This is a genomic window from Allobosea sp. UC22_33 (assembly GCF_042700715.1).
In the GTDB taxonomy this organism is placed as follows: Bacteria; Pseudomonadota; Alphaproteobacteria; order Rhizobiales; family Beijerinckiaceae; genus Allobosea.
The window spans coordinates 2,928,371-3,140,799 of the sequence record NZ_CP170556.1 but is presented as its reverse complement, the minus strand read 5'-3'; the positions used below and the strand labels follow the sequence as shown (position 1 = coordinate 3,140,799).

Below are 212,429 nucleotides of genomic sequence, written 5' to 3'. Positions count from 1 at the left end.
GCGCCGAAGCGCTCGGTGCCGGGCATGATGATCTCGACCATGTCGAAGCCGTGGCGGTCGAGATGGCGGCGCAGGGCCGGGGCCACGTCTCGCGGATCGATGCCGACGACGAAGCGCAAGGCGACGCGCGCCCAGGCGCTCGGTGGCACGGCGTTCACCGGCGTTTCCGGTACGCCGGATTTCATCGCCAGCACGTCAAAGGAGCACCAGCCGAAAACCTGTTCGGCCGGGGAGAGGCCCGGCTCGCCCCAGTGCGGATCGATCGCCGGGCCGTCCGGGCCGCCGTCGATCTTGCAATCGGCGAGCGCGCGGCGCACGCCGTCGGGTAGTTCCTTCGGCACCCATTCATGAATGCGGATCTGGCCGGTGGGCGAGGTGATCGAGGCGATGGCATGGGCGAGCTGGATCGCCGGGTCGGAGAGGATGCCGCCCCAGTTGCCGGAATGATGCCCGCCCTCGCGGGCCGTGATCTGCAGGTCGAAGGTGATGACGCCGCGGGCGCCCAGGAAGACGGTCGGGCGTTCGGCATTGAGGCGCGGCCCGTCCGAGGCGATCAGGATATCGGCCTTGAGCAGTTCAGCCTCGTCCTCGCAGAGCTCGCGCAGGCCCGGAGAGCCGGATTCCTCGCCCATCTCGATCAGGTACTTGGCGTTGAAGCCAAGCTTGCCGCGCGTCTCCAGCACGGCGCGCAGGCCGTTGATGTTGATGAGGTGCTGGCCCTTGTTGTCGACGACGCCGCGGCCGTACCAGCGGCCATCCCGCTCGACGAGCTTCCAGGGCGAGAGGCCCTCGCTCCATTGCGCGTCGAGGCCGCGGATCACGTCGCCATGGCCGTAGCCGAGGATGGTCGGCAGGGCGGGGTCCTCGATGCGCTCGGCATAGAGGAAGGGGCCGCGCGCCTTGGCATGGGTCAGGATGCGGCAGGTGAAGCCGAGCGATTCGAGCAGCGGCTGCATCTCCTTGTCGAGATACTCGCCCAGCACGGGAGCGCGGTCGGGATTCTGGCTTTCGGTGGGAATCGCGATCAGCCGGCCGAGATCGGTCTTCATCCGGCCTGAGTCGAAATAGTCCTGGGCTTTCGCGATCGCCTGCGCGCGGGTCATGGTCTTGTGGTCTCCCCAATCGATGGCCGGCACAGTGCCGGTGGACGCGCGCCAGCGCCAGTGCCAAGAGAGCCGGGCGCGCCATGCCCGCGGGGCAGGGCGGGCGTCCTACCGGTCGACAGGGCTTCTCCTTCTGCATGACAATGACCCCGCACCCGCACCAGCTCGTCGCGCGCGATGCCATACTGGCGGCGCGGGCGAAGGGCGCGACCGGCTTCCTGCTGGGAGACCTCACCGGGCTCGGCAAGACGCTCTCGGCTTGGCTCGCGCTCTCGGCGATGCCGGAGGAGGAGGTGCTGGTGATCTGCCCGAAGGGCGCGATCCCGCAATGGCGGCGGACCATGGCGCTGTCCGGCCTGCCGGCGAAGCGCGTGACGCTGATGAATTTCGAGAAGACCAAGTCGCTGCTCGCCCCAGTCGCCGACAGCAAGAAGCGCTCGACGCGGGCGAAGAACAACGAGATCGCCAAGCATGGCCGGCCGAAACGGGTCTGGCCGCTCGTCGTGATCGACGAGGCGCATCGCATCCGCAATCCGAATTCGCAGCAGGGATTGGTCTGCCGGCAGATGGCGGAGGCCGCCGATTTCGCGATCTATATGAGCGCGACGGCCGGCCAGTCGCCGCATGAACTGTCCTATCTCGCCGGCCTGCTGGCGAAGGCTGCCGGCATGCCCTCGGCCGATCTCGACGGCTTTCGCGTGCTGATGAAGCGATTGAAGATCGGCCGGACCAAGGGGCGCTGGAAGAACTGGAGCTGGGAGCCGAACGAAGCCGACCGCAAGGTGATGGCCGATTTGCTCTATCGCGGCGCCAACGCCATTGGCCTGCGCCGCCGGCCGGAGGAGATCGCCGGCTGGCCGGAAGTGCAGCGCGAGCTGGCGCCGGTCGCACTCGATACCGCGGCGCGCAAGCTCTACGATGCGACGTGGCGTGAGTTCCGCAAGGAGCTTGGGCTGGCTGGCGGCTCGACCCGCAAGCCGCAGGGTTGGGCCGCCGATCTGCGCTTCCGCCAGAAGGCGAGCCTGCTCCGCATCCCCGGCACGGCGGATTTCTGCGAAGACCTGCTGGGGAATGACGAGCAGGTCGCGATCTCCGTCGCCTTCCTCGAGACCAGCGCGATGCTGGCTGAAACGCTGCGGGGGCGCGGCTGGCGCACGGCGGAGATCAATGGCGAACGCTCGGGCACGCAGAACGAGGAGACGCGCATCGCCTTCCAGACTGGGCAGCTCGACGCGGTGATCTTCACCGTGACCGAGTCGATCTCGCTGCATCGCGGCGAGATGCCGGGCGGCGAGCGCGAGCGGGCGCTGGTCATCCACGACATGCGCCACAGCGCGATCCAGCTCCAGCAGATCGAGGGGCGCTGCCACCGCGACGGCCAGCATGCGACGATCTTCTACGCCTATGCCGAGGAAACGGTGGAGGAGGCGATCGCCGGCACGGTGATCCAGCGCATGGCGGCGATGGAGGGGCTCGCGGGGGACGATACGCGGATGCTGGAGGCGATCGCCGGGATCGTCGAGGGCAGGGGTGCGGCGTAATCCGTCATTGCGCTCGCAATGACGGGTGGGGCCGGGGTCACCTCAATCGCGAGCGCGTTCGCCAAGCTCCCTGGCGCCCTCGACCGACGAACCTGTGAGACGGACGATGCTGTTCCAGGCGTCGCGCGTATACCCGCCCTGATGGACGACCGCGTCGTAGCCGACGACCAGCACGATGATGATCAGAAGCAGGCGGAACACGAACTCTCTCCATTTCTCCAAGGCATCAACGAAGCGAGAGGAGAGGAGGTTCCGGGCGGAGGGGCGTCATTCTCAGGGGGCCCAAGAATCTCAGGATTGGAGGCCACTGGTTCCGAGATGCTCGGGTCAAGCCCGAGCATGGCGTCGTTCTGAAAGGGAGGCCTCAGCCCGCCGGCAGTAGTTCCTTCAGCCGGAACAGGGCGATCTTCTCGACCTCGGCCAGGGCTGTCGCGGATTCCTGCTCTGGTGTGTTCTTCAAGCGCGCGTCGAACGCGGCGAGGATCTGGGCCTTGGTCGCGCCCTTCACTGCCATGATGAAGGGGATGCCGAAGCGGGCCTTGTAGGCCTCGTTCAGCGCGGTGAAGCGGACGTGCTCGTCGCTGGTCAGGCGGTCGAGCCCGGCGCCGGCCTGCTCCTGCGTCGATTCCGGCGTGAGCTCTCCTGCTGCCGCAAGCTTGCCGGCGAGGTCGGGATGCGCGGTGAGCAGGGATTTCTGCTGCTCGGCCGAGCCCTTGCGCATGGCGGCGACCATGGCGGCATGTAGGCCTTCCGCCCTGTCGTGGCCGGGGCCGATCCCGGCGTCATGGGTGGCGTCGGCGATCCAGGGCGAATGCTCCCAGACGCGGCCGAAGACCTCGGTGAACAGCGCCTTCGGCAGCTTCGAGGGCACGTAGCCGCCCTGGGGCGGCTGCGTCCTGACCCAGTGGCGGGCGATCTCGAGCCTCGTCGCGACCCAGACCCGGTCATGGCTCTGCACATAATCGAGGAAGCGGGCGAGCGCGGCGGCGCGGCCCGGCCGGCCGACGAGGCGGCAATGCAGGCCGATCGACATCATCTTCGGTGCCGTCTCGCCCTCGGCATAGAGCGTGTCGAAGGAGTCCTTGAGATAGGTGAAGAATTGCTCGCCGGTATTGAAGCCCTGCGGCGTGGCGAAGCGCATGTCGTTGGCGTCGAGCGTGTAGGGCACGGCGAGCTGAGGCCCCTTCGGCCCGGCAAGCCAATAGGGCAGTTCGTCGGCATAGACGTCGGCCGTGTAGAGGAAGCCGCCTTCCTCCATCGTCAGGGGAATCGTGTTCTCGGAGGTGCGGCCCTGGTAGCAGCCGAGCGGGCGCTCGCCGGTCAGTTCGGTCTGGATGCGGATCGCCTCCAGAATATCGGCGCGCTCGCGCTCCTTCGGCGTATCGCGATAGTCGATCCATTTCAGGCCGTGGGTCGCGATCTCCCAGCCGGCCTCCTGCATCGAGCCGACGATCTCGGGATAGCGCGCGAGTGCGCTCGCGACGGCGAAGACCGTGACCGGCATGCTCCGCTGCGTGAACATCCGCCACAACCGCCAATAGCCGGCGCGGGAGCCGTATTCGTAGATCGACTCCATGTTCATGTGGCGCTGGCCCGGCCAGGGCGCCGCGCCGACGATCTCGGACAGGAAGGCCTCGGAGGCCGCATCGCCATGGAGGATGCAGTTCTCGCCGCCTTCCTCGTAATTCACCACGAACTGGACGGCGATGCGCGCCTCGCCCGGCCAGTGCGGATGCGGAGCCGCCCGGCCATAGCCCTTCATGTCGCGCGGATAGGTCGGCTTGGTCATGGTCGTTCAGCTGCCGCGATAGGTGGAATAGCTCCAGGGCGAGGCCAGGAGCGGGACGTGATAGCGGCCCTCCGGCTCGGCGATGCCGAAGCGGACGGGGACTAGATCGAGGAAGGCAGGCTGCGGCAGGGCTGTGCCGAGGCCGCGGAAATAGGCGCCGATCGCGAAGGTCAATTCATAGCTGCCGGGCACCAGCGTTCCCGAGAGCAGGGCGGCGTCGGTGCGGCCGTCGGCATTGGTCACGGCCTCGGCCAGCCGCTCGCGCGAGCCGTCGGCCTCGAGCCGGTCAAGCGTCACGGCGATGCCGGCGCCGGGGCGGCCGTTGACCGTGTCGAGCACATGCGTCGAGAGATGTCCCATGCGGTCTCCTGAAGGCTCCGGCATCGGGTCTGGCCGGGTTCCGGAGAGTGTACGGCGCCTCACGCGGCGATGAATATTGGCTTTTGCGATAAGATCATGTTCCCGGATGTCAATCCGCGTCGCCGTTCTAGCGATTTCAGGCGCAGCGAAAGCAGGCTATTTTGTTGCGGCCGGAGCTTCCGGTTCCCGGTTCACCTCCAGCTCTCCCGGAGCGCGGCGCCATGCTCGAAGCCTATCTGATGGAATGGGGCGGCATGATGCTGCGCTGGCTCCATGTCATCACGGCGATCGCCTGGATCGGCGCCTCGTTCTTCTTCATCCATCTCGACGCCTCGCTGAAGGGGGCCGACGACATCCCGCCCGGCACCGGCGGGCGCGCCTGGCAGGTCCATGGCGGCGGCTTCTACGAGATGCGCAAATACATGGTCGCGCCGGCCGTGATGCCGGCCGAGCTGACATGGCACAAATGGCAGAGCTACTGGACCTGGATCTCGGGCTTCTTCCTGCTCGTCTGGGTCTATTACGCCCAGTCGGAACTCTACCTGATCGATCCGGCGGTGATGCAGCTCTCGCCCTTCGCTGCCGGCGCGATCGGCATCGCGGCGCTGGTGATCGGCTGGCTGATCTACGATCTGCTCTGCAAGTCGCCCCTCGGCAAGCACGACGTGTGGCTGGGCCTCGTCGGCTTCGGCTATGTCGTCGCGGCAAGCTGGGCCTTCGCCAACGTCTTCTCCGGGCGCGGCGCGCTGATCCATACCGGCGCGCTGATGGCGACGATCATGACCGCCAATGTGTTCTTCAACATCATGCCCGGCCAGCGGAAGGTGATCGCGGCCTTGGTCGCCGGCGAGAAGCCCGATCCGAAATATGGCAAGGCGGCCAAGCAGCGCTCGACGCATAACAACTACATCACCCTGCCGGTGCTGTTCCTGATGCTGTCGAACCACTATCCGGTGACCTATGCCAATTCGAGCGCGATCCCGCTGCTGGTCGCGCTCGTGATCGTGGCGGGGGCGCTGATCCGGCATTTCTTCAACATCCGGCACGGCGACCACGCCAAATCGCCCTGGTGGTGCTGGGCGGTGGCGATCCTGGCGCTCTGGCTTGCCTTCTGGGTGGCGATGTCGTCCTCGCCGGGCGGGCGCGAGCAGCTCGGCCTCAAGCCGGGCGAGGCGGGCAAGCCCGTGCTGCTGGCCGGGGTGGCGCTGCCGCCGACTGAGGTCTCGAACATCGTGACCGGGCGCTGCGCCATGTGCCATGCGCCGGAACCGTCCTGGCCGGGCATCCAGATCGCGCCCAAGGGCGTGATGCTGCATCAGCCCGAGCAGATCGCGCTCCATGCCCGCGCCATCCGCACGCAGGCGGTGATGACCCATGCGATGCCGCCGAACAATCTCTCCGGCATGACCCCCGCCGAGCGCAAGGCGCTGGCGGGCTGGCTCGCGGCGGCGGCGCGCTGAGCCCGGACCACCGCTCGCTTGACGTGTCGGAAACACCACGGTCATCCCGGGCTTGACCCGGGATCCATGCCTGAGCGCTTCCGATAAGAGTTCAGGCATGGATCCCGGATCTCCGCTTCGCTCCGTCCGGGATGACCCGCGTTCTTTATGACGGGAGTCGGGGCTGACACCCACCCGGGTCCCCGCCGTTTCCCCCATCCCATTTCCGCTTTCTTCAGCCTGTCATCAGCCTCGTTCACGGAGGCGTGATTACGTTCAGATTCGGTTCAGGTACGCAGCGCCATGGTCCAGCCACTGACAGGGCTGGAGACAGGATCCCAGAACGGGACCGTTCGTGCCGAGGACCGTGGGGGTCCAAGTTGAGACGCGTTGATGCAAGGGGCGCCGGCTACCTGCTGGCGGCCATCGGTTTCGTCGTGGCATGGGGTATCCTGTGCTGGCCCTGGCTTTCGGGGGCGGTGACGATTCCGTTCGACGCGAAGGCGCATTTCCAGGCGCAGGTGCAGTTCCTCGCCAACGCGATCCATACCGGCCAGTCCCCGTTCTGGAACCACCACGTTTTCGCCGGCTCGCCGCAGATCGCCGATCCGCAATCGCTGATCTTCTCGCCCGCGATCCTGCTCGCGCTGATCTCGCCGGAGCCGAGCTTCCGCGAGGTCGATGCCTATGTGCTGGCGCATCTGCTCGCGGGCGGGCTCGCACTCCTGATGTTCTTCCGCGATCGCGGCTGGCACCCGGCCGGCGGGCTGATGGCGGCGCTGGTCTTCGCCTTCGGCGCTTCGGCGGCCTGGCGCGTCCAGCATGTCGGCCAGATCGCGAGCTATGCCTTCTTCGCCATCGCCTTCTGGCTGACGGCGCGGATGCTGCAGCGTTCCTCGATCCTCTCGGGCGTCTTCGCCGGCCTCGCGGCCGGCATGATGGTGCTTGAGCCGGACCAGGTCGCGCTGCTCGCCGGCTATGTGCTGGTCGCGATGGTCGTGGCGCACTGGATCTCCGGCGGCTGGCCTGCCTTCAAGGCGAGCCTGCTGCCGATTACGGCCGCAAGCGTCGTCGGCGTCGCGGTCATCGCGATGCCGCTGATCTGGACCTGGCTCTTCGCCGAGGCGACGACCCGGCCGGAAATCGATTTCGGCATCGCGGCGCGCGGCTCGCTGCACCCGATGTCACTGCTCTCCGCCTTCGTCGGCGACCTCTACGGCGCCAAGGATCCGGCCGTCGAGTTCTGGGGTCCCTATGGCGATGCGCGGGTGCTCTATCTCTCGCAGAACATGGCGCAGGTCTATTTCGGCGCGCTGCCGCTGCTGCTGCTGCTAGCGCCCGGCCTGACGCGCGGCTGGCTCTGGGACAGGTCGGTCCGCCCGCTGACGCTGATGCTGGTCTTCATGGTGCTGTTCGCGCTCGGGCGCTACACGCCGCTGTTCCACCTGACCTATGAGTATCTGCCGGGCGTGAAGCAGTTCCGCCGCCCGGCCGATGCGACCTTCCTGATCGGCGGCATCGCGGCGATCCTCTCCGGCTATGTGCTGCATCGCATCCTGACGGCGGAGGCTGGAACCTCGTTCCGGCGCGACATGCTGATCGGGGCGGCTCTGGTCCTCGGCACGATCGTGTTCGCGCTCGCTGTCTCGCGCGGCTGGGGCCATCTCGCCGATGCCTGGAAGCCGGTCGCGATGGCGCTGGGTTGGTTTGCGCTCGCGGGCGGGGCGTTCTTCGTCCTGCAGCGCTGGCGTGGCGCGCTCGGCACAGCGGCTGCGGCCGCCCTGGTCACGGGCGTGGTGGCGGCCGATCTCGGCGTCAATAACGGTCCGAACGAATCGACTGCGCTCTCGCCGCAGATGTACGATGTGCTGGATTCCCGCACGAAGAACGACACCATCGCGCTGCTGAAGCAGTTGACCTCGCAGCCAGACGGCTCGCCGCGGCGCGACCGGGTGGAACTGCTCGGCATGGGCTTCGAATGGCCGAATGCCGGCATGGTCCATGGCTTCGACCATACGCTGGGCTACAACCCGCTGCGGCTGGAGGATTTCTCCGAGGCCGTCGGCACCGGCGACGGCATCGCCAAGCCGGCGGACCGCAAGTTCACGCCGCTCTTCCCGTCCTACCGCTGCCGGCTCGCGAACCTGCTGGGGCTGCGCTACATCGCCTCGCCGGTGCCGATCGAGCAGGTCGATCGCGCGCTCGGCGGGAGCGACCTCACCCTGATCGCCCGGACCAAGCAGGGCTATGTCTACGAGAACCCGCGGGCGCTGCCGCGCGTGCAGTTCGTGGGCGGCTGGCAGTTCGCCGATTTCGAGAGCATGAAGCTCTCGGGTCACTGGCCGGAAACCGACCCGACCCAGGCCGTTCTGCTCGATGTCGAACCGCCGGTCCCGACGCCGGAAGGACCGGTCGCCACCCAGGCCGAGATCAAGCTGACGCGCTATCGCAACGCCCAGGTCGAGATCGAGGTCACGACCCCGGTCGCCGGCTTCGTCGTGCTCAACGACATCTGGCATCCCTGGTGGAAGGCCGAGGTCGACGGCGTCGAGGCCGAGATCCTGCGGGCCAATGTGCTGTTCCGCGCCGTGCAGGTGCCGGCCGGCACCCATAAGGTGCGCTTCAGCTTCCAGCCGCTCTGGGGCGCGCTGGCCGAGCTCAGGGCGCGCATCGAGCCGCAGGAGCCGGACGACATGCTGCCGCCGGCGCCGCGCCATGACGAGCCGCAGATCGTGACCGCGCCGGGCGAGATGCCGAAGCTGGCCGGCCCGTCCGAGAGCGTGCGCAATTCGCTGGGCCTGGGTACTGCCCAGGGCCCGGCGGCGCGTAACGGCACCGCCGCAGCGCATATCCCCGGCGACGCCGTCGCGCATTGAAAAAGCCGCGGCAGGCGCCGCGGCTCTTAAGGAAACGCTGTCGTCCCGTGCGCGCTGCGGCATGTAAATGCCGCTGCGCAGACACGGGACCGTTTCCCGGAAAAGGCACCTTTGTGGAGGTGTTGGGAAGGGAGCTTCGAGCGGCGCGCGGTCCCGTGTCTGCGCAGCAGCGTTTCACGCTGCAGCGCGCACGGGATGACACCTGCTCTTGTCGGAAGGCGGCCCTTTACCGGGCCTACGGTCAGCGCGTCGAGATAGCGCTGTCGTCCCGTGCGCGCTGCGGCATGGAATGCCGCTGCGCAGACACGGGACCGTTCCCCGGAACAGGCGCCCTTGCGGAGGGCGTTGGGAAGGGAGCCTCAAGCGGCACGCGGTCCCGTGTCTGCGCAGCAGCGTTTCACGCTGCAGCGCGCACGGGATGACACGCTTTTCCCAAGAAAGACTTGCTCAGGCGACCCCGAGCTTCTTCTGCAGGCTGGTCGAGGAGGTCGTGTACTGGAAGGTCAGCCGCTTCTCCGGATAGACGTAGCGGTGGACCTTCTGGGCGCAGAGCGCCGCCTCGTGGAAGCCCGAGAGGATGAGCTTGAGCTTGCCCGGATAGGTGTTGATGTCGCCGACGGCGAAGATGCCGGGCACGCTGGTCTCGAATTTCTCGGTGTCGACCGGGACAAGATTTTCATTGAGGTTCAGGCCCCAGTCGGCGATCGGGCCGAGCTTCATCGTCAGGCCGAAGAAGGGCAGCAGCGTATCGCAGGCGATCTCGAAGGGTTCGTTGTCGGTGCCGCGGCAGACGACCGCTTCCAGATTGCCGTTCTCACCCTTCAGGCCGGTGACCTGGCCGAGCTTCATGTCCATCTTGCCGTCAGCGACGAGGGCGCGCATCTGCTCGACCGAATGCGGCGCGGCGCGGAAATCGTCGCGGCGATGCATCAGCGTGACGCGGTTGGCGATGGGCTGGAGGTTCAGCGTCCAGTCGAGCGCGGAATCGCCGCCGCCGACGATCAGGATGTTTCGGCCGCGGAAGGCCTCCATCTTGCGCACGGCATAGAAGACCGAGCCGGCCTCATAGGCCTCGATGCCGGGGATCGGCGGCTTCTTCGGCTGAAAGGAGCCGCCGCCGGCGGCGATGATCACGGTCTTGGTGTCGAAGACGGTGCCGGCATCGGTGGTGACGCGGAAGCGCGGTGCATCAGTGGTGCCGGTCGGCTCGACGGCCTCGATCATCTGGTTGAGGTGGAAGGTCGGCCCGAAGGGCTTGATCTGCTCCAGCAGGTTGTCGACCAGCGCCTGGCCGGTGACCATCGGAAAGCCCGGGATGTCGTAGATCGGCTTCTCCGGATAGAGCTCCGCGCATTGCCCGCCGACCTTCGGCAGGATGTCGACGAGATGGGCGCGGATGTCGAGCAGGCCGAGCTCGAAAACGGCGAAGAGACCGCAGGGGCCGGCACCGACGATGACGACGTCGGTGGTGATGACTTCGTTTTCGTTGGCGGCAGCCGCGTCGCTCATGATTCTACCTTCGAGCCGGTCCAAACTGTCCGATTTAACGAACTCGCGCGGAGGACATGAGGCTTCGAAGGCCGGTTGGCAAGTGCAAAGTGCGAAATTGGCGCGGCGACCGGGGAGGGGGAAGAGCCTTCTCTTTTTCCCGATCGCCGGAGTGTTTTCAGGCTCCCGTATCGGCCTTGAGCCCGGCGGCCGCGATGCCGGCGCAGGCGGCGGCCTCGTCATTGTCGGAGGTGTCGCCGGAGATGCCGACCGCGCCCAGCAGCGCGCCCTCGGGCGAGCGGATCAGCACGCCGCCGGGGACCGGCACCAGCGAACCGCCGACGGCATGGGTCGCCGCCTCGACGAAATAGGGCCGGTCCAGCGCCATCTTGTGGATCGCGCGCGAGCCGACGCCGAGCGCAACTGCGCCATGCGCCTTGCCGAGTGCGATCTCGCCGCGCCTCAGGCTGGTGCCGTCCTGCGCGGCGAAAGCCTTCTGCGACCCGCGGGCATCGAGCACGGCGATGGCGAGCGGCTTGAAGCCGTTCGATTCGGCATGGCCGAGCGCTGTCTGGAGGATGGTCTGGGCCTGGGCGAGGGTCAGCATGGGAAAACTCCGCTTTCGTCTGCGACGTTCTTGCCAGCCGTAGGCGGCGCAGGAAAGGCCGTTCGGGCGCGCTTTTCGCAATCGGTGCTGGCCGGCAAGCAAAACACCTTTTCCATGCCGACTTGCATAGGGGCGCCCGACAGGGCTTGATAGCGCCGCGACACGCGGAGGTTTTACTCATGGGTCTGTTTAGTTTCATCAAGGATGCCGGCGCCAAGATCTTCGGCGGCTCGGCTCAGGCGGCGACCGCCGACGCTCTGCAGAAGGAACTCGCCGGACACGGCCTGCCTTCCGACGTCAACATCCAGATCGATGGCGACAAGGTGAAGGTCTCCGGCAAGGCGGTTTCGACGGAAGAGGCGGAGAAGATCATTCTCGCGCTCGGCAACACCACGGGCGTCGCCCAGGTCGAGTCCGATCTCGCCGTGACCAAGGAAGCCGCTGCGGCGGTGTTCTACACGGTGAAGAAGGGCGACACGCTCTGGAAGATCGCCGAGGAGCATTACGGCAAGGGCCAGGGCGCGAAATACACCGAGATCGTCAAGGCCAACACGCCGCCGGTCAAGAATCCCGACCTGATCCTGCCGGGCTGGGTCCTGCGCATTCCGCCGAAGGCCTGAGGGCTTTCAGCTAGAAGGCAGCCGTGCGCCTTGGGCTCGCGGCTGCTTTTCGTTTTTGGCATCGCAAGGCGCGTCCGAACGGTGGCGCCTGTGCGATTGCCGACTTATCTCAACGGCTCGCCCGACCGAGCTGGGGACGCTTGCCCATGATCGTGAACGACCTCGATATCGACGCCGTCAAGGCGGGCCTGGGTGACGGCTCCATCCTGCTGGTCGACGTGCGCGAGCCCTATGAGTTCGCCGCCGGCCATATTCCGGGCTCGGTGTCGCGGCCGCTGTCGCAATTCGATCCCGCCGATCTGCCGAACGAGCCGGGCAAGCGCATCGTGCTCTCCTGCGCGGCGGGCGTGCGCTCGCGGCGCGCGCTCGAATTCGCGCAATCGGCCGGGCTCGATATCGACAGCCATTATGCCGGCGGCTTCAAGGACTGGCTGATGCATGGCGAGCCGGTGACGCAGGATTGAGGGCTCAAGCCCGATCCGCGCCCCGCGCCGCTTGCAAGACTAAGGATAAAGACCATGCTGACCCGCGCTTTCTTCTACAGTGCCGCCTGCGCCGCCGCGCTCCTTCTGGCCGCTCCCAACGCCGGCTGGGCGCAAGGCGTGGCGACGATGCCGGCCGGCAGCGCCAGCAAGGCTGCCGATGACGACCTCCAGGCCGCGATCACCAAGTCGAATGCCTATACCGGATTGATGAACCGCACACTGCGGGCGATCCAGTCCTGGGAGCGCTATGGCAGCTGGGTCGACATGAAGAAGGGCCCGACCGGCAAGGAGCGCTACATCACCTATGGGCTCTACAGCCTTTATGACGTCGCCGGCGAGATCAAGAAGGCCGAAGAGGCGATGGCCCGCGAGCCCAAGCTGCCGGCGATCGACGAGACCATGGGCCGCTACATCAAGGCCTATCAGGAGCTGGCGCCGCTGATCACCAAGGCGGAGCGCTATTACGACCGCAAGGATTATCGCGACGACAATCTCGCCGAGGGCCAGAAGCTGCATGCACTGATGGTGCCGGCGGCCAAGACCTTCCTGGAGGAGCGCTCCAAGCTCGATGCGCTGATGCGCGTCTACAAGCGCGGTCTCGACCAGCGCGAACTCGCCTCGGTCGAGCAGCGCGAGGGCAAGTCGGCCCGGTGGCAGGTGCGCAACATCATGATCAACGCGCGCGCCGTCATGGACCTGATGCCGAGCAACGAGAGCCCGATCGTCGATCTCAAGGTCTTCAACGCCGCGGTCGCCGATTATGCCGGCGCGGTCCGCGAGATGGATGCGTTCAAGGACAAGGACCCCAAGGGCGTGCCGTTCATCGAGAGCCAGGCCAGCTCCTGGCTCGGCAAGCTGCGCGATTTCAGCGACAAGCTTGCCAAGAGCAAGGGCGATGTCCGGCGCGGCGCGGCCAATGACGCCAACTGGATCGTCAACAACTACAACACCATGGTCTCGCTCTCGGAGACAGCGGTGCGCATGTCGCGCTGACCGCGCAATGCACCGGACGCACCCCGGCGCGCCGCGTGCCGGGGGCTGACGTGGCGTGATTTCTGCTTCAGTCTTTCATTAGACTGTTTGGAAGAAGACCTCATCCTGAGGAGCCGCGTCAGCGGCGTCTCGAAGGATGCTTCAGGAGGCTCCGGAACCATCTGGAGCATCCTTCGAGACGCAAGCCTCCGGCTTGCTCCTCAGGATGAGGGCTCGGCAGCTTCCGGATCGGCTTTCAGACCCAACTGAGGATATGCCTCATGCGTCCCATGAAATTCGGTTTCGGCCAGCCGGTGCGGCGGGTCGAGGATCAACGTCTGACCACCGGCACCGGCCGCTATACGGACGACATCGCCGCTGAGGGAGCCTTGCACGCCTTCGTGCTGCGCTCCCCTTACGCCCATGCCCGCTTCGTCGTCGCCGACGTGGAAACCGCGCGGAAGATGAAGGGCGTCAAGCTCATCCTGACCGCGGCCGACGTGTCCCAGTACGGCGATCTGCCCTGCAAGGGCCATGTGAAGACGACCTCCGGCGAGATGTCGCAATCGCTGCCGGTTCCGGTGCTGCCCACCGATACGGTCCGCCATGTCGGCGAGGCCGTCGCCTTCATCGTCGCGGAGACATTGGCGCAGGCGCGCGACGCGGCCGAGGCCATCGCCATCGACTGGGACCCGCTGCCGGCCGTGACCGGCATCGCCGAGGCGCTGGAAAAGGGCGCGCCGCAGGTCTGGCCGGATCGCGCGGGCAACGTCGCCTTCGAAGCGGAGCAGGGCGATCGCGAGAGGACCGAGAAGGCCTTCGCCAAGGCGGCGCGCACCGTCTCGCTGACCGTCGTCAACAACCGGCTCGCCTCCAACTACATGGAGACGCGCGCCTGCATCGCCGAATACGACAAGGCCGACAAGCGCTGGACCCTGACGCTGGGCAGCCAGGGCAGCCATGGCATGCGCGACCTGATCGCGACCTATGTGCTCAAGGTCGATCCCAAGCGCATCCGCGTGGTGACGCCGGATGTCGGCGGCGGCTTCGGCACCAAGATCTTCCTCTATCGCGAATATCCGCTGGCGATGATCGCGGCGGAGAAGCTGAAGCGCCCGGTGCGCTGGGTCGCCGATCGCAACGAGCATTTCCTCGCCGACACGCATGGCCGCGCCAATCTCGCGACGGCGACGATGGCGCTCGACGCCAAGGGCAGGTTCATCGGCCTCAAGGTCGATCTCTCGGCCGAGATGGGCGCCTGGCTCTCGCAATATGGGCCCTTCATCCCCTGGGTCGGCACCACGATGACGCCGGGCTGCTACAATATCCCGGCCGTGCATGTCGTGTTCCGGGGCGTGCTCACCCACACCACGCCGGTCGATGCCTATCGCGGCGCGGGTCGTCCCGAGGCGGCCTATCTGATCGAGCGGCTGGTCGATGCGATCGCCCGCGAGACCGGCAAGACGCCGGACGCGGTGCGCGCGCAGAACTTCGTCAAGCCGACGGAGATGCCGCACAAGACGCAGACCGGCCCGGTCTACGATTCCGGCGAGTTCGAGGGCCATATGCGCCATGCGATGGACGTCGCCGACTGGAAGGGCTTCAAGGCCCGCCAGAAGGCCTCGGCCAAGGCCGGCAAGATCCGCGGCATCGGCATGGCCAGCTATATCGAGGCCTGCGGCGGCGGCGGCCCGGAGAGCTCGACCGTGATCCTGGAGAAGGACGGCACCGTCACAGTGCTGATCGGCACGCAGTCGAACGGGCAGGGGCATGAGACAGCCTATTCGCAGCTCGTCTCGCAGCATCTCGACATTCCGATGGACCGCATCCGCGTCGTGCAGGGCGATACCGACCGGGTCGAGACCGGCTCCGGCACCGGCGGCTCGCGCTCGATTCCGGTGGGAGGCGCCGCGCTCGACAAGGCGACGGGCATCCTGACCGACAACCTGAAGCAGCTCGCCTCCGAGAAGCTCGAAGCGGCGATCGGTGATCTCGAGGTCGTCGATGGAGCCGTCCGCATCGTCGGCACCGACAAGTCGCTCGACCTTGCCGCGATCGCGGCGCTGCCGGGCGCGACGCCGGCCCTGCTCAAGGTGCACCAGAGCTGGCAGCCGCCGGAGGCGACCTATCCGAACGGCACCCATGTCTGCGAGCTGGAGATCGATCCCGGCACCGGCGGCACGGAGATCCTCAACTATGTCGTGGTCGACGATTTCGGCGTGACGCTGAACCCGCTGATGCTGCAGGGCCAGGTCCATGGCGGCTCGGCCCAGGGCATCGGCCAGGCGCTGATGGAGGAGATCCGCTTCGATCCGGACGGGCAGATGCTGACCGCGACCTTCATGGATTACGCCCTGCCGCGCGCCATCGATATCCCGAACTTCCATTTCGAGACGCGCAATGTCCGCTGCCTGACCAACGCCATCGGCGTGAAGGGCGCGGGCGAGGCCGGCGCGATCGGCGCCTGTCCGGCGGTGATGAACGCGATGGTCGATGCGCTCGACCGGGCGGCGGGCATCAAGGCCATGGACATGCCGGCGACGCCGCTCAAGGTCTTCACGGCGCTGAAGGAGGCGGGGTATCCGCTTTGATGCAAGGGCGAGCTTGCGCGTTTGCAGGCCCGCTCACGCAAAAGCGACTAGCTTACGTCGCGATCATCGTTTGATCTGGACAAGTTCAAAACAGCGCCTGATGGCGCGGACGTGTCTATGAGGGGAACTGAATGATCCGCACCGCTCTCGTTCTTGCCGGCCTCGGTCTTGGCCTCACCGCCGTAATGGCGCAGTCGAACCCGATCGCGGAGCGCAAGGAGGCGATGAAGGCGGTCGGCGCGGCGACGCGCGATGGCGCTGCAATGGCGAAGGGCGAAGCCGCTTTCGACGCGGCGAAGGCGCAGGCGATCTTCAAGACCTATGCCGATGCGGCGAAGAAGATGCCGGCCCTGTTCCCCGACACGTCGAAGACCGGCGGCGAGACCACGGCCGCTCCGAAGATCTGGGAGGATCAGGCCGGGTTCAAGGCCGCCTTCGCCAAGTTCGAGACCGATGCGACTGCCGGCGCGACCGTTGCCAATCTCGAGGGTTTCCGCACTGCCTTCGGCGCGGCGACGAAGAATTGCGGCACCTGCCACGAGGTCTATCGCATCAAGAAGTGATCGGCTTCACCGCCGACTCTGGAAGCGGGCGCCAGCGATGGCCGCCCGCTTTTTCGTGGGCGCGGGAGCTTTCGCCGACAAACGGCGTTGGAAACGGGCCAGTTTGGAATTGCTGCGTTTTCAGGGTTGCCGATGCGAGGCCGGCCCGTCCAATCTGTCGTCCTGCCGACGGGAGACCTCGATGCTGCTGCTGCGCCGCCTTTTCGTGACCCTCGTGCTGCTGGCGATCGTCGGGTTCGCGGGCTTCTACGTGCTGACCGATCCGCGCGTGGTCTCTCCCTCGCCGGAGATCGGGGCGCTGCCGGCGGCGGATGTCGAGAACGGCAAGGTGCTGTTTGCGGCCGGTGGCTGCACCTCCTGCCACGCGACGCCCGGGCAGGACGACAAGCTCCGGCTCGGCGGCGGGCTCGCACTGGAATCGCCCTTCGGTACCTTCCATGCGCCGAACATCTCGCCGCATACGCGCGATGGCATCGGCAATTGGGGTGTGCAGGATTTCGTCGACGCGATGGCAGCGGGTGTCTCGCCCTCCGGTCAGCATCTCTATCCGTCCTTCCCCTATACCTCCTACCGGCTGATGCCGCCGAAGGCGCTGGCCGATCTCTTCGCCTATATCCGCACATTGCCGCCGGTCGAGGGCAAGGCTGTGCCGCATGACCTGCGCTTCCCGTTCAACATCCGCCGGGTCGTCGGCGGCTGGAAGCTCCTGTTCTTCGAGCGCGCTCCGTTCCGGCCTGATCCAAGCAAGAGCGAGGCCTGGAACCGTGGCGCCTATCTCGTCAACGGCCCCGGCCATTGCGCCGAGTGCCATTCCAACCGCAACGCGCTTGGCGCAGTCGTTGCCGCGACCCGCTTCGCCGGCGGGCCGGACCCCGAGGGCAAGGGCTGGGTGCCGAACATCACCCAGTCCGAGAAGGGGCTGGCCAAATGGTCGACGGAGGAGATCGCCGAGCTCCTGAAGACCGGCTTCACACCCAGCTTCGACAGTGTCGGCGGCTCGATGGCGTCGGTGGTGCGCAACATCGCGCAGCTTCCCGAGGCCGACCGCATGGCGATGGCGGAATACCTGAAGTCGCTGCCGGCGATCGAAGGGCCGGTGCGGCCGCAGAGTGGCGGGTGAGGCGCAGAACGGTGTCAGCTACGGGTCGGAAGCGGACGCTGGGACCAATCGACCTAATTGAAGAGGTCGGGTGAAACTTTACTCCGTGTCCAGCGTCGGTGCAGTCGCACTGCGATCAGCCAAAATAGTGTCGTGTTGATAAATATGATCGGCAGAAGAAACAGGCCCGCCAGAAGTGCGCCCGTTGAAAATCTAAAGCCAGCGAACGGGCTATTATCATCCGGGGCGATTTCGATTTCGGCTCCGTAGATTGCGTCAACAACCCCGGCAGCACCTAAAAGTAAAAAGATCGCAAACGAGCAGGCGGTCATGTAAATCACAAGAGACGATGCCCGCATCTTGTGAAGCAAAGCATGCACGGGAAGGCATATGATAACAACAAATCCATAGCTAATGGAGAGAAAAATTAGAGCCGCAGATGGCAATTCTTCCCACGAGAAGCCTACCGTTCGCGCTCTTACAATAGCGATGATAGGTATCGGCAACGGAGAAATCATCGCGGCAAGCGATGTGCGACCCACCCACTTGGGCATCGAGGTTCTCGCGGCATCTTAATCCGGCCCAACCTCTCATTTGGTTCAACAGTGTCAAGCCGACCGCATGACGAACGTCTCATATGGGGCGGGAGCGGACCATTTCTCTGCTCACCGTTTCGTCGGCTTGGGCGTAATGTCGGCAGTTTTCAGCCCGGCTGAGCGAAGCTTCTTCCGGCAGGACGAGGTTTCGGTGCTGCAGGATCTCTGCCCGGCCTTGCAGCCTGCGCCTATTCCATCACCGCCGCCTTGAGGATGCAGACCATCAGGGCGGTTCCGGGTTCGTTGCCGACGCAGCGGACGACATGGCGGCGGTCGCAGCGATAGCGCAGGGTCTCGCCGGCCTTGGCGCGCTGGACGATGTCGCCGACCTCGACCTCGAATTCGCCCGAGGTCACCGAGAGCGATTCGATAGAGCCCCGCTGGTGGCCCTCGGAATCAAGTTCGCCGCCGGGCTCGGCGCTGACCTCGTACCATTGCAGCCACTCGACCGTCTTGATCCAGCCGACGATGGCGAGGCGCAGCTTGCCGTCCTCGGAGACGAGGATTGGGGTGTCGGCGCGGGTGGTCTTGTCGATGAAAGGCTCTTCCTCGCCGCTGGAGAGGACGCGCTCGATCGAGATGTCGAGCGCCTGCGACAGCCGCCAGATCGTCGCCAGCGTCGGGTTGGTCTCGTTGCGCTCGATCTGGCTGATGATCGACTTGGCGACGCCGGATTGCTCGGCGAGATCGGAAAGCGAGAAATTATAGGCCTTGCGCAGGCGCTGGATCGTCTTGCCGAGCTGGCCCGAGATGACCTGAGCTCCGGATTCAAGCTCCCGCCCGCCGCGCTCTTTCGTCTCGATTCCCATGCAACCGGCCCCTTTTCGACTGTGACGTCGTTTGTAACGGCGGACGTTCGTTTGAACAAGCGAACTGTGCCGGACGCGGGGCCGGCGGTTCGCTCGTCCTCAGGTCATGCGGCTGGGGCCGACCTCGCGCTGCTCGCGGCGGGCGAGGCCGAGCTGGTGCTCGCGCAGGATCACGTAGATTCCCGATGCGATGACGATGGTCGCGCCGATCAGGATCGCCAGAGTGGGCCATTCGCCGAACCAGAACCAGCCGATCGCGACCGCCCAGAGCATGGTCGAGTATTCGAAGGGCGCGATCAGTGAAGCGTCGCCATAGCGATAGGCCTGGACAATCAGGATCTGGCCGAGGCCGCCGAGGATGCCGATCAGGACCATCATCGCGGCGTCGGTCGGGCTGGGCATGTTCCAGCCGAGCAGGATGGTCGAGAGGCCGAGCAGGCTGGTCAGCAGCATGAAATAGAAGACGATCGCGCCGGTCCGCTCTGTCGCGGTCAGCAGGCGGACCTCGACCGAGGCGAAGGCCGAGCAGAAGGCGCCGGCAAGCCCGAGCATGGCGCCCAGCGCGGCATTGCCGCCGACCGGATGGGCGCCTGCGCCCAGATGCGGCGAGAGCATGATCAGCACGCCGACGAAGCCGATCGTCACCGCGCTCCAGCGATAGATGCGCACCCGTTCCTTCAGGACGAGCGCGGCGAGCACCACGACTGCCAATGGAGCGGCATAGCCGATGGCGACGGCCTCCGAGAGCGGCAGGAACTGCAGGGCGGCGAAGCCGCAGAACATGCCGGTCGAGCCCATGATGCCGCGCTTGAGATGGCCGCGCAGGTTGCTGGTCTTCAGGGCGGCAGGCAGCTCGGAGCGCCAGGCCAGCCAGATGAGCAGCGGAATCATCGCGAAGAAGGAGCGGATGAAGACGATCTCGCCGGTCGGATAGCGCGTCGAAATCGACTTGATCCCGGCCGACATCAGCGTGAAGGCCAGCGCCGAGACCAGCTTGAGGGTGATGCCGAGGAAAGGGGACAAAGCGCGGCCGAAGAGCTGGGACGGTTTCGAGCGAAACCGTCCGCTTCTTAGATCATGTCGAAGCCGGGATGCGAAGCGTGAACTCTGCAACCCGGCCAAGTCCATTGGTGTAGGAGCGGCCTCAGAACGTGCCGCGGAAGGCGCCGCCGTCGATCAGGAAGTTCTGGCCGGTGATGTAGCCGGCATGGGCGCTGGCGACGAAACCGCAGAGCTTGCCGAACTCGTCGGGCGTGCCGAGGCGGCCGGCGGGAACTGCGGCGAGCCGGTTCTTCGTGGCCTGCTCGATGCTGATGCCCTGCATCTCTGCGACCTTGTTGGTGGCGGTCTTGATCCGGTCCGTGTCGAACACGCCGGGCAGGATGTTGTTGATGGTGACATTGGCATGCGCGACCTCGCGGGCAACGCCCGCAAGAAAGGCCGTGAGGCCGGCGCGCGCGGCCGAGGAGACGTCGAGCCCGGTCAACGGGGTCACGACGCTCGCCGAGGTGATGTTGATGATTCGACCGAAGCCGCGCTCGACCATGCCGTCGATGACGCGCTGCACCAGCTCGAGCGGGGTCGCCATGTTCTGGACGACGCCTTCGAGCAGGCCCTCGCGCGTTACCTGGCGGAAAGGCTTAGGCGGTGGGCCACCATTGTTGTTGACGAGGATGTCGGGATTGGGCGCCGCCGCCAGCAGGGCGTCCTGGCCGGCCTTGGTCGAGACGTCGGCGACGACGGCGATCACGGTCGCGCCGGTCGCGGCGCGGATCGCGGCGGCAGTCGCTTCCAGCGTGGTGGCGTCACGGCCATTGATCACGACCGTGCAGCCGGCCTGCGCCAGCGCCTCGGCGCAGCCGCGGCCCAGCCCCTTGCTGGAGGCGCAGATGATGGCCGTGCGGCCGGCAATTCCCAGATCCATGGTGGTCTCCGATCAGCGGGGAGGTGTTCAATGCTTCTACCCTGAGCACGGATCGGCCGCGCCGTCATCAAAGCGCAACGCAAATCAGACACACGGCCCTCGCATCGCAGCAGCAGGGGGTTTTCCGGCATGAGCGACGAGGACGATACCAAGCGGGTTCGCAGCATCTTCATCTCGGATCTGCACCTGGGCACCCGTGGAGCCCAGGCCGATCTCGTGCTGGAGTTCCTGCGCGCCTATGATGCGCCGCAGATCTATCTCGTCGGCGACATCATCGACGGCTGGCGCCTGAAGAGCGGCTGGTATTTCCCGCAGACGCATAACGACGTGATCCAGAAGCTGCTGCGCAAGGTGCGCAAGGGCTCGAAGCTGATCTACGTCACCGGCAATCACGACGATTTCCTGCGTGACTTCACCGGCCTGCAGTTCGGCGGCATCACGCTGGTCGACGAGATCGTCCACGAAACCGCCGACGGCAAGCGCATGCTCGTCATCCATGGCGACCTGTTCGACCTCGTCGTGCGCAACGCCAAATGGCTCGCGCTCCTGGGCGACTGGGCCTACACGCTCGCGCTGGCGCTCAACATGGCGCTGAACAAGGTGCGGCGCTGGCTGCACCTGCCGCATTGGTCGCTCTCGGCCTGGGCCAAGCACAAGGTCAAGAACGCCGTGAACTATATCGGCGAATTCGAGACCTGCCTTGCCGCCGAGGCGCGCCGGCACGAGGCCGATGGCGTGATCTGCGGTCATATCCACCATGCCGCCCATCGCGAGATCGACGGGCTCACCTATATCAACACCGGCGACTGGGTCGAAAGCTGCACCGCCTTCGTCGAGCACGAGGATGGCCGCTTCGAGCTGATCCATTGGCCGCAGGGGCGGCTGAAGGCGACGCCTGCCGTACCGCTCACGGTGCCGGCGCGGCCGGCTCCCGTGCGGGACCTGATCGAGGCGGCGTAATGCGCGTGCTGGTCGCGACCGATGCCTGGCGGCCGCAGGTCAACGGCGTCGTGCGCTCGCTGGAGCAGATGATCGCGGCGGCGCCGGGGTTCGGCGTGACGGCGCAGGCGCTGACGCCGGAGGGGTTCCACCAGATCGGCCTGCCGAGCTACCCCGATATCCGCCTCGCCCTGGCGACGCGCCGGGCGCTCGCGGCCCGCGTTGCCGCTTTCGCGCCGGATCATATCCATATCGCGACCGAAGGCCCGATCGGCTGGCTGATGCGGGCGGTCTGCCTTGCCCAGAAGCGGCCTTTCACGACGAGCTATCACACGCGCTTTCCGCAATATATCGCGGCGCGCTGGCCGATCCCCGAAAGCTGGAGCTACGGGCTGCTGCGCCGTTTCCACGGCCCTGCCGCGGCCGTGATGGTCTCGACCGCGACGGTGGAGGAGGAACTGCGCCAGCACGGCTTCGAGAAGCTGGTGCGCTGGGGGCGCGGCGTCGATCTCAGCCTGTTCCATCCGCGTCCGCAGAGCCTGCTCGATCTGCCGCGGCCGATCTTCCTCTATGTCGGGCGCGTCGCGGTCGAGAAGAATGTCGAGGCCTTCCTGTCCCTCAAGCTGCCCGGCAGCAAGGTCGTGGTCGGCGACGGGCCGGCGCGGGCCGATCTCGAACGCGCCTTTCCCGAGGCCCGGTTCCTCGGCCTGAAGGAGGGCGAGGAGCTTGCCGGTATCTATGCATCCTCGGATGTCTTCGTCTTCCCGAGCCTGACCGACACCTTTGGCATCGTGCTGCTGGAAGCTGCCGCGAGCGGATTGCCGGTCGCAGCCTTCCCGGTGCAGGGCCCGCGCGATGTCTTCGCCGGCAGCGGAGCGGCGGTGCTGGACGAGGACCTGCGCAGCGCCGCGATGCAGGCGCTGAGAGTCCCGCGCGAGGCCTGCCTGGAATTGGCGGCACGCCATAGCTGGGCGGCGAGCGCGGCGCAGTTCTACGGCCATATCCGGCGCGTGGCGCGCGAGGCCGGTTATTTCCCGCGCGAGCCGGAGGCCGCGCTTACAGCCTTCGCGAGCGCGAGTGGCGGGGAAGGGCGCGGGCTGCCGCGGCACCTGACGGCTTGAGCTGAGCACGGAAACCGTCGCGCCGCTCGTGGACCGAGGCGATGACGAGGCCCATCGGCACGCCGAGCCCGACGAGGGCGGCTTCCGACAATTGCAGGCTGGCTTCGATCGTCTCCGGCACCGCGTCGTTGACGCCGATCTCGTAGAGATGGCGGGCATGGGTGGCGTCGCGCGCACGGGCGACGATGACGATATCGGGCCTGAGCGAGCGAGCCGCGAGAACGATGGCATCGACGGCGCGGGGATTGTCGATCGTCACGATCAGCGCCGTCGCTTCCTCCAGGCCGCAGAGACGCAGGAATTCGGGCTTGGTCGCATCGCCGTAATAGGCCGGGCGTCCGGCGCGGCGCTGCGCCGTGATCAGCGAGGCATCGGAGTCGATGACGATATGGGACTTGCCATGCTCGTCCAGCATCGAGCCGACGAGGCGGCCGACGCGTCCACCGCCGACGACGATGGCGCGGGCCGTCCGGTCGTCCGGCGGCAGCACGGCGGCTTCATCGGGAAGCGTAACGGGCGCGGCGAGCTTCAGGGCAAGATTGCGCGCGATCCGCGCCAGCAGCGGCAAGGCGACCATGGTCAGCGAGACGGCGGCGAGCACGATGCTGGTGGCCCCGGGGTCGATCAATTTGGCGCCGGTCGCGGCGTTGAGCAGCACGAAGGCGAATTCGCCTCCGGGGGCAACCAGGATCGCGGTTTCGAGCGCGGTGGCCGTCGCCAGCCGGAAACGGCGCGCGAGCCCGAAGATGATGGCGCCCTTGACCAGGATGAGCCCCGCGGCGCCTCCAAGGATCGCAAACGGATGAGCCGCGATATCGGCCGGGTTCACGCCCATGCCGACGGTGATGAAGAAGACGCCGATCAGCAGCGACTTGAACGGGTCGATCGTGACCTCGATCGCACGGCGGAACTCCGTCTCCGCCAGCAGCAGCCCGGCGATGAAGGCTCCCAAGCCCATCGAGAGGCCGGCCGCTGCCGCGATCAGGCCGGTGCCGAGCGCCGTCAGCAGAGTCGCCGCCATGAAGCTCTCTGTCGAATCGGTCGAGGCGACCAGCCGGAACAGCGGGCGCAAACCCAGACGGCCGATAACGACAATGGTCGCGATCGCCGCGAAGGCCTGGATGAAGGCCTGCGCGAGGCCGGCGAGCAGCGAGCCGGAGCCGTTCTGCGCATCGAGCACGCTGATCAGGAAGAGCAGCGGAATGACGGCGAGATCCTGGCAGAGCAGGATCGCGAAGCTGGAGCGGCCGGCCGAGGTCGTCATCCGCTTCTTCGCTGCCAGCAATTCGACGACCATGGCGGTCGAAGACAGCGCGAGGCCGAAGCCGATGATGAGCGAGGCTGCCGCCGGCTGGCCGAGCCCATAGGCGACCAGCCCGATCGCGGCGGCGCAGAGTCCGACCTGGCCGAGGCCGAGCCCGAAGACGAGGCGCTTCATCGTCATCAGACGCTCGAAGGAGAGCTCCAGGCCGATGACGAAGAGCAGGAAGGCGACGCCGAGTTCGGCGGGGCCGGCCAGCGCCTCGGCATTCGAGACGGTGATCGTGCTCAGCAGCGGAATCGTGGAGACCAGCCCACCGAGGCCGAAGGGGCCGAGCAGGGCGCCGCAGGCGACGAAGGCGATGATCGAGTTGATCTTGAGGCTCTTGGCCAGCGGCACGATAACGCCCGCCGTCGCGAGCACGACGACAGCGTCCTTGTAGACGGAAGGGTCGACTGTTCCGGCCAAAGGGCTGACCTTGCGATTCGGGGGCTTGCGGGATGCGTCGGCAATTCTTGCGGTTTGCGGCGGCGCAGCACAACCTTGGAATCGTCATGGCGGGCAGAAATTTGCCTTGCGGCGCGAGCCTTTAGGTGTGGCTGCTCGGGCGCGTTTGGCGAAAAAGCGGTTTCCGCGGTGGCGAGGGATGGGTTAGCGTCTCGCCATTGGCTCAGAAGGACAGTCCATGCGTTTTGCCGGCACCGAAAACTACGTCGCGACCGAGGATCTCACCGTCGCCGTCAATGCCGCGATCCGGCTGGAACGTCCGCTGCTGGTGAAGGGCGAGCCCGGCACCGGCAAGACGGTGCTGGCCGAGGAGGTCGCGGCGGCGCTCGGCGCCCCGCTGATCACCTGGCACATCAAGTCGACGACCAAGGCACAGCAGGGCCTCTACGAATACGATGCCGTGAGCCGCCTGCGCGACAGCCAGCTCGGAGACCCCCGCGTCTCCGACATCGCCAACTACATCAAGCGCGGCAAGCTCTGGGACGCCTTCGTCGCGCCTGTGCGCCCGGTGCTGCTGATCGACGAGATCGACAAGGCCGATATCGAATTCCCGAACGACCTGCTGCTCGAGCTCGACCGCATGGAATTCCATGTCTACGAGACCGGGGAGACGATCAAGGCGGCGCAGCGGCCGGTGATGATCATCACCTCCAACAACGAGAAGGAACTGCCGGACGCGTTCCTGCGCCGCTGCTTCTTCCACTATATCCGCTTCCCCGATGCCGAGACGATGCAGGCGATCGTCGAGGTGCATTTCCCCGGCATCAAGAAGCGCCTGATGGAAGAGGCGCTGCGCCTCTTCTTCGAGGTGCGCGAGGTGCCCGGCATCAAGAAGAAGCCCTCGACCTCCGAACTGCTCGACTGGCTGAAGCTGCTTGTCGCCGAGGATATCGGGCCGGAGGTGCTGCGCGAGCGCGATCCGCGCAAGCTGATTCCGCCGCTGCACGGGGCGCTGCTGAAGAACGAGCAGGACGTCTCGCTGTTCGAGAAGCTCGCCTTCATGGCGCGCCGCGAGAGCCGGTGAGGCTGGCTGCCGGGTCGCAGGGCGGGATCGCCGTGGCAAGATCCACCTTGGGATCAACGGCGCGCACGGCCTCGGTGAGGTCGAAGTCGCGCATCAGCAGGACATAGTCCTGTGTCTCGGAGGTCCTGAGATAGCCCGTCATGGTGATCGGCCTGGGCGAGAGCTCGCCGATCCGGCAGGCCTTGTCCGCGCCGAGCGAAAGGCTGCCCCGATTACCGCTTTGCTGCGGGCCGACGAACATTTCCTCGCGGAAGGCCCCGAGGCGCGCCACGTCTGCGGAACTCAGCTTGAACAGCGTGAACCGCCGCCCCGGCGCGGTCAGCACCGGCAGCGAGGCGAGATCGGCCGCGTCGCGGACCTCCTCCAAAACGACCTTGCGCTCGTGACGGCCGCCATCCTTGGGCAAGGCCGTGATCGTCATGGTGACCCCGCCCGGGAGCGGGCGAATATCGGCCGGCAGGTTGATACCGGCGCGGAGCTGCGCGAGGTCCGTCGTCTTGATGTCGATCTTCGCCAATTTCGGCAGCGAGGTCAGCGGAACATGACCGCAACCGGTGAGAAAGCCGGCAAGGAGAAGGCAAACCGGTGGAGCGAGACGCATGGGATCTCTTCGAGGTTGATTGTCTTTGACATTCATAAATTCATCTCTTAGTTTAATTTTGTCAACCGAGGGAATGATAATGGCGATGTCGCCTGAACCGATGAGCCCCGTCTCCCAGGAAGCCGCCGGCCGCCTGCGCCGCATCAGCCGGTGGGCGCGCGCCTTCAGCTATGTTGCGGCGGCGCTCATGCTTTTCGGCCTCATCTGGTTGTGGACCGATGCGGAAGCGCTCTCTCATTACGCGCGGAGTTCGATCGGACTCGGGGGTGCCGCCCTTGCTGCTTCGGGCAGGGGATATTGGCTGGCGTTCGCTCTCGCCTGGATTCCGGCCGGGCTTTTCGTTCTGGCGATGGTGCGGTTGGGCGGTCTCTTTCGGGCTTTTGGCGAGGGCAGGGTCCTGGTCGAGGAGAATGCTGCCGGGCTCGTGCGGATCGGCTGGCTTCTGGCCTGGTTTGGCGCCACGACGCCGATCGTTCGCGCCTTGCAAAGCGTCGCTCTGACCTTCGACAATCCGCAGGGGCAGCGGCATCTCGCGATCACGCTCGATCCCGGAATCTTCGCTGCGCTCGCCGCAGCCGCTGCGCTCATCGCCTTCGGCCATGTGCTGCGGGAGGCGATCCGGTTGGCGGACGAGAATCAGAGTTTCGTGTAAGCCGGCGTCATGCCCGTCGTCGTCGAACTCGATGTCATGCTCGCGCGCCGCAAGATGCGCTCGAAGGAACTCGCCCAGCGGATCGGCTTGACCGAGCAGCAGGTCTCGCAGCTGAAGTCCGGTAAGGTGCGCGGCATGCGCTTCGACACGCTGTCGCGCATCTGTGACGTGCTGCAATGCCAGCCGGGTGATCTGCTGCGCTACGAACCGGGGCCGGAAATAGTCGACGACTGACCCTCGCAAATCGGCTTTGGCATCGCTAGGTTCTGCTCATGCGACGCCTCATGCTTCTGCGCCACGCCAAGTCCCACTGGCCCACGGGTGTGGCCGATCGCGACCGACCTCTCGCGGCCCGCGGGCGCGAGACCGCGCCGGTGATGGGGCGCTATCTCGCCGATGAACTGCTCCTACCCGATCTCGTGCTGGTCTCGCCGGCCAAGCGCACGGTCGAGACCTGGGAGATGGTCGCGCCGATGCTGCCCGAAAAGCCGGCGACGCAGTACGAGCCGCGAATTTACGAGGCCAAGGTCGAGCGCCTGCTCGATGTCGTGCAGGAGGTCGAGGGCGACGTCCGCACGCTCCTGCTCATCGGCCACAATCCCGGCTTCGAGGAACTGGCGCATCTGCTGACCGGGCATGGCGATCGCTATGCCTCGGCGCGGATGAGCCAGAAATACCCGACCTGCGGGCTCGCGGTGCTCGATTTCGCCACCGAGCGCTGGCACGAGGTCGCGGCGCGCGGAGGGCGCCTCGACCGGTTCGTGACTCCAGGTTCGCTGGGCGAGGGGCCCGACGAATGATCGCTGCGGCGTCGTGAGTGAATCCTCCTATCTCGACAGCGCCCGCAATGCGGCTCTCGCCTTCGGCGACAGCCTGCTCGGGCTTGCCCGCCCGCGCCTGCGGATCGGCGTCACCGGGCTATCGCGCTCGGGCAAGACGGTCTTCACCACTGCCCTGATCCAGAACCTGATCGAGGGCGCCAAGCTGCCGGTGCTGAAGGCTTCATCCGAGGGCCGCATCGCTCGCGTCAGGCTGGTGCCGCAGCCCGACCCCGACGTGCCGCGCTTCCCCTATGAGGCGCATCGCGCGGCGATGAACGGCGAGGCGCGGCGCTGGCCGGAATCGACGCGGCGTATCTCCGAGCTCAGGATCGAGATCGACTACGAGCGAGCGGGCGGCTGGTTCAAGGGGCCGGCGACGCTGACGCTGGACATCGTCGATTATCCCGGCGAATGGCTGCTGGACCTTGCTTTGATCGGGCAGGACTACAAGGCGTGGTCGGCGCAGGCCGTGGCTGATGCCCGCAGGGCGCACCGGCGCGAGGCTGCCGCCGAGTGGCTGGCCGATTTGCCGGGGCGGGACCCGGACGGCGCGCCGGACGAGCTTGCGGCGGAAGCGGCGAGCGATCTGTTCAAGGGCTATCTCGCACGGTTGCGCGCCGATCCGGAGGCCGTCGCGGTGACACCGCCGGGTCGCTTCTTGATGCCGGGCGATCTCGAAGGCTCGCCGGCGCTAACCTTCGCACCGCTCGATCTGGGCCATGACCGGGATGTGCGACCGGGCACGCTCGCGGCGCTGATGGCGGAGCGTTTCGAGGCCTATAAGCGCGTCGTGGTGACGCCGTTTTTCCGCGACCATTTCGCAAGGCTCGACCGGCAGATCGTGCTGGTCGATGTGCTCGCCGCGCTCGATGCCGGGGCGCCTGCCCTTGCCGATCTCGAAACGGCGTTGGGGCAGGCTCTCACGGCGTTTTCTGTCGGGCGCAATTCCTGGCTTTCCAGCCTGTTCGCGCCGCGGATCGAGCGCGTGCTCTTCGCTGCGACCAAGGCCGACCATATCCATCATGCGAGCCATGACCGGCTGGCGGCGGTGATGTCGCATCTGGTCGGGCGGGCGCTGTCCCGGGCGCAAGGGGCGGGGGCGCGGGTCGAGGCGATGGCGCTGGCCGCCGTCCGGGCGACGCATGAGGTGCGGATCAAGGAAGGCCGCGAGGAATTGCCGGCCATCGCCGGGGTGCCGGAAGCCGGCGAGACGATCGACGGGCAGGTCTTCGACGGCGTCGCGGAAGCGGCCGTCTTCCCCGGCGAATTGCCCGAGCGGCCTGAGGCGATCTTCGATCCCAAGGCGCATTGGCAGGTCAGGGCGCCGCGCTTCCGGCCGCCTCTGGTCGCAGCCGACGCGGGCGGGCGCCTCAAGCCTCCGCCGCAGATCCGCCTCGACCGTGCGCTGGAATTCCTGATCGGCGACAAGCTGGCATGAACGGGGTTTCGCGATGAGCAAGGCACCGCGCGCGATCCGCCTCGATGCTTCGCAGCCGGGCGAACCGGTCGGCGAGGTCCCGCTGCGGCAAGGCGATCTCGCGATCCTGCCCGAAAGCGAGCCGATCGATGTGGCCGTTCCGGCTGTCCCTCCGAAGGCCAAGCGTCGCTTCTCCTGGGGCTCGCTGTTCGTGGCCGGCCTGTCAGGCTTCCTGGCGCTGGCGGCCGGCGTCTGGGTCGAGAACACGATCCGCGCCCTGATGAGCCAGAACCCGGCGCTCGGCTATGCCGCGCTGGTCTGCGCGGCTGTCGCGGCGCTCGCGCTGCTGGTCATGCTGGCGCGGGTGCTGCGCGACATCCTGCGCGAGCGCAAGGTCGAGGCTTTGCGTGAGCGCGCGGTCGCGGCGCTGGCGGGCGGCACGCCCGACGAGGGCCGGGCGATCGCCGGCGAGCTCGTTGCGCTCTACAAGGGGCGAGCGCAGACGGCGCAGGGCCGCGCCGCCCTGCAGGAGGCGCTGCCGCAGCTCTTCGCGGCGCGCGATGTGCTGACCGTGGCGGAACGCAGCCTGCTTGTGCCGCTCGATGCGCTGGCCACCGCCCAGATCGCGCAGGCGGCGCGGCGCGTCTCGCTGGTCACCGCGGTCAGCCCGCGGGCGCTGGTCGATGTCGTCTTCGTGCTGGTCGCCTGCGCGCGGTTGCTGCGCTCGATCGCAGGCATCTATGCCGGGCGGCCCGGCACGCTCGGCCTGCTCAGGCTGGCGCGGCAGGTGATGAGCCATCTCGTCCTCACCGGCGGCATGGCGGCGGGCGATGCCGTGATCCAGCAGGTGGTGGGGCAGGGGCTCGCGGCCAGGCTTTCGGCGAAGCTCGGCGAAGGCGTGATCAACGGGATGCTGACGGCCCGGATCGGGCTTGCGGCGCTCGCGGTCTGCCGGCCGCTGCCCTTCGTCGAAGCGACGGCACCGACGCTGTCGGATGTCGCGGGCGATCTCGGTGGATGGCGGGCTGCGGGCAAGGAAGATGAGGCCTGAACCCGGCAGAATCTGCCGGTGAGGGCGATTCTGCCCGGCTCCGACTGCCGTTTAATCGTCTGTAAACGATCCAACTCCTTGAAATAGCACGATGCCGCGCGTGGCACGCGCCATGCAGAACCTTGCCTCGAGTTGTGGGCCGCCCTTGGGGGGCTGCCGGTCGAGGTGAGGGTTCCATGGGTGTTTTCAGTGCGCTGACCACGGCGGTTTCGGGGATGACGGCGCAGTCCTATGCGCTTGAGAACATCTCCGGGAACATCGCCAACTCCCGGACGGCGGGCTACAAGCGCGTCGATACCGCCTTCGCCGATCTCGTGCCGGATGCGGCGCTGCGGCGCCAGGTCGCCGGCTCGGTCCAGGCCTTCAGCCAGGCGACGAACTCGATCCAGGGCGATCTCAACCCGACCCGCATCGACACCAATATCGCGATCAACGGCGACGGCTTCTTCGTGGTCGATCAGCGCCAGAGCGGCGTCGGCGCCAACACCCAGTTCTCCAACAGCAACCTCTATACCCGGCGCGGCGATTTCGACTTCGACGCCAACGGCTACCTGGTGAACGGCGCAGGCTACTATCTCAAGGGCCTGAAGATCGACCAGGTGACAGGCCAGCTCGTCGGCACGCAGCCGGACGTGCTGCGCATCACCAAGGAACAGTTCCCGGCCAAGGCGACGAGCTCGATCGAGTACCGCGCCAATATCCCGGCCGTGCCGGCGACGACGCAGAAGACCCAAGGCGGCACCGAATTCCTCAATCCAGCTTCGGTCACTGCCGCCGGTACGGCGCCAAACACCTATCCCGCCAACGCTGCCGTCATGGGCAACAATATCAGCAACTTCCTGGCGACCTCGATCCCCGGTGGGTCGGTCACCGTCTATGACACGCTCGGAAAGGCCACCAGCGTCGAGATGCGCTGGGCCAAGATCGACAACGGCAACGCGGCCGCGGTTCCCCCGACCACGGGCACCTGGGGCCTTTTCGTCGCCCAGGACACCAGCGCGACGGGCGCTGGCCAGGTCGCTTATGTCCAGGCCGGTCAGAACGTCACCTTCGGCACCACCGGGCAGATGGTGACCCCCGCGACCGGCGACATCACGCTGCCGACCATGACGATCAACGGGACCACCATCACCGGCATCAACCTGACGACCGGCGGCAACGGCGTGACCCAGAACGGCGATGTCAGCGGCCAGATCGACGCACGCAGCATCCGCCAGGACGGCTACACCGCCGGCACGCTCGATCGCGTTTCGGTCTCCGCCGAGGGCGCGGTGATCGGCACCTTCAGCAACGGCCAGGTCGTGGCGCTCGCCCAGGTCTCGGTCGCCCGCTTCAACGCCGACAACTCGCTGAAGCGCCTCGACGGCGGCGCCTTCGAGGAGACGATCGAATCCGGCCCGCCGATCATCGGTCTCGGCACCTCGCAGATGGTGGGCGGCAGCGTCGAGCAATCGAACACCGACATCGCCGATGAATTCTCCAAGATGATCGTCACCCAGCAGGCCTATTCGGCCAACACCAAGGTCATCACCACCGCCCAGGAGATGCTGAGCGCGGTGTTCAACATCATCCGCTGACCGACGCATCTGCCTAAGCGGCAGCCCAGAAGGGCTGCCTCTCGCAACAGGAGTTGACGATGGGCCTGAGCACTTCCCTCAACACGGCGATCGGCGGCCTCAACGCCGCGCAGGCCGGCATCGGCGTCGTCTCGCAGAACGTCGCCAATGCGGGGACGACGGGCTATGTCCGGCGGACGGTCTCGACCGCCGACAGCCTGTCCGGGCTGACCGTCGGCGTGCAGAGCACGCAGGTCCAGCGTCTGCTCGACAAGATCGTCCAGCACCAGCTCTGGCAGGAGGCCTCGGGCGCGGCCTACACGTCGACCCGCGCGAGCTCGCTGTCCAATCTCGACAAGCTCTATGGCGCGCCGGGCAGCGCCACCGCGCTGGACACGATCTTCAACAAGTTCACCGGGGCGTTGCAGTCGCTCCAGAACGATCCGTCGTCATACAGCCTGCGCTCGCAGGTGGTCGACAATGCGACGCAGCTCGCACGCCAGCTCAACACGCTCTCCAATGGCGTGCAGGCCCTGCGCAGCCAGGCCGAGACCGGCCTTGCCAGTGCCGTCGGCAAGGTCAACGACCTGCTGGGGGCGCTGTCCAAGGTCAATACCCGCATCGTCGGCAGCCCGAACGACAGCGCGACCGCCGCCTTGAAGGACCAGCGCGACCTGATCCTGTCCGAGCTGTCGCAGTATGTCGACATCAAGACGACGGAGGATGCGCGCGGCTCGGTCAGCGTCGTGACCGGTTCGGGCACGCAGCTCTTCGACGGGACGGCGGCCGTCACCTTCAAGTTCGACGAGCATCCGGGCCTCGGGCCGGACGACCAGTGGAACATCGACCCGACCAAGCGCGGCGTCGGCACGATCAAGATCGTCGATGCCTCCGGCAATGCCTCGGATGCCATCGCCAACCGGATCTTCCGGTCCGGCGAGATCGCGGCCAATATCGAACTGCGCGACAAGACGCTGGTGCAGGCCCAGGCACAGCTCGACGAGATCGCCGCGCAGATGGCGAAGGCGCTCTCGGAGAACTCGCTGCAGAGCGTCGCCTATCCCCCGTCGCCGGCGGCGCAGACCGGTCTCGATCTGGATCTCGGCTTCGATCCCACCAAGCAGCGCCTGAACACGCTGACATTCGACTACACGCCGACACCGCCGGGCCCGACGAGGCACTTCTCCTTCGTCAATGCGCCGACGGGAACGACCTTGCCGGCCAGCAACGATCCCAACACGACGGTGATTGCGATCGACTTCTCGGCCGGTCCGGCCGCGGTCGCCGCGCAGATCCAGAACGCGCTCGACACCAATGGCGCGCCCGGCTTCACGGTTGCGAATCCCGCCGGCTCGACGCTGCGGATCACCGAGCCGGGCGGCCGCGTCACCGGGCTCGGCGCCAAGACCAGCGTGCTCGCGGCCGATGCCGCGACGCCCGGCATGCCGCTCTTCGTCGATGCGGACAACAAGCCTTTCGTGGCCTCCTATGACGAGGCGACGCGCAAGACTGGCCTGGCCGGGCGCATCGCGGTCAATGCCGACGTCATCAGCGACAGGTCGCTGCTGATCGGCCCGGCCGGCACGGCGGCCGGCGATACGACGCGGCCCAAGGCCCTGCTGGCCAGCCTGACGAGCAGCGTGCGTAGCTTCGACAACAATTCCTCGCCGGACGGGGCGACGGCGCCCTTCTCCGGCACGATCACCAACTTCGTCCAGCGCGTCGTCTCCTCGCAGGGACAGGCCGTCGAGGCGGCCAAGCGCCTCGACGAAGGTCAGCAGGTCGCGCTCGCCTCGATCCAGAGCCGCTTCCAGACGACATCCCAGGTCAATGTCGACCAGGAGATGTCGATGCTGATCGAGCTCCAGACCGCCTATGCCGCCAATGCCCGCATCATCTCCACGATGAAGGAGATGATGGACGTGCTGATGAGAGTGTGAGGCCACGATGACCATCACCAGCTACGGCACCGGCGCCTATCGCGCGGCCAAGCCCAACGAATTCGTTTCGACCCGGGCTCAGTTCGACGACCTCCAGCGCCAGCTCGACACCAAGCAGCGCAGCACCAGCTACGGCGATCTCGGCATCGACCGACGCGTCAGCCTCGACCTCAACGGCAAGATGGCGCAGATCGATTCCTGGCTGAGCGGCATCGAACTGACCAGCGTCAACCTCAAGCTGCAGACCGCCTCGGTCGAGAACTTCACCAAGCTTGCCAACGAGACCCGCAACGACACGCGCTCCAACAGCTATGTGCCGAGCGCGAGCGGCCGCTCGTCGCCGCAGGTTCTGGCCGAGGAGAAGTTCAAGCAGACGCTCGACCTGCTGAACATCGCGGTCAACGGACGCTATCTCTTCTCGGGCAAGACCTCCGACACGCAGCCGACGCTGGGATACAACGAGATCATCAACGGCGATGGCGCGGGCAGGGACGGCCTGAAGCAGATGATCGACGAGCGCCGGCAGGCCGATCTCGGATCGGGTCAAGGCCGCCTGACCGTCGGCGGCGCCGGCACGACCGCGACGATCGCGGAGGAGGTGCCGGCTCAACCCTATGGCTTCAAGATCGTGGGTATCACCGGCAGCTCGGCCGCCCTGGCGACGACGTTCAATCCGGGTCCACCGGCCGATGCATCGGCCAATGTCGCATCGCAGCCTTCGGCCGGCGACACCGTGCGCATCCAGCTCAAATTGCCCGACGGAACGCAGGAGGAGGTGGTGCTGACCGCGCGTGCCACCGGCACCACGGGTTCCAACAGCGACAGCTTCGAGATCGGTGTCGATGCCAATGCGACCGCCGCCAATCTGCGGGCCTCGATCGGAGCGGCGCTCGGCAAGCAAGCGAACACGACGCTTTCGGCCGCATCCTCCCAGGTCGCTGCTCAGGAGTTCTTCGCCGGAAGTCCGAGCAATCCGCCGAAGCGGGTGCCGGGACCTCCCTTCGCCACGGCGACCTTGCCGCCGAGCAATACCGGTGCGGCTGCGACCAAGACGGTGATCTGGTATCGCGGCGACGACGGATCGGATTCCGCGCGCAACACGGCGACGGTCCAGGTCGACCAGGGTCAGACCGTCGGCACGGGTGCGCGGGCGAACGAGGAAGCCTTCCGCGTCGGCCTTGCCCAGTTCGCGATCATGTCGGTGGAGAATTTTCCGGCCGGCGACACGAATTCGCAGGCGCGCTACGAGGCCATGGCGGCGCGGGTCGGCGAGAAGCTCGGCTTCGGCGGCACCACGCAGAAGCCGGCCGAACTCATCACCGAGTTCGGCTCGGCCCAGTCGGCGTTGTCCAGCGCGAAGGAGCGCCACCAGAGCACCAAGGGCTATCTCAACACGACGCTTGCCAGCGTCGAAAACGTCACCACCGAGGAAGTCGCGACGCAGATCCTGTCCCTGCAGACGCAGTTGCAGGCGAGCTACCAGGTGACCTCGATGCTCTCCAAGCTGTCGCTGACGAACTATCTCTGACGGGAGCTTCTTCCAGAACACCGAACGAAAACGCCGCCCCGAAAAGGGCGGCGTTTTCGTTCGTCCGGCGATATGGTTTCGGCGGGTGGCTCAGCGGCCGCGCAGGCCGGCCGCGATATCGCGGTTGATGTTGACCAGGACGCCCAGCGACTGCGGCTGCGGATCGGCCGAGATCTTGAAGGTCTGGTTGAAGATGAAATTGGCGAGGCTGAGGATGTTGGTCTTGATGCCGACCGGAAGCGGATTGTCCTCGGCGATGACGGCGGAGACCAGCAGGGTCCAGAGGCGGCGGTTGTAGGTCAGCGCCTCGTCCAGCTCGCGCTCGCGCAGATTCCAGTCGTCGGCGACGGCCTGGAGCCGCGTGGCGGCCTTGATCAGAAGGGAGGCTTCGAGTTCGCGAGGCGAAACGACGGATTGGGCAGTCTTGGCCGCGGCAGCGTAGGCGTTAAACCCGTTTTGCATTCTCGATCAATTCCGCTTCATAGACGATCAACTTTCTGGCCGCCTTGAGAGCTTTATAGAGGTCGTCGCTTAAGATGCGGTTATTGATCTCGTGAACATGCGGCAGAGCGCTGGGCGCTGCGTTGATGAAGTCGCGCACGAGCTGGAAATAGGTCTCGTGCTCATGCGTCGGGTCCTGCGCCAGATACATGAGCTGGATCGCGAGATAGATCTTCTTCGCCGGGGTGTCGGCGGTCGCGGCGGTGAGAATGTCCTTCTCACGCAGGATCGGGGCGTCGCCCTCGATGAAGAAGCGGGTGCGCTGCTCGTCGTTGCGGATCACCACCTGGCCGATGATGATGCGCTCGCGCGGCTTGAGTTCGACCTTGAGGGCCATGGCTGTCCTGCCTTCTGGCTGGAGGGGAGGGCGGGTGGCGTCTTCGGGGTCAGCCGAAGAGCCGGAGCACGCCCTGATCGGCCTGGTTCGCCAGCGACAGCGCGGTCTGCGAGAGCTGCTGGCGGGTGTTGAGGGCTAGCAGGCTCGCGCCTTCCTCGTTCGGATCGGCCAGGACGAGGTTGCCCGCGCCGGTGGTCAGGACGTTGGCCAGTTCCTTGGTGAAGTCCTGACGGGTCTGGGCGACCGAGAGGTTGGAGCCCAGCGTCGAGGCCAGCGATTTCAGCGAGGTCAGTGCGCCGGTGAGCGAGGCGGTGGCCTTGTCGAGGTCGGCATCGTTCTGGAAATTGACGAAGCCGGTCAGCTGCGTGTTGATCGCGCGGGAAATGCCGAGATTGTCGGCTGTCAGATTCGATCCCTGGATATCGAGCTTGGTCTGGTTCTTGCCGGTCTTCTCGTTGAAGGTGATCGAGAGACGGTCGCCGGCGAGCAGGTTGATGCCGTTGAAGCTCGAGTCCTTGGCGAGATCATCGATCTTGTCGCGCAGGTCGTTGAACTGATCGATCAGGTTGGAACGCACCGAAGAGGTGATGCTCTGTCCCCTGATCGCGGTCGCGAGCACAGCGTCGCCGGGAACGAAGCCCAGGACGGCGTTGCTGGTGCCAGTACCCGCAGCGGTGATCGCGGCGGCATCGGCCAGCGCAACGTCGGCGGCCGAGGCCGAGGCCGGGTCGGCCTTGCCGAAGCCGAATTCGAGAGGTTCGGAGCCGTTGCCCTTGACGTTGAGCTGGCCCTTCTCGTCCACGAAGGCGGTGCCGACGCCGGACTTGTTGATCTGATTGACGATGTCACGCATCGTGACGTTCGCGCTGTCGAAGGCGGCCGTGTAAGTGTTTGAGCCGGACTTCAGCGAGATCGCGAAGCGGGTGCCGTTCGCGCCTACCTGGATGCCGCGGTCACCGGAGTTCGTAGCGGTCGCGGCGTCAGCCGTGCCGTTTGTGGTGGTGGCCGGAGCAACAATCGCATCGCTGTCGAGCAGGCTCTTGTCGAGCGCGATGTCCTTCAGGCTCTTGCTGGTGACGACCGCCTCCGCCTGGGTGGCGAGGGCCGTGCCGGCCTTGGTCGGGCGGTTCTGGGCCGCGTCGGCTTGAGCCTGCTTCACGGTCGATTGCAGCGACTGAACCAGCTTAGTGATGCCGTCGATGCCCTTGGAGGCGGCCTGGATGGTCTGGATGCCGTTGGAAATGCCGTCGAGCAGGCCGGTGAGCTGGCTCGAGCGGTCGCTCAGCGAGGCCGCGGTGAAATAGTTGACCGGGTTGTCGATCGCCGAGTTGACCTTCCGGCCGGTGGCGAGACGGTTCTGGATCACGCCCTGCTGGGCCGTCGTCTGCTGCAGCGTCAGCAGGTTGTTGCGGACACCGTTGGAAAGGATCGTGCTGGCCATCTTCGGTCCCCTGAACGCGCGACTGCGGCGCGATGCAACCTGATTTCAGGGGATCATCACTTGTTAAGGATAATAAAAAGTTAATCGCGGGGAGCGGCTTTGGTTTACCGCACACAAACGAAAAGTGGCGGAGCCGAAGCTCCGCCACTCTTTGACTTCGACCCGCGTTCTGCGGGCTGTTCCGCGTTCTGCGGAGCGAAGATCAGAACAGACGCAGGACGCCCTGGTCAGCCTGGTTCGCCAGCGAGAGCGCCGTCTGGGCGAGCTGCTGACGGGTCTGCAGCGCGAGCAGGGAGGCGGCCTCGGCGTTGACGTCGGCATTGGTCAGGTTGTCGGCGCCGGTGGTCAGAACGCTCGCCATATCCTTGGTGAAGTCCTGGCGCGTTTCGGCGACCGAGAGGTTGGCACCGAAGGTCGAGGCCAGCGACTTGAGCGAGGTCAGGGCGCCGGTGAGCGACTTGGTCGCGGCATCCAGATCGGCATCGTTCTGGAAGTTGGTGGACCCGGCGACCTGGGCATTGCCAGCCTTGACGATACCAAGATTGTCCGAGTTCAGCTGCGTGCCCTGGACGTCCAGCTTGGTCTGGTTCTTGCCGGTCTTCTCGTTGAAGGTGATCGAGAGCCGGTCACCGCCAAGCAGGTTGATGCCGTTGAAGCCGGAGTCCTTGGCCAGATCGTCGATCTTGGTGCGCAGATCGTTGAACTGGTCGATCAGGTTCGAACGCACCGAGGAGGTGACGGACTGGCCCTTGATCGCGGTGGCGGCGACGGCGTCGCCGGGAACGAAGCCCAGGACAGCGTTGCTGGTGCCGGTTCCGGCTGCGGTGATCGCGGCAGCATCGGCGAGCGCTACGTCGGCGGCTGAGGCCGACGCCGCATCGGCCTTGCCGAAGCCGAACTCCAGAGCTTCCGAGCCATTGCCCTTGACGTTGAGCTGGCCCTTCTCGTCCACGAAGGCGGTGCCGACGCCGGACTTGTTGATCTCGTTGACAACGTCACGGATCGTCACGTTCGTGCTGTCGAAGGAGGCGGTATAGGTCGTGGAGCCGGACTTCAGCGAGATCGCGAAGCGGGTGCCGGTCGCGCCGGCCACGATGCCGCGGTCACCAGAGTTCGTAGCGGTCGCGGCGTCAGCCGTGCCGTTCGTAGCGGTGGCGGGAGCGACAATCGTATCGGTGTCGAGCAGGCTCTTGTCGAGCGCGATGTCCTTCAGGCTCTTGCTGGTGGCGACGACTTCCGCCTGGGTGGCGAGGGCCGTGCCGGCCTTGGTCGGGCGGTTCTGAGCCGCGTCGGCCTGAGCCTGCTTGATGGTCGACTGGAGAGAACCGACGAGCTTGGTGATGCCGTCGATGCCCTTGGAGGCGGCCTGGATGGTCTGGATGCCGTTGGAGATGCCGTCGAGAAGGCCGGTGAGCTGGCTCGAACGATCATTCAGCGAGGCGGCGGTGAAGTAGTTGACCGGGTTGTCGATCGCGGAATTGACGCGCTTGCCGGTGGCGAGACGGTTCTGGATCGCCAGAGCCTGAGACTGGGTCGACTGCAGCGACGCGAGGTTGTTGCGCACGCCGGAGGAGAGAGAGACGGCCATTTGTGTTTACCTTCTGGTATGGAGCCTTCTGGCGCCCAGGCCGTTCTGGCCAGGACGGGGCGACCCTGCTGCCCCAGCCCGTAACAACAGGTAAATTTCAGCCGGCGAATTGAAGCGGATCGGCGGCTTGTCGGGGCATGGTTAAACAGGCTCTAACGGCGGCGGACCGGGCGATACGCCCAAACGCAAACCGCCCGCGCAGGGCGCGGGCGGTGTGAAGATGCGACGGCAGGAGGAGGGCGTCAGGCCGTCCGCTCGATCTGGTGCTGTTGCTCTTCGGTTTCGCGCGCCCGCTGGCTGAGCTCACGCGAATAGGCGCGCAGCTTCAGCAGCGTCTCGTCCGGCAGTTGCGAGATCGTCTCGCCGGTCTGCAGGTCCTTCTTCTGAAGCACGATCGCGCGGGTCTGCGGGTCGATCACCAGCTTGCGCTCGACGGTCTCGTCGGTCGTGCGGGCGGCCTCGCGGTTGTTCTGGGCATTGGCCTGTGCGCGGCGCTCGCCATCGGCGCGGCTCTGTGCGTCGCGCGTCTCGGCGCGCACCTCGACATTGACGGCCGAGCCGGCCGAGGCGGATTGCACGGTCTTTTCCGGGGGAAGATCCACGGCGACGCTGCCGGCATGCGCCGTAACATCCGCGCGGCTGACAGGCGGCGGGCCGATCACGGCCGCGAGCTTGGGGGCGTTGCCAAAATCCATGACCACTCCTTCTGGAGTCGTTCACGGCGCCGTTGCGCCGGTCTCGTCCGTTGCCGGGAGCAGGGCGTGCGACCCGACATTGCGAAGATTGGCAGAAAAGATTGAATCCGGCGTCAAGAAATTAGGTAAATCTTTAGGGTTTCTGGCGCAGTCGCGGCGTAAACCCTTTATATACCAAGCATCTGGCCACGGCTGCCGTCCGGCTGAAGCGGCGCATGCCGGTGGAGTGCCCTCAAAGCCGGCGCGAGACGACCAGCGGTCCGGAATTGGGGCGGGCGAAGACGCCGGCACCGACGGTCGCCGTCGGGCCGTAGCCATTGGCCCGCATCGGCCTGTTGGCATCGGCCGCGAGGTCGCGAACCACCGATTCAGAGACGGCGCGGGCGGTGGCCAGCACGATCTGGTTGGTCTCGATCAGGCCCTGGAAGGCGTGGTGAGCCTCCTTCAGCCGCTTGACCTGGTCCGGCACGAAGCGGGCGAGCGCGACGGCGTTCAGCTTCACCTGCTCGACGCCGCGCATATAGATGCCGGCGAGCTCGGTCTTGCGGGGCTCGCGGGTCATGGCTTCCGGCAGGCGGCCGGCGCGGACAAGCTCGGTCTCCTCGCCGACGAGATGCGAGAGGGCGCCGAGCGCCTCCAGCACGGCCTCGATCAGGGCGCGCGCGCTCAGGGCGTCGGCGATGCGCGGGCGTTCGTCGAGGATAGGCTTAGCGGCCAGCATTCTGAACTCCGCTAGCGGCCTGTTCCTGCAGATTGATCAGGTCGCGCATGATCTGGTTGGAGAGGCCGATGCCGCCGGCCTTCTGGATCTGCTGGGCATATTGCTGCGTCAGCTGGGAGCGCCAGATGCCGCCGCCGGTGCCGTTCTCGCCGAGCGGGCCCTCGCCGGTTTCGCCGGCGAAGAGCTTCTCGGTCATCTGCTCGAGGAACATGGTCTCGAAATCGTCGGCCTGCTTCTTGGCCTTGGCCTTGGCCGGATCGAGCGCGTCGGCGATGCCGCCGGCGACCTTGCCGGCGACGCCGAGGGCAAGCTTCGCGGCGGGAAGCGCGAGGGCGACAGTCATCACATCACCTCGATTTCGGCCTGCAGGGCGCCTGCCGACTTGATGGCCTGGAGAATGGAGATCAGGTCACGCGGGCCGATGCCCAGCGCATTGAGTCCGTCGACGAGCTCCGCCAGCGTCACGCTCTCGCGGACGAGGGCGAGCTTGTTACCGCCGCCGGTATCGACCTTGACGTTGGTCCTGGGCGTCACGACGGTCTGGCCGCGCGATAAGGGCTCGGGCTGCGAGACCTGTGGCTGCTCGCTGATCGTGACGGTGAGGTTGCCCTGCGCCACGGCGACGGTGGAGACGCGGACATCCTTGCCCATGACGATGATGCCGGAGCGCTCGTCGATCACGATGCGGGCGAGCTGGTCGGGCTCGACGCGGAGCTGCTCGATATCGGTGAGCAGCTTGATCATGTTGCCCTTGAAGCGGGCGGGGATCTGCAGGACGACCGTCGAGGGATCGGTCGGCTCGGCCGAGTCGCCGCCGACGAATTCGTTGATCGCGGCGGCCATGCGGCGGGCGGTGGTCAGGTCGGGATTGCGCAGCGACAGGCGCAGCGTCTGGAGCTTGTTCAGCGCGAAGTCGATCTCGCGCTCGACGACGCCGCCATTGGCGATGCGGCCGACCGTCGGCACGCCGCGGGTGATCTTGCTGGCATCGCCCTCGGCCGAGAAGCCGGAGATCGCGACCGGCCCCTGCGACACCGCATAGACCTCGCCATCGGCGCCGAGCAGCGGCGTGACCAGCAGCGTGCCGCCCTGCAGCGACTTGGAATCGCCCATGGCAGAGACGGTGACGTCGACGCGCGTGCCCTGGGTGGAGAAAGGTGGCAGGTTGGCGGTCACCATCACGGCAGCGACATTGGCGGTGCGCATGTTGGCGCCGCGGGTGTTGACGCCGAGGCGCTCCAGCATCGCCTGCAGCGACTGCTTGGTGAAGGGTGTGTTGTTGAGCGTGTCGCCGGTGCCGTTGAGGCCGACGACGATGCCGTAGCCGAGCAACTGGTTGGTACGGACGCCCTCGACGGAGGCAAGGTCCTTGATGCGCGAGAGCGCGAACACCGGCTGGGACGACAGGCCGACGACCACGGCCAGCATGGCGGCCAGCGGCTTCAGCAGCGTCTTCAGGGCGGGGTTGCGGAACATGCGTCTGGCACCAGCGGGCGGTTGAACTCGCCGAAGGCCTTGCGAACGGCGTGCCAAACCGTTCGAATTTGAAAAGCCTTGTTTGTCAGTCCTTTGCAGTTCGTCGTCATGGTCGGGAGGCTCTTGCGGAGCCTGCGCTTCCTGCCGGGGCGGCAGTTTCTGCCGGGCAGTTTACCGGCCGTTAACCGTCTTCTGGCAAGAGTTCGTTAACCCTTCACGAGGCCGCCGATGATCAGGATCGACCAGCGCGCGCCCGTTTCGAATGCCGGCCCGGCCAGTTCCGCGAGGCGCTCGAGCGGCGCGGCCTTCACGCTTCCGACGCAGGACAGCGCGACCGCCTCCCGCAGCAGCGGCGTCAGCGCGGCCGGTCCGCTCGACACGCTGCTCGCCGTGCAGGCGCAAGAGGACACGCAGGACCGCAAGCGCCGGCAGGCCCGGCGCGGGCATGATCTGCTCGATGGGCTCGACCGGTTGAAGGCGGCCCTGCTCACCGGGCGGGTGCTGCCCTCCGAGCTGGAGCGGCTGCGTACGACGCTGTCGCTCCGCCGCGAGACGACGGACGATCCGCGGCTCGACGAGGTTCTGGCGCATATCGAATTGCGCGCGGCGGTGGAGCTCGCGAAGCTGAAGCGCTGAGGCTCGGGGCGTCATGCTCGCCCTGGTGGCGAGCATCCATGTCTTGAACATCGCATGGCATCAATGAAGACATGGATGGTCGGGACAAGCCCGACCATGACGGAAACGTCAGCGAATGAACTGATCCACATACTCCGCGCCCAGCCCGTTCTGGGCGTAATGCGCGCGGCATTTGTCGATGCGGGTGAAGACGTCGTCATAGCCCAGGCATTTGCCGTCGGGGTCGACATAGATCATCGCACCGTTCACCTGGAACATGGTGATCATCTCTTCCGTCTCGGGATCGACCACCAGCGTATGGGTCTCGCCGGGCGCTTCGTAGACATAGGAGCCCTCGGTCGCGACCCAGTCATGCTCCAGATAGCGCCATTTGCCCTTGAGCACGTAGCCATGCACCGGCTGCGGATGGCGATGGCGCGAGAGCACGCCGGCGCGGCGAACCTTGAGCAGGTTCATCCAGTAGCCGCGCGAGGCACAGAGCAGCAGGGGGCGGAACCAGACATTGTCGTCGACGGGAACCCAGACACGCTCGTCAGTCGGGATCACGTTCGGGACGATCAGCTCCGGCGGCGATTCCTTCGGCTGGGGATGGCGATAGGGCGTCCAGCGCTCCTCCTGCGTGGCCGCGACGGGGATCGGGCTCGTGGTGTTCATGGCGTCTCTCCCGTGCTCATGTTCTGATTCAATGCGTGCGGAATTTGATTCAGCTTCCCGGCCCAAGCCCTTGAGGCAGAATCGCTTTCCTAAACCGCGAGATAGCCGCCATCGACCGGCAGGATCGCCCCGGTGACGAACTGGGCCGCGTCCGACAGCAGGAAGGCGATGGCGCCGCCGACATCGCCGGGCTTGCCCCAGCGGCCCATCGGCGTGCGGGCGAGGATCGGCGCCGAGCGCTCGACATCCTCGACGAGCGGCCGGGTCAGTTCCGTCTCGATCCAGCCCGGCGCCACAGCGTTGACGCGGATGCCGTCCTGCGCCCAGGCGGCGCCGAGCGACTTGGTGAGCTGGCCGATGCCGCCCTTCGAGGCGGCATAGCCCGGCGCGAAGGGCGAGCCGTGGAAAGTCAGCATCGAGGCGATGTTGACGATGGCGCCGCCGGTCTTGTCCGCGCCCTTGGCGGCGAGCTTGTCCTTGGCCGCGAGGCACATCCGCATCGTGCCGTTGAGATTGACCTCGATCGTCAGGCGGAAGGCGTCGATCCCGAATTCCTTGCCGCCGCGCTGGATCATGCCAGCGCAGTTCACCAGGGCGTCGAGGCGCGGGCAGGTCGCGACGATGGCCGCGACCTCGGCGTCGCGGGTCACGTCGAGCCGGGCATGGCGGATGGCGGGATGGGCCGGCGCCGCCGCCACCTCGTCCTCGGTCAGGCCGGTGGCGAGGACCTCGTAGCCGGCCGTGGCGAGCGCGAGGGCGGCGCCGCCGCCGATGCCGCGTGTGCCGCCGGTAACGAGGGCAAATTTGGTTGAAGTCGCGTGTGTCATGAGCCGAGGCTAGAGCGGCCCGCGCCGAGGGGGAAGGCAGGAAGATGCAGGCCGCCATGCGATGACGGCCATGCCGCTCAGTCCCACTTGTATTTCAGGGAAAGCATGGCCCGGCCGCGCGTCTCGAAATCGCTGGCCACGAGCGGCACCTTGCGCGCCAGCGTGACGTCGAAGGAGGTCTGCCAGGGCAGGTCGGCGAGCCTGGCGAGATCGACCGAGAGCTTCATTTCCGGCGTCATCGCGGTGTGGACGCCGTCGCCCGGCGCGAAGATGTAAGTCCCGCCCATCGTGAGTTGCGAGGTCAGGGTCAGGTGCGGGAACAGCTCCTGCCGATAGCCGATCAGCGCTTCGCCGGTCTGTTCGGGATTGCCGTAGAGCGCGCTGCCGCCGCCAGTCGCGAGGCCCCAGATGAAGCCCTTGCCTGCCCCGACGGGCTGGGCAAGGCGCCAGCGCAGTTCGGCATTCCGCGTCGCGCCGACGCTCGCCGGATCGGAAAGCGTGGTCGAGAGCGAAAAGACTTCCTGGCCCAGCTTGAAGCCGACGGAACGATCCTGTTCGGCGCTCGTCATGGTCTGGCGCGCTGCGAAGCCCTTGCGGATGATGTCGACCGGGATTGGTGCGCGCGCCCGCAGATGCGCGCCGGAAGCTGCGGCGGCACGGCCGAGCGCGGCGAGGCCTGGATCGAAGACGATGGCATCGGATTCGTTGGCGAGCGATGCCGTGGTCGTGTCCGCGTCGGGATCGGCCAGCGCGCCACGCGGGATCGGCAGTGGCGCGGCGGGCGGTTCCTCGGCCGTCTGCGGCGCGGAGGCGAGGGCGGGACTGAGCGTCGCCAGAAGAAGAAGCGTGACCGGCTGGAGGCCGGCGCGAAGATCGAGACTGAAACCGAACACGTCGTTCGTCCTGTCGCTATGACGAGCGGCAGATCAGGCTAGGCGCGGAAGGTGCCGATTTTGCGGCAGTGCAGCATAAACCTGTCCTGTCGCATTGCCCGAAAGCTGCGCTTCCCCCGCCGCCCTTAACCCGCTAGGAAGCGACCCAGCCGCGGGCCGCGGCCAAAAGCCGGGCCCCGGGTCGTTCTATCTGGAGAGAACAGGGGTCATCGCATGAGCAAGATCAAGGTCGCCAACCCGGTCGTCGACATGGACGGCGACGAGATGACCCGGATCATCTGGCAGAAGATCAAGGACACGCTGATCTTCCCGTATCTGGACCTGGAACTCGATTATTACGACCTTTCGGTCGAGAACCGCGACGCGACCAACGACCAGGTCACCATCGACGCCGCCAACGCCACCAAGAAGCACGGCGTTGCCGTCAAGTGCGCGACCATCACGCCGGACGAGGGCCGCGTGAAGGAGTTCAACCTCAAGGAAATGTGGAAGTCGCCGAACGGCACGATCCGCAATATCCTCGGCGGCGTGATCTTCCGCGAGCCGATCATCTGCAAGAACGTGCCGCGCCTCGTGCCGGGCTGGACCCAGCCGATCGTCATCGGCCGCCATGCCTATGGCGACCAGTACCGCGCGACCGACTTCAAGTTCCCGGGCAAGGGTACGCTCTCGATCAAGTTCGTCGGCGAGGACGGCAAGGTCATCGAGAAGGAGGTCTTCAAGGCCCCCGAGGCCGGCGTCGCCATGGCGATGTACAATCTCGACGACTCGATCCGCGACTTCGCTCGGGCGTCGCTGAACTACGGCCTGATCCGCAAGTATCCGGTCTATCTCTCGACCAAGAACACCATCCTCAAGACCTATGACGGCCGCTTCAAGGACATCTTCGAGGAAATCTACCAGGCTGAGTTCAAGGCCGAGTTCGACAAGCTCGGCATCACCTACGAGCACCGCCTGATCGACGACATGGTCGCGTCGGCGATGAAGTGGTCGGGCGGCTATGTCTGGGCCTGCAAGAACTACGACGGCGACGTGCAGTCCGACACCGTGGCGCAGGGCTTCGGCTCGCTCGGCCTGATGACCTCGGTGCTGATGACGCCGGACGGCAAGACCGTCGAGGCCGAGGCCGCGCACGGCACGGTGACCCGCCACTACCGCGAGCACCAGAAGGGCAAGGAGACCTCGACGAACTCGATCGCCTCGATCTTCGCCTGGACCCGTGGCCTCGCGCACCGCGCCAAGCTCGACAACAATGCCGAGCTCGCTAAGTTCGCTTCGCTGCTGGAGAAGGTCACGGTCGACACCGTCGAGGCCGGCGACATGACCAAGGACCTCGCCCTGCTGGTCGGCGCCGAGCAGAAGTGGCTCTCGACCACCGGCTTCCTCGAGAAGGTCAGCGACAACATGCGCAAGGCGATGGCCGCCTGATTTCAGGCGCATCGTTGCGTGGAATGAGAAGCCCGGCCGAAAGGCCGGGCTTTTTCATGCGCTGTCGCAGCCTGCGGCGATCAGGCTTTCCGGGCCACGATATAGGGGCGCCAGTTCTTGCCCCGGCTCGCGTGGTTCTCGACGTCCACAATCTGAAAGCCCGCTGCAGATACGCGCTCTTTCAGCTCCGCTGCGCGGAAGACGGCAGCATAGGGCGCCAGCCGGAGCGCGCGCATCACCGGCAGGGCGGCGTATCCGACGAGCGGGTTCATGTCCCCGATGCAGGGGGTCTTGGAGATGAACAGCCCGCCCTCGGCGAGCAAATTGCGGATATGTTCCAGCGTGCCGGGCAGGTCGCGCACCAGATGCAGGTAGCTGAAGCCCAGGACGGCATCGAAACCGGTCTCGGGCGCGAGCGCTTCCGCTGTGGCGACGCGGAAGCTCAATCCAGGGATCGCTTCTGCTGTCAGTTTCTGCTCGGCAATGGCGATCATGCCTGTCGAGATGTCTGTCGCGAGATAGCTTTGCACGCCGTCGGCCAGCCTGAGCGCCGTCGACCCGGTGCCGCAGCCGAGCTCCAGCACCCGGTCCTGCGGCTTCAAAAGCCCGCGTGTCCGCTCCAGCGAGCGCTCATAGCCGGCGAGATCCGCGATGGTGCTGCGGGCATAGCGGCCGGATGTCCGATCCCAGAAGCGGGCATCGCTCACGTTGCTCATCTTTCGGCACTCCCTGAAGCAAGGGCGGTATGGCCGGGGAAGAATGCGGGAGTTTTACGTGAAGCAGCCTGCAAGAGGTGAATCATTCCACCTTAACGGTTCGCCGCGCCAGAATCCGATGCTCCGCCAATGGCGCGTGCAGTACGTAGCGCAATTCATAGACGCCGGGCTGGTCCGGTGCCTCCAGCGTCGCCTCGACATTCTCGGCCGGGAAGAAACGCGGGCCATCGGCATCGGCTGGCGCGTCGGGCTTCACCAGCATGACGCGGTCCTGCTCGCCATTGGGGCCGATGCCACGCACCGGCAGGCCCTGGCCGCGGCCGACGCGCTCCGGCGCGGCCAGCGTCGCGCTGGGCTCCGTCGTGGCGAGCGGCTGGCGCAGCAGGATCACGGGCGCGCCGTCCTTCTCGACCGTCAGGCGCAGCTCGTAGGTGCCGACGGCGCCGGGCGTCGGCAGGGCGGGCACCGTGTTCTTCAACGCGACGACCACGATCGCCTTGTCCGCCGGATCGTCCGGCCGCGCGATGGCGAGACGAGCACCCTGCGGTGCATTGCTCAGGAGGACGCTGAGCGGCGCACCGGCCATGATGGTCCGTGCTGCCGAAAGCGAAGGCTGCGACGCGCGTGGCGCGGGCTTCTGCTGCTTCTGGGCGGCAGCCGCAGCCGGCCAGAGGCCGGCCGCGATCAGGAGAACGCGGCGGGAGAGGGCGCCCATGGCGGCGCCGTTCTGCCGCGCCACCATCAGCCCATCGCGGCTGCGACGGCGTCGAGCGCGGCTTGCGCCTTGCTGCCGTCCGGCCCGCCGGCCTGGGCCATGTCGCGACGGCCGCCGCCGCCCTTTCCGCCGAGCTGCTCGGAAGCCGCGCGCACCAGCGCGACCGCGTCGAAGCGCTCGGTGAGGTCGGGCGTGACGCCGACGACGACGCCGGCCTTGCCGTCATCGGCGACGCCGACGATCGCGACCACGCCGGAGCCGACGCGGGCCTTGGCCTTGTCGGCCAGGCTCTTCAGGTCCTTCATCTCGATGCCGGTGACGGCGCGGGCCAGGAGCTTGGCGCCGGCGATCTCCTGAATCGGATCCTCGGCCGCGCCGCCGCCACCCATGGCGAGCTTCTTGCGGGCCTCGGTCAGTTCGCGATCGAGCTTGCGGCGCTCATCGATCAGGGCAGCCAGGCGATTGCCGGCCTCTGCGGCCGGGACCTTGAGCATGCTCGCAAGCCCGTCGAGCAGGCGCGATTCCTCGTTGAGGCGCAGGCGCGCGCCATTGCCGGTCATGGCTTCAAGGCGACGCACGCCGGCTGCCACCGCGCCTTCACCGACCACGCTGACGAGGCCGATATCGCCGGTGCGCGACGCATGCGTGCCGCCGCAAAGCTCGACCGAATAGGCGCGGCCGGCCGGGTTCGTGCCCATCGCGACGACGCGGACCTCGTCGCCGTATTTCTCGCCGAAGAGCGCGCGGGCGCCGGAGGCGATCGCCTCGTCGACGCTCATCAGGCGGGTCGTCACCGGCTCGTTCTTGAGGACGATCGCGTTGGCGATCTCCTCGACCTCGCGCAATTCCTCGGCGCTGATCGGCTTGGGATGCGAGAAGTCGAAGCGAAGGCGATCGGCCGAGACCAGCGAACCCTTCTGCGCGACATGGTCGCCGAGGACCAGGCGCAGCGCCTCGTGCAGCAGGTGCGTCGCCGAGTGGTTGGCGCGGATCGCGGTGCGGCGCTCGTGGTCGACGACGAGCTCGACGGCGGCGCCGAGCTTCAATTCGCCTTCCTTGACCGTGACGCTATGGGCGAAGACATCGCCGAGCTTCTTCTGGACGTCGGAGACCTCGACGACAACGCCCGGCGCCTTGACCACGCCGGCATCGCCGACCTGGCCGCCGGACTCGCCATAGAACGGCGTCTGGTTGACCAGCATGAAGCCGCTCTCGCCAGCCTTCAGCGACTGCACCTCGGCATTGTCGCGGATCAGCGCGGTGACCACGCCCTCGGCGGTCTCGGTGTCGTAGCCGAGGAACTCGGTGGCGCCGACCTTGTCGCGCAGCGGGAACCAGAGCGTTTCGGTCGCAGCCTCGCCGGAGCCGGACCAGGCGGCGCGCGCCTTGGCCTTCTGCTGCTGCATGGCGGCGTCGAAGCCCTCGGTATCCACGGTGATCTCGCGGGCGCGCAGCGCATCCTGCGTGAGATCGAGCGGGAAGCCGTAGGTGTCGTAGAGCGTGAAGGCGACGTCGCCCTTGAGGCTCTGGCCGGCGGTCAGGTCCTTCGAGGCGTCGTCGAGCAGGGTGAGGCCGCGTGCCAGCGTGGTGCGGAAGCGGGTTTCCTCCAGCTTCAGCGTCTCGGTAATCAGGGCCTCGGCACGCAGCAATTCGGGATAGGCGCGGCCCATCTCGCGGGTCAGCGCCGGCACGAGCTTGTAGAGCAGCGGCTCCTTGGCACCCAGAAGCTGCGCATGGCGCATGCCGCGGCGCATGATCCGGCGCAGCACATAGCCGCGGCCTTCGTTCGACGGCAGCACGCCGTCGGCGATCAGGAAGGACGCGCAGCGCAGATGGTCGGCGATGACGCGATGGCTCGCCTTCATCGGCCCGTCCGGGTCGACCGAGGTCAGGTCCGCGATGGCCATGATCAGGGCGCGGAACAGGTCGATATTGTAGTTGTCATGCGTGCCCTGAAGCACGGCCGCGATGCGCTCCAGCCCCATGCCGGTATCGATCGAGGGGCGGGGCAGGTCGGTGCGGATGCCGCCGGCCGCTTCCTCGTACTGCATGAACACGAGGTTCCAGATCTCGATGAAGCGGTCGCCGTCCTGCTCGGCCGAGCCGGGCGGGCCGCCCCAGATATGGTCGCCATGATCGTAGAAGATCTCGGAGCAGGGGCCGCAGGGGCCGGTATCGCCCATGCGCCAGAAATTGTCCGAGGTGGGGATGCGGATGATCTTGTCGTCGGTCAGGCCGGCGATCTTCTTCCAGAGCGCATGCGCCTCGTCGTCCTCGGAATAGACGGTGACCGTCAGCTTGTCCTTGGGCAGGCCGAATTCGCGCGTGACCAGCGTCCAGGCGTGGTGGATCGCCTGTTCCTTGAAATAATCGCCGAAGGAGAAATTCCCCAGCATCTCGAAGAAGGTGTGGTGGCGGGCGGTGTAGCCGACATTGTCGAGGTCGTTGTGCTTGCCGCCGGCGCGGACGCATTTCTGGGCGGTGGTGGCGCGCGAATAGGGGCGCCTCTCCTGGCCGGTGAAGACGTTCTTGAACTGCACCATGCCCGAATTGGCGAACATCAGCGTCGGGTCGTTGCGCGGCACGAGCGGGCTCGACGGCACGATCTCGTGGCCCTGGGACTTGAAGTAGTCGAGGAAGGTCGACCGGATATCGTTGACGCCGCTCATCGCTGTCTTGCGCTCTGATCTTGGGCAGGAAGCCGGGCGCGCCCGGCAGGAAGAACCGGTTCTAGTCAGGCGGTTGGCGCCTGTCCAGAAAGCCGGAGCTTTTCCGCGTTTCTGCGAAACACGGAAAAGCTCCGGTCTTTTGGTTGTCGCATTTTCTTCACGCGAACCGGTGGCCACTTCGCTTGAAAATGCTTGGGATGCAGCGCACAGCCCGCAAGGCCTTATCGGCAAACGAAAACGGGCGGCCCTAAGACCGCCCGCTTGATGGAACGTCATTCTCGGGCGGAGCGAAGCGCAGACCCGAGAATCTCCCTCAGGATAGGTCGCCTCATTCGGCCTGAGATGCTCGGTGCAAGCCCGAGCATGACGGAGTTGGTCGTCTCAGGCCTCGCCTTCGTCCAGATCGTCCGCGGTCGGGTCCGCCTGGTCGAGGATCCGGTCGGCGACGAGGCCGGAATTCTGGCGGATCGTGGCTTCGATCTTGGCGGCGAGGTCCGGGTTGGCCTTGAGGAAGGTCTTGGCGTTCTCGCGGCCCTGGCCGAGGCGCTGACTGTCGAAGGAGAACCAGGCGCCGGCCTTTTCGACCATGCCGGCCTTGACGCCGAGATCGATGAGTTCGCCGACCTTGGAGATGCCCTCGCCGAACATGATGTCGAACTCGACCTGCTTGAAGGGCGGCGCGACCTTGTTCTTGACGACCTTGACGCGGACCTGGTTGCCGGTCGCCTCGTCGCGCTCCTTCAGCGTCGAGACGCGACGGATGTCGAGGCGCACCGAGGCATAGAACTTGAGCGCGTTGCCGCCGGTCGTGGTCTCGGGCGAGCCGTACATCACGCCGATCTTCATGCGGATCTGGTTGATGAAGATGACCATGCAGTTCGAGCGCGAGATCGAGGCGGTGAGCTTGCGCAGGGCCTGGCTCATCAGGCGGGCCTGGAGGCCCGGCTGGACATCGCCCATCTCGCCCTCGATCTCGGCGCGGGGCGTCAGCGCGGCGACCGAGTCGACCACGAGCACGTCGATCGCACCGGAGCGGACGAGCGTGTCGGTGATCTCCAGCGCCTGCTCGCCGGTATCGGGCTGCGAGATCAGGAGGTCGTCGAGATTGACGCCGAGCTTGCGGGCATAGACCGGATCGAGCGCGTGCTCGGCATCGACGAAGGCGCAGACGCCGCCCTTCTTCTGGGCTTCGGCGATGGTGTGGAGCGCCAGCGTGGTCTTGCCCGAGGATTCCGGCCCGTAGATCTCGACGACGCGGCCCCTGGGCAGGCCGCCGACACCGAGCGCAATATCGAGCCCGAGCGAACCGGTCGAAATCGTCTCGATCTCGATCGACGGCGAATTCTTGCCGAGCCGCATGATCGAGCCCTTGCCGAAGGCGCGCTCGATCTGGGAGAGCGCTGCATCCAGCGCCTTAGCCTTGTCCATCGAGGAGCCTTCCACGAGTTTGAGATTCGCCTGATTCACGGTTCGGGCTCCTTATGGCAGGGCGAGGGGGACATCTCAATGCGTCTTGACATGGAGATGGTCACGCTTTGTTCTGGCCCGCAAGTTCTTTTTTTGTTCTCGGTGTCAGTTTCTGTCAGGAGGCGTGTCAGGAGTTGTCACAACCAGGTCGGCGCAGCGGAGCACGGCATCCGAATTGCCCGGGCGCCGCCCGTTTCAGCCCATCGCCGCCTTCACCGTCTCGACGAGCTGCTTCATCGTGAAGGGCTTGGGCAGGAAGTGGAATTCCTCGCCCTCGGGCAGGTTCTTACGGAAGGCTTCCTCGGCGTAGCCGGAGACGAAGACGACCTTGGTGTTCGGGTTGCGCTTGCGCAATTCGCCGAGCAGCGTCGGGCCGTCCATTTCCGGCATCACCACGTCGGAGACGACGAGGTCGATCTTGCCGTCGTTCTGCAGGAAGAGGTCGAGCGCCTCGACGCCCGAGGCCGCCTCGTGGACGGTGTAGCCGCGCGAGATGAGCATGCGCGCGTTGAGCGCCCGCACCGCATCCTCGTCCTCGACCAGCAGGATGACGCCCGCGCCGGTATGGTCGGCGGCGAGCTTCTTCGGCGCCTCCTTGGCGGCGGCTTCGGCGGCGATCTCCTCCTGGCTCGGCACATGGCGCGGCAGGAAGATCTGGAAGGCCGTGCCCTTGCCGATGGTCGAGTCGACGAAGACATAGCCGCCGGTCTGCTTGACGATGCCGTAGACCATGGAGAGGCCGAGGCCGGTGCCCTTGCCGACCTCCTTGGTGGTGAAGAAGGGCTCGAAGATCTTGTCGAGATGCTCCTGCGGGATGCCGGTGCCGGTATCCTCGACTTCCAGCAGCACATAGTCGTCGGTCGGCAGGGCTTCGTGGCCGAAGGAGGCGCAGTCCTCGCGGGTGACGTTGCGGGTCCGCACCGCGAGCTTGCCGCCGTTCGGCATGGCGTCGCGGGCGTTGACGGCGAGGTTGACGATGACCTGTTCGAGCTGGCCGAGATCGGCCTTGACCGGCCAGAGGTCGCGGCCCTGGCGGACGTCGAGCGTGACCTTGTCGGCGACGACGCGCTTCAGCATCAGCGAGAGATCGGAGAGCACCTCGCCGAGTTCCAGCACCTGCGGACGCAGGGTCTGGCGGCGCGAGAAGGCGAGCAGTTGCCGTACCAGCGCCGCGGCGCGGTAAGCGTTCTGCTTGATCTGCATGATGTCCGGGAAGGACGGGTCGGTCGGCCGGTGGCTCGCCAGCAGGAACTCGGAGGCGTTGATGATGACCTGCAGCACGTTGTTGAAATCGTGCGCGATGCCGCCGGCGAGCTGTCCCACCGCCTGCATCTTGCCGGCCTGGTCCATGTTGTCGCGCAGCTTGCGCTCGGCCGTGGTTTCCAGCGCGTAGACGATGGCGCGCTCGCCATCGCCGCCCTCGGTGCTGGCGACGGGGGTGAGGTAGAGCTTGGCGGAGCGGCCATCCTCGCCGGCAAGCGCGAGGTCGAGCGGGGCACCGCCCGAGCGGCCGGCGACGACCTCAGCCAGCGCCTGGTCGAGGCCGGCACCGGAGGCGACGAGATCGTGGATGGTGCGCGGCCGCAGACCCGCCGGGATCAGGCGGGCGAAGGCCGCGTTGGAGTGCAAGATGGCGCCGGCCTCGTCGACGGTCGCGATCGCCATCGGCGTCGAATGGAAGAAGCGGGCGAAGCGGACTTCGGCATCGCTGCCGCCATCTGAACCGGCCTCGCCGGCCGTGCGGTTGAGAACGAGGGTACGCGAGGGGCCGGCGCGGCCGTCCTGGCCGAAGGCGACCTGATGGTGGAGGCGAACGGGCAGGGGCGCGCCGTTGCGGCGCTTCAGGTCGACATCGAGCACCTCGACGCGGACATCGCCGGGCTGGCCGCGGATCGCCTGGATCAGGGCGGCGGCGGAGGAGGTGCAGACATCGTCGAGATGCAGGCCGCCGGAGCCGAAGCGGGCGAGGTCGAAATCGAGCCAGCCGGAGAGGGTGGCGTTGAGATAGGAGACCTCGCCGTCGGCATCGATCGAGATGAAGCCGGCGGGCGCATGGTCGAGATAATCGATCGCGTGCTGGAGTTCCTGGAAGGCGTTCTCCTGGCGCTCGCGCTCCGGCGTGATGTCCGAAACCGACCAGAGCGTCGCGGTCGTCGCCTCGCGCCGGACGGGGGAGACGCGGACGCGGTACCAGCCGACCTCGCCGCGCCCGTTCAGGGCGGGCTCCAGGCGCACTTCCTCGACGAGGCGGCGATGCTCGCGGGCGGCGGTGGCAAGCCGGTAGATCGCCTCGGAAACGTCGGCGCGGCCGGTCAGCAGGCGGCCGACCGGCTTCAGGTCGTTGGCGCCGGTGGCGCCTGCCAGCGCGAGATAGGCCTCGTTGGCATAGACGACCTCGTTCTCGCTTTCGGTCACCACGATGCCGTCATCGGCGCGGTCGACGATCGCCTTGGTCAGGTCGTTGCGGGCGGCGCGGCCGGAAAACTGCACAAGCCCGATGGCGAAGGCGAAGAGGCCGAAGACGCCGACGACCGAGAGCAGGGCGAGCAGGCCGAGGATCAGCGGCTGCGCCCATTCATTGGCGAGGAAGCCGAGCGCGATCGCCGCGCCGACGAGCAGGGCCGCAACGAACAGGATGATCCCGATATGGCCGGGCTTGTCCGAGCGATCGATCGTGTTGGTCGCCGTGGTGCCGCTCATTGCGGTGGAGTCCGTTCCCTTGCGGCCGCGCCGAAACCGGGCGGCCAAACTTCCTTCGCATCCGTTTCGGAGTTAGGCGCGCCGGCCCTTCAGGCGCAAGACGTATCCGATGACTTCGGCGACAGCCTGATAGTGTTCGACAGGAATTTCTTCGTCGATGTCGACCGTGGCGTAGAGCGCACGCGCGAGCGGCGGATTTTCGACGATCGGCACGCGGTGCTCGCCGGCGACCTCGCGGATCTTCAGGGCGATCGTGTCGACACCCTTGGCGAGGCAGAGCGGAGCCGCCATGCCGGGCTCGTATTGCAGCGCGACGGCGAAATGGGTCGGGTTGGTGATGATCACGGTCGCCTTGGGCACTGCCGACATCATGCGCTTGCTCACGCGCTGGGCACGGATCTGGCGCAGCTTGGCCTTGACCTCTGGATTGCCTTCCGAGTTCTTGAACTCGTCCTTCATCTCCTGCTTGGTCATCTTCTGGCGCTGGTACCAAGAGAAGCGCTGCCAGCCGAAATCGCCGATGGCGATGATGGCGAAGAGGGCAAGCACCGCGCCCATCAACTGGATCGCGAGCGAGAGCGTCGCCGGCATCAGCGCCTCGACGCCCATCTGCGCGAAGCCCTCGAGCCGGTCATGCTGGCCCCAGAGCGTGAACCAGACCACCGCGCCGATCAGCGCCGTCTTGGCGAGGCCCTTGGCGAAATTGACCCAGGCCTCCTTGCCGAAGAGCCGTTTGGCGCCGGCCATCGGCGATATCCGGTTGAACTTCGGCATCAGCGGCTCGAAGGTCCAGAGCGGCTTGTGCTGGAGCATCGCGCCGGCCAGGCCCGCGCAGAGGATAAAGGCGAAGGGCAGGCCCAGCGCCATGAAGCCGGTCAGTACGCCCCGTTGCGTGATCTGCATGAAGGAGGCGCCGCCGGAGGGGACCTGATGCGCGTTCATCAGGAAGGAGCGCAGCGACAGCATCGCCTCTCGGGCCGACCAGCCGGAAGCGACCAGCAAGGCGAGCGTGAAGCCGCAGAGCACGAAGAAGGTCCCGATCTCCTGCGATTTGGGGACGTCGCCTTTCTCGGTGGCGTCGTCCAGCTTTCGCTGGGTCGGGTCTTCTGTTCTGTCTTCATTTTCGGCTTCCTCGGACATCGCGCTCCCCTCAGCCGGTGAACTGACGGAGGAAGGCGCCGAGGTCGGCGATGAAGACGCTCATCATGACGCCGAGCACGACGAGCAGGACGAGCATGCCGCCCATGATCGAGGCCGGCACCGCGAGGAAGAAGACCTGCAATTGCGGCATCATCCGCGCGAGCACGCCCAGCCCGAGATTGAACAGCAGGCCGAAGACGAGGAAGGGCGCGGATATCTGGATGGCGAGCGCGAAGCCGCGCGCCGTCGAGCGGATGGCCAGCGCCATCATGTCGGTCATATCGACCGCGCCGCCCGGCGGCAGCAGGCGGTAGCTCTCATGGATCGCGGCGATGGCGATGTGGTGCAGGTCCGTGGTCAGGATCAGCGTGATCCCGAGCATCGTCAGGAAGTTGCCGATCGACGGGTTCTGCATGCCGCCGGTCGGGTCGACCGTCATGGCGAAGCCGAGCCCCATGGTCTGGGCGACGAGCGTGCCGGCGGTCTGCAGGCAGGCCATGACCAGCCGGGCGCAGAGCCCGATGACGAGGCCGATCAGCAATTCGCCGATCAGCAGCGTAACGACGCCGGAGACATCGCCGGGCACGCGCAGCGAGGGGCGGGCGATCGGCACGATCATCAGGGCGATGAAGAAGGCGAGCGACAAGCGCGCCCGCGAAAAGATGAAGCGCTCGCCGATGCCGGGCATGAGCATCACGAGCGTGCCGACCCGCGCGAAGACGAGCACGAAAATGGCGCTGATCTCAGGCAGGATCGCGATCTGCATCGTGCCGCGGGCACCTTTGCGCCAAGGACTTGCGCGCCAATGGGTGCGCCGCGAACCCGCGCCGGCAAAGGCCGGCTGCAGGCGCGACGGGCTCATCCGCCCGTGGCGATTCGGGCGGCGACTCGCCCCATATAACCCGCCAAGGCGTCTCCCATGAACGGAAGAAACAGCAGCAGCGCGGCGAAGACGGCGACGATCTTCGGCACGAAGACCAGCGTCTGCTCCTGGATCTGGGTCAGGGCCTGGATCAGCGAGACGATCAGGCCGACGGCAAGCGCGATCACCATCAGCGGGCCGCCGACCTTGAGGAAGACGACGATGCCGTCGCGGGCGATGTCGAGAATGGCTCCGGAAGTCATGTGTTCTATCCGATCCTGTGGCCGTCAGACCGGCATCCGCATGATTTCCTCATAGGCCGCGATGACGCGGTCGCGCACGGCGACGAGCGTCTCGATCGCGGCCTCGCTCTCGGCCACCGCCGTCACGACATTGACGATGTCGGCCCGGCCACCGGCGACGCTGGCCGTCTGGGCATCGGCCTGCCGCCCCGCATTGGCCGTCGCGTCGAGCGCCTTGCCGAGCAGGGCCGAGAAATCCGGCCCGCCCGCTTCCGCGCCGCCCGTGGCGAGCGGCTTGCGCATCAGATTGCCGGCACCCATCCCCTGGATGGAGGCGTAGGCGCCAGCGGCGAAACCCGGAGTGGCCATGGCGATTCAGTCCCCTTCTGGAGCCGCGTGTACTAGGCGCGCAGGATGTCGATGGTGCGCTGGATCATCCGGCGCGTCGAAGAGATCAGGTTGAGATTGGCTTCGTAGCTGCGCTGGGCCTCGCGCATGTCGACCATCTCGACCAGCGAATTGACGTTCGGCATCTGGACATTGCCGTTGGCATCGGCGGCTGGGTTGCCGGGCTCGTGCTTGGTCTTGAAGGCGCTCTGGTCGCGCTGGACCTTGCCGAGCGCGACGAGCTGGGCGTCGAGCGTGCGGTCGAAATGGCGCTGGAAGGTCGGGACCTTGCGGCGATAGGGCTCGGCGCCGGCGCGCTCCGGACCGGAATCGGCATTGGCGATGTTCTCGGAGATGACGCGCATGCGCCCGGACTGGCTGCGCAGGCCGGAGGCGGCGACGGCGATGCTCTTGATAAGGTCCATGATCAGCGCCCTTTCCCGATCGCGATCTTCATCAGGCCGAGGCCCTTGCTGTAGAGCGAGGCGGCGAGCTGATAATCCGACTGGTTCTGCGCGACCTTGAGCATCTCGTCCTCGAGGTTCACCGCATTGCCGTTGGGCGTGGTCTCGAAGCGCGGCGCGCCGGTGCCGTCGAAGCCGCCATTGCCGCTCGTCAGGCTCATGTGTCCGGCGCTGGTGCGGGCGACCGCCACGCCGGCACGGGTCGGGTCGGCGCTCGCCGGCTTCAGGTCGACCGGGCGAAAGCCGGGGCTGTCGGCATTGGCGACGTTCTCGGCGAGGATCTTCTGGCGCGACTGCTGGTAATGCATGCGCGTCTTCAGCGCCTGCATCAGGCCGCCGCCGACGCTGAATCCGTCGTTCGCCATGGCTCCAGCTCCCCGTTTGCGCAGCCGGCGAGGCCGGTCTACTGGGCAAATCCTGCCGGGTGCATGGTTAATATCCGGTTAAAGGGGCGGGCTTTCGCGGGTGTGGTTAACCACGCGTTCACCATGTTTCCCGATAGCGAAAGCGTTATGCTATAGCCAAGGTGTTGAACCATGGGCGGGACTTAACGGCCGTCCGGGCCGCCGTGGCGTTAAGAGGCAGACCTTGCAGAGCTTGTTCGGATTGGAACTCTCGACCGCACAGAAGGTGATCGTCGCCTCTGTCGTCATTCTCGTGCTTCTCGCGCTGCTCGGCTTGTTCGTGCGGCAGATCCAGGGCGGGCGGCTCCGGCTGCGCGGACAGGCCGGCGGGCGGCAGCGCCAGCCCCGGCTCGGCGTCGTCGATACCTACGACCTCGACCGCCAGCGCCAGCTCGTCCTGATCCGGCGCGACAATATCGAGCATCTGCTGATGATCGGTGGCGCGTCCGACGTCGTGGTCGAGACCAATATCCTGCGCAGCGGCAGCCGCGCCGCGACGCCGACCTACGCCGATGCCACCGGTGTCGACCGGCCGCTGCCGCCGTTCGAGACGCTGGTTCCTCCGAGCGAGCCCGCCATGCGGGCTGGCGACGACGCACGCCGCGCCGGTTATCCCGAGGGGCCGGAGCTTCTGCCGCCGCTGCCGACCCGCCCTGTTTCGGTCCCGGTCGAGGCACCCGTCCCGACCGCTGCGGCTACGGCTGCGACGGCGGGTGTCGCCGCTGCTCTCGGCGTTGCTGCTGCGGCCGAGGTCATTGCGGCCCCTGCCAGGTCTGCCGCTGCTCCGTCGATACCGGCGCCCCCGATCACGACCGGGCCGGCGCCGAGCTTCGCCCGCGAGCATGCGCCGCAACCAGCCGTCAGCGCCGGCGAGCTCGACGATATGACGCGCCAGCTCGAAGAGGCGCTGAAGCGGCCCTTCTCGGCCGTGCGCCCGGCCAATCTCGGCGAAGCACCTGCTGCGAACGCCGCCCCGGCTGTCGAGCCGCCCGCGCCCGCCGAGACGTTCGTGCCCGAGCCCATCGTCGAGGAGGAGGTCGCGCCGGTGGAAGCGGCTGCGACCCTCGTCGAGCCGCCGGCTCCCGAGCCGGAGATCACGCCTGAACCCGAGCCGGAGCCCGTCGTGTCGCCTCCGGTTGTCGCCGCGCCGCGCCAGAAGCCGATTGCGAGCGATGTCGAAGCGGAGCTTGCGGCAGCGCTCGGCTTGACGCTGGATCGGCCCCTTTCGAAGGCCCCCGAGCCCAAGGCGTTCGAAGCCAAGCCGGTCGAGACGCAGCATCCGGAGCCGATGTCGGCTCCCGAAACCGAATCGATCGTCAAGGAGGAGCCCGCTCCTCCGGAGCCGGCCCCTGCAGCCATCGTGGAAGGCCCGGCCACGGCCGAGAGCCCGAAGCCCGAGCCCGAAAAGCCGGCCGAGCCTGCTGCGATCGATCCCTTCTCCGTGGACGCCATCGAGGCCGAGTTCGCCCGGTTGCTCGGCCGCGACCCCAAGGCAAAATCCTGAGGCGAACGGCCGGCTGAAGGCCGGGTGCGATCCGGAGATCCACCCGCCATCAACAGGATTGTCGGCCATCCGGCCTTATCGACGCCGCGCATCGGTTGCGCGGCGTTTTTGCGTGACTAGCGTCAGGGGCGCCCGATCGGTTGAGTCGGGCAGTGGCGGCGCGCGTGAAGTTCATCGGCAGGCGAGCGGGACGGTTTCGAGGCGGGCGCGCCCTTGTGGCGGCTGCGCTGATGCTTGTGCTTCAGACGGTGCCGGCTTTGCCGCAGACGCTTTCGCTCGACCTGGGGCAGGGCGGGGGCGTGGCCGAACGGGCGCTGCAGCTCATCGCCGTCATCACGGTCCTGTCGCTGGCGCCGTCGATCCTGATCATGGTGACGTCGTTCACCCGGATCGTGGTGGTGCTGTCGCTGCTGCGCTCGGCATTGGGCACGCAGACCGCGCCGCCGAACGCGGTGATCCTGGGATTATCGCTGTTCCTGACCGGCTTCGTGATGGCGCCAACCTTGCGCGAGGCCTACACCACGGCCGTCCAGCCGCTGGTCGCCGGCCAGATCCAGCCGCAGGAGGCCTATAATCGCGGTGTCGTGCCCTTCAAGACCTTCATGCTCAAGCATGTCCGCGAGAAGGATCTGGCGCTGTTCCTCGACATGTCGCAGGGGCCGCGCCCGCAGACGCCTCAGGATGTTGGCGTCGAGGTGCTGATCCCCGCCTTCATGATCTCGGAACTGCGCCGCGCCTTCGAGATCGGCTTCCTGCTATTCGTGCCCTTCCTGATCATCGACCTCGTCGTGGCCTCGATCCTGATGTCGGTGGGCATGATGATGCTGCCGCCAGTGACGGTGGCGCTGCCGTTCAAGCTGATCTTCTTCGTGCTGGTCGACGGCTGGGGGCTGGTCGCGGGATCGCTGGTGAAGAGCTATGGCAGCGGGTGACGCCGCTGCTTGAATGCGAATCGGGCCAGAGGCTTGGCGGAATGTCCTCCGGGCCCGATTCAGGTTCTGCGAGGTCGCCCCGGGCGAGGTGTACGGCGTCGGAAGCCGTATCCTCACGCAGGGCGGCGGCACGGGACGAGCCTTCCAGCCGGCGAAGACCCGTCCGGCCGGACCAACCTGATTATTTCGGCATCAGTACCGTATCGACGACGTGGATGACGCCGTTGCTCTGCTTCACATCCGGAATCGTGACGGTCGACTTGCCGCCCTTGGCGTCGATGACCTCCAGCTTGCCGCCGGCCATCGCGACCTTCAGCGTCTCGCCCTGAACGGTTTTCAGCGTCGCCTTGCTGCCACCGGCCTTGGCATCGGCCATCAACTGGGCGCCGGTGAGATTGCCGGGAACGACGTGATAGGTCAGCACGGCGGTCAGTTTGGCCTTCTGTTCGGGCTTCAGCAGCGTGTCCACCGTTCCCGTCGGCAGCTTGCCGAAGGCGGCATTGGTGGGCGCGAAGACGGTGAACGGCCCGGGGCCCATCAGGGTGTCGACGAGGCCGGCTGCCTTCACCGCGGCGACGAGCGTGGTGTGGTCCTTGGAATTGACGGCATTCTCGATGATGTTCTTGTTGGCAAACATCGGCGCACCGCCGACCGTGACGGGCTCTTGCGCGAAGGCTGGAGCGAGAGAAGCGTTCGTGCCGAGCACAAGCAGGCTCATTGCGGCGCCGAGCGCCACATTCACTGTGCGTTTCATAGGGTGATCTCCAGAATTTGCGGCAGGAAATCTACCGCAAAACCCGAATTGTCCTGGCCGGCCGCCATGGCCGCTCAGGTTTCGGTAATCCGAATACGTTGGCTGGAGCCCGTCGGATCGAATTATTTCTGTCGGCGGTGGAGCCGTATCAGTCCACGGTCACCCGGCCGCGCTGGATACGCAGGCTGAGCGTGCCGTTCTTCAGGGCCAACGCCTTTTCGCCGAAGACGCCGCGGCGCCAGCCATGCAAGGCCGGGACGTCGGCGAAATCGTCAGAGGCGATGGCGTCGAGATCGTCGCTGGAGGCGATGATCTTGGGCGCGACGCGCTCGGCATCGGCCACCGCCTTGAGCAGGACCTTGAGCAGGTCGAGCACGGCGGCGCTGGTCGGGCGACCACGTTCGCGCTCCAGCCGGGGCAGGGTCTTGGGGTCGAGGGCGGCGGCGCGCTCGATGGCGGCAAGAACCTCGGCGCCGTTGCGCGAGCGCTCGAAGCCGTTGGGGACGGAGCGCAACTCGGCCAGCGCCTCGACCGAACGCGGTCCGCGCTGGACGATGTCCATCAAGGCGTCGTCCTTGAGCACGCGCTGGCGCGGCACGTCGCGGGTCTGGGCCTCGCGCTCGCGCCAGGCGGCGATCTCCATCAGGTTCGGCAATTCGCGCGGCTTGCGGATGCGGCCCTTGAGGCGCAGCCAGGCATTCTCGGGCTTGACCTCGTAGGTCGCAGGCGAGGTCAGCACGGACATCTCCTCGGCGACCCAGCTTTCCCGGCCGCTGGCGTCGAGGTCGGCCTTCAGGGCGAGGTAGATGTCGCGCAGATAGGTAACGTCCGACTCGGCATAGGCGAGTTGCGCCTCGGTGAGCGGGCGGCGCGACCAGTCGGTAAAGCGCGAGGACTTGTCGATGCGCGCCTTGGCGAGGTCGTTGGCGAGCTGCTCGTAGCCGACCGAGTCGCCATAGCCGCAGACCATGGCGGCGACCTGCGTGTCGAAGAGCGGGGTCGGCAGCACGCGCCCGAGCAGCCAGACGATTTCCAGGTCCTGCCGCGCGGCATGGAAGACCTTCACCACGTTCTCGTTGACCATCAGCCCGAAGAAGGGGGCGAGGTCGAGATCGGGCGAGAGCGGGTCGACCAGCACGGCCTCGTCCGGCGAGGCGATCTGGATCAGGCAGAGCTTGGGATAATAGGTGGTCTCGCGCAGGAACTCGGTATCGACCGTGACGAAAGGGTGGGTCGAGAGGCGGTCGCAGGCGGCGGAGAGCGCGGCGGTATCGGAAATCAGATGCATGGTTCCGGGTCTTAGCAGAGACAGCTGCAGGATGTCGCGGGCGTTCTTGACATTTCGGGCCTGCGCGTGTGGTTAGCCTCAAGCTGCGGCTGGCTTCTTTGCCGGCCTCCGACGCATTTCCGAAAGACTGAGCCCGTGACCCTGCATCGCTATCGTTCCCATACCTGTGGCGCGCTCCGTGACAGCGACATCGGCCAGAATGTCCGCCTCTCCGGCTGGTGCCATCGCATCCGCGACCATGGCGGCGTGCTCTTCATCGACCTGCGCGACCATTACGGCATGACGCAGGTGGTGATCGATCCCGATTCACCGGCCTTCACTGAGGCCGAGACGCTGCGCTCGGAATGGGTCGTGCGCATCGACGGCAAGGTCAAGGCTCGTCTCGCCGGCACCGAGAACGCCAACCTGCCGACCGGCGCGGTCGAGGTTTTCGCGACCGGGATCGAGGTTCTCGGTCCTTCGGCCGAGCTGCCGCTGCCGGTCTTCGGCGATCTGGAATATCCCGAGGATACCCGCCTCAAGTACCGCTTCCTCGACCTGCGTCGCGAGAAGCTGCACAACAACATCATGCTGCGCACCAAGGTCATCGACTCGATGCGCCGCCGCATGAAGGATTCGGGCTTCTCCGAGTTCCAGACGCCGATCCTGACGGCGTCCTCGCCGGAAGGCGCGCGCGACTTCCTGGTGCCAAGCCGCCTGCATGCCGGCAAGTTCTACGCGCTGCCGCAGGCGCCGCAGCAGTACAAGCAGCTCCTGATGATGGCGGGCTTCGACCGCTACTTCCAGATCGCGCCCTGCTTCCGCGACGAGGACCCGCGCGCCGACCGCCTGCCGGGCGAGTTCTACCAGCTCGACGTCGAGATGAGCTTCGTCGAGCAGGAGGACGTGTTCGCGACGATGGAGCCGGTGATCACCGGCGTGTTCGAGGAATTCGCCGAGGGGCGGAGCGTCCAGAAGAACTGGCCGCGCATTCCCTATGCCGAGGCGATCGCCAAATACGGCTCCGACAAGCCGGACCTGCGCAACCCGATCGAGATGCAGGACATCTCCGAGCATTTCCGCGGCTCGGGCTTTAAGGTCTTCGCCCGCATCCTCGAGGGCGAGAAGAACCGCGTCTGGGCGATCCCGGCTCCGGGTGGCGGTTCGCGCGCCTTCTGCGACCGGATGAACTCCTGGGCGCAGGGCGAAGGCCAGCCCGGCCTCGGCTACCTGATGGTCAAGGAAGATGGCGAGGGCCAGGGTCCGATCGCCAACAATATCGGGCCTGAGCGTGTCGCGGGAATCATCAAGCAGATGGGGCTGAAGGGCGGCGATGCCTGCTTTTTCGTCGCGGGTGATCCGGACAAGTTCTACAAGTTCGCCGGCAGCGCCCGGAACAAGGTCGGCCAGGAGCTCAACCTGATCGACGAGAACGTCTTCGCCTTCGCCTGGATCGTCGATTTCCCGATGTTCGAGTACAACGAGGACGAGAAGAAGGTCGATTTCTCGCACAATCCCTTCTCGATGCCGCAGGGCGGCCTGAAGGCGCTGACCGAGGAAGACCCGCTCTCGCTCAAGGCGTTCCAGTACGACATCGCCTGCAACGGTTTCGAGCTGGCTTCCGGCGGCATCCGTAACCACCGCCCCGAGGCGATGGTGAAGGCCTTCGAGATCGCCGGCTATGGCGAGGAGACGGTGATCGAGCGCTTCGGCGGCATGTATCGCGCGTTCCAGTACGGCGCTCCGCCGCATGGCGGCATGGCGGCGGGCGTGGACCGCATCATCATGCTGCTGGCGCGTGCGACGAACCTGCGCGAGGTCGCGCTGTTCCCGATGAACCAGCAGGCCGTCGACCTGCTGATGGGGGCGCCGGCCGAGGCGACGCCGAAGCAGCTGCGCGAGGCGCATCTGCGGATCAACGCTCCCGAAAAGAACGGCTGACGACCATGGCTTCGCTGCCCATCGGGCGGGCACTGTCGCTCGCCTGCATCCTGACGCCGCTGCTCGCCGGTTGCGTCGCCCATGGCGAGAGCAGCACGGGCCGCGCCTCGACGCTGGCGACGACGGTGTCGCGCGCCATCACCTGCAAGGCAGGCGCACCGCAGCGCACGACGCTCGACCGTTTCCTCGCGGCCGAGAAGGCGCGTGGCGCCGATGACCAGCAGATCGCGGCGGCGCGAGCGGCCTATGTCGGCGTCTCCGAAGCCGAGATGGTCAATCAGGGTGTGCGGCCGCAAGCCTGCACGGCGCAGGAGCGGGTGGAGCTGAGGGCACGGATGGGTCGTATCCGCGCCGGGGACTTCGACAAGCTCTGAGCCCGCCGTGCCGATGCCATCGATCCTGAAATCCGCTGCGGCGGTGCTGCTTGCGGCGCTCGGCGCCTGCACGGTCGCGGGGCCGGTGCCGGGCACGGTGGAGTATGCCGCTGCGACGGTCTCGCGGGCCTATGATTGCGGGTTGCAGGTCGACCGCGGCCGGATCATCGCCCGGTTCGATCGACAGGAGCGGCAGCGTTTCGTCGCCGCCAATGCCGGCTATGCCGTGAAGTCCTACAAGGCGCCGCATCGCTGCGAAGCGAGCGAGCGCGAGCGGATCAAGGGCGAGATCGGCTCGCTCGCCCGTCGCTGAAATCGCTTGCTTCCGGCATCGCGGCATGACCACAAGGCGGCAATGTCCGCCGCAGCCATCACCGCCATCGTCGTCAGTTTCGACAGCGCGCAAGTGCTGCCCGCCTGCCTCGACGCATTAGCCGGGGAGGGCGTTTCGACCATCGTCGTCGACAATGCCAGTAGCGACGCCTCGGCCGAGATCGCGGCGCAGCACGGAGCCCGCGTCCTGCGCAATGAGCGCAACGAGGGTTATGGCCGCGCCAATAACCTCGGCGCCTGCGCGGCGGCGACGCCCTTTATCCTGATCGTCAATCCCGATCTCGAAATGCAACCCGGGGCGGTGGCGACGCTGCTGGCGGCGGCGGAGGCCTATCCTGACGCCGCGGCCTTCGCTCCGCGTCTGGTAGAGCCCTCAGGCCGCGTCTTCCTGCAGCCACGCTCGCTGCTGGCGCCTGACCATCTCAATCGGGCGCGCCGCATCGTCCTGCCGGAGGGGGATGCCTGCCTGCCCTTCCTGTCGGGCGCCTGCCTGCTGTTGCGGCGCGAGGTTTTCCTCGCGCTCGGCGGCTTCGACCCGGCGATCTTCCTGTTCTACGAGGATGATGATCTCTGCCGCCGCCTGCGCGAGGCGGGCCATGCGCTCGTCCATATCGATGGCGCTGATGCCCGGCACGGCCGCGGCAAGTCGAGCGCGCCCTCGCCGCAGCGCCGTTTCACCGCGCGCTGGCATCTGGCCTGGTCGCAGTATCATATCGCGCGTAAATGGGGGCTGCCGCTGCCCGGTCTCGGAAAAATCGCCGAAAACCTGGCAAAGGCCATTGGTTATGGCCTGCTTCTCAATCGCGACAAGATGTATGCTCATGCCGGATCGGCCGCGGGCGCACTCGCAGGCCGCGCCGGCCGCAGCGCGCTGGCGCGTCAGGGGCTGAGCGAGGCACCGCCGCTCAGAGATGCAGGTCCTTCATCGGCGTCGCGATGATCCGGCGTATTACGCGCAGTTGACGCATGACGAGCCGGCCCTTGCGCATGAAGGTGCTGGACGCGCCCAGCAGTTCCGTTTCGCGTGCGGCGAAGGCCGCCTTGCCGGTCTGGGACGGGATCGGGCTGAGCGCAGCGGGCGCATCGGCGAGGCCGGTGGCATTGATCTCAGCCAGCGCCGGCTCTGCGCCACGCAGGCTCTTGCCGATTGCGATCCGCGCCGCGTCGAGCCGGCTCTGGCCGGCGTCGAGCACGGGCTTCTGCATCACCGCGCTCGAATCGCGCCACTGGATGCCCTTGCGATAGGCCGGCACCCACTGCACCTGCGCCTCGAGCAGGTTCAGTCCGGCATAGCGGGCAAGCGCGGGGAAGGCGTCGTCGTAGAAGCGCCAGCAATCGACGGGGAAGCGATGGCGCGGCCCGCCGCCGGGAGAGGTGATGAAGGCCAGCCCGTTGCCTTTCAGCACGCGCGAAATCTCCAGGATGGTGATCCAGAAAAACTCGGCGTGCTCGAAGACCTCGGAGCACGTGACGACATCGACGGAGCCGGTGGCGATCTCCTTCCAGTCGTAGGGGTCCGCGACGACCACATCGACGTTCAGCCCTGGCTCGATGTCCATGCCGACCAGGGTCCAGGCCGGATTGCTCATCACGTCGCGATTGGACAGCGCCTGGCCGTCGACGATGGCGGAGCCGACATCGAGCACGGTGAGCGGGGTCTTCTCGACATCGGCGAGATAGGCCTTGCGGAAGACCCGCGCCTTGTCGTTCGCGGAAGCGTGCATGAAACCGTCCAGATCGCTTGTGGTATGGCAGGGGAGCCTCGACAGAAGCCTCTAGAGTATCGGACCGGAAAGTGGAATCCACTTCTCGGACCAATCGATGCCGAAACACGAAGCCGGATCGCCATGCTGCGGCCGGCCGTCCGCGCTGGCTTATGGCGCGGTGCCGGGCAACTTCTCGACCTGCTCGGACAACAGCGTCGGAATGAGCCGCCTGACCTCGGCCTCGGGCAGCAGCCACCATTCGCTGCGCAGCAATGCGGCGATGCGCTCCTCGTTCATCCGGTAGCGCACCACGCGGGCCGGGTTGCCGGCGACGATCGCGTAGGGGGGGACGTCCTTCGTCACGACGGCGCGGGCCGCCACCACCGCGCCATGGCCGATGGTGACGCCGGACAGGATCAGGGCCTGCGAGCCCAGCCAGACGTCATGCCCGATGACGGTGTCGCCGCGCGAGACATGGCTGCCGTCGAGGCCCACGGATTCGGGCCAGAGGCTGGGCAGGGCAGGGAACGGGTAGGTCGTCACCCATTCGGTGCGGTGGTTGCCGCCGAGCATGATCTCGACCCCGTCGGCGATGGAGCAATAGCGCCCGATGACGAGATTCGAGCCGCTGACCGCGAAGCGCACCTTCGGGCGGCCATAGGTGTAGGCGCCGATCGTAATCTGCCCCGGCCGGCGCGCCACCAGCGCAGCCAGATAGAGGCGGGTCTGATTGTGCGGATTGAACCAGCGGCGCAGAAAACTGCGTGGGCCGGTCGGAAGACCGGCCCACCAGATGGCGAGGGCACCCGGGCGCCAATCGGCGTCCGGAGCGGGCAAAAGCGGCGAACTCACTGCGGCGACCTCACTCCGCCGTGGCCTTGAGGTCGATCTTCTCGAAGATCTCCGTCGGCTCGGTCATGGTGATGACGTCGGCAAGGCCGAGGCCCGTCGTCGACCTGGCGCTGGCCTGGACCGTGAGCGTGCCGGGCTTGGCGACGAAGCGGGAGGCGGCGGCGGCCACGCTTTTGGCGCCATCCGACGGGCCCAGGATCGCGGCGAGGCCGAGGCTTGCGACCATCGTGAACTGCTGGCGGACATCCTCGACCTTGCGCTTGGACTTGCGCGCCTCGTTCTCGATCAGCTTCTCGACCAGGCCGTAGTTCTGCAGCTTGACCTGCAGGTTGCGGGCGGTGGCGCCGAGCGCCGCGACCTGGGCCAGCGCGAGATCGCCGGCGAACAGGTCCTTGGTGACGTTGCCGAGCGTGCCCGAGGCTTCGATCTGGGCAAGGCCGGCGCTGCCGAAGGAGAGCGTGCGGATAGCGATCTCGTTCTTCGCCGCTTCCCAGGCGAGGTCGAGCTTGGCCGAGAGATCGAGCGAGCGGATGCCCATCGCGATCATGTCCTTGGCGGCGGGGTTGCCGGTGGCCTCGGAAACCGGGGTGACGAGTTTGTCGATCGTCACGGCGAGGCTGGTCGGGATGCCGTTCAACTGTTCGCCCGCCTTGATCTCGAAGGTGCCGAGCGAGATCTTGATCGGTTCCTTGCCGGTGATGATCGCCGGCGCATCGATCGAGATGCCGGCGAGGCGGACCGTGCCGAGCGTTGGGATGAAGCGGCGGAAGTCGATCTCTTCAATGGGCTTGTCGGGTTCGTTCAGGGCTGCGCGCAGCTCCTGAATGACGGAACCGAATTTGAAGCCGGAATAGGCGATCGAATCGATGCCGCCCTTGGCCTCGCCCGAGCGGAACTGGAAGCCTTCCATGGCGAAGCCGGACTTTGCCGGGGTGTTCTCGCCGAACGCCATGCGGGCGATCCGCATGTCGACCGCGTCCACCTTGGCGCCGGCCTTCGGCGGCGGGCTGACATTCATCACGAGGTCGCGCGCCTCGCCGCTGCCGTATTCGAACATGTCGAAGAGCGCCAGCATGGACAGGCCGAGCTGCCGTTCGGCATCGGTCTTCGCCAGCGGCTTGTCGGCGTCAGCGGGCTTCTTGTCGCCCTGCTTGCGCTCGACTTCCTCGCTAGCCGCCGCGAGACGAGACATCACATCGAGCAGCGGCTCGGGGCCGACCTTGGCGGCAAAGCCGCGGGCGACGGAGCGGCCGAGCGACATCTTGCCGGCCTTGCCCATGTCCAGATTGTAGCCGTCCTGCTCGAAACTCCCGATGACCGGCAGCATCGCCTCATTGGCGCCGGGCGCCGCCTTCTCGGTCAGCACGCGCGTGATCTGGCGCAGGTCGAGCGCATCGAAGGCGGTGCGCTTCAATTCGCCCTTCATCGGGCCGGTGGCGGCGCCGTCGGCGATGACGCTGGCGCTGGCCGATTCGCCGTGGCCGATCTTGCCCTCGCGGATATCGGTGAGGCGGATGTTGCGGTAGGTCGTGGTCTGCTTCTGGTCGCCGACCGTCTGCACCAGCGAGAGTTCCGGCGCGCTGATCTCGGCGGCGTTAAGGCGCGCCGCCCGGGCGGCGGCCGGCTCGCTGGCGGCAGCGCCGGTAAACAGTGCCAGGAAGGCATCTTTTTCCAGCGTCGAGCCCTTGATCGCGATCTTGGGCGCGTTGATCACCAGCTTGCCGAGATCGATCTTGACGTTGTCGAGCTGGAAATCGGCGGCCCAGGCCGGGGCGGCGAAGGTCATCAGAACAACCGCCAGGGCCGTGCCGGCCAGGTGCGTCGTCCGACGAGGGCGCGCAACGATCATGGATATCTCCTACTTCATTTAGGCCGGCGAAACTGCCGCAAGCGGATGACGAAAGAAAGCCGTCAGCCGGCGCTGCGTGGCATCCCGCATTCATATGATGACGAAAGGCTTGACCGAAAGGCGGCGAAGGCGGCCATCTGCCGAAGATTTGCCATCGGTCCCTTCTAGAGCGCAAGAGGCCATGGCCGCCACGGAGACCAAAGCTATGCATGCCCTCAGAACCGCTCTCGCCACCGTCGCGCTGGCGCTGCTCGCATTGGCGCCGGCCGGGCTGCAGGCGCAGGGCCAGCCGGCCGTTGCCGGCGGGGCAGGGCTCGAATCGCTCGTCATCGTCAGCGGCGGCACGCGCCATGCCTTCCAGGTCGAGGTGATGCGCACGCCGGACCAGCGGGCGAAGGGGCTGATGTTCCGCAACTACATGCCGGCCGATCGCGGCATGCTGTTCGATTTCGCCGCGAGCGAGCCTGTGGCGATGTGGATGCAGAACACCTACATCTCGCTCGACATGCTGTTCATCCGGGCGGATGGCACGATCGCGCGGATTGCCGAGCGCACCGAGCCGCTCTCGATGCTGACGATTCCCTCGGGCGAGCCGGTGCTGTCGGTGCTGGAGATCAATGGCGGCGTCAGCAAGCAGCTCGGCATCAAGCCCGGCGACAAGGTCGAGCACGCGCTGTTCAAGCGCTGACACGGGCGGCGGCGGCGTGCTGCACAAGCTTGGTGCTGGACGATCGGCTTTCGCTTGCGGGCTTAGCCTGTGGCATGATAGCGAACCGCAACGTTTGGAATGCTTCGTCGGGGTATAGCGCAGCCCGGTAGCGCATCTGCTTTGGGAGCAGAGGGTCCCAGGTTCGAATCCTGGTGCCCCGACCATCATTCCAGACGCGTATGAAGCGGTCCGCGTCGCGGGCTGCACAGGTTTGGTGACGGCAGAGCGCTTTCATGACCGCACGCATCTATCGCCCGGCCCGCACGGCCATGCAGTCCGGCACGGCCAAGACCGAGCGCTGGCTGCTCGAATACGAGCCGGAGGCGCCGCGTCAGATCGAGCCGCTGATGGGCTGGACCTCGTCCTCGGACATGAAGAGCCAGCTCAAGCTCTGGTTCGACAGCGAGGCCGAGGCGGTCGCCTATGCCACGCGCAACGGCATCGCCTATCGCGTCGAGCAGCCGAACGAGGCCAAGCGCCGCACGGTCTCCTACTCCGATAATTTCAAGTTCACCCGCGTCGGTCAGTGGACGCATTGAAGCCGACAGGCGAGGGGCTTTCCCTCGCTTTCGGGCCCGTAGCTCAGATGGATAGAGCAGCAGCCTTCTAAGCTGCTGGTCGCTGGTTCGAATCCAGCCGGGCTCGCCATTGATTTCATTGCGGAATCTCCGTTTGTTCCGTGATGCGTTCTGACAAGGATACTGCTGGTCATTCTGACTTTTGGCCGCCATCCGTTCGCACGGCGCGGCGTTTCCGGGCGCCATTGGCGACCTGTTTCATGGTCTTCTTGACGTAGCGCGGCAGCACCTTCGGAGAGGTCTGCGCCGACTGAGCCAGGATCTCGCGATCGGTCATGTCGGCGTCGCCGGTCTCCGTCAGGCCGCCGTGACGGAACGAAGTGAAGGTGATGTTCTCGGGCAGCCCGGCCGCCTTGGCGATGCGCTTCACCTCGTGGCGCATGTAAGTCAGGTCGCCCTTGTTGCCGGTCGGCCAGGGCAGCGGCCGGCCTTCCTTGTCGTCCTTCCAGTCCCGAACCAGCATCAGGCCGCCGATGCGCTCGCGCTTGATGGCATCGAGCCGGGCCATGAGCTCGGGGAAGAGCGGGACGCGTTCGGTCTGCTCGGGGTCGAAGAGCGGCCACCAGACTTCCTTACCGGTCTTGGGGTGCACGATCCGCACGTCGTCCGGCCGCTCCTTGGGACGATAGTGCGCCACCTCGAAGGAGCGGAAGATGTGCTCGCCTCGCTGCAGCCACTCCCAGGTGATCATGGCCGCGGTACCGAGCGACGAACGCTTCTCCTTGTCCGCCTGAGCGACGAAGGCCTGAAGCTGTTCGAAGGTCGCGTCCGCGTTCGGAGTCGACGATTCGTTCAGACCCATGCGCGAGAATGGGTTCTCCTTCGGAACGATGCTGGGCTCGGCCCGATAGGCGATGTTCCAGGCACGCCGGCAGGATTTCATTGCCGTGTTGGTGGTCGTCTTGCGCTCGCGCGTGACCTCATTCCCGTCGTCATCTGTCTCGGTGACGGTCAGGAGCGCCTCGAAGAGCGCGTCCACCATCTTCGTGGTGATGTCGACGACTGGCTGTGTGCCGACCCGAGCGCCCTTGCGAGCGCCCTTCGTCAGAAGATAGTCGGCGACCATGCTGAAGCCGCGCTCGTGATTGCGCTTCTGACCGTCGCTCAGGTCCTTGTAGCTCTTGTGGTTCTTGTAGAGCGTGACCAGCCAGTCGAAGGATCCGACGGCACCGCGGACCTCGGCGAGGTCGCTCATGCCGGCCGTGCGCCAGGAATCGAATTGGGGAAGGACGACGTCTTCGGCGTGATCCCAAGCTGCGTCGCGCTCTGTCCCGAGGGGCACGTCTTTCATCGGGCAGCCGCGCTCGCGGGCCCACGACGGTACAGTGAAGTACCAGGCCCAGCGCCGCTGGCCGCTCAGCCACTTCCGGTTCGTGTATCTGGGCTTCGTCCTGATCTTCATCGTCACACCATGTCAGCCAGGTCTTCGGACACGGCGCGCTCGGCGGCGCCGGCATCGTACCGCCTGCCGATGAAGGCGAGGCAGTAGGATCGGGTCCAGACCGGCTCCTTCGCCTTGCCCGTCCCGATCGACCCGCATGGTGGCGGAATCTCCCCGCGAACGACAGCCGTCGCGAGATCCTTGGTGTCCTTCCGATCGAAGAACGCAGCGGCCATATCGGCGCGCATCATCTCCGGCCATGCGCCGTGAAGCGGATAACGGGCCGGGAGAGTGCGCGCCATGGCTATGCCCTCCGTCGAGGCGCGGGGATGTCGCCATGCGGCTGCGCCTGCGGGTCCGGCCCGTAGATCCGACGATCGAGCGCGCGCCAGCAGAGGCCGACGATGATCGCCAGAATGATCAGGGCCGCGGCGATGTGGTCGTAGTCGGTCATGCCGGCACCTCGCAGGATCGCGCATCCTCGGCTGGGTGAACCCAGCCGCCAGTCGTCCCGTAATTCTTGTCGTCAGGCACGACAGGCTGCGCGACGATCTCTGCCGTTTCCGGGCGGATGTCGACGATCCGCGCGGCCTGTCCGCGCAAGGTGACGGTGTCGCCGACGGCGTAGGGCACCGTGATTGCATGTGCCGAAACCCACTCCTTCACCGCCTTCTCGCGCGCCGAGTAGGTCGAAAACCCTCCGAGTATCTCGACCAGATCAGCGTCGGGGAACCAGTAGCATCGGCTATCGAGGTTGCTGGCGAAGCGGTATGCATCGTCGTCGGCGCAGCGGATCAGCTGCTGCCGAACCTCATCGACGTCATGGCGGCCTTCGCTAAGCCAGCCCATGACATCCGGCAAAATCTCATCGACAGCCGCACCGATAATGGCAACGTCTCGGTGTTTCGGTCGTGCTGGCCTGTCGTTCATCGTCTCACCCATTCGCCAGAGAGCTTCTGTTTCCAGCCTGAGGCGCGAGAACCGGGCAGGGGGCGGATAGAGGGGCTTTCGCTCCCAAGTGCCGAGCCTCGCGCCGCTTGGCCTTGGCTATGTTCGGCAGGTCGACCGCTGCGGTATGCGCGCGGTGACACTTCCGATGCGCCGGCTTGCGGTTCGCGTCGTCGTCAGCCCCGCCAAGCTCCAGCGGCGTGTCGTGCGAGACCTCCCAGGCCTCGCCAGCCTGCACCTTACCGCCGCACAGGTGGCAGATGCCGCCGTGCAGTGTGAAGATGCGGAGCCGATCGCGGGTTGAGAGCGAGCGCCGGTTCATTCCTTGTCACTCGACTTGTAGCCAGCGTGCAGGACCAAGGCTCCGAATAGAAACCACCCCCAGCCATCCTTGCCGTGATAGGCCAGGAGCACCGCTGCCAGAGCGCACAGGATGCTGGCCGAGTTCAGGACCAGAGCCATGCCGAGCAGTTTCATGCCGCGGCCCTCCCAAGCTCTACCGGGTCGGTCCCGATCATCGCCGCAAGCAGGCTGAGAACCGCGTCCTTGCTCTCCTGGAAGCGCTGCTTGCCCATCGCCTTCATCGACTGGCTCTCGGCCGTGTAGACGGTCACAACGCTCTCGCGGGCGGTGACCACGGCGTAGCTGTCCATGGGCTTGATGAAGACAGCGAGGCGCTGGGCCTCGGCCTTGCTCGCGGCGACGATGTTCCGGTGCTCGGCATAGCCGGCGCGGATCAGGCACCACTTGCGGAGATGCTCGCTCGTCGGAAATTGCTCGACGAGGTTCTCTGGCAGGTTCTGCCAAGCCTCGTTCACGGAGGCGAAGAAATGCGCGTGCGACTTCGCCGAGCGCTGCTCGATGGCTTCGAGGTTGTAGACCTCGCCGACCGTGAACTCGGCATCGCAGCGCTTGGCGAAGGAGCGAAGTGGCTCCATCACCTCGCCGGTCCAGCGGAAGGGCAGGGCGGCGTTCATGCCGCCACCTTGCGGGCGTAGAGCGCATCGAGAGCAGCGACCTTGTCCTCGATCTCGGCGAGGAAGGCGCGGGCGTCCGCTTCGAGGGCTGTAATCGCGGCGTCGTCCCTCTCGCGCCGGCAGACGAACATCGCCATGTGCGGCGGCAAGCGCGGATCGTAGCTCACGAAGTCGCACCAGCGCCGGCCGGTGCAGGCCATCTGCCAGTCGATCTGCTTGAGGTATTCCTCGGGGATGGCTTGCGCGAGCAGCGTATCGACGTGCGTGCTGGTCGACGGGCACTTGATCTCGATCAGCCCGTCGGCGCCGACCAGCCCGTCAGGGCTCGCGCCTGCCATAGCGATCGACGGATGGTCGACGAGGCCGACTGTCTCGACCTCAACGCCATGGAAGAACTCGTACATCGCCCGCGCCTCGGGCTCCTGAGCAGTGCCCCAGCGCATCAGGTCGTTCTGGTACTTCTCGACCACGAGGCCGGTCAGGCGCTCGGCGATCAGCTCGCCGAGGTACGATGTGCGCTTGGCGCCCGGCTTGCCGCTCTTGAGCAGGTCGGTGGCGTCAGCGATGCGCGAGGCCGTCAGCTTGCCGAGGCGCGCGGCCTTCCATTCGGGGGTGCCCTGTTCCATCAGGCCCTCCCGCGCTTGGCATTGAGCATGTCGACGGCTCGCTGAAATTCTGCGGCGGGCAGGTCGGCGAGACTCTCGATCTTGAAGAAGCGGAGGAAGCCCGGCTTGTCGGCGCCGACGCTGCCCATCAGTTCAATCAGTTCACCGATCTGCTCCTCGCTGACGGTCGCCGTCTGCACCGCGCCCTTTCCGTCATCGTCCTCGCCATGGCTGGTGAGGTTGAGCAGCATTCCGGCCGTGTAGCGCTTGCCGTAGCTGGTCGATCAGCCGACTGCCTGGACGGCGTTCTTGCTGCCGGTGGAATCGTGCGGGAGGGTGATGGTGGTCTCCTCCTGATGGCCCTCGCGGTGCGTCAGGATGCCGGTGACCGTGATCTTGCCGTCGTTCGCCATGCCGACCTTGAACGACAGCGAGAAGCCATGCTTCGCCAGCGCCGGCTTGATGGCGTCGTTGATGTCCTCCCACCGCGCATAGGCGGTGCTCTGGATCACCTTGTTGCGGTCAGCCTTGTCGGTGACGACGATCCGACCATTTCGGGCGACGGACGGGAGCTCAGGCTGCAGGAGGGCCAGCGCCTCGGCATAGGCCGCGCGGGCGCTGCGCTCCATGGCACGCTCCTGCATGAGCATCAGCCGCTCCATCTTGTCGATGTCGACAGCAGGATCACGCGCGGCGCGCTCAATCATGGAGATGATGGCGGTCGTCTCTGCGACGGCCTGCGGCTGGATCGCCGGAGCCGTGTAATCGGCCTCGCTGATCGTGAGGGCTGCATTGCTCATGATGCGATCCTTTCGGGGAGAGAGCGGCCCTGCTCGCGCAGGAGTTCGGGCGGTCATGTCCTGGCGCTGGGCGTCCAACAGGTGCTGAACGGGGCGATGGGTCTGGCGCCGGCGCTCGATCTCTGCGCGACGGGCAACGATCTCGGGCGTGACCACAGCAGCCCGGCGGGCGAGCACTCCAGCTTCACGGATCGCGCGTTGGCGGGCGCGCCATGAAATGAAGGCCGCGAATGCTTTGCGAGCGAGGCGGCGCATCAGATGATGCTCCCCCAGCCGGTGAGGTACGATCCGCAGACGACGATCATCAGGGCGGCCGCGATGCTGCCGATGCCGTCGATGATGCGGGCAACCGGAATGCGGCCGTCATCCACCGTGCGGGTTTCGAGGACGATGCAGAACGCCTGATGGCAGTCGTGGTGCAGAGCCGTCAGGGCCTCAGCCGAGCGGCGGGCGCGCTCCTCGTCCAGATACTGGCCGAGGCAGGGCACCCGGCCAGCCTCGACCGCATAGGCGACCTTGAGAGCGATCTCGCGGGAGCGCGCGGGGATATGCAGGACACGCGTCATGCCGGCAGCCTCCGAATTTCAGCGTTGAGCCAGTTGAGGACGCGCAGGCACATGGCCTTGCGGGCGGGGCAGCCCATCGCGTTGGCGAAGCGAAGGGCGTTCGTGACGGACGGCTTGATGGACTGGAGCCCGGCCCGTCGCGATCTTGGGGTGTCACGGCCCGCAACATGGGCGAGATCGCCCAGCGCCCAGCCAATCCACCGATTGAAGGAGCGGACGAGGATCGTGCTCATGGTCACTCCGCCGCCTGCATGTGCCGGGTGATGTCGTCCGACGCAGAGATGCCGGCGAGCGAACGGTCGAGCGAGGCGATCGCCTCCAGCCATGTGATGAGCGACAGCAGGTCGGGAGCATCGACCTTGTCGCGGCTCATGCGGGCGAGGAGCGTCTTGCGCTCGCTAGGCGAGGTACCGCGCTGGCCATCGAGGACGCGCCACTGGCGTTTCAGCTCAGCAACCTGACGGGCAGCCAGATCGTGAGCCGCGTCGGCGCCGTCAGCGATCAGCTTGGCGAAATGCGCCCGCAGGCCGGCGAAGGCAGGATGGGCGGGGAAATCGGCGATGGAAGGCGACATGTGTCTCTCTCCGTTGATGGAGAGTTTGTTGCGCAACTTGCAACTTATGTCAATTGCTAAATGCGCAACTTGCAACTCGCCTCATGAGAGGAGTTGCTTAGCAGGGTGTCAATCTTGGTCAGTACCCAAATGAGAACCCCGCCTGGTGGGGGCGGGGCTCTTGATGCGCGGACGGCTCAGAAGATCAGTGAATGCCGGCAGAAATAGGCTCGGCGGCTTTGAGGTAGACCATCGGGTCAGCGCTTGCCGGGATAACCGCATCGGCCGCCGAAGTCAGGATAGTCCTGAACGCGGGTTCGGTCCCATCGTAGTCGACCAGGGCGGCGATTGCCTTGGTGCCACTGCCCATCGCTCGGATATCGCCAAGCTTCATGTTCGCCGACGCCACAGCGCCGTGCCCAGGAGACACCAGAGAGATGACGCCTGCAAACCCGTACTGTGCGGCGATCGCCGCCTCGAATTCCCACTCGCGCGTGGCTCCCCGAACCGTAGCATCGAAGACTGCTTTGTCGCCGAACGCCCGCTTGACCCTGGCGTTGAACGTTTCCCGGGATCGCTTAATTTTCACGGTGCGAGCAGCCTGAATGGCGTGGTCCACAGCGCGCACAGAGCTGCTGGCGATTGCGAGAACGGCTCCAGGGAGCTGCTCGCGGCTGATCTGGTGCAGAACAAACGCCTTCCGCTCGATCGCAATGCCGGCGCGAGACGCGATGCCACTCGCGACTTTGCCAAATGACCCTTCCAAGCCCATCAGCTCGGCGCTGACGCTCGCATATCCGTCGTCCGAAACAGAAAAAGCCGTGAGGGGACCGATCAATGCGAACGACGCACTGGGTGCCATTGGGGTACTGAGCCGCGGTCGCGACAAAGGCCGTGCCAGACGCAGCGCTGACGTGAGAGAGCGCCCGCACGACGTTTGAAGCTACCTCCCTCATGTCAATCAACTCGGTCATAGACGGAACTCCTGCGTCCAGGGAGGCGGCGGGACGCGCGCCATATCTGGGCAATTCCAGAGATCAGCGCATAATCCTAAATACTCCTCAAACGTGGCAATAGCACGAGGGAGCGGAGCCGCGACGCCTGGCACATCCTGAGCGAATGCCGCAATGCCGCGCTCATAATTCAGCTCGGGTGGGTGCCATCGGTCCAGGAAGCTGAGAAGCCGATATTCGGCCGGCGCCGAAGCGCTGTTGGTGTGGGCGCGTTGCGGTCGCCACTCGATTGGCGCGAAGTCTTAGAAATCCGTGGTGACGAGAGACCGTAACCTCAATGTGTCCATAGACGTCGGCCTCCCACGAGGGCTGGGGCGTCTTCAGCCTCACGCGGGCTCCGCGCAATATGCCATCAATCCGAAGCGAGACTGATAGCTCTAGCGAGGGCGTCGGCCGGTCTGTTCGGACGATCCACGCCGCTGGTCCGTCGAATTCTTTGGCGGCAGGCGCGAGGGCACGCAGCGACGCAATTGCTTCCGCGGCCTCGTTCGGCGTCATCCCCGAAACTGCCCCTCGATAACCTCGCGTGCGGCGGCCATGACGGGCTGCATCTCCGGCGGCGCCGCGGCAACGTGATCAGCCTTGTCCATCAGCTGCCGGTGCCTGTCTTTCGAGGGAATGCGTTTTCAAGTGTCGCTTTGATGCGCTCGATCTCGTCTTCGGCCCGATCCTTCAGAAACCTAGCTATCCAGTCATCATCAGGGTGACGGAATAGGCTTTCCGGTTCAGTGTGGAAGAGAGCGGCCAGCCGCTGTTGCCAGTCGAGCCCTGGCGTAGAGCCGCTGAACCAGCGGGAAACGAGGCTCTTATCCGCGCCCAGTTCCCGCGCGATGTCGGCCTGGCTGAACTTACGCTTTGCTGCCCAATCCTGAAGGTGATGAGGGCGGCGCGGCTGCTTTCCACGGTGGATCTCGGTGACGTTTGGCATGCCCAAGAATGTAGTCCCGTTGCGCAACATCGTCGTTAGCGACATGCGCAACTTGCACTGTTGACTTTTGGTGCAAGTTGCGCAACATTCACCGCCATGAGCATCGACCTTGCCGCTGAGCTTGTCCGACGAGGCGTCACGCAATCAGCGCTGGCGAAGGATCTGAACATCCACAAATCTGCCGTCACGCGCTGGACGAAGTGGCGGATGCCCATCCCAGTTTCGCGGGTGGCAGATGTAGAGCGCATCACTGGCATCTCCCGCCACGACCTTCGGCCTGACGTCTTCGGAGCCAAGCCCGAAGAGAGGGCAGCGTGATGCTTTCACTCGATATGACAAGCTGTCGTCGCTGCGGGGAGCCTATGGCTGCGGTCGTCAGCGGCGGGGCGCTTCCGCGCTACCTCTGCCGGCTTTGCGGGGACCTGGGCCTTGCGCCTCCGCTTCCGTCGGTTGGGCGGGCGGCGCTCGGCGATCGTCCCGAGCTCCTCCTCCGCTCGGCTGAACAAGTCGAGCTGGGCTTCGACGTTGTCGTTCGCCGCGACTCTCGGGCCGACACGGGCCGCCAGCCTCTCCATCAGCCGGCGACCCGCTACTCCGATCAACTCCCACTCCACCGAACGCAACTCCTGCAACGCCACTGTGCGTGAGCAGTCGCGCGTTCGCGGACTTCCCGCGACGGGATGTTTTCCAGCCCGATCCCATGATTTTCGAGGCTCCCATGGCAAGAGACGAATGGTTTTTCCGCATCAAGACCGCGACGCGGGCTCTGGTGAAGATGGTCGGCACGAACGAGGACGCGGGCATCATCGCCGGCTTCGCCAAGTCGCAGATGCACCGCTTCACCGATCCAACGGACCCGGCTTTGATCCCGCTCAGCGGCGCGATGAAGCTCGAGGCGGAGTGCGGCATCCCCTGCATCACCGAGGTCATGGCGGCCCAATGCGGCAATCATCTGGTCCGGTCGGATGGCTCGACGCCGCCCAAATGCATGGTCACGGCCTTCGGCAAGCTCAGCGATGAATTCGCCGATGTCGCCGCGCGGGTCGGGGAGGCGATCGAGGACGGCAACATCTCGCCCAACGATCACGCCGCCATCTGCGACGAGCTCAACCAGCTCATCCAGCGCGCTAATCAAATGCAGGGCACAAGCGGCCGCCTTCGCGCTGTCGACGAGCTTCGGAGGTCGGCATGAGCGACGGAGAACTCCGCCAGACCATGAAGCGCCTCATGTCGATCCATGACGAGATCGACGAGAAGAAGCTCGACCTCAAGACGGTCTATGCCGATGCGAAAAGCGCCGGCTACGACAAGACCGCGCTTGGCCTCGCGATCCGCCAGATCCGCAGCCGCGAGAAAAACGAAACCCCTGCGGCGCAGGAACGCTCGGCCATGGTCGAGCTCTACGTCGCGGCCTTCGACAACTCCCCTCGCACGTACGTGCATGTGCCCGCACGCGAGGAGGGCCGTCGTCAGAACCCATCCGAGGGGGAAGTCGGAAGCGCCGTGAGAACCGGCGCACCAGTTTCAGAGATCGCCACCCCTAGCTTTCCACCCGCAGCGCAGAGCGAAGCGGCGGCCGGTGAAAGTCCGGAAGAAGGATCGGCAGCGAGCGCGGCAGGGGATGGCGCGCGTAGTCCCGCGCATGCCGATCAATTCGTCACGCCGTCCAGCGAGGGGGAGGGTGCTCCTCCGCCCGTTGATCCCTCGCCGGCGGCGGATGAGCCGATCAAAGGCTTGGCGGCTGCCAATGCCATCGCGGCGCGCGCCGCGCAGCCGGCGACGCCAAAGGTCGAACGCGGCGAGATCGATATCGAAATCCCCGCATTCCTCCGCCGCACCGGTGGCGGCAACCATCCCTCATTCGGAGAGCAGGCATGAACTACCATCCCGGCTCCATCACCTGGGGGCGGACCGACGGCAAGCTGGTGCCGGTCGCCGTCGCACGCGCTCATCGCCCTCAGGGTACCCCGAAGATCACGCCGGAACAGCGTGACGCCGTGGTCGCGGCCTTCAATGCCGGCAAGACGTACGGCCAGATCGCCGCCGATCTCGATGTCGGGCGCAACACGATTGCCGGCATCATCTTCCGCGCCCGCAGCGCGGGAAAGATCGAGCGCGAGAAAAGCCAGCGCCAGATGCGCGCCGTCTTCGTCCCGATCGCGAAGATCCGCCATGAGCCTCCCAAGACGATCGAGCCGGGCGACACCTATGTCGCCTCCCGCATCAGCTTCTTCGACCTGCAGGCTCGGCACTGCCGCTGGCCGCTCTGGAAGGACGACGTCGCCTTCTCCGAGAAGCTGTTCTGCGGCAACGCGGTGGAGGAGGGGAAGCCCTACTGCGCCCATTGCAATGGGCTGAGCGCCGCGCCCCGCCGCACCGACAGTTTCGACAAGAAGCACGGCTTCTTCAAGATATCGAGGCGCGTCCGATGAGCGCGATTCCCAATCTAAACCGAACGCGCGCCTCGCATTTCCAGACCAATCCGCCGCTGGCGTCAGTCCTCTGCGAACTGGAGGCAGCGCAAGCGCTGCCTCCAGTTCGCAGAGGACTCGACAACGTCCAGATCGCCAGCCGCATGGGCTGCACTCCCGCCGCTGCAGCGAACGCCTTGTTCGACGCCCGTGAGCGCGAGCGGAGTGTCGTCTGATGGCGAAGGCTCGCCACGGAACCGCGGGAATGCCCAAGGCGTCGGCGCGCTCTGAGCGCGGGCTCGATTTCTATGCTTCGCCGTATGCCGCGCTGCCCCCGCTTCTGTGCGCAGAGGGCCGCAAGTTGCCGCGCAAGCTCTGGGAGCCTGCATGTGGGAACGGCGCCCTTGTGCTGCCGTTGCGCAATCGCGGGTTCACCGTGCGCGCCACCGACATCGTCGATCGCGGTTGCCCCGATGCGGGCCTGCTCGACTTCCTCACCGCTACCGACAGCTTCGAGGGCGGCATCATCACGAATCCACCCTTCGACGGGTCAGCTGGCGGGATCGAAGAATTCGTCGAGCGTGCTGCTGCGCTGGCATCGTACATCGCCATATTCGCCCGCTTCGCCTGGTATGAAGGCACCGGCCGACATCACTGGTGGCGGCAGGTCGGCCTGTCACGGATCATCAAGATCGCCGACCGGCTGCCGATGATGCATCGGGAGGGCTACGAAGGCCCCAAGCTGTCGAACGCCGGCCAGTGCTTCGGCTGGTTCATCTTTGAGCCCGAGCGCAAGCCTCGCGCATTCGTCCCCGTTTATTCACGGCTTTGGAAGCAGGACGCCAAGCGCTTCCCAATGCGGGATGCCGATGTCCCGCCGACCGCTACCGAGCAGCGCCTGCCGCTTTTCGCGGAGGCCGCATGAGCCGTCCTGCCGCCAAGCGGATACCTGGAGAGCCAGCGCCGATCCGCGACCCGATCATAGGGCGCCGCGTCCGCGTGCTGCGCGGCTCATGCGCCGGCAAGGAGGGCCGGGCGGTCAACGCCTTCCGCCACGGCGTCGCCACGCCTGACAGGGTGATGGTTGAGATAGACGGCAACATGCCCGGCTGGCTCGTCTCGATTCCGCCTGACGATGTCGAGGTGCTGCCTTGAAAGAGCGCTTCCTACTCTTTGCGGGCTTGCTCCAGCTCAACGCGGTGAAGATACGCTTCGAACTCCGCCGCGTGGGTTACCAGCAGTGGCCAGCGGTAGGAACTTTCTACCTGCCATCCGAGCGCTTTCGCGAACCGATCCTGAAGACACCGCGCGCGCAAACTGACGTAGCTGGCGGCGCACTTGATGAAGTGGTCTCCGTCGGGGATGCCGTAAGATTCAATCCAATCAAAGTCGGCTTGGTTCGCCTCTTCGATCGTCTTCGCGAGCTGGAAGAGGTCTGTTGTGTCTTCGAAACTGAGTGGGGCAAGAACGTCAAAGGCGGATCCGCAATCCAAATTTGGGAGGTCAGCATGCGATCTGCCCATGGGTGTGTCCAGATTGTGTATGTCGGCGACAATCTGCGAGCAGTTCGAGGCCAAGTCTCCGAGCTCTTTGTAGGCTCGCAGATTGGACTGCTTTTCTGCTTGCTGATGAGCATAGTTCAGCTGCCGTTGGACCGCTCGCCAAGCAATGAGCGCTGCAATCAGGGCGGCAGCCGCTCCGAGCATACCAGCCCACGCGGATTGATATCGGAAGAGCCAGAACTCAAGGCAGGCGCCGCGCGTAGGCCGCTTCAAAACCCAATCTCTCGTCTCAACCGAGCAAAGGGTGTCACGAAGGGCCATCCACATGCCCCACCCAAGAACGAGCGCGGGGAGCAGCGCGGAGACAATCTTGAGCCAGGTGGGCCAGTTGCGAAACGGCATATGCTCACGCTGGTGCATGCCCGCAGCGTCAGCAAGGTCACGGAGTTGAGCCTCCACAGCTTTGCGAGGGCAGCATGAGTGCGCCCTACATGCCATTGTTCGTTGCAGACTATCTCGCGGACACCGCGCACCTCAGCGCGGCGGAGCACGGTGCCTATCTGCTGCTGATCATGAACTACTGGCAGCGGGAAAAGCCTCTGCCGGCAGACGACCGGAAGCTCGCTCGGATCGCGCGCATGTCCGACGCCGAATGGTCTGACGCCCGTCTGAACCTGTCAGAATTCTTCGAGGAGCAGGATGGCGAGTGGCGCCATGCCCGCATCGACGAAGAGCTTTCAGTCGCTCAGCAGAAATCCGCCAAGGCGAAAGCGTCGGCTCGTGCGTCGGTCGCGGCCCGTCAAGCGAACGCTGAGCGAACGCTCAACGATCGTTCAGCGGACGGTGAGCTATTAGGAGAGGATAGGGAAGGAAAGAAGGATAGTCCTGAATCCAAGAGCTCTACGACCAACGTTCGGTCGGTCGACAAGCCGACACGACCAGCGACGGACGACAAATTCGAGGAATTCTGGAAGGCCTATCCCCATCGAGGTGAAGCAGCCGATCCGAAGAAGCCGGCTCGCGAGAAGTTCGATCGCGCCCTGAAGCGTGGCGTCGAGCCGGATGCGATCATCATCGGCGCCAAGCGCTTCGCCGAGATCGAACGCAGGGCAGGGCGCGCCGGCACCGAGAAATGCGCCCAGGCGGTGACTTGGCTCAACCAAGATCGTTGGCAGGACTACCAGCCAGCCCCGGCCGATCAGCAACCCGCATCCGTATTCGTCGCCCGAGGTAGCGAGGAATGGGACGCGTGGTCCCGCCACCGCGGCAAGGAGCCGATCTCCAAGTTCTATCCCGAGCACCGCGCCGAGGGCTGGTATTTCCCGACGCGCTTGCCCCCTTCGATCGAGAGAGCCGCATGAGCAAGCGAAACCGCCGGCAGGACAAGGTGAAGAAGGCGACGGTCAAGGCCGCGGCCAAGCCGCCCGGCCCGAAGGAGAGGCGCGAGGTCATCACCCTCAACCGGGCGCCGGTCGATCTCGACCTCGATCCGAAAACGCGCTGGTTTCTCGTCTACACCGGGCCGCGCTGCGAGGCGCGCGCCGCGGCTGGGCTGGAGGAAGCCGGCTGCCGCACGTTCTGGCCGAGCAGCCACAAGGTCGTCACCGTCGGAGCGCGAACCACCTTCGAGGGCGATATCGCGACCTTCACCCGCTACCTGTTCGCGTCCGGGCCGCTGCTCACAGGTCAGGGCGATCCCCAGCGCTTCATCGTAAAAGGCAAGCCGATCAGCAGCGTCTTCGACATCGACGGCATCCAGGAAATCGCGAGCAACAGCCGCGGCTGGCTGCGCGTCCCTAACTCCGCCCTCAAGGCGATCGCCGACTATCAGAACCAGGTCGCGGTTGAGAAGCCGGCCAAGTCAAAGACCAAGTTCCAGCCCGGCGATCAAGCCACCATCCTCGACGGTCCTTTCATGGGTTTCATGGCTCAGATCGTCGACTCCATCGGTCTGCACAGCGCCAAGGTCATCATCCGATCGTTCGGCAGTGAATTGCCGGCGACAATGAGCGTATCGGCTTTGCAAGCAGCCTGAACACAACCCCTTGCGCTCGCGCGCGAACCATGGCACAAGCTGATTCATGGTTTGTTCGGCGCGTGTGCTCGCCCTAGGCTGATGCTCCCCGAACCCCGCGCCGCCTCACAGCGGCTCTAGCGAAGCTTTGCCCGGCGACTGCGGATGTACCAGCGCCAAGGGTAACAGGAGCCCGGCCGGGAGGTCGGGCTTTTTGCTGCGCGCCCGTCATTATCGTTTGGTCCGCTATCTTGCGCCAAGCTCCCAGCCTATGGTCCCGGCTCATTATAGGAGCCTGCCATGAGCGATGACGGATATAAGGTGATTTCGGTCGAGGACGACCCGAAATTGCTGCAAGAAGCCCTGGACCAAGTCAGCGAGGACGAGGGTGTTGTCGTCAGCGTGCTTTGGCAGCCCTCACGGGAAGTGACGGTCGGCGGGGTAACCAAGCAAGCCAGTTCCGGCTACGTGGTCATCGTCGATTTTGGGCTGGAGCAGCCCGAACCACATCACTAGCGGCAGCTCGACTGCTAACGGAAGCCCGCCCAGGTTCGACCTGCGCGCGTTCCTCGGCTGACGAGTGCGCATCAGGCCCAAGGATCAACCAAGCCCGGCCTTCGAGGCCGGGCTTTCTCGCATCCTCAGGAACAACGAGATCAGGCCGTGGTTGCGATTGCATTCGGAGGAATGCGCCATGGCAAAAGAACAACCGGAATCCCTCGCTACCTTCGCCGCTGCCGCCAGGAACGAGGGAAAGAAACCCGACGATATTGGCCTTGAGGCGACCCCTGAAACGAAGGGGCTGCCAACCGATCCCAAGAAAAAGGCCGACGCCGCGACAAAGGTGCTGCGGGAAGGCGTGCTTCACAAGGATCAGGGGGCTGACGAGGCGGTTGACGCCCTGCCGGACCGGACGCGGGATTTAAAGCGCCCGGCGTAGAGCCGGTTCCGGAGCCCGCTCAGAGTTCGGCGAGGCGCGAGCTTGACACGTCCTCGCGCGCGGGGATGGGCTCATCCGTAAGGTTGGCCCCCGCGCCTCGCCGTTCTGGTTACTGTCAGAACGTGTAACCGATCCGGACGCCGTAGTTCGTCAGCCCCTGGTTGGCGTGGCACAGGTTAGCATTCGAAATGTGCTCGACCGTTGCCATGATCGACCAGTTCTCGTTGAAGCGATAGCCGAGAGAACCCGTGCCTCGGATCAAGGGCGAGCAGCCCAGGCTCAGCCGATCAGGCACACGGAAGCGGCCGGTCTCGCCAGTATGAAATCCGGCGCCGACGCTGCCTTCGATGAAGACATTCGGCGTGATGTCGTAGGTCCAAGTAAACCCGGCGTAGAACTGGCTGGTATCGCCGGCCGTGTTGATCGTCGTGCCTAGATGCAGTCGCGGGACAAGGAACGCCATCAGCGGGTCGGCTGGCATGATCGGCTTCGAGAACAGAATCTCGCCGTTGACGTCGACGGAGCCATCCTCCCTGGTTCCGATAGCGTGGGCGAACACACCCCCGCGGATCTCGGAAATCAGTGAGCGCGCCACCACTGGCGGAGCATAAACTAGCGGATTGGCAAGATCGGCGGCATCCGCTTCCAAAGCGATGCCAGCCGAGAAGCATAGGCATAAAGCGAGACAAGTAAGCACACGGCTCATCGGCAGCGTTCCCAGCGAATCCCCCCGCCAAATGTTATCGGAGGGTGTTCGTTTGGAAATCGTTAACCATGATTGATCGGGCAAAATGGTCGGCGTGTTGCAAGCCCGCCGCACCGCTTCAGCCACTGCGGTGTCACACCTTCGGCTTTGGAAGCGCCGCGGCAACATACGCATCGGACGCCACGAGGGCGGCTTCGACCATCGGCCTGACGAAGGCCCGAAGATCGCGCCTCCACTCTTCGCTCGACTGATCCCATGTGTATTGCCGCTTTTCGCGGGTGGTCTCGTGAAATGCCTTCGCGGCGGCTTCTACAGCGATATCGGTCCTAGTCTCGGCCATCGTCCTGAACCCAGCTTTGGCTTCGCTGGATTTTGCCACGAAGTTCCCAGCGACGGGAAGTAGTGGGCCACACCCAAGGCGCGCCGAGAAAGCAAAGCGCGGACCCGTTTGAGGTGCCGATGGCCCGGCCATCCGAATTCAGTAGCGACGCCGAGACTGCGATCCTCGACATCATTCGCGATGGGGGAACGCTCGATAAGGCAGCCCAGGCCGCGAGTGTGAGTGCCCGCACCATTCTGCGCTGGCTTGAAGCCGATGAAGAGTTTCGTCGCAAGTATGCGCAGGCGCGTGAGGATCAGGGCGACTGGTTCGCGGACAAGATCGCCGATCTCGCAACAGACAGTGAGAAGGAGCCGGCCGATATTACGGCGCGCGTCAACGCGCTGAAATGGCTCGCGGCAAAGCGTAAGCCCAAGGTCTATGGCGACAAGATCGTCGCGGAGCACACTGGCAAGGATGGCAAGGATCTGCCGGCGCCCACGTCCCCGGTGACGATCTTCCAGCTTCCCGACAATGGCAGAGGTTGAGAAGGGGCAGGGCGCCCCGACAATCATCCGCCCCCAGCCGGGACCGCAGACGACCTTCCTTTCGTCGCCCGCTGACATCGCCATATACGGCGGCGCTGCCGGCGGCGGGAAGACCTGGGCGCTCCTGATGGAGCCGCTCCGACATGTCGGCAACCCGGCATTCGGCGCGGTCTTCTTCCGCCGCAACCTAACACAGGTCAGGAATGAGGGTGGTCTCTGGGACGAGAGCGAGAAGCTCTACCCGCATCTCAACGCGGCGCCGCGATCGGCACCTGATCTGAGCTGGACTTTCCCGTCAGGTGCCGGCGTCGCCTTCGCCCACCTCGAACACGACAAGACGATCTACAACTGGCAGGGATCGCAGATCCCACTGATCTGCTTCGACGAGCTGACGCATTTCAGCGCCAAGCAGTTCTGGTACATGCTCAGCCGTAACCGCTCTATGTGCGGTGTTCGGCCGTATGTCCGAGCGACCTGCAATCCCGACGCGGATAGCTGGGTTGCCGAGTTCATCTCGTGGTGGATCGATCCGGAGACCGGGTTCGCCATCGCAGACCGCGCCGGCAAGCTCCGCTGGTTCATCCGCATCGGCGATACGATCATCTGGGCGAACAGCCCCGAGGAACTGTCGCACCACACCAACCCGCTGACTGGCGAGCCGATCCCGCCCAAGTCGGTGACCTTCATCCCCGCCAAGCTGAGCGACAACGCTCTGCTCATGGCGGCAGACCCTGGCTACCTCGCCAACCTGATGGCTCAGCCGACGGTCGAGCGGGAGCGCCTCCTCGGCGGAAACTGGAAAATCCGGCCCGCTGCCGGCCTGCTATTCCAGCGCGGCTGGTGCGAGGTTGTCGATACCGTCCCGGCAAAGGTCGTCCGCTGGATGCGCGGTTGGGATCTGGCGGGAACGCGAAAGGTTGAAGGCAACGACCCTGACGCGACGTCCGGGACCAAGATTGGCCTGCTCAGTGATGGCCGCTACATCGTCGCACACAACGTTTCGAGCCATCTTTCGCCTGCAGGCGTCGAGACGCTGATCAAGAACACGGCGACGGATGACGGGCGCGAGACGCATATCTCGCTGCCGCAGGATCCTGGCCAAGCCGGTAAGTCACAAGTCCAAAACCTGTCCAAACTCCTGTCAGGTTATGTCGCTCGGGCGACGCCGGAATCCGGTGACAAGGTCACGCGCTTCAGCCCGTTCTCAGCGCAGGCCGAGGCCGGGAATGTCCTCGTCCTTCGCGGGCCATGGAACGAGCGCTGGTTCTCAGCGCTGGAGGGCTTCCCCGAGGCGGCGCACGACGACGATGCGGACAGCACCAGCAGGGCGTTCAACGCGCTGCTCGACCGCTCGCGCTTCACGCTGGCGAATGTGAGTTGATGCATGGCCCTGACGTCCGACACGCTCGTGAACTTGATGTCCGGGCTGGGGACCGTCAGGGACAAGTCGACCGGCAGCGTGTTCACGCTTCCGCTGCTCGACAAGCCGCAGATCGACAATGCCTACCGCGGCGATTGGATCGCCCGCAAGATCGTGGATATCCCGGCCTTTGACGAGACGCGGGAATGGCGCGACTGGCAGGCTAAGAAGGGCCAGATCGAGAAGATCGAGGCTGAGGAGGCCCGGCTCGGCGTCCAGATGAAGGTGGCGCGGGCGCGCAAGCTCTCGCGGCTCTATGGTGGCTCGGCACTATTCATCGGCACCGGTGAAGCCGATCCGACGACGCCGCTGAACGTCAACGCTATCAAGCTCGGCGGCCTGAAATACCTGCACGTCTTCAGCCGACACGAGATGATCGCCGGCGAGCTCGAGCAGGATCCGCTTTCGCCCTTCTATGGGGAGCCGAAGAAATACACGCTGGCCGGCGACGGCCGGATGGTCGACATCCACCCCTCGCGGGTAGTGCGCTTCATCGGCGCCGAATTGCCCGATCGCGTCCTGGCCTATGACGGCTGGGGCGATACGGTCCTGCAGTCGGTCTATGATGCGGTGCTTCAGGCCGGCAGCGCGGCCGCGGCCATTTCCGCCATGCTCCAGGAAGCGAAGGTGGACGTCATCAAGGTTCCGGGGTTCATGGAGAACCTCGCGACCGAGGAATATCGAAGCCGCATCCTTCAGCGCTATTCGCTGGCGAACACCGGCAAGTCGATTACCAACACGCTGATGCTGGACGGTGACGAGGAGTGGTCGTCGAAACAGATCAGCTTCGCCACCCTGCCGGAGGTACTCAACGCCTACCTGCAGATCGCCTCGGGGGCCGCGGACATCCCGGCCACGCGCATGCTGAGCCAGTCGCCCGGCGGGTTGCAGTCCAGTGGTGATAGCGACATCCGCAACTTCTATGACCGGATTTCGGCCGGCCAGAACCTCGAACTGCGGCCGGCCTTGGTTCGCCTCGACGAGGTCCTGATCCGTTCCGCCCTCGGCACGCGCCCGGCAGATGCCCATTACACCTGGGCCCCGCTCTGGCAGGCCTCGGAGACCGAGAAGGCCGATATCCTTCAGAAGAAGGCCAAGGCGATCAAGGACCTTGCGGACACCGGGCTTATCCCGGACCCGGCCTTCGCCCGCGGCGTGCAGAACATGTTCGTCGAGGACGGGACGTTCCCCGGGCTCGATGCGGCGCTGGAAGAGTTCGGCGACGAGCCTGAGGACAAGGATGCGGAGGCCGAGGCGGCTCGCCTCAACGCTCAGCAGCAGGCCGGGACCGAATGAACGTCCAGGCATGGATGCGCGAGGCGCGGACGACGAAGCGAAAGCGCGCCGTCCTGCGCCCGATCTCGGCGACGGTCGCGTTCCAGGCCGCGCTGCTGGCGCCGACGAACCGGCTTTTGAAGCGTATGGCCGAGCAGGTGGCGCAGGATGTGTTGCCGGCCGCGATCTCGGCCAAGGCCCAGATGATGCGCGACGACCTGAACTGGTTCGAGCGCGCCATGCGGGCACTGCGGGATTTCGCCGACGGCTTCGTCGAGGGGTTGCGCTCAGAGTGGCGCGATGCCTTCGACACCGAGGAGGAGCGGAACAAGCGCCGGTTCAACGAGGCGGTGCGCTCGGCGATCGGAATCGACCTTGGCGCTGTCATCCAGGCTGAAGGCATCGGCAACACGATCGACGCGGCGGTTCTCGCCAACGTGTCGCGTGTCCGAGGCCTGTCACAGGATGTCGCCAACCGCCTCGCATCCAAGCTGCTTGACGCTCTGACCCGCGGCCTGAGCAACCGCGATATTGAGCGGATCCTCATCGACGAGTTCGGGATGGCTCGTCGGCGGGCCAAATTCATAGCTCGCGATCAAGCTGCCAGCTTCAATGGCGATCTGAACGAAATCCGACAAACTGCCATGGGCGTGGTCGAGTACGAGTGGTCGACGTCGCTTGATGAGCGCGTGACCGGAAACCCGGACGGTATTTACCCCAACGCGCGGCCATCCCACTGGGATCGACAAGGCAAACGGTTCCGTTGGAACAAGCCCCCCGAAGGCGGGCACCCTGGGCAAAGACCCGGCTGCCGCTGCACGGCGCGCGCGGTCATCGAGTTCTGATCCACACGTCTGTGACCAGCTTGATTAAGTCCAGGGCCAGGCGCAGCCAGCGGTAAAGCGTCATCGCGATCTCCAATGGTTCATCGTTCGAACCATGGGCAGCAGATGGTTGCCGCCACCAACTCAGCGGAACGCCATGCTTTTCACCGACAGGATCACCTTGGACGGCTCGCGCCGGACCGGGGACGGCTACCTTGCGGCGAATGCCCGGGTCGCCCGCACCGGGATCCAGACCTATCTCGGTCGCGAGGTCGGCAAGCCCGACATGGCGACGGTGAAGGTGTTCCGGCCCGAGTCGGAGGTCTTCCACACCGACGCGCTGCGCTCTTTCGCGCATCGCCCGGTCACGAACGACCATCCACCCGAAGCGGTCAGCGCCCGCAACTGGAAGCAGCACAGCGTCGGCATGACGGGCGACGAGATCGCCCGGGACGGCACGTTTGTCCGCGTCCCCATGGTCGTCATGGACCAGACCGCGATCGACGATGTCGAGGCTGGCAAGGTCGAGCTCTCCATGGGCTACGCCTGCGATCTCGACTGGACGCCAGGCACCACACCCGAAGGCGAGGCCTATGACGCTCGCCAGACCAACATCCGAGGCAATCACCTCGCGATCGTCGCCGCCGGCCGCGCCGGTCCCCAATGCCGCATCGGCGACAGCTGGGCGGATATCCCTCCTGTGAAGGACCCTCACATGACCCTGAAGACGGTTACCGTCGATGGCATCCCGATCGAAGTGACCGATCAGGGCGCCACCGTGATCACCACGCTGCTCGGGCGCATCTCCGATGCGAAGACGGCGAATGACACGCTGGTTCGCGATCATGCGGCCGCGATCGCTGCCAAGGACGGCGAACTCGCCAAGAAGGACGCTGAGATCGACGCCCTCAAGGGCAAGATCGTCGACGGCGCCGCGCTCGACGCGCTGGTTCAAGCCCGCGGCGACCTGATCGCGAAGGCCAAGGCCATCGCCCCGGACGTGACTACCGACGGCAAGTCCGATTCCGAGATCCGGCGCGCGGTCGTGGTCGCGAAGCGCGGCGAGGCCACCGTCGCTGACAAGTCCGCGGCCTATGTCGATGCCGCTTTCGACATCCTCGCCGAGGACGCCAAGCCCGGCGACCCGGTCCGCAACGTCGTGCGGGATGGCATCAAGCAGGTCGACCAGAAGCCGATCGAGACCGCTCACGCGGCCTACGTCACCTCCCTCCAGGATGCCTGGAAGGGTACGCAGAAGGGAGCCGCATAAATGCCCACGATCCAGAGCACTTATTCCGCGCAGCACGCGCGCTGGTACGAGGGCATGGTCCTCAACCAGGAGCCGTCCACCATCGTCACCCGTGTGGCGGAAGACGCTGAAGGCATCGGCTTCGGCAAGGTCTGCGTGCAGGGCACCGCCGACAATCAGGTCGTCGATTCCGAGGCGACCGTGAAGTTCTGCGGTATCGCAATCGCGGACGCGGGCCAACCCGGTGACACCTATGCCCAGTACGCCAATGTCGCCGTGATGAAGAAGGGCGTCGTGGTCGTCCAGGCCTCCGTGGCCGTGGCCGTCGGCGATGCCGTCTACTACGTCCCAGCGACCGGCGTTCTGACGAACTCCGCTTCCGGAAACACCCTCATCGCGGGCGCTCAGTGGGACACCAGCACCTCCGGTGCCGGCCTCGCCGCGCTGCGCCTCAACACGCCGTAAGGAGCGCCCCGATGGATATTTTCACGCGAGACGCCCAGCAGCGCTCCATGAACTTCCTGATCTCGCAGCAGACGGTCATCGAGCCGACCGTCTACCAGATCCGATATCAGGAGATTCAGTACTCTGATCTGATCCCGGTCGATACGTCGGCCCCAGAGTGGATCAGCTCCGTCACCTACTTCTCCATGGACGGTGTCGGTCAGGCACAGTGGTTCTCGGGCAAGGCTCACGACATGCCGAATGTCGATCTGAGCCGCGAGAAGTTCGAGACCGGGGTCCACATGGCCGGTATCGGATACGGCTACGATCTCGAAGAGCTCGGCAAGGCTCAGCTCCTCGGCATGAACCTGACCGCGGACAAGGCGACGCTAGCTCGCCGGGTCTCGGAGGAGAAGGTCGACGCAGTCGCCTTCGCTGGCGATGCCGCAAAGGGCTTCACTGGGCTGGTCAATTCCTCGACGCCGACCGCTACCACGGCGCCGGCCGACGGTACTGGATCGGCGACCACCTTCGTCAGCAAGACGCCGGACCAGATCCTGCGCGATATCAATGGCCAGCTTACCGGCATCTTCACCGGCACGCTGGGCGCGGAAATGGCCGACACGCTCGTGCTCCCGTATTCGGTGCTGCTCGATCTTTCGACGCGCCGGATCGATACGGTCAACCAGACCACGATTCTGGAATGGATCGAGCGCAATAACATCTACACCCGCACGACCAATCAGCCCCTGACGATCCGCGGCGTGTTCGGCTACCTCGACACCGCTGGCGCCTCTTCCACGAAGCGAATGGTCGCGTATCGGCGGTCGCCGGAGGTCCTCAAGTTCCATATGCCAATGCCGTTTCGGTTCTTCCCTGCTTGGCAGACCGGGCCGATGCGGTTCGACGTCCCCGGCGCCTTCCGTCTCGGTGGCGTCGATATCAAGCGCCCGAAGTCGGTGCGCTATCTCGACGGCATCTGAGGAGCATCCAGACATGCTGACCATCACCAACACCCAGAAAGGCCCGCGCGGCGTCAATACCGTCTCGGGTCCTGTGCTTCTCGATCCCAAACAGACTATCGAGGTCGAGGTTTACGAGCGCGAGAAGCAGCACATCGATGCAACCGGCTGGTTCGATGTCGACGGCTCCTACGCCGAGAATCCAGCCTTGGTGACCGCTGCTGCGGCGCCGATCTCTTCGGGCGAGGATGTCAACGCGGCTCGTATCGCGCAGCTCACCGAGCAGGTCTCGCTCCTGACTGGCGCGCTCTCCGCTGCGATGTCTCGTGGCGCGCCGCCCGAGACCAAGGCGTCGGAGCCGGCCGGCCTGATCGCCAAGCACGCTGGCGGCGGCTCCTGGTTCGTCTACGACGGCGACGAGAAGCTCGGTGAGGCGATGACCAAGGAAGATGCCGAGGCTTTCAACAAGCTCTCGGATGCCGACAAGGCCGCCTTGGTCAAGAAGGGCTGAGCCATGCCCCACGCCCCGCTCTTCACGGTCGCCAATGCCGGGAAAGAGCCGCGCTTCGCCGAGATCGGCAAGCGCGGCGACCCGGACTATCTGCGCGAGCCGATCGATACCGGCCTCGCCAAGGCGCTGCCGATCAGCGAGGAGCAGGCTATCGCTCTCGCTGGCCAGGGCTTCAAGGTCACCGGCCCGGACGGCAAGACCGTCTCGGGCAAGAAGGCGAAGGCCGACTGATGCCCTACACCACGCCGACGGTCGATCAGTTCCGGGTCAAGTTCCCGACCTTTTCGGGCGTCGGCAATCCCACGATTCAGGCTGCGATCGACGAGGCTTCGGCTTCGGTCGACCAGTCATGGATCGAGGCGGACTATCCGCCGGCCATCCTGTACCTCGCGGCGCACATCATGGCCGCAGACGGCGTGCTTTATGATGGCCTTGGCGCCGCGGGCGGCATGATCGCCGCCGGCCAGGTTTCCGAGGCCAAGGTTGGCGACGCCATGGTGAAACTCGGCGGCGCCAGTGGCGGCGCGGGCGGCGGCGGTTCCGCCTCGGGCTATGCCTCGACGCCCTACGGCCAGCGCTATCTCAGCCTCCTTCGCCGCAACCAGCCCGCCATCGCCTTGGTATGATCCATGGTCACCATCCGGACGAAGGTGACGCTGCGCCGGCGCGGCAACCTGGCCAATCATCTCGCCAAGATCGAGAAGGGCGTTCAGGGCCCGAAGGCGGTCAAGGTCGGCTTCCCGAAGGGGAAGGCTGACGCGGACGTCGTCTCGGTCGCGATCTGGAACCATTTCGGGACGTCGCGCGGCATCCCGTCGCGTCCCTTCATTACGATCGCCATGTTCAAGAACCGCCGGGAAATCCGGGCGGCGCTGCGCAAGATCGCCAAGAACACCGTCGATACCGGCGCCCCGATCGCGGCGCAGTTGCCCAAGCTCGGCACGTTTGGCGCCGGCAAGATCCAGGACCAGATCGCTGCCAACACCCCGCCGCCGAACGCTCCGTCCACGATCAGGCAGAAGGGTTCGTCCCGGACGCTGATCGATACCGGCCGGATGCGGCAGAGCGTGACCTGGGAGGTCGACAAGTGAGCCTGTTCGGATTGGCCGGGCTCGCGGTCGACATGGCGGCCACGCCGCACACCCTGCGGACGTTTCCCGCCGGCGCCTGGGTCGAGGGCGAATGGATCACGGGCGAGCCGGTCGAGACACCGATCCGCGCTGTGATGCAGGCGCCTTCAGCCAACGACATGCGCGATGTGCCGGAAGGCCAGCGCACCGAGGCGTGGGTGACGATCTGGTCGCGCTCACCGCTCAACACCTCCGACGAGGACGACCAGCAGGGCGCCGACGAGGTCATCAACTGCCGCGGCGAAGCCTATCGCGTCGTGCGGGTCCAGCAGCGCACCGAGGGCGGCTTCTACAGGGCGATTGCGAGGCTCATCCGACATGATCGAGGACGCAGCGTACCGGTCGCTCCGGAGCTACCTGAAGCGGATTGACGACAACGCCTCGCTGATCACCCCGAGCCGGGAAAAGCTCACCGACATCATCCGGGACAATCAGGGCGGCCCGCGGCCTGGCGGCCCCTATGTCATGATCCAGTTCCTGACGGATCGCGACACCGGCGAGATCGACGGCGAGTGCTACGAGGACCGGATGATCGGCGGTGAAGATCGCGTCGTTCTCTCCAAGCACCGCGGCGTCGAGCTGCTCTTCCGCCTGCATGTCTACGCCCCGCGCCCGCTGAATTACACCACGCTCCTGGCCGCTGGCCTGCGCAGTGGCGAGGCCTCGGTCTGGATGGCGCCCTTCGTCGTCCGCGACGTCGGCGAAGCCACCCGCGCCCCGGAAATGATCCAGCAGACACCAGAGGGTCGGGCGCAGTTCGACGTCACCCTCGGCGCCATCGCCACCGAACAACTGCTCGTCGACGTGATCGAGACGGGCGAGGTCATCACCGAAGGGCAGGGCGGTTCAACCGTCACCCGCTCGATCACCTTTCAGAAACCCTGAGGAGCCCGCGTATGACGCGCTTGCCCTATTCCCGCGTCGTCGACGTCTCGCTGACGCGGCAGGATCGCTTCGCCGTCGCAACCGGCTTCTCGGTCGCGCTGATCGTCCAGTCGGCGACGGTGGCGGGCGTCCTCGACGCGACGCATCGGACCAAGATCTATGCTGACATGACCGAGGTCGGCGCGGATTTCATCGTGACCGATGCTGCCTACAAGGCCGCGCAGGCGATGTTCGCGCAGAACCCGCGCCCGCGTCAGATCAAGATCGGCTATCGCAACCCGGCCAACTCCATCACCTCCGAGCTCGACGCGATCTATGCGGCCGATCCGGACTTCTACTGGATCGGGTTCACCGCCGAGATCCGCGACACCATCAACCAGCAACTCGCCGCCGATTGGGCCGAGACGAAGCCGGTCCTGATGGGCTTGGATTCGAACGACACCTCGACCGAGGCCGCTGCGGCCGAGCCGGACAAGACCTCGACCGTCACGATCTCGATCGCGAGCCCGGGCGTCGTGACCTGGACCGGCCACACGCTGCAGAACGGCAATCAGGTCATCCTGACGACTTCGGGCGCTCTGCCGACCGGGCTGACCGCCGGCACGCCCTATTACGTTGTCAACCAGGCCACGAACACCTTCCAGCTTTCGGCCACCCTCGGCGGCTCGGCAATCACGACCACCGGCACGCAGAGCGGCACCCACACCGCCACGTCGCCGCAGTTCGGCGGCTCGGTCGCGGAATACATCAAGTCGAAGGGCTATGACCGCTCCTTCGTCTTCTACCACACCGACACGGCGCTTTACGGTGCGTTGGCGCTGCTCGCCTATTGCGCGACGCGCGATCTGGACCGGGGCAACCTGCAGGCTGCCCAGCGCGGCGATATCAACTCGGGCAACGCCTATACGGCCAAGTTCAAGAAGCTGGCCGGCATCTCGGTCCTGAACAAGGGCTCGGCGGTCGTCCAGGCCATCACCGGCTTCGTGCCTGGCATCGGTCTGGATCCGGCGCAGGGCCATTTCGCCAACACCTATGTCGACATCGGCGGCCTGCCGATGGTCGTCGAGGGCTCGGTCGCGTCCGGCGCCTTCATCGACGAGATCCATGCGTCGGACTGGATCGTCGCCCGCATGCGCGAGGCGCTGCTCTCGACGCTGGCCAACAATGCTCGGGTGCCGTTCACCAACGTCGGCGTCGCCATGCTCACCAACACCGTCGACAGCGTGATGCGTCGCGCGGTGGCCGCCGGCATCGTCGCTGCGGAGTTCGGGGACGACGATACCGATGTGCTGCCTGAATACGACATCAGCGTCGATCGGGTGGAGAATATCCCCCCTGCGCAGCGTCGCCAGCGCATCGCCCCCGACATCAACGTCAATTTCCGCTACGCCGGCGCGATCCACTACGCCTCGGCCTCGATCACGCTTCGGTTCTGAAGGGAGCCTGACCCATGGCCGTAGATTGCAAGCCGCTGACCATCTACGCGAAGGACATGGTGTCCTTTACGGTCGACGACCGCGAGGTGATCGGCCTCTGGGAAGGCGACGACGCCATTACCATCGAGCGCCAGACCGACCTCGGAACGCCGATGACCGGCGCCGACGGCTCGACGATCGTGTCGTTCACCTCCGATCAGAGCGCGCTGCTCACCGTGAAGCTCCAGGCCAATTCCGCGGCCAACTCCTATTTCGAGAAGTGGGTGAAGGCTCGGCGCATGGGCTCGACCCGGCTCCTGCGCGTCGCTGTGCGCGACACCGCGACCGGCGAGGGCGGCGGCTGCACGTCGGCGGTCATCATCAAGGAACCGTCGAAGAGCTGGGGCGGAACCGCCACCGAGCGCGAATGGCAGATTTTCTGCAATTGTTGGCAGGAGAACGACATCATCTACAACCCGGCCGCCTAAGCTTTCGGTGATAGGCGGGCCATCAGCTCGTCCGGCGCGGGAATGGGGATCGGGCTGGCCGCCTGCAGATGCTGCGGCGCTATCCCCGCCTTCAGCGCCAGCGCCTGCAGGATGACGGTCTGGATCGTCACCATCTCTCGGAGCTGCGAGACCTCCTGCTGAAGTCGGTCGAAGCGTTCGGCTGTTTCCTTATCCATGCCGCATCGAAGCGCATGGGCCGGCCGCCCGCAACGGGATTTTCGGAGCCCGCGTCCCATGCCCGCCGATTGCCCCAGATGCCACCGCGCTCGCGAGAAGACGGCTGAATCCGCGAAGGCTCTGGTCGCTGGCCGGTTCGTCGCTGCCGCTCGCGCCGCTCGTTCGGCCGCCGAGGAGGTGGCCGCCAAGATTTCCGAAAGCGAGCGCATCCGCGCCATAACCCGTAGGAAGCCTCATGGCTGAGAAGAAGATCGGCGGCCGAACAGTCCGCTACGACCGGCTGCCGGGAGACCAGGCACTCGACCTCATGCTCCGATTGCTCCAGTTGCTCGGCGAAGGGGACACGCTCCTCGAGGCAGTTCTCACGGCTGACGAAGGCGAAAGCGACAAACTCGCGATCGTCGGTCTGCTGAAGTTCGCCAAGAACATGAACGTTCCCGAGGTGAAAGGCTTCATCCTGGAGATGGTCGGCCACTGCATGGTCGATGGCGTCGAGCCCACGCCCGGAATGATGGACCTGCAGGAGATCATCCAGACCGCGCAGTTCGCCATCAAGACGGAGTTCGGCGGTTTTTTCGCCGACGGCGCGGGCTCGGTCCTCCTGAAGGCGGCCAAGGCGTAAGCCTATCGGCTTCGCAAGTTCGCGCCGTCGCGCCCAATCTCGAAGGCAGGGCCTGGCTGTTCAGGCCGATCATGGCCGACCCACCGCTCTGCACCTTGGTCGATATCAAAACCCGGCTCACGATCGACGACATCGCCGACCTGCATGAGGTGCTCGACCTGAAGGAGCATCTCGCGGCGAAGTCGGCGGAGCAGATGGGACGGCCGGGCCGATAATCCCCTTTCCGAATCTCCGCCACCGCCGCATCGTGCTCGAAAAGGGAGGCATCGATGCGCGCGATCTTGATCGTAGGGACCATAGTGCTCGCATGCCCGGCGCTCGCTCAGAGCAGCGTGGCGGTAGATGCCGTCGCCAACATCACCGCGGCCGCCCCGTATTGCAGCTTCGAGATCGAGCGCGACGCGGTCGAGCAGTTCCTGAAGGAGCGCGGCGTTTCTCGATCCAACGCTGCTGATGCCGCGGCGCTTGAGAAGGCGTTCGACCGAGCCGGCAAGAGCTGGAGCGTCGCGGGCTCGGTTCGGACCCACGGAAACGGGCAGGCAGATCTCGAAGCCCGGTGCGCGCAGATTATTGGCGCGTACGGAGCAACTGGCACGATCCGTCCGGGCCTCCTGAAGAAATAGCGCCGCCGCACACCGCGACTGGCACAGCCGCGAGAGCATCATGATCGTTGAAGAACTCTTCAGCGTAATCGGCTTCAAGGTCGAAGGCGTGCAGAAGCTGCGCGCCGCGGTCAAAGAATGGGCCAAGGCAGAGAAGGCGACGAAGGCTTCGACCAAGGCCATCATCGCAACCAACAAGAGCACGGTTGCCGCCGCCGCCGGCGCTTCACGGCTCGGGACGGCTCTTCGCACCATCCTTGCCGTTTTCGCTCGCCTGATTGTGGTGGGTGCCGGCGTTGCCGCCGGCATTGCGGCCGTGGGTGTTGCCTTCGCGGTTGCCGGCGTGCGCGCTGCGAAAGCGCGCCGTGAGATGGCGCTCACCGCCAAGGAGTTCGGGACGACCTCGCAGAACAGCGAGACGCTGACCAACATCTACAAGGGCCTCGGCCTGGGCGACGACGCTGGCGAGCAGGCCAAGAAGTCGATCGAGGCGATGTCCGAGATCACCAAGGCGATCAAGAAAGGCGGCGAGGAAGCAGACGAGGCCCGCAAAAAGCTGAAGGGCTTCGGCGTAGACGCCAGCCTCGCCATCGGCGCCGATGGCACGATGCGGGATTCCTCCGCGCTCGCGCTGGATGTTATCGAGGCCTACAAGCGCGTTTCAGCGGGCGCGAAGGCCCTCCGCGACCAGCAGAAGAGCGCGCCGAAGGGCAAGCAGAAGGCGCTGGGCGCCAAGGCGCTGAAGGAAGAGCGCCGCGCCGATCAGTTTGCCGAGGATGCGGGCATCACCGGACGGCTGCGCGTGTTGATCGACGAGAAGTCGATGCCCGAGCTGCGGGCGATATACGAGAAGATCGCGTCGCTTTTCCCGACAATGTCCAGCGGGCAGGAGGGGGAGCGGGCGCGGCTCGCCAAGCAAGCGCAAGAAGCTGGCCTGAAGCTCGACGCGGCCCTCGATGGTCTGACCTCTCGATTTTCCGACCTCGGCGTGGCCATCGGAAACGATGTCCTGCCCGCAGTGAACTCGCTGCTCGACAAGATCATCGGCTTCGGAAAGGCCACCGGCCTGATCAAGGAGACGACGAAGGAGAAGCGCGACCGCGAGAGCTACGAGGCGGCCAGCAAGCGCGCCGAGGGGAGGCGTGCGGAGCGCCTGACGACCGAAGACCTCCAGTCCCAAGCCGACGCCTCCCAGAAGCGTTTCGAGGAGAGCATCAAGAACCGTGCGGAGCGGATGAAGCAGATCCGCCAGCAGCTCTCGCCGGAGGCTTCTACGGCCAAGATGGTGGGCACGGCGCAGGCGAGTACCGACAATCGGAAATACGAGAACATCGGCAACGACCAGCGGACGATCTCGCCCAATGTCACGGTCAACGCGACCGGCCTCGACGCCGTCGCCTCGGCCGTCAAGAACGCCGTCCTCGGCGCCATCTCGACCAAGGGCGCCAACACCTCTACCGGAGCGCTGACCGCGCCATGACCTGCATTCTCGTCAGCCGCTCGATCGGCGGCGTCTTCGTCGATGTCGTGATCTCGGAAGAGCACGAGTCCGAGATGGAGATCGCCGAGCATCCGGTCGAGAAGGGCGCCAAGATCAGCGATCACGCCTGGCGTCTCCCGGCAAAGGTGACGCTGGAATCGGCCATTGCCGGCGAGCGCGCGGTCGCGTCTTTCCAGCAACTGCTCGACGTCCAAGCCGCCGCAGAACCCTTCAGCCTCGTCACGGGTCTGAAGGTCTACCAGAACATGCTGATCAAGCGCCTGAGCGCCACGCGGGACAAGGAAAACGCACGGGTCCTGAAGTTCGAGGCCGAGCTGCAGGAAGTGATCATCGTCAGCACCGAGAGCAGCGGCGGGTCGAGCTCGGCCGACAAGGCTCAAGGAACGACCAAGCGGGGCCAGGTCGCCGCGCGCACGACCGACAGCATTCCGAACCGGACGGACAAGGTCCTGAGCGACGCAATCGCCGTCGATTGAGCCATGGCATATCGCGAGATCACCATCATCGACGCGCCGTCGCAGGCGTTCACGACGACGCTCGCCGGCAAGCGCTGCGACTTCGTCGTCAACTATTCGACCTGGGCGGATCGGTGGTCGTTCGATCTCGATGTCGATGGCGTGCGGGTTCTCTCCGGCCGCAAGATCGTCCTGGGTGTCGACCTGCTGCAGCCTTTCGGCTTGGGCATTGGCAGCCTGATCGCGGCGCCGTGGGGCGACGACGAGGCCGAGCCTGGGCGCACCGAACTGCCCTCGGGTCGCGTGCGCCTGTTCCACTACGATCCCGCCGAGGTCGCGGCGTGAGCGTGCGACAATGGTGGCGTATCGTCGAGGTCACGGTCTCCGGAAAGGCCGGCACGCTGACCGTCCGCGACCTCAAGATCGATTTCGAGGTCTCCAAGGGTATCGGGTCGAAGCAGAACACCGCGACCATCTCGATCTGGAACCTGACCGCCAGCCACCGCAAGCAGCTCGGCGAAGAGTTCGACAAGATCGAGCTAAAGGTCGGTTACAAGGCTGGCCCGCTCTCGACGATCTTCAAGGGCAATATCCGCGACGTCACCCACACCAAGGAGACCGCAGACGTCAAATCGGCGATGGAGTGCGGCGACGGCGACGAGGCGTTCAGCAAGGGCGCCGTGTCGAAGACCTTCCCGTCCGGCACGAAGCCCAAGGAGATCGTCGACTATCTGGCCGGCGAGATGCCAGGCGCCACAAAGGGCGAGATGAAGGGAATCGACGATCTCCCAGCCTATAAGCGGCCGGTGACCCTGTTCGGCTGGTCCTGGTCGGAAATGGACAAGATCGGCCGTGAGCATGGCTTCTACTGGTCGATCCAGAACGGTCAGGTCGAGGCAGTGAAGAACGATCAGGTGCTCCAGGGCACCACGGTTCTGTCCAGCGAAACCGGCATGCTGTCGATCCCTGAGATCACCGACAAGGGCGTGAAGATCAAGGCGCTCCTCAATGCCGACATCGCGCCCGGCCGGCAGATCGACGTGCGCTCCGACTTCCTCGATGAGGACAGCGGCCGCGACAAGCGCAAGACCGATCAGGGCGGCGGCATCTTCCGGGTGTCCGACGTGACGTTCTCCGGGTCGACGCGCAGCGAGGAATACTATGTCGAGGCCGAGGCGAGCCGCGTCGAGGGCGGGAAGGTCGTGAAGTAATGGCCGGGCATCAGGGCACTTCCACGCGCCGAAGTCCGGTCGAGGGCCTTTTCGCCGCGACCGAGGCCGAGCGCCGGGAGATCAACACGACGCTGGACGGCACCATCGTATCCTATGACCGGGCCACCCAGCGCGCCACGATCCAACCGAAGCTCGAGCGCAAGTTCGGCGACAAGACGCTGAAGGCACCGCCGCTGCAGGAGATCAAGGTCGTCCAGCAGAACGGCGGCGGGTTCGGCGTCCACGTCGACCTCAAGGCCGGCGATCCAGTCACGGTCCACTTCCGCCAGCGCAGCGTCGACAAGAGCCAGACCGACGGCTCGGACACGAACGGCGCGCCTGGCCGTATGCATGATCTCTCCGACGCCATCGCCTATCCGGGCGGTGGCGAGGACTCGAAGGTCATGACGAACATGCCGGCCGGGGGGGCGCACTTTGGCGCCTCGGACGGCAAGAAGGGCATGCAGACCCGCGCCGATGGGTCGACGGCGATCGTTGGCGGGCCCAGCGGAAGTGACAAGTTCAAGGTCGGGCCAACCGGCAAGATCGACATGGTGAGCGAGAGCGGCGACAGCCTCCTCGATATCGTCAAGGCAGCCCTCGTGCTGATCCGTGATCACCTCAACTCCGGCGCGCCTGTAGACTCGGCGACGCAGGTGGCCGCGAACCAACTGATTGCCAAGATCGATGGGATGAAAGCTTGATGGTCGACTTCGTCGGGCTCTCGATCCAGCCGCACAACGACCTACGCGTCGATGCGACTGGCTCGCCGGTGCTGGTCTATGATGCGGAGGCGATTGGGGAGCACATCCGCCAGCGTCTCATGTTCTGGCGCGGCGAATGGTTCCTGAACCAGGATGCCGGCGTGGAGTGGACGAAATACGTCCTGGGCCGGCCGCCTGCCGAACTCCCGCTGGCCGAGAGCATCATCAAGGCCGAGATCGCGGCAACCCCCGGCGTCTCGGAAATCCTCGAGTTCAGCGCGGTCTATGACCGTGCCTCGCGCGGCCTGCGCATCGAGCGCTGCCAGGTCGCAACCGTCTTCGACGACATCGTCGACATCCAGTTCTAGAGGTTCCGATGGCCTATGGCGTCGACCCGAGCGGCTTCGTTCTGAAGCGGCTGCCGGAGATCCTTGCCGAGATCGAGGCGGCGAACGTCGCGACCTTCGGGCCGGGCGTGATCCAGACCGATCAGTCACCGCTCGGGCAGTTGAACGGACTGCATGCCGACATCGCGGCCTCAGTCTGGGAGCTCGCCCTCTCCGTTTATCAGGCACTCGATCCTGACCAAGCCGAAGGGGTGAACCTCGACCGCATCGCCAAGCTGCGGCTGCTCACCCGCGCCCCGGGCGAGAGCGACATCGACTTCCGAAATGCGATCACGAATGCCGGCCGTGCCCGCATCGACATGAGCGACCTGTCTCAGGCGCTTTTCGGCGATCTCGGGCGTCACCTGGGTCCAGACCTATGTGAACGAAGGCGATGTGGCCGATGCGGATGGCATCAGCGCTCACAGCGTCGCCGTCGCCATCATCGGCGGTGATGACGACGAGATCGCCAAGACCGTCCGCGCCTATGTGGTTCCCGGCATCGGGACGTATGGCAATACGACCCTGGAGACGACGATCGAAGGCTTCTGCCGCTCGATCCGCATCGTCCGCCCGGTCGAGGTGCCGATCACGCTACAGATCGACGCGTTGGCGCAGCCCGATCGTGCCGGGTGCCCGCCGCCGTCGGCGCTCGCCATCGCCGCGGGTCTCGCAGATTCCCTGACGGGCGCGAGCCGCCCCCGCAACGGGCAGGACGTGACCGAGCACCTGATCCGGCAGGCTGTCGAGAGCCGCTATCCCAATGTCGAGGTGGTTGAGGTGCGCGCCGGCGTGACGCCAGCGACGCCGGTCACCATCCCGCCGTCGATCGCGCTGAACTTCTTCCAGATCATGGGCATTTCGGCCGATCGCATCTCGGTGACCGCGCTGTGACGGAGCGTGTCTGTCCAGTCCAAGGCGAGCTCGTCGAGGAGGAGCTCAACAAGGTCGCCACGGAATACCGCGAGGCGACCAAGTTTCTCGGCCTCATCCGAGCGCTGCTCTCGCAGCCTGAAGACGCCGCGATCAAGCTTTGTGCGGTCCCCAGCTTCTTCGACATCGACACCGCAGTCGGTGACCAGTTGACCATCCTCGGCAAGCAGCTCGGGTTTCAACGCTGCCACTGCATCTGCGACGCGCCGAAGGTTTTCGGCTTCAAATGCGGCCCCTTCGCCTCATCCGACCGGATCGCAGGCTTCTGCGAACCAGGGTCGACCTGGGCCGGGTGCCCGCCGTTGGGCGCCAGCGAGGTCTGCATCACGGACGACGAAGTGTTCCGCGGCTTCGTGAAGGCTCGGCGCTATCAGGTGCTCGGCCTCTACGACATTGCCTCGCTGCAGTCGGCTGCCCGGCATCTATGGGGCAACGCCGCGTCAGTCATCTCCAGCCGCGTCGGAAGAGTGACGCTGGCGCCAGGTCGTGTGCTCTCTGATTTTGAGATGGCGCTAGTGCCCGTCGCCTTCCGGGTTCTCCCGATCGCGCCCGGCATCAAAGGCTCCGTGCATTACGGCACCGGCCCGATATTCGGCTTCGGGGAAGGGTGGGGCGGATTCTGCGAGAGCGCGGAATTCATCTGCCCGTCCGATCCCCACACCTACACCTGCGTCTGATCTGAGGAGCCTTCATGGCCACCACAAACTTGCCCTTTGCGGCGAGCGCGACGAAGCGCGCGCCGGACGCAGACGAACTCGCGAACGGCTATGGCTGTGGTGATGCTGACCTGCAGCTATTCGATTGGCTGGCGTGGTGGTTGACCGGACAGCTCGCCGGGGCGATCGATGCCGGCGGTCAGACAGTCGATGACACCGATCTGCTGCGCCTCGCTAAGGTGATCCAGTCGGGCAAATCTACCTATGCCGCTGCAACCGGCTCCGCCAATGCTTGGACCGTCGCGCCGACCCTCGCGGTTCCTGCATACGCCGCTGGCCGTGTCTTGAACATCATCGCGCCGGCGACGAACACCTCGACGACCGTCAACATGAATGTCTCGGGTCTCGGCAATCGTCGGATCAAGAAGGCGGACGGCACGGACCCCGCGATTGGGGATCTGATCAGCGGGCGGGTTTATGCGACGATCGACGACGGAACCAACATCCGGGTTCTAACCACGCTCCCGAGCGAGTTCAGCCTCACGCTTGCGGCCAGTCACGGCTCGACCGGCTATCAGCAGCTTGTCGGCGGGCTCTACCTCCAATGGGGTCTCGTCGATCCCGTCGCAGCAGCCGCGCTGACAGCGGTGACCTTCCCGATCGCCTTCCCGACGGCGGCCTATCAGGTCGTCATCACCGATCGCTCGGACGTCGTCGGCAATACCGACCAGGTCAGCGTCCGCACCACCGGGTTCCCACCGGGTTCACCATCGTGAACGACGAGAGCCCAACATCTGTCTCTTGGCTCGCCATCGGAAAGTGACGCGATGACCTATTTCGCAGCCTACGACCAGAGCGGCCGGGTGACCGGCTATTACCCCGAGGATCGCGAGCCGGAAGGCGACTTCCTGACGCTGACCGATGAGGAATGGCAGGCTGCGATCGTCCTGACCGACGCCCATGTCGAGAATGGCGCGATCGTATCAAGGCCGCCCTCCATCGACCTCGCCGCCTATGCAGCGCAGGCGCGTTTCCGAAAGGAAAGCGGTGGCATCTCCTTATCCGGCCAAGCGGTCGCGACCGATCGGGAGAGTCAGGCGCTGATCTCGGGTGCCTTCGCGCTCGTCCAGCAGCAGCCGGAGACAACGATCCGCTTCAAGACACCTTCGGGCTTCGTCACGCTGAACTCGACACAGATGTCGGCGATCGCCATCGCCGTGGCCGAGCACGTCCAGGCCTGCTTTGCCCTCGAGGCGGACGTTGCCGGTGACATCGCGTCCGGCGAGATCACGACCACTGCCGAGATCGACGCGGCGTTCGGGAGCTGAAGTCTGGAACCACTTCAGGGTATCCCGCAGGTTGTAATTGCGATAAGGATGATAGCCCTAGCCCGGGGGGGCTTAGCGGCTGGTTGTAGGAATGGCGCGCACATCAAGGCTATTTGCAATCGCGGCGGTTTCGGGCGGCATTATAGCCTCCGCCGGGGCAGCGATGATTGAGTGGCGCGCAGCCGTTTCACCCTTAGGTGCGAAGCTTTTTAGCTTTTCAACGATGGTCAGTATCGATGATCTGTCGCGCCCGGGCGGCCGGATATTCCGCGCGGTTTCGAGTGACAAGCGTTTTGCTTGCGCAGCGCATTTTGTCTACTCAGTCTCGTCACGCATGGTTACGAACAGTAATCAGGTCGAATTTTTCTGCAGGGAGGCGGATAGGGCGCCGCAGATCAATTTCGAGCGTATTGAATCGCTCGATAGCAGAGAAGTTAGCAAGAGTAACATAACGTTTTTCGATGGAAGGGTTGTTGATTTAAATAATTTTGTCTCAATATCTCCTGCCAATAAAACGAAGTCGCTTGCAAGGCAGGATGGATTTCGAAACGGCAGGGTATATTATCTTTCCCGCAAGAAGGATGGCACATACCTGTTTTTTTCCCAAGGCCATGAAGTCGGTGGCGCCACTTGCCCGGGAATGTCGATCTCCGATGAAGATGGGAATTACTATGGGAGCATAACGATGTCCTCCTATGTGTCCTATTTCGACGAGCGCGCATTGTTCGATTTGAATGGGGCGCTGTACGTCACAGATGCCCTTGAAAAGCGCCCCGATTGCTCGATGCTCCACACCACGCAGGTGAAGGACGGGGTAGGGTGGCCCTACGGGGGCATCCGGACTGGCGATGGATTTCTGATTGGTGGTAGCGGCTTTCCTGCTCACCTCTATGAGGTGAAACCGGATCTTACGGTCCGGACGATCGGCATTGACGCCCCGCCGGCATTCGTCAGTGAAATCTATAGCTATCTGCCGCTTCGCAACCGGGTTTTGGTCGGGACTTTCCCATCAGGTCATCCGTTTTCCGTGGCGAGCGATGGGCGATCTTCCGCGGTCAAGACGGATTACTTCCCTCTTCGTGAGCTGCATTGGAAGTACCCCGAGTCCGGAGCTCCGTATCGTGAGCTTCAGGCCATGGCCAACTCGTACGGGATCCTCTGGGGCGGCATGTACCCGTGGGGAGAGGTGATCGCCAATGACAGGCTTTCGAACTCCTTCAACAGCTATAGGCTCTTTTCTCATCCGACGCTTTCCCCGTCACAAAGAGCGCCTTACGTCGCCGAAGCTTCCCGGCAGGTTTCGGATTTCTGGGCTGGACGCTTCGATGAAGTGCCGGAATTTGCTCAGACCCGACATACCGTTTCTAAGAGCGACGAACTGCCGCGAGAGTTGGGGCTGTTTCGAGATGCTTGGGGGCAGCGCATTCAGCAGATCGTTGTTCGAAGCGGTGCAGTCTGCGCGTCGACAGGGAGTATGGCCGAGACGCCTTATGAGCCTGCGGTCCACACGCATCTAACACCGGAGCAGTATGGAGAGTACGGTACCGTATGGTGTGCAGATCTTCCGGGCCAGGCACTCGCTGACGTCGAAAAGCCTGGGGTCTATCCCGTCGAGTTTGCGGTTTTCGAGAGCGGCGTCTCCATTAGAATCGGGAGCGAGACCACCCAGAAGGTCACGCCTATTAACGAGGACATCGACGCAGCGTTCACAGCTCGACCGCCGAAAATCGATGCTGTCGTCCCTGTCGCGCTAATTGACGGATAGGTCGTGACAACTCGGCAAAGCGCGGCGCTTTTTGCTGCGTCTTGCCTGGCAAACGGGGCGAACTCAATGTTCGGCCCTTCCCATGGCTAGACGCGCCTAAGGCGCAGGCCCGCATTCGAGGGCGTGATCTGGCTGCAAGCGGGCTGCGCACTACGCCTCCCCGCCGCGCATCCACTGCCCGGTGATGCAGATCACGAGCGCGAGCGCCGCGACCCCTGCGAACCCAGCCAGGACGGGCGTCAGCGGATCATGCGCGACACCGGCGGCCCACCCCGCCGCGATCCCGGCAATCCCGCCCCTAACGAGAACCTTGATGCCCGTTCGGACGAGGAAGTCGCCGTCCTTCTTGCGGTGATTGTTGGCCATGTCATCAGTCTCCTTCAGCTCGCTTGGTCAAATCAGTCTTGCCCAGCTTGGCGAGTTTGCAAGCGGTCATAGGAGCTTTGATCGCGACTTTGCATACGACAACACCCATTCGCTGCTTGAGCTGCCACGCTCTGTATCCGCCGCCTTCGGGCGGCTTTTTCGTGCCTGAAAGGAACCATCTATGGCCGGCTCCGCCTCCGACTATCTCGAAAAGAAACTCCTCGACCATTCGCTTGGCGTCACCGCTTACACGATGCCGGCGAACGTCTTTCTCGCCCTGTTCACGGCCGATCCCGGCGAGGCTGGCCCCGGCACCGAGGTCAGCGGCAACGGCTATGCTCGCCAGTCGGCCGCTTTCGCCGCCGCCGCAGCGGTAGGCGGCGTCATGACCGCCAAGAACTCAGGGGCGAAGACCTTCACCGCCGCCGGCGGCGCCTGGGGCACGATCACGCATTGGGCTCTGTTCGATGCGCTGACCTCGGGCAACATGCTCTGGCACGCTGACATGACGGCGTCGCGCACTATCGGTGATGGCGACCAACTCGTATTCGCGATCGACGCTTTGACGATCACGGCCGACTGACCATGACGCGCTATGGCGGATGCGGGGCCGGGCAGGGGGCTTCTGGCGTCATCCCGTTCGTTCCTGGCTCCGAGATCGTCCAGCCGTTTCTGATCCTCGCAGAATCGACCATCGTCGACATCAGAGGCGGCACCGTTACGGCCGAAGTCCTCGCCTACGGGGTCGAGGCCTTCGCGCCGGCGGTCGAGATCGAGGACAACGCGCCTCCGGTTGACGCCGACCAGCAGCCGCACGGTGTGGTGAGGATCACCGAAGAACAGAGCTCGGCCATTCCTGACGGGGCTCTGCTGCGCGTCATTTACACGCAAGACGGCGTGACCATGCCGGCGCTCGCCTGGCTGATGAAGAGGGTGGCATGAGCCTGTCCGGACCGCGCGCGATCTCGGGACGCCGCAAGCTGCTGAAGGCGACGCTCGTCGGCGTTTCGGGGGCCTTCCAGACGATCCGGCACCAGGGTGCCGGCACCGCCACGCTGTCGATGTCGGCGGCGGGCGGGCCGCAACCGAGCGTCGTGGGCGGCACCGCCGCCTTGTCGCTAGCAGTAAGCGGCGGCGCGCTCGCGCGGCGCGCGGGTGCTGGGGCGGCAAGCTTGATCGCAGTCGTGAGTGGCGGCGCGATGCGGGCTAGGGTTGGTGCAGGGACTGCCGCGCTTGCGGTGAACGTTGATGGATCAGGTGTAAGGCGCAAGATCGGCTCAGGCTTGGCTTCTCTAGCAGCCGCTTGCAGCGGTGGGGGGACCACCGGCCCTGTCACCGACCCGATCGTCCAGAGCGCCAACGCGGACGGCTGGAGCTTCACGGCCAGCGGTACGCCTCCCACTTTCGCACCAGATGTCAGCCCGCAATTCGCCTATGTGAACCGGGCCGGCTTCGATAGCGCGGGCAATGCCACGACGATCGCTGACACGCTGGTCCTGACATCGCGCATTCGGCAACCGTACCCGAATAACGGCAGCCTGACGGCCGATCAGGGCGCATTTTCGGACTACATCTATGCGGCCGACACCATCGCCGGGAAGACGAGCAATTCCACGAAGGTGAGCCCCAAGCCGATCGTGAACTGGGCTCGCCGGTCGAAGCGTGTGATCGGCAACAGCCTGCCAAAAGAGCTGCTGGAGATCGTCGCCTGCCACCGCAATGCTCGCAGCAACAAGCAGGTCGCGGCAGTCATCTGGACGATCTCGGACGGCACGACCACGATCAACGTCTTCTCGTCCGCGGCCGGTGTGAGTGGCTATAGCGGCGACCGCAAGCCGGTCATCGTCTACCGCCCGCCCGCCGATGTCGATGTGTCGAGCCTTTCGGACGGCACGCTGACGGTCAATGCGAAGGTCTATCCGCATGTCGGCGTTGCACTCTCGATCGCTGATAGCTCGCTCTCGGCCGTCGAGCGTGAATTCTCGCCGCGCACCTTCCGCAAGAACGTCGCGCTCGCTGCTACGAAGCGCTACGTCTACGTCGATAAATCAATTGGAAACGATACGACCGGCGTGGGCTCGACCACCTACGCGACGGCCAAGGCAACCCCGTGCGCGACGGTGCTCGGGGCGATCAACAAGGCCATCACGACTTGGTCGGAGATGGACAATGTTTGGATTTATGTTGGCGACGATCTCGGTGCGGCGCACATCATGGCCTCGACGGCTGCGACGCGGGCGCAGAACGGCGGCGAGTGCGTCATCACGCGCGATCCGCTGGTGGCCAAGGCCAAGGCTCGTGTCAGCTTCGGCGCGGCGGCATTCCGCAACCGCTTTCCGCTCCTCGCGTTCGGTGACATCGCGGTTATCCGCACCGGTACACTGCAACTGACCGGTGAAGCAGCAGCTCAATTGCAGGTCTCTTTCGAGAATTGCGATTTCGACAACGGCGGTAATAACACCGCGTGGTTGAGCAATGCCCATGACTATCACATGGGTACGAACTTTTCGAACCTGACGGGGAACTCGGCTCTAGGCTCCGCAGCCGGCGAGCACAGGATGCTTCGTGGCATCGACCTCGACGCCAACTATGGGTCGATCGAAAACTGGCTGACCATCGGGTGCAGCCTGACGCGCCCCGGCGCGTTCAACAGAGGAACTCGGACGGTTTCTGGAGGCATCTTCGGCTTTAACTTGGTGCGCGATCCGATTTCGACTGCCGCCATGATCAACATCGGCGTTGATCAAGACGTGAACGGCTTCGCCATCATTCAGAATGTCTTTGAGTGGACGTCGGCCACTACCAACCCTGTCCTGCGCATCTCGGGTGATGCGGCGACCGGAAACAACAGCCATGTCGTGATCCACAACAACACTTTCCTAGGGGCCTTCCAGGCCGGCCGCTGGAACGTATTCTACGACGAAGACGTGACGCCGCGAACCTCGGACCTTATGTCGGTGGTCGGCAACATCGGGGTGGCGATCTACACCAAGTCGGACGTTTTCCGAGGTGGCAACCAAGCCGGCGGTGATGCTTCAACCCGTACCGGGAACTGGGCCTTCATGTACGGTGTCGGCTGCCGCGCGAACCTCTCGCAATTCCAGAGCAACACGCTTCTTGGCGGCAACGAAGCGCAACAATATCCCGGCCTTCGCTGCAAGATCGGGACAAGCCAGACCGTCCGCCAGGACCCGCTGTTCACAAGCTATGCGGGCACAACGGTAGCCGCTGGACCCGTCTATACGGCCGGCGCGGGCGGGGGCGACTACACTTTGCAGGCCGGCTCGCCCTGCATCGGCATGAACAACAACGGCGTGTTGGCCTTCGACCTCGCCGGCAATGCCCGAAGCGCAACTGCCTCGGCTGCCGGCGCTTACGAGCGGCTGGCATAACAAGCGACCCGGCCACCCTTTCGGATGAGCCGGGCCAGCCCCTCCAAGCGGGGTGAGGCGGGGCCAGACCTCGCGACACCAACGCCGGATTGAGGCTATCGTTGCGTCATCCATTCGAATGATGGGCGGAATACATCGTTATTAATCCGGCCACATCCGCCATGCCAGATATAGTATCGCGAAAAACCACGCGGACTGCGCGATTGCCAGGCTCGTCAGCAATAGAGCGCTGACCGCACGGTATGACAGTCTTTCCCGCTTGAGCGGCATCTGAACCAGTCAGCTCTTGTTGTCCCTCCAGCGCGGGGAACTCTACGTCAATTTGATGAACGCCGCCTGAACTCGACCGACCCGCCCACTTTGGCGGTCTTTTCACATCCGGAGCACACATGGACACGACCGCAATTCAGCGGGCGCTGGTCGCGCTCGGCTATTCGCTTGCTGTTGACGGTATGATGGGGCCGAAGACGCGGATTGCAGTGCAGACGTTTCAGCGCGGGGCAGGGTTGGCGGCAGATGGGATTGTCGGGACGCTGACAGTTGCTGCTCTGCAGAGTGCCGCTTCCAAGAGGGGTGCGGGTCAGCCGGCAACAAAGGGGCAGCATTTACCGGCTGACTGGATGCCGGCGGCCCGAATGAAACGCATTGTCGTTCACTGGACCGCCGGCGCCCATCGAGCCTCAGGTCTCGACCGCAGGCACTATCATATTTTGATCGAAGGCGACGGCAAGCTGGTCCGAGGTATCCCTTCGATCGATCTGAACGACGCGCGCGAGGTAAAACCTGGCTATGCTGCTCACACGCTAAGCTGCAACACCGGCTCGATCGGTGTGTCCCTTTGCTGTATGGCCGGCGCCGTCGAGAGCCCTTTCAACGCTGGCGAAGCGCCGATGACGCGCTCGCAATGGGAAGCGCTGCCGCGCGTGCTCGCGGATCTCTGCCGCCGCTACGGCATCTCTGTCACGCCGCGCACTGTGCTGTCCCACGCCGAGGTTCAGGGCACGCTAGGGATCAAGCAGAAAGGCAAGTGGGATATCTCCCGCCTCGCGTTTGATCAGACCGTGCGGGGCGCCCAGGCTTGCGGAGATTTGTTCCGCGCTGGAACGGCTTCGCTATTGGCCACCTGATCAGTCGCAACGACCAGTTTGGGGCGGGGGAAGAGCACAATACGGGCGATCGTCTGCTTGACCCTCTCCCTTTTAGCCTTTGCCAAGCGTGTTGCCAGCGACGATAGGGCTGCTCGCTTCACCGTCGCCTCACTTAATCGCTGATGCGAGCAGATCGTATAGCCGCGCGCCCGAGATCGCGATGAACGCAACCAGCGTCAGTTCGATCAGCAGCCTGTACCGAAATGAGCTCGGAGCTTCCTTCGCGATGGCTCGAACTCTCAAAGATCGATCTTTTCGTTTCATTTCAGCGCGCTCCTGTTGGCGGCCAGCCAATCAGGACAAAAATCGCGCCAGTTGACCCCGCCGCGGCCGGGCCCGCCGCCAACCTGATCATCATCATGGAGACCATCATGAACCGCATCTTCGCGGCGCTGGCGCTCGCCTGCGCGCTCGCCGTTTCCGCCTGCGTCCCGAAGGACGGCGCCGGGCCGGGCACCTCGTCGACCGGCTGGCAGCAGATCGCAGCCGGCGCCGGCCAGGTCATCGGCCAGACCAAGTACGACGGGAAGGTCGCGCAGGCCTCCGAGCAGCTCTCGCGCTATTGCGGCGCGCTGCGGGCTGTTGCCATGGGCGCCAGCATCTTCGCCCCCGAAAAGCACCAGGCTCTCGCGCGGCAGGCCGCGGCGGCCGTCAATTCGGTCTGCGATAACCCGCCGGCCGATGTCGCCTCCGCGCTCTCTGCCGCTGCCAAGGCCTACGAGGCCGTCCTTGCCGCCGGCCGAGCAATCAACGTCCCCGTCATCGCAGCCGCAGGAGCCTGACCGATGTTCACGATCGAGCAATTCTGGAGCCTTGTTCGCACGCTCCTCCAGAGCGCTGGCGCGGCGCTCGTCACCAAGGGTGTCATCGATGCCGGTTCAGCCGAGATCGCAGTCGGCCTCATCATGAATATCGCGACGACGGGTTACAGCCTCTGGCTGCGTCGAAAGGCAGGCCTGGTCGCGTCGGCCGCTGCTCTGCCGGAGGTGCGAGAAATCCGGACAACGCCGGAGATCGCCCGCAAGGTCGAAGACCCGTCCGTTACCGCGCGGTAGGAGGCTGCCGTTGCCCTACCGCAATCACCCCCTGCCGGTCAGGCTCTACCTCGGCATCCATGACCATTTCCCGGCGCGGCGCTCTGAATGGGTTCTGGCCGGCATAATGATCGCGTGGGGCTGGCTTCTGATCGGCCCTTCGCCGGTCTTCGCCCAGTCGAACGCATGGTCGCAGATGGCGGCCATGATGAGCGAAAGTTCATGGGGGTGGTTCGGGATAGGAATCGGCGCATTCCGGTTGCTGGCGCTGATCATCAACGGTACCTTCGCGGGGACATGGTATGGGCGCTGGTCCCCTCATGTGCGGGCGCTGGCGTCGTTCCTGACCTGTTTCCTCTGGTTCCAGATTAGCTTCGGCCTCTGGGTCTCCGACGCGGCGACAACTGGCCTTGCTGTGTACCCCGGCCTGCTTGTGCTCGACGCGATGAACATCGTCGCCGCGACCAAGGACGCGGCGGGCATGGACAAGGCCGTCGCCGATGACCGACCCTAGCGCGCTCTCCACCGAGAACATTATCGGGACGCTGGTCGCCGGTATCGGCATCGGCATCTATGCGCTGCGGGAGTATCTCAAGACCCGCAAGGCCCCGGCATCAAACTCTAATGGCGACCGCGTCATTCCAGGCGTTTCGATCGCGGATATGCAGCCGATCCGTGATCTTGCGGCCGAGCAGGCGAAGACCACAGCGGCGAGCGAGAGGATTGCAGCTGCCGCGGAGGGAATGCTGAAGCTGTTCCGCGACCAGGCGCAGGACGACGCGATCGAGGAAGAGGTTGAACGACGCCTTCGCCAGCGGTCGATCGACAAGCGGCAGCGAACAGGGCGGCCCTGATCGCCACCTAGGCGGAACCGGCGTAGCCTCTTGCACGTTCCTTCATCGAGACACCTCGCACCTCAACTCGGCCCCGCCAGCCCCGCTGGCGGGGCCTTTTTCGTTTCCCATGGAACCCTCGTGTTCTGCTCCCGTTGGCCAGTTAACTGGGATCAATCGAGGAGATAGACCTATGCGAAAGATCATTCTCGTTGCTGCCGTCGCTATGCTGCCGGCCTTTGCCTATGCGCAAGGTGCGGGTGGTTCAGGTTCCGGCGGCGCTGGCGGTGCCGGGGGCGGAGCGGCCGGCGGGGCCGCCGGTGGCTCGGCGGGCGGAGCAGTCGGTGGCTCTTCCGGTAGCGGAGGGCCGGCTGCCAGCGACGGAGGGACGTCGGTGTCCAGCGGCGGCGGCGATGCAAGCGCCATCTCCGCGGAATTGATGCCGCGTTTCCGCACCTATGTTATGACGAACGAGGTCCCGTCCTACACCTATAGCGAGAGCGCTCGCGTCGGCGCCATCCTGCCCGAAAGCGGCGTCACCTATCGGGCAGTCCCGACCGAGTTCGGGGCGGGGACGTATCGGTACACGGTCGTCAATGGAACCCCCGTAGTCGTCGAGCCAAGCACCCGCCGCATCGTCCAGATCATTCAGTAGACGACGCACTTCCTACCGCCCCGCCAGCTTAGGCTGGCGGGGCATTTTTGTTTCGAGGGTTGGGTCCGCTATGGGTCGCAAGCTGACATTAGAACAGACGGCCCGCTTACGTGGAGCCGGTCCTTTTCTTTTGCTCGGAACGCGATCGCCCTCTCGCTGGTTGGAAAGGCACAACCAAAGGAGGACCCCATGGACCATTCCAAGCATGTCCGTCTCGCGCCGGCGGAGTTGACCGCCGAACTTCTCGATGGTGCCACAATCTATGGCCCGGGCGACGAGAAAATCGGCTCTGTCTCGCACCTGCATGGCTCTCAGGTGGTCATCGATGTTGGCGGTTTCCTTGGCATCGGTGCGAAGCCGGTGTCCGTATCTCTCTCCGAGCTGGAGTTCATGCGCGACGAAGACGGCGACGTTCATGCCGTAACGACGTGGACCAAGGACCAGCTCAAGCAGATGCCCGAGCACGTCGATCCCTGATTGTTCACGGTTAGCTATTCATCGGCTTATCGCGGTCCCGTCAGCCCCGGCTGGCGGGCCTTTTTCGTTTCAGGTCAGTGCTTCCGCTTCCGAGCATCCGCCGCCAAGGCGAGCAGGCCCTTGCCGAGCTCCTCGGCAATCTGAGGATCGCAGGCGAATGCGAGCGGCTCGCGATCGGTGTAGCGGAATACGAACACGATCTTGCCGGTCGGCTCGTGATGACCGGCTTCCCAGGCGCCGACCTCGATGATGTCGAATTCTCCCTTCGGCATTCGAGCCTCCCTCATCCCCGCAGATGCAAGGTTCGTTACGCTCGACCCCTGGCGGTGGCCTAGCGATGATCGCGAAGGAACTCGAAAAGGTCTAGGGCCTTACCATCCGTGGGCAGATCAATTACCGGATGCATGGCCTCTGGACGATTTGGCTCGAGCTGCCGGCCGTCCAAGTGCCGCCGTTTCCGGGCTGAGCGGAACCCGCCACGGATAAACGCGTTCCTCCATCGCTGCTCTACTCCGCCCCGTCAGCTTCGGCTGGCGGGGATTTTTTGATTGCGCCTCTCATAGGAGCGCGCAAAAAGTTGCGTCGCCATGCCGTTCTCGTCGTTCCAGGACCCTGCCGATCTCCAGCGCGCACAGGCGGCGTTCGACGAGATGTGGCGCCGCATCCGTCCCATAATCGATGAAGCCGACCAGCCGCGCGAGCGCGATCGGCTTGTCTATCTCGTGGCCTCTTACACGCTGGCTGCCCGCGATGAGGATGATCTGATCGCGCGCGTTTGGGAGCGCTATTGGCAGCGGTGAGATGGGGAGCTTTCTGAGCACTCACCCCATTTGAGGGGCGAGACCCACCCCGCGGGCCGGTATCGTCTCGCCATGGATGGAGCCAATGAGATCATCTTGATCGCCGGCGGGATGATCGCGACTGCTGTAGCTGTATGGTGGGCGAGCAAGCGCTGGCGACTTTAAGCGAGATACCCGAGCCTAGACAGGAACGATTCATCCCGCCGCCCGTTCGCGACTCGTTGCGTTGTGGAGTTGCGTCAATGTGTGCGCGTCGGGTTCTCAGAGCCGGGCCTGCGGCGGAGGTGATCAAGGGCCCGGGTGCGCGGCGCCGGAAGCTCGAGCGCGACCTGTTCGTCGATCCGATGCCCGAACGGGTCGAGCCCTGCCTCGCGAAGCTGCAGAGCAGGCCGCCAGTCGGCGATGATTGGGCCTTCGAGGTGAAGTGGGACGGCTATCGGCTGGCGATCCACGTCCTCGGCAAGCGCGTGCGGATCATCACCCGCGGTGGGCATGACTGGACGCCGCGCTTTCCGACGATCGCGCATGACGCGCTGGAGCTCGGCGTCGACAGCGCCATCCTTGACGGTGAAGCTGTGGTGCTCGACGAGCGTGGCGCTTCCGATTTCGGCGCGCTGCAGAAGGCGCTCGGCGGGCGCGGCGGCAAACGCTTCGCCTCGGAAGCCAGGCTGTATGCCTTCGATCTCCTCTATCTCAACGGCCATGACCTGCGAGACCAGCCGCTGACCGAGCGCCGCGAGATGCTCGCCGACGTGCTGAGGGCCAAGCCGCATGGCTCGATCGGCCTGAGCGAGGAGATCAATGCTGATGGTGCGCCTTTCCTGAAGCTCGCCTGCGAGATGGGCCTAGAGGGCATCATCGCGAAGCGGCGATCAGCGCCGTATCGGCCCGGCCGCGGTGGCGATTGGCTCAAGATCAAGTGCATTCAATCGGAGAGCTTCGCCATCATCGGCTATGAGCCTTCGGCAATTGCCCTCGGCGGGATCGGCCGCCTGCTGCTGGCGGCGCGGAAGGGTGGCGGGCTCGTCTATGTCGGCGGGGTCGGAACGGGGTTTACGCAGGTCAGCGGTGCGGCGCTCCGCAAGCAGATGGACAAGCTGATCATCGACAAGCCGGCGGTTGCCATGCCCGGTAGGAAACGAACCTATCGCTGGATCAGGCCAGAGATGATCGCGGAGATCGCGCTGCGTGGCTGGACCGATGACAGCAAGCTTCGGCACGCCTCGTTCAAAGGGCTTCGCGATGACGCTGACGAACAGACCATTCTCGAATTGTCGCAGTGATCGGTTTCGTCGGGCGGCACACCGATAGAGTGCAAATCTCGCGCATTGGTGATATGCGCGCTGCAAGCAACCCTTGGGGACGAAAGATGCACGGGAAGAAGCAGACGATCGAGCAGCCGCCAAAATCTGTCATCACCGAGGTCGATCTCGCCGCGCGGCTTTCGTGGGAGCTGGTCAAGATAACGAAGGAACTGCCAGTCAGCGACCAGCGAAGGCTTATCGAGTTCGCCAAAGGTCTAAGAGACCAGATGCGAACCTAGGGCTTGCTTACCCGTTATACGAGTGCTCAAATTTGAAACAATTATACTAAAAATCAGTCGAGCATGATGGGCTTTGGGGAGCTGCTCATGGACGAGGGAACTGGGAACGGCGAGGGCGACGGTGGCTCTAAAGAGCGCTTGAACAAGATCTCTGAGCATGTGGTCGAAGCATGCTATCTGGCCCATGAAGAGGGGGCGGGGTTTTTAGCGCATCTGCTGAAAATGGCGCTGGCAGAGCTCCAGGCTCTTGGCGCGCACCGCTAAGTGCTGGGTCTGGCTTACAGCGCCGCATAGCGGTCGATCTCGGCCCGGATGTGGGCGACTGCCGCATCGCCTCGGATGCTCTTCATGCCGCGCAGGCCATCCTTCACACCGTCGAGCGCGTCGTTCCGCTGCCGGAGCGAGAGCCCGGCCAGGAACCGCACCTCGCACTCGTGCTTCCACTCTTCCGACCAGGTCGAGACCTCTCGTCCGGCGAGGATTGAGAAGACATGCGGCGGATTATCAGGCGGGAACGGCATGACGGCGGCTATTCCCGATTCTCCCGCTTGCGCGTAGCCTCCTTGCGTTCCTTCAACCATTCCATCTGATTGACATGGGTTGCCCATCCCTCTGGGCCGATGAATTCGAGGTAGCGCTCTAGGGCTTTGCGGATGTCCGGCAGCGCGGCGTCACGGGTTGGTGCCGCCCCGCTGTCCGTTAGCCGCGCCCCGTTGCCGTACCGGCCCGGATGCATGTGGAAGTTCCAGCGCCAGTCCGGCGGCTGGTCCGAGCGCCCCTGATGAAGGACTAGCGAGCCGACATAGTAGCCGTCGCAATGGATAGACCAGAACTTGTCGTTGTCTTCCGGGCGCGGATGATCGTCGTACGTTCTGTGAAGCGTCAGGGCGATGGTCATAGTGCTCGGATCTGCTCCTCGAACTCCTCCGGGATCAGCCCGTGACGCGCCAGGACATCGAGCGCGCTAACCTCGCCCGTCTCATCATCCGCCGTGACGTGGATCACGGCGACCCCCTCAGCGGTTTTCCCCAGGCGCTCGCCCTCGTTCAAGGCATGGTGCTTGGTCTTGGCGAGCACGCGCTGCGCTGGGACGAGCCGCTTCCGATGCGTCTTGAAGGGCTGGAGGAAGAACGTGTCGACGCTGGCCATGGCTTGACTCCTCGGGCTGGTATGTTCTCATTACGTTCTCATTCTAGAGGGCGCAAGGCATGTCACCGCAACCAGCCGAACAGCAGGCCGAGGACACGTCAATCGATGCGGAAATCACCTCGCTGATCGAGGATCTGCTTGAGGAGCATGAGGGCTTCGAACGGTCTGCTTTCCGGGCCCTCGCTCGCAGCTATCTGATGCTGCTGTCCGAGAGCGAACGCATGGCGTCAGATGCTGACCGCTCATGCTCACGAGGGTTTTTGCGTGGGCTGTTCTCCGAGGGAGCGCGGCCGATCCGCGAGACCGAATGAGCTATGAAACCGCCGGACGAACAGACGCCGCTGAGGGATTTCCCGTGGGTGGTCGTGCGCCTACGCTGCCCCTGGTGCAGGCGCGGCGGCAACTACAAGCTTGCCGATATCGCGGCGAAGCACGGCAGCCGGATCACGATCGGCACGATCGTTGTCGCCTTCATGGAAGGCTGCGAGTGGCGGCCTTGGAATCCGGCGCGCAAGCCTCAAAAATACGGAATGAAATGCGGCGGCTATTGCCCGGACCTGCGCAAGCCCGACCCTCCCGATCTGCCGCCGTCGATGGTTGGGCTCAACCTGATCGAGGGAGGGAAGGATGACCAGCTACCAGCAGGAACAAGCCGGCAGTCCCGACGTCGTCGTGTCGGTTCTGCGGATTGACCGCGAGACGATGGAGCGATCGCCGCTGACTGAGGAGCAGGCCGCCGTCGCAACGGCGGCGGTGGACGCTGTGTTCGCAGCAGCGGGGGTCACCGCTAACCTCGTGGCCACCGCTGAATGGGAGGTCGATGGCTGGGACATCGCCGGTTTCCCCGAACCAGGCCCGGGGGAATGGTTCGACATTCTGATGGTCAAAGGTGAGGCGCACAACGCAGCAGATCAGGCATTGGCCGCCAGGTGGCCCGAACTCGAAGGCGAATGGACCGAGCTTCAGCTGTACGCCCCCGAAGAGAGCGCATAGGCTCCAGCCCATGTGCAATCTCTACAGCCACACCCGGAACGTCGAGGCGATCAGGAAGCTATTCGCCAAGTTTAACGATGCGGGCGTGAACGTTCCGCCGCTGCCCGGGATATTCCCGGACTATGCAGCCCCGATCGTAAGGAACGACGAGGGCGGCCCGCGCCTGGCGATGACGCGCTGGGGCATGCCGTCATCCAAGAAGGCGTTGCTCGATGCCGCGACGAAGCGGGCGGACAAACTCCGCGCGAAGGGCAAGGAAGTCGACTTCGACCATTTGCTCCGCATGGAGCCTGACGGCGGCACGACGAACGTCCGCAACACCTCGAGCTCGCATTGGAAGCGGTGGCTCGGCATCGAGAGCCGCTGCCTCGTCCCTTTCAACAGCTTCAGCGAGTTCAACCGCGACGCGGGCGGCGACATCTGGTTCGCGTTCGGCGAGGAGCGCCCGACGGCGTTCTTCGCCGGCATATGGGCGCGCCAGTGGACATCGGTGCGCAAAGTTAGGACCGGCGAAGAGACGATCGACCTCTATGCCTTCTTGACGACCGAGCCCAATGCAGAGGTCGGCGCTATCCATCCGAAGGCCATGCCGGTGATCCTAACGACGCCGGAGGAATGCGAGACTTGGATGACTGCGCCGTGGGAGCAGGCGAGGGCGCTGCAAAGGCCTCTGCCGGATGGCTCGCTCGATATCGTTGCGCGCGGCGTGAAGAAGGATGGCGACAGCAGCGAAGAGGACCGGCCGGCGCAAGCCTCCCTGCTTTAGCCAAACAGCGCAGACCAGAGCTTCCGAGCTTGGCCAAAGAACAGCGCCCACCAGATCAGCGATCCGGCTACCAGCGGAACCAGCAGCCACCATCGGGCAATGAAGGATCGCGGCTGACGTTCTCGCCTCATCTCCAAGTCCCGTCTCACTCTCCCTGCGCCCGGATGGCTGCGGCAATGTTGTCTGCTGTATCAGCCTTGTGGTCTGCGTTCTGCCCGCGCTCGCTATGGGAGCCACATTTATCACGGATCGCGCGAAGCTCTTTCGCTCGCTGTTCTGCGATACCGGCGCATCTCTCCCTCTCCGCAGCGAGCGCTGCTTCGGCGGCTAGGGCGCGGTCGACTTGAGCGATCAGCATTTCGTTGCCTCGTAAGATCGCTTGTTCAAGCGCCTCCTTCTCCGCCAGGATCGGGGCGACAACCTCATCCAGGCCTTGGCCAAGGTCATGATATCCGGCTTGGTGGCAAACCATGGCGGCCTCGGCAATCAACCGTTCGATCTCCCCCGGCATCGCGGCAGGGGCTGTGTCAGCGCTCATCGCGGGGCTCCAAGGCGGCGCGGCCGGCGGGGGTGGCCTGATAGCCATAGCGATACCCGAAATGTCGCTTCGCTAAGCGTTTACGCACTAGGTAATCGCCAATGATGGCAGAGCCGCGAGCGGTGACTATAAGACCGTTCCGCGCGACCATTTCCGATAGGATGTGCCGCTCGCTTTCCGTCAGCTTAGCCATGGCTGTCTTCCTCCTTCGGCATGGCGGGGCGGGAGGGGGATTTTGAGTGCGCATCCGCGAGGTTCCCGCCAGAACTCGCAGGGTGCAGGCGTGCGAGACGAAGGGCTTTGCGGTTAGCCGCCGTGTTCAACACGACGGGGCCAACATCGTTGTCGACTATCTTCGGGGGCGCCGGCACGCCCATGGCTTCAACGACGGAGCATTCGACCGCGAACCGGACCAGCTTGCCGCCTTCCTCTTTAAGGTAGCAGGCGCCATAGCCCGAGCCATGACGAACCTGCTCTTCGCCGTAGCGGCCAGACCAAGCCAGAGGGTACGCATACCCTGCATTGGACGGTCGCCAGAACGAGATGCACGGCCGCCGCAACCAATCGTGCCGCAGATCCACGATGTAGAATTCAGGTGAGGATAGCTCGCGGACGCCAAGAACATCAAAATCAGCCCCCATTATCCCTTCCTCCCCTCGGTCGCGGGCGCTAGGGCGGCAAGAACGTCCGCCGCATTTCGCAGATCGTTCTTCAGGTCCTCGCGCGCTTCGCCTCTTGGGAACAGCGGATTGGCATCCATCATGTTCGACGCGATGAAAAGTCGTCGCGCTAAACGAAGAACACCGTCGCTCTCCACCGTGGCGGGCGCGGGATGCGCGTAGAGGGGCTGGATTTCCGGCTCTACGATGACGTGGGCTTTATCGCGACCGGTCACTCCGAATTGCTTCGGAATATCGTCGCGATTGGCCGTCACGATCCAGTCGGTTCGGTCTTTGAGCCGCCACCGCCAAGCCACCGCCTCACCCCTCGGGCTGGCGTCGCTGGCGAGGGCGCGGATTGCCGCCGCGATCTCTTCGGCCATGCGGGCGGCGGCGTTGGCCTTGTCCTTGCCGGTCCTGCTCTTGGCCAGACGATATCCTCGGTCAAGCGCCTCTCGCGCTTTAGCGTCGGCAATTTGAGCGCAAGCCTCCTGCACCCCGCTCCCGCTCGGAGCCGGCGCTGGGGCAGAGGTGAGGGCGCGGGACAACGCTTGCGCTCGCATCTTCACAGCCGTCGAAACGGTCATCGCCAGTTCTTCAGCGCGCAAAACCTTGTAGCTGCGAAGAACCTCATCCGATGCAGCCTTCGCCAAAGCGTCGATATCCACCCCGCTCGCCGGCAAGGCTTCAGGGGGTGGGGAAGCAGAGAGCATGGACACGATCGAACGCGCCGCCGATTGAACACTCATTGGGTTCAGATCGCCAGTTTCGCTGCCGTGCACGATATCGAAGATCAGCTCTTCGACGCGCGCCACCGTCCCCTGCGCGGCGGGGGTTGAGAGAGGGGTCATGCTTCGGCCCTCTCAACATCGAGGAATGCGCCGATCACTTCCGCCGCGAGGACGGGAGAGATGCTATTGCCCGCAAGACGCCACGCCGGAACTCGTCCGGCCATCCCATCAACCAGAAGGCGAATTCCGGGTTCGGTGCGCCTCGCTTTGCCGTCGTGACAGAGGAGCCATTCGGCGCCGGACCATGCAGATCCGTTGCGGCCATCTGGCGAGGAAGCTGGTCGAGACGCTTCCGTCCATCCTCGGCCGTCGTCGCCATCCCCGCGCTGTCCTTCCAGTCCCGAGCCGAAGGCGTCACCCTGGGTGACGCCTGATGCATCTGCGAAGGCAGGGGCTGCCCGCCCGCTCCGAAGCTTTGGTTCGGGCCGCCCTTCTCTCCATCCGACGCGCGAGGCGTCGACCAGGCCGCCATGGCGATCGTGTCCTCCAGCCGGCAGTTCCCGCCGTCCAGCCCGCGCTCCGGTTTCCCCAAGCCTTTCCCCGCCGATACCCGGGGAGATGGCCAACGGCCCATCGATGCACTGATCTGCTGCGGCAGGCTCACACCGGTATCGTGTGGGCGCGGCCCGAGAGACCCCTTGTTCCCGTCCATCGCCTGCGGCGTGTTCCACGGCGCAGTTGGCGCACCGACTGGAGATCCCGCCCGGGAAGAACGGCCCGATCCGCCCTCGGCCGCCGCAAGCCGGGCAATAACGGTTGGTAGGCTGTCCGACCCCGTGCCCGGCCTCGTCTCCGACGCGAAGTCCGGACCACCGGTCGATGCCTTCACTGTCGGCCACGGTGATCCAGTAGAGCCGTTGGCGGATATGGGGGCCGTCCACGGCGCACACCGGGATATCGACTGTCCGGCTGGCGAAACCTTCTCCCGCCAGATCAGCGCGCACTCCGTCGAACCAACCATAGCCAGGCGCTCCCGCAACCTGCTCTCCCATGACGACAGGGGGCCGGCAGGCACGGATGAGGCGAAAGAAGTCGGGCCACAGATGCCGTGGATCGTCCGTACCGAGACCGCGGCCTGCCGCGCTGAACGGCTGACACGGGCAGGAGCCCGTCCAGAGCGGGCGATCGTCTGGCCATCCTGCGATCCGCGCTGCGACTGACCAGAGGCCGGCGCCCGCGAAGAAGTGGCATTGGGTGTATCCGACCAGGTCGTCAGGTCGAACATCGACAATTGAGCGGTCATCTACGTCTCCGTCCGCAATGAAGCCATCGGCGATCAGCGAACGCAGGACATGAACCGCGTCTCGGTCGATCTCGTTGTAGTAGGCGCGCCCCTCAGACATCGGAGGCCTCCCCGGTGGGGGTGGCTTTGGAGAGGGCTGCCAGTCGAAGCTTGTTCCAAGCATTCAGCTCCGATGGGCTGGCCGCGAAGCCGGGGAACGACGCGACGACCTCGAACATGTCGGGTGCCGCCGCGATCAGGTGGGCGTTGGCCTCGATGCGCTGCATGGCGTTTGGCGAAGAGCCCGGCGTCGCCATGAAGCAGATGCGCCAGTCTTCGCTGGCATGGATGACGAGGCTGTCGCCGTCGCCATACTCACGGACCGTCCAAGGCCCCTTCGTGTGTCCCCGCTCACCCATGGCGCGCGCTCCTCGGGGAGAGGGCGCTGACGGGATGCGTGAAGAACGGGCCAGAGCCATCCTCGTTAAGCGTGTAGGCCCTGTACTCCCGACCAAGCCCCCGCGTGTCTTCGCTTGAGCAGCCATAATCGTACCCTGCATACCGGTAGACGGTCGTTCCGACAGGGTGCTGGTGGTGAGGCTGGGTCTCGGTCGTGACGAAAGCCTGCGCCGCCCGCGCCCCAGAACCATCCGAGAACGGCGCCTTAGCGGGCTGGAGGGACGTTCTGACAGGCTGATTTTCTTGAATGATCTCAGTAGGGGCGCAAACCGGGAACGTGTGAGAACGCGGGCTGTTGCGGCTGGGTTTTCTGAGGCCTTCTAAGCTGCTGGTCGCTGGTTCGAATCCAGCCGGGCTCGCCATTTTCCCTGCTGCACTGAAGCAGGGACAGCATCCGCCGCCGTGGCCGTTGCGGAACGATCAAACAAGCTGATGCTCGGGCCTGCCTCCTCATAGGCCGGAGGCGGTCACGTTTTCGCCAGTCTGATGGCTCAGCCTTCCCGGCATGCGGAAAACAATCGTCCTCACACTCGCATTGCTCTCCGCCGGCTGCGCCGGCCAGAGCGATCGTCGCTCGCAGGATGAAGCCAATTGCGACAGCTATGGCTTCGCCCGCGGAACGGATGGCTACGCGACCTGCCTGATGACGGCAGATCGGGACTGGAAGCGCGATCAGGACCGGCGGGTAGAACGCTCCGGCGGAGCGATCTACCCAGAATAGCGAGCGACTCCGCCGCCTGATCGCTTCCCGGGCAGCACAGGTGGCCGCTCAGCAGACTACGCCTTAGAGCAGGGCGCGCTCGTCACGTCCCAGCAGGCGGAAGGCCAGATAGATCGCCGTGCCGCTGAGTACGAGCAGGATCGTCGAGAGCGACGCGGCTGTGCCGTAGTCGCCGTCATTGATCGCGATGTAGATCTTGACCGGCATCGTGATCGTGCCGCCGACATAGAGCACGAGCGACGATGAGAGCTCGTTGACCGCCGTCACGAAGGACAGCATCGCTCCGGCGACGATGCCGGGCAAAATCAGCGGGATCGTGACTTTCAGGAAGGCCTGGAACGGGCTGTAGCCGAGCGAGATCGCGGCTTCCTCCATGCTCGGCCCGACCTGCCGCAGCGCTGCCGCCGACGAGCGCACGGCATAGGGCAGGCGGCGGATGAAGACGGAGAGGATGATGATCGCCGCCGTGCCGGTCATCACCAGCGGCGGCGTGTTGAAGGCCGCGATGAAGGCGACGCCGACGACGATGCCCGGCATCACATAGGGCACCATCAGGGTGGCATCGAGCAGCGAGCTATGGGCGTTATTGCGCCTTGCGACCAGGCAGCCGATCAGCGTGCCGATGACCACGATCAGCAGCACGGAAGCGCCGGAGAAGACGAGCGAATTGCGCACGACGTCGCCAAGCGTGGCGATGATGCGGGTATAGCTCTCCAGGCCGAAACCGGGCTGGAAGACCGGGCCGTTCGTCTTCCTGATCGAGTAGATCGCCGCGATGATCGCCGGCATCGCCCCGCCGAGCGCGATGAAATAGACCGCCGCATGGGCCGCGACATTGGCGAAGCCGCGCAGGCGGATCTTCTCTGGCCGGTTGATCAGGTTGCTGTGATAGACGTTGCGCCGCGACATGTAGCGCTGGATGAAGACGAAGATCATCGACATCAGGATCAGGACGAGGCTCAGCGTCGTCGCCATGCCGAGATTGGAGCCGATCTCGGCGGAATAGGCGGTGTAAGCCTCCGTCGCGAGCACGTTGTAGCCGCGTCCGAGCAGGCGCGGCGTGCCGAAATCGGCGATCGCATGGATCAGCGCGAGCAGGCCGCCGGCCGAGAGCGCCGGCAGGACCAGCGGGAAGGAGATCTTCATCACGCGCTGGAACGGCGTCAGCCCGAGATTCTCCGCCGCTTCCTCGAGCGAACGGTTGATGTTGGCGAGCGCGCCTGACGTCAGCAGGTAGACGTAAGGATAGAACTTGAAGGCGAAGACGATGAGGATGCCCCAGACGCCATAGATCGGCGGCATGAAGATGCCCCAGTCCATCAGGGTCTGCCGGACGATGCCGCCCGAGCCGAACAGCACGATCCAGGAATAGGCCCCGATGAAGGGTGGCGAAACCAGCGCCAGGATCGCCATCATCGAGACGAAGCGGCCGCCCGCGATCCGGATGCGGGCCATGCAGAAGGCCATGACCGAGCCGAGCAGAAGCGCGCCTGCGAGCCCGCCGAAGCCGACGATCAGCGTGTTGATCAGCGCGTTGAAATAGCGCGTGCTGGTGAACAGCCTCTGCCAGTTGGCCAGGGTGAGCCCACCGCTCTCGTCGCGAAAGCTGGAGACCAGGACGAGGCCGAGCGGAATCAGCAGCAGCACGATCAGGATCGCCCAGGCCGCCACCGCGACGAGAGTCCAGAAGTCCGGGCGCCAGCCGCTGCGCCCTGCGGGAGCGGCGACCGCACTCATGCCGCAAGCTCCGTTGCGACGCGCCGTCCGGCGGCATCGAAGGCATGCAGGTCTGCCCGATCGAAGCTGAGCCGGATTTCGCGGCCGGCCTCGATGGCGAGGTCAGGGGGAGGCGCCGCGATCTGCGCGACGAGCCGCTGCCCCTGCGCCTGCACGGTAAGATGGGCCTCGCGGCCGAGATAGGTGAAATGCTCGACGAGCCCGGTGAAGCCGGCGCTTCCGGGCTCGGCCGCGCCCGTCTCGGCGAGACGCAGGCGCTCCGGCCGCAGGGCCCATTGCGCCACGCCCGGCGCGTCCGGCAGCCCGAAGGCCGAAGGTGAGAGCAGGTTCATCGTGCCGACGAAGGAGGCGACGAAGCGCGTCGCCGGCCGGCCATAGATCTGCTGCGGCGTGCCGATCTGCTCGATCGAGCCGCTATCCATCACGCAGATCCGGTCGGAAATGGCGAGCGCCTCTTCCTGATCATGGGTGACGTAGATCGCGGCGATGCCGATCGTGCGCTGGATGTCGCGGATTTCGTCGCGCAGGTCGAGCCGGAGCTTGGCGTCGAGATTGGAGAGCGGCTCGTCCATCAGGAGCAGGCGCGGCTTGACGACCATCGCCCGGGCGATGCCGATGCGCTGCTGCTGGCCGCCCGAGAGCGCGGCCGGCAGGCGCTCGGAGAGGGCCGAAAGGCGGACGGTCGCCAGAGCCTCGGCGACGCGATCGCGGATCTCGGAGGCGGCGACCTTGCGCGCCTTGAGGCCGAACGCGACGTTCTCGGCGACGGTCAGGTGCGGGAAGATGGCATAGTCCTGGAAGACCATGCCTATATCGCGCCTATGCGGCGGCACGGCGAGCAGGTCGGTGCCCGCGAGCGAGACCTTGCCCTCGGATAATTGCGAGAAGCCGGCTATCGAGCGCAGCAGGGTCGTCTTGCCGCAGCCGGACGGGCCGAGCAGCGTGAAGAACTCTCCCTGTGCGACGGAAAAGGACACGCCGTTCAATGCCGTCGTAGCCCCGTAGCGCTTGATCGCGCCTTCGACGTTCAAATAAGCCATGCCGGCAAAGAATCTCCCCTTTCCCCTAGTTGCGCATGGCCGCGATTGGACGGCAAGATGGCTGATCATCGTCGGCAGAGATCGACGCCCTGGGAGAGGATCGAGAACATCATGACGTCGCGCAATATCTGGGTCGGTCGCATCCTGCTGGCGGCGGGGCTGTTCGGCGTCGCGGGCGCGGCTGCCGCCGCCGACAACAAGGTCGTGCTCTACACCGCCCATAAGTCCTCGATCGTCCAGAAGATGATCCCGCTCTTCGAGGCGGAGACCGGAATCAAGGCCGAGGTCGTGCAGCTTGGCTCCGGCGACGTGTTCCGCCGCGCCCGCGCGGAGGCTGCCGCGCCGAAGGCCGACGTGATCTGGAGCGTCACCGGTTCGCTCTTGGGCGAGAACGCCGACCTGCTCACGCCCTATGCGCCGAAGGATCAGAGCGCCATCGACGAGCGCTTCGTCAGCAACCCGGCCTGGACGCCCTATACGACCGTCATCTACGTGCTGATGGTCAACAAGCGCATGGTCAAGGATGCCGATGTGCCGAAGACCTGGGCCGAGCTCTCCGATCCGAAATGGAAGGGCAAGGTCGCCTCGGCCCGCGTCGACAATTCCGGATCGGCGTTCCAGCAGATGACGACGGTGCTGACCGCCGGCGGCGACAAGGGCTGGGAGAATTACGGCAAGCTCGCCAAGAATTTCGTCTTCTCCGACAGCTCCGGTGCTGTCCCGCGCTTCGTCGCCGATGGCGAGGCGCCGCTCGGCCTGACGCTCGAGGACAACGCGCTCGAATATGTCGCCGGTGGCGCGCCGGTGAAGATCTCCTATGTCGAGGACGGCACCACGACCTCTCCCGACGGCGTCGCGATGCTGAAGGGCGCGCCCAATCCGGAGCCGGCGAAGCGCTTCATCGACTGGGCGCTGTCCAAGAAGACGCAGGAGGCGCTGGTCAAGGAAGCCGGCCGCCGCTCGGTGCGCAAGGACGTTGCCGCGCCGGGCGAGGTGAAGCCGCTTTCCGAGCTGACCCTGGTCAAGCTCAAGTCCGTCGAGGAGCTTGGCGGCACCAAGGCGCTGATCGAGAAGTGGCGCCAGGTGACCGGCAACTGACGGGCTGACGGCCGGATACGACGACGACCATGCAGATCGAATGCTTCAGCCTCGGCAAGCGCTTCGCCAACCCCGAGGAGAACGAGGACAGCGTCGTCATCCTGCCCGGCCGCGGCTATGCCGTGATCGATGGCGTGACCGACCGCAGCGGACGCCGCTTCGGCGCCATGCGGGCCGGGCGGTTCGCGTCCGGTTTGGTCTCGGCGGAGGTCACCCGCTTCCTCATGGCCGAAGACCTGAGCGTTCGCGGCGGACAGGACCGCGTGCGCAGGCTCGTCGAAGCCCTCGGGGAGGCGCTGCGCGCGGGCTATGCGGCGCACGGCCTGCTGGACAAGGCGTCGGCCGATCCCGCCGTGCGGATCGGCTGCACGTTGGCGCTGGGCTACCATGACGGGCCGGCGCTGCAACTGGTCTCGATCGGCGATTCCGGCATTCGGCTCAGCGGGAAGACCCTCGGAACGGTCCGCCATGTCGAGGAGAAGCCGCTCGACCGCGTGACGGCGCTGATCCGGCGCGAATGCTGGGCGCATCTCGGCCGGATGCGCGCCGATCCGCTGCCCCAGCGTGCGATCTCGGACGATGCCGTCTGGAACGGTTTGCGCGAGCCGCCGGCCGGTCTGGGAGCGGAGGCCTGTGCGACGATCAGGGCGCATGTGCTGCGCCTCTGCGACGAGGAGATGCCGAAGATCGCGCGGGCGGAGATCGAGCGGATCGTCGATAGCGGAATCAGCGGCCAGCGGGCGTTCTCCAACCATCCGACCAGCGATCTCGGCTATGGCGTGCTCGACGGCTTCGCCATTGCCGACCGGCATGTCTTCGCGGCGGACTACCCTGCAGCGGAGGTCGCGCGGCTCGAACTGTTCAGCGACGGTTATTTCGCCGAGCCTGAGGCTTTCGGAGTGGCCGCCTGGGAGGCGAGCTTTGCCGAGGTCGAGCGGATCGATCCCGACAAGATCGGCCCCTATGCCAGCGTGAAGGGTTCCGGCGCCGATAGCTGGACCGACGACCGGACCTATCTCGGAATCGCGTTCGATCGCTGAGTCGTCAGTCTTCCCGGCCCCAATTCCGTCGTCTGCTGATCGTGGCGGCGGGGTCACGCGGACGCAGCTTCCAAAGGCCTCCGATCAGGCTGACGAGCGCGAAGCTCGGCAGGGCTAGGACGACCGGCACCGTCAACAGACCGCGACGGAACACGCCGCGCCCTGCCTCGTTGTAGGAGTGGGGGCAGATGCGGAGAACACTGATGCTGCGGTTCGTCGCTATGACCGCCCTCGCGGCGGCGCTTTCATCCCCGGCGCTCGCGGAGCCCGGCTTCGTTCGGACGGTCAGTCTGCCGGTGCTGGGGTCGTCCTCCGCGCGCGGGCCCAAGGCGGCCTGTGAACTCCCGGCAAGCGTGTCGGCGAAGCCGGTCGTGCTGGTGCCCGATCAGGCGATGAACCTGTCGCCGCGCATGATCCAGGCGATCCGCGTCGACAACAACAATCCGTCGATCGACTGACACAATCCGCGCTCCTGACCATCACTCCATGGAGCCTCGGCGCTTGCCGACCTCTGCCCGGCAGCGTAAACCCCGCGCGGCACTGCCTTGATCGTGCCTGATTGGCCCGCCATCGGGCGGCAGCCGGCATTCTGGACAGGTGCGGCCGGCAGCCGCGGGGATGAATGATGTTTTCGCTTACGCCAGCGATCGACCGCCTCAGGGACGCGGCCTCGGCCAGCCATCTGCGGGCCTGCATCTTCCTGCTGCTCCTGTCGCTCGCCGCCTTCCTGCCCGGATACAGCACGCTCCAGCCGCTCGATCGCGACGAGCCGCGCTTCGCGCAGGCGAGCAAGCAGATGCTGGAGACCGGCGATTTCGTCGATATCCGTTTCCAGGACGAGGCGCGCCACAAGAAGCCGGTCGGCATCTACTGGCTGCAGAGCGCGGCGGTGAAGGCCGGCGAGGCTGTCGGCGTGCCCGAGGCGCGCACGCAGATCTGGCTTTACCGCATCCCCTCGCTGGTCGGCGCGACCGCGACCGTGCTCCTGACCTACTGGGCGCTGCTCGCTTTTCTTTCGCCGCCGCTGGCCTTGTTGGGCGGCGCGCTGATGGCGGCCGCCGTGCTGCTCGGTGTCGAGGCGCGCATCGCCAAGACCGATGCGCTGCTGGCGGCCTGCGCCGTTGCGACCATGGGTGCGCTGACGCGGACTTGGCTCGACTGGACGCGCTCGCTCGCCTTCGTGCCGGACCGGCGCAACTGGCTGGTGTTCTGGGGCGCGACCGCGCTCGGCCTGCTGATCAAGGGGCCGATCGTGCCGATGGTCTGGGGTCTCGCCATTCTTGTGCTGAGCGCAAGCCAGCGCTCCTTCCGCTGGCTGAAGCCATTGCGCTTCGGCGCCGGGCTATTGCTCTGCCTCGTGGTCGCGCTGCCCTGGTTCGCCGCGATCATGATCAAGACCGGCGGCAGCTTCTTCACTGAGAGCGTCGGGCAGGACATGCTCGGCAAGGTCGCCGAGGGGCAGGAGAAGCATTGGGGGCCGCCCGGGCTCTATCTCGTCGTCTTCTTCGCGACCTACTGGCCGGCGGCGGCTTTCGCGGCCATGGCTGTGCCCTTCGCCTGGGTACGCCGCAAGGAGCCGCAGATCCTGTTCCTGATCGCCTGGATCGTGCCCTCCTGGCTGGTCTTCGAGGCGGTGCCGACCAAGCTGCCGCATTACGTGCTGCCGCTCTATCCGGCGATCACCGCGCTCTTGCTGCTCGCCGTGCTCAATGGCGGCATCAACCGTTACCGGCGCGGCGCGGTGCTCACCGCCTGCCTCGTCGTGATCGTGCCGCTGGCGCTGATGGGCACGATCCTGTTCGGCAACTGGACGCTCGACCGGGCCGTGCCGTGGCTCGCGCTGCCGTTCTTCGCGCTCGTCCTGCTGTCCGGGATCAGCGTCGTCGCGGCCTTCCGGCGACTCGACTTCGAGGGCGCGCTCTGGCGCTGCGTGCTGGCGAGCCTGCTGCTGACCATTGCCGTCTATCCGTTTGCCATCGAGAGCCTGCGCTCGCTGAAGCTGTCGCCGCGTCTGGCGGAGACTGTGAAGGCTGCCGGCTGTGCCGATCCGGCCGTGCTGACACTGGGCTATCGCGAGCCGAGCCTGGTCTTCCTGACCGGCACGAAGCTCACGATGGCCGCAAGTGGCACTGACGCTGCCGCCTTCCTCAACCAGCCCGGCTGCCGCGTCGCCTTCGTCGAGCGCCGCTTCGCCGATGATTTCAAGGCGGCGCTGGCCAGCCAAGCCGTGAAGCCGCGGCTCGTGACGACGATCAACGGCTTCAACCTCAACGGTGGGCGCAAGCTCGAGATCGCCGTCTTCGCCCGTTCGCCCGGTTGAGCCATTGCGCGCGCAACCCTTCTGCGCGAAACCCTTGCCCTCTCGGCTAAGCTGACGCAGTTTGCGGGCCGTTTTTCCGGATGATGTCCCTTTGACCGAAACCTCTTCCCATCCGCTGCTCAGCGTCGTCGTGCCGGTGCGCAACGAGGTCGGCAATATCGCGCCGCTCGTCGCCGATATCGAGAAGGCCTGCGCGGCGATCGGCCCGTTCGAGGTCGTCTATGTCAATGACGGCTCGACCGACGGCACGGCGGCTGCCCTGGCCGATCTCGCCACGACGCGGCCCTGGCTGCGCGTCGTCACCCATGCCCAGTCCTGCGGCCAGAGCGCGGCGGTGCGCACCGGTGTGCGCCATGCCCGCTCGGCGATCGTCGCGACGCTCGATGGCGACGGCCAGAACGACCCCGCCTTCCTGCCGGAGATGGTCGCGGCCCTGCAGAAGGCCGGCCTTCAGGCCGGAATGGTGCAGGGGCAGCGCGTCGGGCGCAAGGATACCGGCTTCAAGCGCTGGCAGTCGAAGATCGCCAACGGCGTGCGCGTGCGCGTGCTGAAGGACGATACGCGCGATACCGGCTGCGGGCTGAAATGCTTCCGCCGCGAGGCCTATCTTGCCCTGCCGTATTTCGATGCGCTGCACCGCTTCATGCCGGCATTGATGGCGCGCGAGGGCCACAAGGTGCTGCATGTCGACGTGCGCGACCGGCCGCGGCTGACCGGCGTCTCGAATTACGGCTTCTTCGACCGGCTCTGGGTGGGTATCCTCGACCTTGCTGGCGTGTGGTGGCTGATCCGCCGGCGCAAGCGCGTACCCCAGATCGTCTCGGAGACGATGTGATGCTCATCGACCTGCAGCAGACCATCGGCAACTATTTCCACGACGTCTTCGTCAACAATATCGACTGGTGGGTCCTGCTCGGCGTGGTCGCGCAGGGGCTCTTCACCATGCGCTTCGTGGTGCAGTGGCTGGCGAGCGAGAAGGCCGGGCGCTCGGTCGTGCCAATGACCTTCTGGTGGTTCTCGATCGGCGGCGGCGCGCTGCTGTTGATGTACGCGCTCTACCGGCGCGACCCGGTCTTCATTCTTGGCCAGGGCTTCGGCGTCTTCGTCTATATCCGCAACCTGCAATTCGTCCTGCGCGCCAGGGCGCGTGGCGAGGACACGAATTCCGGGCCGGGCTAGGTCCATAGGGGCGGACCGGGTACCGTATTCAGTCCGATCCTGTAGCTCTTTGATCTTGCATCGGCTTTGCCCAAAAGCCGCGCTCGACTTTTCGGGCCGATGCTCTAGCTCCGCGACGGCGGCGCTGCGGGCTCGGCCGCCGCGCCGTCGGAGGGCGAGGGCAGCTTGTCGGCGGCGGCGGCCTGCGGCTTGCGCATCGCGGCCGAATAGGCCGGGTAGCGCTCGCGATAGGCCTTCAGGAATTCGGAGAGCGTGTCGGCATTGGCGGTGGCGCGGGCCATTTCGCGGATGTCGGAAGCACGCGCCCGGTCGGCCCCGGTGATGAAGGCGAAGGTCCGGGCATCGGCGCTACGGGCCATCTTCGGCGCGAACTTGCTGCGCAGCCGGTCGAGCGACAGGTTCTCGCTGCCCATCACATAGGAAACGCCGGCCCGCATCACGTCGGCGCGCTCGCTGTCGCTGAGCGTGCCCTCGCCGCGCCAGCTCTCGCCAAGCAGGCGCTCATAAGCCTCGCCCGCCTCGCGCCAGCGGCGCCCGGTCCAGTAGATGTCGGCGCGCAGCCGGTCGATCTCGGGTCCCTGCTGCGCTTCCAGCAGCTCGAGCGCCTGATCGGTGCGCGAAAGGTCCGACAGCGCCTTGGCCTCCAGCAGCAGGCGGGCGCGCCTGACGTCGGCCGGCAGTTCGACGAGCCGCGTCGTGTTGAGTGCGCGGACCGCATCGGCCGGCTTGCCGTTCATCAGGTCGACCATGGCAAGCCGCGCCGCGACCGTGGAGCGTGCCGCGCCGGTGAGGCGCCGATCCATCTGATATTTCAGGATCTCGGCCGCCTGGTCCAGCAGGTCGAGCTCGACCAGCCTGTCGGCGAGCAGGCGCGTGATCTCGTCGCCGCGCCGGCCGATCGGCAGGAATTCCTTGAAGTCGTAGAACAGCGCCAGCGCTTCGATGCGTGACAGCTTGCCGAGGCCGCTGCCGCTGAACAGTTCGGCAAAGCGCTGGGCGGTCTCGTCATGCATCCGCGGGGTCAGCGGATCTTCGGTGAAGTTCTCGTTGGCGCGGCGCGCGACCATGAAAGCATCCCGCCAGCGCTGCTGGTCGGCATAGAGCCGGCTGAGTTCGGCCAGGGCCTCGATCTCCAGCCGTCCGCCGCGCCAGATCACCGAGACCGTCTCCAGCCGGGCGATGGCTTCCTCGGGCTTGATATCGGTGCGCTTCTCGGCGTCGGCGAGCTTGACCGCGCGCAGTTGCGCCTCGGCCGCGATCGGGCGGCTCTTCGCCTCGAAGAGTGGCTTGTAGCCGTTCATCGCGGCTTCCGGACGGCCGCCGATATCGTCGAGCCGCGCCTGCAGCAGGGCGAGGTGCTCCTGGTCGAAGGCGCCGCGCGGCATGTCGGCGAGCACCTGGATCTGCCGCTCGGCGACAGCGATATCCTGCTGGGCGAGCGCGGCGCGCGCCATCGCCTCGCGGAACTCGCCCTGGAGATCGACCGGGTAGCGGTCGAGAATGGCCTCAGCCCGGCGGAAGCCGACCAGCGCCTGAGCATTGCGGTTCAGGCGTTGCTCGACCAGGGCACGCCACAGCCCGGTCTCGGCATCGTCCTTGATCGGACCGGCATCGAAAGCGGCCAGTGCCTGCTGGTCGCGATACATGCCGGCGGCGACGACACCCTTCAGGAAGAGCGCCTCGCGGTTCCCGCGCATCGTCCTGTCGTCGGCGAGCAGGGCGTTGAGCGGGCCGGCCGCCTCGGGCATCAGGCCGTTGGCGGCATAGAAGCGGGCGAGCGCCAGCCGGGCCTCGGATTTGCGGCCGCGCGAGGCGTCGGTGACGTCGAGCATCAGGGCGCGGGCGCGCTCGAGCGGATTGCCGAGGCGCAGCTTCGTCCAGGCATCGCCATCGAGCAGCGGCGCAACCTCCTGCTTCTCGGTCTTCTCTTCGGCTTTCCGGGCGGGTTCGCCGATGTCGAGCGAGACGTTGAGTCCGCCACTGCGGCCGACGCGGACCTGCTCCATGCTGGCGCGGACGACGACATCGTCGGCGTGCGGCTGGACGGCGAGGCCCTGCGCCGTCGGGAGCAGGCCGAACTCGACGAACTGGTAAGGCTTGGGCGTGAGCCGGGTCGGGCCTGTCGCGGTGGCAACGGCAACGGGCAGCCCGGCAGGGCCGGATTCGAGCCAATGGATGCCGGTCAGGCCTGCGAGCGGCACGGCGACGATGGTCTGGCCGTGATCGTCTATGCTGCGCTGCGGCTCGACCGGTGCCACAGGCCGACCGGCATCTTCGCCGAGGTCGAGCGACCATGTCGGGCCGTTGTCGAAGAGGCGCGCCAGCGGCTGGCCGGCGAGCCTAAGCCTGACGAGCGTGACCTTGCCTTCGCGCGAGACCGTGCTGTCCTCGATCAGCTTGGGCATCAGCCCGGCGAGCTTCGCGGGATCGATGGTGTCACGGGTGTCGAAGACCAGCGTCATCACGCCGGCATCGAGGAAGGCGGCGGCGCCGGTCGGGCGGGTGAAGCGGAAATCCAGGCGCTTGCCGTCGGCGGTGATGGCGACCGGACCGGGGGGGATTTCAGGAGCGGGCGGAGCTGCCGCAACGACTTGGGCGGGCGGCGTCGCGACCGCGGCAGGGGGCGTCGGCGCCGCCGGCTTGACGAGATCGGCAAGCGAGAGCGCCTCCTGCTTCACCGGGCGCAGCAGGTCGACGACCAGCCCGGACTCGTCGTTGAAGCTGCGGACCTGCCAGTCCTTGGGCAGGGACAGGGTCAGGCTCAGCGCCTCCCTGCCGGCATCGAACCCGGCGAGGCTGATATCGCTCGGCAGGGCGCTGCGGATGGCGCCGGCTTCGACATTCATCGGACGGTCGAAGACCAGCTTCAACGTGCCGTCGGACAGGTCGCTGGCCAGCTTCGTCCCGGCCGGCGCCTTGAAGATCAAGCGCTCGAGCGTCGGCAGGCTGGCCGTGTTCATCGTCAGCAACGCGGGCGGAGTCGCTGGCTGGCGCGCGGCTTCCTTCGCGCGGGCTTCGGCAAGGCGCAGGCGCTCGGTGAGCTCGGCCATGGCTTCCGGCGGCGGACCCGGCATGACGCCGGACCAGTTCTGCGGCAGGAGATCGATGAAGGCCTTGTCGCCGGCCTCGATCAGATTGGCCTTGTAGGGTTGGGTCAGCGCGAAGCGCATGCCGCGCCCGTCGGGGTCGACGCGGGCGACGGAGACGTAGTTCGGCAATTCGCGGGCGATGCGCGCGATATCGACCTGGACCTGGCCGCCGAAGGCGACGATCAGCACGCCGTTGGAGACGCGGATGCGGGTCTGGATCGGTTCGTCGAAGGTGAGGGACAGGCGGCCGAAGCCGGCCGGCATGGCCTCGCCGCGCAGGTTCGCCCCGGCCGCGAGGGCAGGCGTCTCCAGGCCGGCGGCGAGCGCGAGAGCGGCCAGCCCGATACCGAAGGCGAGGGAGCGCGACAGACGCAAACCGTGATACTCGACCCAACGCGACACTGAGCCTCGCCATGCCTTAAGACGCGGCGGCCCTCCGGAACGCTAGCGCGTCAACCATAATGGCGTGTTAACGTTCGGGCTCCGCGGACTGCAATGTCCGCTGAGGTTTCTCGATCGGGAACGACCATTGGCACGGCCCTGTTTCGGCGGGCGCGGATCATGCCGGGCTGTTCGGGGCGTGCGACTCTAGCATTCGCTGCATGTGGGGGGATTGTAACCCCCTGCCGTGGGAGGCGGGCCGCCATACGGCGCACCGCGATATCCGCCGCTGCCGTATCTTGGATAGCCGCCATAGCCATGGCCGCCCCCATAGCCATGGCCGCCTCCATAGGGAGGAGCAGGTGCGTAGACGACGGGGGCAGCCGGCGCACCACAGCCGTACTCATCGCAGTATGAGCCTGGGTAGCCATACGCGCGCTGATCGACGCAGCCCGCCGCGAGCGTTCCGAGCAGCAAAACCGAAGCGAGGGGTATGAACCGCATTGAGGTTTCCTCCTGCCGCGATCATCCGCCGCCGGACCTGAACGATTGCTGACAGCCCAAGTTCCACGCCGCCTTGCGCGGCCCTTTTTGATCGGGGGCGCTTAAGTACGTCAGGGATGTGTGCCGCCTGCTGCTCGTCCGGCGTCGTTCGCCCCTGCTTGAAGGCTGTGCCGATGATTCCGTCAACGCATGCGTCCGCCGCGAAAGCCCACTGCGTTGAGGATTGCCAGGAACTTATCCGACGGGTTGAGTTTATGTTCCGGTAAGAAATCGACTCCACGCTGGTTAGTCTATTGGATCAACGGGGTGAATTTAGTTTCTAGCTACCGATCCTGAGCCTGGGGTTTTCAATGGCAAGATTCACATTAATTTTTCTCATGATGTGCATTTTTACTAATGAGTCGATTGCGTCATGTCTGCCGCCAGACGATCCTGTGCTTTCGGGAATCAGCAAACTGGTCGATCGCGATCCCATGTTGGCCTCGCAGATGGCCGACAGGTTTCTTGCGAGCAAGCAGGATCTGACGGCCGAGGCGAAGGGCCGGCTTCGGGCCTTGCAGGCGGAAGGCTTCGGGCGACGGTCGCAAGCAGCGGGTGCGCGGCGGATTTCCAATCTCGGGCTCGCGGAGCCGTTGACGGCGGATAGCGACGCCCGCGTCGAATTGCTGTGGATTCTGGCGACCAACACAGATCGCCCGGAGCAGCTCGCCCTCTTGCAATCCGAGATCGAGGCGCTCGCTGCAAAGGCGGTGCCGCATTCGGCGCGAGCGATCTGTCTCGACATTGCGCTGGGCAACATCCAGCGCGTGCGCGGCGATTTCGGTGAGGCCGCGCGGCTGCTTTTCCAAGCCTATCACGCCAGCGACCTGCCAGCTCTGGCCCTGGCCAAGATCGAGGCCACACGGTTGCTCGGTCGTGTGTGGGGGGACGCGGGCAATGACGATGCCGCGCTCGAGCTCAACCGGACCGTGATCGAGTTCGAGAATGCGAACGGCAATACATTCATGCTCGGCATGGCACGGGGCTATCGGGGGATCTATCTCAACAACAGCCGGCGCTTCGAAGAGGCCTTGCCGGAGCTGGAGGCCTCCCGCGCTTCGCATCAGCGGTTCTTCGCCAGTGCCAGCGAGGCTCATATCGAGAATGAATTCTGCCGTGCGCGGATCGGGCTCAGGCAATGGGGTGTGGCTAGGCTTCATTGCGACCGGGCCAAGGAGAAATTCATCCTGGCCAATGAAACCGGGTTCGACCGGACGGAACTGCTGACTGCAGAGATCGACCTGGCCGAGGAGAAGCTCGGCGACGCCCGGCGCCGCCTCGACGACATCATCGGCAAGGGCTCGACTGCGGCAGGTATCAACCTGTTCGAGGCATTCCGACTGCGGGCCGAGCTGCATCAGCGGCAGGGGGACTATCCTGCGGCGTTGTCAGACCTGTACGCGTATATTCAGAAGCACGGCCGCTGGAAGGAGGCCGCCACAGCCCGGCAGACGCTGGTCCTGTCGGAGCGTTTTGCCGCGGTCCTGCATGCGACGCGCGCCGAGGCCTTGCAGAAGACGCTGGAACTCGAGCGTCAAACGGCTCGCGTCAACTCGCAAAGCAGCCTGGTCATGATCGGCGCCATGGCATGCGTCATGCTGATCCTGTGCCGCATGCGCTTCGTCGACGTCAGGCATCAGCGTCGGCTGACGCTCATCGCCAATACCGACCTGCTGACCGGAATTCCAAATCGCCGGCATATCCTGGAACGCGCCAAGGAAGCGCTCGCCGCGGCGCGCGGCACAGGCCGCGCGTTCTCGGTCGCGCTCCTCGATCTCGACCATTTCAAGGCGATCAACGACAGGTTTGGTCACCTGACGGGCGACACCGCGCTCAAGCAGGTCGCTGCTGCGGCCGAGGCGAATCTACCCGAGGGAGCAACGATGGGCCGTTGGGGTGGGGAGGAATTCCTCATCGTTTTCGAAGGTCATGGGCTCGACGACTGTTCTGCGCATCTGGAAAAGCTGCGCCACGAAATCACCCTGATCCGGCCTCACCGCGATGCCGTCATCCCGCTCAACTTCAGCGCCGGCCTTTCCGGGAACGACGATGCCACGCTTTCCATCGAGCAGATGATCAATCAGGCGGATCATGCTCTCTACCGCGCGAAAGCCTGCGGCCGCGGCCAGACGCAGCGATTCCAGAGCGAGCCGCGCGCGTTGCTGACCGCAGCGAGCTGAGGACGACAATGGCCCTGCAGCGATCAGCGCTGGGGCGTGATCGCCGGGAGCTCGTTGCCGGGCAGGGGGGCTTCGTTGGCGACGCGCTCGACGCTGGCGCTGCGGCCGCTGGTCGCCAGCGCGACGGTCAGCTTCTCGGCGCGGTCCGGCGACATCGCCGCCAGCACCTCTGACATCTTGCGGGGATTCATCTGCTGCACGACCGGCACGAGCACATCGAGGCCGAGACGGTCGAAGACGCGCGCGGCGTCCTTCGGCTTCATCGCCTCGTACATGATGACGAGGTTCTTGATCGCCTTCGCCTCGTCGGCGGAGGCCTTGGCGGCCGGGCCGGCCTTCTCTTCCATGGTCTTGAGGTCGCCGACGCGGCCGTCGAGCTTCTTCTCGGCGGAGTTCAGCAGGCGCTCGCGCATTTCCAGCTCGCGCATCCGCCCTTCCAGCTCCTCGCGGCGCTCGCCCAGGCGCTCCAGGATCGCCTTCTCGGCCGGGGAGACCGGCTGGACCGAGCCGTTCATGAGGCCGGCCTTGTTGTTGGGGTTGGCGGCGCGGGCCGCTTCGGCCTTGGCCTCGGCTTCCTTCTTGTCCTGCTCCTTCTTCGGGTCGGGAGCGGGGACGGAGCCGGTCGTTTCCGGATCGAAGACGTTGGGCGCGGCCTTGTTCGTCTGCTTGGCCGCGGCCTGCGCGAAGAGCGGCGAGTTGGGCGGGATATGACCCGGCGAGGGCTCCGCCGTCCAGGCGAGCAGCTTCAGCGCCAGGAGACCCATGGCGCCGAGAATCACTGCCGGCAGGAGGCGGGGCCGTTCGATCACGCAGCCTGTTCCTCGAGGCGGCGGGCGGCGCGGGCGCGGATGGCGGCGGCGGACTGGGCCGCGCTCTCAAGGCGCGAAACCGGCGCAGGCGCGGCCGGCGCCTCGACCGGGGCCTCCTTGGCGCCGACCAGGGTCGCGGCGCTGACGATCTGGCCGATGCGCTCCATCACCGCCTGGCCGGCTTCGACCTGGGCGGCGAGATCGGCGGCGTAGCGCTCGGCGGTGCGCAGGCGCTCCTCCAGGGTGCGGTCGCAATCGCCCAGCGTCGACTTGAGGCCGGCGATGGCGCGCTCGGCATTGTCGGTCGCGGTGATCAGCGCGCCGACGGTCTGGCGCATGCCGGCCTCGTCGGCCTTCAGGCGCTCGATGCGCTTGGTCAGGACGAAGCAGGTGACGATGGTGGCGACCAGGAGGCAGGCGACAAGCACGTCGGCGATGAGATTGATCGTCATTGTGTCCTCTTCAGGTCGTGGCGCCGAGATGGCTGGCGAGGCTGTCGAAAGCGGCGATGGTGGTCTTGGAGCGGCGCAGCGGGCTGACGACCTGGACGGCGATCTTGCCGTCGATCCGGCCGATCCGGCCTTCGGTGACGACGAAGTCGCCGCAGCGCAGCGAGACGGTGGCATCCGGGCGGGCATCGAACATCAAGGTGTCGCCGATTTCGAGCTTCATGACGCGCTTGAGCGGCATCTGGGTCTCATGCAGTACGCAGGTCACGTCGACATCGGCCTGCCAGACCTCTGTCGCGAGATGGTTCTCCCAGATCGGATCCCGGCCCAGCTTCTCGCCCATGAAGCTTTCGAGCAGCAATTCGCGGATCGGCTCGATCGTGGCGTAGGGCAGGACGATGTGCAGCGCGCCGCCGCGGCCTTCCATGTCGAACTTGAGCTCGACGCGGATCGCGGCATTGGCCGGGCGGGAGATCGAGACGAAGCGCGGATTGGATTCGACGCGGTCGACATTGAAGCGCACCGGCGAGAGCGGCTTGAAGGCGGCCTCGGCATCGCCCAGCACCAGCTCGATGACGCGCCGGACCATGCGGATCTCGATGGAGGTGAAGGGGCGGCCGTCGATGCGCGGCGCCGGCTGTCCGCGCTTGCCGCCGAACATCGCGTCGAGAACCGAGTAGATCAGCGAGGACTCGATGGTGATCAGGCCGAAATTGTCCCATTCCTCGGCCTTGAACACCGAGAGCAGGGCCGGCTGCGAGATCGAGTTGATGTAGTCGCCGAAGCGCACCGAACGGATGCTCTCCAGCGTGACCTCGACATTGTCCGTGAAGAAGTTGCGCAGGCTGGTCGAGAGCAGGCGCACCAGGCGCTCGAAGATGATCTCGAGCATCGGCAGGCGCTCATAGGCGACCGAGCCGGAATCGACGATCGCCTGGATGCCGTTGCGGCCGTCCTTGTCATCGGTGCTCGAGAAACCGAGCATCGTGTCGATTTCGTCCTGCGACATCAGGCGGTCGGTACCGCCTTCCTGTTCGCCGTCGTCCTCGATGATGTCGGGCATCGTCGCCCAGCCGGCCGCCATCCCTTCCGGGGTCAGCGGTTCGTCGCTCGGCATATTCTTGTCGCGTTCGGTGCTCATCTTTGCGCCGCCATCTCGGTCCAGTATGCGGGGGCCATCGGCTCGCTCACTGCACCAGCAGTTCCTTGAACAGCACGGCGTCGACCCTGGCCGGATAGACGGTCAGGTTGACGCGGCGCAGCAGTTCTTCCTTGAGCCGGAACATGCCGGCCGAGCCTTCGAGATCGGCAGGGCGCAATTCGCGCATGAAGATCTGGAAGGCGTCCTCGATGCGCGGCAACAGCGGCTTGACCTGGTCGGCCGCCTTCGCATCGGCGATCTCCAGCACGACCTTGAGCTTCATCACCGGCTGGCGGTCCTGCTGGCCGCCATTGGACATGCTGATCATCATGTCCTTCATGTCGAGGAAGGCGACGGGGTTCTTGGCCTTGGCCGCGGCTTCCGCGGCGGCTACCTGCTCGGGCGAGGGCTTCTTCAGGAAGAACCAGCCACCACCGCCGGCAGCCGCCAGCAGCACGACGCCGCCGATGATCATGAAGAGCTTCTTCTTGCTCTTCGGCGCCTCTTCACCGGAGGCGCCTGCCTCTTCCGTCTTGGCCTTTTTCGCCATCTCGTCACGCGCCCCGGGCCGTCGGGCCGCCTTCTGCTGCCCATGGGAGCACCTTGGCCAATTACGGTTAACGCGTCGTTAAGGGCGGCAGAATTTGCCGGGCGTTTCTTGCCGCTCCAGCAGGTTGTGCCGGGGTGCGGCAGGGGGTGTCTGTGCATTTATATACAACAATATCAATATCTTGTGTGAATTAACCACGCTGGCACACAGCTTGCCAGTACTGGGCTGTGGCGACTGCGCTGGGGAGCGTCGAGGTTGCCGCGGGACATGATCGGGAGCCTTAGCCGTGGAGAACGCGCTTCTCATCGGCCTGTCGCGTCAGGTGGCTCTGGCGCGCGAGCTGGACGTCATCGCCAACAACATGGCGAATGTCGGAACCAATGGATTCAAGGCGCGCAGCGCGCGCTTCAACGAGTTCCTCATGCCCGTCGCGAAGGCCGATGCCTTCAAGCCGGCCGACCGGCCGCTGTCCTATGTCATAGACAAGGGCACGCCGCTCGATCTGTCGCAGGGCGCGATGGAACTCACCGGCAATCCGCTCGACGTCGCGCTCAAGGGCGACAACTACCTGGTCGTGCAGACGCCGAATGGCGAGCGCTATACCCGCGCCGGCTCCCTGAACATCGATCGGCAGGGTCGACTCGTCACCCAGACCGGCCTGCCTGTTCTGGGCGATGGCGGCCCGATCGCCTTCGGTTCGAGCGAGCACTCCATGCGCATCGCCGCCGACGGCACCGTGAGCAGCGACCAGGGCACGCGCGGCAAGCTGCGCCAGGTCCGCTTCGCCGATCCGAGGGCGCTCGCGAGCGAAGGCAGCAACCTGTTCTCCTCGACCACGCCTCCGCAGCCGGCCGGGATCGAGGCGCGGCTGGAGCCCGGCGCGATCGAGCGCTCCAACGTCAAGGCCGTGGTCGAATTGACCCGCCTGATGGAGGTGCAGCGCAACTACCAGAGTGTCGCCAACATGATGAGCAAATCCGACGAACTGCGCAGCCGGGCGATCTCGCGCCTGGCCGACCAGCAAGCCTGATAGCGGAAAGGAGCACGCACCATGCGCGCCATGCAGACAGCCGCGACCGGCATGATGGCCCAGGAGATGAACGTCCAGGTCATCTCCAACAACATCGCCAACGTCCGGACCACCGGCTACAAGCGCCAGCAGGTTCACTTCCAGGATCTGCTCTACGAGAACTTCCGGCGCGCCGGCTCGGCCACCTCGGACCAGAACACGCAGGCCCCGGCCGGCACCTTCATCGGCTCCGGCGTCAAGACGGTCTCGACCGGCCGCGTCATGACCCAGGGCAATATCAGCCCGACGGAGAAGCCTTACGACCTCGCCATCCGCGGCGAGGGCTTCTTCCGCATCCGGATGCCGGACGGCCGCACCACCTATAGCCGCGACGGCTCCTTCGATCTCGACGCCCAGGGCCAGCTCGTCACCCGCGACGGCTACCAGGTCGAGCCCGGCATTACCGTGCCGAACAACGCCTCCAGCGTCAGCATCAACGCGCAGGGCATCGTCGAGGCGATGGTGCCGGGGCAGACCGCGCCGCAGCAGCTCGGCCAGATCCAGCTCGTGCGTTTCGTCAACAAGGTCGGCCTCGAGTCGATCGGCGACAACCTCTATGTCGAGACCGCGGCCTCGGGCCAGCCGATCGACGGCTTCGGCGGCGGCGAAGGCTTCGGCACGCTGCAGCAGAACTATCTCGAAGAAGGCAACGTTCAGGCGGTCACCGAGCTCTCCTCGCTGATCGCGGCGCAGCGCGCCTACGAGATGAACTCCAAGGTCATCACCGCCGCCGACCAGATGATGTCGGCGACGACCCAGATGTTCCGCGGTTGAGGGGCGCCATCATGATCCGCCTCTCGCTCATCGCCCTGCTGCTCTCCGGGACCGCCGCGCTCGCTGCGCCGCGGCACGGCGAGCCTGCGCCGGTCGCGATGGCTTCGGCCGTTGCGGCTCCCGCTGCCGCCGCGCTGCCCTCCAGGCTGCAACTGCGCCCCGAGGTCAGCCTCTCGCGCGACCTCGTCACCTTCGGCGACCTCATTCCGGGCCTCTCCGGCGAGGCGGCAACGACGGCCGCTTTCCGGGCGCCGGCGCTCGGCGAGACCGGCACCATCCAGGTCGCACGCATCGTCGAGGCTGCCCGTGCCGCCGGCATCGTCCGCGAGGCCGGCGATCTCCAGAGCCAGGGTTTTGCCCAGGTCGTGGTGACGCGTGCCGCCCGCCGCATCACCGCCATGGATCTCGAAGCCGCGGTGAAGACCGGCTTGCAGGAGCGCTTCGGCGTCGATGCCCGCATCTTCGCGCTCGCGATCGATGGCGGGGCGCCGGGCATCGCCGTCGAGCCCGAGCTGACCGGCGATGTCGCCGTGATCGACCTCTCCTTCGACGCTCGCTCGCGGCGCCTGCAAGCCCGGCTCGCGGTGCCCGGCAGCACGGCGATGCGGCTGAAGCCGCTGCGCATCTCCGGCCAGCTCGTCGAGACCATGGAGGTCGTGGTGCCCAGGCGCCTGATCGCGCGCGGCGAGACGCTGGGCAAGGACGATCTCACCGTCGAGCGCCGCCCGCGCGACGGGCAGGGCGGCGAGATCATCGGCGATGTCCGAGCCGCCATCGACAAGGTCGCGCGCCGCGCCCTGCTCGCCGGCGTGGCGCTGCGCGGCAGCGACGTCCAGCGCGAGGAGATCGTGGGCAAGGGCGACCTCGTCACCATCGTCTACGAGGGGCCGGGCCTGCTCATCACGCTGCGCGGCAAGGCCAACGAGGCCGGCGCGATGGGCGACGTCATCTCCGTCACCAATCCCCAGTCCAAGCGCGTGCTGCAGGGCAAGGTCAGCGGGCCGGGACGGGTTTCCGTCCAGCCTTCCGCCGCCGGCCGTGTCGCCAGCGCTCAGTGAGTTCCGTGGAAACCGCCATGTACGCCAACCGTCTCGCCAAGTTCTCCGGGCTTCTGCTGCTGACCGCCTCGCTCGGCGCCTGCGGCATGGGCGATCGCCTTGCCAATGTCGGCCAGGCGCCGACGCTCTCGCCGATTGAGGACCCGACCGCCGCCAAGGGCTACAAGCCGGTGCAGATGCCGATGCCGGAGGTGGCGCATGCCTCCTACGCGCCGAACTCGCTCTGGCGCACCGGCTCGCGCGCCTTCTTCAAGGACCAGCGCGCCCGCAATGTCGGCGATCTCGTCACCGTCAAGGTCAAGGTCACCGACCGGGCCCAGCTCAACAACACGACCAAGCGCAGCCGCAAGAACGGCGAGGATCTCGGCGCGGAGAACGCCTTCGGCTTCGAGAACAAGCTCGACGCCTACCTCCCCAACGGCGCCAAGGCCTCGTCGCTGCTGAAGCTCGACTCCGATGCCTCCAGCGAGGGCGCGGGCTCGGTCAACCGCTCCGAGACGCTGGCGACCAATGTCGCGGCGGTCGTCACCCAGAACCTGCCCAACGGCAACCTGGTGATCGAGGGCAAGCAGGAGATCCGCGTCAATTTCGAGGTGCGCGAACTGATCGTCGCCGGCGTGATCCGGCCCGAGGACATCGAATCGGACAACACCATCGAGTCGACCAAGATCGCCCAGGCCCGCATCGCCTATGGCGGCCGCGGCCAGATCACCGATGTCCAGCAGCCGCGCTACGGCCAGCAGGTGATGGATATCCTCCTACCTTTCTGAGCCACACGAACGGTCTCCACGAAATTCCGAACGGCGCGGAACGCTCCCCCTTGTCTCCGCGCCGGACGGATGGCGGTCTCTCCCGAGCCGCCACCATCCTGGCCGCCCGCCACGCTCCCCAAGCTTTCAAGGCTGGCGGCCCGAAGCCCCGCGTTCTCCCGACGCGGGGCTTTTCATGGTCCCTCAGAAACGCTCTTTCCGTTGACGGAGGCGTTCCCGATGACGGGCAGCTCCTCGGCATCGCCTGCTCCCGGGCCGAATTGACTCGCGGCATGTTGACCCAGGGGCATCCTTGCGCTGTGATGACGTTCGGCCTGCTGCATCGACGAGCCTTGAGCGGAGTTGCCCGGCAGTCCTGACGATGCATTCGGCGACAGGAGTACCGTCATGAATGCTGCCGTGAACCCCGTCGCCCCGCATCACCTGCCGAGCTTCGTCACCGCGCCGGGGGGAACGGACTACCTGATGGTGGTCGCCGCGATCATCCTCATCGGAGCGGTTCTGGGCATCGGGCTGCTTTTCCTGCGCCTGCACACCTTGCCCGAGCGCATGGCGCACAAGACACACAAGATCCAGTTCGAGATCGTCGCCGTTCTCGGCTTGCTCGCGCTCTTCACGCATGTCCATGCCTTCTGGGTCGCCGGGCTGCTGCTCGCCCTGATCGACCTACCCGACATTCCAGGGATGTTCGGCCGGATGGCCGGCTCTCTCGAGAAGATGGCCGGTATCGCGCCGGGTCGCGGCGGCGACGCGGCATCGGATGCGGAGACTGCCGTCCCCGGGCCGGAGGGGAATGGGCCGTCCGCGGATGCCAGCGTCGAGGAGAAGAACCATGCTTGAGCTTCTCGTCTGCGCTCTCTTCACCCTCCTTCCCGATTATCTTTATCGCCGCTACGGCCAGGGCAAACGGTTCGGCCGCGAGCTCACGCTCTACTCGGTCTGGTTCGAGCTGCGCTGGGGTCTCGTCACCTGCGTGATGCTGACGGTCGGCCTGATCACGGTGATCTTCTACAACCACCCCTCCACGACGAGCGCGACGGTCTTCTTCCGGACGGTTCCGATCGTTCCGGAGGTCAATGGCCGCGTCGCGCAGGTTCACGTCAGCTTCAGCGGGAAAGTCGAAAAGGGCGCGCCGATCTTCACGCTCGACGGCAGGAGCCAGGAGGCCGCCGTCGAGGCCGCGCGGCGCAAGATCGCCGAAGTCGACGCGACGCTGGCGGTAGCGAAGGCCGATATTCTCGCTTTTGACGGCAAGATCCAGGAGGCGAGGAGCGCGCTGCAGCAGGCGCTCGACGAATTGCAGACCAAGCGCGAGCTCAGGCAACGCAATGAGAACGTCGTCGCCACCCGCGAGCTCGAGCGCCTCGAAAACATCGTGGCCGGGCGCGAGGCCGCGGTTGCGTCTGCGACGGCCTCGCAGGCCGCCGCCCAGACGAAGATCGTGACGCTGCTGCCGGCCGAGCGCGCGAGCGCCCAGGCGGTCTTGGCCCAGGCCGAGGTGGAATTGGGCAAGACCGTGGTGCGCGCCGGCTTCACCGGGCATGTCGAGCAGTTCACGCTCCGGGTCGGCGATGTCGTCAACCCCTTCATGCGCCCGGCCGGAATCATCATCCCGGAAGAGGCGGGAAGGGGCAGGATGCAGGCCGGCTTCGGCCAGATCGAGGCGCAGGTGATCAAGGTCGGCATGGTCGCCGAGGTGACCTGCATCTCGAAGCCCTGGGAGGTCATCCCGATGGTGGTGACGGGCGTGCAGGACTTCATCGCCGCCGGCCAGCTCCGGAGCGGCGAGCAACTGATCGACGCGCAGCAGGTGGTCCGGCCAGGAACGATCCTCACCTTCCTCGAACCGCTCTATCAGGGCGGGCTCGACGGCGTGACGCCCGGCAGCAGCTGCATTGCCAACGCCTATAGCAACAACCACGACATCATCGCCGCGAAGGAGACCGGCACCATGCGCCGCATCGCCTTGCACGCGGTCGATGCGACCGGGTTGGTCCATGCCATGCTGCTGCGCATCCAGGCGCTCGTCCTGCCGGTCAAGACCCTCGTCTTCAGTGGGCACTGAGGCGAGAGGCGCTAGTCTTCAAAACGGCCAGCGGTGTCGCGGTCGCGCTCGTATCGCTTCTTCAGCGGGAAGGGCGGCAGCCAGGATTCGCGGCGGATGGTCCAGAGCTCGTAGGTCGGCACCAGCTGGTCCGGGGCATCGAGCGAACCGAGATTGACCTCGACCTCGTCGCCGCTGCGTCCGAAGACCGGCGAACCGCAGCGCGGGCAGAAGAAGCGCCCTTCGTAGTCCCGCGCGTCGCCTTCGATCGTCACAGCCTCCTGAGGGAAGATCGCGGAAGCGTGGAAGAGGGCGCCGTGATGCTTGCGGCAATCGAGGCAATGGCAGATGCCGACCCGGTAAGGGCGTCCCGATGCCACGATCCGGACATCGCCGCATCGGCACCCACCCGTGAAGCGGTCCATGCTTCGTCTCCTTTCCAGCTCGGCGCTCGGGGCACCAGCGATGCACCGCACGGGCGGTCGTCAAGGAAGCGCGGGTCTCGGCCTGCTCCCGCATGACCGCCTGCGCGTCACGGTCGAAGGGGTGAGTTCGTCGCTCTGACGCGCAGCCTTCGCTTCATTTCATCGATGATGTCCTTGATCTCGCAATCCAGGACATAGAGGTCGCCGAGAGAGCGTCCATTCAACGGCCCGGCGTACAGGAAACCCATGATGCGGTAGAAAACCCGGGCATGCAGAAGCCCTCTGCCAAAAGGCATTCCGGCACCATGCCTGTATAGCCACCGGTTTGCGGCGTCGCCGGCGCGGGCTGCCAGGGCTTCGCGATCGTCGAGATGGCTTTGCAGGCGTTCGGCCAGTTCGCCGTCGCCGATCTTGGCGAGGTCGCCGCGAAGATTGACGCCAAATCTCAAGCTTCCGATCTCCGCTGAGCCGATGCGACAGGTCGTCAGAAAACGAGCCGAGCAATCCTGACCCTTGGATGCCAGCTCATGCCCGATGCAAAGCATCGCCAATCCTGTGCTCTCCCGCAACGTTCCCAATGATCTCCCGGCTTTACCGCCCGCGTACCTATTCCCACGCAAAAAGGCCCCGCGCCTTTCGACGCGGGGCCTTTTCGGAAAAGTCGGTTGGGTCGGCTTTCGCTCAATCGTCGCGGAAGACGCGTTCGTTGCGCTCGTGGCGCTCCTGCGCTTCCAGCGAAAGCGTCGCGATCGGACGGGCTTCCAGGCGCTTCAGCGAAATCGGTTCGCCGGTTTCCTCGCAATACCCGTAGGAGCCGTCATCGATGCGGGCGACGGCGGCGTCGATCTTGGCGATCAGCTTGCGCTGCCGGTCGCGGGCGCGCAGCTCGATGGCGCGGTCCGTTTCGGAGGAAGCCCGGTCGGCGATGTCCGGGTGATTCTCGCTCTCGCTCTGCAGGGTGACCAGGGTTTCCTTGGCTTCCCGCAGGATCTCGTCCTTCCAGGCGAGGAGCTTGCCGCGGAAATACTCACGTTGACGATCGTTCATGAACGGCTCGTCATCGCTCGGTTTGTAATCCGCCTCGAGGATGATCTGCTTCGACATGGGCGCGCTCTCTAGTTTGTCGCCTCACGCACCCATCGGCTGTGCCGCGGGAGGGGAGCCGATTTGGCGCCCTTATAGCGATCCGTTTCAACTGGAACAATCGCTTCCGACAGGGCGTCAACGCCTTCGTGAAAACACGCGGCCTGGCGCCGGTTTTCGGCGAAAACAAACCGGATATAGGTCAATTCAGCTTGCGGATCGCTTCGGCGATGTCGGCTTCGACCAGCCGGGCGATCGGCTGGCGATAGTGACTATGGTCGAAGAAGAGGTTGGGATCGTGCAGTTCGGGCCTGTCGACTCGCCAGTCGACCAGCACGGTGCGCGGGCGCCGGGCCGCCAGATCGGCGAAAGCCTTGCGGCAGGCCGCGTCCGCCGCGGCATCGCGCGTGCCGGGCTTCGACAGGGCCGTGGCATAGACCGGCGGGCGCAGCAGAATCAGCGCGGTCTCGGCCGGGGCCGTCTTCATCAGCTCTTCCAGCCCGGTCGCGGCGGGGAAGGGGCCATCGACATTGCCGCCGCCGGCTTCGATCGGCTTCTGCAGCCGGGCGATGATCTCGGGATTGGTGCCGTAGCCCTGCACGCTGTAGCCCGATTCGTAGTCCCAGTAGCCGTCCGGGCGGGCGCGCTCGGCCTTGCGCGACGTCAGGTAGCCGATGCGGCGCGACAATTCCTCCAGCAGGTCGAAGCGCATCAGCCCGCCGATATAGTCGGGCAGGCTCCGGCTCAGCAGCCAGAAGGGGAAGGGCTTCTCGTTCGGCAGGGCCGGGTTCGCCGTGCACCAGTAATTGTCGATGCCGACCACGAGCGCCTTCGGCGGCGCCTGGCGATGGTGGCGCAGGAACCAGTCGATCGTGGCGAAGGTCTCTTTAGCCTGGGTCGCAGGCGCGATCAGCGAGACGAAGGGGATGCCGGTTCGGGTGCGAAGCTCTTCCGGCGAGATCAGCTGGACATGCGAGTTGCCGAAGACCGCGCCGGTGAAATTCGGGTCCCGGCCGCGGCTGGCCAGCGCCGTGCGCGGCCCCTGCGGGCGCACGCCTTCCTTGAGCTGCAACGGCGAACGGCCGGAATCATAGGGGTCGATCAGGAAGGCGGCCGAGAGGAAGGCGGCAGCGATCAGTGCCGCCGCGCCGAGGAAGGCGCCGGTGAAGCCCGTCCACTTCGCCGCCCGAGCGGCCTGCTCAGAACTGGAAGTAGATGAACTCATAATTGGCGTCTTCGCCGATCTTCAGCAGGATGATGACGAACAGGAGCCCGCACAGGATCGCGAGCCAGCGCGCCGGCGGCAGCTTGTGGACGAGGTTCCAGGCGGTGGGGCCGATGATGGCGAAGGCCGCTGCCGGCAGCAGGGCGCGCCATTTGAAACCAGTGCCGATCGGCGCGAAGCCGAACAAGCCCTTGTAGATCGCGAGCGCGGCCTGGAAATTCGTGGCCCGGAACAGCACCCAGCACAAAGCCACGAACAGGAAGGTCAGGAGCCAGCCGAGCGCCGCCGGCATCGGCAGGCCGGCGCGGCGCCAGAACAACGCGACGATCAGCGCGAGCCCGTGCGCGACGCCCCAGGCGACGAAGGTGAGGCCGGCGCCGTGCCACAGGCCGCCGAGTGCCATGGTGGCAAAAAGTGCCCAAATCTGCGTCGGCAGGCCGGCGCGTGAGCCGCCGAGCGGGATGTAGAGGTAATCACGCAGGAAGCGCGACAGCGTCATGTGCCAGCGGCGCCAGAAATCCTGGATCGAGACCGAGCGATAAGGCGCCTCGAAATTCTGCGGCAGCACGACGCCGAAGAGCAGGGCAAGGCCCAGCGCCATGTCGGTATAGCCGGAGAAGTCGAAATAGATCTGGAAGGTGAAGGCGAGGGTGCCCTGCCAGGCTTCCATCACGCTGATGACCTTGCCGGCTGCGGCCGCCGCGAAGACCGGGTTGGCGTACTCGGCGAGGGGGTCGCCGATCAGCACCTTCTTGGCGAGGCCGAAGGTCAGCAGCATCAGGCCGCGCGCGATTCGCTCGGCCGCGTCCGGCCGCTGATAGGGCCGCTCGTCGAGCTGATGCATGATCTCGCGCCAGCGCACCAGCGGGCCGGCGAGCACCTGCGGGAAGAAGGCGATGTAGAGCGCGTAGCGGACGAGATCGTAGCGCGGCGCCTGCCCGCGCCGCAGGTCCGTCAGGTACATGATGTGGTGGAAGGTGAAGAAGGAAATGCCGAGCGGCAGCGCGATGTCGAATTTCGGCGCCGGCAATCCGGGAATCATTCCAGCGAGATCGGCGAAGAAGTTGAAGTACTTGAACACCGCGAGCACGGCGAGGTTCAGGACGATCGCGAGCGTGATCAGCGCGCCCGACTTCGTCTTCTGGAAGGCTTCGGCGATCAGCCAGTTCAGCCCGATCGACAACGCCAGCAGCGGCAGGAAGCGCCAGTCCCAATAGCCGTAGAAGGCGAAGGACAGCACGACCAGCACGGGCAGCCGCAGGCTCGGCGCAAAGCGCTCCGCACCCCAGTGAAGGGCGAGCGCGAGCGGCAGGAAGGCGAGCAGGAAGGCGAAGGAGTTGAAGAGCATCGGGCGGGGGCGGAGCAAAGGATGGCTGCCGCCTTAGACCATTATCGGCGGCGAGTCATGTCGCGGCTGTGCGGGACAGGCCGGTGGCGCATTCGGCTTGTCGGGGAAGCTGTTCACGTCATGCGCGCCCTTGTGGCGAGAAGCCACGCCTTGAACACGACCGTGCACCAGCGAGGACATGGATGGTCGGTACAAGCCGGGCCACGACGAGAGGCCTTCGTTACGCAATGATTCAATCAATCGATTGATTAAATCCGCCGACGGTGCTATCGGTGGGGCATGAAAGTCACTTCAGACAGCGATGCAGGAACGCGCGAGGCGCTGATCCGGGCCGGGCTCGACCTGTTCGGCCGGCATGGATTCGAGGCAAGCTCGATCCGGGAGATCGCCCAGGCGGCGGGCGTCAACAGCGCCGGCATCGCCTATCATTTCGGTGGCAAGGACGGCCTGCGCCAGGCTTGCGCCGAGGCGGTCGTCGCGACGATGAAGCAGCGCGTCTTCGGTGCGGCTGCCGCCATGCCGCCGCTCGAGGGGCTCGCGCCGGAGATGGCGGTGGAACTGCTGCTCGGCATCGTCGGGCGTGTGACCGCCTTTGCGACACAGGCGCAGGAGAGCGAGACCATCGCCCGCTTCGTCATCCGCGAGATGATGGAGCCGACCTCGGCCTTCGAAACGCTCTATGAGGGGCTCGTCGGCCCGGTCCATGGCCAGGTTTGCCGGCTCTGGGCGGCTGCGACCGGCATGGAGCCGGAGGCGCAGGACACCAAGCTCGCGGTCTTCGCGACGATCGGGCAGGTCATCTATTTCAGGCTCGCCCGGACGGCCGTGATGCGGCGCATGGGCTGGGACACGATCGATGCGGCGCAGAGCGAGGCGATCGCGGATGTCATCGGCGCCAATGTCCGCGCGAGCATCGCCAGCATGCGGGAGAGACGGTCATGATCCTCGGCTTCCTCTGTTCCTTCGGGCTGATCACCGGCAGCTTCTCGGCCTGCGGCGGCGATACGGTCCGCATCGCCGGCTATGTCGAGGGCGAATATGTTCGGCTCGGCCCGATCGACACGGCCCGAATCGAGCGCATCGATGTCCGCCGGGGCGACCGCGTCGAGGCCGGCAAGCCTGTGGCCGCGCTGGAGACGACGGATGCCGAGAATGCAGTCCGGGAGAGCGAGGCGCGATTGGTGCAGGCGCAGGCACAGCTCGACAATCTGCGCAGCGGCAAGCGGCCGGAGGAGATCGCGGTGATCGAAGCCAATCTCGCCTCGGCCAGAGCGCAGCAGCGCGAGGCCGAGCGGGCGCTGGATCGCCGGCAGGACCTGCTGCGGCGCGGCGTCTCGACCCAGGCCGATTTCGACCAGGCGGAGACGGCGCGCGATGTCGCCGCCGCGAGCGTCCGCCAGAATGCCGCCAATCTCGACGTCGCCCGCCTGCCGGCGCGCCCGGAGGAGATCAAGGCGAGCGAGAACGCGGTCGAGCAGGCCAAGGCTGCCCTGGCGCAGGCACGCTGGCGCCTGTCGCAGCGCCAGCTCGTCGCGCCCTCGGCCGGGCGGGTCAGCGACGTGCTGCGCCGGGTCGGCGAGCTCGCCGGGCCGAGCGCGCCGGTGCTGCTGATGCTGCCGGACGGTGCCGCCAAGCTGATGCTCTATGTGCCGGAGGTCAGGATTTCGGGCGTGACGACCGGCATGAAGCTCGATGTCCGCTGCGACGGCTGCGCGGCGGGGCTGACCGCGACCGTGACCTATGTCTCGCCGGAGCCCGAATTCACGCCGCCGGTGATCTATTCGGCGCAGACGCGGCAGAAGCTGGTCTATCTGGTCGAGGCACGGCCCGATGGCGGGCCGCAATCGGCGCTGCAGCCCGGCCAGATCGTCGACGTGACGCTGCGGGTGCAGCCGTGACCGCGCCGCTCGCCATCGACGTGCATGGGATGACCAAGCGCTTCGGCAAGCGCACGGTCGTGGACAATGTCGATCTTGCGGTGGCGACAGGCGAGATCGTCGGGTTCCTCGGGCCCAACGGCTCGGGCAAGACCACGACGATCCGGATGATCTGCGGTCTGCTCAAGCCCGATGCCGGGGAAGGCACCGTGCTCGGGCTCGATGTCCGCACGCAGAGCGCGGAGATCAAGCGCCAGGTCGGCTACATGACGCAGCGCTTCTCCTTCTATGAAGACCTGACCATCGCCGAGAACCTGACCTTCGTGGCCAGGCTCTACGAGCTCGATCCAGTCGATGAGGCGGTGGCGAAGACGCTCGATGGGCTCGGCCTCACTTCGCGCAAGGACCAGCTTGCCGGCACGCTCTCAGGCGGCTGGAAGCAGCGCCTCGCGCTGGCCGCCTGCATCATGCATCAGCCGAAGCTCCTGCTTCTGGACGAGCCGACCGCCGGCGTCGATCCCAAGGCGCGGCGGGAGTTCTGGGACGAGATCCATCGGCTGGCCGGCGATGGCCTCACCGTGCTGGTCTCGACCCATTACATGGACGAGGCCGAGCGCTGCCACCGCATCGGCTACATCGCCTATGGCCGCATGCTGGCGACCGGGACGGTCGAGGAGGTCGTGAAGGGCTCCGGCCTCGTCACCTATGTCGTCCATGGGGCGCTCAAGCCCGCCCAGATCCGGGCGCTGGAGGCGACCGACGGCGTCGAGCAGGTCGCGCCCTTCGGGGCGACGCTGCATGTCGTCGGGACCGACCGCGGCAAGCTTGAAGCGGCACTGGAGCCCTTGAAGAGCGAGGCGGGCATCAAAGTCGAACCCGGCGAGACCAGCCTCGAGGATGTCTTCATCAAGTTCATGACCGGCGCGCAGGAGCGGGCGGCATGACCGGCCTGTTCTCGCCCCGCCGGCTCGGCGCGATGCTGGCCAAGGAATTCGTGCAGATGCGGCGCGACCGCATCACCTTCGCGATGATGCTGGCGGTGCCGATCGTTCAGCTCCTGCTCTTCGGCTATGCGATCAACAACGATCCGCGCGGCCTGCCGGCGGCGATCCTCGCGCTCGGGCAGGACCAATATACCCGCGCCGTCGTTTCCGCGATGGAGGTCTCGAACTACTATCGCTTCGGCGAGCGCCCGCAGAGCGCGGCCGAGGCCGAGAGCCTGATGGCGAAGGGCGAGATCTCCTTTCTCGTCACCATTCCCAGTGATTTCGGCTCGCGCGTCGAGCGGGCGGACGAGCCGCGCATCCTGGTCGAGGCCGACGCGACCGATCCGGCGGCGGCGAGCGGCGCCGTCTCGGCACTCGGTGCCATTGCCAGCCGGGCCTTGCAGCGGGCGCAGGGGCGCGAACCGGTCACCGATCCGGCCGGCGCCAGCGGCGACAGCCTCTCCTTCGTCGTCCACCGGCGCTACAACCCGGAGAACATCACCCAGTACAACATCGTGCCGGGCCTGCTTGGCGTCATCCTGCAGATGACCATGGTGATGATGACGGCGATGGCGCTGACCCGCGAGATCGAGCGGGGCACCATGGAGAACCTGCTCGCCATGCCGGCGACGGCCGGCGAGATCATGCTCGGCAAAGTGCTGCCCTATCTCGCCGTCGGCGCGGTGCAGGTGCTGATCGTGCTGGGGGCGGCGAAGCTGCTCTTCGCCGTGCCCTTCCTTGGCGGGCTCGGCCTGTTGCTCACGTGCGTGCTGATCTTCGTGCTGGCGCTGGTTCTGCTCGGCTACACGATCTCGACGATGGCGCGCACGCAGCTCCAGGCGATGCAGCTGACCTTCTTCTTCTTCCTGCCTTCGCTGATGCTGTCCGGCTTCATGTTCCCCTTCGCCGGCATGCCGGGCTGGGCCCAGACGCTGGGCGAGTTCTTCCCGCTGACGCATTTTCTGCGGATCATCCGGGCGATCATGCTGAAGGGGGCGGGCCTCGGCGATATCGGCGACGAGGTGTTCTATCTCTGCCTGTTCGTGCCGGCTTTCGCCGGGCTCGCGCTGATGCGATTCCGGAGCACGCTGGATTGAGCGGAGCTGCTGCGCGGCATACGTGGCGCGACCGTGACTTGCAAAATGATAGTCACAGCATTAGCTGGGGCGCATGCAGCCCCGGCTTATCCCGCTTGCCGAATGTCCCTGCGCTCGCGCCGTCGAAGCGGTGGGCGAGTGGTGGAGCATCCTGATCCTGCGCGATGCCTTGCAGGGCTTCACCCGTTTCGACGAGTTTCAGCGCAGCCTCGGCATTGCGCCGAACATGCTGGCGCGGCGCCTGAAGCACCTGACCGAGGCCGGCCTGTTCGAGCGGCGGCTCTATAGCGAGCGGCCCAAGCGCTACGACTACGTGCTGACCGAGCGGGGGCGGGACTTCTTCCCCGTGGTCGCGGCGCTGGTCGCCTTCGGCAACCGGCATCTCGCGCCGGAAGGGCAGGCCCTGCTACTGGCCGATCGCGAGAGCGGGCGGGCGGTCGTCCCGTCCTATGCCGATGCGCAGAGCTTGCAGCCCGTGAATTCCGACAACGTCACCGTCATCGCCGGCCCGCAGGCCAGCTCCGGCATGCTGCAACGCCTCGCCATCCTGGCGGCGCGGGATGCGGCAGCACCGGTCCACCGCACATAGGAGTTTTCGCATGCGCCGTATCGTCGTCACCGGAATGGGCGTGGTCTCGCCGCTCGGCTGCGGAACCGACATCGCCTGGCAGCGCCTGCTCGCTGGGCGCTCCGGCCTGCGCCGCCTGCCGGATGCGATCGTCGAGACCTTGCCGGCCAAGGTCGCCGGCATCGTGCCGTCCAAGGCCGAGGATGCCGAGGGCGGCTTCGATCCCGATGCGGTGATCGCGCCGAAGGACCAGCGCAAGATGGACCGCTTCATCCAGTTCGCGCTGGTCGCCGCCAAAGAGGCGCTGGCGCAGGCCGGCTGGCAGCCGCAGAGCGAGGCCGAGCGCGAGCGCACCGCGACGGTGATCGCCTCGGGCATCGGCGGCTTCCCGGCGATCGCCGAGGCCGTGCGGACGACCGACGAGCGTGGGGTGCGGCGGCTTTCGCCCTTCACGATCCCGTCCTTTCTCGTCAATCTCGCCGCCGGCCATGTCTCGATCGAGCACGGCTTCAAGGGGCCGATCGGCGCGCCGGTCACGGCCTGTGCCGCTGGCGTGCAGGCGATCGGCGACGCGGCACGCATGATCCGGGCCGGCGAGGTCGATATCGCGCTCTGCGGCGGCACCGAGGCTTGCGTCGACCTCGTCGCCCTGGGCGGTTTCGCAGCGGCGCGCGCGCTTTCGACGGGCTTCAACGACGAACCCGAGAAGGCTTCGCGACCCTTCGATGCGGCTCGCGACGGCTTCGTCATGGGCGAGGGCGCCGGCCTTCTGGTGATCGAGGCGCTGGAGCATGCGCAGGCGCGTGGCGCGACGATCCTGGCGGAACTTACTGGCTACGGCACCAGCGCCGACGCCTATCACATCACCTCGGGTCCCGAGGACGGATCCGGCGCGCGGCGGGCGATGGAGACGGCGCTGAAGCAGGCCGGGCTGCAGCCGGCCGATATCGCCCATCTCAACGCCCATTCGACCTCGACCCCGGTCGGCGATCGTGGCGAGCTCGCTGCGATCAAGGCGCTGTTCGGCAGCGAGGGCGGCATCGCGATCAGCGCAACGAAATCGGCGACCGGCCATCTGCTCGGCGCTGCCGGCGGGCTGGAGGCGATCTTCACGATCCTGGCGCTGCGCGACCAGATCGCCCCGCCGACGCTGAACCTGGAAAACCCGGACGAGGCCGCGGCCGGGCTCGACCTCGTGGCGAAGACCGCGCGGCCGCTCGCGATGGAGCACGCCATCTCGAACGGCTTCGGTTTCGGCGGGGTCAATGCCAGCGCGGTGTTCAGGCGCGGGCCGTAGGCGTTTCGCTCAGAGCGGGATGTTGTCGTGCTTGCGCCAGGGGCGTTCGACGTTCTTGGTGCGGAGCATCGCGAGCGCCCGCGCAATGCGGCGCCGCGTCGAGTGCGGCATGATGACTTCGTCGATATAGCCGCGCTCGGCCGCGACGAAGGGCGACATGAAGCGGTCCTCGTATTCTTTCGTCTTGGCCGCGATGCCATCCGCGTCCATGCCGCGGAAGATGATCTCGACCGCGCCCTTGGCACCCATCACCGCGATCTGCGCCGTCGGCCAGGCGTAGTTCACGTCGGCGCCGATATGCTTCGAGGCCATCACGTCGTAGGCGCCGCCGAAAGCCTTGCGGGTGATGATTGTGACCAGCGGCACGGTGCATTCCGAATAGGCGAAGAGCAGCTTGGCGCCATGCTTGATCAGGCCGCCATATTCCTGCGCCGTGCCCGGCAGGAAGCCGGGAACGTCGACCAGCGAGACGATCGGGATCTCGAAGGCGTCGCAATAGCGCACGAAGCGGGCGGCCTTGCGGGAGGCGTCGGAATCCAGCACGCCGGCCAGCACCATCGGCTGGTTGGCGACGATGCCGACGGTACGGCCCTCGATGCGGCCGAAGCCGGTGACGATATTGCCGGCATAGGCCTGCTGGATCTCGAAGAAGTCGCCCTCGTCGACCGTCTTCAGGATCAGTTCCTTGATGTCGTAGGGCTTGTTCGGATTGTCGGGGACCAGCGTGTCCAGGCTCATGTCGACGCGGTCGGGCACGTCGAATGACGGCCATTCCGGCACGCCGGCGGTGTTGTTGGCGGGCAGGAAGTCGAGCAGCCGGCGCACCTGCAGCAGCGCCTCGACATCGTTCTCGAAGGAGCCGTCGGCGACCGAGGACTTGGAGGTGTGGACCTTGGCGCCGCCGAGTTCCTCGGAGGTCACGGTCTCGTTGGTGACAGTCTTCACCACCTCCGGGCCGGTCACGAACATGTAGGACGTGTCGCGGACCATGAAGATGAAGTCGGTCATCGCGGGCGAGTAGACGTCGCCGCCGGCGCAGGGGCCCATGATCACCGAGATCTGCGGGATGACGCCGGAAGCCTGCACGTTCCGCTTGAAGACCTCGCCATAGCCGCCGAGCGCCGCGACGCCCTCCTGGATGCGGGCGCCGCCGGCATCGAACAGGCCGACGATGGGCGCGCGCATCTTCAGCGCCATGTCCTGGATCTTGATGATCTTCTGGGCGTGGGTCTCGGAGAGCGAGCCGCCGAAGACGGTGAAATCCTTCGAGAAGACGAAGACGGTGCGGCCGTTGACCGTGCCCCAGCCGGTGACGACGCCGTCGCCGGGGATCTTCTCGGCCTTGTCCATGCCGAAATCGACGCAGCGATGCTGCACGAACATGTCGAACTCCTCGAAGGAGTCCTTGTCGAGCAGGAGCTCGATGCGCTCGCGCGCCGTCAGCTTGCCGCGCTTGTGCTGCGCCTCGATGCGCCGCTCGCCGCCGCCCTTGCGGGCGCCCTCGCGGCGGGATTTCGAGCTGTTCGAGGATGTCCTTCATGGCGGCAGGCTCCCGGCCGGAAATCACGTCTCGAAAGCCGGCTTAAGCGGCCATCGCGCATGAGTCCATTACGACGTTTGCTGAAGCGGGAACCGCAATCATGCGGAAGGCGCAGCCGGGTCGCCGAGCTCGTCGTTCAGCCGGACGGCTTCCTGAACCAGCTTCGTTACCAGCGCGGCATCGATGCCGTCGCCCTCGCGCAATTCCCAGGTCGCCAACTCGTATTTGCCGCCGGCCTTGAGGCGCGGCGCGATTTCGCGCAAGCGCTTGCCGCGCCAGAAGCCGAAGAGGACACGTTTTTCCTCGGCGCGGATCAGCAGCAGCGGGCCGTTGGAGAAGTAGACGAGATGGGTCCATTTGATCCGCTCGTCGAGCGGGGCAGCAGTGCGGACATCCTGCCGCAATTGCTCGACGAGGGCGCGCTGCCAGCCGGAGAGGGCTTCGACGTAGGCATCGGGAGATGTCGCCGCCGGCCCCATCTTCATCGAGCCTAGCCTTTCAGAAGCAACAGCACGGCGGCATCGAATTCGCGGCGGCGGATGACCCGGCGCTCGGCCGCTTCCTCGTCCTGGCCCCAGATGCCGATCTGGTAGTCCTCGTCGAGATGGGCGGCGTCCCAGACGGCGCCCGGATCGAGCTGCCCGTTCGCCAGTGCCAGCGTCAGGACGGCCGAGCCGGTCAACGTCATGACGTTATGGGCACCGGCGAGCGCCAACGGGGCGGGGATTTTCTCGACGTGGCGGGTGACAGCGGCGAGCGTCTCTTCCGGCTGCTGCGCGAAGACGATGCCTTCCGCCAGCAGGAAACGGGCGCCGATCAGCGCCTCGATATCGCCGAGGATCGGCTGCCAGACCTGGTTCTGCCGTTCGACCAGGGCCTCGGGCTCGCCGGCGCGGTAGCAGAGCGCGTCGGAGCCGGCATAGCGGACGATCTCGGCGCGCACGGCCTCCTGCTGGTCCTCGACGCCGTCGAGCGCCGAGTTCACGAGCCGGGTCAGCGGCATCCGGGCGGGGTCGATCCGCTCGGCCTGCGCCTGCCATTCGGCGGCGAGGGCTTCTGCGACGGGGCGGGAGGTCACCGCGAGCGGCTTGCGGGCCGGGGTCCGCGCCGTCTTGCCGTCGAGGGCGACGTGGAAGAGGCCGTCCCGCTCCAGGACGCCGGCCTCCTTGTAGAAGCGGGCGGGCAGTGGGTTGCGCATCGCCTGCTGGGCGGCGGCAACGGGGTCGGGCTGGCGGGTCCCGGGGGAGCCGAAACGGGCGAGGAAATCGTCGGTGGACATGGCCCCGCCATAGCGCATTCGCGGCCGGCAGGAAACGGTTGCTCAGGCGGCGCGGATCCGATCGAGGAACTGGGCGACCTCCGTGTCGAGATGGACGGACTGGCGCGAGAGCTTGTCGGCGGATTCGGCGACATGGCTCGCGGCCTCGTCGGTTTCCGCGGCGATGCGGCTGACGATGTCGATATGGCCGGCGGCGAAGACGGTTTCGTCGGCGGCGCGCCGGATGATCTGGGCGATGCCTGCCGCTGCGGCGTTCTGCTGTTCGACCACGGTCGCGACATTGCCGGAGATCTGGTTGAGCGAGCCGACCGTCGCGTTCATGGCGTCGATCGCGCCGATCGCCTCGGTGCTGGAGTCGCGGATCGCGCCGATCTGATTCTGGATCTCCTCGGTCGCACGCCAGGTCTGGTTGGCGAGCGACTTGATCTCCTGGGCGACGATCGTGAAGCCACCGCCGGAACGGCCGAGGCGGGCGGCCTCGATCGAGGCGTTCAGCGCCAGCAGGTTGGTGTGCTTGGCAATGGTCGAGATCGCGTCGGTGATGTCGCCGATCTGGCCGGCCTTGCGCGACAATTCGCCGACAGTGTCGAGCACGGCGCGGGCCTGCCGGGTCGTCTCGCCGACAACGCGGGTGGTTTCGGCGACCTGCCGGTCGACCTCGGCGAAGGAATGCGCCAGCTCCGTCGTGCCTTGCGTGACGGCGACGACGTTCGAGGACGTCTGGCGCGAGGATTGCGAGGCGGCGCTCGAGCGCTCGGAGACTTCGAGCGCGCCGGTCTTCATCTGCTGCGAGGCGATGCGCAGGGATTGCACGGAGGCGATGACGTCGCGGGCGATGCCGGCGATCTCGCGTTCGAAATCATCGGCGACGGCGTGCAGGACCTGGCGGCGGACGAGGGCGCCGCGCTCCATCGTCTCGGCCAGGTCTTGCCGAGCCTGGTCCGCGGCAGCGCGTGCGGCATCGGCCGCATGGCGTTCGCGCTCGGACATCTCCAGCGACCGACGCAGCGACCAGACCAGGCAGCTCAGAGCGAGCGACTGGACCACCACGATCAGGCCGTGAAGCAGGACGCGGTCGATCTGGCTGCCGTTCAGGAAGACCGCGCTCGGCATCAGCAGGCTGAAGGCGAGGTGATGCACGACGATGGAAAGCGTCGCCGGGATGAAGATGCGCCAGTCCAGCCAGCCGGCGAGTACCGCCAGCATGGCGAAGAAATACATGTGCATGTCGGCCTGATAGGGATGGCCGGCATAGGCATAGACCAGCAGCATCACCTGGCCCATGGTCGCGACGCTTGTGATCTGGCGCGTGATCCAGCCGGTGCGTTCGATGCGCCAGACCAGCGTGCAGAGCACCGCGAGCGCGACGCCCGCCAGCACCAGCGTCGGGCTGTTCAGCGGCGAGGCCGATGGTGTCCCGAGCGCCAGAACGGCGGCATTTGCCCAGAGAATCGCGATCAGGACGCGGGAAAAGCGTTCGCGAAAGCGGAAGACGTCGTTCATCGGCTGCTCCCTGCGGAACTTCCGGTGCAGAGCCTGGCAAAGGCGGCATCGATGACGAGCCAGGCGCCCGCGCCGTAGAGGGACGAGACGAAGCCGTCACGCTCCGCCATGGTGAAGGCGACGGAGGCGGCGGCATCGATCTGCAGGAGGCTGCCGCTCGCATCGGTGACGGCGCGGGCGATGTCGGCCGTTCCGGTTCCGGCGGGGAAGAAGGCGGCGATCGGCCGTCCCGGCACGGGCCAGGCTGCGATCAGGAGTGCGGCGACCGCCATCGCGATACCGCAGATCAGGCCAAAGCCGATTTCGCGCATAGGTCCCCCCGGTTGCCCAGCCATGCATACGAAAACCTAAGCGAGCAGGTTAGGGGCGCCGCCTTTATGCTTGGTAAATTGTTTTTCTAACGTTGGGGAATGTGCCCGAGATCGCTTCAGGAGCCGAAGCGATCCTGCCAGGCGGGCTTGGTGCCGTCGAAAGGCAGGGCCGTCGCGGCATGGACGCCGCGTGCAACGGCGCGAGCCAGCACGTCGGCCGCCGTGGCGCAGAGTTCGGTCATCGCGAAGGCGTCGGAGGGGGCGCCGCTGTAGCCCGTTGCTGCAGCGAAGACGATGTCGCCGTCGAGCGGCGCATGGGCCGGGCGCAAGGCGCGGGCGAGACCGTCATGGGCGGCGAGCGCGAGCCGGCGGGCCTGCGGTTTGGTCAGCACCGCATCGGTCGCGACGAGGGCGATGGTGGTGTTCTGGCCGGTTCCGCCCTTGAAGCGCAGAGCGGTGTCGCCGGGCGTGATCGCGGCGGGCCAGCCAAGGCCGCCGAACTCCCCGTCACGCTCGTAGGGCGCTGCCCAGAAATGCGGGCCGTCGCCGATCGTGGCACTGCCGACGGCATTGACCGCGACGAGCGCACCGACGACCTGTCCGGTCGCGGCGCGCGCGCTGGCCGAGCCGAGGCCACCTTTCAAGGTTGCGGTCGTCGCGCCGAAGCCGGCACCGGCCGTGCCGAGCATGAAACGGGCGGAAGCGGCGGCGGCGGCATCGGCGCCGAGCCGGGCATAGGGCGTCTCGCCTTCGCCGCGCGCCCAGGGCTTGTCGCCGCCATTCATCAGGTCGAACAGGATCGCCTGCGGAACGATCGGCACGCGCAAGGCGCCGACGGGAAAACCGCGGCCTTCCTTCGCCAGCCAGCGCATCACGCCGTCGGCGGCGCCGAGCCCCCAGGCCGAGCCGCCGGAGAGCACGATGGCGTCGACATGCTCGACGGTCATTTCCGGATCGAGCAGGGCGGTGTCGCGGGTGCCGGGCGCACCGCCGAGCACGGCGGCCGAGGTGATCGTCGGGCGCTCGAAGACCGCGACGCTGACGCCGGTCGCCGCCGCAGCATCATGCGCCTGCCCGACGAGCAGGCCGCGAACATCGGTGATGAGGTTTTGCATGAGGAAACCCGATGGCGAACCGAATCGCGCCGAAGGCGTTGACGCTACATTACGATCTTTTCATGCGCTGGCCATTGCCGGGTCAGGCCGGCAGGATCAGGTTCACGCTATCGCCAATCGGCCTCGAGACCCGCTGCGCGACGCTTCGACTGCTCCAAGGGAGACTGCCCGTGAAACCCATTGCCCTCATCGCCGCATCGTCGATCGCGATGCTTGCCGGCAGCTTCGCCCTGGCGCAGCCGCAGCCGGTGCCGCCCGCCGGCGGCGACCAGAAGCAGGAACGCAGCGAAAGCCGCGAGCAGCGCCGCGACGAGTGGCGCGAGCGCCGGGCCGAGCGTGCCAAGGCGCGGATGGAAGAGCGCTTGTCCAAGGTGCGCGCCGATCTAAAGCTCAGGCCCGAGCAGACGGCTCTCTTCGACAAGGTCGAGGGCCTGATCAAGCAGCGCAGCGCCGATCGTGGCGCCCTCTGGAGCCAGATGCGCGAGCGGCGCGAGGCGCTGCGCCATGCCGATCTGATGGAGCGCCTCGACGCCACCGCCAACCGACAGGGCGAGCGCGCGGCCCGTTCCAAGGAACTAGCCGATGCCGTGCGCCCGCTCTGGACGACGCTCAGCGACGAGCAGAAGACCGTGCTGCGCCGCTCGGTGCGCGAAGCGATGGCGGAAGGGCGCGAGCGCTTCCGCGAGATGCGTGCCTCGCGCGGCGGCTGGCATGACAACGACCGTGGTGACCGCGGCGATCGTAACGACCGTGGCGGCCGCAGGCAGTGGCACGATCGCGACGACGACAACAACTGAGCGTTGGATCGACCCAGCCACAAGACGGTCAAATGACATGAGCCGCGCCCGGTTTCCGCCGAGCGCGGCTTTTCATATCCGGCTGGGTTTAGCGATCTTCAGCCGCCGACCGCGTCCGAGACGCATTTCTTGGTGAAGCTGTTCTTGGCGGCGCCTGCCAGCTTCCTGTCGGCGGCCTGCTTGTCGCAGGCGCTGCCCGCGTCCTTCTCGCATTTGGTCAGGAAGCTCGTCTTCGCCGCGCCTGCCAGCTTCTTGTCGGATGCCTGAAGGTTGCAGCTTTGCGCCTGGGCGGCGCCTGCCATGCAGCACAGCGCGAACGCGGTCAGCAGAAGTCTTTTCATGCGAATCTCCTCTCCGGAGAGGTGACGCTACGCCAGCGCGCGGCCGGGAGATACGCAGAAAAGCGCCGGCGCCCTGGTTTCGTCAGAATTACTAACATGCAGAATTCAAAAGGAATTCAGCCATTTACCATATCCATTCAGGTTGGATTCACGGCTCGCCATTTACGCTTTGTCAGTGATTGCGATGCGAAAGGTGAGCCATGAAGCAGACATGGTCATGCTGGGCGATGCGGGCCTTCATCGGCTCCGTCTTCATCGTCTGCCTGTTCGGGCCCTATGCGCTGTCGATCCTGATCGGCTGCGTGGGTGTCGGCTGCTACTTCTTCCGCAACGAGGTCGGCTCGCATCTCTGAGCCGTCGCACGGCGGGCCTCGTCCTCGCCGAGGCCGCTTTTGGTCGCCGCAGCCGCGCGACGCATTCTACCTGATCCGGCGCAGGTGACAGGTCTTCACCCTGCCGCCGCGCCCATCCGAGCGCCAGACGCAGCCCGAGCCTGCGGGCGTGCGATCGTAGAGATAGATCTCCGCGCGCCGTTTGCGATTGAAGCTCTGATTCGAGAAGTCGTGCCCGCCGACGCGGACGTTGCGTCCGAAACGGACCTCGGCCGAAACGCCTGACGATAACGCCGCGCTGAGGCCGATGATCGCAGAGACGAGGAGCGCGGTTGCGGCCAGTGCGCTGAAGACTGCGTTCATGTTCAATCCTCGATCGCCGAGCCTTGGCTTTGGAACATCGCGGATCGGAGCGAAAGCCTCAACGGCCGGGCCAAGGGGCGCCCACGAAAAGCCTGAGGGGCATAAAAAAGGGATGGCGAAAACTCGCCATCCCCCAAAATCGTTGAACCTGAACGGGTAGCGGTTCCCGTTCCGAGCCGATCAGCGCGAGTAGAACTCGATGACCAGGTTCGGTTCCATCTGCACCGCATAGGGCACGTCCGACAGGGTCGGGGTGCGGGTGTAGGTGGCCGTGGACTTGCTGTGGTCGGCGTCGATGTAGTCCGGCACGTCACGCTCGGCGAGAGCGGCCGACTCGATGACGATGGCGAGCTGGCGCGAGCTCTCCTTGACCGCGATCACGTCGCCCGGCTTGACCTGGTAGGACGCGATGTTGACGCGCTTGCCGTTCACGGTGATGTGGCCGTGGTTGACGAACTGGCGGGCCGCGAAGACGGTCGGCACGAACTTGGCGCGGTAGATCACCGCGTCCAGGCGACGCTCGAGCAGGCCGACGAGGTTCTCGCCCGAATCGCCCTTCAGGCGGATCGCCTCGGCGTAGTAGCGGCGGAACTGCTTCTCGGAAATCGAGCCGTAATAGCCCTTCAGCTTCTGCTTGGCGCGCAGCTGCGTGCCGAAGTCGGACGGCTTGCCCTTGCGGCGCTGGCCGTGCTGGCCGGGGCCGTATTCACGACGGTTGACCGGGGACTTCGGGCGACCCCAGATGTTCTGACCGAGGCGGCGGTCAATCTTGTACTTCGCCTCATGGCGCTTCGACATATCGCGTGTCCTCTCAGGTTCGCGAGTTGAGGACCGCGCCCTCCTGCTCCCCCGCATATGGGCCGGGGCGACAGATCCAGCTTCCGAAGAAGAGCGGATCACGGGTGCGGAAAAAGCCACGCGGCCCCGTGAGGAGCCGCGCGACGAGAGGGCCTATGACGGAAAGCCGGCTTCGAGTCAATTCCGGGAGGACGAAAAGCCGCTCGCCAGGGGCATGGGCTCGATCGCGACCTGGGCCAACCCGTAACCCGCCAGCGCGATCCGCAACGGGCCGCTCAGGCCGGCGCCGGAGGTGAAGACCGCGGTCGCGTCGGGGCAGGGCGTGCTGGCCGGATCAGGCGAGCCGAGCAGTTGCATGACACGCCGCGCGATCGCGGGGGCGGGGTCGAGCCATTCGACCGGCCAGGGTGCCAGGCGCTTCATCCGCTCCAGCAGCAGCGGATAATGCGTGCAGGAGAGGGTGACGACATCGGTGCGGCGGCTACCGGCCTCGACGAAGCAGGGGGCAATCTCGGCCAGCAGCGCGTCGTCATCGACCGGTTCGCCCCTCAGCGCCTGCTCGGCGAGGCCGGCCAGGCGCGTCGAGCCGACGAGCGTCACGTCGCAATGCGCAGCATAGCTCTCGATCAGCTCGTGCGTGTAGACGCGAGCCACGGTGCCCGGCGTCGCCAGCACCGAGATCATGCCGCTGCGGGTTGCGGCCGCGGCCGGCTTGATCGCGGGCACGGTGCCGACGAAGGGAATCGCGAAGCGCGCCCGCAAGGCCGGCAGCACCAAAGTCGATGCCGTGTTGCAGGCGATGACGACGAGATCGGGATGGAAGCGCGCGATCAGTCGCTCCATCACCGCGAGGACACGGATGACGAGCTCGTCCTCGCTGAGGCGGCCATAGGGAAAGCCGGCATCGTCGGCGGCGTAGACGATATGGGCGCCGGGGCAGGCCTGGGTGGTGCGCGAGAGCACGGTGAGGCCGCCGAGGCCGGAATCGAAGACGAGGATGGTGGGCTGGGGGCGGGGGATCGCAAGGGGGCGGTGGCCCGTGCCGGCGAGGAGATCGACTTGCATGACTGTGCCGCGGAATTCCAAAGCATGACTCCGCCAGAGACCGGTTAAGGGACGGTCAACGCTGCGTTCAGTGGCTGTCTCGAATTTAGTTGATTCCGTCCACTAAATCGATTGGCATTGCGGTGGAGGTGCGCCATGGAAACCACTGAGACAGCCGTCGCCGCGATCCGCCGCTTCAACCGCTTCCATACCCGCTGGGTCGGGGCGCTCGGGGGCAGCCTACATGGCTCGGGACTCGCACTCGCCGAGGCGCGCGTGCTTTACGAGCTGGCGCAGCGCGACGACTGGCAGGCCGGCGAGATGGCCAGGGCGCTTGATCTCGATCCGGCCTATCTCTCGCGCATCCTCAAGCGCTTTGCGGGGCAGGGCTGGCTCGAGCGTAGCCGCTCAGTGGCCGACGGCCGGGCCTGGCGCCTGCGGCTGACCGCCAAAGGCAGGGCCGCCTTTCAGCCGCTCGACGACGCTTCCAGTGCGCAGGCGGGGGCGATCCTGCAACGGCTGGCGCCGGTCGAGCAGGCCCGGCTCGTCGATGCGCTCGCCGATACCGAGCGTCTTCTCTCAGGCGATGGGCGCGATCGTTCCGCGCCGGTCATCCGCGAACATCGCGCCGGCGACATGGGCTGGGTCGTTTCCGCGCATGGCCGGCTTTATGCCGAGGACTATGGCTGGGATCTGAGTTTCGAGGCGCTTGTCGCGGAGATCGCGGCGAAGTTCCTGCGGGAGTTCAAACCCGGCCGCGAGCGCTGCTTCATCGCCGAGCTCGATGGCCGGCCCGTCGGCTCCGCCTTCGTCGTGCAGGAGGACGAGGCGACCGCGAAGCTCAGGCTCGTGATCGTCGAGAAGCGGGCGCATGGGCTGGGGCTGGGCAAGCGGCTCGTCCGCGAAGCGATCGGCTTCGCGCGCGCTGCCGGCTACGAGCGCATGGTGCTCTGGACAAACGACATCCTGCATGCGGCGCGCGGCATCTATGTCGGCGAGGGCTTTCGGCTGGTCGCGGAGGAGAAGCACCAGTCCTTCGGGAAGGATCTCGTCGGCCAGAACTGGGAGCTGGGCCTCAGGCCGAGCGCGGCCTGAGGCTCGTCAGGCCTTCAGGCGGGCGATCGCGGCTGCCGCGGCGCGCCCGGCGAGCGTCGCGCCGCCGACCGTCATGGCGCCGCCGCCGGCTGTCGCCTCGCCGGCGATGAAGAGCCGGTTGCCGATTGGCTGGGCGAGAGCGTCGCGCGCCGCCTCGTGGCCGGGGTCGCAGATCGAGTAGGAGCCGCGGGCGAAGGGATCGGTCCACCAGGCCGGGAAGGAGACCTGTTTCACCGCCTTGCGGAAGTCCGCGCCGACCATCTTGGCCAGCAGGTCCACGAGATGGGCCTGGGCCTCCTCGGTGCCGGCTTCGGAGAGCTTGCGGGCATAGTCGCCGCCGCAATAGCCGATGACGATGTCCTGGCCGCCCGGGAACATGTCCAGATTCATCAGGCGCTCGGGAGCCGCCGCTTCGAGGAAGCTCGCGCCCGGCGTGATGCCGAAGCGGTCGCCCTCGACCCTGAGCGCGATCTTGGTCAGTGCGCCCATATGCAGGCCGGCGAGGGCGTCGCGCGTCGTAGCCGGCAGCTCCGGGGTGAAGCGGATCGTGCCGGCCTTCAGCACGCCGACCGGCACGGTGACGATGCAGGCATTGGCCCGCAGTGTCCCGGTGGGGGTGGTGACGGTCACGCCTGGTCCGTCCCAGCGGATCGTCTCGACCGGTTCGTTCAGCCGGATATCGAGCCCGGCCGCCGAGCGCGCGACGAGATGACCATAGCCGGAGGGGACGATGAGATCCTCGCCCGACCAGAGGCGCTGGTAGTCGCGTGCCGAGATGCGGCTCGATTCCTCGCCGATCGAGAGCAGCAGGCCGGACGCGGCGACGGGCGCGAGCTCCGGACCGAGATCGCCCAGCAATTCGGCGATCGACATGTCGCGTTGCGTGAGATCGACCGTCTCCAGCCGGCGGTCGATCTGGCCGAACGCGCTCCGGCGGCGATTGCGGTCGGAATCCGCCATCGGCTTGCCATCGGCGAAGACCTTGAAGCCGCTGCCCCAGGACTCGGCAGGCGTGGCGATGCCGAGATCGCGGGCGATCTGGACCCAGGGGTTGCGCTCGGCCCAGTGGATGAACATCGCGCCGGCATCATAGGCGGGGCCGAGCGAGGCATCGGTGAAGGCGCGTCCGCCGACGCGGCCGCGGGCTTCGAGCACGATGGCTCTTCTTCCGGCGGCCTGGAGGGCCTGGGCTGCGGCAATGCCGGCAGCGCCGGCCCCGATCACGACGACATCGACATCGGTCGCAGCCGCCGCCCGGCCGGCAATGGCGAAGCTCGCGGCCATGGCGCCTGTTCCCGTCAAGATCGTCCGGCGGTCTAGCATCTCTGGAATCCCATGGTGCTCCGCATGTTGGAGCCTTGCCCTTGCATTGCAACGGCAAGCTGACGAGGGAGCGGCACGGCGCGATCACGAGATCGGGAGCCCGCGAGATCGCAAGGCAAGGCCAGGGGGCGTCAGCTTAGAACGATGCGATCAATTATTATTCTTTAGACAAATTCTACTATTGTGATCTTCCTGCATCGGACGATGTCCTTCGTTTGGCAGGTGATTGACAGTCATCGAGTCGCTCAATATCCGAATACTGTCTTATCGGGTCGGATAAGACCTTGTTTGTATTAATTTAAAACTGTGAAGCGCGGCGGCTCCGGTCCGTGGCGTTCAGAAGGACGGGTCGAGGCCATGGGGACGTATTCCGGCAGATTGCGCGAAGGGGTCGCGCTCGGCAGCTTGATGGTGGTGCTGCTCGCATCGCCTGCCATCGCGCAGCAGCAGGTCCGGACTCGCGCTGCTGCGCCTGTCGCGCAGAACGCCGAGGCCCCCGTCGTCCTCGATCAGATCAACGTGCAGGGCGAGGGCCAGCCTGGCGGCGCGCTGCTGGGTGGCCCGACGACGACGCGCACGACGCGCGAGGAACTCGACCGCCAGCAGATCCAGAGCATCGCGGAGCTGTCGCAGCGGCTCGAGGCCGGCATCAGCTTCAACCGGGCGAACGGCTCGGTGAACATCCGCGGCCTGGACGGCGCGCGCGTGCTGACCACGGTCGACGGCATCCGTCAGCCCTTCATCCAGGACAACCGCATCGACCGCAGCATCGGCACGGCCTTCGACTTCGATGCGCTGTCGACGCTCGACCTCCTGCGCGGCGGCAGTGGCAGCAGCACGCTCGGCTCGGGCTCGCTCGGCGGGGCGCTGGCGGTACGCACCCTCGACCCCGAAGACCTGATCCGCCCGGGCAAGACGATCGGCGGTCTCGCGAAGACCGGGTTCGACACGGCCGACAAGGCTGTCTTCGGCAGCGGCGCGGTCGCAGGCCGGTTCCACAATACCTGGGTGCTCCTGCAGGGTGGCTTCCGGAAGGGGCACGAGACCGACAACCGCGGCTCTGATCCGACCATCGGCGCGGCCCGCACCGAGCCGAACCCGGCCGATTTCAATCAGTACAGCTTCCTCGCCAAGGTGCATCAATATGTGAACGAGGCGCATCGCTTCGGGCTGACCGGCGAGATCTTCAAGCGCGACGAGAAGATCCAGACTCGGACGAACGCGGTCTCGCTCACCGGGAACTACCGGCCCGGCGCGCACCAGACCCAGGAGGACGTGGAGCGCAAGCGCATTTCGCTGACCTATGACTACAAGCAGCCCGGCGGGTTCATCGACGAGGCGCACGCCAATCTCTACTGGCAGGGCGTCACGCGGAACTCGATCCTCAACGCCTATCGCTATACGAGCGTGATCGGCCCCTATGCCCGCAACAACGAGGTCGAGGAGAAGTCCTTCGGCTTCAACGGGCACCTGATCAAGAGCTTCATCACCGGCCCCGTCTCGCACAAGCTCACGGTCGGCACGGAACTGCGCGCATCGACGCTCGACCAGTATTCGGCGGGGCTGGACAGCTGCCGCCGCCCCTATACGGGCGCGTTCACCGCCTGCAACAACCTGCATACCAACCAGTCCGACACGCCGCGCGTCGAGGGCAACATGATGGCGTTCTACGCGCATCACCAGCTTGGCTTCCTCAACGATACGCTGCGCCTGACGCCGGGCGTCCGCTTCGATCGGTACGAGGAAAAGCCGAAGGCGACAGGGGCCTATCTCGCGAGCTCGTCCTTTGCGGGGATGCCGGCCGCATCCAGCGACGATGCCTGGTCGCCGCGCGTCCGGCTGGAATACGACATCGTCAAGAACGCGCCTTACATCAAGGACGTCACGCTGTTCGCGCAATGGTCGAAGGGCTTCCGGGCTCCGACCGCCAGCGAGCTCTATGCGAATTTCGGTGCGGTCGGCACCTATCTGCGCAGCGGCAACCCCGAGCTGCGTCCGGAAACCAGCAACGGCATCGATGTCGGCTTCCGCTTCGGCGACAAGGCGTTCGGCGGTTCGGTGACGGTCTTCCACACGAACTACCGCAATTTCATCGAGACGGTGCAGATCGCGCCTCCGGGCGGGCTCTACCCGCAAGGCGGCATCCAGGGTCCGCAGAACGTGGCGCGCGTCGAGATTTCCGGCGTCGAGGCCAACATGCAGTACGCTTTCGCGCCGAACTGGCTGGTGCGCGGCTCCTTCGCCTATACCGACGGCAAGAACAAGATCACCGGCATCGGCCTCAATTCGATCCCGCCGGTGCAGGGCATCCTCGCCATCGCCTATGGCAACGAGAACTGGGGCGGCGAGCTGTCCACCAAGCTGGCCGGCGGCCGCAAGAGCGTCGCCACGACCGGCGCGACGCAGGGCTTCCAGGCGCCCGGCTACGCGATCTTCAACGCCATGGCCTGGTGGCGGCCGATGCCGCAGATCGCGGACCTTGAACTGCAGGTCGGCGTCTACAATATCTTCGATCGGAAGTATTGGGATGCGGTGACGGTGCCGACGGGCGTTCTGGCCCAAGCCCGCGATTATTACAGCGAGCCGGGCCGCACCGTGAAGGCGACGCTGAAATACCAGTTCTGACCGGGCGTTTCGAGACCCCCCGACCAGACGAGCCGGCCCTTCGGGGCCGGCTTCTTTTTATCCTTCGGCGCCGTCCGCCTCGTCCGCTTGCCGTGCGAGGAGCCGCGCCTTCTTCGGGCCCTCGACCAGCGACTTGAAGACGCCGCGGAGCGTCCGGGCCTCCTGCTCTGTCATGTCGAGCCGATGCAGGACATCGCGCAGGTTCGCCGTCATTACCGGCTTCTTGCCGGGCGGGAAGAAGCCGCAGAGATCGAGCTCGGCTTCGAGATAGTCGAACATCGACAGGATCATCTCGCGCTTGGCGGGCGGCGAGGGGTTGTTCTCGCGGAAAGGCGGCTCGCCATTCGTCATCTTGAACCATTCATAGCCGTTGAGCAGCACGGCCTGGGCGAGGTTCAGCGAGGCGAAGGCGGGATTGACCGGAAAGGTCAGGATCGCGTCGGCGAGACTGATCTCCTCGTTGGTCAGGCCGATGCGCTCGCGCCCGTAGAGGATGCCGACGCGCTCGCCGGAACCGACGCGGCCGGCGACCTCCGGCATCGCCTCGGCCGGGGTGAGCACGCGCTTCATCTGGCCGCGCTCGCGGGCCGTGGTCGCCAGGACGTGGTTGAGATCGGCGATGGCCTCGGCCGCGCTGTCGAAGAGCCGGGCGTTCTCCAGGATATGGGTGGCGCCGGAGGCGGCCGCCGTCGCGCCCTTCTTGAGGCCGCCGCCGCTCGGCCAGCCGTCGCGCGGGGCGACGAGACGCATCTCGGAGAGGCCGAAATTCGCCATGGCGCGGGCGCACATGCCGATATTCTCGGCGAGCTGCGGCTCGACCAGGATGACGATGGGGGCAGGGGCCTGGACGGCCGGGCGAGTGCGGTCGGTGCCGGAACCGGTCATGGGGAATCAGGTCTTGTCTTTGCGATGAGGCTGCTTTGCGCCCGGGATGGCCGGGCGCGCTAAGCAAGCTCATACGTCATGCTCGCCCTTGTGGCGAGCATCCGCATCTTGACCCCACGCCAGACCAGCAAAGACATGGATGGTCGGGGCCAGCCCGACCATGACGAGGTCGCGAGCGTTCAGCCCGCCGCCTTCTCGACCGCGCGCAGCACGCGCAGCATGTTGCCGCCGGCGAGCTTGGTCAGGTTTTCCTCCGACCAGCCGCGACGGATCAGCTCCGCGATCACCGACGGGAAGGTCGTCGTGTCCTCGAGCCCGTCCGGATTGACCCAGCCGAAGAAGTCCGAGCCGATGCCGATATGGTCGTGGCCGATGCGCTTGGCGAGATACTCGACATGGTCGCAATATTCGGGGAGCGTCGCCTTCGGGCGCGGGCCGGATTTGGCGGCGATCTCGGCCTCTACCTTGTCATGATCCACGCCTTCGGGGCTCTTGCCGTACTGGTCCTTGGCCGGGCGATGCCAGTCGCGCGAAGCCTGGCTGATGAAGTCCGGCACGAAGGTCGCCATCACGACGCCGCCATTGCCGGCGACGCGGTCGAGCACGTCGTCGGGGACGTTGCGCGGGTGGTCGCAGAGCGTGAAGGCGTTGGAGTGCGACCAGACCAGCGGGGCGCTGGAGACGTCGAGCGCGTCGTGCATCACCTTCGGCGCGACATGGGCGAGGTCGATCACCATGCCGAGCTTGTTCATCCGGCGCAGCACGTCCTTGCCGAAGGCGGTGAGGCCATTATGGCGCGGGGCGTCGGTGGCGGAATCGCACCAGTCGGTGGTGTCGTTGTGGCAGAGCGTCATCAGGCGCACGCCGAGATCGTAATAGGCGTCGAGCGAGTCCAGCTCGCCATCGACAGCCGAACCGTTCTCGATGGTCATGAACAGGGCGATGCGCCCCTCGGCCTTGGCGGCCTCGACATCGGCGGCCGAGAGGCCGGAACGGAAGACATTTGCGTGGCGCTTGAGGATGTCGCGCATCAGCGCGATCTGGGCGAGCGCGAAGCCGGCGGGCTTCGGATGGTTCGGAGGCACATAGGCCGCGAAGAACTGCGCCGCCATCTTGCCGGCCTGCATGCGCGGAATGTCGGTGTCGCCCTCGGCATGGACCTTGTCGAGGCCATAGGCGGCGACATCGCCCTTCGCGTTGCGGTCCTTGCGGATGACATAGGGCAGGTCGTTATGGCCGTCGATCAGCGGCACGCGATCGAGCAGCGCGAGCGCGGCGGCGTAGGCATTGTCCTGGACGGGAGGTTTGGCGAGGGCCATGGCGAGGTCTCGGTCGGGAATCGGAAGCCGGATCGTGGCAGGGAGTGCGCCGGGAGGCGAGGGGGCGGGACGCAGGTCGGTCATCCCGAATGCGCTGCCGTTGTGTCGTCCCGCACGAGACATGTGTCATCCCGCACGCGCTGCGGCACGTCAGTGCTGCTGCGCTGATGCGGGATCGTGCACGAGAGGGCGCCTTTTCTGGAGGACGGTCCCGTGTCTGCGCAGCAGCGTTTCACGCTGCAGCGCGCACGGGATGACAGGTGCTCTATGACCGCGGTTAGGCGAACCGCGCCGGGGCGAACGGCGTCGGATCGACGAAGACCTTCTGGCCCGTCACCATTTCCGCGATCATGCGGCCGGTGACGGCGGCGAGCGTCAGGCCGTGATGGGCGTGGCCGAAGGAGAACCACAGGCCCTTGTGCTTCGGCGCCGGGCCGATGATCGGCATCATGTCCGGCGTGCAGGGGCGGCGGCCGAGCCAGGGCTCGGCATCGACGCGCTCGCCGAGCGGGAAGAGCTGCTTGGCGATCGGCTCGGCGCGGGCGAGCTGGACCGGGGTCTTGGGCGCATCGCGGTCGGCGAATTCGGCCCCGGTGGTCAGGCGGATGCCCTGCAGCATCGGCGCGAGGAAATAGCCGCGCTCGGTGTCGAGCACCGGATGGTTGAGCACGGCGTTGCCCTGCGGCTTGTAATGCATGTGATAGCCGCGCTTGACCGCGAGCGGCAGGCGGTAGCCGAGCTTGTTGCTGAGCACGTCCGCCCAGGGACCGAGCGCGACGACGACGTCCTTGGCCTCGGCCGTGGTGCCGTCGGCGAGCGTGACGGTCCAGCCGGCGCCGTTCTGCTGGAGCGTGCCGGCATCGCCGATGGCGAGCTTGCCGCCGAGCTTCTCGAACAGCGCGACATAGGCCTTGGACAGACCGAGCGGGTCGACGACCGTGGTCGGGTCGGTCCAGTGCAGGCCGCCGATCAGGCTGCCATGGTCGAGATGCGGTTCCTCGGCCTTGAGCGTCGCCATGTCGAGCGCGCGGTAGTTCAGGCCGAACTCGCGGTTCCAGCGGGCAGCCTCGGCGAGGCGGATGTCGCGCTCCTTCTCGGTGCGGAACACCTTCATCCAGCCGTCGCGGCGCAGCAGGTTGGTGGCGCCGGCTTCCTGCGCGAGCGCGTCGTGCTCGGTGACGCAGTGCTCGATCAGCGTCGCGTATTTATGGGCGATCGCCTCGTGATGCGAAGCGCGCGAATGCATCCAGTAGGAGAACAGGAAGGGGGCGAGCTTCGGGATCGCGCTCCAGTGATAATGGGCGTCGATGGTGTTGTTCATCGCGTAGCGGATGAGGGCGCCGAAATCATGCGGGAAGCCGTAGGGATAGACGCCCTCGCGCTGGATCAGCCCGGCATTGCCGTAGCTGGTTTCCTCGCCCGGCGCGCGACGGTCGACCAGCAGCGTGGCGCGCCCGGCCTTCTGGAGATGAAGCGCGACCGAAATGCCGACGACACCGGCGCCGAGAACGATCGTATCCACCTTCATGACCTGCTCCTGCCAACCCCTTTTCCCGCAAGGATACCGGTTTGCGCCGGCTTGTCAGCGGCGCGACCGAATTTTGCGCGGAATGGGATGATCTTTCGCAATTTCTGCGCCAACTTGGCCGAGCCGTTTGCCGAGAGCCGCAATCGGCCGGCCGGTGCGCAATTTTATGCCGGCGCAGGACTGGGCTGCCTTGCCGGGAGGTGACGCTGCGCCTGCCTTCAGCCAGTGTGCGTCTGTTTCGAGAGCGATTCCAGAGCCCAAGCCGATGAATCCTGCCGCCTCCCTCGCTGCCGCGCTCGCGTGGCTCGGCCGCCATGGCACGCAAGGATTCGCGCTCTCGATCTTCCTCGGGCTGGCGCTGCCGCAGTTCTCGGCGATGGCGCGGCCTGCGCTGCCGATCACGATCTTCTGCTTCACGACGGTCGTGTTCATGCGGCTCGACATGAGCGTGACGCTCGGGCTGCTGCGGCGCCCGGCGAAACTCGCCGCGAGCTGCGCCTGGCTGATCGCCGGGCCGGCCCTGCTCATCGGCGGAGCGCTGCTGCTGGTCGGGCGCGAGAACCTCGATCCCGGCATCGTGCTCGGGCTCGCGATCATGGGCGCGGCACCACCCATCATGTCCTCGCCGGCGGTCGCGATCCTCTACGGATTCGAGCCCTCGCTGATCATCGCCAGCGTCATCCTGACCACGATCGTGAGCCCCATCGTCGCGCCGATCCTGGTCGAATTGCTGGCAGGCGCCGCGGTGCCGCTCGACCGCTGGGCGCTGACCCTGCGCCTCCTGATCTTCATCGGCGGCGGCATGGCGGTGGCCGCCGTGATCCGGTTCTGGCTCGGGCTAGCGCGCGTCAAGGCGATGAAGGCCAATCTCGATGGCTTCGGCGTGCTGATGTATTTCATCTTCGCCATCGCGGCGATGGACGGCGTGACCAAGGCCGCGCTCGACAATCCCCGAACTCGTGCTGTTCGTGCTGGGATGCGTCTTCGCCGTCTCGGCGGCGGGGTTGGTGTCGAGCTGGCTGGTGCTGCGGCTGCTGCCGGCCTCCGAGCGCTTCATGATCGGCTATGGCACCGGGCAGCGGAACATGGGCCTGCTCGTCGCGGCGCTGGGAGCCGGCGTCTCGCCGACGACCTTCCTCTATTTCGCGCTGGCGCAGTTCCCGATCTACCTGCTGCCCTGGCTGCTTGGCGGCATCGCGGCGCGGATTCGGCGCCGGGAGGCTGCTGACGGGCGTTGACGCAAGGGCTTGCGAGGCTTTCCCCGTCGCAGGAGAGCCGCGCCATGATCACCCTCTATTCCGGGCCGCTGAGCCTGTTCTCGCGCAAGGTCGAGATCGCGCTGACCGAGAAGGGTCTCGCCTTCCAGCGTGTCGTGGTGCCGTTCAACCAGACGACGGGCTACGATCCCCGGCATCCGGAGGTGCTGGCGCTCAATCCGAAGCGGCAGGTGCCGGTCCTGACCGATTGCGGGCTCGTGCTCTACGATTCCACCGTGATCAACGAATATCTCGACGAAGCCTATCCCGAGCCGAAGCTGATGCCGGATTCTCCCGTCGATCGGGCGCGCTGCCGGCTCGACGAGCTTTATGGCGACGAGATCCTGTTCCAGGCCCTGAAACCGCTGATGCATCGCACGGAGCCGCCTTCACCGGATCGCGACCGCCGGATCGCGCAGGAGGCCGACGCGCTGATCGCCGAGGAGGGGCTGCTGCGTCATTACGACGTGCTGGAGCAGAAGCTGGCGGGACGTCCGTACTTCGGCGGGCGGCTTTCGGTGGCGGATATCGCGCTGTTCATGAGTATGCTCTTCATCCGCCGGCTCGGCGGGCCGTCGCTCGACGGCTATCCCGGTTTGGCGGAGTGGTATGCCCGGCTGAAGCTGCGGCCGGCTTTCGCGCAGGTGGTGGCGGAGATGGCGGAAGCGGACCGCCGGCTGTCCTTTCCTGTGGCGCTGCGGCAGGGGCGGAGCGCCTGACCATTTAGGGCGTCATTCTCGGGCTTGGCCCGAGAATCTCTTTCAGGAGGAGGCGCTGGAACCTCCGTGTCACGAGATGCTCGGGTCCAGCCCGAGCATGACGACGTTGTATTGCCCGGTTTCGCGATTGCGGCAGGCGGCTCGGGGCGTTAAACCCCCGGCCATGACCAGCCCCATCCGCATCGCCCCCTCGATCCTCTCGGCCGATTTCGCCAAGCTCGGCGAGGAGGTGCGCGCGATCGATGCCGCCGGTGCCGACTGGATCCATTGCGACGTGATGGATGGACATTTCGTGCCGAACATCACCTTCGGCCCCGACGTGCTGAAGGCGATCCGCCCGCACACCAGCAAGTTCTTCGACGTGCATCTGATGATCGCGCCCGTCGACCCCTACATCGAAGCCTTCGCCAAGGCCGGCGCCGACCTGATCTCCTTCCATGTCGAGGCCGGTCCGCATCCGCATCGCACGCTGCAGGCGATCAAGGGGCATGGGAAACAGGCCGGGATCGTGCTCAATCCCGGCACGCCGGCGAGCGCGGCCGAGGCGCTGATCGAGGATGTCGATCTCATCCTGCTGATGACGGTCAATCCCGGTTTCGGCGGGCAGAGCTTCATCCGCTCGGTGGTCGAGAAGGTCGCGCAGGTGAAGGCGCTGATCGGCGACCGGCCGATCGCGCTCGAGATCGATGGCGGGGTGACGCCCGAGACCGCGCCGCTGGTCGTCAAGGCCGGCGCCGATACGCTGGTCGCGGGCTCGGCCGTGTTCAAGGGCGGGCCTTCGGCCTATGCCGGCAATATCGAAGCGATCCGTGGGGCGGCCGAAGCCGCGCGCGGGTCGTGGGTTTGAGGATTTAACGCGCCGTCATCCCGGGCGACCGCAGGGAGACCCGGGATCCATTCCGGAACGGTTCAGGCATGGATCCCGGATCTACGCTGCGCTCCGTCCGGGATGACGTCGAGAATATGATGGAAGGTACCCGATGATCCCGCGCTATTCCCGCCCCGAGATGGTCGCCATCTGGGAGCCGCAGACCCGCTTCCGCATCTGGTTCGAGATCGAGGCGCATGCGACCGACAAGCTCGCCGAGCTCGGCGTCGTGCCGAAGGAGGCTGCCGCGACGATCTGGGCCAAGGCCAAGGACGCGGTCTTCGATGTCGCGCGCATCGACGAGATTGAGCGCGTCACCAAGCATGACGTCATCGCCTTCCTGACGCATCTGGCCGAGATCGTCGGGCCGGAAGCGCGCTTCGTCCACCAGGGCATGACCTCGTCGGACATTCTCGACACCACGCTCTCGGTCCAGCTCGCGCGGGCCACCGATATCCTGATCGCCGATGTCGATGCGCTGCTCGCCGCGATCAAGCGCCGCGCCTTCGAGCATAGGCTGACCCCGACAATCGGCCGCTCGCACGGCATCCATGCCGAGCCGGTGACCTTCGGGCTGAAGCTCGCGCAGGCCTATGCCGAGTTCGACCGCTGCCGCGCCCGCCTCATTGCGGCCCGCGCCGAGATCGCGACCTGCGCGATCTCGGGCGCCGTCGGCACCTTCGCCAATATCGACCCGCAGGTCGAAGCCTATGTCGCGGAGAAGATGGGGCTCACGGTCGAGCCGGTTTCGACCCAGGTGATCCCGCGCGACCGGCACGCGATGTATTTCGCCACGCTCGGCGTCGTCGCCTCCTGCGTCGAACGCCTTGCGACCGAGATTCGTCATCTCCAGCGTACCGAGGTCTACGAGGCGGAAGAGTATTTCTCGCCGGGCCAGAAGGGCTCCTCGGCGATGCCGCACAAGCGCAACCCGGTGCTGACCGAGAACCTGACCGGCCTGTCCCGTCTCGTGCGCGGCATGGTGACCCCGGCTCTCGAGAACGTGGCGCTCTGGCACGAGCGCGACATCTCACACTCCTCCGTCGAGCGCATGATCGGCCCCGACGCGACGGTGACGCTCGATTTCGCGCTGGCGCGGCTCACCGGCGTCGTCGACAAGCTGCTGATCTACCCGCAGAATATGCGCAAGAATCTCGACAAGCTCGGCGGCCTGCATAATTCGCAGCGCGTGCTGCTGGCGCTGACCCAGGCGGGGGCGAGCCGCGAGGACAGCTACTCCATGGTCCAGCGTAACGCGATGCGCACCTGGGAGCACGGCGAAGACTTCCTCACCAACCTGATGGCCGACAAGGACGTCGCCGGGAAGCTCTCCGCGTCCGAACTCAAGGCGATGTTCGACGAGGGCTATCATTTCAAGCATGTCGACACGATCTTCCGCCGGGTCTTCGGGGACGCTTGAACCCGTTGGTGGGCCGACTTAGTTTTATCACCGGTTCGTCATCCCGCACGCGCCGCAGCACGCAAGTGCTGCTGCGCAGATGCGGGACCGCATGACGGAAAGGCGCTTCTTCGTGAGACGATCCCGTGTCTGCGCAGCAGCGTTTCACGCTGCAGCGCGCACGGGAAGACGGCTCTACGATCATGAAATCCTCCGACGTCGATATCCTCATCGTTCCCGGCTGGTCGGGCTCCGGGCCCGACCATTGGCAGAGCCGGTGGGAGACCCGCCTGAAGACGGCGCGCCGCATCGAGCAGGCGGATTGGTACAAGCCCTCCCGCCATGTCTGGGCCGATGAGATCGTCAAGGCCGTGCGCTCCGCGACGCGCCCCGTCGTGCTCGTCGGGCACTCGGCCGGCTGCAGCGCGATCGCCTTCGCTGCCGAGCATCTGCATCCCGGCGAGGTCGCCGGCGCCTTCCTGGTCGCGCCGGCTTCCGAGAAGGCGAAGGGCGCAGTGCCCGGCATGGGGCCGGATTTCATCGCGCATCGCCGCGAGAAGCTGCCGTTCCCCTCGGTGCTGATCGCCAGCGCAACTGACCCCTATTGCACGCCGGACGAGGCGAAGGCGCTCGCCGAGGCCTGGGGCTCGGAATTCGTCGATGCCGGCGATAGCGGCCATCTCAACAGCGAATCCGGGCATGGCCCCTGGCCGGACGGGCTCCTGCGTTTCGCGGGCTTTCTCAAGAGCTTGAGCGTGGTTCCGCAGACATTGAGTCAATAGCGCTCGGGCCGAAACGGACCCTTCGCAGCAAAAAGCCCGCCCCGGATGTCCGGGGCGGGCTCTGTCGTTCAGGAGGCCGGATCAGCCGCCGAGATCAATTCTCGACATAGGTGATCTTGCCGTCGGAACCCTTCTTCCAGGTGTAGACGGTATAGTCCGGGCGGGTGATGTCGCCCTTCTTGTCGAAGCCGATATCGCCGATCACGGTCTTGACCGGCTGGCCGCCATGCAGCGCGTCGGCGATCTTCTTGGGATCGACCGAGTTCGCGCGCTTGGCGCCTTCGGCCATGATCTGGACGGCGGCGTAGCTGTAGAGCGTATAGGCTTCCGGCTTGAAGTTCTTGGCTTCGAACTTCTTGAGGACGGCAGCGGCCTCGGGGCGCTTCTGCGGATCCGGCGGGAAGGTCATCAGGGTGCCTTCGACGCCGGGGCCGCCGATCGTGGCGAACTCGTCCGTGGTGATGCCGTCACCCGAGACGAGCACGGTCTTCAGGCCCTGGTCGCGCATCTGGCGCACGATCAGGCCGCCTTCGGTGTGCAGGCCGCCCCAGTAGAGGTAGTCGGCGCCGGAGGCCTTGATCTTCGAGACGAGCGCCGAGAAATCCTTCTCGCCGGCGTTGACGCCTTCATAGAGCACTTCCTTGACGCCACCGGCGTTCAGGCCCTTCTTGGTCTCGTCGGCGAGGCCCTGGCCATAGGTCGTCTTGTCGTGGACGACGGCGATCTTCTTGTCCTTGAAGTTCTTGATCAGGTAGGCCGAGGCAACGCCGCCCTGCTGGTCGTCACGGCCGCAGGTGCGGAAGGTGTTCCACAAGCCGCGCTCGGTGATCTTCGGGTTGGTCGCCGAAGGCGAGATCATCAGGATGCCGTTCTCGGCGTAGACTTCGGAGGCCGGCATGGTGACGCCGGAGTTGAAGTGACCGAGCACCCATTTCACGCCGTCGCCGACGAACTTGTTCGCGACCGAGACGCCCTGCTTCGGATCGGAGACGTCGTCACCGACCGAGATCGTGATCTTCTGGCCGAGGACGCCGCCGGCGGCGTTGATGTCCTCGACCGCCTGCTCGGCGCCGTTCTTGAGCTGCGCGCCGAACGCCGCGTTCGGGCCGGTGATCGGGCCGCCGACACCGAGCTTGATCTGCGCATTGGCCATGCCGGAGAAGGCAAGGACCGCACTGAGCGCAATACCGCCCAACAGCAGTTTCTTCATGTGATGCAACTCCCCTGTATTGATTGATCAACGGGCTGGACGGGCCGCCCGTCTCGGCGCGTTTTGGCCACCGTGAGCCGCAGTCTTGCGCTTTTCCGATGGTCTGTCACGCGACAAGCTCGTGAGCTCTTTCAGAGCAATTCGGGTCGTATTTCGGCGCCCGCACGCGGTTTCCAGCCGAAGGGGCCGGTGCGTTCGAACAGCCAGTGATACTGCCGCGTCATCTGCTTGGCGCGGGTGTAGCGCCAACCGGCATAGCCGAAGGCGATGAGGACGATCGCGTCCACGACGTAATAGTGCAGCGTCAGCAGCGTTGCCTGGAACAGCGCGAAATGGATGAAGCGCACGAACAGGCCGAGCACCAGCATGTAGACGAGAAGCTGCCAGTTCGGCCGCCAGGTCAACGCGATGGCGCGGCCGGCCATCCAGGCCAGCCAGCCGCCCATGACGACGGTCACCAGCAGGAAGAGCCAGACCGTCGGTTCTTCGTAGAGGATGCCCTGCATCTGGTGCTCCCGGCTTCAGGCGGCTTTGGAAGCGGCTGACATCACCACAGCGATGGCATGGGTGGCGTGCGGCCGTCTCTCATCAAAAAGTTGCAGCGGAAGGCGATGCGCCTTCCGCCGTCTCATCTCAGTGCCGGCCGCCTTCAAGATAGGCGGCGCGCACCTGCGGGTTGGCGAGCAGTTCCTTGCCGGTGCCGCTCATCGTGACGACGCCGTTGACCATCACATAGCCGCGATGGGCGAGCTTCAGAGCATGGAAGGCGTTCTGCTCGACCAGGAACACGGTCAACCCTTGCGTCTTGTTCAGCTCGCGGATCGCCTCGAAGATCTGCTTCACGATCAGGGGCGCGAGGCCGAGCGAGGGCTCGTCCAGCAGAAGCAGCTTCGGGCGCGCCATCAGGGCGCGCGCGATCGCGACCATCTGCTGCTCGCCGCCCGAGAGCGTGCCGCCGCGTTGCTGCAGGCGCTCCTTGATGCGCGGGAAGAGCACACAGATCTTTTCGAGATCCTCGTCGAAATTCTCGAAATTGCGGACGGCGGCACCCATCTGCAGGTTCTCGAACACCGTCATGCGCGGGAAGATGCGGCGGCCTTCCGGCGACTGCGCTATTCCCAACCTAGCGATCTCGTGGCTGGGCAGCCGCGTGATGTCGCGGCCCTCATAGGTGACCGTGCCTTCGCGCGCCTGCGGATTGCCGAAGATCGTCATCATCAGCGTGGATTTGCCGGCGCCGTTGGCGCCGATCATGGTGACGATCTCGCCGGCATTGACGTCGATGTCGACGCCCTTCAGCGCGATGATCTTGCCGTAATAGGTCTTGACGCCGCGGACGGCCAGAAGAGGCTGGGCTTGAGTCACGAGATGCCGACCTCCGCTTCGACCTCTTCGACCTCCTCGTCATCGACGCCGAGATAGGCGGCGATGACCTTGGGGTCGGCCTGTACTTCGGCCGGCGTGCCGTCGGCGATCTTGGTGCCGTAGTCGAGGACCACGACATGGTCCGAGATTTCCATGACGACCGACATGTCGTGCTCGATCAGCAGCAGCGCCGTGCCCAGATCTTTGCGGATCGAGAGCAGGAGATTGTTGAGGTCGAGGCTCTCGCGCGGGTTGAGGCCCGCGGCCGGTTCGTCCAGGCAGAGCAGGACGGGGTCGGTGCACATGGCCCGCGCGATCTCCAGCCGGCGCTGGTCGCCATAAGGCAGGTCGGCGGCCGGATCGTCGGCACGGTGGGTCAGATTGATCTTGTCGAGCCAGAACTTGGCCTTCTCGATCGCCTCCTTCTCGCGCGCCTTGTAGCCGCCGATGCCGAGCACGCCGAGGAAGGTGAAGCCCGAGGCCGCCATCAGCGGGTTGTGCTGGGCGACGAGCAGGTTCTCCAGCACCGTCATGCCGCCGAAGAGGCGGATGTTCTGGAAGGTGCGGGCGACCTTGGCCTTCCAGGAGATGCGGAAATCCGGCATGCGCTCGAGCAGATAGGTCGAGCCGTTGTCGTGGTTGAGCGAGATCACGCCCTGCGTCGGCTTGTAGAAGCCGGTGATGCAGTTGAAGACCGTGGTCTTGCCGGCGCCGTTGGGGCCGATCAGGGCGGTGATGTCGCCCTTGCGGGCCTCGAAGGTGAGGGCGTTGACGGCGGTCAGGCCGCCGAAGCGCATGGTGACCTGTTCGACCTCCAGCAGGGCGCGGCCCTGCGGCGTCTTCTGGGGGGCGAAGGTAGCCATCAGCCGTGCCCCTCCTGGACGAGATCGGACGAGATCGCCTTCTTCTCCTTGAGGAAGGCGGTGGGCTCGCGGGTCGAGATCAGGCCGCGCGGCTTCCAGATCATGATCACCACCATGGCGAAGCCGAAGATCAGCATGCGGTACTTCGTCGGGTCGAAGTCGTTGCCGAAGATCTGCTTCATCCATTCGAGCTCGCGCAGGAGCTCGGTGCCGCCGATCATCGCGATCGCCGCGATGGCGCAGCCCCAGAGCGAGCCCATGCCGCCGAGCACGACGATGGCGAGGATCACCGCCGATTCCATGAAGACGAAGGATTCCGGCGAGATGAAGCCTTGCCGCGCCGAGAAGAAGGCGCCGGCGAAGCCGCCGAACATGGCGCCGATCGAGAAAGCGGTGAGCTTGGTGTTGGTGGTGTTGATGCCAAGCGAGCGGCAGGCGATCTCGTCCTCGCGCAGGGCCTCCCAGGCGCGCCCGACGGGCAGGCGGCGCAGGCGCAGCGTGACGAAGGCGGTCAGCAGTGCCAGGCAGAGGATCAGATAGTAGAGGAAGATCGTTCGGTAGAGCGGCGAGAACTCCAGGCCGAAGACTGCGGCGAAACCATTATCCGCCGCCGTGAAGGGAATGCCGAAGAAAGTGGGGCGCGGAATGCCGGAAATGCCGGCATAGCCGTTCGAGAACTCGGTCCAGTTGATCAGGACGAGACGGATGATCTCGCCGAAGGCCAGCGTCACGATGGCGAGATAGTCGCCGCGCAGGCGCAGCACCGGGAAGCCGAGCAGCATGCCCCAGAAGGCGGCGAGGATGCCGGCCAGCGGCAGCAGCAGCCAGAAGGACAGGCCGAAATTCTTGGCCAGCAGCGCGTAGGAATAAGCGCCGACGGCGTAGAAGGCGACATAGCCGAGATCGAGCAGGCCGGCGAGGCCGACGACGATGTTCAGGCCCCAGCCGAGCATGACGTAGATCAGGATCTGGACGCCGAAATTGTCGATCCATTTCAGCGCGCCGCCCCAGCCGGCGAGCCCGATCGCGATCGCCGGAAACGTGACGAGGAAGCCGAGGCCGAACAGCGAGAAGACGCGTGAATGGCGCTGGAAGAAGGCGATCGTGCCGTGCGGCAGGATGCGCACCGCGGCCTTGCCCTCCTGCTGGCCCTGCTTGCGCAGCGTCATCAGGAAGCGGCCGACGAAGACGATGCCGACGGCCCAGGCGACGGCATCCCAGCGCGGGTCGAGCACCAGGACGTTGTCCATGTTCTGGCGCGTGCCCCAGGCGATGATGGGGATGCAGAGGCCAAGCGTGACGAAGGCGGCGAAGCCGGCCTCCTTGAAGGCCGCCTTCAGGTCGCGGCCGGGGATAGCTGTTTTGGCAGTGGGGTTGTTCGCCATAGCGTCAGACCTTCTCGACTTCCGGGCGACCGAGCAGGCCGGAGGGCATGAAGACCAGCACGATCGCCAGGATGGCGAAGGCGGCGACGTCCTTGTAGTCGATGGTGAAATAGGCCGACCACATCACCTCGATCAGCCCGATCAGCAGGCCGCCGATCACCGCGCCGGGGAGCGAGCCGATGCCGCCGAGCACCGCTGCCGTGAAGGCCTTCACGCCGGGGACGAAGCCGTCGGAGAAGTTCACGACGCCGTAGAGCACGAGATACATCACGCCGGCGACCGCTGCGAGCGCCGCGCCCATGATGAAGGTGATCGAGATCGTGCGGTCGACGTCGATGCCGAGCAGGGCCGCCATCTTGCGGTCCTGCTCGCAGGCGCGCTGGGCGCGGCCGAGTGGCGTCTTCTGCACGATGTACCAGAAGGCCGCGAGCAGCACCGCCGTCGTCAGGATGATGACGATCTGCTTGTAGGAGATCTGGACCGAATAGGTCGTGCTCTCGACCAGGGTGATCGACTTGTTGAGCAGCGGCGGGATCGACTTGTTGCGCGGGCCCTGCACGACCTGCACGAAGTTCATCAGGAAGATCGACATGCCGATCGCCGAGATCAGCGGCGCGAGGCGGAAGGAGCCGCGCAGCGGCCGGTAGGCCACCCGCTCGATCGCCCAGTTCCACAGCGAGGTGAAGAACATCGCCAGTCCGAGCACCGCGACCAGCGCCAGCATGACCATGCCTGCTCCGGTGCCGACCACTGCCGTGATCAGCATGAAGAAGATCAGCGCGATGAAGGCGGAGAGCATGAAAATGTCGCCATGGGCGAAGTTCACCATGCCGATGATGCCGAAGACCATCGTGTAGCCGATGGCGATGAGACCGTAGATCGATCCCAGTGTCAGCCCATTGATGAGCTGCTGCAGGAAGACTTCCATTGAAAACGCCGACCCCTCGAACCAGCTCCCGTTCTCGTCGTCGGCATGACACCGGCGCATGCGGGATGCGATTGCTGTGCAGAGCTACCAACGGCTCGCGCTGGGGACAATCGCTCCGCGCCAAATTTCTGTCAAAAGCAATTACGAACGAAACGGCGCGAAAATGTGCAGAATACTCTGCGCAGCAGAGGGCATTCTGCGCATGATGATTGCGTCATGGGCTGTGAAAACTCGCCTGGACCGCATTTCCTGCCAACGCGCGACGATCGTCTGCCACGCGCCGGAGGGCAGGTTATCCGAAAGACGAATACGAAAAGTCGATCGTTGGATCGGAAAAATGCATGGAAAGCACCGCGACGCCGTGAGGCCCGGCAGTACCTGCGAGGTCTGCCACGCCGCTGCCGCCGTCACGGCAACGTGAGTTCCTTGAGGGCGCCGGGCTGCTTCACCTCGATCTCGACGAAGGCGATCGGGTGGTCGGAGCCGTTCATGACGTCGTGGCGGATTCCGGCCGGGCGCATATAGGCCTGACCCTGTGCCAGCGGCACGTCGCTGACATCGGTGCCGTTATGGATGCGCAGCGTCCCGGCGACGAGCATCACCACGAAATACGGCCAGCCATGCTCGTGCCAGCCGGTCACGGCGCCGGGCTCAAAATCCCAGCGGGTAATGCGGATCGTCTCGTCATCCTGCTGGACGGTCGGCGTGGCGGGAATCGTGCAGGCGAAGGCCATCGGAGGCTCCTTGGTCGGAACGCCGGCCCGCTTCCGCTCGCCGGCGGTCCCGATCAGGCTCCCGCCCGGCCGCTGGCAGCCGACACCGGTCGAGCCTGATCGATCGCCCCCGCGAGATCAAGCCGAAGCGGCGGATGTCCGGGGTTACGCGTTAACGGAAGGGGGAGGGCTGTCTGCTATATCGGGCTGCGTGTCGGAGGGAGCCGCTGGCCGCGCCCATGGCTGGCGCCGGCGGTTTCGAATCTCTACATGGACTGCTGTTCCGCCGGAGCCGGGACAGCGAACCGATCGAGCCGATGACGAAGACCGTCCACCCCCTGCCGCCGCTGGACCATCCGGACGCCCATGTCTTCCGCGATGCCATGGCTCAGGTCGCAAGCGCCGTGCATGTGGTGACCACCGTCGGGCCGGGCGGGCGCATCGGGCTGACCGCGACAGCGGTCGCTTCCGTTTCCGATTCGCCGCCGACGGTTCTCGTTTGCATCGCCCGCGGCAGCCGCACGCTGGCGGCGATCGAGGAAAGCGGGACATTCTGCGTCAATACCTTGCCTGAGCAACTTGTCGATCTCGCGGAGATCTTCGCCAGCCGGCGGGGCGTCGAGGGTGAGGCGCGCTTCGAGACGGCCCGCTGGGGCACGCTCGCCACCGGATCGCCGGTTCTGCTCCATGCGATCTCGGCCTTCGACTGCCGGCTGGTCGCGACTCACGACGCCGCCAGCCATCGCATCGTGATCGGTGAGGTCGCAGGCCTCGGCGGCGCCGGGCGCGGAGCAGGGCTGATCTACCGTCACCGCCGCTTCAGCGCGGTTTAGCGGCGGCTCGATTTCCACGCTTGTCATTCCGGGGTGCGCCGCAGGCGCGAACCCGGAACCCACGACTAGGTGAAAGGCGAAGTCTCGGTTGCGAACGGCTCGCCCGGTCGTGGGTTCCGGGTTCTTCGCTATGCGAAGCCCCGGAATGACAAAGGTGGTTGTGAACGGACTGTTCGCATCACCTAAGCCGTCGTGATCACGCCCTTCGCCGAGATCGCGACGCTGCGATCGGCGAGCCCCTTTTGATCGGCTGCCGGCAGGCGGAAGGCTGGTGGCGTCGGCCAGCCCATCTCGCGGGCGACGACGAGGCCGAGCAGGAGGATCGCATCGGGCGCATCCATCAGCAGGGCTGCGGGCGCCTTGCCGGCATGGACCAGTTCCAGCAGCACGGCCGAGGCAGAAGACGAGCCAATGGTGCCGGGCAGGGCGAGGATGCGGCCGGCGATGTTCTGTCCGCGTTCGGGATGGCGCGCATCGATGATCGCGCCGCTCGCCGGATCGACGCCGCCCCAGAAGCTGATCGGGGCGGTGAGCGCCAGGCAGGCGCCGGTGACGGCGTCGCCGGGCAGCAGGATTTCCGCCTTCAGCTCCATGCGCGGGTCTCCCTGACGAGTCGGCCAGCCACGGCGCTCTCGACGCATTCCGAAAGCGAGCCATAGGTCACGGCGTAGCCGGTATTGCCCGGCGCGTAATGGGCGAACTTGCCGGAATTGGTCATCAGCACCGCGCCTTCCAGTTCCGGCAGGATCGGCGTGACGACGACGCAGGTATCGACGACGAAGATGACTCCTGCCGCTTCGAGCGCTGCGCGCCGGCCCTGCGCCTCCAGCGGGCCGACGACATGGCGGCCGGTATTGGCGTAGAGCGGCGCCTTCAGCTTGCGTCCGGCCATGAGGCGCTCGAGCTCGTCGATCTCGGCCAGCGACAGATGCGGCGATCCGATGGCGACCGCATCGACGCGGTCCGTCGATCCGGCCGTCGAGAGGCGGGCGAGGGCGGTGGCGATGTCGTTCGGCGTCAGCGTGATCGTCTCGCGCGGTGCTAGCCTTCCAAGCGCCGCCGCTCTGTCGGGGGCCTCCGGCGTCACGCCCGCGACATGGAAGAGCCCGACCCCGCCGGCCGAGGCGGCCGCCGCGCCGAGCGCCTTGAGCCGGTCCTCGGTCGTGCAGCCCTGCAGGCCGTCGATAACGGCGACATCGCTGCCGGCCCGGCGGCCGAGAATTGTGCCGAGCACGGGATAGAACACGTCGGACGAGCGCAATGCGCGCGAGAGGCCGCCGACGTCGATCAGCAGCGTCGCGATGCGGTTCTTCGGGCGGTGCAGGCCGTAATCCGGCGCGCGGCCGGCGATGGCGCAGGCAATGTCGAGGAAATCGCCATAGCGGTTGGTCCGGGCGCCCAGCACGGAATTGCAGAACACCACGGCGTTGGACTCGCCCCAGGCGACATCGCTGCCTTGCGCGGGCCTGTGGCCGGCCTGGTAGGGCGCGCAGGTCCAGCTCGGCTCGCAGCCCATCGCCTCATAGGCGCGCATCATGCGCCGGGCCATGTCCCGCTCATGCGGCGGCAGGCGGATTGCGGCGCAGCCGGCCGGCGCCAGCGAGCCGACATTCAGGCTGGCGCGTACGCCGACGCGGGCGCCGCCCGCGACCAGCTTTTCTGCGAAAAGCGTGCCGGAATCGCCGTGGTAGAGCGCGCCGTCGATATGGGCGGAGGCGATCGGGATCAGCCGCGGCGCGCCCATCAGCCGGGCGGCCTCGGCGACGATCCGCATCGCCATGGCCGCGCCTTCGCCGGCGGCGCCGCCGGCGATCGCGCGTTCGTCTTGGGTGAGTTCCAGCATCGGTTCTCCCGGGGCGTGCCGAGGCTCAAGGCCCGGCGCCTCTTGTGCAGGCGGGGGCTTTGCGACCATGGATAGGGAACTGGATAACCTTCGAACCGCGCCGGCCGCAATCGCCCGTGCCGCGGTCGCACTGCTCGGGAGATGCGCCATGGCGATGACAATGAACGGCGAGGCCACGCTGCCGGCCGCCAAGGACGTGGTCTGGGCCAAGCTCAACGACCCGGAGGTGCTGAAAGCCTGCATCCCCGGCTGCGAGCAGCTCACCATGGACGACGACACGCATCTCTCGGCCGTGGTGAAGGTCAAGCTCGGCCCGGTGAAGGCGACCTTCAAGGGCAAGGTCGAGCTCAGCGAGCTCGATCCGCCGAACGGCTATCGCATTTCCGGCGAGGGCGAGGGCGGCATCGCCGGTTTCGCCAAGGGCGGGGCGCGGGTCCATCTGAGCGATGCGGAAGGCGGCCAGACGCTGCTGCGCTACGAGGTCGAGGCCCAGGTCGGCGGCAAGTTGATGCAGCTCGGCTCGCGCCTGATCGATTCGGTCTCGAAGAAACTGGCCGACGAATTCTTCGCCAATTTCGCCAAGGCGGTGAGCGAGGGCTGAGCGCCGGCGCTCAGGAGGCTTCGCGCAGGGTGGCGAGCGCCTGGGTGACGGCGGCCTCGGCCGCCCCGACCTGAAGCGCGATGCCGGCCGCGGCGGCATTGGCCCGCTCCAGCGCCGCTTGGGTCATGTCCAGGCTGTCGTTGACTGCATTGGCGCTTTCGATCGCCTCGTCCGATGAGTCCGCGACCATGGCGGCGTCATGCGCGATCGAGGCGGTGACCGCGCTCTGCTGGGTGACGGCCTCCGAGATGGCTTCGGAATCGAGGCGGATGGCGTCGACCGTGGCAACGATGGCGGCGGCATGGGTGCCGCAGGCCTCAGCACTCGCCGCGAGCTCGGCGATCTGACCGGCGATGTCCTGCGTGGCGCTGGCGGTCTGGGTCGCCAACGACTTCACCTCCGCGGCGACGACGGCAAAGCCGCGCCCGGCCTCGCCGGCGCGGGCGGCCTCGATCGTGGCATTGAGCGCCAGCAGGTTGGTCTGGGCGGCGATGTCGGCGATCATGCCGACGACCTTGCCGATGCTGCCGGTCGCCTCCCGCAGGCGGACGACCGCCTCGTTCATCTCGCCGGCGTCGAGGACGGCCTGATGCGTGATGGACAGGCTCTGCCGGGCCCGCTGGCCGATATCGGCGATATTGGCCGACATCTCCTCCGTCGCGGCGGCGGTTTGCAACGATTTTTCGCGCACCACCACCGAGGCGCTGGCGACTTTTCCGACGGTGTCCTTGATGAAGCTGGTGGTCCGGCCGGTTTCATCGGCCGTCGCGATGAACTGCTCGACCGCAACGCTGATGGTGTCGTCGAGATTGGCGATACGGCTTCGGAGCTTGACCGCGGCCTCGTCGAGCATGGTGGTGCGGCGGCGGGCGTCGTTCGCCTCGATCTGCTGGTTGATCGTCATCGCGGTGTTGACGTCATAGGTCAGGATGCGCTCGATGACGAAGAGGTCCTCGGCGAATTTCCGGGGCGCGACGAGCGAACGTCTCCGGTTGGCAAGGCAGATTTCACGCGTCAGCGAGAAGGCGATGGAGGCGCGGGCGCGCGTCAGGACATTGGCCTGCCGCTCAAGCTGGCAGAGGTGATCCATCGAGGCGATATAGGCCGCGTCGAAAGTGCCCGCGAACAGGAGGCGAAAATGGCTCGCCTCGGCCGCATAGAGCGCCTCGGCGACCGGCAGGACCATGTCTCGGATCGGCGGATGGATGATGAAGGCCCGATCGAAATCGGCCTGGACCAGTCCCTCGATCAAGCGATCGACGAGCGGCCAATAGCGCTGCAGGCGCTCGCGCTGTACCTCTCCATAGCCGATCGCACTCAGGCGACGCTGGATCTGGTCCATAATCAGAGACACGGAGTCGCTCATGTGGAAAGGCCTGCCACGCGAAGGATTGTGACGTCGGCTCATTAAGATTTCGCCAATATGCGCCACACGAAGACCAGGGTGGCGAAATCTCCCGGAATTCGGCGAAAATCAGGGCTTTCGTAACACGTCGTTCCGCTTGACCCCGGAAAAACGCGGGTCCACATTCATTTTTGAGCTGTTCCAAGGAAAGCCTGCCTGATGAGGCTGGCCGCTTCCTGGGCTTCAGCACGGTCCAGTCCCGGGGAGGGGATGGGCCGGCGTCAGAGACGGGTCACAGGAGATATGCTCATGGCCACTGTTTCGCTGACGGTGAACGGCAAAGCCGTCACCGCCACCATCGACCCGCGCACCCTTCTGGTGCAGTTCCTGCGAGAGAACCTGCGGCTCACCGGGACCCATGTCGGCTGCGATACCAGCCAGTGCGGCGCCTGCCTCGTGCATCTCGACGGCAAGGCGGTGAAATCCTGCACCACGCTCGCCGTCTCCGTTGACGGCTCGTCCGTGACGACGATCGAGGGGCTCGCCAACGGCGATACGCTGCATCCGATGCAGGAGGCCTTCCGCGAGCATCACGGCCTGCAATGCGGCTTCTGCACGCCGGGCATGATCATGTCGGCCGTCGACATGGTGAACCGCCGCGGCCACGAGCTCGACGAGAAGACGATCCGCGAGGATCTCGACGGCAATATCTGCCGCTGCACCGGCTACCACAACATCGTCAAGGCGATCGCCGCCGGGGCGCAGGCCATGGCCGGCGGGTCGCTCAAGGACCGGGAGCCTCCGCGCCACGCTGCCGAGTGAGGCATCTGCCCGCGCCTTGCAGGCGCGCGCGTCCCGTCTGTCTTGCGTTCCAGGCAATGAGGCGCCCGCCAGAGGCGCCGTGCGAGGAGGGAACACCATGTCCGCCACCGGAATCGGCGCAGCAGTCCGCCGCAAGGAAGATCACCGTTTCATCACCGGCCAGGGCCGCTATACCGACGATGTCAACCGGCCGGGCCAGGCCCATGCCTATTTCCTGCGCTCGCCGCATGCGCATGCCAGGATCAAGTCGATCGACACCAAGGCCGCCGCCGGCATGCCGGGCGTGCTCGGCATCTTCACTGGGGAAGACCTCGCCACCGACAAGATCGGCGGGCTGATCTGCGGCTGGATGATCCACAACAAGGACGGCTCGCCGATGCGCGCCGGCCCGCATCCGGCGCTGGCCCAGGGCAAGGTGCGCTATGTCGGCGACCATGTCGCCGTGGTGGTGGCCGAGACGCTTGCCCAGGCGCGCGACGCGGCCGAGGCGATCGCGGTCGACTATCAGGAGCTGCCGGCGGTGGTCGACACCGCCACGGCGATCGGCGCCAAGACCGTGGTCCATGACGAGGCGCCGGACAACAGCGTGTTCAACTGGCATCTCGGCGACAAGGACGCGACCGAGACGGCCTTCAAGGCGGCCAAGCACGTCACCAAGATCGATCTCGTCAACAACCGGCTCGTGCCGAACGCGATGGAGCCGCGCGCGGCCGTCGGCGATTACGATGCGGGCGACGGCATCTTCACGCTCTACACCACCAGCCAGAACCCGCATGTGGCGCGGCTCGTGCTCTCGGCCTTCATCGGCATCGCGCCGGAGAACAAGCTGAGGGTGATCGCGCCGGATGTCGGCGGCGGCTTCGGCTCCAAGATCTTCATCTATGCCGAGGAGACGGTCTGCGTCTGGGCGGCGAAGAAGGTCGGGCGGCCGGTGAAATGGACGGCGGACCGGACGGAGGCCTTCCTCTCCGATGCCCATGGCCGCGACCATGTCACCCATGCCGAGCTGGCCACCGATGCCGAGGGCAAGATCCTCGCCATGCGGGTCAAGACCACCGCCAATCTCGGCGCCTATCTCTCGACCTTCTCGTCCTCGGTGCCGACCTATCTCTACGCGCCGCTGCTGTCGGGCCAGTACGACATCCCGGCGATCTATTGCGAGGTCGATGCGGTCTATACCAACACCGCGCCGGTCGATGCCTATCGCGGCGCCGGGCGACCGGAAGCGACCTTCGTGGTCGAGCGGCTGGTCGAGGTCACCGCGCGCCAGCTCGGCAAGGACCCCGCCAAATTCCGGATGCAGAACTACATCAAGAAGTTCCCGCACCAGACGCCGGTCATCATGATGTACGATGCCGGCAATTACGGCGCCTCCCTCAAGAAGGCGCTGGAGATCATCGACTACAAGGGGATCGGCAAGCGCAAGCGCGACTCGGCGCGAGCCGGCAAGCTGCGCGGCATCGGCTTCTCCTCCTATATCGAGGCCTGCGGCATTGCGCCGTCCGCTGCGGTGGGCTCGCTCGGTGCCGGCGTCGGCCTGTGGGAATCGGCCGAGGTCCGGGTCAACCCGGTCGGCACGGTCGAGGTGCTCACCGGTTCGCACAGCCACGGCCAGGGCCATGAGACGACCTTCGCCCAGCTCGTCTCGGATCGTCTCGGCATCCCCATCGACAACGTCTCGATCATCCATGGCGACACCGACAAGGTGCAGATGGGCATGGGCACCTATGGCTCGCGCTCCGGTGCGGTGGGCATGTCCGCGATCTTCAAGGCCATCGACAAGGTCATCGCCAAGGGCAAGAAGGTCGCCGCCCATGTGCTGGAGGCCGACGAGGCCGATATCGATTTCGCCGACGGGCATTTCTCGGTGAAGGGCACGGACCGCAAGCTCGATTTCGGCTCCTGCGCCCTGCAGGCCTATGTCGCGCACAAGTTCAATGGGCAGGAACTGGAGCCGGGACTGAAGGAGGGGGCGTTCTACGACCCGACCAATTTCACCTTCCCGGCCGGCGTCCATATCTGCGAGGTCGAGATCGATCCCGAGACCGGGGTGACAAAGATCGAGCGCTGGGCCGCCGTCGACGATTTCGGCAATGTCATCAACCCGATGATCGTCGAGGGGCAGGTCCATGGCGGCATCGCGCAGGGCGTCGGCCAGGCGCTGCTGGAAGGCGCGCGCTATAACAGCGACGGGCAACTCGTGACCGCGAGCTTCATGGATTACACCATGCCGCGCGCCGACGACCTGCCGTCCTTCGATGTCGGCATGACCGTGACGCCGTGCCCGTCGAACCCGCTGGGCATCAAGGGCTGCGGCGAGGCCGGCGCGATTGCTTCGCCGCCCGCCGTCATCAACGCCATCACCGACGCGCTCGGCCATGAGGACATCGCGATGCCGGCGACGCCGCAGGCGGTGTGGCGCGCGGCACAGAAGTCGATCAGCCGCCAGGCGGCCGAGTGAGCTGAAAGGACAAGTCGATGTACGCTTTCACCTATCACAAGCCCACCAGCGCCCGGCAGGCGGCGACGCTGCTCGCCAAGAAGGAGGATTCCAAGCTTCTGGCCGGCGGCCATACCCTGCTGCCGACGATGAAGCAGCGGTTGGCCTCGCCGACGGCGCTGGTCGATCTCGGCGCATGCGCCGATCTCAAGGGCATCAGCCGCAAGGGCCGCAACCTCGTCATCGGCGCGATGACGACCCATGCGGAAGTGGCGGATTCGGCCGAGGTGCAGGAGGCGATCCCCGCGCTCGCCTTCCTCGCTGGCAGCATCGGCGACCCGCATGTGCGCCATCGCGGCACGATCGGCGGCTCGGTCGCCAATAACGACCCGGCAGCGGATTACCCGGCGGCCCTGCTGGCGCTCGGCGCCACCGTCGTCACCAACAAGCGCAAGCTGACGGCGGAAGAATTCTTCACCGGGCTCTACGAGACCGCGCTGGACGAGGGCGAGATCATCATCAAGGTCTCCTTTCCGCTGGTCTCCAAGGCGGGCTATGCCAAGTTCCGCAACCCGGCCTCGCGTTATGCGATGGTCGGCGTCTTCGTCGCCAAGCGCGGCAGCGAAATCCGCGTCACGGTGACGGGTGCGGGCGAGGGTGGCGTCTTCCGCTGGCCGGAAGCGGAGGCTGCGCTGAAGGCCCGCTTCGCGCCGAAATCGCTCGACGGTCTTAAGCACACGGCCAAGGGCATCAATGGCGATATCCATGCCGATGCCGAGTACCGCGCCCATCTGATCGGCGTGATGGCCAAGCAGGCCGTGGCGCAGGCGACGGGGAAGTAGGGGCGGCCTCCAGGATGGGCGCGTCATGGCCGGGCTTGACCCGGCCATCTCGTTCAGGACCTTACTTGCCTTCGAACAGAGATGCCCGGGATATGCCCGGGCATGACGCGGGTTGCCATGTCTTCTCCTCTGCCGTCCTCCATCGACGCCACGCTCGCGCTCCTGCAGGGCCAAGGCTATGTCGCCGACCGCGCGCTCGCGACCGTGCTCTTCCTGGCGCTACGGATGAAGCGGCCGCTCTTGCTGGAAGGCGAGGCCGGCACCGGCAAGACCGAGATCGCCAAGGTGCTGGCGGCGGGGCTCGGCCGGCGGCTGATCCGGTTGCAGTGCTATGAGGGGCTCGACCTCGCCTCCGCCGTCTACGAGTGGAACTATGCCGGGCAGATGATGGCGATCCGTTTGGCGGAGGCCGGCGGCGCGGCTGGCGATCGCGAACGGCTGGAAGGCGACATCTTCTCCGAGAAATATCTGGTGAAGCGACCGCTGCTGCAGGCGCTGGAGCCGCAGGAGGGCGGGGCGCCGATCCTGCTGATCGACGAACTCGACCGCACCGACGAAGCCTTCGAGGCTTTCCTGCTCGAGGTCCTGGCCGATGCGCAGGTGACGATTCCCGAGCTCGGCACGATCCGGGCGGCCGAGCCGCCGATCGTGATCCTGACCTCGAACCGCACGCGCGAGATCCATGACGCGCTGAAGCGCCGCTGCCTCTATCACTGGGTCGGCTATCCCGACGCGGCGCGCGAACTTGCGATCCTGAAGGCGAAGGTGCCGGAGGCCCCGGCGAAGCTCTCGAAGCAGCTCGTCGCCTTCGTGCAGGCGATCCGCAAGGAGGAGCTGTTCAAGGCGCCGGGCGTCGCCGAGACGCTGGACTGGGCAACGGCCCTGGTCGAGCTCGATGCGGTCGCGCTCGATCCGGCCATCGTTTCGGATACGCTGGGCGCGCTCTTGAAGTATCAGGACGATATCCAGGCGATGCAGGGCTCGCAGGTGAAAGAGCTTCTGGATCGGGCCAAGGCGGAGGCGGGGCGCTAAGCTTTCGGCGCCGCGAAGCGAGAGGGTGCTGCCATGAACGCCGATATCAAGGCCGTCGAGGCGACGGTCCGGACCTATCTCGACGGGCTCTATGAGGGCGATGCCGAGAAGCTCGCCCATGTCTTCCATCCGACCAGCGCGCTCACCACGGCGCGCGACGATGGCGCGATCCAGATCGTGCAGCGTGACGCCTGGCTCGACGCCGTGCGCACCCGGCCGGCGCCGCAGGCGTCCGGGATGCAACGCGACGACCATATCCTGACCATCGATCTCGTCGGGCCGACGCTGGCGCTGGTCAAGGTGAAGTGCCAGATGCCGCCGCGCTATTTCACCGACCTGCTCTCGCTCCTGAAGATCGAGAGCCGCTGGCAGATCGTCCAGAAGGTGTTCATGACGGAGACGCGGGGCGCGTGAGCGGCAAGCTCGCCGAGAACGTCGCCTATTTCGCCCGTGCGCTGCGCGCGGCGGGGCTGCCGGTCGGGCCGGGCGCCGTGGTCGAGGCGATCGCGGCGCTGGGCGAGGGTGCACTCGGCGGGCGCGACGATGTCTATTGGGCGCTGCATGCGATCTTCGTGAAGAAGCATGAGGATTTACCGGTCTATGATCAGGCCTTCCGGCTGTTCTGGCGGCGCCGCAACCTGATCGAGAAGATCATGGCGCAGATGTCGCCGGTTTCGCCCCGCGCCGATAGCCAGCCGGAGAAGGCCGAGGCCGGGGCTTTGCGGGTTGCTGAAGCCTTCGCGCCGCCGCCGCGCGAGGACGAGCCGCCCAAGGAACTGACCGAACTGACGGCGCGGCTCACGGTCTCCGATCGCGAGATGCTGAAATCGCGCGATTTCGCCCAGATGAGCGCGGCTGAGATCGCCCGGGCCAAGCAGTTGATCGCCGAGCTCAGGCTGCCCGACGACAGCATCGTGACGCGGCGCTTCCGCCCTGCGCATCGCGGCACGCGCATCGATCCGCGCCGGACCTTCCGGCAGTCGTTGCGCGCCGGGGGCGCCTCGATCGATCTCGCCTTCCGCGAGCGGCGCGAGGTGCATCCGCCGATCGTGGCGCTGGTCGATATCTCCGGCTCGATGGCGGAGTATTCGCGCATCTTCCTGCATTTCCTGCACGCTCTGACCGAGAAGCGCCGGCGCGTGCATTCCTTCGTCTTCGGCACGCGCCTGACCAATGTCACGCGGATGCTAAGGTCGCGCGATCCCGACGAGGCGCTGGCGCTCGCCGGCAAGGCCGCGCCGGACTGGGAGGGCGGCACGCGCATTGCGACCGCCCTGCATGATTTCAACCGCGTCTGGTCCCGGCGGGTGCTGGCGGGCGGGGCGATCGTCCTGCTCTTCACCGACGGGCTGGAGCGGCATCTCGATGACAGCCTTGGTTTCGAGATGGACCGATTGCATCGTTCCTGCCGGCAGCTCGTCTGGCTCAACCCGCTCCTGCGCTATGACGCCTTCGCGGCGCGGGCGAGCGGCATCCGGGCGATGCTGCCCCATGTCGACTCGTTCCGGCCGATCCATAATCTCGCGGCGATGGCCGATCTCTGCGCCGCGTTGTCGCTGGATGCAGGGCGGGAGAGCGATCCGCGCCGGTGGTTGAAGAAGGCTGGTTGAGGCATGATCTCAAAGGCCAGATTCAGGCGTAAGGTGACATCATGATCAGCACCGAAACCGACATCCTGCGCGCTGCCGAGGACTGGGCACGCGGCGGCCGCGGCGTCGCCATCGCGACCGTGGTCGAGACCTGGGGCTCGGCGCCGCGACCCGTCGGCTCGCATCTCGTGATCGACGGGGAGGGGAATTTCCTCGGCTCGGTCTCGGGCGGCTGCGTCGAAGGCGCTGTGGTGGCCGAGGCCGCCGACGTCATCGCCGACGGCAAGGCGCGCATGCTGGAATTCGGCGTCGCCGACGAGACGGCCTGGCAGGTCGGGCTCTCCTGCGGCGGGCGCATCAAGGTCTATGTCGAGAAGGTGAACTGAGATGGCCTCCTGGGAAACCCTCGTCGCGTTCGCGACGGTGACGATCCTCGTCGCCTATTTTCCGGGGCCGGCGCTGCTCTATACCGCCGCCCAGACGATCAGCCATGGCCGCAAGGCCGGCCTGATGGCGATGCTCGGCATCCATCTCGGCTGCTACCTGCATGTCTTCGCCGCGGCCTTCGGGCTTTCGGCCGTGTTCAAGCATGTGCCGGAGCTCTACATGGCGGTGAAGATCGCGGGCGCGCTCTATCTGATCTGGATCGGCATCGGCATGATCCGTTCGCGCCTGGGCTCGCCTGATCAGCCGGCCGCGCCACCCAAGACGGTGAAGCGGGCGCTGCTCGATTCCTTCATCGTCGAGGTGCTGAACCCGAAGGTCGCGCTGTTCTTCATCGCGCTCCTGCCGCAGTTCGTCGATCCGGCCGCCGCGCTGCCGGTCTGGGCGCAGTTCCTGATCCTCGGCACGATCGTGAATTTCGCCTTCTCCTCGGCCGATCTCGTCACCGTCTTCGGCGCTTCGTTGGTTCTCGGCGCGATGAAGAAGACCAAGGCGAGCTTCGCCTTCGGGCGCTGGATCGGCGGCTCGCTGATGATCGCGCTCGGCCTGAAGCTCGCGACGGACAGGGGTTGAGCGGTGGAGCTTTCGACCCTCGCCGCGCTCAACGCCGAGCGGCAGGCGCGCCGCGCCGCCGTGTTGGTCAGCGATCTCGCCACGGGCACGCAGCGGCTGGTGAAGCAGGCCGCGATCGCTGCCGATCCGCTGGCTGAATTGCTGGAGCGGCAATTGCGCTCCGGCAAGAGCGGCATGATCGAGGCGGAGGGAACATCCTATTTCCTGACCGTGCAGGCGCCGCATCCGCGCGTGGTCGTGACCGGCGCGGTCCATACCTCGCAGGCGATGGCGCCGATGGCCCGGGCGCTCGATCTCGATCTCGTCGTGATCGATCCGCGCAGCGCCTTCGCCACGCCCGAGCGTTTCCCCGAGGTAGCATTGCTGGCCGAATGGCCGGAGGAGGCGCTTCCGCGGATCGGGCTCGACGCCTATACCGCCTTCGTCGCGCTGACCCATGATCCGAAGATCGATGATCCCGGCCTCGTCGCAGCCTTGCGCTCGGACTGCTTCTATGTCGGCGCGCTCGGCAGCCGGAAGACGCATGGCAGGCGGCTGGAGCGATTGACGGAAGCGGGTTTCGATGCCGCCGCGACCGGCCGCATCCATGCGCCGATCGGGCTCGATATCGGCGCGGTTTCGCCGGCCGAAATCGCGCTCGCGATCCTGGCCGAGATCGTCGCGATGCTGCGCGGCCCGCGCCGCAAGCCGGCCTGAGGATCAGGGATGAAATTCGGACCCGTCGCCATCGCGGATGCCGTCGGCTGCATCGCGGCGCATACGATCCGTGCCGATGGCACCATCGTGAAGAAGGGCGCGACCGTCACGGCTGACCTCGCAGCGAAGCTCAAGGCGGCCGGGGTCGCCGAGATCGTTGCGGTCCGGCTGGAGCCCGGCGATATCGACGAGAATGCCGCGGCGGCGCGACTGGCCGAGCGGATGGTCGGCGAGGCGATCGTGGCCGAAGCGCCCTTCACCGGGCGGGTCAACATGTTCGCAACCCGAGCGGGCGTGCTGCGCATCGATGTCGCGGCGATCGATGCCTTCAACGCGGTGGACGAGGCGATCACGGTCGCGACCTTGCCGGCGCTGAAGGCTGTCGTGGCGGGCGAGCTCGTCGCCACCGTGAAGATCATTCCCTACGCGGTTCCGCAGGCGCTGATGGAGCAGGCGCTCGCCGCGCTCGGCAACACGCCGCCGGTCTCGGTTGCAGCCTATCGTCGGTCAAGCGTGGCGGTGATCTCGACGCTGCTGCCGGGGCTGAAGCCGAGCGTGGTCGACAAGACCCTGCGCGTCATGCGCGACCGGCTGGAGCCGGCAGACGCGGTGCTGGCGGCGGACAAGCGTGTACCACATGAGACCGTTCCGCTGGCCGCGGCGATCGCCGAGCAGGCGGTAGGCAAGGCGGATATCATCGTCGTCTTCGGCGCTTCCGCCATTACCGACCGGCGCGACGTGATCCCGCAGGCGCTGGTGGAAGCCGGTGGCGAGGTCGAGCATCTCGGCATGCCGGTCGATCCCGGCAACCTGCTGATGCTCGGCCGCATTGCCGGCAAGCCGGTCATCGGTGCGCCGGGCTGTGCCCGCTCGCCGAAGGAGAACAGCTTCGACTGGGTGCTGCAGCGCTATCTAGCCGGTGTTCCCGTCGGGCGCAGCGATGTCCAGAAGATGGGGGTCGGCGGCCTGCTGATGGAGATCGTCTCGCGGCCGCAGCCTCGCGCCCCGGGCGTCGCCGAGAGCGGGCCGCTTGCGGGGATCGTGCTGGCGGCGGGGCAATCGACGCGGATGGGCGCCGAGAACAAGCTGCTGCAACCCTTGCGTGGCAAGCCGATCCTGCGCCATGCGGTCGAGGCCCAGGTCGAAGCAGGGCTGAGCCCTGTCATCGTCGTGACCGGCCACCAGCGTGCGGAGGTGGAGGCGGTGCTGGCAGAGCTGCCGGTGCAACTCGTGCACAATTCCGACTATGCCTCTGGGTTGGCCGGCTCTCTCAAGGCCGGCGTGGCGGCATTGCCGCCGGAGACCACTGCGGCCGTGATCTCGCTCGGCGACATGCCGAATGTCACGCCGGCCGTGATCGAGCGCCTGGTCGAAGCGCAGCGCGCGCAGCCCGAGGCGCTTGCGGCCGTGCCGACCCTGTTCGGCCAGCGCGGCAATCCGGTGCTGCTCGCGCGGGCGATCTTCCCGGCGGTGTCGCTGCTGAGCGGTGATCGCGGGGCGCGGCGGCTGCTGGACGAGGCCGGGGAGCGCGTCATCGACATCGCCTTCGAGGACCCGGCCATCGCCATCGATGTCGATACGCCGGAAGCCCTGCGGGCCTTGCGGGGCTGAGGGCGCCTCTCAGCGCTGCCAGTGCAGCCCGAGCGTGCCGTAATAGGCGGAGGGGCGGTCGCTCGTCTGCTGCAGGCCGCCGGACAAGCGCCATTCCAGCCCGAGGAGGCGCAGGCCGGTGAGGTGAAGGCCCAGCCGGTACTTGCGGTAGTCACGCTCGCCATAGGCTTCGAATTCGGGGCCGATGTAGAACCCGGGCGGCGTCTGCCAGCCCGGCGCGACGCGTGCCCAGAAGCGGCCGTTCAGCGAGGACAGGTAGGCATTGGCCTGGACGACCATTCCGGGCGCGGGGACGATCCAGAGATCGGCCTGCATCCGCGCTCCATAGCGGGTGGCGATGAAGGACGGGCCGAAGGCTTCGATTCGCTGCTCGGTTTCGGTATCTGCGCCGGCATAGAGAGCGAGAAAGCTGCTGCCGATGCGCCATTCGTAGCCGAGAAGGGCCTGCGTTTCGCTCTTGTAGGTGACGCCGTGCGGCTTGTGGCGGCGGGTCTGCTCCTGTGCGCCGCCGGCCTTGACGAAGAAACGGAAGCCGCTTTCCGCAAGGCCGCCGCCTATGGCGCGCTTCATCCCGACCGAGAGGAAGGTCTTGGTCGGCCCGGCTTCCATGGAGCCGAAGATCACCATCGAGATCGGGCTGCGCTCGGCTCCCTCCTCCTCCTCGGCGACGGCCGTGCAAAGCGGGGCGGCAGCGAAGCTCATCGCCAGCCCGACCAGTCCGGCCTTGCCCACTCGGTACGCCACGCAAGCCCCCACGGCCCTGTCGTGCACGCTGCCTGTCCGGAAGCCTGCCTCAGGATTGCAGCAGTTTGGCAGTAGGCTGGCAAGCCTTTGTTAACCAGGCGGGAGCAGGCTCGATCTATCCGGCAAAGCTTTCAGTCCGTAATGGAAGGAGGTGGCGATGGTTTCGACCGATTTTATCCGGCAACTCGAAGGCTATGGGCTGACCACGGCAACGATCCTCTACCGGATGCCGGATCATCTCAGCGTCCTGCAAACCTATATCTGGCAGCAGTACGACCTGGCACCGCGCTTCCCCGTCCTGCAGGACTTCCTGACGTTCTGGAAGCGGGAACTGGAGGGGCCGCTCCATTCGGTCACCGTCGCCCATTCGCGCCTGATCAAGCCGGCCGAAATTCGCAACGTGAACGGTGTGTTCACGCTGCACTAGGCGCCTCGCCCACCTGCCGGCCCCGTGCCAGGGGCATTGAAAGCCTGCGTCCGGCTCGCTTGTTGCCGGACGCCGGAGCGTGCTAGGCGGGCGCTTCCGCTTCGGCACGGCCTGCTCCCTTGTCATCTCCTCTGCGTACATCCGGACTTCTGACGGCGCTGGCGGGTCTGCCCGGGGAGCGCATCGCCGTCGGTACGATCGTCGCCGCGCTGCAGGACCGGGCCTATGCGCTGCTCGTCGTGCTGCTCGGCCTGCCGAACTGCCTGCCGATGCCGCCGCCGATTCCGCTGGTCTGCGGCCTGGTGCTCGCCTTCGTCGCGGCGCAGATGCTGACCGGGCGGCGGATGCCCTGGCTGCCGCAGGCGCTGCTCAGTCGCAGCATCGGCAAGCCGGAGCTGAACCGGGCCGTGGCGCGGGCGTTGCCGGCGCTCACCTGGCTGGAGCGCTTCTCCAAGCCGCGTCTGACCATGCTGGGCGGGGCTTATGCCATCCCGGTGCTGGGGCTGGTGATCCTGATCCTGGCGCTCGGCCTGATCGTTGCGGCGCCGTTCATCGGCCAGATTCCGCTTGGGCTTGCGGTCTGCCTCGTCGGGCTTGGCCTCGTCGAGCGCGACGGGGTGCTGATCATCATCGGGGCCGTGATCGGTGCCGTCGGCCTGCTGCTCAGCGCCGGCTTTGCCTACGCGATCTTCAGCGGCATCCACGAGCTGTTCTTCTGAAGGTCCGCCGCGCGCCCGGCTCGTGGTGTCAGGCGGCGGCGAGGATCTCGGCGAAGGGATTGTCCAGGCCCAGCAGCCGGTCGATCTCTGTCGCCGGCACGGCCTTGGAGAACAGGAAGCCCTGCAATTCGTGGCAGCCGATCGCCTGCAGGAAGCGGTGCTGCTCGGCGGTCTCGACGCCCTCGGCGCAGACCCGCAGGCCGAGCGCCCGCCCGAGATGGGCCATCGAATGCACGAGGATCGCCGACTCGCCCGTGGACTCCATGTATTCCAGGAAGGAGCGATCGATCTTGATCTTGTCGAAGGCGAAGCGGCGCAGATAGATCAGGCTCGAATAGCCGGTGCCGAAATCGTCGAGCGCGAGGCCGACGCCATGGGCCCGGATATCCATCATCGCGGCTTCCGCCGCATCGGCATCCTCGATCAGCACGCCTTCGGTCAGTTCGAGCTCGAGCTGGGCGGGGTCGAAATCCGTTTCCTGGATGGTGCGGATGACGTTGGCGACGAAGTCCTTGTGGCGGAACTGGATCGGCGAGACGTTGACGGCGAGGCGGATGCCCTTCCAGCGCCTGGCCTCGGAGCAGGCGCGCCGCAGCACCCATTCGCTGAGCGGCACGATCAGGCCGCGCTCCTCGGCGATGGCAATGAAGTCCGAGGGCGGGATCATGCCATGGGCCGGGTGCTGCCAGCGCACCAGCGCCTCGACGCCGACGATGGTCGAGCCGTCGACGGAGACCTGCGGCTGGTAGTGCAGCATGAGCTGGTCGTTATCGATGGCATGGCGCAGGTCGTCCTCGACCATGCGCTTGAGCTGCATCGAGCGGTTCATCTGCGACTCGAAGAAGGCATAGCGGTTGCGGCCGCTGTTCTTGGCCTCGTAGAGCGCGGTGTCGGCGAGCTTGAGCAGGGCTTCGCGGCTGGTGCCGTCGCGCGGCGCCATGGCGATGCCGATCGAGGAGCCGATCGTGACCTCGGCGCCGGTGATGCTGAACGGCTCGGACAGGCTGGCGAGGATGCGCTCGCCGAGCGCCGCGCAGCCGGCCGGCGTGGCGGAATGGGTCTGGATGATGCCGAACTCGTCGCCGCCGAGACGCGCCACGGTGTCGCCGACCTGCACGGCGCCGGAGAGGCGGATTGCGACCTGGCGGATCAGCTCGTCGCCCGCTGTGTGGCCATAGGTGTCGTTGACGGCCTTGAAGCGATCGAGGTCGATCAGCAGCACGGCGAGGCTCGGGCCGTCATCGTGGATATGGGCGAGCGTCTGGTCGAGCGTCAGGTCGAAGCTGCGGCGGTTCGGCAGCAGGGACAATTCGTCCTGGCCGGCGAGGCGCTGGATCTGGCGCTCGCGCAATTCGATCTGCTCGGCCGAAGCACGCAGGCGCTGGACGACGAAGACGAAGATCGCCGAGAACAGCAAGGCAACCGCGATCAGCGCCCAGAGGAAGCGGCGCAGCATCACGTCGCCGGGGCGGGCGGGCGACCAGGTCAACCAGGCGGCGGTCCTGCCGTCGGCCGCCCGCAGGCCCAGCTTCGACAGGGCGTCGGCAGGCTGCGCGGTCACGAGCTGGATGTCGGTGACGCGGTTGCGCTCGGCCAGATCGGAGAGCAGGGCGCTGGACAGGTGCCGGTAGGCGACGAAGGACAGCGGCACCGAACCTTTTTCAGAGCTGAACGAGGCGATGCGCGACAGGTCGATCACCGTCAGCATCAAGGTTTCGGTGCCGTCCGTGACGATGGTGGAGCGGGCCGCGCCGAACTGGGGTGCAACCTCATCCCCGATCACGGTGGCGACGAAGGAGCTTTGCGCCCCGCGCTGCAGCGCGTCGATATGATGCGGACCAGCGTGGCCCGAATGGTCCATCGTGGTCGGATTTTCGACCCAGGCGAGCACGGTCCCGCCGGTTCCGCCGATATAGGCGCCGTCGAAATCCATCAATTGGCCGCTCAGGCGCTTGAGCGCGACCTGCAGCGTGGTGGTGGAATCAGGCTGCTGCAAGGCTTCAGGCAGGTCGCCGGCGGCGACGAGCCGTTCCAGCCTCAATTCGCTCAGCTTGATCTGGGCGTTGACGGCGGCTTCGATGCGCTCGCCCTGGCGCTGCGCCTCAAGACGATTGGCTTCGCGGGTGATCGCGACGACGACACCAATCCCTGCGGCCATCAGCAGCAGGAAGGCGCAACCCAGGGTCACCACGGTGCTCGCGAACATGCGAGCGGAGGAACCCGCATTCGTCATCTTCGCGGCATTGAATACGGGCATTACGCGTCCAGGAAAGGTCTTCGTGTTGCGACTTAAGGCCTGAATTATTGACATCCCGTTGCCTCAGAACGGGTTTTCAGAAGGTCAAGTCCCCGAAGGCGCATAGGGCGGGCGCGGAATGGCCATATGCGCGGCCCGGAGTGCCGCCGACCAACGTTCGCGCAGGTCATGGAAATAGGGCTCGCCCGCCTCGATCCGGCGATTGAGCTCGAAATCATCGGCGTCGCGCCGGATGACGACGAGATCGATCGGCAGGCCGACGCCGAGATTCGAGCGCATGGTCGAATCCATCGAGATCAGGCCGACCTTCAAGGCATCGTAGAGATGGGTCTTGTAGGTGACGGCGCGATCGAGGATCGGCTTTCCGTATTTGTGCTCGCCGATCTGGAGGAATGGCGAATCGATACCGCATTCGATGAAGTTGCCGGCGCTGTAGATCATGAAGAGGCGCATCGGTTGCCCCTTGATCTGGCCGCCGAACAACATGCCGATCTCGAACTTGACGCCGGCATCCTCCAGCGCCGCACCGTCGATCTCGCGGACATGGCGGATGCAGCGACCGACGAGCTGGGCGGCCCGGAACATCGAGCTCGCGTTCTGCAATGTGTCGAGTTCGCCGGTCTCGGGGTTGAGCAGCCCTTCGTGCAGGAAGCTCACCACCGATTGGGTGATCGAGAGATTGCCTGCCGTCATCAGGCCGAAATTGCGATCGCCCGGCCAGTTGAAGACATGGAGCTTGCGGAAGGTCGAGATGTCGTCGAGCCCGGCATTGGTGCGGGTATCGGCGATCATGACGAGGCCATCCTGCACGAGGATGCCGGCGCAATAGGTCACGGGCTGGATCCCTGTTTTCTTGCCTTGTCTTCCCGGCCACGTCCGCCGGAAGGGGCGCTACTGATTGGCGAAGCGGCCTTCGGCCTCGCGGGCACTGACCTGGACGTCGAGGCTCTCGCCTTCACCGCCCTGGCGCGACCCGCGAACCGGTGCGGCGTCCGCGTAATCGAGCCCTATCGCAACACGCACATGCGTGTCGATCGGGCAAAGCGCATTGGCGCAGTCGAAGCCGATCCAGCCATAGTCGTCGAGATGGACCTCGGCCCAGGCATGGGCGCCGTTGCCATGGGGCAGGCTGTCCGATTGCGCGACATAGCCCGACACATAGCGGGCGGGCAGGCCGAGATGCCGGACGCAGGCCATGAAGACATGGGCGATGTCCTGCGCGATCGCCTCGCGCGCCGCAAAGGCAGCGGCCGCGCCGACACCGACTCGGCCGCTGGCCTCGACGCATTCCATGCGCTCGCTGACCGCATTCATCAGCGCGTGCATCTTCGAGAGCGACGTGCCGGCGCCGGCGGTGACCTCGTCGGCGAAGCTGCGCAGGGCTTCGTCCTGCTCCGTGAGGAGCGTGTCGCGGCAATAGACCTCGCAGGGCACGCGCTCCAGCCCGCCGCGGACGGCACCGGCGAGGTCGATCGTCTCGATCAGTCCGTCTATGCGGATGGCGAGCGAGGAGATCGGCCCATCCGCATAGAAACTATGCACGATGTTGCCATGGGCATCCTGCGAGGCGCGCAGGCGGCCGTCGACATTCGGCTCGATGCGCCAGGACATGACGTGCTGGCCGTCATGGTCGCGCGGCGTCAATCGCAGGATCTGCGTGATGTGGCGTGCCGGCTCGGCGTAGTCGTAGCCGATCGTATGGGAAATCCTGATCCGCATGATCCAGTCCGGGGCAGGGTTTACGGCAGTCGCGCCGAGGCGATGAGCTTCGGCGCAAGCGGGCGGTTCATTGCAGATACTGCTCGAAGATGGTGTGGCCGAGGCGGTTGTTCTCGGTGATGAACTCCTCGATGAATTCATGCAGCCCGTGCTCGAAGACATCGTCGATCCGGGTGTTGCTGAGGCTGGCCAGCGTCTTGCGGGCCTGGCGCTGGGCCGGGCCCTGGCGGCCATAGGCGTCGCCGAGCGCGTCGAGGAAGCGCGAGATGTTCTCGTAGCAGGCGGCGAGCGAGCGCGGCATGCGCCGGTTCAGCACCAGCAGGTCGGCGACGAGGATCGGCTTCACCGCCTCGCGATAGACCCAGTGATAGGCCGTCAGCGCCGAGACTTCGCGCAGCACCGTGGTCCACTGGAAATAGTCGAGCGAGCCGCCGACCTGCTCGTCGGCCGGCAGCAGGACATGGTATTTCACGTCGAGGATGCGGGCGGTGTTGTCGGCGCGTTCAAGATAGACGCCGAGCCGCGAGAACCAGTAGCTGTCGTCGCGCAGCATGGTCCGGTAGGCCGAGCCGTCGAAGACCAGCGAGACGTTCTTCACCCAGTCGAGGAAGCGGGCGAATTCCTCGCGGTCCATGCGCTTCTTCTCGAAGCGCTGCAGCTCCAGCCAGGCGCCGTTGAGCGCATCCCACATCTCCGAGGTCAGTGCCGTGCGCACGGCCCGCGCGTTCGAACGGGCCTGGGCGAGGCAATTGCGGATCGAGGAAGGGTTGTCCGGGCTGAAGGTCAGGAAGTCGCAGACATTGCGTTCGTTCGCTTCGCCATAGGCCTTGGCGAAGGCCTCCTCGCAGCCGGCGGTGAGAACCGCGCTCTGCCATTCCGTGCCGGCGCCGCCATAGGTCGTCGGCAGGTTGGTCAGACGTGTCGTCGCGTCGAGGATGCGGGCGAGATATTCGGCCCGCTCGACATAGCGGGAAACCCAGTAAAGGCTATCTGCGGTACGCGAAAGCATGGTCAGCGTGTGCCTTTCCGCGGGATGGCAGGCTGTTTCAGGAGGAGGGTCGGCAAGGGCGCGGACAGGATGTTCATGCGTCGAGCACCCAGGTGTCCTTGGTGCCGCCGCCCTGGCTGGAATTGACGACGAGCGAGCCCTCCTTCAGCGCGACGCGCGTCAGGCCGCCGGGAACGCATGAAATGCCGTTGGCGCCGGAGAGCACATAGGGGCGCAGGTCGACATGGCGCGGCGCGACGCCCGAGGCGACGAAGGTCGGGCAGGTCGAGAGCGCCAGCGTCGGCTGGGCGATGAAGCCTTCGGGCTGTGCCTTGAGCTTGCGCCGGAAGGTCTCGATCTGTGCCTTGTTGGCGTGCGGGCCGACGAGCATGCCGTAGCCGCCCGACCCGTTGACCTCCTTGACGACGAGCTTGTCGAGATTGTCGAGCACATAGGCGTTGGCCTCGGGCTCACGGCATCTGTAGGTCGGGACATTCTTCAGGATCGGCTCCTCGCCGGTGAAGAACTTCACGATCTCCGGCATGTAGCTGTAGACCGCCTTGTCGTCGGCGACGCCGGTGCCGACCGCGTTCGCTAGCGTGACGTTGCCGGCCTTGTAGGCGCCGATGATGCCGGGGACGCCGAGCACCGAATCGCTGCGGAAGGCGAGGGGGTCGATGAAATCGTCGTCGATGCGGCGGTAGATCACGTCGACGCGCTTCGGCCCCTGCGTCGTGCGCATGTAGACGACATCGTCCTTGACGAGCAGGTCCGACCCCTCGACCAGCTCGACGCCGAGCTTGTCGGCCAGGAAGGAGTGCTCGTAGAAGGCTGAATTATACTGGCCGGGCGTGAGCAGGCAGATCGTCGGATCCGAGGAGGAACTGCGCGGCGCAACCGAGCGCAGGGTCGCGAGCAACTGATCGGGATAGTTGTCGACCGGCGCGACGCGATGCGTCGAGAACAGCTCGGGGAAGAGGCGCAGCATCACCTCGCGGTTCTCCATCATATAGGAGACACCGGACGGCGTGCGGGCATTGTCCTCCAGCACATAGAAAGTGTCGGCATCGACGCGCACCACATCGATGCCGGCGATATGGCAGTAGATGTCGTGCGGGACCTTGAAGTCGACCATTTCGAGCTGGTAGCAGGCGTTGCGATACACCAGCTCGGGCGGGATGATGCCGGCCTTCAGGCATTCCTTGGGGCCGTAGACATCGGCCAGGAACATGTTGAGGGCGGTGACGCGCTGGCGCAGGCCCGCTTCAAGCTTGGTCCATTCCGGCTTGGTCAGGACGCGCGGGATGATGTCGAAGGGGATCAGGCGCTCGGTCGATTCCTCGTCGCCATAGACGGCGAAGGTGATGCCGATGCGGCGGAAGAACAGTTCCGCCTGGCTGCGCCTGAGCGCCAGCATCTCGGGCGGCGCTTCCTTCAGCCAGCGATCGAGAGCCGCGTAGGCAGGCCTCAGCTCGGCGCCCGAACCCGTCATTTCATCGAATGCGACCATGCAGCCCTCTTCCCCTTTGGCGCCAGCCTATGCGCATTCGCGGGCGTTCGGGAAGAGGGAGAATAGGCGCGCAATTGATCTGGTCTGCCTTTTTCATGGGCAGTATTGATCAGGTACAGTTTGCTTTGGATATCATTGGCAAAGATGATCCGGCCCGCTGAACGCGGCGGTTCTTCCATCCTGCCGCACGCTGCGGCTGTGCCTGCGCTATTCTTGGACCGAAAACGAGCGCCCGTCCAGCCAGAGGCGCAGGGCCTGGGCATTGTTCCGATTCTCGTCCTTGGCCGCATAGAGCAGAACGACCGGTCCCTTCTTCCTCTCGGTGGCCAGGGTGGCGAGAGCGGCCTGTGCGGCCGGGCTGCCGAGCTCGGTCGCATAGGCGGCGAAGAACTCGTCCCAGCGGTCGGGATGGCCGTGGAATTCGTGGCGCAGCACGTCGCTGGGCGCGAGGTCCTTGAGCCAGAGATCGATCCGGTCCTTCGAGACGCCGCGCGGCCAGAGCCGGTCGACGAGGATGCGCGTGCCGTCGCCGGGGGCGGGAGGATCGTAGACGCGCTTGACCGTCAGCTTTGTCATCAGATCAGCCCCAGGCTGCGGAAGCTGGCATGGCCGTCGCGGCCGACGATGATGTGGTCGTGGATGGCGATGCCCAGGGGCTTCGCGATATCGACCAGCTCACGCGTCATCCGCATGTCGGCGCCGGACGGCGTGGGATCGCCCGAGGGATGGTTGTGGACGAGGATGATCGCCGAGGCCGAGAGCTCGAGC

At 66.0% G+C, this 212,429-nt stretch carries 245 protein-coding genes, 2 tRNA genes and 1 pseudogene (2 of these 248 running past the window's edge); 135 read left to right on the top strand and 113 right to left on the bottom strand.

Annotated features, from left to right (window positions below; translation table 11 throughout):
- On the bottom strand, positions 1 to 1,103 hold the 5' portion of the coding sequence (locus ACFJGT_RS15165) for a M20 family metallopeptidase (protein ID WP_377838806.1). The gene continues 286 nt to the left of window position 1, outside the view; only the first 1,103 of its 1,389 coding nucleotides appear in the window; the start codon lies at positions 1,101 to 1,103; its stop codon lies beyond the left edge, outside the window.
- 137 nt (positions 1,104 to 1,240) lie between these two features.
- On the opposite strand from ACFJGT_RS15165, the gene ACFJGT_RS15160 reads away from it, so the two are divergent.
- The gene (locus ACFJGT_RS15160; RefSeq protein ID WP_377838805.1) at positions 1,241 to 2,644 is read left to right on the top strand and encodes an SNF2-related protein; all 1,404 of its coding nucleotides are present in this window, start codon (positions 1,241 to 1,243) and stop codon (positions 2,642 to 2,644) included.
- A gap of 42 nt (positions 2,645 to 2,686) precedes the next feature.
- Here ACFJGT_RS15160 and ACFJGT_RS15155 read toward each other — a convergent pair whose 3' ends face one another.
- From ACFJGT_RS15155 to uraH, 3 genes are all read right to left on the bottom strand, one after another.
- Positions 2,687 to 2,845: a hypothetical protein gene (locus tag ACFJGT_RS15155; RefSeq protein ID WP_377838804.1), complete on the bottom strand. Its 159-nt coding sequence runs from the start codon at positions 2,843 to 2,845 to the stop codon at positions 2,687 to 2,689.
- A gap of 163 nt (positions 2,846 to 3,008) precedes the next feature.
- Positions 3,009 to 4,433 carry an allantoinase PuuE gene (gene puuE / locus ACFJGT_RS15150; RefSeq protein WP_377838803.1) on the bottom strand — a complete coding sequence of 475 codons (1,425 nt, stop codon included), beginning with the start codon at positions 4,431 to 4,433 and terminating at the stop codon, positions 3,009 to 3,011.
- 6 nt (positions 4,434 to 4,439) lie between these two features.
- Entirely contained in the window at positions 4,440 to 4,793 is a 354-nt protein-coding gene (gene uraH, locus ACFJGT_RS15145) for a hydroxyisourate hydrolase (RefSeq protein WP_377838802.1), read from the bottom strand.
- 221 nt (positions 4,794 to 5,014) lie between these two features.
- Here uraH and ACFJGT_RS15140 point away from each other — a divergent pair, with 221 nt between their 5' ends.
- Together ACFJGT_RS15140 and ACFJGT_RS15135 are read left to right on the top strand one after the other, a co-directional pair.
- Positions 5,015 to 6,253: a urate hydroxylase PuuD gene (locus ACFJGT_RS15140; RefSeq protein ID WP_377838801.1), complete on the top strand. Its 1,239-nt coding sequence runs from the start codon at positions 5,015 to 5,017 to the stop codon at positions 6,251 to 6,253.
- A 359-nt stretch (positions 6,254 to 6,612) separates the two neighbouring features.
- Positions 6,613 to 9,108 carry a hypothetical protein gene (locus tag ACFJGT_RS15135; protein ID WP_377838800.1) on the top strand — a complete coding sequence of 832 codons (2,496 nt, stop codon included), beginning with the start codon at positions 6,613 to 6,615 and terminating at the stop codon, positions 9,106 to 9,108.
- 447 nt (positions 9,109 to 9,555) lie between these two features.
- On the opposite strand, the gene ACFJGT_RS15130 is transcribed toward ACFJGT_RS15135, so the two are convergent.
- Entirely contained in the window at positions 9,556 to 10,617 is a 1,062-nt protein-coding gene (locus ACFJGT_RS15130; RefSeq protein ID WP_377838799.1) for an NAD(P)/FAD-dependent oxidoreductase, read from the bottom strand.
- Positions 10,618 to 10,774: 157 nt separating this feature from the next.
- Complete coding sequence (locus ACFJGT_RS15125) at positions 10,775 to 11,203, bottom strand: heme-binding protein (protein WP_377838798.1); 429 nt, start codon at positions 11,201 to 11,203, stop codon at positions 10,775 to 10,777.
- 179 nt (positions 11,204 to 11,382) lie between these two features.
- On the opposite strand from ACFJGT_RS15125, the gene lysM reads away from it, so the two are divergent.
- The 6 genes from lysM (at position 11,383) to ACFJGT_RS15095 (ending at position 17,554) form a co-directional block, all read left to right on the top strand.
- Entirely contained in the window at positions 11,383 to 11,823 is a 441-nt protein-coding gene (gene lysM / locus ACFJGT_RS15120) for a peptidoglycan-binding protein LysM (protein WP_377838797.1), read from the top strand.
- A 146-nt stretch (positions 11,824 to 11,969) separates the two neighbouring features.
- Positions 11,970 to 12,287: a rhodanese-like domain-containing protein gene (locus ACFJGT_RS15115; protein WP_377838796.1), complete on the top strand. Its 318-nt coding sequence runs from the start codon at positions 11,970 to 11,972 to the stop codon at positions 12,285 to 12,287.
- Between the two features lie 54 nt (positions 12,288 to 12,341).
- Complete coding sequence (locus ACFJGT_RS15110; RefSeq protein WP_377838795.1) at positions 12,342 to 13,301, top strand: YiiG family protein; 960 nt, start codon at positions 12,342 to 12,344, stop codon at positions 13,299 to 13,301.
- Between the two features lie 260 nt (positions 13,302 to 13,561).
- Positions 13,562 to 15,871, top strand: coding sequence for a xanthine dehydrogenase family protein molybdopterin-binding subunit (locus ACFJGT_RS15105; protein ID WP_377838794.1), 2,310 nt, complete (start codon positions 13,562 to 13,564; stop codon positions 15,869 to 15,871).
- Between the two features lie 131 nt (positions 15,872 to 16,002).
- Positions 16,003 to 16,434 (top strand): c-type cytochrome, encoded by a 432-nt coding sequence (locus ACFJGT_RS15100; RefSeq protein WP_377838793.1) that lies wholly within the window; start codon positions 16,003 to 16,005, stop codon positions 16,432 to 16,434.
- Positions 16,435 to 16,621: 187 nt separating this feature from the next.
- Positions 16,622 to 17,554, top strand: coding sequence for a c-type cytochrome (locus tag ACFJGT_RS15095; protein WP_377848991.1), 933 nt, complete (start codon positions 16,622 to 16,624; stop codon positions 17,552 to 17,554).
- A gap of 53 nt (positions 17,555 to 17,607) precedes the next feature.
- On the opposite strand, the gene ACFJGT_RS15090 is transcribed toward ACFJGT_RS15095, so the two are convergent.
- From ACFJGT_RS15090 to ACFJGT_RS15075, 4 genes are all read right to left on the bottom strand, one after another.
- Positions 17,608 to 18,087: a hypothetical protein gene (locus ACFJGT_RS15090; protein WP_377838792.1), complete on the bottom strand. Its 480-nt coding sequence runs from the start codon at positions 18,085 to 18,087 to the stop codon at positions 17,608 to 17,610.
- 230 nt (positions 18,088 to 18,317) lie between these two features.
- The gene (locus tag ACFJGT_RS15085; protein ID WP_377838791.1) at positions 18,318 to 18,938 is read right to left on the bottom strand and encodes a helix-turn-helix domain-containing protein; all 621 of its coding nucleotides are present in this window, start codon (positions 18,936 to 18,938) and stop codon (positions 18,318 to 18,320) included.
- A 99-nt stretch (positions 18,939 to 19,037) separates the two neighbouring features.
- Positions 19,038 to 19,961: a DMT family transporter gene (locus tag ACFJGT_RS15080; protein ID WP_377838790.1), complete on the bottom strand. Its 924-nt coding sequence runs from the start codon at positions 19,959 to 19,961 to the stop codon at positions 19,038 to 19,040.
- Positions 19,962 to 20,082: 121 nt separating this feature from the next.
- Positions 20,083 to 20,862 (bottom strand): SDR family oxidoreductase, encoded by a 780-nt coding sequence (locus ACFJGT_RS15075; RefSeq protein ID WP_377838789.1) that lies wholly within the window; start codon positions 20,860 to 20,862, stop codon positions 20,083 to 20,085.
- Positions 20,863 to 20,991: 129 nt separating this feature from the next.
- Here ACFJGT_RS15075 and ACFJGT_RS15070 point away from each other — a divergent pair, with 129 nt between their 5' ends.
- Entirely contained in the window at positions 20,992 to 21,822 is an 831-nt protein-coding gene (locus tag ACFJGT_RS15070; protein WP_377838788.1) for a UDP-2,3-diacylglucosamine diphosphatase, read from the top strand.
- Positions 21,822 to 22,922 carry a glycosyltransferase family 4 protein gene (locus tag ACFJGT_RS15065; RefSeq protein WP_377838787.1) on the top strand — a complete coding sequence of 367 codons (1,101 nt, stop codon included), beginning with the start codon at positions 21,822 to 21,824 and terminating at the stop codon, positions 22,920 to 22,922. Before ACFJGT_RS15070 ends, ACFJGT_RS15065 begins: the two co-directional genes overlap by 1 nt.
- Here the strand turns inward: ACFJGT_RS15065 and ACFJGT_RS15060 are convergent.
- Positions 22,858 to 24,651, bottom strand: a complete 1,794-nt coding sequence (locus tag ACFJGT_RS15060) for a cation:proton antiporter (RefSeq protein ID WP_377838786.1) — start codon at positions 24,649 to 24,651, stop codon at positions 22,858 to 22,860. The genes ACFJGT_RS15065 and ACFJGT_RS15060 overlap by 65 nt on opposite strands.
- Before the next feature lie 217 nt (positions 24,652 to 24,868).
- Between ACFJGT_RS15060 and ACFJGT_RS15055 the strand changes: the two genes are divergently transcribed.
- The gene (locus tag ACFJGT_RS15055; protein ID WP_377838785.1) at positions 24,869 to 25,714 is read left to right on the top strand and encodes an AAA family ATPase; all 846 of its coding nucleotides are present in this window, start codon (positions 24,869 to 24,871) and stop codon (positions 25,712 to 25,714) included.
- Here ACFJGT_RS15055 and ACFJGT_RS15050 read toward each other — a convergent pair.
- Positions 25,689 to 26,315 carry a hypothetical protein gene (locus tag ACFJGT_RS15050; protein WP_377838784.1) on the bottom strand — a complete coding sequence of 209 codons (627 nt, stop codon included), beginning with the start codon at positions 26,313 to 26,315 and terminating at the stop codon, positions 25,689 to 25,691. The two genes, ACFJGT_RS15055 and ACFJGT_RS15050, sit on opposite strands and share 26 nt — an antisense overlap.
- Before the next feature lie 19 nt (positions 26,316 to 26,334).
- Between ACFJGT_RS15050 and ACFJGT_RS15045 the strand changes: the two genes are divergently transcribed.
- From ACFJGT_RS15045 to ACFJGT_RS15010, 8 genes are all read left to right on the top strand, one after another.
- Complete coding sequence (locus ACFJGT_RS15045; RefSeq protein WP_377838783.1) at positions 26,335 to 26,967, top strand: DUF2975 domain-containing protein; 633 nt, start codon at positions 26,335 to 26,337, stop codon at positions 26,965 to 26,967.
- Between the two features lie 9 nt (positions 26,968 to 26,976).
- Positions 26,977 to 27,201: a helix-turn-helix transcriptional regulator gene (locus ACFJGT_RS15040; RefSeq protein ID WP_199091764.1), complete on the top strand. Its 225-nt coding sequence runs from the start codon at positions 26,977 to 26,979 to the stop codon at positions 27,199 to 27,201.
- Positions 27,202 to 27,251: 50 nt separating this feature from the next.
- Positions 27,252 to 27,767 carry a SixA phosphatase family protein gene (locus ACFJGT_RS15035; protein ID WP_377838782.1) on the top strand — a complete coding sequence of 172 codons (516 nt, stop codon included), beginning with the start codon at positions 27,252 to 27,254 and terminating at the stop codon, positions 27,765 to 27,767.
- A 13-nt stretch (positions 27,768 to 27,780) separates the two neighbouring features.
- Positions 27,781 to 29,226: a YcjX family protein gene (locus tag ACFJGT_RS15030; protein WP_377838781.1), complete on the top strand. Its 1,446-nt coding sequence runs from the start codon at positions 27,781 to 27,783 to the stop codon at positions 29,224 to 29,226.
- A gap of 13 nt (positions 29,227 to 29,239) precedes the next feature.
- Positions 29,240 to 30,256, top strand: coding sequence for a YcjF family protein (locus ACFJGT_RS15025; RefSeq protein WP_377838780.1), 1,017 nt, complete (start codon positions 29,240 to 29,242; stop codon positions 30,254 to 30,256).
- 176 nt (positions 30,257 to 30,432) lie between these two features.
- Complete coding sequence (locus tag ACFJGT_RS15020) at positions 30,433 to 31,833, top strand: flagellar hook protein FlgE (RefSeq protein ID WP_377838779.1); 1,401 nt, start codon at positions 30,433 to 30,435, stop codon at positions 31,831 to 31,833.
- Positions 31,834 to 31,892: 59 nt separating this feature from the next.
- Positions 31,893 to 33,752, top strand: coding sequence for a flagellar hook-associated protein FlgK (flgK, locus tag ACFJGT_RS15015; RefSeq protein ID WP_377838778.1), 1,860 nt, complete (start codon positions 31,893 to 31,895; stop codon positions 33,750 to 33,752).
- A 7-nt stretch (positions 33,753 to 33,759) separates the two neighbouring features.
- Positions 33,760 to 35,280: a hypothetical protein gene (locus ACFJGT_RS15010; protein WP_377838777.1), complete on the top strand. Its 1,521-nt coding sequence runs from the start codon at positions 33,760 to 33,762 to the stop codon at positions 35,278 to 35,280.
- Between the two features lie 90 nt (positions 35,281 to 35,370).
- Here the strand turns inward: ACFJGT_RS15010 and flaF are convergent, their stop codons facing one another.
- The 8 genes from flaF to ACFJGT_RS14970 all read right to left on the bottom strand — a co-directional run bounded on the left by flaF (position 35,371) and on the right by ACFJGT_RS14970 (position 41,991).
- Entirely contained in the window at positions 35,371 to 35,742 is a 372-nt protein-coding gene (gene flaF / locus ACFJGT_RS15005; protein WP_257732306.1) for a flagellar biosynthesis regulator FlaF, read from the bottom strand.
- Positions 35,726 to 36,118, bottom strand: a complete 393-nt coding sequence (gene flbT, locus ACFJGT_RS15000; RefSeq protein ID WP_306224724.1) for a flagellar biosynthesis repressor FlbT — start codon at positions 36,116 to 36,118, stop codon at positions 35,726 to 35,728. The genes flaF and flbT overlap by 17 nt, the downstream gene beginning before the upstream one ends.
- A gap of 49 nt (positions 36,119 to 36,167) precedes the next feature.
- A complete protein-coding gene (locus tag ACFJGT_RS14995) occupies positions 36,168 to 37,559 on the bottom strand; it encodes a flagellin (RefSeq protein ID WP_377838776.1) in 1,392 nt (463 codons plus the stop codon).
- Between the two features lie 202 nt (positions 37,560 to 37,761).
- Positions 37,762 to 39,147, bottom strand: coding sequence for a flagellin (locus ACFJGT_RS14990; RefSeq protein WP_377838775.1), 1,386 nt, complete (start codon positions 39,145 to 39,147; stop codon positions 37,762 to 37,764).
- A 242-nt stretch (positions 39,148 to 39,389) separates the two neighbouring features.
- Positions 39,390 to 39,842: a hypothetical protein gene (locus ACFJGT_RS14985; protein ID WP_377838774.1), complete on the bottom strand. Its 453-nt coding sequence runs from the start codon at positions 39,840 to 39,842 to the stop codon at positions 39,390 to 39,392.
- Between the two features lie 232 nt (positions 39,843 to 40,074).
- Positions 40,075 to 40,563, bottom strand: coding sequence for a hypothetical protein (locus tag ACFJGT_RS14980; protein ID WP_377838773.1), 489 nt, complete (start codon positions 40,561 to 40,563; stop codon positions 40,075 to 40,077).
- Positions 40,550 to 40,906: a rod-binding protein gene (locus tag ACFJGT_RS14975; RefSeq protein ID WP_377838772.1), complete on the bottom strand. Its 357-nt coding sequence runs from the start codon at positions 40,904 to 40,906 to the stop codon at positions 40,550 to 40,552. The genes ACFJGT_RS14980 and ACFJGT_RS14975 overlap by 14 nt, the downstream gene beginning before the upstream one ends.
- The gene (locus tag ACFJGT_RS14970) at positions 40,906 to 41,991 is read right to left on the bottom strand and encodes a flagellar basal body P-ring protein FlgI (RefSeq protein WP_377848990.1); all 1,086 of its coding nucleotides are present in this window, start codon (positions 41,989 to 41,991) and stop codon (positions 40,906 to 40,908) included. The genes ACFJGT_RS14975 and ACFJGT_RS14970 overlap by 1 nt, the downstream gene beginning before the upstream one ends.
- 276 nt (positions 41,992 to 42,267) lie before the next feature.
- Here ACFJGT_RS14970 and ACFJGT_RS14965 point away from each other — a divergent pair, with 276 nt between their 5' ends.
- The gene (locus ACFJGT_RS14965; RefSeq protein ID WP_377838771.1) at positions 42,268 to 42,675 is read left to right on the top strand and encodes a flagellar assembly protein FliX; all 408 of its coding nucleotides are present in this window, start codon (positions 42,268 to 42,270) and stop codon (positions 42,673 to 42,675) included.
- 108 nt (positions 42,676 to 42,783) lie between these two features.
- On the opposite strand, the gene ACFJGT_RS14960 is transcribed toward ACFJGT_RS14965, so the two are convergent.
- The 3 genes from ACFJGT_RS14960 to ACFJGT_RS14950 form a co-directional block, all read right to left on the bottom strand.
- The gene (locus ACFJGT_RS14960) at positions 42,784 to 43,329 is read right to left on the bottom strand and encodes a 2,4'-dihydroxyacetophenone dioxygenase family protein (RefSeq protein WP_377838770.1); all 546 of its coding nucleotides are present in this window, start codon (positions 43,327 to 43,329) and stop codon (positions 42,784 to 42,786) included.
- Between the two features lie 89 nt (positions 43,330 to 43,418).
- Complete coding sequence (locus tag ACFJGT_RS14955; protein WP_377838769.1) at positions 43,419 to 44,156, bottom strand: SDR family NAD(P)-dependent oxidoreductase; 738 nt, start codon at positions 44,154 to 44,156, stop codon at positions 43,419 to 43,421.
- A gap of 77 nt (positions 44,157 to 44,233) precedes the next feature.
- A complete protein-coding gene (locus ACFJGT_RS14950) occupies positions 44,234 to 45,049 on the bottom strand; it encodes a hypothetical protein (protein WP_377838768.1) in 816 nt (271 codons plus the stop codon).
- Positions 45,050 to 45,262: 213 nt separating this feature from the next.
- On the opposite strand from ACFJGT_RS14950, the gene ACFJGT_RS14945 reads away from it, so the two are divergent.
- Positions 45,263 to 46,477: an NADP-dependent isocitrate dehydrogenase gene (locus tag ACFJGT_RS14945; protein ID WP_377838767.1), complete on the top strand. Its 1,215-nt coding sequence runs from the start codon at positions 45,263 to 45,265 to the stop codon at positions 46,475 to 46,477.
- 80 nt (positions 46,478 to 46,557) lie between these two features.
- Here ACFJGT_RS14945 and ACFJGT_RS14940 read toward each other — a convergent pair whose 3' ends face one another.
- The 11 genes from ACFJGT_RS14940 to flgB form a co-directional block, all read right to left on the bottom strand.
- Positions 46,558 to 47,193 (bottom strand): class I SAM-dependent methyltransferase, encoded by a 636-nt coding sequence (locus ACFJGT_RS14940; protein ID WP_377838766.1) that lies wholly within the window; start codon positions 47,191 to 47,193, stop codon positions 46,558 to 46,560.
- Positions 47,194 to 47,275: 82 nt separating this feature from the next.
- A complete protein-coding gene (locus tag ACFJGT_RS14935; RefSeq protein WP_377838765.1) occupies positions 47,276 to 47,935 on the bottom strand; it encodes a hypothetical protein in 660 nt (219 codons plus the stop codon).
- Positions 47,935 to 50,577, bottom strand: coding sequence for an alanine--tRNA ligase (gene alaS, locus ACFJGT_RS14930; RefSeq protein ID WP_377838764.1), 2,643 nt, complete (start codon positions 50,575 to 50,577; stop codon positions 47,935 to 47,937). Before alaS ends, ACFJGT_RS14935 begins: the two co-directional genes overlap by 1 nt.
- Positions 50,578 to 50,958: 381 nt before the next feature.
- On the bottom strand, positions 50,959 to 52,044 hold the full coding sequence (gene recA / locus ACFJGT_RS14925) for a recombinase RecA (RefSeq protein ID WP_377838763.1): 1,086 nt from the start codon (positions 52,042 to 52,044) through the stop codon (positions 50,959 to 50,961).
- Between the two features lie 195 nt (positions 52,045 to 52,239).
- The gene (gene cckA / locus ACFJGT_RS14920; RefSeq protein ID WP_377838762.1) at positions 52,240 to 54,744 is read right to left on the bottom strand and encodes a cell cycle histidine kinase CckA; all 2,505 of its coding nucleotides are present in this window, start codon (positions 54,742 to 54,744) and stop codon (positions 52,240 to 52,242) included.
- A gap of 72 nt (positions 54,745 to 54,816) precedes the next feature.
- Complete coding sequence (flhB, locus tag ACFJGT_RS14915; protein WP_377838761.1) at positions 54,817 to 55,884, bottom strand: flagellar biosynthesis protein FlhB; 1,068 nt, start codon at positions 55,882 to 55,884, stop codon at positions 54,817 to 54,819.
- A gap of 10 nt (positions 55,885 to 55,894) precedes the next feature.
- A complete protein-coding gene (gene fliR / locus ACFJGT_RS14910; RefSeq protein WP_377838760.1) occupies positions 55,895 to 56,650 on the bottom strand; it encodes a flagellar biosynthetic protein FliR in 756 nt (251 codons plus the stop codon).
- A 92-nt stretch (positions 56,651 to 56,742) separates the two neighbouring features.
- Positions 56,743 to 57,009 (bottom strand): flagellar biosynthesis protein FliQ, encoded by a 267-nt coding sequence (fliQ, locus tag ACFJGT_RS14905; RefSeq protein ID WP_047578234.1) that lies wholly within the window; start codon positions 57,007 to 57,009, stop codon positions 56,743 to 56,745.
- 24 nt (positions 57,010 to 57,033) lie between these two features.
- Positions 57,034 to 57,357, bottom strand: a complete 324-nt coding sequence (locus ACFJGT_RS14900; protein WP_336814303.1) for a flagellar hook-basal body complex protein FliE — start codon at positions 57,355 to 57,357, stop codon at positions 57,034 to 57,036.
- A 32-nt stretch (positions 57,358 to 57,389) separates the two neighbouring features.
- Positions 57,390 to 57,800, bottom strand: coding sequence for a flagellar basal body rod protein FlgC (flgC, locus tag ACFJGT_RS14895; RefSeq protein ID WP_377838759.1), 411 nt, complete (start codon positions 57,798 to 57,800; stop codon positions 57,390 to 57,392).
- Between the two features lie 2 nt (positions 57,801 to 57,802).
- Positions 57,803 to 58,204, bottom strand: a complete 402-nt coding sequence (gene flgB, locus ACFJGT_RS14890; RefSeq protein WP_377838758.1) for a flagellar basal body rod protein FlgB — start codon at positions 58,202 to 58,204, stop codon at positions 57,803 to 57,805.
- 223 nt (positions 58,205 to 58,427) lie between these two features.
- On the opposite strand from flgB, the gene ACFJGT_RS14885 reads away from it, so the two are divergent.
- Together ACFJGT_RS14885 and fliP are read left to right on the top strand one after the other, a co-directional pair.
- The gene (locus tag ACFJGT_RS14885) at positions 58,428 to 59,747 is read left to right on the top strand and encodes a hypothetical protein (protein WP_377838757.1); all 1,320 of its coding nucleotides are present in this window, start codon (positions 58,428 to 58,430) and stop codon (positions 59,745 to 59,747) included.
- A 230-nt stretch (positions 59,748 to 59,977) separates the two neighbouring features.
- The gene (gene fliP / locus ACFJGT_RS14880) at positions 59,978 to 60,679 is read left to right on the top strand and encodes a flagellar type III secretion system pore protein FliP (RefSeq protein WP_377838756.1); all 702 of its coding nucleotides are present in this window, start codon (positions 59,978 to 59,980) and stop codon (positions 60,677 to 60,679) included.
- Between the two features lie 181 nt (positions 60,680 to 60,860).
- On the opposite strand, the gene ACFJGT_RS14875 is transcribed toward fliP, so the two are convergent.
- Together ACFJGT_RS14875 and rnd are read right to left on the bottom strand one after the other, a co-directional pair.
- Entirely contained in the window at positions 60,861 to 61,433 is a 573-nt protein-coding gene (locus ACFJGT_RS14875) for a fasciclin domain-containing protein (protein ID WP_377838755.1), read from the bottom strand.
- Positions 61,434 to 61,581: 148 nt separating this feature from the next.
- On the bottom strand, positions 61,582 to 62,721 hold the full coding sequence (gene rnd, locus ACFJGT_RS14870; RefSeq protein ID WP_377838754.1) for a ribonuclease D: 1,140 nt from the start codon (positions 62,719 to 62,721) through the stop codon (positions 61,582 to 61,584).
- A 141-nt stretch (positions 62,722 to 62,862) separates the two neighbouring features.
- On the opposite strand from rnd, the gene aspS reads away from it, so the two are divergent.
- Genes aspS through ACFJGT_RS14850 form a run of 4 tightly spaced genes read left to right on the top strand, consistent with a single transcriptional unit; the run spans position 62,863 to position 66,288 of the window.
- The gene (gene aspS / locus ACFJGT_RS14865; protein ID WP_377848989.1) at positions 62,863 to 64,641 is read left to right on the top strand and encodes an aspartate--tRNA ligase; all 1,779 of its coding nucleotides are present in this window, start codon (positions 62,863 to 62,865) and stop codon (positions 64,639 to 64,641) included.
- 5 nt (positions 64,642 to 64,646) lie between these two features.
- A complete protein-coding gene (locus ACFJGT_RS14860; protein ID WP_377838753.1) occupies positions 64,647 to 65,015 on the top strand; it encodes a hypothetical protein in 369 nt (122 codons plus the stop codon).
- A gap of 7 nt (positions 65,016 to 65,022) precedes the next feature.
- Entirely contained in the window at positions 65,023 to 65,328 is a 306-nt protein-coding gene (locus ACFJGT_RS14855; RefSeq protein WP_377838752.1) for a hypothetical protein, read from the top strand.
- Positions 65,329 to 65,370: 42 nt separating this feature from the next.
- Entirely contained in the window at positions 65,371 to 66,288 is a 918-nt protein-coding gene (locus tag ACFJGT_RS14850; protein ID WP_377838751.1) for a glycosyltransferase family 2 protein, read from the top strand.
- On the opposite strand, the gene ACFJGT_RS14845 is transcribed toward ACFJGT_RS14850, so the two are convergent.
- From ACFJGT_RS14845 to ACFJGT_RS14835, 3 genes are all read right to left on the bottom strand, one after another.
- Entirely contained in the window at positions 66,254 to 67,072 is an 819-nt protein-coding gene (locus tag ACFJGT_RS14845; RefSeq protein WP_377838750.1) for a class I SAM-dependent methyltransferase, read from the bottom strand. The genes ACFJGT_RS14850 and ACFJGT_RS14845 overlap by 35 nt on opposite strands.
- 150 nt (positions 67,073 to 67,222) lie before the next feature.
- Complete coding sequence (locus ACFJGT_RS14840) at positions 67,223 to 67,810, bottom strand: CatB-related O-acetyltransferase (RefSeq protein WP_377848988.1); 588 nt, start codon at positions 67,808 to 67,810, stop codon at positions 67,223 to 67,225.
- 106 nt (positions 67,811 to 67,916) lie between these two features.
- Positions 67,917 to 69,755 carry a hypothetical protein gene (locus ACFJGT_RS14835; protein ID WP_377838749.1) on the bottom strand — a complete coding sequence of 613 codons (1,839 nt, stop codon included), beginning with the start codon at positions 69,753 to 69,755 and terminating at the stop codon, positions 67,917 to 67,919.
- Between the two features lie 205 nt (positions 69,756 to 69,960).
- On the opposite strand from ACFJGT_RS14835, the gene ACFJGT_RS14830 reads away from it, so the two are divergent.
- The 4 genes from ACFJGT_RS14830 to ACFJGT_RS14815 all read left to right on the top strand — a co-directional run bounded on the left by ACFJGT_RS14830 (position 69,961) and on the right by ACFJGT_RS14815 (position 71,112).
- Positions 69,961 to 70,443, top strand: a complete 483-nt coding sequence (locus tag ACFJGT_RS14830; protein WP_377838748.1) for a DUF192 domain-containing protein — start codon at positions 69,961 to 69,963, stop codon at positions 70,441 to 70,443.
- A 108-nt stretch (positions 70,444 to 70,551) separates the two neighbouring features.
- Positions 70,552 to 70,628, top strand: a tRNA-Pro gene (locus ACFJGT_RS14825).
- A gap of 69 nt (positions 70,629 to 70,697) precedes the next feature.
- Complete coding sequence (locus ACFJGT_RS14820) at positions 70,698 to 71,003, top strand: ETC complex I subunit (protein WP_047574221.1); 306 nt, start codon at positions 70,698 to 70,700, stop codon at positions 71,001 to 71,003.
- Between the two features lie 32 nt (positions 71,004 to 71,035).
- Positions 71,036 to 71,112, top strand: a tRNA-Arg gene (locus ACFJGT_RS14815).
- A 60-nt stretch (positions 71,113 to 71,172) separates the two neighbouring features.
- Here the strand turns inward: ACFJGT_RS14815 and ACFJGT_RS14810 are convergent.
- The 15 genes from ACFJGT_RS14810 to ACFJGT_RS14740 form a co-directional block, all read right to left on the bottom strand.
- On the bottom strand, positions 71,173 to 72,450 hold the full coding sequence (locus ACFJGT_RS14810) for a hypothetical protein (RefSeq protein WP_377838747.1): 1,278 nt from the start codon (positions 72,448 to 72,450) through the stop codon (positions 71,173 to 71,175).
- Positions 72,447 to 72,725, bottom strand: coding sequence for a hypothetical protein (locus tag ACFJGT_RS14805; RefSeq protein WP_377838746.1), 279 nt, complete (start codon positions 72,723 to 72,725; stop codon positions 72,447 to 72,449). The genes ACFJGT_RS14810 and ACFJGT_RS14805 overlap by 4 nt, the downstream gene beginning before the upstream one ends.
- A gap of 2 nt (positions 72,726 to 72,727) precedes the next feature.
- Positions 72,728 to 72,877, bottom strand: a complete 150-nt coding sequence (locus tag ACFJGT_RS14800; protein ID WP_377838745.1) for a hypothetical protein — start codon at positions 72,875 to 72,877, stop codon at positions 72,728 to 72,730.
- Positions 72,874 to 73,365 (bottom strand): hypothetical protein, encoded by a 492-nt coding sequence (locus tag ACFJGT_RS14795; RefSeq protein WP_377838744.1) that lies wholly within the window; start codon positions 73,363 to 73,365, stop codon positions 72,874 to 72,876. Before ACFJGT_RS14795 ends, ACFJGT_RS14800 begins: the two co-directional genes overlap by 4 nt.
- Positions 73,358 to 73,693: an HNH endonuclease gene (locus ACFJGT_RS14790; RefSeq protein ID WP_377838743.1), complete on the bottom strand. Its 336-nt coding sequence runs from the start codon at positions 73,691 to 73,693 to the stop codon at positions 73,358 to 73,360. The genes ACFJGT_RS14795 and ACFJGT_RS14790 overlap by 8 nt, the downstream gene beginning before the upstream one ends.
- On the bottom strand, positions 73,690 to 73,848 hold the full coding sequence (locus ACFJGT_RS14785; protein WP_377838742.1) for a hypothetical protein: 159 nt from the start codon (positions 73,846 to 73,848) through the stop codon (positions 73,690 to 73,692). The genes ACFJGT_RS14790 and ACFJGT_RS14785 overlap by 4 nt, the downstream gene beginning before the upstream one ends.
- Positions 73,845 to 74,348 (bottom strand): hypothetical protein, encoded by a 504-nt coding sequence (locus ACFJGT_RS14780; RefSeq protein ID WP_377838741.1) that lies wholly within the window; start codon positions 74,346 to 74,348, stop codon positions 73,845 to 73,847. Before ACFJGT_RS14780 ends, ACFJGT_RS14785 begins: the two co-directional genes overlap by 4 nt.
- Positions 74,345 to 74,974, bottom strand: a complete 630-nt coding sequence (locus tag ACFJGT_RS14775; RefSeq protein WP_377838740.1) for a lambda exonuclease family protein — start codon at positions 74,972 to 74,974, stop codon at positions 74,345 to 74,347. The genes ACFJGT_RS14780 and ACFJGT_RS14775 overlap by 4 nt, the downstream gene beginning before the upstream one ends.
- A complete protein-coding gene (locus tag ACFJGT_RS14770) occupies positions 74,974 to 75,204 on the bottom strand; it encodes a hypothetical protein (RefSeq protein ID WP_377838739.1) in 231 nt (76 codons plus the stop codon). Before ACFJGT_RS14770 ends, ACFJGT_RS14775 begins: the two co-directional genes overlap by 1 nt.
- A 33-nt stretch (positions 75,205 to 75,237) precedes the next feature.
- On the bottom strand, positions 75,238 to 76,008 hold the full coding sequence (locus ACFJGT_RS14765; RefSeq protein ID WP_377838738.1) for an ERF family protein: 771 nt from the start codon (positions 76,006 to 76,008) through the stop codon (positions 75,238 to 75,240).
- Positions 76,008 to 76,319, bottom strand: coding sequence for a hypothetical protein (locus ACFJGT_RS14760; RefSeq protein WP_377838737.1), 312 nt, complete (start codon positions 76,317 to 76,319; stop codon positions 76,008 to 76,010). Before ACFJGT_RS14760 ends, ACFJGT_RS14765 begins: the two co-directional genes overlap by 1 nt.
- Positions 76,316 to 76,552 (bottom strand): hypothetical protein, encoded by a 237-nt coding sequence (locus ACFJGT_RS14755; protein WP_377838736.1) that lies wholly within the window; start codon positions 76,550 to 76,552, stop codon positions 76,316 to 76,318. Before ACFJGT_RS14755 ends, ACFJGT_RS14760 begins: the two co-directional genes overlap by 4 nt.
- 2 nt (positions 76,553 to 76,554) lie before the next feature.
- The gene (locus ACFJGT_RS14750) at positions 76,555 to 76,893 is read right to left on the bottom strand and encodes a hypothetical protein (protein ID WP_377838735.1); all 339 of its coding nucleotides are present in this window, start codon (positions 76,891 to 76,893) and stop codon (positions 76,555 to 76,557) included.
- Between the two features lie 184 nt (positions 76,894 to 77,077).
- Complete coding sequence (locus ACFJGT_RS14745) at positions 77,078 to 77,734, bottom strand: hypothetical protein (protein ID WP_377838734.1); 657 nt, start codon at positions 77,732 to 77,734, stop codon at positions 77,078 to 77,080.
- Between the two features lie 740 nt (positions 77,735 to 78,474).
- The gene (locus ACFJGT_RS14740) at positions 78,475 to 78,957 is read right to left on the bottom strand and encodes a helix-turn-helix domain-containing protein (protein WP_377849081.1); all 483 of its coding nucleotides are present in this window, start codon (positions 78,955 to 78,957) and stop codon (positions 78,475 to 78,477) included.
- Between ACFJGT_RS14740 and ACFJGT_RS14735 the strand changes: the two genes are divergently transcribed.
- The 7 genes from ACFJGT_RS14735 (at position 78,910) to ACFJGT_RS14705 (ending at position 82,379) form a co-directional block, all read left to right on the top strand.
- Positions 78,910 to 79,131 (top strand): YdaS family helix-turn-helix protein, encoded by a 222-nt coding sequence (locus tag ACFJGT_RS14735; protein WP_377838733.1) that lies wholly within the window; start codon positions 78,910 to 78,912, stop codon positions 79,129 to 79,131. The two genes, ACFJGT_RS14740 and ACFJGT_RS14735, sit on opposite strands and share 48 nt — an antisense overlap.
- A gap of 400 nt (positions 79,132 to 79,531) precedes the next feature.
- Positions 79,532 to 80,005, top strand: a complete 474-nt coding sequence (locus tag ACFJGT_RS14730; protein WP_377838732.1) for a phage regulatory CII family protein — start codon at positions 79,532 to 79,534, stop codon at positions 80,003 to 80,005.
- Positions 80,002 to 80,691 (top strand): GapR family DNA-binding domain-containing protein, encoded by a 690-nt coding sequence (locus ACFJGT_RS14725; RefSeq protein ID WP_377838731.1) that lies wholly within the window; start codon positions 80,002 to 80,004, stop codon positions 80,689 to 80,691. Before ACFJGT_RS14730 ends, ACFJGT_RS14725 begins: the two co-directional genes overlap by 4 nt.
- Positions 80,688 to 81,245, top strand: coding sequence for a GcrA family cell cycle regulator (locus tag ACFJGT_RS14720; RefSeq protein ID WP_377838730.1), 558 nt, complete (start codon positions 80,688 to 80,690; stop codon positions 81,243 to 81,245). Before ACFJGT_RS14725 ends, ACFJGT_RS14720 begins: the two co-directional genes overlap by 4 nt.
- Positions 81,242 to 81,460, top strand: a complete 219-nt coding sequence (locus ACFJGT_RS14715; RefSeq protein ID WP_377838729.1) for a hypothetical protein — start codon at positions 81,242 to 81,244, stop codon at positions 81,458 to 81,460. Before ACFJGT_RS14720 ends, ACFJGT_RS14715 begins: the two co-directional genes overlap by 4 nt.
- Positions 81,460 to 82,149, top strand: a complete 690-nt coding sequence (locus tag ACFJGT_RS14710) for a hypothetical protein (protein WP_377838728.1) — start codon at positions 81,460 to 81,462, stop codon at positions 82,147 to 82,149. The genes ACFJGT_RS14715 and ACFJGT_RS14710 overlap by 1 nt, the downstream gene beginning before the upstream one ends.
- Positions 82,146 to 82,379 carry a hypothetical protein gene (locus ACFJGT_RS14705; RefSeq protein WP_377838727.1) on the top strand — a complete coding sequence of 78 codons (234 nt, stop codon included), beginning with the start codon at positions 82,146 to 82,148 and terminating at the stop codon, positions 82,377 to 82,379. The genes ACFJGT_RS14710 and ACFJGT_RS14705 overlap by 4 nt, the downstream gene beginning before the upstream one ends.
- Before the next feature lie 11 nt (positions 82,380 to 82,390).
- On the opposite strand, the gene ACFJGT_RS14700 is transcribed toward ACFJGT_RS14705, so the two are convergent.
- Positions 82,391 to 83,146 (bottom strand): hypothetical protein, encoded by a 756-nt coding sequence (locus ACFJGT_RS14700; RefSeq protein WP_377838726.1) that lies wholly within the window; start codon positions 83,144 to 83,146, stop codon positions 82,391 to 82,393.
- Positions 83,147 to 83,202: 56 nt separating this feature from the next.
- On the opposite strand from ACFJGT_RS14700, the gene ACFJGT_RS14695 reads away from it, so the two are divergent.
- From ACFJGT_RS14695 to ACFJGT_RS14680, 4 genes are all read left to right on the top strand, one after another.
- Positions 83,203 to 84,087, top strand: a complete 885-nt coding sequence (locus ACFJGT_RS14695; RefSeq protein WP_377838725.1) for a YdaU family protein — start codon at positions 83,203 to 83,205, stop codon at positions 84,085 to 84,087.
- A gap of 26 nt (positions 84,088 to 84,113) precedes the next feature.
- On the top strand, positions 84,114 to 84,761 hold the full coding sequence (locus ACFJGT_RS14690) for a transcription termination/antitermination protein NusG (protein ID WP_377838724.1): 648 nt from the start codon (positions 84,114 to 84,116) through the stop codon (positions 84,759 to 84,761).
- Positions 84,762 to 85,040: 279 nt separating this feature from the next.
- Positions 85,041 to 85,256 carry a hypothetical protein gene (locus tag ACFJGT_RS14685; protein ID WP_377838723.1) on the top strand — a complete coding sequence of 72 codons (216 nt, stop codon included), beginning with the start codon at positions 85,041 to 85,043 and terminating at the stop codon, positions 85,254 to 85,256.
- Between the two features lie 178 nt (positions 85,257 to 85,434).
- The gene (locus ACFJGT_RS14680; RefSeq protein ID WP_377838722.1) at positions 85,435 to 85,680 is read left to right on the top strand and encodes a hypothetical protein; all 246 of its coding nucleotides are present in this window, start codon (positions 85,435 to 85,437) and stop codon (positions 85,678 to 85,680) included.
- A gap of 115 nt (positions 85,681 to 85,795) precedes the next feature.
- On the opposite strand, the gene ACFJGT_RS14675 is transcribed toward ACFJGT_RS14680, so the two are convergent.
- Together ACFJGT_RS14675 and ACFJGT_RS14670 are read right to left on the bottom strand one after the other, a co-directional pair.
- Positions 85,796 to 86,386 (bottom strand): acyloxyacyl hydrolase, encoded by a 591-nt coding sequence (locus tag ACFJGT_RS14675; protein ID WP_377838721.1) that lies wholly within the window; start codon positions 86,384 to 86,386, stop codon positions 85,796 to 85,798.
- Positions 86,387 to 86,519: 133 nt separating this feature from the next.
- Positions 86,520 to 86,765, bottom strand: a complete 246-nt coding sequence (locus tag ACFJGT_RS14670; RefSeq protein ID WP_377838720.1) for a hypothetical protein — start codon at positions 86,763 to 86,765, stop codon at positions 86,520 to 86,522.
- Between the two features lie 80 nt (positions 86,766 to 86,845).
- Here ACFJGT_RS14670 and ACFJGT_RS14665 point away from each other — a divergent pair, with 80 nt between their 5' ends.
- The 15 genes from ACFJGT_RS14665 (at position 86,846) to ACFJGT_RS14595 (ending at position 97,856) form a co-directional block, all read left to right on the top strand.
- Positions 86,846 to 87,253, top strand: coding sequence for a hypothetical protein (locus ACFJGT_RS14665; protein WP_377838719.1), 408 nt, complete (start codon positions 86,846 to 86,848; stop codon positions 87,251 to 87,253).
- Positions 87,240 to 88,634: a phage terminase large subunit gene (gene terL, locus ACFJGT_RS14660; protein WP_377838718.1), complete on the top strand. Its 1,395-nt coding sequence runs from the start codon at positions 87,240 to 87,242 to the stop codon at positions 88,632 to 88,634. The genes ACFJGT_RS14665 and terL overlap by 14 nt, the downstream gene beginning before the upstream one ends.
- A gap of 3 nt (positions 88,635 to 88,637) precedes the next feature.
- Complete coding sequence (locus tag ACFJGT_RS14655; protein ID WP_377838717.1) at positions 88,638 to 89,969, top strand: DUF1073 domain-containing protein; 1,332 nt, start codon at positions 88,638 to 88,640, stop codon at positions 89,967 to 89,969.
- Positions 89,966 to 90,793, top strand: a complete 828-nt coding sequence (locus ACFJGT_RS14650; RefSeq protein ID WP_377838716.1) for a phage minor head protein — start codon at positions 89,966 to 89,968, stop codon at positions 90,791 to 90,793. The genes ACFJGT_RS14655 and ACFJGT_RS14650 overlap by 4 nt, the downstream gene beginning before the upstream one ends.
- A 136-nt stretch (positions 90,794 to 90,929) precedes the next feature.
- Complete coding sequence (locus ACFJGT_RS14645; protein ID WP_377838715.1) at positions 90,930 to 92,042, top strand: DUF2213 domain-containing protein; 1,113 nt, start codon at positions 90,930 to 90,932, stop codon at positions 92,040 to 92,042.
- Positions 92,043 to 92,486: a capsid cement protein gene (locus ACFJGT_RS14640; RefSeq protein WP_377838714.1), complete on the top strand. Its 444-nt coding sequence runs from the start codon at positions 92,043 to 92,045 to the stop codon at positions 92,484 to 92,486.
- Positions 92,487 to 92,533: 47 nt separating this feature from the next.
- Entirely contained in the window at positions 92,534 to 93,448 is a 915-nt protein-coding gene (locus ACFJGT_RS14635; protein WP_377838713.1) for a DUF2184 domain-containing protein, read from the top strand.
- A gap of 13 nt (positions 93,449 to 93,461) precedes the next feature.
- On the top strand, positions 93,462 to 93,938 hold the full coding sequence (locus ACFJGT_RS14630) for a hypothetical protein (RefSeq protein WP_377838712.1): 477 nt from the start codon (positions 93,462 to 93,464) through the stop codon (positions 93,936 to 93,938).
- Positions 93,939 to 93,941: 3 nt separating this feature from the next.
- Positions 93,942 to 94,169 (top strand): hypothetical protein, encoded by a 228-nt coding sequence (locus ACFJGT_RS14625; protein ID WP_377838711.1) that lies wholly within the window; start codon positions 93,942 to 93,944, stop codon positions 94,167 to 94,169.
- Positions 94,169 to 94,564 (top strand): DUF4054 domain-containing protein, encoded by a 396-nt coding sequence (locus ACFJGT_RS14620; protein WP_377838710.1) that lies wholly within the window; start codon positions 94,169 to 94,171, stop codon positions 94,562 to 94,564. The genes ACFJGT_RS14625 and ACFJGT_RS14620 overlap by 1 nt, the downstream gene beginning before the upstream one ends.
- Positions 94,565 to 94,567: 3 nt before the next feature.
- The gene (locus tag ACFJGT_RS14615) at positions 94,568 to 95,029 is read left to right on the top strand and encodes a hypothetical protein (RefSeq protein ID WP_377838709.1); all 462 of its coding nucleotides are present in this window, start codon (positions 94,568 to 94,570) and stop codon (positions 95,027 to 95,029) included.
- A complete protein-coding gene (locus ACFJGT_RS14610) occupies positions 95,026 to 95,439 on the top strand; it encodes a hypothetical protein (protein WP_377838708.1) in 414 nt (137 codons plus the stop codon). Before ACFJGT_RS14615 ends, ACFJGT_RS14610 begins: the two co-directional genes overlap by 4 nt.
- On the top strand, positions 95,387 to 95,953 hold the full coding sequence (locus ACFJGT_RS14605) for an LIC_12616 family protein (RefSeq protein WP_377838707.1): 567 nt from the start codon (positions 95,387 to 95,389) through the stop codon (positions 95,951 to 95,953). The genes ACFJGT_RS14610 and ACFJGT_RS14605 overlap by 53 nt, the downstream gene beginning before the upstream one ends.
- Positions 95,954 to 95,964: 11 nt before the next feature.
- Positions 95,965 to 97,389, top strand: coding sequence for a DUF3383 family protein (locus ACFJGT_RS14600; protein ID WP_377838706.1), 1,425 nt, complete (start codon positions 95,965 to 95,967; stop codon positions 97,387 to 97,389).
- A gap of 14 nt (positions 97,390 to 97,403) precedes the next feature.
- Entirely contained in the window at positions 97,404 to 97,856 is a 453-nt protein-coding gene (locus ACFJGT_RS14595; protein WP_377838705.1) for a phage structural protein, read from the top strand.
- Here ACFJGT_RS14595 and ACFJGT_RS14590 read toward each other — a convergent pair.
- Positions 97,853 to 98,053 carry a hypothetical protein gene (locus ACFJGT_RS14590; RefSeq protein ID WP_377838704.1) on the bottom strand — a complete coding sequence of 67 codons (201 nt, stop codon included), beginning with the start codon at positions 98,051 to 98,053 and terminating at the stop codon, positions 97,853 to 97,855. The two genes, ACFJGT_RS14595 and ACFJGT_RS14590, sit on opposite strands and share 4 nt — an antisense overlap.
- Before the next feature lie 236 nt (positions 98,054 to 98,289).
- Here ACFJGT_RS14590 and ACFJGT_RS14585 point away from each other — a divergent pair, with 236 nt between their 5' ends.
- The 15 genes from ACFJGT_RS14585 (at position 98,290) to ACFJGT_RS14515 (ending at position 108,217) form a co-directional block, all read left to right on the top strand.
- A complete protein-coding gene (locus tag ACFJGT_RS14585; RefSeq protein WP_377838703.1) occupies positions 98,290 to 98,676 on the top strand; it encodes a phage tail assembly chaperone in 387 nt (128 codons plus the stop codon).
- Positions 98,677 to 98,747: 71 nt separating this feature from the next.
- Entirely contained in the window at positions 98,748 to 98,891 is a 144-nt protein-coding gene (locus ACFJGT_RS14580) for a hypothetical protein (protein WP_377838702.1), read from the top strand.
- Between the two features lie 54 nt (positions 98,892 to 98,945).
- The gene (locus tag ACFJGT_RS14575; protein ID WP_377838701.1) at positions 98,946 to 99,299 is read left to right on the top strand and encodes a hypothetical protein; all 354 of its coding nucleotides are present in this window, start codon (positions 98,946 to 98,948) and stop codon (positions 99,297 to 99,299) included.
- A gap of 40 nt (positions 99,300 to 99,339) precedes the next feature.
- The gene (locus ACFJGT_RS14570; RefSeq protein WP_377838700.1) at positions 99,340 to 100,758 is read left to right on the top strand and encodes a hypothetical protein; all 1,419 of its coding nucleotides are present in this window, start codon (positions 99,340 to 99,342) and stop codon (positions 100,756 to 100,758) included.
- Entirely contained in the window at positions 100,755 to 101,255 is a 501-nt protein-coding gene (locus tag ACFJGT_RS14565; protein WP_377838699.1) for a phage baseplate protein, read from the top strand. Before ACFJGT_RS14570 ends, ACFJGT_RS14565 begins: the two co-directional genes overlap by 4 nt.
- A 3-nt stretch (positions 101,256 to 101,258) precedes the next feature.
- Entirely contained in the window at positions 101,259 to 101,579 is a 321-nt protein-coding gene (locus ACFJGT_RS14560) for a phage baseplate plug protein (RefSeq protein WP_377838698.1), read from the top strand.
- On the top strand, positions 101,576 to 102,445 hold the full coding sequence (locus tag ACFJGT_RS14555) for a phage protein (RefSeq protein WP_377838697.1): 870 nt from the start codon (positions 101,576 to 101,578) through the stop codon (positions 102,443 to 102,445). Before ACFJGT_RS14560 ends, ACFJGT_RS14555 begins: the two co-directional genes overlap by 4 nt.
- Positions 102,445 to 103,149 carry a Gp138 family membrane-puncturing spike protein gene (locus ACFJGT_RS14550; protein ID WP_377838696.1) on the top strand — a complete coding sequence of 235 codons (705 nt, stop codon included), beginning with the start codon at positions 102,445 to 102,447 and terminating at the stop codon, positions 103,147 to 103,149. The genes ACFJGT_RS14555 and ACFJGT_RS14550 overlap by 1 nt, the downstream gene beginning before the upstream one ends.
- Complete coding sequence (locus tag ACFJGT_RS14545) at positions 103,149 to 103,517, top strand: hypothetical protein (protein WP_377838695.1); 369 nt, start codon at positions 103,149 to 103,151, stop codon at positions 103,515 to 103,517. The genes ACFJGT_RS14550 and ACFJGT_RS14545 overlap by 1 nt, the downstream gene beginning before the upstream one ends.
- 8 nt (positions 103,518 to 103,525) lie before the next feature.
- Positions 103,526 to 103,990: a hypothetical protein gene (locus tag ACFJGT_RS14540; protein ID WP_377838694.1), complete on the top strand. Its 465-nt coding sequence runs from the start codon at positions 103,526 to 103,528 to the stop codon at positions 103,988 to 103,990.
- Complete coding sequence (locus tag ACFJGT_RS14535) at positions 103,932 to 104,429, top strand: hypothetical protein (RefSeq protein ID WP_377838693.1); 498 nt, start codon at positions 103,932 to 103,934, stop codon at positions 104,427 to 104,429. Before ACFJGT_RS14540 ends, ACFJGT_RS14535 begins: the two co-directional genes overlap by 59 nt.
- Positions 104,426 to 105,145, top strand: a complete 720-nt coding sequence (locus ACFJGT_RS14530; protein ID WP_377838692.1) for a DUF2612 domain-containing protein — start codon at positions 104,426 to 104,428, stop codon at positions 105,143 to 105,145. Before ACFJGT_RS14535 ends, ACFJGT_RS14530 begins: the two co-directional genes overlap by 4 nt.
- A gap of 14 nt (positions 105,146 to 105,159) precedes the next feature.
- Positions 105,160 to 105,900, top strand: a complete 741-nt coding sequence (locus ACFJGT_RS14525) for a hypothetical protein (RefSeq protein ID WP_377838691.1) — start codon at positions 105,160 to 105,162, stop codon at positions 105,898 to 105,900.
- Between the two features lie 51 nt (positions 105,901 to 105,951).
- Positions 105,952 to 106,452, top strand: a complete 501-nt coding sequence (locus ACFJGT_RS14520; RefSeq protein ID WP_377838690.1) for a DUF4376 domain-containing protein — start codon at positions 105,952 to 105,954, stop codon at positions 106,450 to 106,452.
- A gap of 91 nt (positions 106,453 to 106,543) precedes the next feature.
- The gene (locus tag ACFJGT_RS14515) at positions 106,544 to 108,217 is read left to right on the top strand and encodes a hypothetical protein (RefSeq protein WP_377838689.1); all 1,674 of its coding nucleotides are present in this window, start codon (positions 106,544 to 106,546) and stop codon (positions 108,215 to 108,217) included.
- A 150-nt stretch (positions 108,218 to 108,367) separates the two neighbouring features.
- Here ACFJGT_RS14515 and ACFJGT_RS14510 read toward each other — a convergent pair whose 3' ends face one another.
- A complete protein-coding gene (locus ACFJGT_RS14510) occupies positions 108,368 to 108,583 on the bottom strand; it encodes a hypothetical protein (RefSeq protein WP_377838688.1) in 216 nt (71 codons plus the stop codon).
- A gap of 181 nt (positions 108,584 to 108,764) precedes the next feature.
- Here ACFJGT_RS14510 and ACFJGT_RS14505 point away from each other — a divergent pair, with 181 nt between their 5' ends.
- From ACFJGT_RS14505 to ACFJGT_RS14460, 10 genes are all read left to right on the top strand, one after another.
- Positions 108,765 to 109,166, top strand: a complete 402-nt coding sequence (locus ACFJGT_RS14505; RefSeq protein WP_377838687.1) for a hypothetical protein — start codon at positions 108,765 to 108,767, stop codon at positions 109,164 to 109,166.
- 2 nt (positions 109,167 to 109,168) lie between these two features.
- Complete coding sequence (locus tag ACFJGT_RS14500) at positions 109,169 to 109,525, top strand: hypothetical protein (protein WP_377838686.1); 357 nt, start codon at positions 109,169 to 109,171, stop codon at positions 109,523 to 109,525.
- On the top strand, positions 109,522 to 111,975 hold the full coding sequence (locus tag ACFJGT_RS14495) for a hypothetical protein (protein ID WP_377838685.1): 2,454 nt from the start codon (positions 109,522 to 109,524) through the stop codon (positions 111,973 to 111,975). Before ACFJGT_RS14500 ends, ACFJGT_RS14495 begins: the two co-directional genes overlap by 4 nt.
- Positions 111,976 to 112,364: 389 nt before the next feature.
- Positions 112,365 to 113,102: an N-acetylmuramoyl-L-alanine amidase gene (locus ACFJGT_RS14490; RefSeq protein ID WP_377838684.1), complete on the top strand. Its 738-nt coding sequence runs from the start codon at positions 112,365 to 112,367 to the stop codon at positions 113,100 to 113,102.
- A gap of 392 nt (positions 113,103 to 113,494) precedes the next feature.
- On the top strand, positions 113,495 to 113,905 hold the full coding sequence (locus tag ACFJGT_RS14485) for a hypothetical protein (protein WP_377838683.1): 411 nt from the start codon (positions 113,495 to 113,497) through the stop codon (positions 113,903 to 113,905).
- A 3-nt stretch (positions 113,906 to 113,908) separates the two neighbouring features.
- A complete protein-coding gene (locus ACFJGT_RS14480; RefSeq protein WP_377838682.1) occupies positions 113,909 to 114,178 on the top strand; it encodes a hypothetical protein in 270 nt (89 codons plus the stop codon).
- A gap of 10 nt (positions 114,179 to 114,188) precedes the next feature.
- Positions 114,189 to 114,671 (top strand): hypothetical protein, encoded by a 483-nt coding sequence (locus tag ACFJGT_RS14475; protein ID WP_377838681.1) that lies wholly within the window; start codon positions 114,189 to 114,191, stop codon positions 114,669 to 114,671.
- Positions 114,658 to 115,011 carry a hypothetical protein gene (locus ACFJGT_RS14470; RefSeq protein WP_377838680.1) on the top strand — a complete coding sequence of 118 codons (354 nt, stop codon included), beginning with the start codon at positions 114,658 to 114,660 and terminating at the stop codon, positions 115,009 to 115,011. The genes ACFJGT_RS14475 and ACFJGT_RS14470 overlap by 14 nt, the downstream gene beginning before the upstream one ends.
- Before the next feature lie 442 nt (positions 115,012 to 115,453).
- Positions 115,454 to 115,645 (top strand): DUF1236 domain-containing protein, encoded by a 192-nt coding sequence (locus ACFJGT_RS14465; RefSeq protein WP_377838679.1) that lies wholly within the window; start codon positions 115,454 to 115,456, stop codon positions 115,643 to 115,645.
- 189 nt (positions 115,646 to 115,834) lie between these two features.
- Positions 115,835 to 116,122, top strand: a complete 288-nt coding sequence (locus ACFJGT_RS14460) for a PRC-barrel domain containing protein (RefSeq protein ID WP_377838678.1) — start codon at positions 115,835 to 115,837, stop codon at positions 116,120 to 116,122.
- A gap of 74 nt (positions 116,123 to 116,196) precedes the next feature.
- Here the strand turns inward: ACFJGT_RS14460 and ACFJGT_RS14455 are convergent, their stop codons facing one another.
- Positions 116,197 to 116,394 (bottom strand): hypothetical protein, encoded by a 198-nt coding sequence (locus ACFJGT_RS14455; RefSeq protein WP_377838677.1) that lies wholly within the window; start codon positions 116,392 to 116,394, stop codon positions 116,197 to 116,199.
- Between the two features lie 315 nt (positions 116,395 to 116,709).
- On the opposite strand from ACFJGT_RS14455, the gene ACFJGT_RS14450 reads away from it, so the two are divergent.
- The 4 genes from ACFJGT_RS14450 to ACFJGT_RS14435 all read left to right on the top strand — a co-directional run bounded on the left by ACFJGT_RS14450 (position 116,710) and on the right by ACFJGT_RS14435 (position 118,729).
- Positions 116,710 to 116,922 (top strand): hypothetical protein, encoded by a 213-nt coding sequence (locus ACFJGT_RS14450; RefSeq protein ID WP_377838676.1) that lies wholly within the window; start codon positions 116,710 to 116,712, stop codon positions 116,920 to 116,922.
- A 242-nt stretch (positions 116,923 to 117,164) separates the two neighbouring features.
- Positions 117,165 to 118,205: a non-homologous end-joining DNA ligase gene (gene ligD / locus ACFJGT_RS14445; RefSeq protein ID WP_377848987.1), complete on the top strand. Its 1,041-nt coding sequence runs from the start codon at positions 117,165 to 117,167 to the stop codon at positions 118,203 to 118,205.
- Positions 118,202 to 118,465: a hypothetical protein gene (locus ACFJGT_RS14440; RefSeq protein WP_377838675.1), complete on the top strand. Its 264-nt coding sequence runs from the start codon at positions 118,202 to 118,204 to the stop codon at positions 118,463 to 118,465. The genes ligD and ACFJGT_RS14440 overlap by 4 nt, the downstream gene beginning before the upstream one ends.
- Before the next feature lie 87 nt (positions 118,466 to 118,552).
- Complete coding sequence (locus ACFJGT_RS14435) at positions 118,553 to 118,729, top strand: hypothetical protein (protein ID WP_377838674.1); 177 nt, start codon at positions 118,553 to 118,555, stop codon at positions 118,727 to 118,729.
- 14 nt (positions 118,730 to 118,743) lie between these two features.
- Here the strand turns inward: ACFJGT_RS14435 and ACFJGT_RS14430 are convergent, their stop codons facing one another.
- From ACFJGT_RS14430 to ACFJGT_RS14420, 3 genes are read right to left on the bottom strand one after another with little or no spacing between them, the layout of a single operon-like run.
- Complete coding sequence (locus ACFJGT_RS14430; RefSeq protein WP_377838673.1) at positions 118,744 to 118,986, bottom strand: hypothetical protein; 243 nt, start codon at positions 118,984 to 118,986, stop codon at positions 118,744 to 118,746.
- An 8-nt stretch (positions 118,987 to 118,994) separates the two neighbouring features.
- Positions 118,995 to 119,363, bottom strand: a complete 369-nt coding sequence (locus tag ACFJGT_RS14425) for a hypothetical protein (protein ID WP_377838672.1) — start codon at positions 119,361 to 119,363, stop codon at positions 118,995 to 118,997.
- Entirely contained in the window at positions 119,360 to 119,614 is a 255-nt protein-coding gene (locus ACFJGT_RS14420) for a hypothetical protein (RefSeq protein WP_377838671.1), read from the bottom strand. The genes ACFJGT_RS14425 and ACFJGT_RS14420 overlap by 4 nt, the downstream gene beginning before the upstream one ends.
- Positions 119,615 to 119,673: 59 nt before the next feature.
- Between ACFJGT_RS14420 and ACFJGT_RS14415 the strand changes: the two genes are divergently transcribed.
- The 4 genes from ACFJGT_RS14415 to ACFJGT_RS14400 are packed head-to-tail and all read left to right on the top strand — an operon-like array spanning position 119,674 to position 121,373.
- Positions 119,674 to 119,925 carry a hypothetical protein gene (locus tag ACFJGT_RS14415; RefSeq protein ID WP_377838670.1) on the top strand — a complete coding sequence of 84 codons (252 nt, stop codon included), beginning with the start codon at positions 119,674 to 119,676 and terminating at the stop codon, positions 119,923 to 119,925.
- 3 nt (positions 119,926 to 119,928) lie between these two features.
- A complete protein-coding gene (locus tag ACFJGT_RS14410) occupies positions 119,929 to 120,306 on the top strand; it encodes a hypothetical protein (RefSeq protein ID WP_377838669.1) in 378 nt (125 codons plus the stop codon).
- Positions 120,242 to 120,607, top strand: coding sequence for a hypothetical protein (locus ACFJGT_RS14405; RefSeq protein ID WP_377838668.1), 366 nt, complete (start codon positions 120,242 to 120,244; stop codon positions 120,605 to 120,607). Before ACFJGT_RS14410 ends, ACFJGT_RS14405 begins: the two co-directional genes overlap by 65 nt.
- Positions 120,608 to 120,617: 10 nt before the next feature.
- The gene (locus ACFJGT_RS14400; RefSeq protein ID WP_377838667.1) at positions 120,618 to 121,373 is read left to right on the top strand and encodes an SOS response-associated peptidase; all 756 of its coding nucleotides are present in this window, start codon (positions 120,618 to 120,620) and stop codon (positions 121,371 to 121,373) included.
- A 145-nt stretch (positions 121,374 to 121,518) separates the two neighbouring features.
- On the opposite strand, the gene ACFJGT_RS14395 is transcribed toward ACFJGT_RS14400, so the two are convergent.
- The 6 genes from ACFJGT_RS14395 to ACFJGT_RS14370 are packed head-to-tail and all read right to left on the bottom strand — an operon-like array spanning position 121,519 to position 125,002.
- Positions 121,519 to 121,911 carry a hypothetical protein gene (locus ACFJGT_RS14395; RefSeq protein WP_377838666.1) on the bottom strand — a complete coding sequence of 131 codons (393 nt, stop codon included), beginning with the start codon at positions 121,909 to 121,911 and terminating at the stop codon, positions 121,519 to 121,521.
- A complete protein-coding gene (locus tag ACFJGT_RS14390; RefSeq protein WP_377838665.1) occupies positions 121,901 to 122,104 on the bottom strand; it encodes a hypothetical protein in 204 nt (67 codons plus the stop codon). The genes ACFJGT_RS14395 and ACFJGT_RS14390 overlap by 11 nt, the downstream gene beginning before the upstream one ends.
- Entirely contained in the window at positions 122,097 to 122,552 is a 456-nt protein-coding gene (locus ACFJGT_RS14385; RefSeq protein ID WP_377838664.1) for a hypothetical protein, read from the bottom strand. Before ACFJGT_RS14385 ends, ACFJGT_RS14390 begins: the two co-directional genes overlap by 8 nt.
- A complete protein-coding gene (locus ACFJGT_RS14380) occupies positions 122,552 to 123,421 on the bottom strand; it encodes a hypothetical protein (RefSeq protein WP_377838663.1) in 870 nt (289 codons plus the stop codon). Before ACFJGT_RS14380 ends, ACFJGT_RS14385 begins: the two co-directional genes overlap by 1 nt.
- Positions 123,418 to 124,704, bottom strand: a complete 1,287-nt coding sequence (locus ACFJGT_RS14375) for a DNA cytosine methyltransferase (RefSeq protein ID WP_377838662.1) — start codon at positions 124,702 to 124,704, stop codon at positions 123,418 to 123,420. Before ACFJGT_RS14375 ends, ACFJGT_RS14380 begins: the two co-directional genes overlap by 4 nt.
- On the bottom strand, positions 124,697 to 125,002 hold the full coding sequence (locus tag ACFJGT_RS14370; RefSeq protein ID WP_377838661.1) for a hypothetical protein: 306 nt from the start codon (positions 125,000 to 125,002) through the stop codon (positions 124,697 to 124,699). The genes ACFJGT_RS14375 and ACFJGT_RS14370 overlap by 8 nt, the downstream gene beginning before the upstream one ends.
- A gap of 545 nt (positions 125,003 to 125,547) precedes the next feature.
- On the opposite strand from ACFJGT_RS14370, the gene ACFJGT_RS14365 reads away from it, so the two are divergent.
- The gene (locus ACFJGT_RS14365) at positions 125,548 to 125,763 is read left to right on the top strand and encodes a hypothetical protein (protein ID WP_377838660.1); all 216 of its coding nucleotides are present in this window, start codon (positions 125,548 to 125,550) and stop codon (positions 125,761 to 125,763) included.
- A gap of 63 nt (positions 125,764 to 125,826) precedes the next feature.
- Here the strand turns inward: ACFJGT_RS14365 and ACFJGT_RS14360 are convergent, their stop codons facing one another.
- Together ACFJGT_RS14360 and ACFJGT_RS14355 are read right to left on the bottom strand one after the other, a co-directional pair.
- The gene (locus tag ACFJGT_RS14360) at positions 125,827 to 127,500 is read right to left on the bottom strand and encodes an ABC transporter permease (RefSeq protein ID WP_377838659.1); all 1,674 of its coding nucleotides are present in this window, start codon (positions 127,498 to 127,500) and stop codon (positions 125,827 to 125,829) included.
- A complete protein-coding gene (locus ACFJGT_RS14355) occupies positions 127,497 to 128,540 on the bottom strand; it encodes an ABC transporter ATP-binding protein (protein ID WP_377838658.1) in 1,044 nt (347 codons plus the stop codon). The genes ACFJGT_RS14360 and ACFJGT_RS14355 overlap by 4 nt, the downstream gene beginning before the upstream one ends.
- Positions 128,541 to 128,651: 111 nt before the next feature.
- Here ACFJGT_RS14355 and ACFJGT_RS14350 point away from each other — a divergent pair, with 111 nt between their 5' ends.
- The 6 genes from ACFJGT_RS14350 to ACFJGT_RS14325 all read left to right on the top strand — a co-directional run bounded on the left by ACFJGT_RS14350 (position 128,652) and on the right by ACFJGT_RS14325 (position 134,177).
- Positions 128,652 to 129,638 carry an extracellular solute-binding protein gene (locus ACFJGT_RS14350; RefSeq protein ID WP_377838657.1) on the top strand — a complete coding sequence of 329 codons (987 nt, stop codon included), beginning with the start codon at positions 128,652 to 128,654 and terminating at the stop codon, positions 129,636 to 129,638.
- A 29-nt stretch (positions 129,639 to 129,667) separates the two neighbouring features.
- Positions 129,668 to 130,678 (top strand): hypothetical protein, encoded by a 1,011-nt coding sequence (locus tag ACFJGT_RS14345; RefSeq protein WP_377838656.1) that lies wholly within the window; start codon positions 129,668 to 129,670, stop codon positions 130,676 to 130,678.
- Between the two features lie 203 nt (positions 130,679 to 130,881).
- Positions 130,882 to 131,136 (top strand): hypothetical protein, encoded by a 255-nt coding sequence (locus ACFJGT_RS14340; protein ID WP_377838655.1) that lies wholly within the window; start codon positions 130,882 to 130,884, stop codon positions 131,134 to 131,136.
- A gap of 164 nt (positions 131,137 to 131,300) precedes the next feature.
- Entirely contained in the window at positions 131,301 to 132,998 is a 1,698-nt protein-coding gene (locus tag ACFJGT_RS14335; protein ID WP_377838654.1) for an ArnT family glycosyltransferase, read from the top strand.
- 91 nt (positions 132,999 to 133,089) lie between these two features.
- Positions 133,090 to 133,833, top strand: coding sequence for a glycosyltransferase family 2 protein (locus ACFJGT_RS14330; protein WP_377838653.1), 744 nt, complete (start codon positions 133,090 to 133,092; stop codon positions 133,831 to 133,833).
- Positions 133,833 to 134,177: a lipid-A-disaccharide synthase N-terminal domain-containing protein gene (locus tag ACFJGT_RS14325; protein ID WP_257732267.1), complete on the top strand. Its 345-nt coding sequence runs from the start codon at positions 133,833 to 133,835 to the stop codon at positions 134,175 to 134,177. The genes ACFJGT_RS14330 and ACFJGT_RS14325 overlap by 1 nt, the downstream gene beginning before the upstream one ends.
- 104 nt (positions 134,178 to 134,281) lie before the next feature.
- On the opposite strand, the gene ACFJGT_RS14320 is transcribed toward ACFJGT_RS14325, so the two are convergent.
- A complete protein-coding gene (locus ACFJGT_RS14320; RefSeq protein WP_377838652.1) occupies positions 134,282 to 137,668 on the bottom strand; it encodes a tetratricopeptide repeat protein in 3,387 nt (1,128 codons plus the stop codon).
- 917 nt (positions 137,669 to 138,585) lie between these two features.
- Here ACFJGT_RS14320 and ACFJGT_RS14315 point away from each other — a divergent pair.
- Entirely contained in the window at positions 138,586 to 140,370 is a 1,785-nt protein-coding gene (locus ACFJGT_RS14315; protein ID WP_377838651.1) for a diguanylate cyclase, read from the top strand.
- A gap of 23 nt (positions 140,371 to 140,393) precedes the next feature.
- On the opposite strand, the gene ACFJGT_RS14310 is transcribed toward ACFJGT_RS14315, so the two are convergent.
- Genes ACFJGT_RS14310 through fliL form a run of 4 tightly spaced genes read right to left on the bottom strand, consistent with a single transcriptional unit; the run spans position 140,394 to position 143,319 of the window.
- Positions 140,394 to 141,179, bottom strand: a complete 786-nt coding sequence (locus tag ACFJGT_RS14310; RefSeq protein ID WP_377838650.1) for a MotE family protein — start codon at positions 141,177 to 141,179, stop codon at positions 140,394 to 140,396.
- Positions 141,176 to 141,631, bottom strand: coding sequence for a DUF6468 domain-containing protein (locus ACFJGT_RS14305; protein WP_377838649.1), 456 nt, complete (start codon positions 141,629 to 141,631; stop codon positions 141,176 to 141,178). The genes ACFJGT_RS14310 and ACFJGT_RS14305 overlap by 4 nt, the downstream gene beginning before the upstream one ends.
- 10 nt (positions 141,632 to 141,641) lie before the next feature.
- A complete protein-coding gene (fliM, locus tag ACFJGT_RS14300; RefSeq protein WP_377838648.1) occupies positions 141,642 to 142,769 on the bottom strand; it encodes a flagellar motor switch protein FliM in 1,128 nt (375 codons plus the stop codon).
- A gap of 46 nt (positions 142,770 to 142,815) precedes the next feature.
- A complete protein-coding gene (gene fliL / locus ACFJGT_RS14295) occupies positions 142,816 to 143,319 on the bottom strand; it encodes a flagellar basal body-associated protein FliL (RefSeq protein ID WP_377838647.1) in 504 nt (167 codons plus the stop codon).
- Between the two features lie 286 nt (positions 143,320 to 143,605).
- Here fliL and flgF point away from each other — a divergent pair, with 286 nt between their 5' ends.
- From flgF to ACFJGT_RS14265, 6 genes are all read left to right on the top strand, one after another.
- Positions 143,606 to 144,349 carry a flagellar basal-body rod protein FlgF gene (gene flgF / locus ACFJGT_RS14290; protein WP_377838646.1) on the top strand — a complete coding sequence of 248 codons (744 nt, stop codon included), beginning with the start codon at positions 143,606 to 143,608 and terminating at the stop codon, positions 144,347 to 144,349.
- A 21-nt stretch (positions 144,350 to 144,370) separates the two neighbouring features.
- Complete coding sequence (flgG, locus tag ACFJGT_RS14285; RefSeq protein ID WP_377838645.1) at positions 144,371 to 145,162, top strand: flagellar basal-body rod protein FlgG; 792 nt, start codon at positions 144,371 to 144,373, stop codon at positions 145,160 to 145,162.
- A gap of 11 nt (positions 145,163 to 145,173) precedes the next feature.
- Positions 145,174 to 146,220: a flagellar basal body P-ring formation chaperone FlgA gene (gene flgA, locus ACFJGT_RS14280; protein ID WP_377838644.1), complete on the top strand. Its 1,047-nt coding sequence runs from the start codon at positions 145,174 to 145,176 to the stop codon at positions 146,218 to 146,220.
- 17 nt (positions 146,221 to 146,237) lie between these two features.
- Positions 146,238 to 146,990 carry a flagellar basal body L-ring protein FlgH gene (gene flgH / locus ACFJGT_RS14275; protein WP_377838643.1) on the top strand — a complete coding sequence of 251 codons (753 nt, stop codon included), beginning with the start codon at positions 146,238 to 146,240 and terminating at the stop codon, positions 146,988 to 146,990.
- A gap of 387 nt (positions 146,991 to 147,377) precedes the next feature.
- A complete protein-coding gene (locus tag ACFJGT_RS14270) occupies positions 147,378 to 147,830 on the top strand; it encodes a hypothetical protein (RefSeq protein ID WP_377838642.1) in 453 nt (150 codons plus the stop codon).
- Complete coding sequence (locus ACFJGT_RS14265; protein ID WP_377838641.1) at positions 147,823 to 149,055, top strand: HlyD family secretion protein; 1,233 nt, start codon at positions 147,823 to 147,825, stop codon at positions 149,053 to 149,055. The genes ACFJGT_RS14270 and ACFJGT_RS14265 overlap by 8 nt, the downstream gene beginning before the upstream one ends.
- Before the next feature lie 11 nt (positions 149,056 to 149,066).
- Here the strand turns inward: ACFJGT_RS14265 and ACFJGT_RS14260 are convergent, their stop codons facing one another.
- From ACFJGT_RS14260 to ACFJGT_RS14240, 5 genes are all read right to left on the bottom strand, one after another.
- Entirely contained in the window at positions 149,067 to 149,459 is a 393-nt protein-coding gene (locus ACFJGT_RS14260) for a GFA family protein (RefSeq protein ID WP_377838640.1), read from the bottom strand.
- A 107-nt stretch (positions 149,460 to 149,566) separates the two neighbouring features.
- Entirely contained in the window at positions 149,567 to 150,010 is a 444-nt protein-coding gene (locus tag ACFJGT_RS14255) for a hypothetical protein (RefSeq protein ID WP_377838639.1), read from the bottom strand.
- A gap of 130 nt (positions 150,011 to 150,140) precedes the next feature.
- Positions 150,141 to 150,563 (bottom strand): RNA polymerase-binding protein DksA, encoded by a 423-nt coding sequence (dksA, locus tag ACFJGT_RS14250; protein ID WP_291652824.1) that lies wholly within the window; start codon positions 150,561 to 150,563, stop codon positions 150,141 to 150,143.
- Between the two features lie 181 nt (positions 150,564 to 150,744).
- Positions 150,745 to 151,767 carry a hypothetical protein gene (locus ACFJGT_RS14245; protein ID WP_377838638.1) on the bottom strand — a complete coding sequence of 341 codons (1,023 nt, stop codon included), beginning with the start codon at positions 151,765 to 151,767 and terminating at the stop codon, positions 150,745 to 150,747.
- Positions 151,742 to 153,115, bottom strand: coding sequence for an MBOAT family O-acyltransferase (locus ACFJGT_RS14240; RefSeq protein WP_377848986.1), 1,374 nt, complete (start codon positions 153,113 to 153,115; stop codon positions 151,742 to 151,744). Before ACFJGT_RS14240 ends, ACFJGT_RS14245 begins: the two co-directional genes overlap by 26 nt.
- Positions 153,116 to 153,394: 279 nt before the next feature.
- Here ACFJGT_RS14240 and ACFJGT_RS14235 point away from each other — a divergent pair, with 279 nt between their 5' ends.
- The 6 genes from ACFJGT_RS14235 to fabF all read left to right on the top strand — a co-directional run bounded on the left by ACFJGT_RS14235 (position 153,395) and on the right by fabF (position 158,940).
- Positions 153,395 to 154,057, top strand: a complete 663-nt coding sequence (locus ACFJGT_RS14235) for a CerR family C-terminal domain-containing protein (RefSeq protein WP_377838637.1) — start codon at positions 153,395 to 153,397, stop codon at positions 154,055 to 154,057.
- Positions 154,054 to 155,013, top strand: coding sequence for an HlyD family secretion protein (locus ACFJGT_RS14230; RefSeq protein WP_377838636.1), 960 nt, complete (start codon positions 154,054 to 154,056; stop codon positions 155,011 to 155,013). The genes ACFJGT_RS14235 and ACFJGT_RS14230 overlap by 4 nt, the downstream gene beginning before the upstream one ends.
- Before the next feature lie 29 nt (positions 155,014 to 155,042).
- Positions 155,043 to 155,936: an ATP-binding cassette domain-containing protein gene (locus tag ACFJGT_RS14225; RefSeq protein WP_377848985.1), complete on the top strand. Its 894-nt coding sequence runs from the start codon at positions 155,043 to 155,045 to the stop codon at positions 155,934 to 155,936.
- Complete coding sequence (locus ACFJGT_RS14220) at positions 155,933 to 157,075, top strand: ABC transporter permease (protein WP_377838635.1); 1,143 nt, start codon at positions 155,933 to 155,935, stop codon at positions 157,073 to 157,075. The genes ACFJGT_RS14225 and ACFJGT_RS14220 overlap by 4 nt, the downstream gene beginning before the upstream one ends.
- A 73-nt stretch (positions 157,076 to 157,148) precedes the next feature.
- Entirely contained in the window at positions 157,149 to 157,664 is a 516-nt protein-coding gene (locus ACFJGT_RS14215; protein WP_377838634.1) for a winged helix-turn-helix transcriptional regulator, read from the top strand.
- Between the two features lie 10 nt (positions 157,665 to 157,674).
- Positions 157,675 to 158,940, top strand: coding sequence for a beta-ketoacyl-ACP synthase II (gene fabF, locus ACFJGT_RS14210; RefSeq protein ID WP_377838633.1), 1,266 nt, complete (start codon positions 157,675 to 157,677; stop codon positions 158,938 to 158,940).
- Positions 158,941 to 158,949: 9 nt separating this feature from the next.
- Here the strand turns inward: fabF and ACFJGT_RS14205 are convergent.
- The 6 genes and pseudogenes from ACFJGT_RS14205 to ACFJGT_RS14180 form a co-directional block, all read right to left on the bottom strand.
- Positions 158,950 to 160,480, bottom strand: a pseudogene (locus ACFJGT_RS14205) (acyl-CoA carboxylase subunit beta).
- 98 nt (positions 160,481 to 160,578) lie between these two features.
- Positions 160,579 to 160,965, bottom strand: a complete 387-nt coding sequence (locus ACFJGT_RS14200; protein WP_377838632.1) for a DUF1801 domain-containing protein — start codon at positions 160,963 to 160,965, stop codon at positions 160,579 to 160,581.
- A gap of 5 nt (positions 160,966 to 160,970) precedes the next feature.
- Positions 160,971 to 161,759: an ATP12 family chaperone protein gene (locus ACFJGT_RS14195; protein ID WP_377838631.1), complete on the bottom strand. Its 789-nt coding sequence runs from the start codon at positions 161,757 to 161,759 to the stop codon at positions 160,971 to 160,973.
- A gap of 42 nt (positions 161,760 to 161,801) precedes the next feature.
- The gene (locus ACFJGT_RS14190; RefSeq protein WP_377838630.1) at positions 161,802 to 163,262 is read right to left on the bottom strand and encodes a methyl-accepting chemotaxis protein; all 1,461 of its coding nucleotides are present in this window, start codon (positions 163,260 to 163,262) and stop codon (positions 161,802 to 161,804) included.
- Complete coding sequence (locus ACFJGT_RS14185; RefSeq protein ID WP_377838629.1) at positions 163,259 to 163,573, bottom strand: hypothetical protein; 315 nt, start codon at positions 163,571 to 163,573, stop codon at positions 163,259 to 163,261. Before ACFJGT_RS14185 ends, ACFJGT_RS14190 begins: the two co-directional genes overlap by 4 nt.
- Before the next feature lie 116 nt (positions 163,574 to 163,689).
- Positions 163,690 to 164,688: a P1 family peptidase gene (locus ACFJGT_RS14180; protein ID WP_377838628.1), complete on the bottom strand. Its 999-nt coding sequence runs from the start codon at positions 164,686 to 164,688 to the stop codon at positions 163,690 to 163,692.
- 170 nt (positions 164,689 to 164,858) lie between these two features.
- Between ACFJGT_RS14180 and ACFJGT_RS14175 the strand changes: the two genes are divergently transcribed.
- Positions 164,859 to 165,485 carry a Spy/CpxP family protein refolding chaperone gene (locus ACFJGT_RS14175; protein WP_377838627.1) on the top strand — a complete coding sequence of 209 codons (627 nt, stop codon included), beginning with the start codon at positions 164,859 to 164,861 and terminating at the stop codon, positions 165,483 to 165,485.
- A gap of 98 nt (positions 165,486 to 165,583) precedes the next feature.
- On the opposite strand, the gene ACFJGT_RS14170 is transcribed toward ACFJGT_RS14175, so the two are convergent.
- Positions 165,584 to 165,826, bottom strand: coding sequence for a hypothetical protein (locus ACFJGT_RS14170; RefSeq protein ID WP_377838624.1), 243 nt, complete (start codon positions 165,824 to 165,826; stop codon positions 165,584 to 165,586).
- Between the two features lie 200 nt (positions 165,827 to 166,026).
- Between ACFJGT_RS14170 and ACFJGT_RS14165 the strand changes: the two genes are divergently transcribed.
- Positions 166,027 to 166,179, top strand: coding sequence for a hypothetical protein (locus tag ACFJGT_RS14165; protein WP_156407051.1), 153 nt, complete (start codon positions 166,027 to 166,029; stop codon positions 166,177 to 166,179).
- 66 nt (positions 166,180 to 166,245) lie between these two features.
- Here ACFJGT_RS14165 and ACFJGT_RS14160 read toward each other — a convergent pair whose 3' ends face one another.
- The 3 genes from ACFJGT_RS14160 to murI all read right to left on the bottom strand — a co-directional run bounded on the left by ACFJGT_RS14160 (position 166,246) and on the right by murI (position 168,384).
- Positions 166,246 to 166,521, bottom strand: a complete 276-nt coding sequence (locus ACFJGT_RS14160; RefSeq protein ID WP_377838622.1) for a hypothetical protein — start codon at positions 166,519 to 166,521, stop codon at positions 166,246 to 166,248.
- Positions 166,522 to 166,701: 180 nt separating this feature from the next.
- The gene (gene rpsD, locus ACFJGT_RS14155) at positions 166,702 to 167,319 is read right to left on the bottom strand and encodes a 30S ribosomal protein S4 (protein ID WP_199085872.1); all 618 of its coding nucleotides are present in this window, start codon (positions 167,317 to 167,319) and stop codon (positions 166,702 to 166,704) included.
- Positions 167,320 to 167,496: 177 nt separating this feature from the next.
- A complete protein-coding gene (gene murI, locus ACFJGT_RS14150) occupies positions 167,497 to 168,384 on the bottom strand; it encodes a glutamate racemase (RefSeq protein WP_377838617.1) in 888 nt (295 codons plus the stop codon).
- Positions 168,385 to 168,519: 135 nt separating this feature from the next.
- Here murI and ACFJGT_RS14145 point away from each other — a divergent pair, with 135 nt between their 5' ends.
- Positions 168,520 to 169,458 carry a GNAT family N-acetyltransferase gene (locus tag ACFJGT_RS14145; RefSeq protein ID WP_377838616.1) on the top strand — a complete coding sequence of 313 codons (939 nt, stop codon included), beginning with the start codon at positions 168,520 to 168,522 and terminating at the stop codon, positions 169,456 to 169,458.
- A gap of 6 nt (positions 169,459 to 169,464) precedes the next feature.
- Here ACFJGT_RS14145 and ACFJGT_RS14140 read toward each other — a convergent pair whose 3' ends face one another.
- Positions 169,465 to 170,742: a flavin monoamine oxidase family protein gene (locus tag ACFJGT_RS14140; RefSeq protein WP_377838615.1), complete on the bottom strand. Its 1,278-nt coding sequence runs from the start codon at positions 170,740 to 170,742 to the stop codon at positions 169,465 to 169,467.
- Between the two features lie 396 nt (positions 170,743 to 171,138).
- Between ACFJGT_RS14140 and ACFJGT_RS14135 the strand changes: the two genes are divergently transcribed.
- Positions 171,139 to 173,406, top strand: coding sequence for a TonB-dependent hemoglobin/transferrin/lactoferrin family receptor (locus ACFJGT_RS14135; RefSeq protein WP_377838614.1), 2,268 nt, complete (start codon positions 171,139 to 171,141; stop codon positions 173,404 to 173,406).
- Between the two features lie 57 nt (positions 173,407 to 173,463).
- Here ACFJGT_RS14135 and ACFJGT_RS14130 read toward each other — a convergent pair whose 3' ends face one another.
- The 3 genes from ACFJGT_RS14130 to ACFJGT_RS14120 all read right to left on the bottom strand — a co-directional run bounded on the left by ACFJGT_RS14130 (position 173,464) and on the right by ACFJGT_RS14120 (position 177,138).
- Entirely contained in the window at positions 173,464 to 174,291 is an 828-nt protein-coding gene (locus ACFJGT_RS14130; RefSeq protein ID WP_377838611.1) for an RNA methyltransferase, read from the bottom strand.
- 179 nt (positions 174,292 to 174,470) lie between these two features.
- Positions 174,471 to 175,610 (bottom strand): dipeptidase, encoded by a 1,140-nt coding sequence (locus ACFJGT_RS14125; protein WP_377838608.1) that lies wholly within the window; start codon positions 175,608 to 175,610, stop codon positions 174,471 to 174,473.
- Between the two features lie 277 nt (positions 175,611 to 175,887).
- Positions 175,888 to 177,138, bottom strand: coding sequence for an NAD(P)/FAD-dependent oxidoreductase (locus ACFJGT_RS14120; protein ID WP_377838606.1), 1,251 nt, complete (start codon positions 177,136 to 177,138; stop codon positions 175,888 to 175,890).
- A 265-nt stretch (positions 177,139 to 177,403) separates the two neighbouring features.
- On the opposite strand from ACFJGT_RS14120, the gene ACFJGT_RS14115 reads away from it, so the two are divergent.
- The 5 genes from ACFJGT_RS14115 to ACFJGT_RS14095 all read left to right on the top strand — a co-directional run bounded on the left by ACFJGT_RS14115 (position 177,404) and on the right by ACFJGT_RS14095 (position 182,162).
- Entirely contained in the window at positions 177,404 to 178,366 is a 963-nt protein-coding gene (locus ACFJGT_RS14115; RefSeq protein ID WP_377838605.1) for a hypothetical protein, read from the top strand.
- Positions 178,367 to 178,420: 54 nt separating this feature from the next.
- The gene (locus ACFJGT_RS14110; RefSeq protein WP_377838603.1) at positions 178,421 to 179,113 is read left to right on the top strand and encodes a glutathione S-transferase family protein; all 693 of its coding nucleotides are present in this window, start codon (positions 178,421 to 178,423) and stop codon (positions 179,111 to 179,113) included.
- A gap of 163 nt (positions 179,114 to 179,276) precedes the next feature.
- Entirely contained in the window at positions 179,277 to 179,960 is a 684-nt protein-coding gene (gene rpe / locus ACFJGT_RS14105) for a ribulose-phosphate 3-epimerase (protein WP_377838601.1), read from the top strand.
- Positions 179,961 to 180,093: 133 nt separating this feature from the next.
- A complete protein-coding gene (gene purB, locus ACFJGT_RS14100) occupies positions 180,094 to 181,401 on the top strand; it encodes an adenylosuccinate lyase (RefSeq protein ID WP_377838598.1) in 1,308 nt (435 codons plus the stop codon).
- A 182-nt stretch (positions 181,402 to 181,583) separates the two neighbouring features.
- Positions 181,584 to 182,162, top strand: a complete 579-nt coding sequence (locus ACFJGT_RS14095) for an RBBP9/YdeN family alpha/beta hydrolase (protein WP_377838596.1) — start codon at positions 181,584 to 181,586, stop codon at positions 182,160 to 182,162.
- A 94-nt stretch (positions 182,163 to 182,256) separates the two neighbouring features.
- Here ACFJGT_RS14095 and ACFJGT_RS14090 read toward each other — a convergent pair whose 3' ends face one another.
- The 6 genes from ACFJGT_RS14090 to ACFJGT_RS14065 form a co-directional block, all read right to left on the bottom strand.
- Positions 182,257 to 183,372, bottom strand: a complete 1,116-nt coding sequence (locus ACFJGT_RS14090) for a branched-chain amino acid ABC transporter substrate-binding protein (protein ID WP_377838582.1) — start codon at positions 183,370 to 183,372, stop codon at positions 182,257 to 182,259.
- A 131-nt stretch (positions 183,373 to 183,503) separates the two neighbouring features.
- Complete coding sequence (locus ACFJGT_RS14085) at positions 183,504 to 183,878, bottom strand: DUF6867 family protein (RefSeq protein ID WP_377838579.1); 375 nt, start codon at positions 183,876 to 183,878, stop codon at positions 183,504 to 183,506.
- A gap of 127 nt (positions 183,879 to 184,005) precedes the next feature.
- Entirely contained in the window at positions 184,006 to 184,737 is a 732-nt protein-coding gene (locus tag ACFJGT_RS14080; RefSeq protein ID WP_377838578.1) for an ABC transporter ATP-binding protein, read from the bottom strand.
- Complete coding sequence (locus tag ACFJGT_RS14075; RefSeq protein WP_377848984.1) at positions 184,734 to 185,534, bottom strand: ABC transporter ATP-binding protein; 801 nt, start codon at positions 185,532 to 185,534, stop codon at positions 184,734 to 184,736. The genes ACFJGT_RS14080 and ACFJGT_RS14075 overlap by 4 nt, the downstream gene beginning before the upstream one ends.
- A 65-nt stretch (positions 185,535 to 185,599) precedes the next feature.
- Complete coding sequence (livM, locus tag ACFJGT_RS14070; RefSeq protein WP_377838577.1) at positions 185,600 to 186,985, bottom strand: high-affinity branched-chain amino acid ABC transporter permease LivM; 1,386 nt, start codon at positions 186,983 to 186,985, stop codon at positions 185,600 to 185,602.
- Positions 186,986 to 186,989: 4 nt separating this feature from the next.
- Positions 186,990 to 187,913 carry a branched-chain amino acid ABC transporter permease LivH gene (locus tag ACFJGT_RS14065; RefSeq protein WP_377838575.1) on the bottom strand — a complete coding sequence of 308 codons (924 nt, stop codon included), beginning with the start codon at positions 187,911 to 187,913 and terminating at the stop codon, positions 186,990 to 186,992.
- A 58-nt stretch (positions 187,914 to 187,971) separates the two neighbouring features.
- Between ACFJGT_RS14065 and ACFJGT_RS14060 the strand changes: the two genes are divergently transcribed.
- Positions 187,972 to 188,334, top strand: a complete 363-nt coding sequence (locus ACFJGT_RS14060) for a hypothetical protein (protein ID WP_377838574.1) — start codon at positions 187,972 to 187,974, stop codon at positions 188,332 to 188,334.
- On the opposite strand, the gene ACFJGT_RS14055 is transcribed toward ACFJGT_RS14060, so the two are convergent.
- On the bottom strand, positions 188,321 to 188,647 hold the full coding sequence (locus ACFJGT_RS14055) for a cupin domain-containing protein (RefSeq protein ID WP_377838572.1): 327 nt from the start codon (positions 188,645 to 188,647) through the stop codon (positions 188,321 to 188,323). The two genes, ACFJGT_RS14060 and ACFJGT_RS14055, sit on opposite strands and share 14 nt — an antisense overlap.
- Before the next feature lie 296 nt (positions 188,648 to 188,943).
- Between ACFJGT_RS14055 and ACFJGT_RS14050 the strand changes: the two genes are divergently transcribed.
- A complete protein-coding gene (locus tag ACFJGT_RS14050) occupies positions 188,944 to 189,459 on the top strand; it encodes a flavin reductase (RefSeq protein WP_377838571.1) in 516 nt (171 codons plus the stop codon).
- Between the two features lie 182 nt (positions 189,460 to 189,641).
- On the opposite strand, the gene ACFJGT_RS14045 is transcribed toward ACFJGT_RS14050, so the two are convergent.
- Together ACFJGT_RS14045 and ACFJGT_RS14040 are read right to left on the bottom strand one after the other, a co-directional pair.
- Positions 189,642 to 190,052, bottom strand: a complete 411-nt coding sequence (locus ACFJGT_RS14045; RefSeq protein WP_377838570.1) for an aconitase X swivel domain-containing protein — start codon at positions 190,050 to 190,052, stop codon at positions 189,642 to 189,644.
- Positions 190,043 to 191,302: an aconitase X gene (locus ACFJGT_RS14040; protein WP_377838569.1), complete on the bottom strand. Its 1,260-nt coding sequence runs from the start codon at positions 191,300 to 191,302 to the stop codon at positions 190,043 to 190,045. Before ACFJGT_RS14040 ends, ACFJGT_RS14045 begins: the two co-directional genes overlap by 10 nt.
- Positions 191,303 to 191,450: 148 nt before the next feature.
- Here ACFJGT_RS14040 and ACFJGT_RS14035 point away from each other — a divergent pair, with 148 nt between their 5' ends.
- Positions 191,451 to 191,903: a CoxG family protein gene (locus ACFJGT_RS14035; RefSeq protein WP_199085851.1), complete on the top strand. Its 453-nt coding sequence runs from the start codon at positions 191,451 to 191,453 to the stop codon at positions 191,901 to 191,903.
- 10 nt (positions 191,904 to 191,913) lie between these two features.
- On the opposite strand, the gene ACFJGT_RS14030 is transcribed toward ACFJGT_RS14035, so the two are convergent.
- Entirely contained in the window at positions 191,914 to 193,335 is a 1,422-nt protein-coding gene (locus ACFJGT_RS14030) for a methyl-accepting chemotaxis protein (RefSeq protein WP_377838568.1), read from the bottom strand.
- A 222-nt stretch (positions 193,336 to 193,557) separates the two neighbouring features.
- Here ACFJGT_RS14030 and ACFJGT_RS14025 point away from each other — a divergent pair, with 222 nt between their 5' ends.
- From ACFJGT_RS14025 to ACFJGT_RS13980, 10 genes are all read left to right on the top strand, one after another.
- Complete coding sequence (locus ACFJGT_RS14025; RefSeq protein WP_377838566.1) at positions 193,558 to 194,070, top strand: (2Fe-2S)-binding protein; 513 nt, start codon at positions 193,558 to 193,560, stop codon at positions 194,068 to 194,070.
- Between the two features lie 97 nt (positions 194,071 to 194,167).
- Positions 194,168 to 196,531, top strand: a complete 2,364-nt coding sequence (locus tag ACFJGT_RS14020) for a xanthine dehydrogenase family protein molybdopterin-binding subunit (protein WP_377838565.1) — start codon at positions 194,168 to 194,170, stop codon at positions 196,529 to 196,531.
- Between the two features lie 17 nt (positions 196,532 to 196,548).
- The gene (locus tag ACFJGT_RS14015; RefSeq protein WP_377838564.1) at positions 196,549 to 197,352 is read left to right on the top strand and encodes an FAD binding domain-containing protein; all 804 of its coding nucleotides are present in this window, start codon (positions 196,549 to 196,551) and stop codon (positions 197,350 to 197,352) included.
- A gap of 117 nt (positions 197,353 to 197,469) precedes the next feature.
- Positions 197,470 to 198,384: an AAA family ATPase gene (locus ACFJGT_RS14010; protein ID WP_377848983.1), complete on the top strand. Its 915-nt coding sequence runs from the start codon at positions 197,470 to 197,472 to the stop codon at positions 198,382 to 198,384.
- Between the two features lie 33 nt (positions 198,385 to 198,417).
- Entirely contained in the window at positions 198,418 to 198,798 is a 381-nt protein-coding gene (locus tag ACFJGT_RS14005; protein ID WP_377838563.1) for a nuclear transport factor 2 family protein, read from the top strand.
- Positions 198,795 to 199,994, top strand: coding sequence for a VWA domain-containing protein (locus ACFJGT_RS14000; protein WP_377838560.1), 1,200 nt, complete (start codon positions 198,795 to 198,797; stop codon positions 199,992 to 199,994). Before ACFJGT_RS14005 ends, ACFJGT_RS14000 begins: the two co-directional genes overlap by 4 nt.
- A gap of 41 nt (positions 199,995 to 200,035) precedes the next feature.
- The gene (locus ACFJGT_RS13995; protein ID WP_047574650.1) at positions 200,036 to 200,359 is read left to right on the top strand and encodes an XdhC family protein; all 324 of its coding nucleotides are present in this window, start codon (positions 200,036 to 200,038) and stop codon (positions 200,357 to 200,359) included.
- 1 nt (position 200,360) lies between these two features.
- A complete protein-coding gene (locus ACFJGT_RS13990) occupies positions 200,361 to 200,990 on the top strand; it encodes a LysE family translocator (protein ID WP_377838559.1) in 630 nt (209 codons plus the stop codon).
- A gap of 3 nt (positions 200,991 to 200,993) precedes the next feature.
- Positions 200,994 to 201,686, top strand: coding sequence for an XdhC family protein (locus ACFJGT_RS13985; protein WP_377838558.1), 693 nt, complete (start codon positions 200,994 to 200,996; stop codon positions 201,684 to 201,686).
- A 9-nt stretch (positions 201,687 to 201,695) separates the two neighbouring features.
- Complete coding sequence (locus ACFJGT_RS13980; protein WP_377838557.1) at positions 201,696 to 203,297, top strand: NTP transferase domain-containing protein; 1,602 nt, start codon at positions 201,696 to 201,698, stop codon at positions 203,295 to 203,297.
- Between the two features lie 9 nt (positions 203,298 to 203,306).
- Here ACFJGT_RS13980 and bcsS read toward each other — a convergent pair whose 3' ends face one another.
- Entirely contained in the window at positions 203,307 to 204,041 is a 735-nt protein-coding gene (bcsS, locus tag ACFJGT_RS13975) for a cellulose biosynthesis protein BcsS (protein WP_377838554.1), read from the bottom strand.
- A 157-nt stretch (positions 204,042 to 204,198) separates the two neighbouring features.
- Between bcsS and ACFJGT_RS13970 the strand changes: the two genes are divergently transcribed.
- Both ACFJGT_RS13970 and ACFJGT_RS13965 read left to right on the top strand, forming a co-directional pair.
- Positions 204,199 to 204,468 carry an usg protein gene (locus tag ACFJGT_RS13970; RefSeq protein ID WP_061966979.1) on the top strand — a complete coding sequence of 90 codons (270 nt, stop codon included), beginning with the start codon at positions 204,199 to 204,201 and terminating at the stop codon, positions 204,466 to 204,468.
- A gap of 119 nt (positions 204,469 to 204,587) precedes the next feature.
- Positions 204,588 to 205,187, top strand: coding sequence for an exopolysaccharide biosynthesis protein (locus ACFJGT_RS13965; protein WP_377838553.1), 600 nt, complete (start codon positions 204,588 to 204,590; stop codon positions 205,185 to 205,187).
- Between the two features lie 28 nt (positions 205,188 to 205,215).
- Here ACFJGT_RS13965 and ACFJGT_RS13960 read toward each other — a convergent pair whose 3' ends face one another.
- The 7 genes from ACFJGT_RS13960 to radC form a co-directional block, all read right to left on the bottom strand.
- A complete protein-coding gene (locus ACFJGT_RS13960) occupies positions 205,216 to 207,393 on the bottom strand; it encodes a putative bifunctional diguanylate cyclase/phosphodiesterase (RefSeq protein WP_377838552.1) in 2,178 nt (725 codons plus the stop codon).
- Between the two features lie 135 nt (positions 207,394 to 207,528).
- A complete protein-coding gene (locus tag ACFJGT_RS13955) occupies positions 207,529 to 208,278 on the bottom strand; it encodes a peptidase (protein ID WP_377838551.1) in 750 nt (249 codons plus the stop codon).
- A gap of 57 nt (positions 208,279 to 208,335) precedes the next feature.
- Positions 208,336 to 209,163, bottom strand: coding sequence for a transglutaminase domain-containing protein (locus ACFJGT_RS13950; protein WP_377838549.1), 828 nt, complete (start codon positions 209,161 to 209,163; stop codon positions 208,336 to 208,338).
- A gap of 67 nt (positions 209,164 to 209,230) precedes the next feature.
- On the bottom strand, positions 209,231 to 210,172 hold the full coding sequence (locus ACFJGT_RS13945; protein WP_377838548.1) for an alpha-E domain-containing protein: 942 nt from the start codon (positions 210,170 to 210,172) through the stop codon (positions 209,231 to 209,233).
- A 73-nt stretch (positions 210,173 to 210,245) separates the two neighbouring features.
- Positions 210,246 to 211,661, bottom strand: coding sequence for a circularly permuted type 2 ATP-grasp protein (locus tag ACFJGT_RS13940; RefSeq protein WP_377838547.1), 1,416 nt, complete (start codon positions 211,659 to 211,661; stop codon positions 210,246 to 210,248).
- Positions 211,662 to 211,868: 207 nt separating this feature from the next.
- Positions 211,869 to 212,237 (bottom strand): DUF488 domain-containing protein, encoded by a 369-nt coding sequence (locus ACFJGT_RS13935; protein ID WP_377838545.1) that lies wholly within the window; start codon positions 212,235 to 212,237, stop codon positions 211,869 to 211,871.
- Positions 212,237 to 212,429 carry the final stretch of a DNA repair protein RadC gene (gene radC, locus ACFJGT_RS13930; RefSeq protein WP_377838543.1) on the bottom strand. Its footprint extends 551 nt past the window's final position, so only the last 193 of its 744 coding nucleotides appear in the window; the start codon falls outside the window, past its right edge; it ends in the stop codon at positions 212,237 to 212,239. Before radC ends, ACFJGT_RS13935 begins: the two co-directional genes overlap by 1 nt.

What these genes read in the sequence shown, in the direction of transcription:
- ACFJGT_RS15160 (WP_377838805.1), top strand. Translation starts at nt 1,241, where the DNA reads ATGACAATGACCCCGCACCCGCACCAGCTCGTCGCGCGCGATGCCATA.
- puuE (WP_377838803.1), bottom strand. Translation starts at nt 4,433, where the DNA reads ATGACCAAGCCGACCTATCCGCGCGACATGAAGGGCTATGGCCGGGCG.
- uraH (WP_377838802.1), bottom strand. Translation starts at nt 4,793, where the DNA reads ATGGGACATCTCTCGACGCATGTGCTCGACACGGTCAACGGCCGCCCC.
- ACFJGT_RS15140 (WP_377838801.1), top strand. Translation starts at nt 5,015, where the DNA reads ATGCTCGAAGCCTATCTGATGGAATGGGGCGGCATGATGCTGCGCTGG.
- ACFJGT_RS15130 (WP_377838799.1), bottom strand. Translation starts at nt 10,617, where the DNA reads ATGAGCGACGCGGCTGCCGCCAACGAAAACGAAGTCATCACCACCGAC.
- ACFJGT_RS15125 (WP_377838798.1), bottom strand. Translation starts at nt 11,203, where the DNA reads ATGCTGACCCTCGCCCAGGCCCAGACCATCCTCCAGACAGCGCTCGGC.
- lysM (WP_377838797.1), top strand. Translation starts at nt 11,383, where the DNA reads ATGGGTCTGTTTAGTTTCATCAAGGATGCCGGCGCCAAGATCTTCGGC.
- ACFJGT_RS15115 (WP_377838796.1), top strand. Translation starts at nt 11,970, where the DNA reads ATGATCGTGAACGACCTCGATATCGACGCCGTCAAGGCGGGCCTGGGT.
- ACFJGT_RS15110 (WP_377838795.1), top strand. Translation starts at nt 12,342, where the DNA reads ATGCTGACCCGCGCTTTCTTCTACAGTGCCGCCTGCGCCGCCGCGCTC.
- ACFJGT_RS15105 (WP_377838794.1), top strand. Translation starts at nt 13,562, where the DNA reads ATGCGTCCCATGAAATTCGGTTTCGGCCAGCCGGTGCGGCGGGTCGAG.
- ACFJGT_RS15100 (WP_377838793.1), top strand. Translation starts at nt 16,003, where the DNA reads ATGATCCGCACCGCTCTCGTTCTTGCCGGCCTCGGTCTTGGCCTCACC.
- ACFJGT_RS15090 (WP_377838792.1), bottom strand. Translation starts at nt 18,087, where the DNA reads ATGCCCAAGTGGGTGGGTCGCACATCGCTTGCCGCGATGATTTCTCCG.
- ACFJGT_RS15085 (WP_377838791.1), bottom strand. Translation starts at nt 18,938, where the DNA reads ATGGGAATCGAGACGAAAGAGCGCGGCGGGCGGGAGCTTGAATCCGGA.
- ACFJGT_RS15075 (WP_377838789.1), bottom strand. Translation starts at nt 20,862, where the DNA reads ATGGATCTGGGAATTGCCGGCCGCACGGCCATCATCTGCGCCTCCAGC.
- ACFJGT_RS15070 (WP_377838788.1), top strand. Translation starts at nt 20,992, where the DNA reads ATGAGCGACGAGGACGATACCAAGCGGGTTCGCAGCATCTTCATCTCG.
- ACFJGT_RS15065 (WP_377838787.1), top strand. Translation starts at nt 21,822, where the DNA reads ATGCGCGTGCTGGTCGCGACCGATGCCTGGCGGCCGCAGGTCAACGGC.
- ACFJGT_RS15055 (WP_377838785.1), top strand. Translation starts at nt 24,869, where the DNA reads ATGCGTTTTGCCGGCACCGAAAACTACGTCGCGACCGAGGATCTCACC.
- ACFJGT_RS15050 (WP_377838784.1), bottom strand. Translation starts at nt 26,315, where the DNA reads ATGCGTCTCGCTCCACCGGTTTGCCTTCTCCTTGCCGGCTTTCTCACC.
- ACFJGT_RS15040 (WP_199091764.1), top strand. Translation starts at nt 26,977, where the DNA reads ATGCCCGTCGTCGTCGAACTCGATGTCATGCTCGCGCGCCGCAAGATG.
- ACFJGT_RS15035 (WP_377838782.1), top strand. Translation starts at nt 27,252, where the DNA reads ATGCTTCTGCGCCACGCCAAGTCCCACTGGCCCACGGGTGTGGCCGAT.
- ACFJGT_RS15025 (WP_377838780.1), top strand. Translation starts at nt 29,240, where the DNA reads ATGAGCAAGGCACCGCGCGCGATCCGCCTCGATGCTTCGCAGCCGGGC.
- ACFJGT_RS15020 (WP_377838779.1), top strand. Translation starts at nt 30,433, where the DNA reads ATGGGTGTTTTCAGTGCGCTGACCACGGCGGTTTCGGGGATGACGGCG.
- flgK (WP_377838778.1), top strand. Translation starts at nt 31,893, where the DNA reads ATGGGCCTGAGCACTTCCCTCAACACGGCGATCGGCGGCCTCAACGCC.
- ACFJGT_RS15010 (WP_377838777.1), top strand. Translation starts at nt 33,760, where the DNA reads ATGACCATCACCAGCTACGGCACCGGCGCCTATCGCGCGGCCAAGCCC.
- flaF (WP_257732306.1), bottom strand. Translation starts at nt 35,742, where the DNA reads ATGCAAAACGGGTTTAACGCCTACGCTGCCGCGGCCAAGACTGCCCAA.
- flbT (WP_306224724.1), bottom strand. Translation starts at nt 36,118, where the DNA reads ATGGCCCTCAAGGTCGAACTCAAGCCGCGCGAGCGCATCATCATCGGC.
- ACFJGT_RS14995 (WP_377838776.1), bottom strand. Translation starts at nt 37,559, where the DNA reads ATGGCCAGCACGATCCTTTCCAACGGTGTCCGCAACAACCTGCTGACG.
- ACFJGT_RS14990 (WP_377838775.1), bottom strand. Translation starts at nt 39,147, where the DNA reads ATGGCCGTCTCTCTCTCCTCCGGCGTGCGCAACAACCTCGCGTCGCTG.
- ACFJGT_RS14985 (WP_377838774.1), bottom strand. Translation starts at nt 39,842, where the DNA reads ATGGATTTTGGCAACGCCCCCAAGCTCGCGGCCGTGATCGGCCCGCCG.
- ACFJGT_RS14980 (WP_377838773.1), bottom strand. Translation starts at nt 40,563, where the DNA reads ATGCTGGCCGCTAAGCCTATCCTCGACGAACGCCCGCGCATCGCCGAC.
- ACFJGT_RS14975 (WP_377838772.1), bottom strand. Translation starts at nt 40,906, where the DNA reads ATGACTGTCGCCCTCGCGCTTCCCGCCGCGAAGCTTGCCCTCGGCGTC.
- ACFJGT_RS14970 (WP_377848990.1), bottom strand. Translation starts at nt 41,991, where the DNA reads ATGCTGGCCGTGGTCGTCGGCCTGTCGTCCCAGCCGGTGTTCGCGCTC.
- ACFJGT_RS14965 (WP_377838771.1), top strand. Translation starts at nt 42,268, where the DNA reads ATGATCAGGATCGACCAGCGCGCGCCCGTTTCGAATGCCGGCCCGGCC.
- ACFJGT_RS14960 (WP_377838770.1), bottom strand. Translation starts at nt 43,329, where the DNA reads ATGAACACCACGAGCCCGATCCCCGTCGCGGCCACGCAGGAGGAGCGC.
- ACFJGT_RS14955 (WP_377838769.1), bottom strand. Translation starts at nt 44,156, where the DNA reads ATGACACACGCGACTTCAACCAAATTTGCCCTCGTTACCGGCGGCACA.
- ACFJGT_RS14945 (WP_377838767.1), top strand. Translation starts at nt 45,263, where the DNA reads ATGAGCAAGATCAAGGTCGCCAACCCGGTCGTCGACATGGACGGCGAC.
- ACFJGT_RS14940 (WP_377838766.1), bottom strand. Translation starts at nt 47,193, where the DNA reads ATGAGCAACGTGAGCGATGCCCGCTTCTGGGATCGGACATCCGGCCGC.
- ACFJGT_RS14935 (WP_377838765.1), bottom strand. Translation starts at nt 47,935, where the DNA reads ATGGTGGCGCGGCAGAACGGCGCCGCCATGGGCGCCCTCTCCCGCCGC.
- alaS (WP_377838764.1), bottom strand. Translation starts at nt 50,577, where the DNA reads ATGAGCGGCGTCAACGATATCCGGTCGACCTTCCTCGACTACTTCAAG.
- cckA (WP_377838762.1), bottom strand. Translation starts at nt 54,744, where the DNA reads ATGAGCGGCACCACGGCGACCAACACGATCGATCGCTCGGACAAGCCC.
- flhB (WP_377838761.1), bottom strand. Translation starts at nt 55,884, where the DNA reads ATGTCCGAGGAAGCCGAAAATGAAGACAGAACAGAAGACCCGACCCAG.
- fliR (WP_377838760.1), bottom strand. Translation starts at nt 56,650, where the DNA reads ATGCAGATCGCGATCCTGCCTGAGATCAGCGCCATTTTCGTGCTCGTC.
- fliQ (WP_047578234.1), bottom strand. Translation starts at nt 57,009, where the DNA reads ATGACTTCCGGAGCCATTCTCGACATCGCCCGCGACGGCATCGTCGTC.
- ACFJGT_RS14900 (WP_336814303.1), bottom strand. Translation starts at nt 57,357, where the DNA reads ATGGCCACTCCGGGTTTCGCCGCTGGCGCCTACGCCTCCATCCAGGGG.
- flgC (WP_377838759.1), bottom strand. Translation starts at nt 57,800, where the DNA reads ATGGACCTTATCAAGAGCATCGCCGTCGCCGCCTCCGGCCTGCGCAGC.
- flgB (WP_377838758.1), bottom strand. Translation starts at nt 58,204, where the DNA reads ATGGCGAACGACGGATTCAGCGTCGGCGGCGGCCTGATGCAGGCGCTG.
- fliP (WP_377838756.1), top strand. Translation starts at nt 59,978, where the DNA reads ATGCTTGTGCTTCAGACGGTGCCGGCTTTGCCGCAGACGCTTTCGCTC.
- ACFJGT_RS14875 (WP_377838755.1), bottom strand. Translation starts at nt 61,433, where the DNA reads ATGAAACGCACAGTGAATGTGGCGCTCGGCGCCGCAATGAGCCTGCTT.
- rnd (WP_377838754.1), bottom strand. Translation starts at nt 62,721, where the DNA reads ATGCATCTGATTTCCGATACCGCCGCGCTCTCCGCCGCCTGCGACCGC.
- ACFJGT_RS14860 (WP_377838753.1), top strand. Translation starts at nt 64,647, where the DNA reads ATGGCTTCGCTGCCCATCGGGCGGGCACTGTCGCTCGCCTGCATCCTG.
- ACFJGT_RS14850 (WP_377838751.1), top strand. Translation starts at nt 65,371, where the DNA reads ATGTCCGCCGCAGCCATCACCGCCATCGTCGTCAGTTTCGACAGCGCG.
- ACFJGT_RS14845 (WP_377838750.1), bottom strand. Translation starts at nt 67,072, where the DNA reads ATGCACGCTTCCGCGAACGACAAGGCGCGGGTCTTCCGCAAGGCCTAT.
- ACFJGT_RS14835 (WP_377838749.1), bottom strand. Translation starts at nt 69,755, where the DNA reads ATGATCGTTGCGCGCCCTCGTCGGACGACGCACCTGGCCGGCACGGCC.
- ACFJGT_RS14830 (WP_377838748.1), top strand. Translation starts at nt 69,961, where the DNA reads ATGCATGCCCTCAGAACCGCTCTCGCCACCGTCGCGCTGGCGCTGCTC.
- ACFJGT_RS14820 (WP_047574221.1), top strand. Translation starts at nt 70,698, where the DNA reads ATGACCGCACGCATCTATCGCCCGGCCCGCACGGCCATGCAGTCCGGC.
- ACFJGT_RS14805 (WP_377838746.1), bottom strand. Translation starts at nt 72,725, where the DNA reads ATGGCGCGCACTCTCCCGGCCCGTTATCCGCTTCACGGCGCATGGCCG.
- ACFJGT_RS14800 (WP_377838745.1), bottom strand. Translation starts at nt 72,877, where the DNA reads ATGACCGACTACGACCACATCGCCGCGGCCCTGATCATTCTGGCGATC.
- ACFJGT_RS14795 (WP_377838744.1), bottom strand. Translation starts at nt 73,365, where the DNA reads ATGGGTGAGACGATGAACGACAGGCCAGCACGACCGAAACACCGAGAC.
- ACFJGT_RS14790 (WP_377838743.1), bottom strand. Translation starts at nt 73,693, where the DNA reads ATGAACCGGCGCTCGCTCTCAACCCGCGATCGGCTCCGCATCTTCACA.
- ACFJGT_RS14785 (WP_377838742.1), bottom strand. Translation starts at nt 73,848, where the DNA reads ATGAAACTGCTCGGCATGGCTCTGGTCCTGAACTCGGCCAGCATCCTG.
- ACFJGT_RS14780 (WP_377838741.1), bottom strand. Translation starts at nt 74,348, where the DNA reads ATGAACGCCGCCCTGCCCTTCCGCTGGACCGGCGAGGTGATGGAGCCA.
- ACFJGT_RS14775 (WP_377838740.1), bottom strand. Translation starts at nt 74,974, where the DNA reads ATGGAACAGGGCACCCCCGAATGGAAGGCCGCGCGCCTCGGCAAGCTG.
- ACFJGT_RS14770 (WP_377838739.1), bottom strand. Translation starts at nt 75,204, where the DNA reads ATGCTGCTCAACCTCACCAGCCATGGCGAGGACGATGACGGAAAGGGC.
- ACFJGT_RS14765 (WP_377838738.1), bottom strand. Translation starts at nt 76,008, where the DNA reads ATGCGCCGCCTCGCTCGCAAAGCATTCGCGGCCTTCATTTCATGGCGC.
- ACFJGT_RS14760 (WP_377838737.1), bottom strand. Translation starts at nt 76,319, where the DNA reads ATGACGCGTGTCCTGCATATCCCCGCGCGCTCCCGCGAGATCGCTCTC.
- ACFJGT_RS14755 (WP_377838736.1), bottom strand. Translation starts at nt 76,552, where the DNA reads ATGAGCACGATCCTCGTCCGCTCCTTCAATCGGTGGATTGGCTGGGCG.
- ACFJGT_RS14750 (WP_377838735.1), bottom strand. Translation starts at nt 76,893, where the DNA reads ATGTCGCCTTCCATCGCCGATTTCCCCGCCCATCCTGCCTTCGCCGGC.
- ACFJGT_RS14745 (WP_377838734.1), bottom strand. Translation starts at nt 77,734, where the DNA reads ATGGCACCCAGTGCGTCGTTCGCATTGATCGGTCCCCTCACGGCTTTT.
- ACFJGT_RS14735 (WP_377838733.1), top strand. Translation starts at nt 78,910, where the DNA reads ATGAGCATCGACCTTGCCGCTGAGCTTGTCCGACGAGGCGTCACGCAA.
- ACFJGT_RS14730 (WP_377838732.1), top strand. Translation starts at nt 79,532, where the DNA reads ATGGCAAGAGACGAATGGTTTTTCCGCATCAAGACCGCGACGCGGGCT.
- ACFJGT_RS14725 (WP_377838731.1), top strand. Translation starts at nt 80,002, where the DNA reads ATGAGCGACGGAGAACTCCGCCAGACCATGAAGCGCCTCATGTCGATC.
- ACFJGT_RS14720 (WP_377838730.1), top strand. Translation starts at nt 80,688, where the DNA reads ATGAACTACCATCCCGGCTCCATCACCTGGGGGCGGACCGACGGCAAG.
- ACFJGT_RS14715 (WP_377838729.1), top strand. Translation starts at nt 81,242, where the DNA reads ATGAGCGCGATTCCCAATCTAAACCGAACGCGCGCCTCGCATTTCCAG.
- ACFJGT_RS14710 (WP_377838728.1), top strand. Translation starts at nt 81,460, where the DNA reads ATGGCGAAGGCTCGCCACGGAACCGCGGGAATGCCCAAGGCGTCGGCG.
- ACFJGT_RS14705 (WP_377838727.1), top strand. Translation starts at nt 82,146, where the DNA reads ATGAGCCGTCCTGCCGCCAAGCGGATACCTGGAGAGCCAGCGCCGATC.
- ACFJGT_RS14700 (WP_377838726.1), bottom strand. Translation starts at nt 83,146, where the DNA reads ATGCACCAGCGTGAGCATATGCCGTTTCGCAACTGGCCCACCTGGCTC.
- ACFJGT_RS14695 (WP_377838725.1), top strand. Translation starts at nt 83,203, where the DNA reads ATGAGTGCGCCCTACATGCCATTGTTCGTTGCAGACTATCTCGCGGAC.
- ACFJGT_RS14685 (WP_377838723.1), top strand. Translation starts at nt 85,041, where the DNA reads ATGAGCGATGACGGATATAAGGTGATTTCGGTCGAGGACGACCCGAAA.
- ACFJGT_RS14680 (WP_377838722.1), top strand. Translation starts at nt 85,435, where the DNA reads ATGGCAAAAGAACAACCGGAATCCCTCGCTACCTTCGCCGCTGCCGCC.
- ACFJGT_RS14675 (WP_377838721.1), bottom strand. Translation starts at nt 86,386, where the DNA reads ATGAGCCGTGTGCTTACTTGTCTCGCTTTATGCCTATGCTTCTCGGCT.
- ACFJGT_RS14665 (WP_377838719.1), top strand. Translation starts at nt 86,846, where the DNA reads ATGGCCCGGCCATCCGAATTCAGTAGCGACGCCGAGACTGCGATCCTC.
- terL (WP_377838718.1), top strand. Translation starts at nt 87,240, where the DNA reads ATGGCAGAGGTTGAGAAGGGGCAGGGCGCCCCGACAATCATCCGCCCC.
- ACFJGT_RS14655 (WP_377838717.1), top strand. Translation starts at nt 88,638, where the DNA reads ATGGCCCTGACGTCCGACACGCTCGTGAACTTGATGTCCGGGCTGGGG.
- ACFJGT_RS14650 (WP_377838716.1), top strand. Translation starts at nt 89,966, where the DNA reads ATGAACGTCCAGGCATGGATGCGCGAGGCGCGGACGACGAAGCGAAAG.
- ACFJGT_RS14645 (WP_377838715.1), top strand. Translation starts at nt 90,930, where the DNA reads ATGCTTTTCACCGACAGGATCACCTTGGACGGCTCGCGCCGGACCGGG.
- ACFJGT_RS14640 (WP_377838714.1), top strand. Translation starts at nt 92,043, where the DNA reads ATGCCCACGATCCAGAGCACTTATTCCGCGCAGCACGCGCGCTGGTAC.
- ACFJGT_RS14635 (WP_377838713.1), top strand. Translation starts at nt 92,534, where the DNA reads ATGAACTTCCTGATCTCGCAGCAGACGGTCATCGAGCCGACCGTCTAC.
- ACFJGT_RS14630 (WP_377838712.1), top strand. Translation starts at nt 93,462, where the DNA reads ATGCTGACCATCACCAACACCCAGAAAGGCCCGCGCGGCGTCAATACC.
- ACFJGT_RS14625 (WP_377838711.1), top strand. Translation starts at nt 93,942, where the DNA reads ATGCCCCACGCCCCGCTCTTCACGGTCGCCAATGCCGGGAAAGAGCCG.
- ACFJGT_RS14620 (WP_377838710.1), top strand. Translation starts at nt 94,169, where the DNA reads ATGCCCTACACCACGCCGACGGTCGATCAGTTCCGGGTCAAGTTCCCG.
- ACFJGT_RS14615 (WP_377838709.1), top strand. Translation starts at nt 94,568, where the DNA reads ATGGTCACCATCCGGACGAAGGTGACGCTGCGCCGGCGCGGCAACCTG.
- ACFJGT_RS14605 (WP_377838707.1), top strand. Translation starts at nt 95,387, where the DNA reads ATGATCGAGGACGCAGCGTACCGGTCGCTCCGGAGCTACCTGAAGCGG.
- ACFJGT_RS14600 (WP_377838706.1), top strand. Translation starts at nt 95,965, where the DNA reads ATGACGCGCTTGCCCTATTCCCGCGTCGTCGACGTCTCGCTGACGCGG.
- ACFJGT_RS14595 (WP_377838705.1), top strand. Translation starts at nt 97,404, where the DNA reads ATGGCCGTAGATTGCAAGCCGCTGACCATCTACGCGAAGGACATGGTG.
- ACFJGT_RS14590 (WP_377838704.1), bottom strand. Translation starts at nt 98,053, where the DNA reads ATGGATAAGGAAACAGCCGAACGCTTCGACCGACTTCAGCAGGAGGTC.
- ACFJGT_RS14585 (WP_377838703.1), top strand. Translation starts at nt 98,290, where the DNA reads ATGGCTGAGAAGAAGATCGGCGGCCGAACAGTCCGCTACGACCGGCTG.
- ACFJGT_RS14580 (WP_377838702.1), top strand. Translation starts at nt 98,748, where the DNA reads ATGGCCGACCCACCGCTCTGCACCTTGGTCGATATCAAAACCCGGCTC.
- ACFJGT_RS14575 (WP_377838701.1), top strand. Translation starts at nt 98,946, where the DNA reads ATGCGCGCGATCTTGATCGTAGGGACCATAGTGCTCGCATGCCCGGCG.
- ACFJGT_RS14570 (WP_377838700.1), top strand. Translation starts at nt 99,340, where the DNA reads ATGATCGTTGAAGAACTCTTCAGCGTAATCGGCTTCAAGGTCGAAGGC.
- ACFJGT_RS14565 (WP_377838699.1), top strand. Translation starts at nt 100,755, where the DNA reads ATGACCTGCATTCTCGTCAGCCGCTCGATCGGCGGCGTCTTCGTCGAT.
- ACFJGT_RS14560 (WP_377838698.1), top strand. Translation starts at nt 101,259, where the DNA reads ATGGCATATCGCGAGATCACCATCATCGACGCGCCGTCGCAGGCGTTC.
- ACFJGT_RS14550 (WP_377838696.1), top strand. Translation starts at nt 102,445, where the DNA reads ATGGCCGGGCATCAGGGCACTTCCACGCGCCGAAGTCCGGTCGAGGGC.
- ACFJGT_RS14545 (WP_377838695.1), top strand. Translation starts at nt 103,149, where the DNA reads ATGGTCGACTTCGTCGGGCTCTCGATCCAGCCGCACAACGACCTACGC.
- ACFJGT_RS14540 (WP_377838694.1), top strand. Translation starts at nt 103,526, where the DNA reads ATGGCCTATGGCGTCGACCCGAGCGGCTTCGTTCTGAAGCGGCTGCCG.
- ACFJGT_RS14525 (WP_377838691.1), top strand. Translation starts at nt 105,160, where the DNA reads ATGGCCACCACAAACTTGCCCTTTGCGGCGAGCGCGACGAAGCGCGCG.
- ACFJGT_RS14520 (WP_377838690.1), top strand. Translation starts at nt 105,952, where the DNA reads ATGACCTATTTCGCAGCCTACGACCAGAGCGGCCGGGTGACCGGCTAT.
- ACFJGT_RS14515 (WP_377838689.1), top strand. Translation starts at nt 106,544, where the DNA reads ATGGCGCGCACATCAAGGCTATTTGCAATCGCGGCGGTTTCGGGCGGC.
- ACFJGT_RS14510 (WP_377838688.1), bottom strand. Translation starts at nt 108,583, where the DNA reads ATGGCCAACAATCACCGCAAGAAGGACGGCGACTTCCTCGTCCGAACG.
- ACFJGT_RS14505 (WP_377838687.1), top strand. Translation starts at nt 108,765, where the DNA reads ATGGCCGGCTCCGCCTCCGACTATCTCGAAAAGAAACTCCTCGACCAT.
- ACFJGT_RS14500 (WP_377838686.1), top strand. Translation starts at nt 109,169, where the DNA reads ATGACGCGCTATGGCGGATGCGGGGCCGGGCAGGGGGCTTCTGGCGTC.
- ACFJGT_RS14495 (WP_377838685.1), top strand. Translation starts at nt 109,522, where the DNA reads ATGAGCCTGTCCGGACCGCGCGCGATCTCGGGACGCCGCAAGCTGCTG.
- ACFJGT_RS14490 (WP_377838684.1), top strand. Translation starts at nt 112,365, where the DNA reads ATGGACACGACCGCAATTCAGCGGGCGCTGGTCGCGCTCGGCTATTCG.
- ACFJGT_RS14485 (WP_377838683.1), top strand. Translation starts at nt 113,495, where the DNA reads ATGAACCGCATCTTCGCGGCGCTGGCGCTCGCCTGCGCGCTCGCCGTT.
- ACFJGT_RS14480 (WP_377838682.1), top strand. Translation starts at nt 113,909, where the DNA reads ATGTTCACGATCGAGCAATTCTGGAGCCTTGTTCGCACGCTCCTCCAG.
- ACFJGT_RS14470 (WP_377838680.1), top strand. Translation starts at nt 114,658, where the DNA reads ATGACCGACCCTAGCGCGCTCTCCACCGAGAACATTATCGGGACGCTG.
- ACFJGT_RS14465 (WP_377838679.1), top strand. Translation starts at nt 115,454, where the DNA reads ATGACGAACGAGGTCCCGTCCTACACCTATAGCGAGAGCGCTCGCGTC.
- ACFJGT_RS14460 (WP_377838678.1), top strand. Translation starts at nt 115,835, where the DNA reads ATGGACCATTCCAAGCATGTCCGTCTCGCGCCGGCGGAGTTGACCGCC.
- ACFJGT_RS14455 (WP_377838677.1), bottom strand. Translation starts at nt 116,394, where the DNA reads ATGCCGAAGGGAGAATTCGACATCATCGAGGTCGGCGCCTGGGAAGCC.
- ACFJGT_RS14450 (WP_377838676.1), top strand. Translation starts at nt 116,710, where the DNA reads ATGCCGTTCTCGTCGTTCCAGGACCCTGCCGATCTCCAGCGCGCACAG.
- ligD (WP_377848987.1), top strand. Translation starts at nt 117,165, where the DNA reads ATGTGTGCGCGTCGGGTTCTCAGAGCCGGGCCTGCGGCGGAGGTGATC.
- ACFJGT_RS14435 (WP_377838674.1), top strand. Translation starts at nt 118,553, where the DNA reads ATGGACGAGGGAACTGGGAACGGCGAGGGCGACGGTGGCTCTAAAGAG.
- ACFJGT_RS14430 (WP_377838673.1), bottom strand. Translation starts at nt 118,986, where the DNA reads ATGCCGTTCCCGCCTGATAATCCGCCGCATGTCTTCTCAATCCTCGCC.
- ACFJGT_RS14425 (WP_377838672.1), bottom strand. Translation starts at nt 119,363, where the DNA reads ATGACCATCGCCCTGACGCTTCACAGAACGTACGACGATCATCCGCGC.
- ACFJGT_RS14420 (WP_377838671.1), bottom strand. Translation starts at nt 119,614, where the DNA reads ATGGCCAGCGTCGACACGTTCTTCCTCCAGCCCTTCAAGACGCATCGG.
- ACFJGT_RS14415 (WP_377838670.1), top strand. Translation starts at nt 119,674, where the DNA reads ATGTCACCGCAACCAGCCGAACAGCAGGCCGAGGACACGTCAATCGAT.
- ACFJGT_RS14410 (WP_377838669.1), top strand. Translation starts at nt 119,929, where the DNA reads ATGAAACCGCCGGACGAACAGACGCCGCTGAGGGATTTCCCGTGGGTG.
- ACFJGT_RS14405 (WP_377838668.1), top strand. Translation starts at nt 120,242, where the DNA reads ATGACCAGCTACCAGCAGGAACAAGCCGGCAGTCCCGACGTCGTCGTG.
- ACFJGT_RS14400 (WP_377838667.1), top strand. Translation starts at nt 120,618, where the DNA reads ATGTGCAATCTCTACAGCCACACCCGGAACGTCGAGGCGATCAGGAAG.
- ACFJGT_RS14395 (WP_377838666.1), bottom strand. Translation starts at nt 121,911, where the DNA reads ATGAGCGCTGACACAGCCCCTGCCGCGATGCCGGGGGAGATCGAACGG.
- ACFJGT_RS14390 (WP_377838665.1), bottom strand. Translation starts at nt 122,104, where the DNA reads ATGGCTAAGCTGACGGAAAGCGAGCGGCACATCCTATCGGAAATGGTC.
- ACFJGT_RS14385 (WP_377838664.1), bottom strand. Translation starts at nt 122,552, where the DNA reads ATGGGGGCTGATTTTGATGTTCTTGGCGTCCGCGAGCTATCCTCACCT.
- ACFJGT_RS14380 (WP_377838663.1), bottom strand. Translation starts at nt 123,421, where the DNA reads ATGACCCCTCTCTCAACCCCCGCCGCGCAGGGGACGGTGGCGCGCGTC.
- ACFJGT_RS14375 (WP_377838662.1), bottom strand. Translation starts at nt 124,704, where the DNA reads ATGTCTGAGGGGCGCGCCTACTACAACGAGATCGACCGAGACGCGGTT.
- ACFJGT_RS14370 (WP_377838661.1), bottom strand. Translation starts at nt 125,002, where the DNA reads ATGGGTGAGCGGGGACACACGAAGGGGCCTTGGACGGTCCGTGAGTAT.
- ACFJGT_RS14365 (WP_377838660.1), top strand. Translation starts at nt 125,548, where the DNA reads ATGCGGAAAACAATCGTCCTCACACTCGCATTGCTCTCCGCCGGCTGC.
- ACFJGT_RS14360 (WP_377838659.1), bottom strand. Translation starts at nt 127,500, where the DNA reads ATGAGTGCGGTCGCCGCTCCCGCAGGGCGCAGCGGCTGGCGCCCGGAC.
- ACFJGT_RS14355 (WP_377838658.1), bottom strand. Translation starts at nt 128,540, where the DNA reads ATGGCTTATTTGAACGTCGAAGGCGCGATCAAGCGCTACGGGGCTACG.
- ACFJGT_RS14350 (WP_377838657.1), top strand. Translation starts at nt 128,652, where the DNA reads ATGACGTCGCGCAATATCTGGGTCGGTCGCATCCTGCTGGCGGCGGGG.
- ACFJGT_RS14345 (WP_377838656.1), top strand. Translation starts at nt 129,668, where the DNA reads ATGCAGATCGAATGCTTCAGCCTCGGCAAGCGCTTCGCCAACCCCGAG.
- ACFJGT_RS14340 (WP_377838655.1), top strand. Translation starts at nt 130,882, where the DNA reads ATGCTGCGGTTCGTCGCTATGACCGCCCTCGCGGCGGCGCTTTCATCC.
- ACFJGT_RS14335 (WP_377838654.1), top strand. Translation starts at nt 131,301, where the DNA reads ATGATGTTTTCGCTTACGCCAGCGATCGACCGCCTCAGGGACGCGGCC.
- ACFJGT_RS14325 (WP_257732267.1), top strand. Translation starts at nt 133,833, where the DNA reads ATGCTCATCGACCTGCAGCAGACCATCGGCAACTATTTCCACGACGTC.
- ACFJGT_RS14305 (WP_377838649.1), bottom strand. Translation starts at nt 141,631, where the DNA reads ATGACGATCAATCTCATCGCCGACGTGCTTGTCGCCTGCCTCCTGGTC.
- fliM (WP_377838648.1), bottom strand. Translation starts at nt 142,769, where the DNA reads ATGAGCACCGAACGCGACAAGAATATGCCGAGCGACGAACCGCTGACC.
- fliL (WP_377838647.1), bottom strand. Translation starts at nt 143,319, where the DNA reads ATGGCGAAAAAGGCCAAGACGGAAGAGGCAGGCGCCTCCGGTGAAGAG.
- flgG (WP_377838645.1), top strand. Translation starts at nt 144,371, where the DNA reads ATGCGCGCCATGCAGACAGCCGCGACCGGCATGATGGCCCAGGAGATG.
- flgA (WP_377838644.1), top strand. Translation starts at nt 145,174, where the DNA reads ATGATCCGCCTCTCGCTCATCGCCCTGCTGCTCTCCGGGACCGCCGCG.
- flgH (WP_377838643.1), top strand. Translation starts at nt 146,238, where the DNA reads ATGTACGCCAACCGTCTCGCCAAGTTCTCCGGGCTTCTGCTGCTGACC.
- ACFJGT_RS14270 (WP_377838642.1), top strand. Translation starts at nt 147,378, where the DNA reads ATGAATGCTGCCGTGAACCCCGTCGCCCCGCATCACCTGCCGAGCTTC.
- ACFJGT_RS14265 (WP_377838641.1), top strand. Translation starts at nt 147,823, where the DNA reads ATGCTTGAGCTTCTCGTCTGCGCTCTCTTCACCCTCCTTCCCGATTAT.
- ACFJGT_RS14260 (WP_377838640.1), bottom strand. Translation starts at nt 149,459, where the DNA reads ATGGACCGCTTCACGGGTGGGTGCCGATGCGGCGATGTCCGGATCGTG.
- dksA (WP_291652824.1), bottom strand. Translation starts at nt 150,563, where the DNA reads ATGTCGAAGCAGATCATCCTCGAGGCGGATTACAAACCGAGCGATGAC.
- ACFJGT_RS14245 (WP_377838638.1), bottom strand. Translation starts at nt 151,767, where the DNA reads ATGAGTTCATCTACTTCCAGTTCTGAGCAGGCCGCTCGGGCGGCGAAG.
- ACFJGT_RS14240 (WP_377848986.1), bottom strand. Translation starts at nt 153,115, where the DNA reads ATGCTCTTCAACTCCTTCGCCTTCCTGCTCGCCTTCCTGCCGCTCGCG.
- ACFJGT_RS14235 (WP_377838637.1), top strand. Translation starts at nt 153,395, where the DNA reads ATGAAAGTCACTTCAGACAGCGATGCAGGAACGCGCGAGGCGCTGATC.
- ACFJGT_RS14230 (WP_377838636.1), top strand. Translation starts at nt 154,054, where the DNA reads ATGATCCTCGGCTTCCTCTGTTCCTTCGGGCTGATCACCGGCAGCTTC.
- ACFJGT_RS14225 (WP_377848985.1), top strand. Translation starts at nt 155,043, where the DNA reads ATGACCAAGCGCTTCGGCAAGCGCACGGTCGTGGACAATGTCGATCTT.
- ACFJGT_RS14220 (WP_377838635.1), top strand. Translation starts at nt 155,933, where the DNA reads ATGACCGGCCTGTTCTCGCCCCGCCGGCTCGGCGCGATGCTGGCCAAG.
- ACFJGT_RS14215 (WP_377838634.1), top strand. Translation starts at nt 157,149, where the DNA reads ATGCAGCCCCGGCTTATCCCGCTTGCCGAATGTCCCTGCGCTCGCGCC.
- fabF (WP_377838633.1), top strand. Translation starts at nt 157,675, where the DNA reads ATGCGCCGTATCGTCGTCACCGGAATGGGCGTGGTCTCGCCGCTCGGC.
- ACFJGT_RS14200 (WP_377838632.1), bottom strand. Translation starts at nt 160,965, where the DNA reads ATGAAGATGGGGCCGGCGGCGACATCTCCCGATGCCTACGTCGAAGCC.
- ACFJGT_RS14195 (WP_377838631.1), bottom strand. Translation starts at nt 161,759, where the DNA reads ATGTCCACCGACGATTTCCTCGCCCGTTTCGGCTCCCCCGGGACCCGC.
- ACFJGT_RS14190 (WP_377838630.1), bottom strand. Translation starts at nt 163,262, where the DNA reads ATGAACGACGTCTTCCGCTTTCGCGAACGCTTTTCCCGCGTCCTGATC.
- ACFJGT_RS14185 (WP_377838629.1), bottom strand. Translation starts at nt 163,573, where the DNA reads ATGCGCGAAATCGGCTTTGGCCTGATCTGCGGTATCGCGATGGCGGTC.
- ACFJGT_RS14180 (WP_377838628.1), bottom strand. Translation starts at nt 164,688, where the DNA reads ATGCAAAACCTCATCACCGATGTTCGCGGCCTGCTCGTCGGGCAGGCG.
- ACFJGT_RS14170 (WP_377838624.1), bottom strand. Translation starts at nt 165,826, where the DNA reads ATGAAAAGACTTCTGCTGACCGCGTTCGCGCTGTGCTGCATGGCAGGC.
- ACFJGT_RS14165 (WP_156407051.1), top strand. Translation starts at nt 166,027, where the DNA reads ATGAAGCAGACATGGTCATGCTGGGCGATGCGGGCCTTCATCGGCTCC.
- ACFJGT_RS14160 (WP_377838622.1), bottom strand. Translation starts at nt 166,521, where the DNA reads ATGAACGCAGTCTTCAGCGCACTGGCCGCAACCGCGCTCCTCGTCTCT.
- rpsD (WP_199085872.1), bottom strand. Translation starts at nt 167,319, where the DNA reads ATGTCGAAGCGCCATGAGGCGAAGTACAAGATTGACCGCCGCCTCGGT.
- murI (WP_377838617.1), bottom strand. Translation starts at nt 168,384, where the DNA reads ATGCAAGTCGATCTCCTCGCCGGCACGGGCCACCGCCCCCTTGCGATC.
- ACFJGT_RS14145 (WP_377838616.1), top strand. Translation starts at nt 168,520, where the DNA reads ATGGAAACCACTGAGACAGCCGTCGCCGCGATCCGCCGCTTCAACCGC.
- ACFJGT_RS14140 (WP_377838615.1), bottom strand. Translation starts at nt 170,742, where the DNA reads ATGGCCGCGAGCTTCGCCATTGCCGGCCGGGCGGCGGCTGCGACCGAT.
- ACFJGT_RS14135 (WP_377838614.1), top strand. Translation starts at nt 171,139, where the DNA reads ATGGGGACGTATTCCGGCAGATTGCGCGAAGGGGTCGCGCTCGGCAGC.
- ACFJGT_RS14130 (WP_377838611.1), bottom strand. Translation starts at nt 174,291, where the DNA reads ATGACCGGTTCCGGCACCGACCGCACTCGCCCGGCCGTCCAGGCCCCT.
- ACFJGT_RS14125 (WP_377838608.1), bottom strand. Translation starts at nt 175,610, where the DNA reads ATGGCCCTCGCCAAACCTCCCGTCCAGGACAATGCCTACGCCGCCGCG.
- ACFJGT_RS14120 (WP_377838606.1), bottom strand. Translation starts at nt 177,138, where the DNA reads ATGAAGGTGGATACGATCGTTCTCGGCGCCGGTGTCGTCGGCATTTCG.
- ACFJGT_RS14115 (WP_377838605.1), top strand. Translation starts at nt 177,404, where the DNA reads ATGAATCCTGCCGCCTCCCTCGCTGCCGCGCTCGCGTGGCTCGGCCGC.
- ACFJGT_RS14110 (WP_377838603.1), top strand. Translation starts at nt 178,421, where the DNA reads ATGATCACCCTCTATTCCGGGCCGCTGAGCCTGTTCTCGCGCAAGGTC.
- rpe (WP_377838601.1), top strand. Translation starts at nt 179,277, where the DNA reads ATGACCAGCCCCATCCGCATCGCCCCCTCGATCCTCTCGGCCGATTTC.
- purB (WP_377838598.1), top strand. Translation starts at nt 180,094, where the DNA reads ATGATCCCGCGCTATTCCCGCCCCGAGATGGTCGCCATCTGGGAGCCG.
- ACFJGT_RS14095 (WP_377838596.1), top strand. Translation starts at nt 181,584, where the DNA reads ATGAAATCCTCCGACGTCGATATCCTCATCGTTCCCGGCTGGTCGGGC.
- ACFJGT_RS14090 (WP_377838582.1), bottom strand. Translation starts at nt 183,372, where the DNA reads ATGAAGAAACTGCTGTTGGGCGGTATTGCGCTCAGTGCGGTCCTTGCC.
- ACFJGT_RS14085 (WP_377838579.1), bottom strand. Translation starts at nt 183,878, where the DNA reads ATGCAGGGCATCCTCTACGAAGAACCGACGGTCTGGCTCTTCCTGCTG.
- ACFJGT_RS14075 (WP_377848984.1), bottom strand. Translation starts at nt 185,534, where the DNA reads ATGCGCTTCGGCGGCCTGACCGCCGTCAACGCCCTCACCTTCGAGGCC.
- livM (WP_377838577.1), bottom strand. Translation starts at nt 186,985, where the DNA reads ATGGCGAACAACCCCACTGCCAAAACAGCTATCCCCGGCCGCGACCTG.
- ACFJGT_RS14065 (WP_377838575.1), bottom strand. Translation starts at nt 187,913, where the DNA reads ATGGAAGTCTTCCTGCAGCAGCTCATCAATGGGCTGACACTGGGATCG.
- ACFJGT_RS14060 (WP_377838574.1), top strand. Translation starts at nt 187,972, where the DNA reads ATGCGGGATGCGATTGCTGTGCAGAGCTACCAACGGCTCGCGCTGGGG.
- ACFJGT_RS14055 (WP_377838572.1), bottom strand. Translation starts at nt 188,647, where the DNA reads ATGGCCTTCGCCTGCACGATTCCCGCCACGCCGACCGTCCAGCAGGAT.
- ACFJGT_RS14050 (WP_377838571.1), top strand. Translation starts at nt 188,944, where the DNA reads ATGACGAAGACCGTCCACCCCCTGCCGCCGCTGGACCATCCGGACGCC.
- ACFJGT_RS14045 (WP_377838570.1), bottom strand. Translation starts at nt 190,052, where the DNA reads ATGGAGCTGAAGGCGGAAATCCTGCTGCCCGGCGACGCCGTCACCGGC.
- ACFJGT_RS14040 (WP_377838569.1), bottom strand. Translation starts at nt 191,302, where the DNA reads ATGCTGGAACTCACCCAAGACGAACGCGCGATCGCCGGCGGCGCCGCC.
- ACFJGT_RS14035 (WP_199085851.1), top strand. Translation starts at nt 191,451, where the DNA reads ATGGCGATGACAATGAACGGCGAGGCCACGCTGCCGGCCGCCAAGGAC.
- ACFJGT_RS14025 (WP_377838566.1), top strand. Translation starts at nt 193,558, where the DNA reads ATGGCCACTGTTTCGCTGACGGTGAACGGCAAAGCCGTCACCGCCACC.
- ACFJGT_RS14020 (WP_377838565.1), top strand. Translation starts at nt 194,168, where the DNA reads ATGTCCGCCACCGGAATCGGCGCAGCAGTCCGCCGCAAGGAAGATCAC.
- ACFJGT_RS14015 (WP_377838564.1), top strand. Translation starts at nt 196,549, where the DNA reads ATGTACGCTTTCACCTATCACAAGCCCACCAGCGCCCGGCAGGCGGCG.
- ACFJGT_RS14010 (WP_377848983.1), top strand. Translation starts at nt 197,470, where the DNA reads ATGTCTTCTCCTCTGCCGTCCTCCATCGACGCCACGCTCGCGCTCCTG.
- ACFJGT_RS14005 (WP_377838563.1), top strand. Translation starts at nt 198,418, where the DNA reads ATGAACGCCGATATCAAGGCCGTCGAGGCGACGGTCCGGACCTATCTC.
- ACFJGT_RS13995 (WP_047574650.1), top strand. Translation starts at nt 200,036, where the DNA reads ATGATCAGCACCGAAACCGACATCCTGCGCGCTGCCGAGGACTGGGCA.
- ACFJGT_RS13990 (WP_377838559.1), top strand. Translation starts at nt 200,361, where the DNA reads ATGGCCTCCTGGGAAACCCTCGTCGCGTTCGCGACGGTGACGATCCTC.
- ACFJGT_RS13980 (WP_377838557.1), top strand. Translation starts at nt 201,696, where the DNA reads ATGAAATTCGGACCCGTCGCCATCGCGGATGCCGTCGGCTGCATCGCG.
- ACFJGT_RS13970 (WP_061966979.1), top strand. Translation starts at nt 204,199, where the DNA reads ATGGTTTCGACCGATTTTATCCGGCAACTCGAAGGCTATGGGCTGACC.
- ACFJGT_RS13960 (WP_377838552.1), bottom strand. Translation starts at nt 207,393, where the DNA reads ATGTTCGCGAGCACCGTGGTGACCCTGGGTTGCGCCTTCCTGCTGCTG.
- ACFJGT_RS13950 (WP_377838549.1), bottom strand. Translation starts at nt 209,163, where the DNA reads ATGCGGATCAGGATTTCCCATACGATCGGCTACGACTACGCCGAGCCG.
- ACFJGT_RS13945 (WP_377838548.1), bottom strand. Translation starts at nt 210,172, where the DNA reads ATGCTTTCGCGTACCGCAGATAGCCTTTACTGGGTTTCCCGCTATGTC.
- ACFJGT_RS13940 (WP_377838547.1), bottom strand. Translation starts at nt 211,661, where the DNA reads ATGGTCGCATTCGATGAAATGACGGGTTCGGGCGCCGAGCTGAGGCCT.
- ACFJGT_RS13935 (WP_377838545.1), bottom strand. Translation starts at nt 212,237, where the DNA reads ATGACAAAGCTGACGGTCAAGCGCGTCTACGATCCTCCCGCCCCCGGC.